The following is a 226,429-nucleotide window of genomic DNA, read 5'->3' on the forward strand; positions in this document are numbered from 1 at the left end:
GGCCACGCTGGCCGCCGCCCTCGTCGTACCGCCCATCCTGTGGTTCGCCACCCACAGCCTGTGGACGGTCCTCGCGACCGGCGTACCGCTGCTCGGCGCGGCGGGCGCGAGCAGCGTGGGGCGGTTCGTCGGCGAGTACGACTGGACCGTGGGCGAGTCGCCCGACGGGCTGCGGATCGACCACGGGCTCCTGGACCGCACTCATGAGACGGTGCCGCCGGGGCGCGTGCAGACCGTGCGGATCGTGGAGCCGCTGCTGTGGCGGCGGCGCGGCTGGGTGCGGGTCGAGCTGGACGTGGCCGGGTCGTCCAACTCCGTGCTGGTGCCGGTCGCTCCGCGCGAGGTCGCCGAGGCGATCATCGCGCGCGTGCTGCCCGGCGTGGTCGTACCGCCCCCGTCGGCGCTGTCCCGGCCCCCGCGGCGCGCCGGGCGTTGTGTGCCGGTGTGGTGGCGGGGCTACGGACTCGCCGTCACCGACGCGGTGTTCGCGGCCCGGACCGGCCTGCTGCGGCGCAGCCTCGCCCTGGTCCCGCACGCGAAGGTCCAGAGCGTACGGCTCGCCCAGGGGCCCTGGCAGCGCGTCTGGCGGCTCGCCGACGTCCATGTGGACACCGGGGCCAACAAGACCGTCACAGCGCGTCTGCGGGACGCGGAGGAGGCCGCGGAGCTGCTGCGGGCGCAGGCGGAGAGATCACGGACGGGGCGGCGGGACGCACGGCCCGACCGTTGGATGGCCTGACCGGGTCGCTGGGCGCCTGACCGGGTCGCTGGGCGCCTGACCGGGTCGCTGGGCGCCTGACCGTGCCACCGGGCTCTGCCGTGCCACCGGCCCTTGCCGGCCACCGCCCTTGCCGGACCACGGCGGCAAACGAAAACCGCGCGGCCCCCTCGGGAGTCCGCGCGGCTGTCGTCGTATCGCTCAGGAGACCGCGCTCCGCAGCCCCTGCACATCGATCTGCTCGGTCTCGTCGTGCGCCGTCAGGTCGATGACCTGGCCGATGCCCCGGGACTCCTCGTCCGCCGGCTTGAACTCCGCCTCGGACTCGGCCTTGTGGAGGGCGAGCGCCTCCTGGCCGACCACGTCGGCGAGGTCCTCGTTCTGCACGGACTCCAGCGCGGCGGACGCCTTCTGCATGCCGAAGAAGTCGAAGCCGCCCTCGACCGCGGCACGTCGCACGGGCGCGGCCGGCACGACGGCCACCGCGGTCGGCGCGACGAAGTGCCCGGAGGGCTGCTGCACGGGCAGGGCCGGCTTGGCCGGCGTGGTGGTGACGGCGGCCGCGCGCGTATGCCCGTCGACCGCCACGGGCTGCCCCTGCGCCTCGTCCTCCTGCGCGGCCTCCGCTCCGGAGTCACCGGAGGTGACCACCTGTGCGGCGACGGGACCGGCCTGCGCCGGAACGTCCTTGGCGGGGCTGTCGCCCTTCGGACCGCCGTCGCCGTCCGGGGAGCCGTCGTCCTTGGGGGAACCGTCGTCCTTGGACGAGCTGTCCTTGGCCGAACCGTCCTTCGTGGAGCCGTCCTTGGCCGAGGCCTCGGCAGCGTCGTCCTTCGCGGCACCCTCGCCGCCGTCGAACCGCGACAGCGCCGCCTTCGCCCGCAGGAACAGCTTGGAGCCCTCCGGCGAGAAGATCGCGGGCCCCTCCGGCTCGTCGTCGACGGCCTCGGCGCTCTCAGCGGTCCCGGCACTCGTAGAGGTCTCGGCGCTCTCCACCGCCTCGTCCTCGGTCTCCACCGCGTCGTCCTCGGCCGAGGCAGCCACAGCCTCGGCCTCCTCGTCGACGCCGACCGGCACGGGCGGCAGTGCGCGCGCCGGTGCCGTGGCCTCTATCTCCAGCAGCCGGCGGCCCTCCAGGGCGCTCGCCCGCTCGGTCTCCGCCGTGGCGTACCGGCGCAGCAGGGCCGCGTGCTCGTTGCGCAGGCCCGCCAGTTCCGTGCGCTTGGACCGCAGCCGCTGCTCCAGCTTGGCGCGCAGCTCGCGCGACTCCTCGAGGTCGGTCTCCAGTTCGGCGACCCGTTCCTCGAAGCGCCATTCGTCGCTCGCACGCGCGCGTATGAGGTCGGCGACCTGCTTGCCGGCCTGTGTGTCCCAGCGGCGCATGACGGCCGCACCGACGACCGCCGTCGCCGCGGCGGCCGCGGCGACGACACGCAGCACGGCCGGCTGCGAGAACGCCCAGGGGCCGAATGCGCAGACGACGGAGACGCCTGCGATCGCCGACGGGGGAAGCAGCCTGTGCAAAGGCGGGGAATGGCGGTGACGTCCACGTGGCATGGCCAGAAACTTACCGCGCGTAGGCGAATCGTGGTGCCCCGGCCCGTAAAAACACAGCCATACCGCAGCCTTCACGCGACATCAGGAATCAGACCCGCCACCGAATTCGACAACAGGGACACGATCCGCCGACTCCACCGCAAGATCATTTGTCATCGATCGCTCAACCGCCCGCTCATCCACTGGAGCGCCGCCGGAATCTCCCGCCGCCAGGTGTTGAAGTTGTGTCCGCCGCTTTCGAGGATGATCGACGAGACGCGCGTCCGGTTCGTCGCCTTCACGCGGTCTATGAACTTCAGCGTGTCCTTGTAGTTCGACTCACCGATCCTGCTGCTGCTGACGAGCAGTGAAGTGTCGGGCGCGGGCATGTGCTTGAGGTACCAGAACAGGTTCGCGCGATCGCGCAGCCCCTTGTCGCCCTGGAAGAGATCGCCGGTGGTGGGGTCGCTCGGCGCGTTGTAGTACGGCGAGAGACCCGCGCCCGCGGCGTACACCTCGGGATGGTGCATGGCGAGCTTCAGCGCGCAATAGCCGCCCGTCGAGTCACCGATGATGCCCCAGCTGCCCGGCTTCTTCCCCACCCTGTAGTGCGCGAGAACGGCGTCGGGAAGGTCCTTGGCGAAGAACGACTCCGTCTGCGGTCCGTCCGGAATGTCGACGCACTCCGTGTCCCGCGGCGGCGCCACCGTGGGTCGCATCATCACCAGGATCATCGGCTGCATACGGCCGTCCTTGGCGAGGTCCAAGGCCGTGCCCGGGTAGTGGAGTTTGTCGACCAGCGCCTGCGCGGTGCCCGGATATCCGGTGAGGACCACGGCGGCGGGAAACGTCCGCGCGCGGTACTGCGGCTGGAAGTACTCCGGCGGCAGGTAGACGAAGGCGGACGTGGCGATGTGCGTCGTACGGCCGACAATGGCGACCTTCTGGATCTGGCCGCTGTTCTGCGGCCGTGCGCTGCCCGCCTCCCTGACCCGCCGTATGTCCGTCACCTGGAGCGGGCCGCCCGAGCCGCCGTTCGCCGTGTGGTCGACGACCACGCCCTGCTCGTCCTCCTGCCCGAACAGGTCGGCCCAGCTGGCGTAGAACCCGAAGGCCTGGTTGGCGGCGAGCCCGACCGCCGCGAAGAGCGCCAGCTGGGTCGCCAGCAGCAGACCCACCCGCCCGCTGACGGCCCGCCAGGTGCGCCGCGACAGCCGTGGCCACAGCCACACCGTGCCGACGAACAAGAGCACCGCCGAACCGACCGCCAGCACCAGCACGTTGTTGCCCGTGAGACCCATGGTTGGTTTCCTGCCTGCGCTTTCTCCCCGTGCCGGACACCCCGCGCGGATCTTCGCGAAGGCTTGTCCGGCCCTTTTCCCGGCCTTTGAACCGGCTTTGAGGAAGCGAGTGAACCTCTCCCTCGAAGACACCGTCCTAGAGGGCGCAATGTCGCCGGACGCCCGATACGGGGCCCGGATCCAAGGTCTCTCGCAGAACTACGGGATGCGATGTCTGTCAGGACAGATGTGGAAATGTCGGGCGGGGTTCCGAACCGATCACGATGGGCACGGCACGCGCTGCGTGGCCCGCGCCCCGAGGCCGTCCCCGTCCTGGTCGCCAGAGCCTGCGCGATCGTGGGCCTGCTGGACATCGCCGCGGGCGTCTTCCCCCGCTTCCGGCACAGCCGTATGCACACCATGGCCGAGGTGCTCCCCGGCGCGCTCGGACCGTTCGCCGCGGCGCTCTCCCTGAGCACGGGCGTGCTGCTGCTCCTGCTGGCCCACGGACTCAGGCGCCGCAAGCGACGGGCCTGGCGGGCCGCCGTGGCCCTGCTGCCGGCCGGCGCGGTCGCACAGTTCACGTACCGCCACTCCCCGGTGGGCGCGCTCATCTCGCTCGCCCTGCTCGCGCCGCTGCTGATCCACCGCGACCAGTTCAGGGCGCTGCCCGACCCGCGCAGCCGGTGGCGCGCGCTCGCCAACTTCGTCCTGATGGGCGCCGGTTCCCTGGCCCTAGGCCTGGTCATCGTCAGCGCCCACCCGAAGACACTCGTCGGCGACCCGAGCCTGGCCGACCGCATCACCCACGTCCTGTACGGCCTGTTCGGCTTCGAGGGCCCCGTCGACTACCAGGGCAACACCTCCTGGACGGTCGCCTTCTCCCTGGGCGCCCTGGGGCTGCTCACGGCGATCACGACCATCTACCTGGCCTTCCGCCCCGAACACCCCGCCGCGCGGCTCACAGAGGACGACGAGGCCCGTCTCAGGGCCCTCCTGGACAAGCACGGCGGCCGCGACTCCCTCGGCCACTTCGCCCTGCGCCGCGACAAGGCCGTCGTCTTCTCCCCCAGCGGCAAGGCGGCCGTGACATACCGCGTCGTGTCCGGCGTGATGCTCGCCAGCGGCGACCCCATCGGCGACGTCGAGGCCTGGCCGGGTGCCATCGAGCGCTTCATGGACGAGGCCCAGGCCCACTCCTGGACGCCCGCCGTCATGGGCTGCTCGGAGACCGGCGGCGAGGTGTGGACCCGCGAGACCGGCCTGGACGCCCTCGAACTGGGCGACGAGGCGGTGGTGGACGTCGCGGATTTCTCCCTCGCCGGGCGCGCGATGCGCAACGTGCGCCAGATGGTCAAGCGCATCGAGCGCGCCGGTTACGAGACTCGCGTACGGCGCGTCCGTGACCTCGGCGACGCCGAACTCGAGCGCGTCCGCCGCGCCGCCGACGACTGGCGCGGCACCGACACCGAGCGCGGCTTCTCCATGGCGCTCGGCCGCATCGGCGACCCCACCGACGGGGACTGCCTGATCGCCACCGCCCACAAGGCCGACGCCGTACCGGGTGAGTACGGCGACCTGAAGGCGATCCTGCACTTCGTCCCGTGGGGCACCGACGGCGTCTCCCTGGACCTGATGCGCCGCGACCGCTCCGCCGACCCCGGCATGAACGAACTGCTCATCGTGGCCGCGCTCCAGGCGGCGCCGAAGTTCGACATCACGCGCGTGTCCCTGAACTTCGCCATGTTCCGCGCCGCCCTCGCACGCGGCGAGAAGATCGGCGCGGGCCCCGTGCTGCGCGCCTGGCGCGGACTGCTGGTCTTCCTCTCCCGCTGGTTCCAGATCGAGTCCCTGTACAAGTTCAACGCGAAGTTCCAGCCCCGCTGGGAACCCCGCTTCGTCGTCTACCGGGCCTCCGGCGACCTGCCCCGCATCGGCTTCGCCGCCATGCAGGCCGAGGGCTTCGTCAACCTCGCCCTCCCCCTGCCGCGCTTCCTGCGCCGCCGCCGGAACACCGCACGCGCGTGTGCCCACGCCGTCGGCGAGAGAGACGTCCGCGCGGCGTGACGCCGGACGGCCCGGGTCGTGGACCGGCCCGAGCGCCATGAGACCGGCCGCGCGCCCTGAGACCGGCCCGAGCGGAAGCCCCGCCCCCTCCTCCAGCCCGAGGGGCTTCCGCTCGGGCTGCACTCTCCAGGCGGGCGGCCTCGCGGCTCCTCCCTGGGCCTAGGCTGACCGTATGAGCAAGCAGAGCGGACGCGGGCGCGTCGTCGGGCTTCCGGAATGGGACCGCTGCGCGGTCATGGGAGTCGTCAACGTCACCCCCGACTCCTTCTCCGACGGCGGCCGCTGGTTCGACACGACGGCCGCCGTCAAACACGGCCTCGCCCTCGTCGAGGAGGGCGCCGACCTCGTCGACGTCGGCGGTGAGTCCACCCGCCCCGGCGCCACCCGCGTCGACGAGGCCGAGGAGCTCAGGCGCGTCATCCCCGTGGTCCGCGGCCTCGCCTCCGAGGGCGTCACCATCTCCGTGGACACCATGCGCGCCTCCGTCGCCGCCCAGGCCCTCGCCGCCGGCGCCGCCCTCGTCAACGACGTCAGCGGCGGCCTCGCCGACCCCGCGATGATCCCCGTCGTCGCCGACTCCGGCGCCCCCTTCGTCGTCATGCACTGGCGCGGCTTCCTGGAGGGCGGCAACGTCAAGGGCGTCTACGCCGACGTCGTCGCGGAAGTCGTCGACGAACTGCACGCACGCGTGGAGGCCGTCCTCGCCGGCGGCATCGCCCCGGACCGCGTCATCGTCGACCCCGGCCTCGGCTTCTCCAAGGACGCCGAGCACGACCTCGTCCTCCTCGCCCACCTCGACCGCCTGCTCTCCCTCGGCCACCCCCTCCTCGTCGCCGCCTCCCGCAAGCGCTTCCTCGGACGCGTGCTCGCCACCGGACCGGAGGCCGCGCCCCCGCCCGCCCGTGAGCGCGACGCCGCCACGGCCGCCGTCTCCGCCCTCGCGGCGCAGGCCGGCGCGTGGGCGGTGCGCGTACACGAGGTGCGCGCGACAGCGGACGCGGTACGGGTCGCACGCGCCGTGGAGGGAGCGCGCACACCGGACCGTGCGCCGGGAGCAGTCCTCGCGAGCGGGGCGCGCACCGCCGACCACACGCCGGGCACCCACTCCCCCGAAGGCGCCCAGTGAGCGCCCCCCACACCGACGTCGAGCAGGTGGAAGCCGCCAACACCACCTACTACGAGGCGATGGAGCGCGGCGACTTCGAAGAGCTGACCTCCCTCTGGCTCACCCCGGCCGACCTCGGCGTCGACGAGGAGTACCACGACCCGGCCGACACCGGCGTGATCTCCTGCGTGCACCCCGGCTGGCCCGTGCTCACCGGCCGCGGCGAGGTCCTCAGGTCGTACGCGCTGATCATGGCGAACACCGACTACATCCAGTTCTTCCTCACCGACGTGCACGTCTCCGTCACCGGCGACACCGCACTCGTCACCTGCACCGAGAACATCCTCAGCGGCGGCCCCGCCCCCGAGGGCGGCGAGGAGCTCGGCCCGCTCGTCGGCCAGCTGGTGGTCGCGACCAACGTGTTCCGCCGCACCCCGTCCGGCTGGAAACTCTGGTCCCACCACGCCTCTCCCGTTCTGGCCGAAAACGACGAGGACCAACCGGACGACACACCGTCCTGAGCGGGTAGGCGCACCCCGGGCCGCCCACGGACGACCCACCGAGCGACCCACCGGGCAACCCGCCCCCACGCCCACAGGGACCAAGAAGTGGTTGGAATCACGGACCCCGGGGTAGGGGCGGCTACCAGCCCGTGAGCCACCGGGTTCCCCAGGGGAAACACCCGATGAAACCTCCTGGCCCCGGCTCGGGCCCGCGCCCCCGTGGCCCGGTCCTGTCAGTGCCCGCAGGTAGATTCGTTTGAGGCCGGTGTGCCGCCCGCACACGGCATGAACCGGCCGTTACCGACGATTGCAGGAGTGATTCGCGTGGATCGTGTCGCGCTGCGCGGCCTGAAGGCCCGTGGGCACCACGGCGTGTTCCCCAAGGAGCGCGAGGAGGGCCAGACCTTCATCGTGGACCTCGTCCTGGGACTGGACACCCGGCCGGCCGCCGCCGACGACGACCTGTCGAAGACCGCGCACTACGGAATCGTGGCGGAGGAGGTCGTGGCCGTCGTCGAGGGCGAGCCCGTCAACCTCATCGAAACGCTCGCCGAGCGCATCGCGCAGGCCTGTCTGAAGCACGAAGAGGTCCAGGAGGTCGAGGTCTGCGTCCACAAACCGGACGCACCGATCACGGTCCCCTTCGACGACGTGACGATCACCATCATCCGGAGCCGAGTATGACTGCCTCGTTCACCGAGGGTCACAGCGACCCGACCGTACAGCCGGTGCCCGCCTCCGTGGTGCAGCAGGTCGACGCCGCCGACACCACCCTCCACAACCCGAAGCGGGCCGTGATCTCCCTCGGCGCCAACCTCGGCAACCGCCTGGAGACCCTCCAGGGCGCCATCGACGCCCTCGAAGACACCCCCGGTGTCCGCGTGAAGGCGGTCTCCCCCGTGTACGAGACGGAGCCGTGGGGCGTCGAGCCCGGCAGTCAGCCGTCGTACTTCAACGCGGTCGTCGTGGTGAAGACCACGCTGCCCCCGTCCTCGCTCCTGGAGCGGGCCCACGCGGTCGAGGAGGCCTTCCACCGCGTCCGGGACGAGCACTGGGGCGCGCGCACGCTCGACGTCGACATCGTGGCGTACGCCGACGTCGTCTCCGACGACCCGACGCTCACGCTCCCCCACCCGCGCGCCCACGAACGAGCCTTCGTCCTGGCGCCGTGGCACGACGTGGAACCCCAGGCACAGCTCCCCGGCCGCGGCCCGGTGTCCGGTCTGCTGGCCGCCGTCACCCGAAACGGCGTCGAACCCCGTGCGGACCTGGAACTCCGGCTGCCCGAATAGTCGTTAAGGTCAAGGCAACCACTGTTCGTGGGATCCGGGGGAGCTGAAGGGGCACCGTGAGAGAGCTGCGCATCAGGCTGCTGGCAGGCGTCTTCGTCGTCGCCGCGATCCTGTCCTGGGCGGGCGCCCGCCTGTGGAACTCGATCGGGACCCTGCCCAGCGTCCCCCTGGCCGCCCCCATCGTCCTCGCCCTGATCGCCGTGGTCCTGGTCGCCACGGCGCTCTCGATCCGCTCCCGCCTCAAGGCCCAGCGCGAGCGCCGCCCCGAGGCCAAGGGGGTCGACCCGCTGATGGCCGCCCGCGCGGTCGTCTTCGGCCAGGCCAGCGCCCTGGTCGCCGCCCTCGTCGCCGGCATGTACGGCGGCACGGGCGTCTTCCTCCTGGAATCCCTCGACATCCCCGCCCGCCGCGACCAGGCCATCTACGCCGGCTTCTCGGTCCTGGCAGGCCTCGCGGTCATAGCGGCCGCCATCTTCCTGGAGCGCGTGTGCAAGCTCCCGGAGGACGACGACAGGAACACGGGCGCGGCTTCGGCGGCATAGCCGCAGAACAGGCCACCCGGCACCGCTCTCCAGCCCGCTGACGCCCGGCCCGGTGTCAGCGGGCCATGATGAGGCTCATCGCCTCATTGCGCGTCGCCGCGTCCCTCAACTGCCCCCGTACCGCCGACGTTATGGTCTTCGCGCCCGGCTTGCGGATGCCGCGCATCGACATGCACATGTGCTCGCACTCGACGACGACGATCACACCGCGCGGCTCCAGGATGTCCATCAGGGAGTCCGCGATCTGTGTGGTGAGTCGTTCCTGCACCTGCGGCCGACGAGCGTAGACATCCACGAGTCGCGCCAGCTTGGACAGGCCGGTGATCTTGCCGGTGGTGGCCGGAATGTAGCCGACGTGAGCAACACCCCTGAACGGCACCAGGTGATGCTCACATGTCGAGTACACCTCAATGTCCTTCACGAGCACCATCTCGTCGTGTCCCAGGTCGAACGTGGTCGTCAGCACGTCCTCGGGCTTCTGCCACAGCCCCGCGAATATCTCCCGATACGCCCGAGCCACCCGCCCCGGCGTCTCCCGCAGCCCCTCCCGGTCAGGATCCTCCCCCACCGCGATCAACAGCTCGCGCACGGCGTTCTCCGCTCGCTTCTCGTCGAACTCGCCGATCGAGCCCTCGCCGTCCAGCGTCACGGGGTCGGTCATCTCTGCCTCGTTCCTGCGGTACCTGCCGACGCGGCCGAAAAACGCCGCGCCCCCCAGGCTAGATCCTGGGGGGCGCGGCATCCATTCCGGGCCCGGTGGGGTCACCGGGGCTCGGGGTGTCAGCTCTCCGGACGCTCCTCGGGGGCGGGCTCGGCCACGGGGGCCGGCTCCGTCACCGCGGACTTGGCCGTCGTGATCGCCGGCGTCGCACCGTTGGCGCCGTTCGTCAGTGCGAGCTCCTTGGGGGAGAGCACCGGCGGACGGGTGGACGGCGTGCGGCGGGAGGAACCGGTCCAGGCCGGCCGCGGGGGACGCTTGACGATGGGAGCGAAGACCTCGGCGATCTGCTCCTTGTTCAGCGTCTCCTTCTCCAGCAGCTGGAGCACCAGCTGGTCGAGGACGTCGCGGTTCTCGACCAGGATCTCCCAGGCCTCGTTGTGCGCGTTCTCGATCAGCTTCTTGACCTCTTCGTCGACCAGCGCGGCGACCTCTTCCGAGTAGTCACGCGGGTGCGACATCTCACGGCCGAGGAACGGCTCGGTGTTGTCGCCACCGAACTTGATGGCACCGAGGCGCTCGGTCATGCCGTACTGCGTGACCATCGCGCGGGCCGTCGCCGTGGCCTTCTCGATGTCGTTCGCGGCGCCCGTGGTCGGGTCGTGGAAGACCAGTTCCTCGGCCGCGCGGCCGCCCAGCATGTAGGCGAGCTGGTCGAGCATCTCGTTGCGCGTGGTCGAGTACTTGTCCTCGTCCGGGAGCACCATCGTGTAGCCCAGGGCACGGCCGCGGGACAGGATGGTGATCTTGTGAACGGGGTCGGAGTTGGGGGAAGCCGCCGCGACCAGGGCGTGTCCGCCCTCGTGGTACGCGGTGATCTTCTTCTCCTTGTCCGACATGATCCGGGTCCGCTTCTGCGGGCCCGCCACGACGCGGTCGATGGCCTCGTCGAGCATGTGGTTGTCGATCAGCTTCTTGTCGCTGCGCGCCGTCAGGAGCGCCGCTTCGTTCAGCACGTTCGACAGGTCCGCGCCGGTGAAGCCCGGCGTACGGCGGGCGACCGCCGACAGGTCGACGTCCGGTGCGACCGGCTTGCCCTTCTGGTGAACCTTGAGGATCTCCAGACGGCCCTGCATGTCCGGGCGGTCGACCGCGATCTGGCGGTCGAAGCGGCCGGGCCGCAGGAGGGCCGGGTCGAGGATGTCGGGCCGGTTCGTGGCGGCGATCAGGATGACGCCGCCCTTCACGTCGAAGCCGTCCATCTCGACGAGCAGCTGGTTCAGGGTCTGCTCGCGCTCGTCGTGACCACCGCCGAGACCGGCGCCACGATGGCGGCCGACCGCGTCGATCTCGTCGACGAAGACGATCGCCGGGGCGTTCGCCTTGGCCTGCTCGAAGAGGTCACGGACTCGGGAGGCACCGACACCGACGAACATCTCGACGAAGTCGGAACCGGAGATCGAGTAGAACGGCACGCCGGCCTCGCCCGCGACAGCACGCGCGAGCAGGGTCTTGCCGGTTCCGGGCGGGCCGTACAGCAGTACGCCCTTGGGGATCTTGGCGCCGACGGCCTGGAACTTCGCCGGCTCCTGGAGGAACTCCTTGATCTCGTGGAGCTCCTCTACGGCCTCGTCCGATCCCGCGACGTCGGCGAACGTCGTCTTGGGGGTGTCCTTGGTGATGAGCTTCGCCTTGGACTTCCCGAAGTTCATGACCCGGGAGCCGCCGCCCTGCATCTGATTCATCAGGAACAGGAAGACGACCACGATGAGGACGAAGGGGAGCAGGGAGAGCAGGATCCCGACGAAGGCGTTCTGCTTCGTCGGCGAGACGGTGTACCCGTCGGGGATCTGCTTCTGCTGGAACTTGCCCTGCAAGGTGTTGGCGATGTCCACACCCTGGTCGCCGATGTAGCTCGCCTGGATCTTCGAGCTGCCCTCGACCTCTTCGCCGTCCTTGAGCTGGACCTTGATGGTCTGCTCGTCGCCGGTGGTCAGCTTGGCTGATTCGACCTTGTTCTCATTGATCGCCTGGACGACCTGGCCGGTGTCCACCGTCTTGTAGCCGCCGGACGAGCCGACGACCTGCATCAACACGACCACGGCAAGGACGGCCAGCACGATCCACATGACCGGCCCACGGAAGTATCGCTTCACGTCCATCCATACGGAGCGGTGTCGCCCCGTCCCTCCTGCCATAGTGAGTTTGATAAGACAGTTCTTCTGACGGTACCCCAGCATTGTCGCCCGAAGACGCACAGGACGGCTGACGAACCCGTCTGCATGCTCCAACGGCGCGGTGCCCGCCAGGGTTCCCGATCTTCTTGCGGGGCTGGGCCCTTCGGGTCAGCCGCCGTAGACGTGGGGCGCGAGCGTACCGACGAACGGGAGGTTGCGGTACTTCTCGGCGTAGTCGAGGCCGTAGCCCACGACGAACTCGTTGGGGATGTCGAAGCCCACCCACTCGACGTCGATGGCGACCTTCGCGGCGTCCGGCTTGCGCAGCAGGGTGCACACCTTGAGCGTCTCGGGCTCGCGCGAGCCGAGGTTGGACAGCAGCCACGACAGGGTCAGGCCGGAGTCGATGATGTCCTCGACGATCAGGACGTGCTTGCCCTTGATGTCGGTGTCGAGGTCCTTGAGGATCCGGACGACACCGGAGGACTGGGTGCCCGCGCCGTACGACGACACGGCCATCCAGTCCATCGTGACAGGGGTGGACAGCGCCCGCGCGAGGTCGGCCATGACCATCACCGCGCCCTTGAGGACGCCGACGATGAGCAGGTCCTTGCCCGCGTACTCCGCGTCGATCTTCGCGGCCAGCTCCACGAGCTTGGCGTCGATCTCTTCCTTGGTGATGAGCACCTCTTTGAGGTCGGTGCCCATGTCTTTCGCGTCCACCCGCATCACTTTCGGTCGTCCCACCGGCTGTCCGCCCCGAACGGGGCGTAAGGATTCAGCCTTGCCGAAGAATCCTCAGCCTTGCCGAATCACCAGTCTGCCACCCTGGCGCTGGGCGACGACCTTGCCGGGAAGATTGATGGCTCCCTGGCCGCGCCAGCCGGTGATCAGCCGGTCGACTTCCTCGATGTGGCGGGCGAAGAGCGAGCCCGCGGGCGCGCCTGCCTCGATGGCGGCGCGGCGCAGGACGCGGCGGCGCACGGCGGGCGGCAGGGCGTAGAGCTTGGCGCACTCGAGGAGGCCGGCGGCGTCGCGGACGGCGGTCTCGGCCTGGCTGGCCCAGGCGTCGAGGGCGTCGGCGTCGTCGCGGGAGAGCTGGGCCGTACGGGCGAGTGCCTCCACGACGCCTTTGCCGAGGGCCTTCTCCAGGGCGGGCAGGCCTTCGTGGCGCAGGCGGGAGCGGGTGTACGCGGGGTCCGCGTTGTGCGGGTCGTCCCAGACGGGGAGCGACTGGACCAGACAGGCCTTGCGGGCGGTCTGGCGGTCGAGCTGGAGGAAGGGGCGGCGGTAACGGCCGTCGGCCCCCGAGACCGCGGCCATTCCGGACAGGGAGCGGATGCCGGAGCCGCGGGCCAGGCCGAGCAGGACGGTCTCGGCCTGGTCGTCGCGGGTGTGGCCGAGCAGGACGGCGCAGGCTCCGTGGCGTGCGGAGGCGGCGTCGAGGGCGGCGTAGCGGGCGTCGCGGGCGGCCGCTTCGGGTCCGCCGTCGCGGCCGACGGTCACGGCGATGGACTCGACGGGGTCGAGACCGAGTTCGCGCAGGCGCAGGGCGACTTCGTCGGCGCGCAGATCGGAGCCGGGCTGGAGGCCGTGGTCGACGGTGACGCCGCCCGCGCGGATGCCGAGTTTGGGGGCCTCGAACGCGAGTGCGGAGGCGAGGGCCATGGAGTCGGCGCCGCCGGAGCACGCCACGAGCACGAGCGGCGAGGGCGGGCGCTCATGCGGGGTCTTCTCGGCGGAGGTCTGATGGTCGTTGAGGATGTCGTGGAGGACGCGGCGGACCGCCAGGCGTATCGCCGCGACCGCAGGATGGGGACCCATGTCCGGTTCCCTTCATGAAGTTTTCGGGGGGGTGAGCCCGAGTTCGGTCACTCAGAGTGTGTAGATGGTGACAGAACCGGGCCGTTCCCCGAGCATTGCACGCCTACCCAGGGCCCACGGTCCCTCGGACGGGTGATTGAAGGGGCGTTCGCCTGCCGTCGGCCGGTTTTCTTTCACGACCCTTCCGCGGGGCTCACGACTCCGCCTTGCGGTGCACCCGCGCGATCCAGTCCGCCGGTTTGGCGATCTCCGTCTTCGTCGGGAGGGTGTTCGGGGAGGTCCACACGCGGTTGAAGCCGTCCATGCCGACCTCGTTGACGACGGCCCGTACGAAGCGTTCGCCGTCGCGGTACTGCCTGAGTTTGGCGTCCAGACCGAGCAGCTTGCGCAGGGCCATGTCCAGGCGGGAGGCGCCCTTGGCGCGACGCTGCTGGAACTTCTCGCGGATCTCCTGGACGGTCGGTACGACTTCCGGACCCACTCCGTCCATCACGAAGTCGGCGTGGCCCTCCAGGAGGGACATCACGGCGGTGAGGCGGCCGAGGATCTCCCGCTGGGCGGGCGTCTGCACGATCTCCACCAACGACCGTCCGCCGTCGTCCTCCTCGCCCTCGGGCCGCCCGCCGGCGAGCGACTGGGCGGCTTCCCGGATGCGTTCCAGGACGGTCATGGGGTCGACCTCGGTCTCCCCCAGGAACGACTGGATTTCGCCCTCCAGGTGATCCCGCAGCCAGGGCACCGCGGTGAACTGCGTGCGGTGGGTCTCCTCGTGCAGGGTCACCCACAGGCGGAAGTCGTGGGGCTGTACGTCGAGTTCGCGCTCCACGTGCACGATGTTCGGCGCGACCAGCAGGAGGCGCCCGCCGCCATTGGCGCCGGCGGGGAGTTCACGGGTGGCGGGGGCGAAGGTCTCGTACTGGCCGAGAACGCGGGAGGCCAGGAAGGACAGCAGCATCCCCAGTTCGACGCCGGTCACCTTGCCGCCGACGGCGCCGAGGACCGCGCCGCCGGGAGTGCTGCCGCGCCGCTCCTGCATCTTGTCGAGCAGGGGCTTGAGGAGTTCCCGGAAGCCGGCGACGTTCGCCCTGACCCAGCCCGGGCGGTCCACGACGAGGACCGGGGTGTCGTGGGTCTCCTCGGTACCCATTCGAGTGAAGCCGCGGACATGTTCCTCCGAGGCCTTGGCGTGCTTGCGGAGCTCGGCGACGACGGCCCTGGCCTCGTCTCGGCTCACCTCCGGGCCCGGCCGCACGAGCCGGGTCGCGGTCGCCACCGCGAGATTCCAGTCGACCATCTCGGCACCACCGATGCTCGTCATGCGTCAACCGTACGTGAGCGTTCCCGCTTGGGGCAGGCCACAGAGGTCGGTTGCGGCTGGCGTGCAGCGTGAAGACGCCCGGGACGGATGTGCGCGACGCGGTGGCGATACGGCGGTGGCGGCGCCCCCGGTCAGCGGCAGCCGCACGCCGCCAGTGCCGTGGCGGTGCGGTCCAGCGCCAGTTGCGCCGCGTCCTTGCTCGTCGTGTTCGACGCGAGGAAGGCGAACGCCAGCAGCCGGCCGTCCTGGTCGACCACGGTTCCCGCCAGGGTGTTCACGCCGGTCAGCGTGCCCGTCTTGGCGCGTACGACGCCGGCCGCGCCGTCCGTGTAGCGGGTGCTCAGCGTGCCGGTGAAGCCAGCGATCGGAAGGCCGGTGAGGACGGGGCGGAGTTCGGGGTGGGCCGGGTCGCCCGCCTTCACCAGGAGGGCCGTCAGCAGGTCCGCGGTGATTCTGTCCTCGCGGTTCAGGCCGCTGCCGTCCTTGAAGGAGGCGCCGGCGACCGGGAGTTCGAGCTTCTTCAGCTGCGCCCGGATCGCCGCGCCACCGCCCTCGAAGTCGGCGCGTACCTTCGTCGCCACGGCCGTCTGGCGGGCCAGGGCCTCCGCGATGTCGTTGTCGCTGTTGGTCAGCATGCGCTCGACCAGGGCGGACAGGGGCGCGGAGGAGACCTCGGCGAGCGTCTTCGCGCGGCTCGTCGCCTTGGAGGGGCCGGGGGAGGTGGTCGTGATCCCGGCGTCCTCCAGGAAGCCGGCGAACTTGCGGGCCGCGTCCAGCGCCGGGTTCTCCACCCGGATCGCCGTGCCGCTGGTGCTGTCGTCGGTGCGGCCCTCGTCGGCCATCAGGGCGCTGACCGGGGCGAGGTTGTCGTTGTCGGCGCCGATGGGGTGGATCCCGGAGCCCGCGAACAGGGTCGTGTCGTACGAGAGGGTGACCTTGCGTACGTCGTCCTTCTTCAGCGCCTCGGCGGTCTCGGTGGCTAGTTCGCGCAGGCTGGCGGAGCCGTCGGCGTCCTTGCGGGCCGTCAGCGTGGGGTCGCCGCCGCCGACGAGGACGAGTTCGCCCGTGTCGGATTCCAGGGCCGCGCGCGTGGTGAGGCGGTGGTCGGCGCCCATCGAGGACAGGGCGGCCACCGCGGTGGCGATCTTCGTCGTGGAGGCGGGGGTGAGGGCGGTGTCCACACCGGTGCCGTACAGGTGCTTGCCGGTGGCGACGTCGACGACCTCGGCCGCACGGATGCTGCCGAGCGCCGCGTCCTTGAGGAGCGGGCCCAGCACGTCCGCGAGGGCCGGTCCGTTCGGCGCCGACTTCACCGTGGAACCGGCGCCGCCGAGGCCGGTGAGGACGGAGGCGGCGCTGGGAGCGGGCTTGGGCGCCGCTTCCGTCGTAGTCGAATCGCGACCGTGATCTGCGCCACCCGTGTGCTCCAGGGCGGCGGCCCGGTCCCGCTCGGCCGTACGCTGACCGGAGGAGTCCCAGGGGCCGGCGGCCGTCACCACGACGGCGGTCAGTGCCAGTCCCGCGGTGGCGGCTCCGGCCGTGTACTGCCAGGTTCTCGGCCTCGTGACCTGCACCGACAGGGTTCGGCCGAGTCGCGTGACCCGCGGCTTCGCGGCGGTCGCGGCCCGGGCCAGACGGGGTCGTACGGCGTTCGCGACCCGCACCACATGCGGTCTCGCGGCCCGCCAAGGCCTCAGTTCAGGCACGACCACCAGCCCCTTTCGCGATCACACACCGGCGTGAGGGACACTTAACCACCAGAACTATGTGCTGATCATGGAGGAGCCACCGGTGGAGTTCGACGTCACGATCGAGATTCCGAAGGGTTCGCGGAACAAGTACGAGGTGGACCACGAGACCGGTCGGATCCGCCTGGACCGTCGACTCTTCACCTCGACCGCCTACCCGACCGACTACGGATTCGTCGAGAACACCCTCGGCGAGGACGGCGACCCGCTGGACGCGCTGGTCATTCTTGACGAGCCGACCTTCCCGGGCTGCCTCATCAAGTGCCGCGCGATCGGCATGTTCCGTATGACGGACGAGGCCGGCGGCGACGACAAGCTGCTGTGCGTGCCGGCGACGGACCCGCGCCAGGAGCACCTGCGTGACATCCACCACGTCTCCGAGTTCGACCGCCTGGAGATCCAGCACTTCTTCGAGGTCTACAAGGACCTGGAGCCCGGCAAGTCCGTAGAGGGCGCCAACTGGGTCGGCCGCGTCGACGCCGAGGTCGAGATCGAGCGCTCGTACAAGCGTTTCAAGGAGTCGGGCGGCCACTGAGCCTCCTGATGCCCCACGGGCCGCACGCACACGCGTGCGGCCCGCTGTGTGTCTGTGCGCATACTGGTGCGAACCGGTGCGTACACAGGAGCTGTGAGTGACGGAAGCGGAGGACCGCAAACCGCAGTCGGACGAGGCTCGGAGTGGCTACGACCCCGAGATCACGTCCGAGTTCGCGATCCCTCAGGGGCTGGCCGTGCCCAGAGGCGGCACCGAGCCGGAGACGACGAGCGAGTTCGCCGTCCCCGACGGGCTGGACGTGCCGCAGGTGCCCTCGGCCGAGCCGGAGGGGTCGGCGTTCAACACGCCGCGCACCTACAGCGCCAGGCAGGCGCCCGCGTTCACCCCGGCGACCGGCATACCGGTGGTCAGTCTGACCAAGGACGTGCCCTGGCAGGACCGGATGCGCACGATGCTGCGGATGCCGGTGGCCGAGCGGCCCGCCCCGGAGTCGGCGCCGAAGGCCGAGGACGAGGGGCCTGCCGTCCCGCGCGTGCTCGACATGACGCTGCGTATCGGCGAGCTGCTGCTCGCGGGCGGTGAGGGCGCGGAGGACGTGGAGGCGGCGATGTTCGCCGTCTGCCGCTCGTACGGCCTGGACCGCTGCGAGCCGAACGTCACCTTCACCCTGCTGTCGATCTCGTACCAGCCGTCGCTGGTCGACGATCCCGTCACCGCGTCCCGGACGGTACGGCGGCGCGGCACCGACTACACCCGGCTCGCGGCCGTCTTCCACCTGGTGGACGACCTCAGCGACCCCGAGACGGCGATCTCCCTGGAGGAGGCCTACCGGCGGCTCGCCGAGATCCGCCGCAACCGCCACCCGTATCCGGGCTGGGTGCTGACCTCGGCGGGCGGGCTGCTCGCCGGCGCGGCCTCCGTGCTCGTCGGCGGTGACCTGATCGTGTTCGTCGCGGCCGCGCTGGGCGCCATGCTCGGCGACCGGCTGGCATGGCTGTGCGCGGGGCGCGGGCTGCCGGAGTTCTACCAGTTCACGGTGGCCGCGATGCCGCCTGCCGCCATAGGGATCGCGCTGACGCTGGCCGACATCGATGTGAAGGCCTCCGCGGTCATCACCGGTGGGCTGTTCGCGCTGCTGCCGGGGCGGGCGCTGGTGGCGGGCGTGCAGGACGGGCTGACCGGCTTCTACATCACCGCGTCGGCGCGGCTCCTGGAGGTCATGTACTTCTTCGTCGGCATCGTCGCGGGGGTGCTGATCATCCTCTACTTCGGGGTGAAGCTGGGCGCCGAACTCGATCCCGACGTGGCTCTGATCATCGAGGAGCGGCCGCTGTGGCAGATCGGGGCGGCGATGCTGCTGTCGCTGACGTTCGCGGTGCTGTTGCAGCAGGAACGCTCGACCGTGCTGGCGGTGACCCTGAACGGTGGGGTCGCGTGGTCGGTGTACGGCGCGATGCACTACGTCGCCGGGATCTCGCCGGTCGCCTCCACGGCGGTGGCGGCGGGGCTGGTGGGGCTGTTCGGGCAGTTGCTGTCGCGGTATCGGTTCGCTTCGGCGCTGCCCTACACGACGGCGGCGATCGGGCCTCTGCTGCCGGGTTCCGCCACGTACTTCGGGCTGTTGTCCATCGCGCAGAACAACGTGGACAAGGGGCTGGTGTCGTTGGCCACGGCGGCGTCGCTCGCCATGGCCATCGCCATCGGGGTCAACCTCGGGTCGGAGATCTCGCGGCTGTTCCTGCGTATTCCGGGGGGAGCGGCTTCGGGGCGCAGGGCGGCGAAGCGGACCCGTGGGTTCTGAGCGCCTGAGAGCTCGGGGTGTCCTGCACGCTCGGCGACTGCGGGTCGTACATGGCTGATCGCGCAGTTCCCCGCACCCCTGAAGGGGCGCCTCAGTAACCCTGGTTGGGCGGGTACTGCTGGTTCTGGCCGCCGCCGTACTGCTGCTGGTCGCCGTATCCCTGGGGGTACTGCTGGGGGTACTGCTGGGCGTACGGCTGCTGCTGTTGCTGGGGCTGCGGGGCGTAGTACTGGTCGTAGCCGTACTGCTGCTGGCCCTGGTGGCCGTAGCCCTGGTCGTTCTGGTTGCCGTACTGCTGGTGCTGATCGTCGTCCGACGGGATGCGGCGGAGCTGGGTCGTGGCGTCGTCCATCGGCGGGGGCTGGTAGGCCTGGGGCTGGGGGGCCGGGGCCTCGGCGGCCGCCTTCTTGTTCTTGGAGCGCTCGCGGACGTACTCGATGATGATCGGGACGACCGAGACGAAGACGATGAGGACGAGGATCGCCTCGACGTTCTTGTGGATGATGTCGATCTGGCCGAGCCAGTAACCCGCGAGGGTGACGCCGGTGCCCCAGGCGATACCACCGATGATGTTGTACGTGAGGAACGTGCGGTACTTCATCCGGCCGGCACCCGCCACGATGGGGGCGAAGGTGCGCACGATCGGCACGAAGCGGGCCAGGACGATCGCCTTGGGGCCGTACTTCTCCATGAACTCGTGGGCCTTGTCCAGGTTCTCCTGCTTGAAGAGCTTGGAGTTGGGACGGTTGAAGAGCTTGGGCCCGAAGAACTTTCCGATCATGTAGCCGACCTGGTCACCGATGACGGCCGCCAGCACGATCAGGAAGCAGACCAGCCACAGCGGCTGGGTGATGTACTCGCCCTGGGCCACGAAGAGCCCCGCCGTGAACAGCAGCGAGTCGCCGGGCAGGAAAGCGAACAGACCCGACTCCGCGAAGACGATCAGCAGGATGCCGGGCAGGCTGAACGTCTCGATCAGATAGTTCGGACTGAGCCACTCGGGGGCGAGCGCGAGCGTGGTCACGGGTCTGTGGCTCCTGGTGCTGGGAGACGGGCTGGGGCTGGCTGCCCAAACGTATCAACGCAGCCGTCACAACCCAGGTTCCATACGGTCCTCCAGGATGCACTGTGCGCCCGCTGGGACAAAGCTGTGGGGCATGGGAATCGAAGAGTACGGCGGCGGTCAGGGACCCCAGCCGGACGTTCTGGTCGTGACCACGAACGACGTACCCGGCTTCCGGGTGCAGGAGGTTCTTGGTGAGGTGTTCGGGCTGACGGTCCGCTCCCGGCATCTGGGGAGCCAGATCGGCGCGGGCCTGAAGTCGATGATCGGCGGTGAGCTCAAGGGGCTCACCAAGACGCTCGTGGAGACCCGCAACCAGGCCATGGAGCGGCTCGTCGAGCAGGCACGCGCGCGTGGTGCGAACGCGGTGCTGATGTTCCGCTTCGACGTGACCGAGGCGGCGGACGTCGGCACCGAGGTGTGCGCGTACGGGACGGCCGTGATCCTGACCCGGGAGTAGGCCTCCTCCCGGGCCGGGACCTCACAAGGTGTGCCGGGCCGCGTTCGCGTCGATCGCGGCCCTGAGGTGCTCGGCGAGACCGGGGCGCATGGAGTCGTAGAACGCCTTGAAGCGCTCGTCGGACACGTACATCTCGCCCAGACACCGGTGCATCTCGTACGGGCACTCGTAGTACCAGCCGCAGATGTGCCGCCTGTGTTCCTCGGCCATGTCCATGGCCGCCTCGGACGCCGGCGGTTCACCGGCTGCCATCAGGCCGCTGTAGCGCTCACTCCAGTCGGCCACTTCGGCCTGCATACGCTTCCAGTCGGCCTTGGTGTAGCTCGCGGCGCGGCGCTGCGACTCGGCGTACGCCTCCGTGCCGCCCCAGCGCTGCTCCGCCTCCTCCGCGTACTGCTCCGGGTCCTTGTCGCCGAAGACCTCGAACCGCTCCTCGGGCGTGAGGTTGATGCCCATCTTCCGTGCCTCCATGGCCTGCTCCACGGCCTCCGCCATCTTCCGCAGCTTCTCGATCCGGGCGGTCAGCAGCTCGTGCTGGCGGCGCAGGTGGGTGCGCGGGTCCGCGGCCGGATCGTCGAGCAGGGCGGCGACCTCGTCGAGCGGGAAGCCGAGCTCCCGGTAGAACAGGATCTGCTGCAGCCGGTCGAGGTCGGCGTCGCTGTAGCGCCGGTGGCCCGCGTGGCTGCGCTCGCCGGGGGCGAGCAGTCCGATGTCGTCGTAGTGGTGCAGTGTGCGCACCGTCACTCCGGCGAAACCGGCGACCTGTCCCACGGAATAGCTCACTTCGTCCGCTCCCTTCTCGGTACGTCCACCACGGTGAGGCCTCACGCCACGTGAGGTGCAAGCCCGTTCCGTTTCGGGTCCCGTGCCGGATCCTCCAGATGTCGCGCCGGATTTGTCCGTTTATCGTGAGCCTGTGGCCCAGGACACCGCGCAGCAGGCAACGGCAGCCCCGGCCCGCGCGCTCCTGCCCTTGATCCTCCCCGCTCTCGTCGTGGGCGTGGGCGCGAGTCTGCTCCTTGTCGGAGTGAGCGCGGCAGCCGAGGCGCTCCAGCATGTGCTGTGGCAGAACCTGCCCGATGCGCTGGGGATCGGCCGGTACTCCGTGCTGTGGACGATCGTCATGCTCACCGCCACCGGTGTGGCGGTCGGCCTCGTGGTGTGGAAGGTGCCGGGGCACGCCGGCCCCGACCCGGCCACCATGAGCCTGGACGCCCCCGTCCTGCCGCCCGCCGTGCTGCCCGGGCTGCTGCTGGCGACCGCGCTGATGCTCGCGGGCGGACCCAGCCTGGGCCCCGAGAACCCGATCATCGCCGTGAACGTCGGGCTCGCCTTCTGGCTGGGCTGCCGGCTGCTCCCCCGGGTGCCGGGCGGGGTGTGGGCGGCGCTGGCGGAGGCGGCGACGATCGGCGCGCTGTTCGGCACCCCGGTGGCGGCGGCGCTCGTCATCTCCGAGGCGCTGGCGGGGCGGCAGCTCAAGGGGGCGCTGTGGGACAACGTCTTCGCGCCGCTCGCCGCGGCCGCCGCGGGTGCCGTGACGACCACTCTGGTGGCCGATCCGACCTTCGATCTGCATCTGCCCGCGCTCGGTCGGCCCGGCTGGGGCGATCTGCTGGCGGCGCTGGTGATCGCGTCCGCCGCCGCGCTGCTCGGCATGTGCGCCGTCCGTGCCTTCCCCTACGTCCACGGCGGCTTCGCGCGGCTGCGCCATCCGATGCTCGCGCTGCCCGTCGGCGGGCTCGTGCTCGGGCTGCTGGGGGCGCTCGGCGGTCACCTCACCCTCTTCAAGGGGCTGGACGAGGTCGGGGAGATCGCGGCCGACCCCGACGGCTGGACGGCCGGGGAGTTCGCCACGATGGCGGTGGTGAAGCTGGCCGCACTGCTGGTCGCCGCGTCCTGCGGCTTCCGCGGCGGGCGGATCTTCCCGGCCGTGTTCGTGGGCGTCGCCTTCGGGCTGTGTGCCCATGCCCTGGTGCCCGCTGTCCATCCCGCGGTCGGCGTCGCCGCCGGGGTGCTGGGCATCCTCCTCGCCATCACCCGGCAGGGCTGGGTGAGCCTCTTCACCGCCGCCGTGCTGGTGTCCTCGCCGGCGATCATCGCCCTGCTGTGCATCGCCTCGCTGCCCGCCTGGCTGCTGGTGACCGGCCGCCCTCAGATGCAACTGCGCGCAGACGGAACCCCGGTCCGCTGAACCCCACCCCAGAGGAGTCGATCGATGCCGCTCCACCAAGGCCCCGAGAAGCCCGACCAGCGCCCCCTGTACGTCAACCCCTTCTTCGGCGAGGCGAATCCGGTCGCCGGTATGACCGAGGCCCCGCCCAAGCACCGGCTCCCGGACGCTCCCCTGCCGCCCCCGACGGCGTACCAGCTCGTCCACGACGAGCTGATGCTGGACGGCAACTCCCGGCTCAACCTCGCCACCTTCGTCACCACCTGGATGGAACCGCAGGCCGGGATCCTGATGGCCGAGTGCCGCGACAAGAACATGATCGACAAGGACGAGTACCCGCGCACCGCCGAACTGGAGCGGCGCTGTGTGGCGATGCTCGCCGACCTGTGGCACGCCCCCGACCCCTCGGCCGCCGTGGGCTGTTCGACGACCGGCTCCAGCGAGGCGTGCATGCTCGCCGGAATGGCGTTCAAACGGCGCTGGAGCAAGCGGAATCCGGCGCCCGGTGCCCGACCCAATCTCGTCATGGGGATCAACGTCCAGGTCTGCTGGGACAAGTTCTGCAACTTCTGGGAGGTGGAGCCCCGCCTCGTCCCCATGGAGGGCGACCGCTTCCACCTCGATCCCCAGGCCGCCGCCGCCCTGTGCGACGAGAACACCATCGGTGTCGTCGGTATCCTCGGCTCCACCTTCGACGGCTCCTACGAGCCGATCGCCGAGCTCTGCGCCGCCCTCGACGAACTCCACGAACGGACCGGCCTCGACATCCCCGTGCATGTCGACGGCGCGTCCGGCGCCATGGTCGCACCCTTCCTCGACCCGGAACTGGCCTGGGACTTCCGGCTGCCGAGGGTCGCCTCCATCAACACCTCGGGGCACAAGTACGGGCTCGTCTACCCGGGCGTCGGCTGGGCGCTGTGGCGTGACAAGGACGCCCTGCCCGAGGAACTCGTCTTCCGGGTCAACTACCTGGGCGGCGACATGCCGACCTTCGCCCTCAACTTCTCCCGGCCCGGCGCCCAGGTCGTCGCGCAGTACTACACCTTCCTGCGCCTGGGCCGCGAGGGCTACCGGGCCGTGCAGCAGTCCACCCGGGACGTCGCCCTGCGCCTCGCCGAACAGGTGGAGGCGCTCGGCGACTTCCGGCTGCTGACCCGGGGCGACCAGCTGCCGGTCTTCGCCTTCACGACCGGCCACGACGTGACGGCGTACGACGTCTTCGACGTGTCCCGGCGGCTGCGGGAGAGCGGCTGGCTGGTCCCGGCGTACACCTTCCCGCCGAACCGGGAGGACCTGTCCGTGCTGCGGGTGGTGTGCCGCAACGGCTTCTCGGCCGATCTCGCCGAGCTGTTCGTGGAGGACCTGCGCCGACTGCTGCCGGAGCTGCGCCGCCAGCCACACCCGCAGACCCGGGACAAGGAGGCGGCGACCGGGTTCCACCACTGAGCCGGATTCCGGCGTCGAGCGGGGCGGCCGATCCGGGTCCGTCAGGTGCCGTCGCCCAGGTCGAAGGTGGTCCAGTGGACCCCGTCGGCGGATATGCGGTACCTCCCGGCGCCGAAGCTGTCGCCCCACAGATAGCCGAGCGGGGTCGTGCTCACCCAGCCCTGTGGTCCCCGGCCTCCGGAGCGGGTGAAGGAACGGCCGTCATCGGTACTGCGCCAGACGCCGTCCTCGCCGTGGATCGTGAGGCTGCCGTCGGCGGCGGCGATCGGGGCACCGAGGATCGAGCGGGGTTCGACTCCCTTGCGGTGCCTCCAGACCTGCGCCCAGGTGCGGCCGCCGTCGCTGCTGCGGTGGATCGCGAGGAGGCCGTTCTTCACGTCGTCCTCGTCAAGCAGCTGTCCGTGGTGGGCGGCGTAGAGCACCGAGCCGTCGGTCACCACGCTCATGGTCCAGCCCTTCGGTCCGGCGGGCATCGCGGACGTACGCCAGCTGTGCCCGCGGTCCTCGCTCACGGCGAGCGCGGGGTCGCCGGAGCGCGGGTCGAGGCCATAGGTGTAGAGCCGGGCGCCGATCCGGCCCGCCGGGGTCACGACCCCCTTGAGCGGAGGCTGGTGGGCCAGGATCCGGTACTCCCCTGTGTCGGGCATCACCGCCACCAGACGGGACCGGGCGCATCCGTTGCCCTCCTCGTCGGGCCGTGAGCAGTCCTCGACCAGGACCCCTCCCTCGGGGACCGTCGGCGTGGTGCCGGTCGGCTCGGTGGTCGCCGCTCGCCAGCTGTCCCCCGCGTCGCCGGTGAACCACGTGCGTTCCGGCGGCGGCCACCTGCCCTCGGTGATCAGCGCGCGGCCGGGTCCGAGGACGACGAGTCCGGCGGTGATGCCGAGGTCGCCCTTCACCTCCGGAAGCGGCGAGGACCTCAGTCTCCAGGCCCCGGCACCCTTCTCCAGCACGGCGACTCTCTGCACACACCGGGTCTTCCCGCACTCCGCGAGCAGCGCGAACCCGCTGCCGTCCGCGGCGAACCCGACATCGACCGCGCTTCCGGGCAGTCCTGTCCCCGACGGGATACGGGCGGGCGCCGCCGCGTGAGAGGCGGAGACCCGCCCGCCCGACTCCGTCCGGGCACATGCCGCCATCACGGCCAGCAAGCCCAGCACGACGGCCACCACGACCGCCGCCCTTCCCCTGACCCACTCCATGCCGTCCCCCCGATCCCGGTCCGCGCTGCACCGACATCTCTGGTACACCGCTCACCGCGCCGGGGTTCCCACTTCCTCACGACGACTTTCCGGACGGCCCGCGCGGGCCGGTCACGAAGGCGGGGCGGGCCGCGTGCCTGCCGAGACAGCCCGGACTACTTGCTCAGCGCCCCGAACCGCCGTACCGCCAACGGAAAGAACACCGCCACCAGCGCCACCGGCCACACCACCGCCGCCCACACATGCCCCGGCTCACCGCCGGGCCCGCCGAACAGATCCCGTACCGCCGTGGCCGTCTGGGACATCGGGTTCCACTCCACGACCGTCCCCAGCCAGGCCGGCATGGACTCCGGCGTGGCGAAGGCGTTGGACAGGAAGCCCACCGGCCAGACCAGGATCTGCACGGCCTGCACCATCTCCGGCTTGCCCGCGACCATCGCCAGGTGGATGCCGATCCAGAGCATGGCGAACCGGAACAGCAGCAGAAGGCCGACGGCGCCGAGGAAGCCGGACACCCCGCCGTGGGCACGCCAGCCGAGCGCGCAGGCGACGCCGATCATCACCGCCAGGCCCAGCGCCGACTGGAGCATGTCGGCCACCGAACGCCCCACCAAAACCGCCCCGTTGGCCATGGGCATCGCCCGGAAGCGGTCGATGACACCCTTGTTGAGGTCCTGGGTGACGGAGAGCATCGTGCCCTCCAGACCGAAGGCCATGGTGAGCGCGAGCATCCCGGGGACCAGGTAGTCGACGTAGTCACCGTTCACGCCCCGGCCGCCGCCGACCAGGTACGCGAACATCAGCAGGAGCATCACCGGGAAGACCAGCCCGACCACGACCTGCACGGGCTGGCGCGCCCAGTGGGCGAGTTCGCGCCGGGTCATGGTCCAGGAATCGGTCAGCGCGTACGTACTCACGCGGTCTCCTTCGCTCGTCGGTCCCCGTCCGTGAGGTGCAGGAACACCTCGTCCAGCGTCGGCCGCCGCAGTGCCACGTCCTCCGCCTCGATCCCGGCCTCCTCCAGCGCCCGCAGGACGCCGGAGAGCGCCGCCATCCGGTCGGTGACCGGGGCGCTGAGCAGCCGGCGGTCGGTGTCGACCGAGACGCCCGCCCCGCCCAGCGGCAACAGGGCCACCGCCGCGCCCAGTTGGCCCTCGTCGCGCACTACGACGTCGATGCGGTCGCCGCCCATGAGAGCCTTCAGCTCGTCCGGCGTGCCGTCGGCGATCACCCGGCCGGCGTCGACGACCGAGATGCGGTCGGCGAGCTGGTCGGCCTCGTCCAGGTACTGGGTGGTCAGCAGGACCGTCGTACCGCCGCCGACGAGGGTGCGGACCGCGGACCACACCTCGGCGCGGCCGCGCGGGTCGAGGCCGGTGGTGGGTTCGTCCAGGAAGAGCACCTCCGGCTCGGTGATCAGGGAGGCCGCGAGGTCCAGGCGGCGGCGCATGCCTCCGCTGTAGGCGCGGACCTGTTTGCGGCCGGTGCCGGTCAGGTCGAAGCGCTCCAGGAGCTCGTCGGCACGCGCGCGTGCCCGGCGGGCGCCCAGGTGGTAGAGGCGGCCGAACATCTCCAGGTTCTGCCGGCCGCCGAGTTCCTCGTCGAGCGCCGCGTGCTGGCCGAGCAGGCCGATGCGGAAGCGCACCTCGTGCGCCTGCCGTACGACGTCGTGGCCGGCCACCTCGATACGGCCCGCGTCCGGCCGGAGCAGGGTGGACAGGATGCGGACCAGGGTCGTCTTGCCCGCGCCGTTCGGCCCGAGCACTCCGTGCACCGTGCCTCGCCCGACCTCCAGGTCGAGGCCGTCCAGTGCGTTCTTTGCGGTGGTGCCACCGCCGTACCTCTTGCGTGCCCCTTCGACGATGATCGCCGCGTCGGCCACTGGGACTCCTTCGCTAGTCAAACTTGACTACCAGCTCGAAGCTAATACCCCGGGCTCGATTGGTCAAACTTGATTAGTGAGCATCCTCCGGATGCCGCTCCCCCGTCGCGTACGGGTTCTCCTGGTCCTCGGCGAGGACGCCGACGAACGGCTCGCCCTCGCCCGCGAAGGTGTAGGCGCCGCCCTCGATCCGGGAGATCAGCCCCTCGGTCCACTCGGCCTCCGCGTCGGCCGTGTGCACCCAGAGGTTCATGATCTCGCCGATGTGACCGAGCTGCTCCGGCCCCTCCTCGGGGATGTAGTGCTCGGTGACGGCCGAGCGCCACTCCTCGATCCTGCGGGTGCGCTCCTTGAGGAGGGCCACCGCCTCGGCCCGCGGGAGGTCGACCATGCAGCCGATGGCCGCCGACTTCATGTCCATCTTCTGGTCGTACGAGGTCAGCGCCTCGCGCACCAGACCGAGGTACTCCTCGGTGCCGGCCTCGGTGATCTCGTACTCCGTGCGCGGTGGTCCGCCCGCGGTGGACGGCGCGATCTCGTGCGCGTGCAGCAGTCCCTGCTTGGCCATCTGCTTCAGGGCGTGGTAGATCGAGCCGGGCTTGGCGTTGGACCACTCGTGAGCGCCCCAGTACTCCAGGTCGTTGCGCACCTGGTAGCCGTGGGTCCGCCCGTGCTGGCGCACCGCGGCCAGCACGAGGAGACGGATGGTTGACATGCGGTCCAGGTTATGGCCTCAACTCTGCGCCAGTCCCACCAGCTCGAAGGCCGTCTTTCCGTCGAGGGACTCGCGGATGATGTCGGCGTGGCCCGCGTGCCGGGCCGTCTCGCGGATCAGGTGCAGAACCAGCCAGCGCATGGAGACCGACTCGTCCGGCGGGAACCAGGGGTCGTTCGGGAGCGCGAAGGTGTCGTCGAGGCTGGGCACCGAGCGGATGAACGCCTCCGTCTCGGCGGCGACCTTCTCCCAGTACGCGAGCTGCTGCTCCACGGTCTCGCCGTCGACCAGCACGAAACACTCGTGCCAGTTCGACTCGTCCCGCTTCACCGCCGGTGCCTCGCCCTTGGCCCGTGCGACCCAGCCCTGCTCGGTCTCGGCGACGTGCTTGAGCAGGCCCGCCAGGGACAGTTCGCTCGCGCTGGGCCTGCCGGAGGCCTGTTCGTCGGTCAGTCCGAGCACGGAGCGCCTGATGCCGCCGCGCTGTTCGGCGAGGAAGGAGAGCAGGGCGCCGCGCTCGTCGCCGTGGGCCTCGGCTCGCACGTGAGTGACCATGACCGGCCGCCTTTCGTCTTTCGTCCTGGGTCAGCTGGCGCTGCCTGACACCTACGAAGTTACGGACCCTTGCGGTCAGGTTCTGTCCGCAAGGGAGCGCCCGGTAAAGGTCCGTCGAGAACCTTCGCCGCCGGCGGCCTGCGGTGCGTATGTCATGCCGGGGAGGATCGTCGCGGCGGGCCTGTCGTCGCCTGACTGCGGGCCGGGCTGTTCTCGCCCCCGCCGCCCCTACCCGTCCCATCCTCCAGGGGCGTGCCGCCCCTTCAACCCCTGCACCCAGGGGGCTCCGCCCCCTGGACCCCCATCGGCCCGAAGGGCCTCGTCCTCAAACGCCGGACGGGCTGAGAGCAGCGGGCGGGCGGGGATCGGGACGGCCAACCCTCGTCCTCGAACACCGGACGGGCTGAGATCAGCGGGTGGGTGGGGGATCGGGACGGCCAGCCCTGGTCCTCGAACGCCGGATGGGCTGAAAACACGGACCGGCACCGTGAGGCGCAGCCACCTGCGGGTGGGTGGCGGAACGGCGAACGTCCGCACCGACCCGCCCTCGAAACGGCGAAGCACGCGGTCGGCCCCGCAGGGATCGGGTGCCGGCCGCGTGCTCGGTTCAGTTGGTGTCCGTCAGAACGGGAAGCCGCTGCGGCCGTGCTGTACGGAGATCCACTTCAGGGTGGTGAAGGCGTCCAGCATGGTCTCGCCGTTCAGGCGGCCCACGCCGGAGCTCTTCTCGCCGCCGAAGGGGACGATGGGCTCGTCGTGGACGGTGCCGTCGTTGACGTGGAACATGCCGGTGTCGATGCGCTTGGCGAAGTTGACACCGCGCTCGATGTTGGCGGTGTGGACGGCGCCGCTGAGGCCGTACGGGGTGTCGTTGACGACGCGGACCGCCTCCTCCTCGCCGTCGACCGGGATGAGGAAGGCGACCGGGCCGAAGACCTCCTGGTGGAGGAGGGCGGAGTCGGCCGGGATGTCCGTGAGGACGGACGGAGAGACCAGGTTGTCAGTCGTCTCGCCGCGCACCAGGGCCGTCGCGCCCTCGGCTATCGCCTGCTCGACGGTGCTCGCGAGGGCGTCCGCCTGGGAGGAGTTGATGACCGGGCCGATCACCGTCTCCGGGTCGCGCGGGTCGCCCACCTTGAGGCTCTTGACCTTCGCGACGAACTTCTCGGTGAACTCGTCGGCGATCGAGCGGTCCACGAGCACCCGGTTGGCGGCCATGCAGACCTGGCCCTGATGGACGTACCGGCTGAAGACCGCGGCGTCGACGGCGTAGTCGATGTCCGCGTCGTCGAGCACCACGATGGCGCTGTTGCCGCCGAGTTCGAGGACCGAGCGCTTGAAGTGCGAGGCGGTGACGGTGGCGACGTGGCGGCCGACCTTGTCGGAGCCGGTGAAGGAGATGACCTTCGGGACGGGGTGCTCGATGAAGGCGTCGCCGATCTCCGCGATGTCGGTGACCACGACGTTCAACAGACCCTTGGGAAGGCCCGCGTCCTCGAAGATCTTCGCGACCAGGGTGCCGCCGGTGATCGGGGTGTTCTGGTGCGGCTTCAGCACGACGCCGTTGCCGAGCGCCAGGGCCGGGGCCACCGACTTGAGCGAGAGGAGGAAGGGGAAGTTGAAGGGGCTGATCACCCCAACCACGCCTACCGGTACGCGGTAGACACGGTTCTCCTTGCCGTCGATCGGCGACGGGATGATGCGGCCCTCGGGGCGCAGCGACAGATGGATCGCCTCGCGCAGGAACTCCTTGGCGAGGTGGAGCTCGAAGCCAGCCTTGACGCGGGTGCCGCCGAGCTCGGCGATGATCACATCGGTGATCTCCTGCTCGCGCTCCTGGATCAGGCCGAGCGCCTTCTCGAAGACTCCACGACGGGCGTACGGGTTGGTCTCGGCCCACTCCTTCTGGGCGCGGGCGGCCGCCTGGTACGCCTCGTCGACCTCGTCGACCGTGGCTATGGTGATCGACGCCAGCTTCTCGCCGTCGTACGGGTTGAAGTCGATGATGTCCCAGGATCCGGTCCCCGGGCGCCACTCACCGTCGATGTACTGCTGGGCCAGATCAGTGAAGTACGACGACATGTGATCCCCAAATCGCTAGCAGACGCACGCGACGCGCGATCGACGTCACGGTCTGATCACGCGTCATCGTACTTGTGCGACAAGCGAGTTGGGGACGCAGAGCGATGTTCTGGGGAAAACCCTAGGGGAGTCGGCGAAGATTTACGGGAGAGTCCGCGCAGACTTCACGAGAGTTGGAGGAGGCCTCGCAGGATGTCACGGCTCTCGTCCGGCCCGGGACTGTCCTGCTGGAGCTCCTTGAGCGCCTTCTCGTACTGGGCGACGTCCTCACGCTTGTCCAGGTACAGGGCGCTGGTGAGCTGCTCCAGATAGACCACGTCCGAGAGGTCGGACTCGGGGAAGCTGAGCAGGGTGAAGGCGCCGGACTCGCCGGAGTGGCCGCCGAAGCCGAACGGCATGACCTGCAACCGGACGTTGGGCAGCTTGGAGACCTCGATCAGGTGCTGGAGCTGGCCGCGCATGACTTCGCGGTCGCCGTACGGCCGGCGCAGGGCCGCCTCGTCGAGGACGATGTGGAGTTCGGGGCCGCCCTCTTCCGTGAGGTACTTCTGCCGCTCCAGGCGCAGGGCGACGCGCTTCTCGACGTCGGCCTCGCTCGCGCCCTTCATGCCGCGCCGCACGACCGCGCGGGCGTAGGCCTCGGTCTGGAGCAGTCCGTGCACGAACTGGACCTCGTACACCCGGATCAGGGTGGCCGCGCCCTCCAGGCCGACATAGGTGGGGAACCAGCTCGGCAGGACGTCGGAGTAACTGTGCCACCAGCCCGCCACGTTGGCCTCGCGGGCGAGGGAGAGCAGTGAGGCGCGCTCCTGCTCGTCCGTGATGCCGTACAGCGTCAGCAGGTCCTCGACGTCCCTCGTCTTGAAGCTCACCCGGCCCAACTCCATCCGGCTGATCTTCGACTCCGAGGCACGGATCGAGTAGCCCGCGGCCTCGCGGGTGATTCCGCGTGCCTCACGCAGTCGCCTGAGTTGCGAGCCGAGCAGCATCCGCCGCACCACCGATCCGGGCTCTCCCGCGCTCACGTTCGCCAGCCTCCCCAGCCGTCTTCAGGAGCCGAAGTCTGCCACTAAAACACTTCGAGCTGTACTCGTCCGATTACAGAGATGGAAAGAAGCCAAAGATTCCACACAGCAGGAGGGGAGGAGAAGGCAAGAGAGGTAAGGAAGTTGGCGGAAAAAATGCCCAACAAGCGGTACGGGAACGTCCAATTCGGTCACGTGCACGTGCATCTGCACCTTGCATCTGCACTCCTCATCCGAAACCATGGTCCCGCGCAACCGCTGCATCGCAACGACCGCGAACCTCCGGGAGTGCCTCGCATGGGGACGAATGGATCGACCATGCTCGAGCCGTTACGGCAGGGCCTTCCGCCGCTGGATCCCGCGGCCGTGTCCAACGCCGCCTCCTGCGCTCTGCCCGCCCGCTACGAAGCGGTGCGCGAGGCACGGCAGTTCACCCGCAGAACGCTCGACCAGTGGGACATAGGCGACCGCTACGACGACGTCTGCCTGGTGGTCTCGGAACTGGTCACCAACGCCCTGCGACACGGTCTGCCGACGAGCAACGGACACGCGCCCGCACAGATTCCGCCCGTGCGGCTGCACCTGATGCGCTGGACCGAGCGACTGGTGTGCGCGGTGCGCGATCCCAGCCATGACAGTCCGGTCGCGCGCGACTCGGACGACTTCTCGGCGGAGTCCGGGCGGGGTCTGTTCCTCGTCGACTCCTTCGCGGACGGCTGGGGATGGCATCCGCTCGCCGGCACGCTCAACGGCAAGGTCGTCTGGGCACTGTTCCGTCTGCCGTCCGCCGAGTGAGGCACCGCGGCTTTTTTCGCCGCCGCGGTTCTACGCGCGTCACGGCCTGTGAGACACCGATCGCCCTGAGTCCTCGATGCGGTGGCGAGGTACCTGTTCCCGGAGGTCAGCCCACTACGAGGTGGTCGAACTCGCCGTCCTTCACCCCGAGCAGCATCGCCTCTATCTCGGCGCGGGTGTAGACCAGCGCCGGACCGTCGGGGAAGCGGGAGTTGCGCATGGCCACGCCTCCGTCGGGAAGGCGGGCGAACTCGACGCAGGAACCCTGCGAGTTGCTGTGCCGGCTCTTCTGCCACGCCACCCCGTTCAGCTCCGTGGCTGCCATGCCGTTGTACACGTCGTTGTACACGTCGTGGTCCACAGGTCGCTCCCCGGTGGTGCGGTGGCCTTGGGGCCATTGATGCAGTGGTCAACTGGTCCGGATCATAGCTCTGTTCACGTGCAGATGCATGAGCAGATGCACGTGCACGCGGGGTGGTCCTGTGGTTACAGATGTGACGTACGGGGCGCTGGATACGTTCCCCCGGCACCTCGGCATCTGGGCCGAACCCCCTCGTGTATGAGGAATAGACGCGTACCGCGCCTGTTGTGTTCCAAGCTTCACCTAATCGTGCGGAGGCAAAGTTCGGCCCCGGCGTGAACCGTGTCCACGCCGGGGCCTCCGGAGGGGGCGGGCGATCAGCGGTTGCCGTACGGCAACAGTGCCATCTCCCGGGCGTTCTTGATGGCGCGGGTCAGCTGACGCTGCTGCTGGGCCGAGACGCGGGTGACCCGGCGGCTGCGGATCTTGCCACGATCGGAGATGAACTTCCGCAGCAGATCGGTGTCCTTGTAGTCGATGTAGGTGATCTTCGCCTGGTCCAGCGGGTTGGGACGGTTCTTGGCGGGCTTGCGCTCGGGCTTGCGGGGCATGCGGGTCAGACCTCCAGGAGGGTGTCGAAGGCGGGCGGCAGCCGCTTCCAGGCGTCGCGGCCCGCGGCGTACTCGGCATCGGTGAGCAGGCAGTGCTCCAGCAGCCGTTCGAGGCCGTCGCGGTCGAGGGCGGGCGAGGTGAACACCAGGTGCTGGCAGCAGTCGCCGTGCTCGGGGTGCCAGTCCATGGCCGCGGCCGCCCGGCGCACCGGCGGGACCATCTCCCAGGCCGCGTCCGGCAGGGAGGCGAGCCAGGGGCCTGCGCTCTCCACGCACAGCGCCCCGCCGGCCGCGTCCCAGTGCAGCAGCACATCCGGCTTGTCGGCCAGCCAGAACCGGCCACGGCTGCGGGCGGCCGCACAGGTGATGTCCTCCAGCGCCTCGTACAGCCGCTCCGGGTGGAAGGGGCGGCAGCGGTGCCAGACCAGCGTGGAGACACCGTGGGCGTCCGCCTCGGTGGGCAGGAGGGCACACGCGGGGTGCTGGGCGGCGGCCGCGGCCTCCACGTCGAAGCCGGCGAGGGCGGCCGCCGCCAGCGGTGACCGTGCGGATGCCCGCGCATCGGCCTGCCCGCCCATCGGCTCACCGGCGCCGATCGGGACCTGACGGGCCGTGGGATGCAGCTGGGCGAGCAGTTCGCGGTCCTCGTCGTCGGCCGCCTCCGAGTCGGCGACGGCGAGGACGGGGGCGTACTCCAGCTGGCGCGCGAAGGTGTCGGCGACCGTGCGCTGGTCGGTGGCGGCCGCGGCGAGACCGCGCTCGGCGAGGTCGTCGCCGTTGCCCAGATACGGCAGGACCAGTGCCGGGTCGACGGCGGTGATGACGCCGGTGACGGTGAGCCCGCCGGCCGTGACGACCTCGGCCATCGCCTTGGGCTCCACCGAGTCCCACAGCTCGACGACCGCGAGCCGCGTGCGACCGTCGTCGGCCAGCCGGCGCAGTTCCGGCACCAGGTCCTCGCGCAGCGCACAGCAGGCGCAGTCGTTGACCAGGGGCGCCTCCCCCGCGGCGAGGATCCCGGAGGCGTCGCGGATGGTGCGTACGACCGTGCCCGCCGCGGCCGTCGCCAGGTCGTGGTGGAGGACGACGCTGCCCGGCACGTCGGCGAGCAGCCGCTCGACGGCCGCCTTGCGCGCGTCGGCGTGCAGCCCGCCGACGATCACGACGGAGAGCATCAGCCCTTCTTTCCGTACCGGCGCTCGAAGCGCTCCACGCGTCCGGCGGTGTCCAGCACGCGCGCGGTACCCGTGTAGAAGGGGTGGCTGACGTTCGAGATCTCGACGTCGACGACCGGGTAGGTGTGGCCGTCCTCCCACTCGACCGTCTTCTCGCTCGTCATGGTCGAGCGGGTCAGGAAGGCGTAGTTCGCGGCACGGTCGCGGAAGACGACGGGGCCGTAGGACGGGTGGATTCCCTCGCGCATGACGGTCAGCGCTCCTCTCGGAAGTCGACGTGGCGGCGGACGACCGGGTCGAACTTGCGCAGGACCATGCGGTCCGGGTTGTTGCGGCGGTTCTTGCGGGTCACATAGGTGAAGCCGGTCCCGGCGGTGGACCGGAGCTTGATGACCGGGCGGAGTTCGTTGCGAGCCATGCTGCTATCTTACTGAAAATGAATTCCATTTACACAACTGCTTCGAGAGAGGTGCATCACCCGTGTCCGCCCACTGCATGCTGACCGGCGCCCGGCCCGGCTTCGGCAACCGCATCTCCCACTCCCACCGGCGCACTTCACGCCGCTTCGACCCCAACATCCAGTCCAAGCGGTACTGGCTGCCCAGCGAGGGCCGGCACGTCCGGCTGCGGCTGAGCGCGAAGGGGATCAAGACCGTCGACACGATCGGTGTCGAGGCGGCCGTGGCGCGCATCCGCGCGCGCGGCGTGCGGATCTGACGGCTCCGAGGGAGAAACCGGTATGGCGAAGAAGAGCAAGATCGCGAAGAACGAGAAGCGGCAGGAGATCGTCGCCCGGTACGCCGGGCGCCGCGCCGAGCTGAAGGAGATCATCCGGCGCCCGTCCTCGACGGACGCCGAACGGATCGCCGCCCAGCGGGAGTTGAACCGGCAGCCACGGGACGCCAGCGCCACGCGCGTGCGCAACCGGGACCAGGTGGACGGGCGGCCGCGCGGCTACTTCCGCACCTTCGGCCTGTCCCGCGTCGGCCTCCGGGAGCAGGCGCACGCCGGGTACCTTCCGGGGGTCCGCAAGTCCTCCTGGTAGCTTGCTGCGGTCGTTGCGTCGACCGCTACAGCTAGGAGCCTCCAGTGACTTCGGCGATCTTCTCGCGCACCACGTCACACCGGCGGACGCGGGTCGCGGCGGCGGCCGTGTCCCTGGCGGGCGTGCTCGCGCTGACCGCGTGCAGCGGGGACGGCGACTCCGACGACACCTCGTCGCCGAGCACCGGTACGTCGTCGACGGCGACCGCGGACACGGGAGGCGGGAGCGGCGGGTCGGCGTCCTCGTCGGCCTCCGCCTCCGCGGCGGACGAGCTCGCGGGCAGCTGGCTCGCCACCACCAAGGGCAAGGCCGTGGTGCTGATGGTCAACGGCACGGAGGCCGGGCTCTTCGCGACCGGCGGGACCATCTGCAGCGGGACCGCGGGCGAGGAGGACGGCATGCAGATGATCCGCCTCACGTGCACGGACGGCAGCAAGGACCGGCAGACCGGAATGGTCGACTCGGTGAGCAAGACCGGCCTCAAGGTGACGTGGGAGGGCGGTCTGGCCACGGAGACGTATCAGAAGGCGGAGGGCGGTCAACTGCCGTCCGGGCTGCCGACGGCGAGCCTGGGCTGATCCTCGTAACGGATTCCCAGCCGCGTACGTGATGATCCACGCACGCCTTCACGCAGCACCTGAGCACTCAAGGACCTTTCATGCGCGCCCTTCCCCTCGCCGCCGCCGTCCTCACCGCGGCCCTGACGCTGACCGCCTGTTCCGACGACGGCGCAGACACCAAGGACAAGGCCGCCACGAGCAGCGCCAAGGGTGACGCCGCCTGCGCGATCGGGGCGATGAAGGTGCAGGTCGGACCCGCCAACGCCGCCCCCGCCGTCGGGGACACCGGCAACGTGCCCGTCACGATCACCAACGACAGCGGCGCCAAGTGCACCCTGGACGGCCTGCCCTCCGTCACCCTCGGCACGGTCGCCGTCGAGCCGGACCCGTCCGCCAAGGCCACGAAGACGACCCTCGCGAAGGGCGCCGCGACCTCCTTCACGCTCACCTACGTCATGGGCGAGGCCGGCGGCGACCAGAGCCTCGCCGTCTCGGAGGGGAAGTTCGGCCTGCCCGGGTCCTCGGAGACGTACGACTTCACGTGGTCGTACGGCGATGTCGCGCTGAAGAGCGACGGGAAGACCCCGGACGCCTCCGTGAGCGGGTTCCAGACGTCCGGCGACTAGCCGAGCGGCCGCCGGGACTTCACCTGGGCACGGTCCGCCGCCTGCGATCCCTCGACCCAGCCCGCCTCGTCGCTGACGCCGCGCAGCCGGGTCGTGGTCGTCTCCGGGAACATCCGGTCGAGGCGGCCGGTGACCGCGACCTCGCGGGTGGCGAGCACCGGGAGCAGGTCGGCGCTCACCTGGGTCTCGGCCGCGGCCCGCAGCCGGACGCCCACGCGGTGGGCGTAGGCCGCGAGGAAGGACTGCCGGAAGGTCTTGGTCCGCTTCCGGCCGCCCGCCCGCTGGGCCGCCTCCGCCTTGGTCATCGCCGTCGTGGCCTGGACGAGCAGCGAGGTGTAGAGCAGTTCCACGACCTCCAGATCGGGTTCGAAGCCGACGACCGTGGAGAAGGCGAGCGGTTCGTTCCACACCGCTCGGCAGTGGTTCGCCGTCGCCACCGCGTCCAGCAGCACCGCCTTGGCCTGCTCGTACGGCGGTTCGACCCCGATCCGGCAGGCACCGGGGGTGTCGTGCGTGGGCGCCTGCGCGTCCAGGAGCGCCTCGTCGACACTGTGCCGGGCCATCAGCTCCTGCGCCTTGGCACTGAGCGCCTCCGCCTCCTCCGGATAGCCCGTCGCCTCCGCCTTCGCGAGCAGCGCGCGGATGCGGGTGAGCATGCGCGACTCGGGGTGCGCCGTGCGGCCGGCCGGCTCGTCGAGGGACTCCAGCGCAGGGAGGCGGAGCAGCAGGCGGTACAGCTCCAGGACCGCGGTGGCGCGGGAGAAACGGTCCTGTGCCGGGGCGTCGGCCGTCAGTTCTTCGAGCTGGGCCCGCCAGCGGGGGCCGCGCGCACGGTCGTCGGGCGCCTGCGCGTGGATCAGCGCCGACGCCAGACGTACGTGTACGTCGTCCAGCTCCCGTCGCACGATCCGTACGACGTCGGCGGGCTGCCAGCCGCGTCGCCAGGCCGCCGCGACGAACTCCCGGCCCCGGCGGTCGAGTTCGGCGTCGGCCGCCCTGTCGGCGGCGAGGAGGGAGGCCGCCGTGTCGAGGGCGGAGTCGGCGTCCGTGTAGAGGGCTGCCTCGAAGGCGCGGTCGACGGTGCCGGGGGAACCGCTGCCGGAGGCACTGCTGCTGGTCACGGGGCGATCGTCTCACTCCCCGAAAATCGGGTGCCGCCGCCCGTGCGGGCTTCGAGCATGGCCGCATGGTGGACATGTCTCTCTACGCGGCCTTCCTCGTGGCCGCCTTCGCGCTCTGTGTGACTCCCGGCCCCGACATGATGTTCATCGTGGCGATGGGCGGACGGGGTGGTCCCGCGGCCGGGGTGATGGCGGCGTTCGGGGTGGCCTGCGCGATGTTCGTGCACACGGTGGCCGCGGCGCTCGGACTGTCGGCGCTGTTCCTGGCGCTGCCGACGCTGTACCACGTGCTGCGCTGGGCGGGCGCGGCCTATCTGCTGTACCTCGCGGTGAAGGCGTTCCGGGACCGTTCGCCGATCGGCGAGGGGATCGTGACCGGGCCGGGCATGCGGCGGGCCTTCTGGCAGGGCGCCGTCACCAACCTCCTGAACCCCAAGGTGATCCTCTTCAACGTGGCGTTCCTGCCCCAGTTCGTGGCGCCCGAGATGGGGCACGTGTGGGAGCAGTTCCTGGTCCTCGGGCTCACCATCACGGTCATGGGCTTCGCGGTGGACGGCTCGATCGGACTGCTCTCCGGGAAGCTCTCCGCGCTGCTGCGGCGCAGTCGCCGGGTGGCGCGGGGGCTCAACATCTTCAGCGGGACGGTTTTCACGGGGCTGGCTGTGCGATTGGTGGCCACGTCGCCGAAGTAGGGGCACGCACGCGTGGAGACATGTCGTTGTCAACCCACGGTTGACGCCTTGCAGGTGTCAACCTAAGGTTGACAGCATGACGACGAACCCCAACATCACGTCATCCGTACGCCTCGACGACCTCATCGCGGCCATCAAGAAGGTGCACGACCAACCGCTCGACCAGCTTGAGGACGCGGTGATCGCGGCCGACCACCTCGGTGACGTGGCCGACCATCTGATCGGCCACTTCGTGGACCAGGCCCGGCGCTCGGGCGCCTCCTGGACGGACATCGGCAGGAGCATGGGCGTCACCCGGCAGGCCGCGCAGAAGCGGTTCGTGCCGAGGGAGAGCGGGGACGTCAGCGCCGGCCAGGACTTCAGCCGCTACACACAGCGTGCCCGCAACACGGTCATGGCCGCGCACAACGAGGCCGTCGCCGCCCGCAACGCCGAGGGCCGCCCCGAACACCTGGTCCTCGGCCTGCTGGCCGAACCGGAGGGCCTGGCCGCCAAGGCGATCACCGCGCAGGGCGTCCCCCTCGACACCGTACGCCAGGCCGCCACCGCCGCACTGCCACCGGCCGCCGAGGAGGCCCCGGAGCTCGTCCCCTACGGCTCGGACGCCAAGAAGGTCCTGGAACTCACCTTCCGCGAGGCCCTGCGCCTGGGCCACAACTACGTCGGCACCGAACACATCCTGCTGGCCCTCCTGGAGTTCGAGAACGGCGAGGGCGTGCTGTCGGGGTTGGGCATCGCGAAGGCGGCGGTGGAGGAGAACGTGACGACGGCGCTGGCGAAGATCCAGGAGGAGAGGGCCTGATCTCCCGGGTCGGCGGGGGCCGCCGTCTGCGGACGCGCGACGGGGCGTTGTCAGACCCTCCTGCGAGACTCGGAATCATGACCGACCGCTGGGCTCTCGCTCCGGCCGAGGACGGTGGCGTGGAGATCGCCCCCCTCGGGGCCGACGGGCTGCCCTCCGGGCCGGTGCGGTGGGAGCCGGATCTCGCGGAGGCCGTGCGGAGGCGGCCCGAGGTGGCGCGGTGGGTGTGGCGGTCCACGGCGGAGGTGTATCCGCGGCTGCTCGCCGCGGGGGTGCGAGTAGAGCGGTGCTACGACATCGAGGACGCCGAGACGCTGCTGCTGGGCCACGCGGGGAGGTACGGCGAGCCGCGCTCGGCCGCCGCCGCCCTGGCCCGGCTACGGGGCGGCCCCGTACCGCCCGACCCACCGCTGCGGTCGGCCGAACCCGGCTCGCAGTCCTCCCTCTTCGAGCCGCAGGCCGTCCAGCTGCCGCTCGCCGACCTCCTGGAGGTGTACGCCGACCAGCAGCGCCGCCAGGACGCCACCGCGTATCCCGACCGGATGCGGCTGCTGATCACCGCCGAGTCGGCCGGGATGCTGGTGGCCGCCGAGATGAACCGCGCGGGGCTGCCGTGGAGCGCCGACGTCCATCGGCGGGTGCTGCACGAGATGCTCGGCGAGCGGTACGCCGGCGGCGGTGAGCCCCGGCGCCTGGCCGAACTCGCCGACGAGGTGTCCGCCGCCTTCGGACGCCGGGTCCGGCCCGACCTGCCCGCCGATGTCGTCAAGGCGTTCGCACAGGCCGGCATCAAGGTGAGCTCCACCCGCCGCTGGGAGATCGAGTCCATCGACCACCCGGCCGTGAAGCCCCTGATCGAGTACAAGAAGCTGTACCGGATCTGGGTCGCCCACGGCTGGTCCTGGCTCCAGGACTGGGTGCGCGAAGGGCGGTTCCGGCCGGAGTTCCTCTGCCATGGGACCGTCACCGGGCGCTGGGTCACCAACGGCGGGGGCGCGCTGCAGATCCCCAAGGTGATACGGCGTGCCGTCGTCGCCGACCCGGGCTGGCGGCTCGTCGTCGCCGACGCCGACCAGATGGAGCCGCGGGTGCTGGCGGCGATCTCCCGTGACCCCGGGCTGATGGAGGTGGCGGGCCGGGAGACCGACCTCTACCAGTCCGTCTCCGACCGCGCCTTCTCCGGCGACCGCGCCCAGGCCAAGTTGGCCGTTCTCGGCGCGGTCTACGGCCAGACCTCCGGCGACGGCCTGAAGAACCTCGCCGCGCTCCGACGCCGCTTCCCCAAGGCGGTGGCGTACGTCGACGACGCGGCCCGCGCGGGCGAGGAGGGGCGGCTCGTGCGGACCTGGCTCGGCCGGACCTGCCCACCGGCGGCGGGCGCGGGCGACGCCGCCGAGGAGGCCGGCATCCCGCAGGAGGACGCGCCCGAGACCCCCACCGACGACGGCTGGGTGCCGGGCTACGCCTCCCGCAACGCCCGTGCCCGTGGCCGCTTCGCCCGTAACTTCGTCGTCCAGGGCAGTGCCGCCGACTGGACCCTGCTGCTGCTCGCCGCGCTGCGGCAGACCTGTGCGGACATGGCGGCCGAGCTGGTCTTCTTCCAGCACGACGAGGTGATCGTGCACTGTCCCGAGGAGGAGGCGGAGACGGTCGTGGCGGCGATCCGCGAGGCGGGGGCACTGGCGGCACGGCTGACGTTCGGGCAGACGCCGGTGCGGTTCCCGTTCTCGACGTCGGTGGTGGAGTGCTATGCGGATGCCAAGTGATCGGTTCGCTGTGCCGACTCCGAGTGATCAGCAGTCGTCGAGCAGGGCGCGCAGCTCGTCCACGACCGCCTTCTTGTCCGTCCCGTCCAGGGCGGCCAGGGCCGTACGCCACTGGGCGCACGCCTCCTCGACGCGCCCCTGCTCCCGCAGCACCAGCCCGTACTGGTGGCGGGCGAGACCGCCCACATACCCGTCGGCGCGCGCGTCCGCACGGCTCAGCAGCTCGGCGCACTCGCTCTCGGCCCGTTCGATGCGGCCCAGCAGCCGCAGCGCGCGCACCAGACCGAGCCGGGACTGGGACTCACCGTGCCAGTCGCCGTGGCGGCCGAGGATGCGCCGGCTCTCCTCGAAGTGCGGTACGGCGGCGGCCGGTTCGCCCAGGGTGAGATGGGCGTAGCCGATGTTGCAGTGCGCCGAGTGCTGCACGATGACGTTGCCGATCTCGGCGCCGATGGCGAGGGAGCGCCGGTGCTGCTCGATGGCGGCCCGGGGGTCGGTGTGCTCGTACAGGTTGCCGAGGTGGCCGTAGGTCACGGCCTCGCCCCAGGGGTCGTCCAGCTGCCGTGACAGCTCCAGGCTCTGCCGCAGCGCCTGACCGGACTCCTCGTACCGGCCGAGGTTCTCCAGCAGCAGGCCCCGGTTGCCCAGACAGCGCCGGATCCGGGAGAGCACTCCGAGCCGTCGCCAGAGCGCGAGGGAGTCGTCGGTGAGCGCGAGGGACTCGCCGTGCCGGCCGGTGAGGAAGTACAGCCCGGCGAGGTCGATCAGCGCGTACGCCTCGGCGACCTCGTCCCCGAACCGTCGCGCCAGCCGGAGCGCGGCCTGTCCGAGCACCTCCATCTCGGAGACGCGGCCGCCGCGTTGGAGGTAGGGGAAGAAGAGCCGCAGCAGGGTGGCGACATGGGCGGCGGTGCGGTCGTCGGGGGCGTCGGCGTACCGCTCGACCAGGGCGACGATGTTCTCCAGCTCCGAACTGGCCCAGGCGAAGGCGTCCTCGGAGGAGGCGAACGCCGGCACGGACAGCACGTGCGCCGTGTGCTCGGGCGGCTGCGCGGCGGTGGGGCGGCGGCGGTCGTCCTGGTCGAGGCCGGGTTCGACGATCGCGGTGAGGGTGCGCTCGGCGACGGCCGTGTACCAGCGCACAGCGGTACGGGCGACGTCGGGGGTGTGCCGGGTGTCCGCCAGTTCGCGGGCGAAGTCGCGGACCAGGTCGTGGGGGGCGTAGCGGCCGTACGCCGTCTCCTCCAGGAGCGCCACGTCGACGAGGCGGTCGAGCGCGGCCTCGGCGCGGCTGGTCTCGGTGCCGAGGAGCCGGGCGATGAGGGGGGCGCCGTACGTGGGCAGGTCGAGGGCGCCGAGCCGGCGCAGCGCGAGGGCGGCGTCGCGGTCGGTGCGGCGGCCGGAGGCGGCGAGCGCGTCGTGGGCGACGGCCAGGGAGCGGCGTACGGACAGGTCGTCGTACTCCAGGTGCCGCAACCTGTCCTCCGTGGCGGCCAGTTGGTCGGCCAGCACATCGGGAGTGAGGGCGCGGCGCGCGGCCAGGCGGGCGGCGACGATACGCAGAGCGAGCGGGAGGCGGCCGGTGAGTTCGACGAGAGGGTGGCCGGCGTCGATCCGGTCGTCGTCCTCACCGCTGCCGCTGTCGTCGCCCTCGCGGCCGGACACCGTCCGCAGCAGCGCCGCGCTGTCCTCCGCCGACAGCGGGGCGAGCGGGAAACGGCGGGCGCCGTCGAGGGCGGTCAGCGGGGAGCGGCTGGTGACGATCACCGCGCAGCCGGTGCCGGCCGGCAGCAACTGCCGTACCTGTGCGGCGGTCGCGGCGTCGTCCAGCACCATGAGCGTGCGGGTCGGGGCGAGCAGGGAGCGCAGCAACGCGGCTGCCGCGTCCGGGTGTTCGGGGATGGCACGGGGGTCGGCGCCCAGGTCCCGCAGGAGTGCGGTGAGCGCCTGGGACGGCGTGAGGGGGGTCATGCCGGGGGTGGCGCCGTGCAGGTTGACGTACAGCTGGCCGTCGGGGAAGCGTTCCCGCAGGTCATGGGCGACATGCAGGGCGAGCGCGCTCTTGCCGACGCCGGCCATGCCGCTGATGACGGCGACGGCGGTGGGGGCGTCGGACAGGGTCCCGCGTACCGCGTCGAGGACGGTTGCGCGGCCGGTGAAGTGGGGCGGCGGTGGCGGGAGTTGGGCGGGGCGGGGCGGGCCTGTGAGCGTGCCCTCGGGCTCGGTGTCGGCCACCGCGGGCTCGGCTCCGGTGTCCTCGGCCCCGTCGGCCCCGCCGGCGGCCGGCGTCTCCCCGGCCACACCCTCACCCGACGCCCCCCGCAACACCTCGACATGCGCCTCCCGCACCCCCACCCCCGGCTCCACGCCGAGCTCCTCGACCAGCCGCGTGCGCAGATCCCGGTGGACGGCCAGCGCCTCCGCCTGCCGCCCCGTCCGGTGGAGGGCCAGCATCAGCTGGCGGTGGAAGGCCTCGCGCAGCGGATGTTCGGCGGCCAGGGACGTCAGTTCCAGGACCAGACCGTCGAACCGTCCACCGACGGCGAGTTCGGCGTCGTAGCGCCACTCCAGAAGCAGCAGCCGCGCCTCCCGCAGCCGCTGCGCGAAGGCGTATCCGCCCAGTTCGGCCGGGAGCCCGCTGAGCGGTGTGCCGCGCCACAGCGCGAGCGCCTCGGTGCACGCGCGTACCGTCCGCACCCAGTCCCGCCCGGCGTGCGCGGCGCGCGCCTCGGCGACGTGGGTGTCGAAGACATGGACGTCCAGCTCGCCCTGCTCGACCCGGAGCAGATAGCCGGGCGGTACGGCCCGCAGCCGCTCGGGGTCGTCGAGCAGCCGTCGCAGCCGGGTGACGTGGTTGTGCAGCGAGGCGTGGGCGGAGGCGGGCGGCGCCCCGCCCCACAGCGCGTCCTTGAGGGAGTCCACCGAGACCGTACGGCCCGCCTCCAGCAGCAGCGCGGCCAGCAGGGTCCGCACCTTGGGGCTGCCCACCACACGGGTCGAGCCGGCGTCGTAGAGAACCGGCGGCCCCAGCAGTCCGAACCGCAGCTCGCACGGCTTCACACCGAACCACTGCCTTCCCACGCGCCGCACCCGGCCGCGCTCCGCACTCGAAAACCCACCGCTTCTGGCGGGATTCCGCCCTCTGCGCGGCGATTTCCCGCCACGTGCCACCGGCCGACGATCCGGCCGGAATCCGCTACCGTACCGGCCGTCCGGCGCCACCGCCCGGCGACTTCACGCCAATCGGCCGGCGGCCCCACAGCAGACCATTGGCCACAATGTTAGCGATCTGTTGGTGCCGCCTGATGTGATCACTTCATCGGATCTGGCCCGAGGGTGCGCGCGTACGACGCGTTGCTCGGGGGAGTGTCGCCGTCGTGGCCGGATCCGGGGACGCGAGAGGGCCCCGGTCGGCGGAGGTGAGCGACCGGGGCCCTCGTCCCTTCCTCGCGGAAACCCCTCGCAGAAGCCCTCTCAGCAGGCCTTTCTCAGCGGAGCCGGCTCAGATGACGGGCGGCCGTCCCAGCCGTGTGAGCCGCCAGACCGTGCGCCAGCGCATGGGCCGCCGCTCCCCCGCCGATTCCCGTATCCCTTCCGCGAACCCGCCGAACCAGGCGCGCAGCCCCGTCGTCGACCGGTTCCGTACGAGCGTGAGCAGCACCCAGACCCCGAGATGGACCGGGACGAGCGGCAGCGGCAGCCGGCGCCGGGCCAGCCAGACGCGGTTGCGGGCGTTCACGCGGTAGTAGACGGCGTGCCGGGCGGGCGAGGTCTTCGGGTGCTGGAGCAGCAGTTCGGGCGCGTACAGGATCCGCCAGCCCGCGTCGGCGGCCCGCCAGGCCAGGTCGGTCTCCTCGTGCGCGAAGAAGAACCGGGCCGGCCAGTCGCCGATCTCGTCGAGCATCGCCATGCGCAGGCCGTGCCCGCCGCCGAGGAAGCCAGTCACATATCCGCCCCGCAGCGGATCGGAGGCGCCGACCCGGGGCACGTGCCGCCGCTGGGTCTCCCCGTGCTCGTCGGCGATCCGGAAGCCCACGACGCCCAGTTGTCCGTCGGCGGCGAACAACTCCCGTACCCGGCGCAGCACATCGGCGTCGACGAGCAGCCCGTCGTCGTCCAGCTCGACGACGACGTCGACGTCCCCGAACTCCCGCAGCCGCGCGAGCCCGACATTGCGCCCGCCGGGACAGCCGAGGTTCTCCTCCAGCTCCACGACGGTGACCTCACCGGGCAGCGACAGCCGTTCGGCGAACTCCGGCAGCCGGCAGCCGTTCCCGACGATCACGATCCGCGCGGGCGCCACGTCCTGCTTGGCCACGGACTCCAGCAGCGCGTCGACCTCCTCCGGCCGGTTCCCCATGGTCACGACGGCGACGGCGACGCGTAGCGCCTCCCCCATGCCCTCACCTCATCCCGGCTCGCAAGTACCGCCGCGATGCTAGCCGTTCACGGTAAGGACTTCTCATGTACGCGGATTCGCAGCGTGATCCGTACGCCGGTTCTCCCTCCTGCGGACGAACTTCAGCCCCGACCAGTCCTGCCCCAGCGCCGCCACCTTCACATCGACGACACCGAGCGGGAGGAAGACGTCCCGCAGATCGTTCTCCGTGATGTCACTGCCATGCCCGGCCGCCTTCCGGGGCCAGGCGATCCACAGCATGGCCTCGTCGGCGAGGTCGGCCACGAGCCGGGCCGCCTCGGCCGCCAACTCCCGCCGCTCCCGGTAGAAGGCGACACCGACATCGACCCCGCGCGGCCCGCCCGCCACGACCTCGCACCCGTCCGGCAGCCCGGGAATGTCCCACCCCTCGGGCGCGTGCCGCAGCCCCACCCGCTGCCCGCTCTTGACGCCGATCTTCCGGGCCAGGGGCGTACCGGAGTATCCGTTCGTCACGCACATCACCTCCGCTCCTCCCATCGTGACGGGCCGGGGCGGGTATGTCCGCCTGCGGAGGTGGACATGGTGGACCCATGGGCGGGTGTGGACCGCGAGGCGCTGGCGACGGCGGTCCGGGAGCAGGCGGCACGCCCCGTGCCCGGCGTCGAGGACATGGCGACATATCTCGCGGCCCAGGTGGCGGACACGTCCCACCGCGAGGTGCGGGGCCCGCTCCTGGACGGCGGCGGCGCGAGCGGGGTGGTGGTCCGGCGGGGCACGGTGATCGCGTCCTGGGGCGATCCGGCGCGCGAGGAGATGGCGTACAGCGCGACGAAGAGCGTGCTGTCCCTCGTGGCGGGAATCGCGTACGACGACGGCCTGCTGCGCCTCGACGAGCCGGTGTCGGCGGTGCTGGACCTGCCCCACTTCGCCTCCGCCCACGCGCGGGCGATCACCTGGCGCCATCTGCTGGACCAGACGAGCCAGTGGGAGGGCGAGCTGTGGGGGAAGCCCACCTGGGCCGACGCCCAGAGCACCCGCGAGGGCACGGAGTCGGCGGGCGGCCCGCCCGGGGAGGGCTGGGCCTACAACGACGTACGCGTGAACCTCACGGCCCTGGCCCTGACGGTCCTGTTCCGCCGCCCGCTGCCGGACGTCCTGCGCGAGCGCGTGATGACCCCGATCGGCGCCTCCCCGACCTGGTCCTGGCACGGCTACGACTCCGCGTACGCCGACGGCCTCCCCGTGGTCTCCGGCGGCGCCCACTGGGGCGGCGGCCTGTGGATCAGCGCCCTCGACCTGGCCCGCCTCGGCCTCCTGTGCCTGAACGGCGGTGCCTGGGACGGCGCTCAGGTGGTCTCCGCCCGCTGGATCGAGGAGCTCTGGACGCCGTGCCCGGTCAAGCCGGAGTACGGCCTGTCCTGGTGGCTCAACGACGAGCGCAAGGTCTGGCCCACGGCCCCTTCGACGGGCCGCTGCGCCCGTGGGAACGGGGGTGCGCATCTGCTGTGGGTGGATCCGGCGCGGGAGCTGGTGATCAGTTCGCGGTGGGGGGCGGGGGTGGAGGGGCTGCTGGCACAGGTGTCGGAGGCGGTACGACCGGACGGCCCGCCATGCTGAAGGGGAACCGTCAGCGCCCGCCCTGGTCGCCCGTCCGCCCCGGGAGGTCCTGCTCCGCCCAGATGATCTTCCCGGACCGGGTGTAGCGGGTCCCCCAACGGCGGGTCATCTGGGCGACCAGGAACAACCCCCTGCCGCCTTCGTCGGTCGTCCGCGCATGGCCCATCCGGGGCGAGGTGTTGCTGGCGTCGGACACCTCGCAGATCAGCTTGTCGTGCCGGATCATCCGCAGCCGGACGGGCCCGGTGCCGTGCCGGATGGCGTTGGTGACCAGCTCGCTGACCACCAGTTCCGTGGTCATCACCAGGTCGTCCAGCTGCCATCCGAGCAGCTGGCGGGTGACCAGTTTCCTGGCGCTCGCGACGATCTCCGGATCCGTCGGCAGGTCCCACGAGGCGACCCGTTCGGCGCCCAGCGCGTGCGGGCGGGCCAGGAGGAGGGCGACGTCGTCGGTCTGCGGGCCGGTCAGCAGCTTGGTCACGACCGCCGAGCACAGCTCCTCCGGCGGCAGGCCGGACTGCGCGAGCACATCGCTGAGGCGGGACAGCCCGACGTCGATGTCCTGGTCGCTGCTCTCGATGAGGCCGTCGGTGTAGAGGGCGATCAGGCTCCCCTCGGGCAGGGAGATCTCGGCGGACTCGAAGGGCAGCGAGCCGAGGCCCAGCGGTGGGCCCGCCGGCAGGTCCGGGAAGGAGACCTTGCCGCCGGGGGTGACCACGGCGGGCGGCGGATGTCCGGCCCGGGCCATGGTGCACAGCTGGGTGACCGGGTCATAGATGGCGTAGAGGCAGGTGGCGCCCAGGACCGCCGTGGCGATGGGCTCGTCGTCGCCGCCCTTCTCCTCCGTCAGGCGGATCACCAGGTCGTCCAGGTGGGCCAGCAGCTCGTCCGGCGGCAGATCCATGTCGGCGAGCGTCTGTACGGCGGTGCGCAGCCTGCCCATGGTCGCCGCCGCGTTGAGGCCGTGCCCGACGACGTCACCGACGACCAGGGCGACCCGGGCGCCGGACAGCTGGATCACGTCGAACCAGTCGCCGCTCACCCCGCCCGCGGCATCGGCCGGCAGGTAGCGCGAGGCCACCTCCATGGCGGTCCCCCCGTTGAGCCCCTGCGGGAGCAGACTCCGCTGGAGGGCCAGCGCCGCGGCGTGCTCGCGGGTGTAGCGACGGGCGTTCTCCACCCATACCGCGGCCCGGCCGACCAGCTCCTCGGCGAGCAGCAGATCGTCCTCCTCGAACGGCTGCGGATGTTCCATGCGGATGAAGGTCGCCACGCCCATCACGGTGCCGCGCGCGGACAGCGGCACCCACATCACCGAGTGCATCCCGTACTCCGCGATGCTCTTGGCCCGTGCCGGGTCCTGCGCGATCCACGGGGCGGTGGCCGGGTCCAGGAACGGTTCCAGCACCGAGGTGCCGTTGACCATGCTCTCGAAGTACGGCGAGGAACCGGGGGCGTCGATCAAGTCGCCGGTGGCGACCACCGACTCCGGACAGCCCGCGTGGATCGACTGCTGCCCGGCACGCCGCAGCAGGAACGCGCTGTCGGCCGGCCCCGAACCGGGTTCGTCGCCGTGCAGCACCGCTTCCAGCAGATCGACGGTCACGAAGTCGGCGAGCCGCGGTACCGAGAAGTCGGCCAGTTCCTGGGCGGTGCGCATCACGTTCAGCGTGCCGCCGATACAGGCGCTGGCCTCGCTGAGCAGGGCCAGGCGCTCGCGGGCCCGCCATCTGTCGGTGACGTCCATGCCCATGTAGCAGACGCCCAGCGGGGTGCCGTCGGGGGCGTCGAGCCGAAAGAAGGACGTGGAGTAGGCGTGTTCGTGGTGCGGATCCGCCCAGGTCCAGCCGCGGTACTCGTAGTCGATGACCGGTACGCCGGTCTCCAGCACCTGCCGCATCTTCGCTTCGAGCGCCTCGGTGTTCAGACCCGGCAGCGAGTCCGACATCCGGTGCCCGATCCGCTCCTCGCGCGGCACACCGCCGTAGCGCTCCAGGGTGTCGTTCATCCACACGTACCGCAGGTCCGGGCTGAGCATCGCCATGCCGAGCGGTGAGCGGGTGAGGAAGGCTTCCAGCACCTCCCCGCCGACCGCCCAGGTCGGAACCTTCGACACGTCGATCGCCGATACGAGCCAGGCCTTGCGGTCGTCGGTGTCGGACATCGCGGTCACCCGCAACCCGACCTCCAGCCGGCGGCCGTCACGGTGCCGGGCGCCCACCAGGCCGACCCGGCTCTCCCGGGCCCCGCACGCCTGCGCGACCTCGGCCGCTCGTGCCGCGTCCTCGGGCTGCGCCAGCAACGTGGCGGCGGAGCGGTCGAGGACCTCCTCCGCGCGGTATCCCAGGAGCCGCTCGGCGGCCCCCGTCCAGCCGATGACCGTGCCCTTCGCGTCGATCACCGCGGCAGCCACATCCGCCATCTCGAACGGTCCATGCGTTCCGTCCGGTGGTGCCTCCTCGGGGACCTTCATGACAGCCGTCCCATCTGGCGGGTGGCATATGGGTCAATTCTATGGGCTATCGACCGGCGCTGCTCCCGCCGGACGGCTCGTGGGCCGCTCGTGGACGGCTCGTGGAGCGGCTCGTGGACCCGCTCGTGGGCCGCTCTACTCCTGGCCCTCGCCGGTGATGAGCCGGGCGGTCATCAGCGCCACCAGGATGATCGCGCCGTAGATGGCCTGGATCCAGAAGGACGACACCTGCGCCAGGGTGAGCAGGTTCTCCAGCATGCCCAGCAGCAGGACCCCGAGCAGCGCCCCGGCCAGGGATCCCTTGCCGCCGCTCAGGCTGATGCCGCCGATGACGGCGGCCGCGAACACGGTGAAGATCAGGCCCTGTCCCTGGTTGGCGTTGATCGCCCCGACCCGCCCGGCGATCACCAGCCCGGCCACCGCGGCCAGCGTCCCACCGATGACCAGGACTCCCCAGGCCACCCGGTCGACCCGGATGCCCGCCGCCCGCGCCGCGGGTGCGTTGCCGCCCACCGCGTACACCGCGCGTCCCAGCCGGTGGTACCGCAGCACCCATCCGGCGCCGGCGAAACAGGCGCCGGTCACCCACACGGAGACGGGCACGCCGAGCCAGGTGTCGGACCCGAGGGCCAGGAACGCGGCGGGGGCGTCGAACAGGGTCTTGCCGGACACCATGCCGACCAGGACCCCGCGCAGCACGATGTTCATCGCCAGGGTCACGATGAAGCCGTTGAGCTGGAGCTTGACGATCAGCAGGCCGTTCACGGCCCCGATCAGCGCCCCCGTGAGCGGAATGATCAGCAGGCCGAGCCAGGTGGGCAGTTCGGTGCCGAAGCCCGCCGAGACGGCCGGGATCACGGCCATGAAGCCGAGGGCCGGGGCGAGCCCCGCGATCGACTCCAGCGAGAGGTCCATCTTCCCGCTGACCAGGATCATCGCCTCGGCGAGCACCAGCAGTCCGAGCGCCGAGGAGGCGCTGAGCACGTTCAGCAGGTTGTCCCGCTCCAGGAAGCTCTCGTTGCTGAGCGCGCCGATGACCAGCAGCAGGAGCACCGCGGGGAGCAGCGCGAGGTCGCGGGTCCGGCCCAGGGCGATCGCGCGGACGGGACGGCGGGCGGCTCTGTCCGGCGGCCCGCCACCGGGCGGCGGGCCGGGCTTGGTCGTGCCGCCGTTCGCCGGTCCGCCGTTCGTCGGGCCCCGGTTCGTCGGGCCGTTCGGCGCGGTGTCATTCATGGCCGGTGCCGACCCCTTCGATCGAGGCCACCAGTTCCGCGTCGGTCCAGCCGACGGGGTGCTCGGCGGCGAGAGAGCCGTTGAACATCACCAGGACGCGGTCGCAGCCGCGCAGGTCCGCCAGTTCGTCCGAGACGACGAGCGCCGCGCGTCCCGCCGCCCTGGCCCGGTCGACGACCGCCAGCAGCGCCCGCTTGGACTGCACGTCGACACCCGCCGTCGGGTTGATGAGCACCAGTACGGCCGGGTCGGTGGCCAGCGCCCGGCCCATGACGACCTTCTGCTGATTGCCGCCCGACAGGTCCTTGACCGGCTGGTGCGGGCCGTCCGTCGTGATGTCGAGACCGGTGATCGTCCGCCGGGCGAAGGCGTCCCGGGCCGGGCGCGAGATCACGCCGAGGCGCCCCAGCCGGTCCATGATGCTCAGGGAGGCGTTCTCGGCCACCGACAGTTCCGGTACCAGCCCTTCATGGTGCCGGTCGCGCGGCACACACCCCACGCCCGCCGCGAGCGCCGAGGGGACGCTGCCGGGCCGCGTCGGACGGCCGAGCACCTCGATCCGCCCGCTGTCGGGCCGGTACAGCCCGGCCAGCGCCTCGGCGACCTGCTGGCTCCCGGAGCCCGCGAGCCCGGTCAGCCCCACCGTCTCGCCGGACCGGACGGCGAAGCTGACGTCCGTGAAATGCGGGCCGCTCAGCCTCTCCACACGTACGGCCACGGGCGCGTCCGCCGGCAGTGACCGAGCCGCCCCGAAACCGGGGACCGCGGCCGTGCCCCGCCCACCGGTCATCGCCTCGACGAGCTCGGTCCTGCCCAGCTCGCCCACGGGCGCCGTGGTGATCCAGTGGGCGTCGCGGAAGACGGTGACGGCCTGGCAGACGGCGTAGACCTCCTCCAGGTGGTGGGAGATGTAGAGGAAGGTGATCCCGGCCCGCTGCAACCGCCGGACATGAGTGAACAGGCGGTCGATCGCCCGGCTGTCGAGCTGGGCGGTCGGCTCGTCCAGGACGATGAACCGGGTGCCGCGGGAGATCGACCTCGCGATCTCCACCATCTTGGCGTCCTCGACGCTGAGCCGGCCGGCCGGCGCGTTCTCGTCGACCTCCACACCCCACGCGTCCAGCAGCTCGCGGGCCGCCGCGCGCATCCGCCGCCAGCTGATCACTTGGCCGCGCACCGTCGGCTGCCGGTTGACGTACAGGTTCTCGGCGACCGTCAGGTCGGGGATGATCGTCGACTGCTGGTAGACGCAGGCGACCCGCCGCTGCCACGCCTCACGGTCCGCCGGGTCGGGCGCGGGTTCGCCGTCGAACAGGACGACACCGCGGTCCGGGCGCTGCATGCCGGTCAGGATGGCCACCAACGTCGACTTACCGGCCCCGTTCCGGCCGACCAGGGCGTGCGACTCACCGGCTCGGACGGTGAGTCGCGCGTCGTCCAGGGCCACGGTGGGTCCGTAGCGCTTGTGGATGCCGTGGGCTTCGGCGAGGGGGTGGGGGGTGGTGTCTTCGGCGTGGGGGTCAGTGCGGTGGCCGGTGCCATCGGTGTGGGGGTCAGCGCCCTCGGCGTTGGGGCCTGGCGTCTCGTTCATCGCCCTCTCGCTTCCTGAGCGGCCCGCGCAGGCGGACTTCCGGGGTTCAGGAGCTCTTGCCGATCCGGTTGCCCCACAGCGACGCGTCGTCGACGTTGTCCTCGGTCACCAGCGGTGCAGGGAGCTGGTCCTCCAGGATTCCGCTGGGCAGCCGGACGATGGTGCTGTCGTGGTCGGTCGGGCCCGGGCGGAAGGTCTCGCCCTCCATGGCCCGCTTGATGTAGTAGATGCCGTACTTGGCGTACTCGTCGGCGGGCTGGGAGACGGTCGCGTCGATCTGGCCCTTGCGGATCGCGTCCAGCTCCTGCGGGATGCCGTCGTTGGAGACGATCACGATGTGTCCGGGGCGGCCGGCTGCGACCAGCGCGTCGTGCCGCCGCAGCGTGCTCAGCGTGGGGGCCAGATACACCCCGCCGGACTGCAGATAGATGCCCTTGATGTCAGGGTTGGCGGTGTACAGCGCCTCCAGACCCGCCGCCGCCCTCTCCGCCTTCCAGCCGGCGGGAATGTCCAGCACCTTGATGCCCGGGTAGTTCTTCTTGACGCACGCGCTGAACGACTCCGACCGGTCCCGCCCGTTGACCGACGCCAGGTCGCCCTGGATCTGTACGACCTTGCCCGTCTTCACCGCGTCGCCGATCTCCCGGCAGGCCTTCTCCCCGAAGGCCCGGTTGTCGGCCCGGACCACCATCGCGACCTTGCCCTTGTCCGGCGCCACGTCGACCGCGACCACCGGCACGTCCTCGCGCTGCGCGGCGTTCAGCCCGGCGACGATCGCCGCGGAGTCCAGCGGCGAGACGACCAGGCCCTTCACGTCCTGGGCGAGCAGGTTCTGGATGTCGGTGAGCTGTTTGCTCGGATCGGAGTCGGAGTTCACGGTCTGGAGCACGCGGACGTCCTGGGCGGCCGCCTGCTCGGGGATGTAGGAGTCGTACGACTCCCAGAACGGCGAGGTGAGCAGCGGCAGGACCACCCCCACCTCGCCCGAGGCGTTGTCGGTGGTGCTGCTCGTACCCCCGCCGCAGGCGGTGAGGGCCGGCCCGCAGCCGAGTGCGAGGGCTGCTCCGACGGCGGCGATGCGTCGCTTCATGGTGCTCGGCTCCGAGTGGATGGAGGGTTCGATGTCGGCCAGTGGCCGGTCGCGTCAGTGGAAGGAGTCCGGATGTCGGCGGATGCCCTGTATCCCTCCGTCCACGGCGAGCGCCGTCCCGGTGGTGGCACCGGCCAGCGGCCCGGCGAGATAGGCGATGGCGTCCGCGACCTGCTGGGCGGTGACCAGACGGCCGGTGGGCTGGCGGGCGATGAGCGCGGCGCGTTCGGCCTCCGGGTCGTCGGAGTGTTCGAGCAGCCGGTGCACCCAGGGGGTGTCCACGGTGCCCGGGGTGACGCAGTTGACCCGGATGCCCTCGCCGATGTGGTCGGCGGCCATCGCCAGGGTCAGCGCGAGCACCGCGCCCTTGCTCGCCGCGTACAGCGCCCGCTGCGGCAGCCCGGCCAGCGCCGCGACCGAGCAGGTGTTGACGATGGCCGCGCTGGGCGAGCGGCGCAGATACGGCAGTGCCGCCCGGCTGGTGCGGACGATGCCGAGGACATTGACGTCCAGTACGTGGTGCCATTCGTCGTCCGCGTTGTCCTCGACGGTGCCCCGGGCGCCGATCCCGGCGTTGTTGACCAGCACGTCCAGGCCGCCGAACAGCTCCGCCACCCGCTTCACCGCGTCGGCCACCGATACGGCGTCCCCGACATCGGCCCGCACCGGGTGCAGCCGCGCGGGCACGGTCCCGGCGCTCCGGTCGAGCACCGCCACCCGGCACCCCCGCGCGGCCAGGGTCTCGGCGGTGGCCAGACCGATCCCGGACGCACCGCCGGTGACGACCGCGGCCAGCCCCTGGAACTCCTCCCCGCTGTTCATGCCGGGGTGCCCTCGGCCGGGGGCACGCCGTCCGGGACCCGCCAGGCGGCGCCGCCGGGGAACGCGTACGCGGCGAGCGACTCGGGCCGCATCGCCGAGCTGAATCCGGGGGCGGTCGGGGCCACGTACCGCCCCCGGACGATCACGGCCGGGTCGAGGAAGTGCTCGTGCAGATGGTCCACGTACTCGATGACCCGGTCCTGGACGGTGCCGGAGACCGCCAGATAGTCGAACATCGCCAGATGCTGCACGAGCTCGCACAGGCCCACCCCGCCCGCGTGCGGGCACACGGGGATCCCGAACTTGGCCGCGAGCAGGAGGATCGCCAGGTTCTCGTTGACTCCCCCGACCCGGCAGGCGTCCAGCTGGAGGAAGTCGATCGCGTCCGCCTGGAGCAGCTGCTTGAACATCACCCGGTTGTGCACATGTTCGCCGGTCGCCACCCGCACCGGCGCCACCTGCCGGCGGATCTCCGCGAGACCGAGAACGTCGTCCGGACTGGTCGGTTCCTCGATCCAGTACGGGTCGAACTCCGCCAGCCGCCGGACCCACCCGACCGCCTCCTCGACCCCCCAGCGCTGGTTGGCGTCCAGTGCCATCCGCACCCCGGGTCCGATCGCCTGCCGCGCGGTACGGCAGCGCCGCACATCGTCGTCCAGGTCGGCGCCGACCTTGAGTTTGATCTGCTCGAACCCGCTGTCCACGGCCTCCCGGGCCAGCCCCGCGACCTTGCCGTCCGGGTAACCGAGCCAGCCCGGGGACGTGGCGTACGCCGGATACCCCTCGGCGAGCAGCCGCGCCTCCCGCTCCCGCATCCCGCCCCGCGCCCGCCGCAGAATCCCCAGCGCCTCATCGGGCGTCAGCGCGTCCTCCAGATAGCGGAAGTCGACCAACGCGACCACCTGCTCCGGCGCGAGATCCGCCAGCAGCTTCCACAGCGGCTTCCCCTCCCGCTTCGCGTACAGATCCCATACGGCGTTCACCACGGCCCCGATGGCCATGTGCACCACGCCCTTCTCGGGCCCCAGCCACCGAAGCTGGCTGTCGCCGACGAGCGAGCGCCAGAACCCCCCGAGATCGGCCAGAACCTCCCCCACCGAAAGGCCCACCACATGCGGACGCAACGCGTCGATCGCCGCCACCGCGACCTCGTTGCCCCGCCCGATGGTGAAGCAGAACCCATGCCCCTCCACCCCGTCCCCGGCATCGGTCCGGACGATCACATACGCCGCCGAATAATCCGGATCGGGATGCATCGCGTCCGATCCCTCCAGCCGACGCGACGTGGGAAACCGGATGTCACAGGCGTCCAGCGCCGTGATCCGCCCCCGCGTCGGGTGGGGCCTCATGGCAGGCGGCTCATCGACGTCATCGGAAGGACTCCACAGACTCAGGCCAGACGGCAAGCTCGGATACCCAAATGACTCTATATCGCCCAAATGACCCGAGCGCATCGCGCGCACGACTGTGTCTCCCAGGCCTGATCCCCATCGCCACCAGCACGACGGCCGGGCGAAAAACAGAACAGCGGCTCCCCGAAGGAAACCGCTGGTCACATATGGAGCCGCCTTCGGGATTCGAACCCGAGACCTACGCATTACGAGCCCGATAGGGATCGTGACGAGGTGTGCCACGCGATCGTGTCAGATCCTGTTTTCGCAGATCAGGGCACTGATCACAGTCCCGCTGCTCCTACGCTGTGTTGCACCGTCCACAGGCGTCCGCGTTCCCCTTGCGCTCCCCGCCCCTTCGGCAGGGCGATGAACCGGCCTACAAGCACGGTAGCGACACCATCGTCGCACGGCTTGTCGAAATCCCACACACGAGACCGATCACCATCATCCGTGGCCTCCCCGCCCACACGCCTCACGCTGACGAGCGCAGTGCCACGCGCAGCAACAACAGCTCGACGGAAGGCCGCCTCCTTGCGCCTCGGGCGGGACAGCCGCCGTCTCGTTGACGCCTGGGGGCCCTGGTACGTCGATGTGGAGCAGCTTGAGCAGGTCGGCGGCGACGACCCGGTAGGCGTTGCCGAGCCGCAGGACCGTGCACGGATACCGGCCACGCTTGGCAAGGTCATATCCCGTAGTACGACTGAGGGACAGCGCACGGTTCGCCGTCTCCAGGTCCACGGCCGCCGGCAGCGCAAGCAGCTCCTCGCGCGTCAGCCCACGAGACGCATCATCGCGTTTGGTGATCACAGACCATCCGTACCCCGCGAGCCCGCCCGTCACCTGCCTCCGTCCAGGCCACACTGTGCGCGGCGACCGTGGACGCCTCACCCTCAACGACGCGTTCACACCACAGCCCAGACCGATCGTGCCGCAGCCGCCTGTACCGGCTGTGTCGCTACCTGACCAACTGCGGTGCGGGACCTCTGCCCGGCGGGCAGCGTGGTCGGCCGGCCGGCGTGTGGGGGATGAGGGCTGGACCGATGGTGCGGTTGCCCAGGGCGACGGCGGTGTCGGCGAGGCTGAGGTGATGTCGGGCGGCGCGGTCGGCGAGGAGGCGTGGCGGCCTGGGGGATGGTCGCCTCGCGGTAGGCGGCGATCATGCCTTTGGCGGTTTCCAGGGTGGCTTTGGCCGCGATGGCGCCCTGGATACGGGTGGTGATGTCGTCGTGGCGGGGTTCGGTGTCCCAGTGCATCAGCGACAGGGCGTCCGCGTCCGTCAGCACCTGGTCGAGGTCCAGGTCGTCTGGCGGCAACTGCGCTGGAGTTCCTCCATCATGTCGGCTGAAGGGCGCCGTAAGTGGGTGGCGCTGACCTGGTTTCGCTCACTCCCACTGATACTCCTCCACCGGCCATGTGGACACGAGGGTGGAGCGGGCCGCGCCCCAGCCATGACGGCGTGCTGCCCGCACGATGTCCTCCGTGTCGTCGATCAGGGTGATCGCTCCAGCCCCGGCGACGCTCGCCACTTGAGAGAAGAACGCGGGGCTCGGTTTGCTGTACCCCTCCCGCTCGGAGTTGATGACCAGATCGAAGATCTGCGGGAACCCGTACCTGCGTTCCCAGATACCGAAGGAGGCCAGTGGGCCGTTGTTGGCCAGAACGCGTGGCTGATCGAGGGGCATGGCTCGCAGGGCTCGCCAGAAGTACGGATTCGGGCCATAGGCGTCTGCCACGAAGTCCGCCTCCGGCAGCGGGCCGGTACGCGCTCCCCAGGCGTCCTGGGAATCCCAGAACCCGTCGCCAACTTCCTTCCAGGTACGGCGGCCCAGCACCACACCCACACAGTCGAACACGGTGAGTCGCGTGGCTGCGGCTCGCGAGCGTGCGTCACGGGTGCGCCGTGGGACGAAGACATCGGCAGGAGCACGGAGTCGCACGCCTGGGGAGGGAACCGGCTCGCGCATCGGCTCGCGCCGAGATGTCACAGCCGGAGTCACGTCGAAGCCCCAGCGCAGCGAGGCCAGTTGGTGCAGGTCGTAGTCGGACAGCCGCGTGGGGCCGGTGAGGTGGCGAACGCCACGGTCTCCCCTGCCGACCAGGCCGAGCAGTGACCGGATCACGTCCGGGGCGTAGGAAGGAGCCGCTGTCTCGTTGTCGGCCGCCTCGAACGTGTGGAGAGCGGCGAAGGAGTGCGTGGGAGTGCCGTCGTCGTCGAACGGAGCAGAGACGCGCACCACCAGAGCTCCGGGTGCTGCCGACAGGACGGCGCGCTCGCCTTCGAGCTTCAGATCTCCGTAGGGGGAACCGGGTCGCGGTTCGGCGTCCGCATGGACCGGCCCTTCCTGTGCGAAGACGCGGTCGGTGGACAGGTAGATCAGTTGACCGGCGACGCGGGCCAGATCGCGGGGGACGGCTACATCGATTCGGCGGGCCCACTCTCCCCTGCCCGTTCCGGAACTGACCGTGGTCGGGAAGCTCCCACCGAGTTCGGCGGAGTCCGCGCAGTAGTAGACGGTCTGGCCGTGGACTCGTGCGAGAAGGACGGCCAGGGCCTCGTCGGAGTGCAGGTCCACTTCCAGGGCACCGCCGCCTCCCGGCCCGGTGACGGTGGTGACCGGGCCGGGAGTGTGTCGTGCGAGTTCCCGTGCGAGCCTGCTCCCGAGAAAGGTGTCCGCTCCCACGACCAGCGGCATATCGCCTCCTTGTCTTGTGTGCCGACGCAGGTGCCTCGATCAGGCGGCCTGTGGTGTCAGACCGTGGGTGGCGCACAGGATGTCGAAGGAGTCGTCCACGGGAACGGCGTCCTCGATGTCGCGCAGCGCGAGCCGGACGCGGTCGGTCAGCTCGGCGTCGGACAGGCTGGGGGCGAGCAGCGTTCCGAGGTCCTCCCGGTCGCTCGGGCAGGTGGTGAGCCAGCCCTCCACGGAGTGCTTGATTCCGTACACGCCCTCCTGGCAGTAGCTGGTGCAGCCCTGGCACTTGGGAGCGCGCATCGTGGCGCTGTACGAGTCCTTGAGCCGGACGCTGAAGCCGTCGGCGTCAAACCAGTAGAAGCGGCAGCCGAAGCGGTCCTGGACCTCGGGGGCACCGTACCGGGTGGTCAGCAGGTCCAGGACGCCGTTGGTCGGGAGGAAGTCCTCCGTCCATTCGGAGTGCCGGCTGGGCGAGTAGTAGAAGTCGAGCAGACTCAGGTGCACCGGGGCCTTGGCGTCCTGGACCAGGCCACGCACGAAGTCGATGGTGCGATCCAGGTTGGCGTAGGTACGACGCATGAGTACCGCGTTCAGAGCCAGCGGCACCTCCTCGGCCACCGCCCACTGGATGGAGGTCCGGGCGTGGTCGAAGGCGAAGCGGCGTCCGGTGATCAGGGCGACCTGCCCGGTGTCCACCGAGTCGAGGGACACCTTGAGCAGATCGATGTTCTCCTTGACCGCATCGGTCATCTTGGGTAGCCGAGCACCGTTGGTGGTCAGCTCGACACGATCGAACATCGGGCGGACGGCGCGGATGATGTCCGGCAGATCGGGCCGCAGCGTCGGTTCGCCACCGGTGAAGGAGACCCCCCGCACACCGGCCCGCGCGATGGCAGCCAGGTTGCGGATGTATTCGGAGGTCGACAGCCGTTCCCCGGCGAACCGTTTGGGGACCCGGTTCTCCATGCCCTCCTCGACGGGGCAGTAGTGGCAGACGAGGTCGCACTTGGGCCACACGGACGCACGGACGTAAACCGGGTCGGCCTCAGGCTTCGACATACGGGGACAGCTCCTCGTTCGCTTGGCGGATGGCGACTTCCCACTCCGTCGAATGCAGCTTGGGCAGATGCGCGAAGTAGTAGTCGATGTTGGCCCAGTCCTCTGTGGTGCGGATGGGCTGTGGAAGGGTGCGTGAGATCAGCTTGAAGATCGGGGTGCCAGGCCATGGCTCCAGAAAATGGATCTTCGCCTGGTGCTCGGCGGACACGTCCTTGATGCCGAAGGCGCTGTCGATGGTCTGCTGGTAGTGCGGTTCGGTTGCGCCGGGCCAGCCCACGATGAAGGTGAACATGCCGGCGATGTCATGCCGGGCGAGCTTGGTGGCGATCTCCGGGATCCGCGTGACGTCGTACCGCTTGCCGGCCAGGTTGACCAGTTCCTGCACCGGGCTCTCCAGCCCCACCAGTACCCGGCGCAGTCCGCTGGCGGACAGACGCGCCAGGTCGTCGTCCGCGATGTCGAGCAGATCACTCGGGTGCAGGGTGGCGGCCCACGGCTTGCCGACACGCTCCTGCAGAAGTTGTCCGAAGCGCACTCCGCGGGGCAGGTCCTGGAGGAAGTTCGGGTCGTGCAGCTTCAGGCTGTCCGCGTCGGCTCGCTCGATGACCTCCGCCGCCACGTCGGCACACTGCTCCACGTCGTACGCCAACCAGGAGTGGCCCGAGGTGGCGGGTTCCGAGCAGTAGGTGCAACGACGCAAGCAGCCCTCGGAGGTGATCAGATTGACCGCACGGTGCCCGATGGCCTGATCGGCGTTGAGATAACGGGACCAGTCGGATACCAGGGTCAGATCCGGAGCGAAGTTTTCGGCGTGCGTCGGCCCGCGGCTGAGCGTCACCAGCATGGGCCCGGCAGCCCCCCGGCTGTCTGTCGTCCGCGGGACGGGCGCACCAGCGCGCAGCGATTCCACCAGCCGGCCGAAGGAACGAGCGCCGAAGCCGGTGATGACGTGGTCGATGTACGGTTCGCGCTCCAGGTCCTCGGCGAAGAGGGTCGCGTGCGGGCCGCCCCAGACCACCCGGGCCCCCGCCGCCCTGCCCACCTTGCTGGCGTGGATCGAGTCGCGGATCGCGTGTCCCGTCATCACCGACACGGCGAGCAGGACATCAGGACCGAGCGCTGCTTCCAGCGCCTTTTCCCAGCTCGCGTCGGTGCGGGCGTCGATCAGCTCCGCGTGGACGTCGGAGGGCACGTACTGGTGAAGGAGCAGCGCCCACCAGGGCGTCCAGACCTGTTCCGCTCCCGCACCGTTGCGGTAGTTGCGCTCCGCATTGAGACGCGGCTGAAAGTAGACGAGCCTCATGAACCAGCCTCCGCGAGTGCCTCGGGCGTGAGCGAGTCCCGGGCGGCGCGGACCGCGCCCGCGATGACAGCGGTCGGCGTACCAGGTCCGAAACTCACATGCCAGCCGCGCCAGAGCAGGCCGATGAGCCCGTCGCGCCACGTGAGTTCGACGCGTCCTCCGAGGTCCGGCCGGATCTCGGCCCGCAGGTCACGGTCCACGAAGACGCGTATGGAACGCGCGGAGGAGGCGGGACACTCGCTCTCCTGAAGTCCGTGGGAGACGAAGACCGCACTCAGTACATCCTTCTCTGGCATCTGTGATCACTCGTTTCCGTCCGTAGGTGCGGACCGTTGCCGAAACTCGGGGCCGGTCATGTGTCGTCGGGCAACCGGGCGACCTCCCGCACGATGTCCGCGTGGAGGTCACCCAGATCGGCCGCGGTCATGACGACGTCGATCCCTATCGACACGCCCCATGACGTCTCGATTGCCGCCGACAGCTCCAGGGCGGCCAGAGAGTCCCCGCCTATCTCGAAAAAGCCCGCCTCCGGCGCGATCTCGGTGGCACCGACGACGTCCCGGACCAGGGAGGTGAAGTCGTGGAGGCTGGGTGTGTGTCGCATGCTTCGTCTCGACCTTCCGGATCGGGCGTCGGTCATGACGGCTTCCGGCAGCCGCCGGAGGCGTGCCTGGCGGCCGGAGCTCCGCTCGCGGACACGACGAGCAGTGCCGCGAACTCTGCGGACTGTTGATTTCACGACCATATGCAGCGTGGCCTCGATCCCGGCTCCGCATGAACACCCGCTGTTCGAACGTGGGTTGCCGCGAAATCGGTGCTGCGGCGACCGGTGTTCGAACGTCTCGCCTCCTGCCGCGATCGCGTGGAACCGTTTGCCGTCCACGCCTGCCCCGGGCGTGGATCCGCGGGCGACGGACGGAGGCCGATGCCATGAATGCCGCGGAACACCATTGGCCGCTCACGGCTGTCCACACCGCTGTGCACAGGACGCCCCATGCGCCGGCTGTCGTGGAAGGTGGTGGTGCGCTCAGTTACGGCGACTTGTGGGACCGGATCCGCCACTGGGCCGACCGGATGGCGGCACTCGGCGCCGCCCCCAACTCGGTGATCGCCCTGGCGTCCACCGAACCGGCCGCGATCCCAGCGGCCTGGCTGGGCGCCAGGGCAGTGGGCCTGATACCGCTGCTGCTGGACCCCAGACTCCCGGCAGCCGAGATGAACGACCTCCTGACCACGGCCCGCCCGGCGGCCGTCGCGGACCTGGCTCGGGGACTGCTCGATCCGACGGCCGCGGGCACCGCGCGGGTCCTTCACCCGGACGCGGGCTACCTGGTCTTCTCCTCGGGAACCCAGGGCAAGCGCAAGGGGATCGTCGGCAGCGAGAAGGGGCTGCGGCACTTTGTGGAGTGGGAGATCGACGTTCTCGGTCTGCGCTCCCGGCCCCACCGGGTCCCCTTACTGACCTCGCCCTCCTTCGACGTCGTCCTTCGGGAGTTTCTCCCCGTGCTGTGCAGCGGCGGCGAGCTCCACGTGCCCGAGCCGAGCGTGGCGGCCGGCCGAGCGCGCATCGTGCCCTGGCTGGCTGAGGAAGGGATCGAGGTCGTCCATGCCGTGCCGGGCCTGGCATCGAGATGGGCGGCAGCCGCGAACGGCGGTTCCCTGCCACGGCTGCGCTGGACCCTCTTCGCGGGGGAGCCGTTGTACGACGCACACGTGCGCAACTGGCGTCGCGTGGCACCGGGAACTGAGATCCTCAACCTCTACGGTCCGTCGGAGACCACGCTCGCCAAATTCTGGTATCGCGTCGGCCCACGTCCCCGCCCCGGAGCGCAGCCCGTCGGCCGACCGCTGCCGGGGACCTCGATGCGAGCTCTGGCGCTTCGACCGGGCGCCCTTCCCACGGCCGCAGGGAAAGACCTGCCCCACCGGGGCGAGCCGTTCGAGATCGAGATCTCCACTCCGCACGGTTCGCTCGGGTACCTGGATGACGCAGCCCCTGAGACAAACCCCCTCCGGCGTACATCCGACGGGATCACCACCTTCGTCACCGGTGACCGCGGTCGGCTGGACGACGACGGGCTGCTCGTCGTGGAGGGGCGGCTGGACTCACTCGTCAAACGCCGCGGCAAGTTCGTGGACTGTGCACGCATCGAGCAGACGGCACGCTCCCTCGCCGGCGTCACGGCCGCCTGCTGTGTGCAGGTGCACGCCGACGGCTCGGGAGACCTCGCCCTGTACGTCGCAGGCTTGCCGGCCGCCGAGGACGGCCCAGCGTGGACGCGCGGGCTGCGCAGGACCCTGGCCCGAGAGCTCGGTCCCGATGTACCTGACCGGATCATCACGCAGCCCGAGCTCCCCCTGTTGCCCAACGGCAAGGTCGACCGGCGAGCGCTGCTGCACAGGGCCCAGTCCGGTGCCCTTCCGGTCTGAGCGACGCTTCACGATTCACTGGAGGAGACACATTGAAGATCCTCGTGACCGGCGGCGCCGGATTCATAGGCTCGCACCTGTGCGACGCGCTGGTGGCCCGCAACGACCAGGTCGTGTGCCTCGACAACCTTTCGACCGGCCGGATGTCCAACATCGCCCACCTTCTCGGACATCCCGGTTTTCGTTTCGTGGAGGCTGACCTGGCGGAGGACGTCGAGGTCACACCGGCCGTCGACGTCGTCTTCCACCTGGCCAGTCCGGCATCGCCACCCGACTACCAAGCCCGCCCGCTGGAAACGTTGTCCGTGGGCAGCCTCGGCACCAAGCACGCCCTGCGTGTGGCCCACCGGGACGGTGCCCGTTTCGTCCTGGCGTCCACCAGCGAGGTGTACGGCGATCCGGCTGTCCATCCTCAGCCGGAGGACTACTGGGGCCACGTCAATCCCGTCGGGCCGCGCAGTATGTACGACGAGGCCAAGCGATTCGCCGAGGCTCTGACCGCGGCCTACCGGCGCACTCTGGGCGTCAACACGGGAATCGTCCGGATCTTCAACACCTACGGACCCCGGATGAAGGCGAGCGACGGCCGGGTGGTGACCAACTTCATCACTCAGGCGCTCAATGGGGAAGCGCTGACGCTCTACGGCGAGGGCACACAGACCCGGAGCTTCTGCTACGTCGACGACTTGGTTCGCGGACTGCTCGCGATGGCCGACACGGCGGCGCCCGGGCCGCTGAATCTCGGCAATCCGGAGGAGCTGACGATCGAGACGTTCGCGCGTCTCGTCCTGGAGATCACGGGTTCCCGTTCCGTCGTCGACCACCGCCCGTTGCCGGTCGACGATCCCGCACGCCGATGCCCGGTCATCGACCGGGCCTGGGAGACCCTGGGTTGGCGTCCGTCCGTGCCCGCGGCCGAGGGGCTGCGCCGGACGGTGGAGTGGTTCCGTTCCGTCCCCGGCGAGGTCAGGGCCGCCTCTCGGGGTGACGAGAGGCTCGAACCCGCCGGAAACGCATCTTCGGCCTTGTGAGGGGAAACAGCGCGGGATCAGGCCGACTCGACCCGCTGACGGGGTCTGGCCATCGTCGCGAGGGCGTGACCCACGTCGTCCAGGAACGACCGCACGCCCTCGGGGGCGAAGACGCCGTGGTCGACGAGCGCGGCCAGCCGGCAGTTGCCTTCCGGGCCGGACTTCACGAACAGGTGCAGGGCGTCGGCACTGCCCGGCCCGGTGTGCTCGCCCTCCGCCTCGGTGAAGAGCTGGGGGGTCTCGTCCGGCGCGAAGTTCAGCATGATCTGGCGTTTGGCGTCCCCGACGTCCGAGGCGGAGGACAGTGCCCGGATGTACTCCCAGGGGGCCGTTGCCGGCGTGCCCAGAATCCGTGCGGTGAGCGGGCGGGCAACGGCCAGCGCCCGATGGGGATCCGCGATGCCCGTCGCCCGGGTGCGTATGGGGAAGGCGTCCGCGAACCAGCCCAGCGCGCCGGCCATGGAGGGCCGTCGGCCGGTGCCCGCCACGCGCACGGTGATGTCCTCGGAGCCGCTCAGCTGGGAGACGGCGGCGATCAGGTTGGCGAACACCAGCAGGAACGGCGTCGCACGCAGGACCTGTGCGGCTGCTCGGAGATCGTCGAACGTCAGTGGAAGGTCCCGCGTCATCGTCGTGACCAGCCCGGGCTGTCCTCCGGCGGCGTCCGTCGTGAAGGGAAGCGGGGTGGGGCGGTCCGCCGTGGTTCCGTCGAGATGTCGCAGCCAGAAGCCACGCGACGCTCCCGCACCGCCTCCGTCACGGGGAAACTCCCGGCGCTGCCAGGCCACCCACTCCTGGTAGGCGCCCGCGGCGGAGGACCGCTCACGCCGCCCGCGGCCGGTCAGCTCGTTCTGGAGGAGCAGCACGCTGTACCCGTCGCTGACCAGATGGTCGAAGACACAGGACGCATATCGCCTTCCGTCCGGCCCATGGAGCACGGCGACCTCCCACCAGGGTCCACCGTTCCGCGGCGGAGCCACGGCTGCCCTGGCGGCGTGCTCCAACTCCTCGGCGGTGCAGGAAAGGTGACGGAGAGGCAGCGGGAAAGACTGGCGGTAGGACGTGGCACCCCCGCCGTCCAGCGTGGCACCGACCAGATGCAGGGCGTCCTCCCGGTCGACGATGTGCGCGAGGCGGGTCGCGAACTCCCCGTCGCTCATCTCGTCCGGAATCGCAAAGACCCGTCTCACCGGCGAGTACCGGCCGTAGGCGGACTCCCGGTGGAGCCCTGCCTCCTGCTGCCAGGACAGGAGGCCCTTCGAGGCTCGTGTGTGTCGGAGCATGGCTGTTCCTTCCGCTGTGAGAGGCAGGATCCGGCTGCCCACGACCGGGCTTCAAAGCAGGATCAGTTCATCCAGCCAGGCAGGACCGACACCCTCGGCGCGCTTCCAGAAGACGCTCTCGAACACGGCGTTGAGCGCCTGCATCGTGTACGGCGACCAGCGCGCCCGTGCTTCGGCGATCAGCTCCGGTGACTGAGCGTCCGGCCGGTCCAGCAGGAGCCGGCCGAGGATCTTGCACTCCCACGGGGCGACGTACACCAGGTCGTCGAGCTGCTTGAACCAGGCGTAACTCAGGTAGCCGACCGTGGCGGGCCCGACACCGTACAGACCCAACAGGCCCTGACGCAGGGCCTCCGGGTCGGTCATCGCCAGTAGTTCCGCCTCCAGCCCGGGAGACTCGGCGAACTGACGTGAGAGACGGTCGATCGTGCGAGCCCGGTAACCCACTTTCAGGGAGCGCAGTTCCTCCTCCGACGACTCCGCGATGGTCTGCGGTGACCACAGCGCCGGAAGAACGGTTCCGTCGGGGAACCGCACCCAGGGCGAGAACCGCTCGGTCATCGCCTTCATCATCTGGACGGTTCGGCGGACGTTGGTGTTCTGCAGGAACACGCAGATCATCAGGAAGCCGTAGAGCGAGTGCGGCATCGCCGGGCGGCCGCCGGCGAGTTCGGTGGGCAGCGCCCGCAGACGACTGTCATGGCTCCAGATGTCCTCGTACCCGGAGAGGTCGACCAGCAGCCCCAGCCGTCTGGCAGCTTCCGTGGTGACCGTGTCGGCGCGGTCCTGGGGAACGTCCTCCGGTGCGTAGAGAGTCAGCTCGACCGTTTCCGGGCCGACGTCCCGCGCTCTCAGCCCGTACAGGTCGTCGCCCACATGGAGGGTGACCAGGTAGGTGCCGGGTTCGGGGAAGGACTCCAGGGGCGTCGGGAAGTGGGACGGCTTGCTGACTGTCGTCTTGAAGGAGAAGGGGCGATCCACGGTGATGACCTGGGTCGATACCTCGGTCAGGTCGATGTGAACGGGGGTCCTGACTGTCATGCGTACGCCTTGATCGTGTAGCGGTGTCGAGTCGTGTGCAGTAACGAGAAGTACGGCGGCACGGTCATCGCACGCGCTGCAAGTAACCGCGGGGGTTGGTGGTGACTCCGTAGCGCTCCAGTTCCCTGTGGACCTCGAAGCGTGACCCCGCCTCGGTGGCCAGCCAGTCGTCCAGGGCGGGCAGGACGCCCCAGGGGATGTCCTTCGGAGGACGGGTGATCGGAACGTTGCCGTGTCCGTCCTCCACCACCAGGAACCCTCCCACCGGCACGAAATCGGCGAACCCCCGCAGCGCCGCCGCCGTCGTCTCGTAGGTGTGCTGCGAATCCTCGACCAGGAGGACCTGGGCGTCTGCCGGAATGTGCTCGGCCACGCGCGCGGGCAACTCCGGATCCCGGACATCGCCCTCGATGACCACGATGCCCTCCAGTTCCGGATCGACCTCGGCCAGCGCCTTCAACGCGCGCGACACATCGATGTCGATCGTGATCACCAGGGGGTCGCTGATACGGCCGTACCCTGCCAGCGTCTTCAGCCGGTCCCGGAACCACAGGGTGCTGCCGCCGCTGGAGCAGCCGATCTCCACGACCACATTCGGACGGGCGTGCCACAGCAAGTGCTCGTACACCCGCAGGTCCTCGGGGTATTTGTTGATGATCACCCCCATGTACCAGTCCCTGAGGTGCTGTTCGCACCTGTCGTGCCAGTACGAGGCCAGCGAAGCCTCGTAGTCGGCGACGACCCGGGCAGGCAGCCGGTCCTCCCACGTCTGGACGTCCGTCACCGCGAATTCTCCTTCTGGTCCTGAGGGCTTGATGCGTTCAGCCGGATGATCTGTCCGGAGCGATAGCGCTCCGACTGGTCGAGAGCGACAGCGGTGATGGCTTCACCGGCCTGTTCGGGGGTGATCAGGCGGCGTCCGTCGGCACCGACCGACTCGTCCTGGCGGCCGATCCTGCTGGGCGCGACGACGTTGATCCGCACGCCGTACCGTGCCTCCTCTTTGGCCAAGGTGAGCACTACGGCTTCCAGAGCCGCCTTGCTCGCACTGTACGAGCCGTTTCCCGCGGGCAGAGCCGTGGTGGTCTCGGAGCCGACGACCACCACCGCTGCCCGGCCCCGGCGAATGCGCGAGCCCAGGTCCCGGTACGCCTGAACGAAGCCGAGGACGTTGTCCTCGAACAGCGCGCGCCACTCGTCGTCGGCCGTGTCGGTGACGCGAAGGCGACTGGAACTGGCACCCACGCAATGGATCACGGCGGCCGGCGGGGCTTCCATGGCGTTCAACGCCCCGAGCACCCCGTCGAGTCGTCCGTCTCGCGCGCCGTCTCCCGCCCTTGAGGCGGCCGAGTCGTACCGGACCCAGGTGGTCCGTGCCATGGGCAGTGGATGAGCACGCCGGTGGGTGGCCACGACCGGATGGCTGGACGTCGCGATCACGGCCCTGACCACTGCTCCGCCCACCACTCCCGAGCCCCCGAGGACAAGCACGGGAGCGGGTCGCCCGGTCGCGTTGCCGGTCACCGGGCTGTCACCGCCGGCTCGGACCGCGCGTAGCGGGTGAAGCGATCCCGGTTGACTCCTGCTGGGTAGCGGTTCTGCCACGGCTTGAGCGGAGTCGCGTAATGCATGATGTAGGCGCCTTCCTCAAGGGCCGGCACCTGCTCCAGGGAGAGGTACGGCTCACCGAGGAAGTCGAACGGCAGCACCTGCATGATCTCGGTCAGCGGCAGAACGTTCCACCGGCGGTCGAGTTCGGTCCAGTCTCCTGCGATGACACCGTTGAGGGCGTCCTGGTCCGCGAAGCGCAAGCGGTTCGAGGCCGCCCTGCCGAAGTCCAGGACCCGCTCGGTGAGCCGCAGTTCCCGCCAGCGGGGCAGATTCATCACCATGACACCGGAGTTGAAGTACTTGGTGCGAGGGTTCACGGTGCTCAAGTCGAACGGCGGCTCCGCCAGATGCGCGGTGCCGAGTTCAGGGATGCCGTAGTCCTGCACCGCCGCCAGGGGAGACTGCCCCAGTTGCAGTTCGAGCAGCGGGGTCAGGTCGCGCAGGACGATCAGGTCCGCGTCGAGGTAGAGCGCCCGGTCCAGTTCGGGGCACAGTTCCGGGATCAGCACCCGGATCCATGCCGCCGACGACAGGTGCAACTGCACATCGTACTGAGTCAGGTCCTGGTCGACTTCGCGGATGCTGAGCGGCAGCCCCAAACGGTCGGCCTCGTCCAGCAGTTGGCGCGTGTCCTCCTTGAAAAGACCGTGGCCGAGCACCCATACGTGAGGGGCTTCCGCGCCCCTGTGGTCGGCGAGGGAACGCAGCGTCACAATGGCCGGGCCGACATACCCGCGGTCTATGGCCAGCACCACGGCTGCCGTTCCGGAATGGTCCGCCGTCATGGTCGGGTGGCTCCTCAGGCGTGGATGGCGACGACAACCACAGGTCGGCGTCACCGTTGCGTCGGATTCGCCCCCACGCTAGGGAGAGCCCTACCGGAGACCAAGCGTTCGCAGGTCAGGAAGGGTGAACGCGAAGTGCCGGGCGCGCAGCCCGGAAGGGTCGCCGTCCAGGGCGTCCCGGACAACGATTCGACGTGTGTGAAGCCTCGTCAGGACCGGTCGCCGCGGTCCGCCGTCCTCAGGTACTCCGCGAACTCGTGCCATTCGGCGCTGACAGCCTCGGCGATGAGCATCAACTCCGGCACCCAGTGCGGCGGCACCTGCTCGACAAACCCACGCCACTCGTCGCCGCGGACGACCCGCGCGGCCAGCCAGCGCAGGAAGGCACGCCCCTGCTCGGAGTAGCGGAGCGAAGGATCGCTGCTGAGCTTGGCGACGATGGCCGACGCCATGGCCTCTCTGCCCGCTCCTTCGTCGGGACGCTGGGCGACCCGACGCCCCAGGAGCACAGGATCCTCGCCGCGGCGCATGCGGGCCCGGACATCGTGCGCCGTGCCCAGCGAGATACCGGCGGCGCGCGCGACCTCCCTCAGTGAGGCGTCGGGCCGGGCGGTCATGTAGTCGACTGCTCGACGTCTGCCCTCGCTTCCCGCTGTGGCCGGATAGTGCTTGCCATCGCGGCCCACGCGCTTGTTCAGGTGCGTCAGTTCCTCATCTGAACAGTCCCGAAGCTCCTTGACCGTCTTGGCACTGACGCCTGCGAGCGAGGCCACGGCCCGATCCGACCAATCGGGATGCCAGGCCAGTACATTGCGGACAGCGATGACTCGGTCGGCCTGAGCGAGCGGCAGCCCGTGCAGAGTGTTCAGCCTGACCGCGAGGATGTACGCATCCTGATCGGAGCAGTCGACGTACCGCACGGGGATCTCGTCCCTGCCGTGTCGGCGAGTGGCCGCGCACCGATGTGCTCCGTCGACCACACGCATGCTTGAACGCTGTACCACGACAGGCGGTAGTCGCGCGGGATCGATCTCCGCGAGCATCTGCACGTGAGCCGGGTCGATACCTGTCCGACGCGGAGAATACGCCGGCCCCAAGGCGCTCAGCGGCACGCTCTCCGTTACCGCCCCCGGGGAGATCGCCGGTAAGTCGAAGCCCTCGTCCGACAAGGCCACAGTCGTCCCTCATACCGGCCAGTCGAGCTGATCCTCCGGAATGCCCAGGGAAGATCCATGTTCCTGAGCCCGTGCTCGCCCGTCAGCGTCCCCCCGTTCATAGCGGAAGACCTTGTCGGGAAAAACCACCAACGTTTCTTTCGAAGACCTCAGGTCCATGTACCATCCGCGCTCCACCAGAACCTCGGAGAGCGCGTGAGCGACCACGATAGCTTGCTCTTCGACGACGGTGAAAGTCAGGGCGGTCCATATTTCGGGCTGCCCTGCGCCGGTGGCACCGGGACGGAATCTGCGGATGTCTCGCAACGTCAATGAAAGATCACGCACGTCTGTGCCGACGCGAAGGCTTTCGATGATGAGAGTGCCTTCAAAATCACTCATGGTGCCCTTTCGATCAGGTCAACAACAAGGTGCCGATGCGACGCCGGACGATGGCCGCACCCACCAGTCCTAGTGCCAGGAGATAACCCGCATGCCACCACAGGCTGATATCCGGCGCGCCGAGGTTCAGCCCGCGGAGCAGGGCGACACCCTGATAGAACGGAAGGCACTCCACCAGAACCTGGAGAAACCGCGGATACACGTCGATCGGGTAGAACGTGCCCGAGAACAAAAACATCGGCAGCACCACAAGCGGCACGAACTCGAAGTGCAGGATGCTCTTCATGTACGTCGTCGCGGCCATGCTCGCCGCCCCGATCGCGAAGCACATCAGCATCACCACGGGCAGACCGAGCAGGGCCCACGGGGAAGGGGTCAGTCCCATGGCCAGGCAGACCCCCATGAACGCTGCCGCGTAGAGCACACCGCGGATGACGGACCAGCCGATCTCGCCGACGGTGATGTCACTGGGGCGCATACGGGTGGCGAGGGCCGAACTGTAGAGGCCCGTGTACTTCAGCCGGAAGAACACGTTGAAGGTCGAGTCGGCGATGGTTCCGTTCATGGCCGCCGTAGCCAGCAGCGCCGGCGCGATGTACGCGGCGTAGCGCACCGGCTCACCGTCCGGACCTGCCACCTGACCCACCAGCGTGCCGACGCCCGTGCCGATGGAGAAGAGGTAGAGGACCGGCTCCAACGCGCCCGAAGCCAACAGCAACCAACTGTGGCGGTAGGCACGCACATGCCGCTCGATGAGTCGAAGCCCGCCCTGGACACCGGCCGACACGGGAGGCTTTCGGAGAACTGCGACCGGCCTAGACATAAAGGCGCCTCTCGTAGCCGCGGCGCGCGAGCGCGACACCGATCAGGCCGAACACCGTCAGATAGGCGACGTTTGCGACTGCCGTCACCGGACGCGGGTCTCCCAGGGAGAGCATTCGGCACAGGGAGACCCCGTGCCACAGAGGGGTCGCGTACGCCACGGCCCTCAGCCATTCGGGCATCGTGCTCAAGGGAGAGAAAGTCGCGGAGAACAACATGAGCGGCGTCATCGCGAAACGGAAGATGTAGTTCAACGCGTTCATGTCCCGCACAGCAAGGGTCCACGCCTCGATGGGCGCGGCGAAGGCCAGGCCCGTGAGAACAGCAGCCGGCAGAGCCAGCAGAGCCAAGGGGGACTTCACTGCCCCGAGGGCAGACATGACCGTGAGGAAGAGGACCGCGTTCACCGTGAGCCGCATGGCCACGAACACCAGATGGCCGTGCAGGAGGTCCCGGGGACGCAGTGGTGTGGCCACTGCGGCGCGATAGGCGCTGTCCTCGCGGATCACGCGGTACACGGGAAAACTGCACTCGCCCGTCGTGGTGACCATGGCGTGCAGAGCAAGCACGGCGGGAGCGACGAAGTCGAGGTAGCGCGTGCCGTCGATGGGTGAGTTACCCGTGCGGTCGACAAGAGTCCCCAACCCCAGACCCAGGGCTCCGAGGTACAACAGTGGGTTGACCACGCTGACGTACAAGGACGCCTGCCAGGTCTGCCGGTAGACCGACAGCCAGTACCGCAGGGCGCGAATCGTCGGCCTGCGCAGCAGACCGACTCCCGGCCGGGAGTCCACCGGGACCGAGGGCGGAGTGGTGCCGGTGTCCGAGGTGCTGAGGTACGACGTGACGGTGAGCGGATTGTCCATCAGTCCTCCAGCCGACGGCCGGTCAGTCGCAGGAAGACGTCTTCCAGCGTGCTGCGTCGGACAAGCGACGTCACCGGGTCCAGACCGAGTGCTCGCACCTCGGCGAGCGTGGCGTCTCCGTTCGGCACGTGCAGGAGGATGCGGTCGACGAGCACCTCCCTGCGCTCGGTGGCCACGTCCTCAAGCTTCTCCACTGCCGCGTCGCGCCGCTCGGTGTCAAAGCGCAGCTCCAGCACTTCCCGAGTCGCGTATCGCTCGATCAGCTCACGGGGGGATCCCTCGGCAATGATCCGAGCCCGGTCCATCACGGCGATGCGGTCACAGAGTTGCTCGGCCTCATCCATGTAGTGGGTTGTCAGGATGAGCGTGATGCCCTGCTGTTTCAGCCGGAACAGCCGATCCCACACCACCTGCCGGGCCTGCGGGTCGAGACCCGTGGTCGGCTCGTCGAGAAGCAGCAGGTCGGGCTCATTGATGAGTGAGCGCGCGATGACCAGCCGGCGCTTCATACCGCCGGACAGGGATTCGACCGTGTCGTTCCCACGATCCGTCAACTGTACGAAGTCCAGCAGGCGGTCGACGCGTTCACGAATCACCTGCATGGGCAAACCGAAGTAGCGACCATAGACCAGCAGGTTCTCCCCAACCGTCAACTCGGAGTCGAGCAGGTCGCCCTGTGGGACGACACCGAGTCGCGCACGAATGTCGGCGCCGCTGTTGAGCGGGTCAGCACCGAAGATTCGTAACTCTCCTCCGCTCGGTGGTGACACACAACCGAGCATCCGCATGGTGGAGGATTTTCCCGCACCGTTTGGTCCGAGGAATCCAAAAGCTTCACCGCGACGCACGTCGAAATCAACACCATCGACCGCTGTAAAGCTGCCGTATTTCTTCACAAGGCCGCGTGCATGTACATGAATTTCGTCGTTCAAGTGGACACGCTCACTTCTTGGTGGGGGGAAATGGATGCGCGCGTATACGCAGCGCCGTTTCAACCTGAAACGTCACCGACGTTGAAGAGAAACGAAAAGAAGGAGAGAGGCGCGGCAAACCTATGCTTGCTCTATGCGCAAGAAGACCGGGAGCGACCTCAGGCCCGCTCACCGGAGAGATTCCGGCACGTCAACAGATGCTGCTAGACGCCTTCATGAGGTCGATCTGCAGACGGGCGACGAGACGTAGAAACTGCACGACAAGTGATCTTTCCATTGCGCTGCAGAAGGTGTCAACCCTTGCTACCGCTGGTTTGTCAAATCAGACAGTAGAGATCAAGAGGTATGCCGGTGCCGACGGTGTTGATCAGTCCCTGGAGTGCCGAGGGTAGGGCTTCGTCGACCACGCCCGCCAGTAGCCTTGCAGCGTGACCAGGGCGTCAGTCAGCCACGGACGGCGGAGCGCCTGGGGCCAGCAGCAGGTCTGGGTATCCGGGCTCTCGATTCTCCCCATCCCTGACTGTCCTGACAGAGCGCCAGGCCCGGATAGCTGGTCGCCTGAAGCGGGTGGGGGGCGGGGCGAAGCTGTTCGAGCCTGAACACGCACTGCTGGCCGGCTTGGAGAGCGAAGGTCTGGCGCTGTGGCTGTCGAACCTCGCCCTGCTCACCGGGGCGCCGTTCGCCGCCGAACTCTCACCCCGCGCTCGGAGCACAGGGAAGGCGCCCGTCCCGTAACACTCCTCGGATGACGGGTCCGGGTCGGCGTCCGCGTCGTGCAGGTGGGCGGCGACCGCGGTGGGCTGTGCGCACCACGAGGGACTGCCCCCAGACCACGTCGACGATCCGGCGCACGCCTCCACGCGCCGCGACGGCGAAGGTGGCGAGCGTGAACGCCCTCGTACCAAGCGTTTGGGGTGCTCGGCATACCGGCCGCACCGCCGGGCACCGACCGTACGGCGAAGATCTGGTAAACACCCATCCGGCACTCCTCGAAGGCCGGCACTCCGCCGACCAGTTGGAGCCACCAGACCCGCGCCATCTCCTCAGCGCCCAGCCGTGCGACCGCTCCCAGCGCTCCTCCAGGGTGCGACCGTACGGCCGTAGTGTCGCGCGGCGACTCCGTGTGCCGGACTTCCAGACCGGCCTTCTCCAGAACCGACGGCGACAACCCTTCCTGCTCAGGGTTGTGCAACATCGACAACCTGGTCGTAGCCAACATTTCCCGCCAGGACGCCCACCGCCGACGTCCGCTGCTGCACTACGGATGCACCTATGCGCTCCCCTCCCGCACGCCGCTGCAGACCAGAACCGATCAGACAGCAGCGCCGTCTCGAAGTCACCAGGTCAGAAAGGCACTCGCACGCTCGTCTCCGGGAACCGCCCCCACCAAGAACCTCCGACCTACGCATTGCGACTGCGCAGGTCAACAGGCGCATTTTCACCCGGACGAGGCAACATGAATACCAGAAAACCCCAGGTCAGAGGCCTGACCCGGGGTTCCGGATGGAGCCGCCTTCGGGATTCGAACCCGAGACCTACGCATTACGAGGTCTTTAGAGGCACTTAGCCTACCTGCGATGATCGCGCCACAGGCCGGTTGACCTGCGAAAACGCGTCCCAGCGTTACCCGCAATGTCCCGGCCCTTCCCGTTGCCACCTGTACGGAATGTGTACGGCAACGCGGCGGCCCTGGGGGTGTCCTACCACCACCCAGGGCCTACGGCCGGACCCGAGCCAACCAGCAAGGAAGTCCAGCCATGCACAACGTACAGCCCGATTCTGCCCGCAGAGAGCCGCTCAGCCAGGCAGACGAGGCCTTGCAGCGCTCCCGCGCCCTCGACGCCTACCGCGAGGTCTACCAGGAGCATCTGAAGGAGCGCACTCACGCGATCCGTCTCCTCGACTCCCCCGGCGCCACCCTCACCGTGACCTGCCCCAAGTGGTGCCAGGCCGACCACCAGGAGGACGTCACGCACGGGACGTTCCTCGAGGACTTCGCGCACCGCGGCACCGAGGAGGCACTGCACGTCGACCTCGGCGACGGCACCCACGAGGACGTGTTGCTCTGCGAGATCACGCAGTACCCGTTCGGGAGGGACCTGCGGCGGCCGACCGCCATCCTGTGGCCCTCCCTCGGTATGACCGAAGGTCACCTGGACCGGGACGGAGTGTTCCGGCTCGCCGACCAGCTGCGCGCCTACGCCGACGCCCTGGACGACCTCGCCGTCGACCTGGAGAACGCCCGGCGCACGGGCCGGAAGGCGGACCGGTGAACAGTCGCGAACTGAAGGTCGTCAACGGCTGCCCGAAGTGGTGCGTTGAGGACCACGGCGACGAGCCGCCCGAGGACTGGGGGCACGCCTCCGAGGACTGGCAGGTGTCCCTGCCCGACGGGACGCTGATGATGGAGGCCTGCCTCGTCCTGGAACCCGGCGCGAAGTTCCCCCAGCTGGCCGTGAGCGGCCCTGGGTTCGGCGTCCTGGCCGACGACGTAGAACTGCTCGGCGCCGACGAGGCACGCGCCCTGGAGGCGAACCTGCACCGCTTCACCGCGCGTATCCAGCAGGCGCAGCGCATCCTGCAAGGCAACCGGCCGCCCCGGAAGAAGCCGTGCAGGCCGGGGCAGAACAAGCGGTCGGGGTGGCACGAGACGCGCCTGTACCTCGCCGAGCGGGACGGCCGGCGGTGCTTCTACTGCCGCACGCAGTTCGACGCACTGAGGGGCGTCACCATCGACCACTACATCCCGAAGAGCATGTGGGCGTGCAACCTGCCCGCCAATCTGGTGTTGGCCTGCGACGGCTGCAACCAGGCCAAGGCGGACCGGCTGACGTGGTCCATGGCGGCCCTCCTGCTCCACTGGGCAGAGATGCAGGAAGCCGCGGGCGGGAACGGCGCTGCTCGGTCAGTAGCCTGACCGTATCCGAGTGCTGACCTGCGTGGAGACCGGCCCGGGATACACCTCAGTACGCGTGTATCCCGGGCGTATCCGAGTGGCAGGTACACCCCGGATACGCCGTATCCCGATGTATCCGGCTACCCCTGCCTCGCTGCCCGAAGGGTCCGGATCAGGGCTCGCCCGGTCGCGCACTCCCGCGAGTCCTCTACGCACTGCTCGCAGCTTTGTGTGTGCTCAAGCAGCGCTCGGTAAGCCAGCGCGGCCGGGCCGCGCTCGTAGCTGCCTGTGCCATCCGTCCGTGTCTCTGTACGCTCGTCCACGTCGACTCCAACCAGTCGGCCAGCCCCCGGGCCCGTCACGGCCGCGGGGGCTTTCTGCTGCCCCGACCGTACCCCTCTGCGTCCCACCGCGTCCCCCTGCGTTCCAACGCGGTGAGACGCGTTCCCAAGATGCCGACCGCACAGGGCCGCGCGAACGTGACGGCATGAGCGATCTCCCGCAATACGAGTACGTGAAGCTGGCCGACCGCATCGCGGCCGAGATCGCCTCCGGCACGCTGCCTGCTGGCGCCGCACTGCCCGGCGAGCGTGCCATGACCGAGATCTACAGCGTGAGCATCGGCACCGTGCGCCGGGCCGTCCGGGAACTGCGTGAGCGCGGCCTCGTCGCCACCCTTCCGGCCAAAGGGACTTTCGTGATCGCGCCGGGCACGCCAAGCTGACGACGAGCAGGCGCCCATGGAGAGGTGGCCCCAGGGTCAGCGGGCGCCTGCTCGCTTCACGCCTGAGTACGTGCATGAGCCAGCTAACCACTCCCCTCCCCCACCGACACCCCCTCCCCTCTCGCAGCGACCTGGGGTTTTGCACGCATGGGAAAGGGGTCCCAATCCCCGCCGAGACCGGAACCCCCCTCTCCTGCGATCAGAGGGCGGGGACGATGAGGCCCGTCCCTCCGATCACGCTGATGGCCTTCGGCTGGCGCCCTGCCGCGAACGACGAATAGCCGTAGGCCAGCAGACGCACCTGAAGCGTGCCGGACTGAACGTCATCGAACCGCAGCTGCACGGGCGCCGCCGACTCGTCCTCCATGAGGATCAGGTCCCGGAAGTCCGCGGCAATGATGCGGGTCTCGTTCGTGCCCGCCCCGAGGTTGTTCGGGATGTTGTTGTCCAGGACGACCGGGACACCGAACAGCGAGCCGACCGCGGTCACCGTGTAGTCGGCGGGCCGCGTGGACGCCACGGCGATCGGGTTGACGGCGACCGTGCCCGGTTCGACGAGCGGCCGGCCCGCGGTGTCCTTCTCAGCCAGGATCCATGCCCACAGGTTCGACCGCATGGCGAACGCCGTGGGGCCGGTGAACCGCTGGCCCATGACCTGCCCGGCCGCGTCGGCCAGCTTGGGCCACAGCTCCGGAATCGTCGGTGTCGCGTCGGTGTAGGTGATGCTGTTGATGGAGGCCACATTCAGCACACCCGTGTGCTGGCCCGAGGCGCCCGACCCGTTGATGAGCTGGGTGTCCAGCTTGGCGTTGTAGTCCGCGGCCAGGTCGCCGAAGATGAGCGACTGCACCATGACGCCGCGCTCGATGGCCTGCCGGGACACGTCGGTGTACCCGGCGATCGTGCGGACCGGGGCGGCCAGCAGTGTGTCGTCCAGGTCGGTGTTCCCGATCGCGCCGCCCTCGGCGGTCTGGACGGACGTGGTGGTCGACGTGGTCACGCGCGGGATGTCGACCTCCATCCCCCTTTCCGGCAGCGGGATGCCCGAGCAGAGGTTGGCCAGCGGGCGGCCCGCGCGCGCGAACTCGGCGAACAGGTCGGTCAGGTACTGCGGGGGCACGAACCCAGAGACCGCGCCGGTACCGACCATGCGCTGAGCGAACCCCGGGTCGTGGTGCTCGACCTCGGCACCGTGGCGCTCAAGGCGGGCGCCGGCGCCCGGGTCGCGCTTCACCTGGTAGTCGTACAGGTCCCGGAGGAAGTCGGGCCCGGTGACCCCGCGGCCGTCCCTGCTGGCCTCCGGGCCCTGATAGGTGCGCTGCTCGGCGCCGACGCGGTGGACCTGGTCGTAGCCCGGTGCCCGAGTGGAGCCGGGAGCGGTCTGCCGATACTGCTGCTGGAGGTGGTCCTCCTCGCGCTGCGCGGACACCAGCCCGTCCAGCGACGTCTGCGCGGTCGTGAGGCGCAGCTGCGCAGCGTCCCGCGCGCTCGCGGCTGCGCGCACCTGCTCCACGGTCAGGTTGGGGTCGTCGCGGAGAGAAGCCAGCTCGTCATTGTGGCGCTGGACTTCGGACTGTGCGGAGTCCCGCTGCTGGGTGGCGTGGGTGATGAGTTCCTGAAGCGTAGGCACGATGCCTCCTCGGGCACGGCTGGACTGATGGACGGGGTGCTGTCCAGATCAGTCGGCCGTCCGAGGCCTTGGCGCCGGAGCGGAACGCGAGCGAGCTGTAGCGGGTAAGGCTGAACCGGTGCGGACCCCCGAGGCCGTGGCGCCGGGGGTCCGCGGGGCGTCTGAACCCACCCCCATGGTAGGTCAAAAGGCTGGAAAGCGGGAGGTGTTGACCGCTCCCGCCATGATCGCGGATGGCATTGGGCCCGGGGGGAGAAAAATAAAAGCTGGGCGCGGGGTTGCGATGATGATCTTTCCTAAAAACCCCTGACCTGCGACGACGATTCGCTGAGCGGTCGCGCATCTCGATGCGTCAAGTGGGCGTCTTAGGCGGCCCCTTGGCCATGAGAGTGGGGGTCTCCATTTCTGGCCGACTCTGCCTTGGGGTGCAGGTCTCCATTTCTGGCCAACTTGCCGAGGGCGTCATGGTTCACGCGGTCGGCCAGTCGGTAGCTCCATCGCACGCCTTGACCCCACGGCTCCTCCGCGACATCGAGCAGGCCGAGCAGGTGCAGCTCTTGCAGCACGCGGTCGGCGGTCTTGCGCGGGAGTCCGGTGCGCTTGGCCACCTGCCCGGTGAGTCCCTGGCCGTTGCGCAGCAGGTCGGCCAGGATGCGCATGCGCAGGGGAGGCATGCTGTCGCCGGCGCACCGTGCAGCGAGGGCTCGTGCTGACTCACGGTCCTTGCCGATGGCGATGCCGCCGCGCACGATCTGGGCCAGCTGCTTGGCGAAGCGGGTGGGCATCTCGGGTGCGTGCGCCTGGACGACGTTGCCCTGGTAGTCCCGCTCAACTGCCGTGCGGGCAAGGGTGACGAGGTCGGCCAGGTCCAAGATGGCTTCCATCTCGGGCATGTCGAGGTCGGTCCCTGCGGCAGGGTCAACTCCCTTGAGCAGCTGGCCGACGGCGTCCGCCATGCTGTCGCGCATGTCGACCTCGCGGTCTACGTTCATCAGGGCCTGTAGGCCGGCCGCGCGGCGGTTCTGCGCGGTGTGTGAGTCCATGCGGACGAGGACGAACCGGTCGCCCATGGTGGAGATGACGCTGTGGGCGGAGTCCCATGCGGTGGTGACGGCGCCGATGACGACGAGGCGGCCCTTCCACGTGAGCGTCTTGCCGCCGTCCTGGCCGATCTCGCGGTCCCAGCGTCCGTCGTAGATCTCGCGCAGCGCGGCGAGGACGGCCGCGCGGGCGTCGCGGTTCATGGACAGGATGCTCGTCACGTCCTTGATGACGAGGATGCCGCGCTCGCCGATCTTGCGGAGGAGGCCTCCGTGGGCGTCCTTGGCCTTCTCCTTCTCGGCGGTCCCGGAGATGAGCGCGGCCTCGCCGGTGATGGTGGAGACGATGTGGGCGCCGATGCCTGCGAGCGGCATGACGGACTCGGTCTTGGCTGCGCCCGATCCGGAGACGACGAGGAGCCAGCACGGGTCGCCGCCCAGCTGCTCGACGGCGGCCGTGGCGAGGATGGCGTCCAGGGCGTCGAGGTCGTAGTCCTTGCCGAGCCACTTCCGGAACGTGTCGTGTACGTCCTGGAGAGGTTGGCCAGAAATGGAGACCCCGGTGTCTAGGGGCTGCGGCTCGGTCATGCGGTGGCTCCCGTGCGGTTGTACGCGGATCGGATCGTGGCGGACGCTTCCCGCTCGCTGAGCCCTGCCTCAATGGCTGCTTCGAGAAGGGCGTGCCGTGCGTCTTCGCGGCCTTCCTGGGCGTCCTCCGCTGCCCGGCATGCGGCCCAGAACAGGCGGTTGTTCCGGGTGCCTCGGGGGCTGGCGAGGACGAACGCGACGAGGCCGCGGACGCGGTCGTACCCCTCGGGGCGGGTGGTGTCCCACCACTTCGTGCGGCGAACGGCGAACGCCGGGCGCGTCACCAATGCGTCGAGCAGCCAGTGCGGCGCCATGACGGGAGGCCGCTCGGGGTCGTCCAGCTCGTACAGGACACCAGAGGCGTGCAGGGCGCCGGGACCGATGACGTAGGCGTTCCCGGCCCGGACGTCCCCGTCGAACTGGCCCTGTAGCGTGCCGAGTCCGTTGCCCAGCTGGAGAGCGGCCGGAGCCCACACGTAGTCGTGGTGGCCCTTGGCGGTCCAGACGCGCATGGTGGCCGGCCACTCCTGACCGTGGGCGGCTGCTACGTCCTCGATGGCTCCGGGGCGGTCGCTGTCGACGACCAGGAGGCGTGTGCCGTTGGGTCCCGAGCAGGCGCCTACGGCTACGGCGGGGTTCCGCAGTCCGCGAGCGAACGTCTCGTGCACCTTGGCCTCGTCGAGTGTCCAGGCCCTGGTGAAGGCGACGGCGGGGTGCTTGCCGCGGGAGCCGTCGCACGTCTTGTGCAGGCCTGCGCAGCGGTTCAACTCGGGGTGGTCGCACGGGAAGACGGGAAAGCCGTGGCGGACAAGCCACAGTGCCCCGTTGAGGGGCGCTACGCTGGGCTCGGTTCCACGGGCCAGTGGATCGTTCGGCGCCCCCGCTTCGGCGGGGGCGTTCGTGTTTCTCGTCATGCGGCCGTGCCTCCCGGCTGGACGGTTGACGCGGTGATCCACTCGTCGATGGCGCTGCGCCGGTACTTCACTCGGCCCTGCTGTCCGGGGTGCGTCTTCACGTACTTCGGGCCAATGCCCTGCCAGCGGTAGTTCGCCAGCGTCTTCGCGGCGATGCCGTACTGGGCCTGCACCTGCTTAGGGGTCAGAAGGGGGTCCACACTCACCACTCCTCGTCGAAACGACTAGCGATGCGTCGTAACGACGAATCGCATTGCCCGGATCTTCCCTCAGCGTCTTGCGACTCGTCAAGCGTGCAGCTACATTCGTCGTTGTGACGAGCTACAGTGATATTGCGGCGGAGCGCATCCGCGAGGTTCGCCGCAAACGAGGACTGACGGCCGCCGAGTTGGCGCAACGCTGCGCGGACATCGGGGCGCCAGAGATCACGGCCCAGTCGGTGTCGAACATCGAGACCGGCCGCCGCGACAAGGACGGCAGGCGCCGGCGCTTCGTGACCGTTGACGAGCTGGTGGCGCTCGCCGTGGCCCTGGAGGTGGCGCCGGTTCACCTGCTGAGCAGGCCCATGCCTCCTGAAGATCTGCCATTCCCGGCCGCATGGAAGGGCGACCCGAACGCGGAAGGGCTGGCGCTGGTCTGGCGCAACTTCATCAAGGGCGAGCAGGCGTTGCCGGGCATGGACGCCCGCAGCTACATGACCGAGGCACCGGAAGAGGACTTCACGCGGCTGGCCCTGAAGCTGGCCGAGGAGAGGGGGCAGGGTGGCAAGGGTCTGGATTGAGGATCGGCAGAACCACGCCGACTACCGCGAGGCACTGGAGAACTGGCATGCGGCCAAGCGTGAGGGGTCCAAGAGGAAGCCGCCCGGCCGCTGGCGCGTTCGCTGGTACGGCCCCGACGGGAAGCCAAAGGCCAGAACGTTCGGGAAGCTGCCACAGGCCGAGGCAGAGAAGGACGCCGTCACGGCGCGGCTCGACAAGGGCTCGTACCGGGACCCCAAGTCGGGCAAGGCGGCCGTGAAGGTGGTCGCCGAGGAGTGGTTCGCGTCGAAGCGGAAGATCGGCCGCACCACGAAGCGCGACTACCGAGACCTGCTCGACAACTACGTGATCCCCAAGTGGGGTGACTGGCAGGTTGCGGCCGTCCAGTGGGAGGACGTCGACGCCTGGCTGACCGAGCTGGAGACCGGGCCCGGGAAGTCCGGCCGGCCGATCGGCGCGGCCCGCATCATCAAGGCCTACCGCGTGCTCGCCATGGTCATGAAACACGCGGTGTTCTCCAAGCGTGTCTCGCTGAGCCCGTGCCACGACCACGAGCTGCCGCGGCCCGACGACGAGGACGAGCACGTCTACCTCACCTACGACCAGCTGGAGCAGCTGGCCGAGGCCGCGGGCCCGTATCGCCTGCTGATCCTCACCCTGGGGTACTGCGGCATTCGGTGGGCGGAGGCCTCCGCGGTGAAGGTGGGCCGCCTCCAGGCCGAGCAGCGCCGCATGCGGATCGTGCAGAACTACACCGACGTCTCCGGGCACCTGGAGCTCGGCCCGGTGAAGAACCACGAGAAGCGGTCGGTGCCCCTACCTCGATCGTTCGCGGACGAGCTCGGCGAACTGGGCACTGGCCGGAAGGCTGACGCGCTGCTGTTCACCGCTCCCGAGGGCGGCCCGCTGCGCTACGCCAACTTCCGCTCGCGGGTGTTCGACCCCGCGGTGAAGGCCGCTGGTCTGGACGGCATGGGAATCACGCCGCACAAGCTGCGGCACACGGCGGCCTCGCTCGCCATCGCGGCCGGCGCCGACGTGAAGGTCGTGCAGACGATGCTCGGGCACAAGGACGCGTCCATGACGCTGAACATCTACGGCCACCTGTTCCCGGACCGGCTCGACGAGGTGGCAGACGCCCTCGACATCGGGCGGGGTGTCGCACTGGCCAAGCTGCGTGCGTCCCTCACGGAAGCCGCGTGATCGAAACCATGCGTACAAAATGCGTACTGCCCGCCCGGGACCCTCCCCGAACGGGCAGTCAGAAAACGGCCTGTGACCTGCCGTTTCATCGTGGAGCCGCCTTCGGGATTCGAACCCGAGACCTACGCATTACGAGTGCGTTGCTCTGGCCATCTGAGCTAAGGCGGCGCGCCGTCCGCACTATGGTGCGATCAGCAACGCCGGTAAGTCTACACAGTTTCGGAGGGTGCTCCGTACCGGCCCCGGAGGGGTGCGTTCCGGGGCCGGTCGAGGCGGCTACGAGCAGCGCTTGCCCCGCGCCGGAGGGGTCCCCCGGAGGAGATACGCGTCGATCGTGGAGTCGACGCAGACACTGCCCCGACCGTAGGCGGTGTGCCCGTCGCCCTCGTAGCTGAGGAGGCGGGAGGAGGAGAGCTGGGTGGCCAGGGCGCGGGCCCAGCGGTACGGGGTGGCCGGGTCGCGGGTGGTGCCGACGACCACGATCGGGGCGGCGCCCTTCGCGGTGATGCGGTGCGGTTCACCCGTCGCCCTCACCGGCCAGTACGTGCAGTTCAGCGAGGCCCAGGCGAGGCCCTCGCCGAAGACGGGGGACGCCTTCTCGAACTCCGGCAGCGCCTCCCGCACCTGGTCCGGTGAACCGAACGCCGCGGGCAGGTCCAGGCAGTTCACCGCCGCGTTGGCGAACATCAGGTTCGAGTAGCGGGCGTCGGCGTCCCGCTCGTAGTAGCTGTCGGAGAGGACCAGCAGCCCCGCCCCGTCGTTCTCCCGCATCGCCGAGGTCAGCGCCTCGCGCAGCTGCGCCCAGGCGCCCTCGTCGTACATCGCCGCGATGACCCCGGTGGTGGCCAGGGACTCACCGAGCTTGCGGCCGTCCACATCACCGGTGGGGATCGGCCGGGCGTCGAGCTTCTCGAAGAACGCCTTGAGGTTCCTGCCGACCTCACCCGCCTTCCTTCCCAGCGGACAGTCCGACTGCTGCACACAGTCCCGCGCGAAGGACTGGAACGCCGTCTCGAACCCCGCCGTCTGGTCAAGGTTCAAACGCCGCGCGGGCAGGGACGGGTCCATCGCGCCGTCCAGGACCAGCCGGCCCACCCGGTCCGGGAAGAGGCCCGCGTACGTCGCCCCCAGAAAGGTGCCGTACGACGCCCCGACATACGTCAGCTTCGCGTCGCCCAGCGCCGCCCGCAGGATGTCCATGTCCCGCGCCGCCTCGACGGTGGACACATGCCGCAGCAGCTCGGGCGAGTCGGCACCGCACCCCTCCGCGAACTTCCGGTACGCGGCGACGAGTTCCTCGGTCTCCTTCTCGTCGTCGGGTGTCGTGTCGGTCTGCGTGTACGCGTCCATGTCGCGCCCGTCCAGGCACTCGACGGGCTCGCTGCGGGCGACGCCGCGCGGGTCGACCGCGACCATGTCGTACCGGGCACGGACCTCGGCGGGGTAGCCGATCCCGGCGTACGCCTGGAGGTAGCCGACCGCCGAGCCGCCCGGCCCGCCCGGGTTCACCAGCAGCGAGCCGAGCGCCTTGCCGGAGCCGGTCGCCTTCTTGCGGGCCACGGCGAGGCGTACGTCACCCTCACCCGGCTTGTCGTAGTCGAGCGGTGCCTTCATCGTGGCGCACTGGAAACCGGGCACCCCGCAGCTGCGCCAGCTCAGCCGCTGTCCGTAGTACGACGAGAGGGCGGCCGGTGTGGCCTTCGGCAGCGCGGCCAGCGCCGCCGCCTCCGCGGCCGAGCCGGCGGAACCGCTCCCCGCGGAGCAGGCGGACACGACCAGCGCGGCGACGGCGAGAAGGGCACCGCCGGTGCGTGAACGCCGGTGACGAGGCGGGTCGATCGGGTGTTGTGCCGGGCGGGGGCTGCGCCTGATGTACATCAGACGAGCGTAACTCTGCGCAGCGGATCAGTCGCTGTCCGTGCCGCGTGCGGCTCGTACGAGGTACCTGGTCAACCTCCTGTTGATCGGGAAAGTGCCGAGGGGCGGTGGCTCAGCCCGCTCTGAGCGCCATCGTCATCGCCTCCACGGCGAGCAGCGGCGCCACATTGCGGTCGAGGGCGTCGCGGCAGGCGGCGATCGCCTCGATCCGGCGCAGCGTCGACTCCGGGGAGCTGCCGCGGGCCAGGCGCTCCAGAGCGTCCTGGGCGTCCTCATTGGCGATCGCCACCCGGGAGCCGAGCTGGAGGGCGAGGACATCGCGGTAGAAGCCGGTGAGGTCGGTCAGGGCGAGGTCGAGGCTGTCGCGCTGGGTACGGGTCCGGCGCCGCTTCTGCTTGTCCTCCAGGTCCTTCATCACCCCCGCCGTGCCCCGCGGCATCCGTCCGCCCTGGGACGCGCCCATGGCCGCCTTCAGCTCGTCGGTCTCCTTGCCGTCCATCTCCTCCCCGAGCAGTTTGGCGTCCTCGGCGGCCGCGTCCACGAGCTCCTGGGCGGCCTTGAGGCAGCCGCCGATGTCCTCGACACGGAGCGGCAGCTTGAGGACGGCGGCCCTGCGCTCCCGCGCGGCGGGGTCGGTGGCCAGCCGCCGGGCCCGGTCGACATGCCCCTGCGTGGCCCGTGCGACGACCGCGGCCACGTCGGGCTCGATGCCTTCCCGTCGTACGAGAAGGTCGGCGACCGCCTGGACGGAGGGCGTCCGCAGATTGAGGTGCCGGCAGCGGGAGCGGATGGTGGGCAGGACGTCCTCGATGGACGGGGCGCACAGCAGCCAGACGGTACGGGGGGCGGGCTCCTCGACGGCCTTCAGGACCGCGTTGGCCGACTTCTCGTTCAGCCGCTCGGCGTCCTCGACGAGGATCACCTGCCAGCGGCCGGTCGCCGGAGAGGTGTACGACTTGCGGACGGTGTCCCGCATGTCGTCGGCGAGGATCTGTGTACCGACGGCGGCGACGGTGGTGACGTCCGCGTGCGTGCCGATGAGCGCCGTATGACATCCGTCGCAGAACCCGCACCCGGGGATCCCGCCGAGCGCGCGGTCGGGGCTCACGCACTGCAGCGCGGCGGCGAAGGCCCGCGCGGTCCGGGTCCGGCCGGCCCCGGGCGGACCGGTGAACAGCCACGCGTGCGTCATCTTCGACGCCTCGGGCGGCGGGGCGCCGGTGGTGGCCGCGGTGACGAGCGCGTCGGCGTCCCGAGCGGCGGCTCCGAGCTGCTCGCTCACCTTCTCCTGGCCGACGAGGTCGTCCCAGACGGTCATGGGTGGTGCCGCCCTTTCGTCACGGTGGGGGGTGCGGGGTCCATTGTGCGGGGTGGCACTGACAACGGGCCGCCGTCGCGGGAACCGGCCGAGCGCCCGGCCTCAGCCCCGGCGTCCCCGGCCCCGGCGCCCGCTCCCGTCACCGAACTCGTCACCGTCACGCGGGCCCAGCAGCTCGTCCGCCAGCGACGGCAGGTCGTCCAGCGGTGTCTCCTCGGCCCAGTCGGACCGGGCCCGCCGCCGGGGCGCCCCCGTCTCGTCGACCTGAGGCATCTCCCGCGTACGGTCCTCGGTCCCGTCCGGCCCCGCCTGGTCCTCCCGGAAGAACCCCGGCGGCACCCGGTCCGCGGGAGTCTCGCCCGGCACCGGCGGCAGCACCGCGGTCTCGTCCGCATCCCGCACCGGCGGCAGCACGGCCGTCTCGTCAGCCGCACCCGGCACCACGGGAGGCAGCACAGCCGTCTCGTCCGCGGCCCCGGCCGGCGGCTTGGGCAGCTCGGCCGTCACCTCGTTGTCGGCGGCCCCTTCCGGCTTCTCGTCCCGCACCGGCCGCAGCACGGCCGTCTCCTCCAGCGGCCCGCCCGACGCGTTCGTCGGTGTCACCACCGGAGTGGGCACGGTCGCCGCCTCCGGAGGGGCGACCGCGGGCGGCGGCTTCTTCGGCCCGGCCTCCGCGGCCGCCGTGGCCTGCTCGGCGAGCCGTCGCGCCTCCTCGGCGCGCAGCAGCGCCTCCTCGGCCTTCCGCTGCTTCTCCACGCGCCGCGCCTCGGCCTCGGCCCGCAGCCGTGCCTCTTCCTCGGCCTGCTTGCGACGCCGGTCCTCCTCGGCCTTGCGCCGCGCTTCCTCCTCGGCCCGCGCCTTCTCCTCGGCGAGGAGCCGAACCCGCTCCTCCTCGGCCCGCTTGCGCGCTTCCTCGGCCCGCAACCGGGCCTCCTCCGCCTGCCGTTCGGCCTCGCGGCGCTGCGCCTCCTCCAGCTCGCGCCGCTTGCGCTCCTCCTCCTCGGCGCGCAGCCGCTCCAGCTGCTCCTGGCGCTCACGCTCCAGGCGCTCCTCCTCGGCCTTGCGCGCGGCCTCTTCCTCGGCCTTGCGGCGCGCTTCCTCCTCGGCCTTGCGCCGGGCCTCCTCCTGCTCGCGGATCTCCTGCTCGGAGAGCGGCAGGAGCTGGTCGAGCCGGTGGCGTACGACGGTCGTGACGGCCTCGGGCTCCTGGCCCGCGTCGACGACGAGATAGCGCCCGGGGTCGGCGGCGGCCAGCGTCAGGAACCCGGACCGCACGCGTGCGTGGAACTCCGCCGGCTCCGACTCCAGCCGGTCCGGCGCCTCGGTGAACCGCTCACGGGCGATCTCCGGGGACACGTCGAGGAGCACGGTCAGGTTCGGCACCAGTCCGTCGGTCGCCCAGCGGTTGATGCGGGCGATCTCCGTCGGCGACAGGTCGCGGCCCGCCCCCTGGTAGGCGACGGACGAGTCGATGTACCGGTCCGAGATCACGACCGCGCCCCGCTCCAGCGCGGGCCGCACCACGGTGTCCACGTGCTCCGCGCGGTCCGCCGCGTACAGCAGCGCCTCCGCGCGGTGCGAGAGTCCGGCGCTGGACACGTCGAGCAGGATCGACCGCAGCCGCTTGCCGACCGGTGTCGCCCCCGGCTCGCGCGTCACCACGACCTCGTGGCCCTTGGCCCTTATCCACTCGGCGAGCGCCTCGGCCTGGGTGGACTTCCCGGCCCCGTCGCCGCCCTCCAGGGCGATGAAGAAACCGTTCGCGGCGGGCGCCGTCACCGGGTCGTCGCCGCCCAGCAGCGCGTCCCGCAGGTCCTGCCGCAGCGGCACACCGGACCGGTCGTCGACCTTGGCCAGCACCAGCGCGGCCACCGGCAGCAGCAGCGCGCCGACCAGCATCAGCGTGAACGCGGCACCGCCGTGCGCGAACACGAACTTGCCGCTCTCCAGCCGGTGCGGCCCGATCAGCGCGGCCACCAGCGGGGCGATCACCGCGCCGAGCGCCACGAAGACCCGTACGACCGCGTGCAGATGCTCGGTCGTGCGCCCGCGCCGGTAGTCCTCGGCCTCCTGGTCGAGGAGCGTGTGCCCGGTGTTGGCGGCCACGCCCGCACCGACGCCGGCCAGCGCGACGATCAGGATCACCGTCGTCACATCCGGGACGAGGCCCGCGGCCAGCAGCGCGACGCCGGTGAAGGCGATCGCCAGCGCGAGCAGCCGGCGCCGCGAGAGCGAGACCAGCACCTTGGGAGCCGTACGGATGCCGACGACGACCCCGCCGGTCAGTGCCAGGACCAGCAGGCCGTACGTCACCGGGCCGCCGCCCAGGTCCTTGGCGTGCAGCACGGCCACGGCGACGGAGGCGGAGACCGCTCCGGCGACGGCCGCGGAGGCCAGCACCAGCAGCGGCAGCACACCGGTGCGGCCCTTGTCGACGCCGGTACCGGTCTTGGGCCGGCGCATGCCCTCCAGCGGCGAACGCGCGCGTGGCGTGCGGGTGTCGGGGAGCTCCAGGAAGGTCAGCACCGACAGGGACGCGGCGAACAGACCGGCCGCGACATACGAGGCGAGGGCCGCCTGGTGCTGGGCGAACCAGTCGATCCCGGCGCCCAGAAGGTTGTTGAGCAGCGAGGCGGTGACGAGCGCGGCGGCCGCGAGGGGGATCGCCACGAAGCCCGTACGCAGCGACAGGCGGCGCAGCGCGTCCATGTGGTCCGGCAGCGGCCGTACGGTCGCGCCCTCCGGCGGCGGGGCCGGCAGCAGGGCGGGCGCCGCGCTCTCGCGGCACACCGTCCAGAAGCGCTCGGCGACGCCGATCACGAAGGCCGTCACCAGGAGGACCGCCAGCGCGTTGTCCGGCGTCCAGTCGATCCACAGGGGCGCGACGATCAGCGCCAGCGTGCGTACGGCGTCCGCGCCGACCATCGTCCAGCGACGGTCGAGCGGTCCCTCCTGAGAGGTGAGCGACGTCAACGGGCCCAGGAGCACCGCCCCGAAGAGCAGCGTGGCCAGAATGCGCACCCCGAAGACGGTCGCCACTGCGAACGCCACGCCCCGGTAGCCGCCGCCGAAGGAGCCCTCGGCGATCGCCGCCTGGAGGGCCAGGACGACCAGCACCAGGAGGGCGAGAACGTCGCCGACACCCCCCACCAGCTGCGCGCTCCACAGCCTCCTGAGCTGCGGTCGGCGCAACAGGGCGCGCACGGCGCGCTCGCGGGAGTCCGCGGCAAGGGCGTCGTCGGGGGCCGGGTGGTGGGCCGTTGGCTGCTCGGCTCGCGTCATGCTTTCAGCCTATCGGGCAGCACCGACAGCCTGCGGCGCCCGTCCGAACGTGCGCACGCCCCGACACCAAACCGATGCCGGGGCGTTCGTTTTGCGAACCCGAGGTGAAGGTCCGCGGCGCGACTCAGTCTTCGGACGCGGCCTTCGAAGCCGCCGCCTTCTTGGCGGTGGTCTTCTTCGCCGTCGTCTTCTTGGCGGCCGTGGTCGTCTTCTTGGCCGCGGTCTTCTTGGCGGCCGTCGCCTTCTTGGCCGGGGCCTTCTTCGCGGGCGCCTTCTTCGCCGTCTTCTTGGCGGGCGCCTTCGCCCGCTTCTCGGCGAGCAGTTCGAAGCCGCGCTCCGGGGTGATCTCCTCGACGCTGTCGCCGGAGCGCAGGGTCGCGTTGGTCTCCCCGTCGGTCACATACGGGCCGAAGCGACCGTCCTTGACCACGACCGGCTTCTCGCTGACCGGGTCCGTGCCCAGCTCCTTCAGCGGCGGCTTGGCGGCGGCCCGGCCCCGCTGCTTGGGCTGGGAGTAGATCTCCAGCGCCTCTTCGAGGGTGATCGTGAAGAGCTGGTCCTCGGTCTGGAGCGAGCGCGAGTCCGTGCCCTTCTTCAGGTACGGCCCGTAGCGCCCGTTCTGCGCGGTGATCTCCTGGCCCTCGGCGTCGGCGCCGACGACCCGCGGCAGCGACATCAGCTTCAGGGCGTCGGCGAGCGTGACCGTGTCCAGCGACATCGACTTGAACAGCGAGGCCGTACGCGGCTTCACGGCGTTCTTGCCGGTCTTCGGGGTGCCCTCGGGGAGCACCTCGGTGACGTAGGGGCCGTAGCGGCCGTCCCGCGCGATGATCTGGTGGCCCGACTCCGGGTCGGCGCCGAGCTCGAAGTCACCGCTCGGCTTGGCGAGCAGCTCCTCCGCGAACTCGACGGACAGCTCGTCGGGAGCGAGGTCCTCCGGCACGTCCGCGCGCTGGTGGCCCTCGGAGTCCTTCTCGCCGCGCTCGATGTACGGGCCGTAGCGGCCGACCCGCAGCACGATGCCGTTGCCCACGGGGAACGACGACACCTCGCGCGCGTCGATCGCGCCCAGGTCGGTCACGAGCTCCTTGAGACCGCCGAGGTGGTCCCCGTCGCCGTTGCCGGCGACCGCCGCTCCGCCTTCGGTGCCCTCGCCGAAGTAGAACCGCTTCAGCCACGGCACGGACTGGGCCTCGCCCCGCGCGATGCGGTCGAGGTCGTCCTCCATCTTGGCGGTGAAGTCGTAGTCGACGAGCCGCCCGAAGTGCTTCTCCAGGAGGTTGACCACGGCGAAGGACAGGAAGGACGGGACGAGTGCCGTGCCCTTCTTGAAGACATAGCCGCGGTCGAGGATGGTGCCGATGATCGAGGCGTACGTCGACGGACGGCCGATCTCGCGCTCTTCGAGCTCCTTGACCAGGCTGGCCTCGGTGTAGCGGGCCGGGGGCTTGGTGGCGTGCCCGTCGACCGTGATCTCCTCGGCGCTGAGCCGGTCGCCCTCGCTGACCTGGGGCAGCCGGCGCTCGCGGTCGTCCAGCTCGGCGTTGGGGTCGTCCGCGCCCTCGACGTAGGCCTTGAGGAAGCCGTGGAAGGTGATCGTCTTGCCGGAGGCGCTGAACTCGACGTCGCGGCCGTCGGCGGCGGTGCCCGCGATCTTCACGGTCACGGAGTTGCCGACCGCGTCCTTCATCTGGGAGGCGACGGTCCGCTTCCAGATCAGCTCGTAGAGCTTGAACTGGTCGCCGGTCAGTCCGGTCTCGGCGGGCGTGCGGAAACGATCACCCGAGGGGCGGATCGCCTCGTGCGCCTCCTGCGCGTTCTTGACCTTCCCGGCGTACGTCCGCGGGGCGGACGGCAGGTAGTCGGCGCCGTACAGCTGGGTGACCTGCGCGCGGGCCGCGGCGACAGCGGTGTCGCTGAGCGTCGTGGAGTCCGTACGCATATAGGTGATGAAGCCGTTCTCGTACAGCTTCTGCGCGACCTGCATGGTCGCCTTCGCACCGAAGCCGAGCTTGCGCGAAGCCTCCTGCTGGAGCGTCGTCGTACGGAACGGGGCGTACGGCGAGCGGCGGTACGGCTTGGACTCGACGGAGCGGACGGCGAACTGGGTCTGCTCCAGGGCGGCGGCCAGCGCGCGGGCGTTGGCCTCGTCGAGGTGGAGCGTGTTGGCGCCCTTGATCTGGCCCAGGGAGTCGAAGTCACGGCCCTGCGCGACGCGCTTGCCGTCGACGCTCTGGAGGCGGGCGACGAGGGTCGAGGGGTCGCTCGAGTCCCCGGCGCGGCCGGTCGCGAAGGTGCCCGTCAGGTCCCAGTACTCGGCGGACCGGAACGCGATGCGCTCGCGCTCCCGCTCCACCACGAGCCGGGTGGCGACGGACTGGACACGGCCCGCGGACAGCCGGGGCATGACCTTCTTCCACAGGACCGGCGAGACCTCGTAGCCGTAGAGGCGGTCGAGGATACGGCGGGTCTCCTGGGCATCGACGAGCTTCTGGTTGAGCTCGCGCGGGTTGGCCACGGCGGCCTGGATCGCGGCCTTGGTGATCTCGTGGAAGACCATCCGCTTGACCGGGACCTTGGGCTTGAGCACTTCCTGGAGGTGCCACGCGATGGCCTCGCCCTCGCGGTCCTCATCGGTGGCGAGGAAGAGCTCGTCGGAGTCCTTAAGCAGGTCCTTGAGCTTCTTGACCTGAGCCCTCTTGTCGGCGTTGACGACATAGATCGGCTCGAAGTCGTGCTCGACGTCCACGCCGAGCCGGCGGACCTCGCCGGTGTACTTCTCCGGCACCTCCGCGGCGCCGTTGGGGAGGTCGCGGATGTGCCCGACGCTCGCCTCGACGACGTAACCAGGGCCGAGATAGCCCTTGATCGTCTTCGCCTTGGCAGGCGACTCGACGATGACGAGTCGGCGGCCGCCCTTTGCGGTCTCGCTGGTCGGGGACAACTTCGCTCTTCTCTCCGGTCGACGCTGGGGCCTCCCCAGGCGCCTTCATCCCGGGGTCGGGTCATGGTGACGCTGCGGAGTGTGACGGTACATCCCGCCCCCGTGTCAAACGGGAAAAGCCCGCAACGGCCACTCGAACGGTAACCCGACTACCGCCATTCCTGCCGCCCGGCGTACCCACCGGCTATTTCGAGCCTTACCGGAGGGAGACCTCCCAATTACCGGGACCTCGGCCTTTGCATGATCCTCAGATCCGGGTGAGGCACCATGCGCCGAGGCCCAGCGCCACCACCGCGGCGAGGCCGGCGAGGGTCGCCGATGCGACCGGGCTCACACCGTGCGCCACGGGTTCGCGCTGCCGCACCCGGGCCGCGGTCCACATCAGCAGCCCGCCTCCGAACAGGACGAACACCGCTCCCGCGAAGATCGCCGGTCCCGTCTCCATGACGCCCCTGCCCCCTTTTGCCCCGTCCGCGCGTGTCCAGCCCCGGGAGGTTGACACGCGCGGGCGGCGGGCGGGCGAACCTGAGGTGAACGCGGGACCGACGTCGCTGTGGACCGCCCCGGCACCCCCGCTCACGGCCCGGGCTCAGACCGATCCGGGCGCGGGTATCTTTCCGGTCGTCTTCGCGTTGTCGGTCCGCCCCACGGTGCACACGGCCTTCTTGAACCCCTGGTTCCAGTCGTCCTCGTCGGCCACCCAGCCGAACACGGCCCGCTCCGATCCCGGCGCCCAGGTCGACTCGAATTTGTTGCCGCAGAGCTTGGTCGCGTTGTCGGCGCCTTTCTCGTAGTTCATGCCGCCGGGCGCCTGGACCACGCCGATGACCTGGTCGGTGTGCGGTTTCACGCAATCGGTGAGCGGGGCGTTGTAGCCCTCGTCCCCCTCCTCGTAGATCCAGCAGTCCCCGACACTCATCTGACCGACCCACAGATCGGCGCCCTCGTCGCGGAACCGGCCCACTTCACCGCCTATCGCGGCATGGCGGCCGAGTACGAGACATGCCGTACCGCTGTTGGCCACCGTGAAGCCCTCCTTGGTCGGTACGACGGCGTAGCCGGCCGCGTCCGGCAGGGCGTCGACGACCGCGCGCGTCTGGTTCGCACAGCGCTCGGCGCCCTCTGCGGCCGCGTCCGCGGCGTCGGTGGCCGTGTCGATCGCCACCACCTGACCGTCGGGCCAGTCCTCGGAGCAGCTCACCTTGCCCAGGTTCGGCACCGACTTGAACGGCGCCCCCGACCAGACCGCCTGCACACAGTCGCCGGTCTCCAACGGCTCACTGAGCCCGACGACATCGCCGTAGGGCAGCACGGGCCCGGTCGGCGGTGCCGAGGACTTGGGCACGCTGGAGGTGGGCGGCTTCTTCGGGGTGGCGGTGTCGTCGCCGCCGTCGTCCCCGGTCAGCGAGACGGCCAGCCAGGTGCCGCCGGCGACGACGAGCACGGCGGCCACGACGAGCGCGACGATGGCGAGCCGCTTCTTCGAAGGCGAGGGCGGGGGCGGGGGCGTCGGTCCGCCGCCAGGGGCACCCGGCCCGCCCGCGCCCCAGCCGGCGCCGTAGGTGCCGCCCGCGTACGGCGGCGGGGTGGGGCTGCCCTGGTAGGGCGTCGGGCCGCCTCCGGTGTACGGGCCGTAGGGCGAAGCGCCGCCACTGCCCACGGAGGGCGACTGCGCCCCGCCGCTCGCGTAGGGGCCTTGCGCGTAGGGATTGCCGGCGTCGGGGGACTGCTGCGCCGCGGAGGGCTGCCGCCACGGGTCGTACTGCGAAGGAGGCGCCCCACCAGGCGTGGCCGGACCGCCACCACCCGGACCGCCGCCGCCTGGGCCGGGTCCGAACCCCGCGGATCCCGGAGTCACCGCCCCCGCCGCGCCGCCCACCCCCTGGGGTACGCCACCCGGCGTGTGCGGTGTCTGCGGAGTGCTCGGCGTCGGTGGCGCGCCCGGCGTCTGGGGTGTCGCCGCCCCGAACCCCTCGGGCGGCGGCCCGAATCCCGGCGTCGCACCGGCCGGAGCGGGCCACGCGGGCGAGGCCCCCTGCACCACCCGCTCCAGCCCCCGCGCCACCGTCTCCGGCGACGACCTGCGCACCGGGTCCTTCACAAGCAACCCCTGGAGCACCGGCGCCAGTTCACCGGCCCGCACCGCGGGCGTCGGCTCCTCTCCCAGCAGCGCCGTCAGCGTGGCGTAGTCACCGTGTCGGTCGAAGGGACCGCGGCCCTCCACGGCGGAGTACAGCGTCGCGCCGAGCGAGAACAGATCCGCGGCCGGTGTCGGCGGCTCTCCCCGCGCGCGTTCCGGAGCGAGGTAGCCCGGCGTCCCGAGGATGCCCGCCGTGGCGGTGAGGCGGGGTTCGCGGGACTCGGGTTGCAGGGCGATGCCGTAGTCGGTGAGCAGCACGCGTGCGTACGGGTCGCCCGAAGCGTCCGACGCCAGCAGGATGTTGGCCGGTTTCACATCCCTGTGGAGGATGCCGATCCGGTGCCCGGCGGTGAGCGCGTCGAGCACGGCGAGCCCGATGCGGGCCGCCTGGGCGGGCAGCAGCGGCCCTGAACGCCGTACGACCGCCTGGAGGTCGACCGCGTCCGGCACGTACTCCATGACGATCCACGGCAACCCCTCGTGGACCACCACGTCGTGCACGGTCGCCACATGGGGGTGGCCGCGCAGCCGCGCCGCGTGCCGGGCCTCGCTGCGGGCCCGCGCGATGCGCTGGGCGGGCTCGGTCGCGTCCATCGGCACATCCGGAAGCGCGATCTCCTTCATCGCGACTTCGCAGGCCAACTCCTCGTCGTACGCGAGCCAGACCCGGCCCATGCCGCCCGCGCCGAGCGACCGCAGCAGCCGGTACCGCCCGTTGATGACCCTGCCTTCGCCTTGATCCGGCGTATCCCCCGCCATCACGCCTCCCCCCGAGACCCGAGACAGCGCGCCTCCCCCGAGAACGCGTGCACTCTGTCTCTCGAAGGTAGCTTCGCACCTGCCACTGACAGGAGACCTTTTCAGGAGCAATCCCATCAGATCGGGCACATGGGCCTCAGGGGTACCTGCCCGCCCCAGCCGTCACACGGATCGAGCCGCGCGCCGGGCCGAGAAGCCGTACCTGATCACGCGTCACACCGCGTCGAGCGCACCGCCGGGTCAGGCCTCACACCGGCTCCAGGAACCCCTGCTCCACCAGCAGCCGGATCTGCGCCGGCGTACGGTCGCGCAGCAACACCGGGTCCTCGCCCACCAGTTGCGCGATCGCGTCCAGGATCCGTCCCGCGCTCAGCGAGCCGTCGCACACCCCGGCGAAGCCCGCGCCGACGGTGTCCACCTTGGTGGCCCGGCGCATCCCGCGGTTCTGGCGCAGCACGACATGCTCGGGGTCCTCGGCGCCGGGCAGCCCGACCTGCTCCTGGACGATCTCGGAGGCGAGCCTGAAGTGGCCCTCCAGCAGGGCGGCGTCGTCGTGCGCCCGCAGGTAGTCGAGGCGCTGGAAGTGCGCCCTGACGGTGTCGCCGAGCGGCTGCTCGACGGGGTGCGGCCATTCCTCGGCGACGACCGAGGGCTCGGCCGCCGCCGTCTTCCGCAGGGTGATCCAGCCGAACCCGACAGACCTGACCTTGCGCGCCTCGAACTCGTCCAGCCAGGCGTCGTAGAGCGCCTGGTACTCGGCCGGGTCGCCCCGGTGGTCGCCGGCGTCCCTGAGCCACAGCTCGGCGTACTGCGTGACGTCCTGCACCTCGCGCTGCACGATCCACGCGTCGCACCCGCGCGGCACCCAGGAGCGCAGCCGGTCCTGCCAGTCCTCCCCCTCCACGTGCTGCCAGTTGGCGAGGAACTGCGCGAACCCGCCCTCGTTCAGGCGCTCCCCCGCCTGCTGAACGAGCGACCGGCACAGATCGTCCCCGCCCATCCCGCCGTCCCGGTACGTCAGCCGCGCACCCGGCGAGATCACGAACGGCGGGTTCGAGACGATCAGGTCGTACCTCTCGCCGTCCTTCACCGGCTCGAACAGCGAGCCCTCGCGCAGTTCGGCCGCCGGGGCGCCGGACAGCGCCAGCGTGAGCGCGGTGATGTGCAGCGCGCGCGGGTTGAGATCGGTCGCCGTCACGCGCGTGGCGTGCCGCGCGGCGTGCAGCGCCTGGATGCCGGAGCCGGTGCCGAGGTCGAGGGCGGCAGAGACGGGCCCGCGGACGGTGATGCCCGCCAGGGTCGTGGAGGCGCCGCCGACGCCCAGGACGACCCCCTCGGCGCGGCTCCCGATGCCTCCGGCCCCGCCGACGGCACACCCCAGGTCGGACACGATGAACCAGTCCTCGCCGTCGGGTCCGCCGTACGGCCGTACGTCGACGGTCGCGGCGACCTCGTCGGCGCCGGCGCGCACCAGCCACCCGCTCTCCAGACACGCCTCCACGGGCAGGACGCCGTCCACACGCGCGTGGGGCACCGGTTGCTGCAACAGGAAGAGCCGTACGAGCACCTCGAGCGGTGTGTCCCCGCGGGTCGCCCGCAGGGCGGGCACGGTCTCGCTGCGCGCGAGCGCCGCGTACGCGGGGGCACCGAGCAGCTCGAGCAGGCCGTCGGCGGTGAAGGAGGCGCCCAGAAGGGCGTCCCTCAGCCGCGCGGCGACGTCGGGGCGGTCGGCGGAGGGCAGGGAGGCAAGGCCGGCGTTACTCACCACCCCATTGTGAACCGGCGCCGCGGGCGATGCCTACGGCGCCGGGGCCACGCGCGGGTGGATGTCAGCCGGTGGTCGCCGACGGCGCGGCGGATGCGCTCTTGCAGCTCTCCTGCTGCGCCATCGCCTTGCCGACGTCGCCCTCCTCGAGCGTCTTGAGCGCGTCGCTGCCGCTGGTGCTCAGCTTGTCGAGCGCGGTCGCGATGTCCTTGAGGCCGTCGGCGAACTTCGCCTGGTCCTTGGTGTTGAGCTCGTCGACCTGCTTCTGGAGGGAGGCGTAGGACGAGGCGAGGCTGTTGAGCTCCTTGACGGCGTCCTGCTGCTTCTTCTCGGCGTTCTTGGCGTCCCCGGTGTCCGGCGCGCCGGCCTTCTGCACGGCGGCGCCGATCGCCTTGTAGGCCTCGGCCATGTCCTGGAAGGCCTGGGAGTCGGTCTTCTGGACGTCCTCCGGGGTGCTGTTGTCCGAGGTCTGCTTCTGGATCGCCGTGTTGGCGGCCTCGATCTTCTTGGCCTGCGGCTGCACCGCGCTGCAGACCTCCTTGGCCCAGGCGTCCAGCTTCTCGCTGTTGTCGTCACCGCTGCTGCATGCCGACAGCGCCATCGCCAGTACCGCACCGCCGGACAGCGCGGCCGCGAGCTTCTTGTTCACCGGATTGGTCCCTTCCATGGCTCCTCGGCCCCGGAACATACACGGCAGATGGATGACATCCACAGGTAGGACGTCCGGTAAGTGGTGCATTAAAGCCATTTGCACCAAGTGAGAGAAGGCTCACGAGGAGGGCGTGAACACACAGAACGGGCGGGGGACGCGTCCGTACGCGCCCCCCGCCCGCCCCTTGAGCAGGCGTCCCGTATGACCGCCTACGAAACCACCGCGGGATCGGCCGACTTGACCGACCTCTTGGCGTTCTCCTCGTCGCCCATCGCGATGCCACGCCGCTTGGAGACGTAGACCGCGCCGACGATCACGGCGAGCGAGACGACGGCGATCGTGATCCGTACGCCGAGGCTCTTGTCCTCGCCGTAGCTGAACTTGATGACCGCGGGCGCGATGAGCAGCGCGACGAGGTTCATCACCTTCAGCAGCGGGTTGATCGCGGGACCTGCGGTGTCCTTGAACGGGTCGCCGACGGTGTCACCGATCACCGTCGCGGCGTGGGCCTCGCTGCCCTTGCCGCCGTGGTGGCCGTCCTCGACGAGCTTCTTCGCGTTGTCCCAGGCGCCGCCGGAGTTGGCGAGGAACACCGCCATGAGCGTGCCCGCGCCGATCGCGCCGGCCAGGAACGAGCCGAGCGCGCCGACACCGAGCGTGAACCCGATGAAGATCGGCGCCATGACGGCGAGCAGACCCGGTGTGGCCAGCTCGCGCAGGGCGTCCCGGGTGCAGATGTCGACGACCTTGCCGTACTCCGGCTTCTCGCTGTAGTCCATGATCCCGGGGTGCTCGCGGAACTGCCGCCGCACCTCGTAGACCACGGAACCCGCCGACCGCGACACGGCGTTGATGGCGAGTCCGGAGAAGAGGAAGACGACCGCGGCGCCCGCGATGAGACCGACGAGGTTGTTGGGCTGGGAGATGTCCATCATCAGGCTCATCGGCGCACCGTCGCCGGACAGCTTCTCGCCGACGTCCTGCGCGCCCGTGAAGATGGCGTCGCGGTACGACCCGAAGAGCGCCGCTGCCGCCAGGACGGCGGTGGCGATGGCGATGCCCTTGGTGATGGCCTTGGTGGTGTTGCCGACCGCGTCCAGGTTGGTGAGCACCTGCGCTCCCGCGCCCTCGACGTCACCGGACATCTCGGCGATGCCCTGCGCGTTGTCGGAGACGGGCCCGAAGGTGTCCATGGCGACGATCACACCGACCGTGGTGAGCAGACCGGTACCGGCCAGGGCCACGGCGAACAGCGCCAGCATGATCGACGTACCGCCGAGCAGGAACGCCCCGTAGACGCCGAGGCCGATCAAGAGGGCGGTGTAGACGGCCGATTCGAGACCGATCGAGATACCGGCGAGGACGACGGTGGCCGGGCCGGTGAGCGAGGACTTTCCGATGTCCATGACAGGACGGCGGTTGGTCTCGGTGAAGTAGCCGGTCAGCTGCTGGATGACAGCGGCCAGCACGATGCCGATCCCCACCGCGACGAGCGCGAGGATCCGCGGATCGCCGTCCTTGGCCGCGATCGCCGTGTCGGTGATGCCGTCGAGGTCGGCGTACGAGGACGGCAGATAGGCGTACACCGCGATCGCGACCAGCACGATCGAGATCACCGCGGAGATGAAGAATCCGCGGTTGATCGCCGTCATCCCGCTGCGGTCGGACCGGCGCGGGGCCACCGCGAAGATGCCGATCATGGCGGTGATCACACCGATCGCCGGCACGATCAGCGGGAAGGCGAGTCCGGCGTCGCCGAAGGCCGCCGATCCGAGGATCAGCGCGGCGACCAGGGTCACGGCGTACGACTCGAAGAGGTCGGCCGCCATGCCCGCGCAGTCGCCGACGTTGTCGCCCACGTTGTCGGCGATGGTCGCGGCATTGCGCGGGTCGTCCTCCGGAATGCCCTGCTCGACCTTGCCGACCAGGTCGGCGCCGACGTCGGCGGCTTTGGTGAAGATGCCGCCGCCGACACGCATGAACATGGCGATCAGCGCGGCCCCGAGGCCGAAGCCCTCGAGCACCTTCGGCGCGTCGGCCGCGTACACCAGCACGACACAGGAGGCGCCCAGCAGACCGAGCCCCACCGTGAACATGCCGACGACGCCGCCCGTGCGGAAAGCGATCTTCATTGCTTTGTGCGAGACGGCGGTGAGATCCTTTTCCGGCTCACCTTCCGCAGGGGTCGCTTCCCGTGCCGCCGCGGCGACGCGCACATTGCTGCGCACGGCGAGCCACATGCCGATATAGCCGGTGGCCGCCGAGAACGCCGCGCCGATCAAGAAGAAGACGGATCGACCGGCGCGCTGATTCCAGTCGTCCGCGGGCAGCAGCATGAGCAGGAAGAACACGACCACGGCGAATACGCCGAGCGTGCGCAACTGCCGGGCCAGATAGGCGTTGGCGCCTTCCTGGATCGCCGTCGCGATCTTCTTCATGCTGTCGGTACCCTCGCCCGCCGCGAGCACCTGGCGTACCAGGATGCCCGCGACCACGAGCGCGGCCAGTGCGACGGCGGCGATCACCCAGATGATGATCCGGTTGTCGTCCGTCAGGACCGCGGCTGCGAGGGAAGTGGGATGGTCCAACTGATGAGGGGTAGAAAGCCCCGCCATTCGTCCTCCTTGACGCCTGTGCTGAGCTCAAGATGTGGACGGATTGTAGGTAGCGGAACCTGATCAAAACAGTGCGCGGTAAACGGAATTAGCCTTCACAGGCTCTTCAGCAAATGATCGACGTCACGCCACAGAACCCGAAAGAGCTAATGCCCCAAAGGCATTGACGCTTGATCGAATTATCGGGCGATTGATCGTGAATTCTTTCACGAATTCAGCGAAAAGAAGAAAGGGCCCTGCTGAGCAGGGCCCTCGATGTCTTCTACGACGGTGAGATCAGGGAAGCGTCGCGGCCGGCGGAGTGGTCGGCCAGGTCATACGGATCGACCCGCCGTGCTCCCCTGCGGTGACCTCCACGTCGTCGACGAGGCCGCTGATGACCGCGAGGCCCATTTCGTCCTCGTCGGTCTCCGCGTCCGGGTCCTCGGCGGCCCCGCCGGGCGCCCGGTCACCCGGGGCCGAGCGCGGCGCCTCGTCGCCCACCTCGATGGAGAACTGCTTCTCCTCCTCGATGAGCAGCACCTTCACCGGCGCGGTGATGCCGCCGTTCTGATGCAGTCCGACGGCACGGGAGCAGGCCTCGCCGACGGCGAGCCTGACCTCGTCGAGAACGGCCTCGTCCACTCCGGCCCTGCGCGCCACCGCCGCCGCCACCAGACGGGCGGTGCGGACGTGCTCGGGCAGCGCGCTGAAGCGGAGTTCAACGGTGGCCATGCATCCCCCTCGGAACTACGGGCGTGCTGTCGGGGGACCGGGCGGCCGATAGCCCGGACCCCCATGTACTACGACCGCCCCGGGCTCGGTCCTTTTTCCGCGCCCGGGCCGGGTGAATCAGTCGGTGGCCGCCACCGCTTCCTCGACCGAGGTGTGGATCGGGAACACCTTGGTGAGGCCGGTGATGCGGAAGATCTTCAGAATGCGCTCCTGGTTGCAGACCAGGCGCAGCGAGCCCTCATGGGCACGCACCCGCTTCAGGCCGCCGACCAGCACGCCGAGCCCGGTGGAGTCGAGGAAGTCCACGCCCTCCATGTCGACGACGAGGTGGAAACTCCCGTCGTTCACCAGCTCGACCAGCTGCTCGCGCAGCTTGGGCGCGGTATATACGTCGATTTCGCCACCGACCTCGACGACCGTACGATCGCCGACGGTACGGGTCGACAGGGACAGGTCCACGGATCCTCCAGCACCTTGCTATCGAGCGGTCGCCCGTTAGGACACTCTCGGCAGAGCCCCCAGGACGGTTCGCCAGCCGCGATGGCATTCAATCACTTACCGGCAGGCGTGCACGACGCCTTGGTCCCATTGTCCGTCACGCCAGTGACACACTCGGTGCCGATGGCCAAGAATCACCGATCCGATCGATCCTCGGCGGAACCCGTCTCCCGGCCGGAACCGGGCACGGTCCTGCACCGGCTCGCCTCCGGGCCGAGTCGGGCTGCGCGCATCACTCATACGGAGCACTTGCCCCCGCGTGAGGGTCGGCATGCCGTCTGGCCTGACCGGATTCGTTCGGAGGTCATCGCCGCGGTGCAGGCCGCAGGTGTCGAACACCCCTGGGCCCACCAGGCACAGGCGGCCGAGCACGCCCTCGACGGCGAGTCGGTGGTGGTCGCGACCGGCACGGCCTCCGGCAAGTCCCTGGCGTACCTCACGCCCGTCCTGACGGCCCTCCTGGACGGTTCCGAGGCCCCGAACGGCCGCGGAGCCACCGCGCTGTACCTCGCGCCCACGAAGGCGCTGGCGGCGGATCAGTGGCGTTCTGTGAAGGAACTTTCACAACCGCTGGGCAATTCGGTTCGCCCCGCGGTCTACGACGGTGACACCCCGTTCGAGGAACGCGAGTGGATCCGCCAGTACGCCAACTACGTGCTGACCAACCCGGACATGCTGCACCGCGGCATCCTCCCGTCCCACCCGCGCTGGTCCTCCTTCCTGAAATCGCTCAAGTACGTCGTCATCGACGAGGTCCACACCTACCGCGGCGTCTTCGGCTCCCATGTCGCCCAGGTGCTGCGCCGGCTGCGTCGCCTCTGCGCCCGCTACGGCGCCTCGCCCGTCTTCCTGATGGCCTCCGCGACCGCCGCCGAGCCCGCGGTCGCCGCCCGTCGCCTCACCGGCCTCCCGGTGGTCGAGGTGGCCGACGACGCCTCACCGCGCGGTGAACTGGTGTTCGCCCTCTGGGAGCCCCCGCTCACCGAGATGCAGGGCGAGAAGGGCGCCCCGGTCCGCCGTACCGCCACCGCCGAAACGGCCGACCTGCTCACGGATCTGACCGTGCAGGGCGTCCGCTCGGTCGCCTTCGTACGCTCCCGGCGCGGCGCCGAACTCATCTCGGTCATCGCCCAGGAACGGTTGGCCGAGATCGACCGCTCCCTGGCCCGACGCGTGGCGGCCTATCGCGGCGGCTACCTCCCCGAGGAACGCCGCGCCCTGGAACAGGCCCTCCACTCGGGCGAGTTGCTGGGCCTGGCCGCGACGACCGCGCTCGAACTCGGCATCGACGTCTCCGGCCTGGACGCCGTGGTCATCGCCGGCTATCCCGGCACCCGCGCGTCCCTGTGGCAGCAGGCCGGCCGCGCGGGCCGCTCCGGCCAGGGCGCCCTCGCGATCCTCGTCGCCCGCGACGACCCCCTGGACACCTTCCTCGTCCACCATCCCGAGGCCCTGTTCGAGCAGCCGGTGGAGTCCACGGTCCTCGACCCCGACAACCCGTACGTCCTGGCACCGCACTTGTGCGCGGCGGCGGCGGAACTACCGCTGACGGACGAGGACCTGGAGCTGTTCGGCCCGGAGACGGCGGGCCTGCTCCCCCAACTGGAGGCCGCGAAGCTGCTGCGCCGCCGCACGAAGGCCTGGCACTGGACCCGCCGGGAATCCGCCGCCGACCTCGCCGACATCCGCGGCGGGGGCGGCAGCCCCGTCCAGATCGTCGAGTCCGGCACGGGCCGCCTCCTGGGCACGGTCGACGCGGGCGCCGCGCACACGACCGTCCACGAGGGCGCGGTCCACCTCCACCAGGGCCGCACCTACCTCGTCCGCTCCTTGGACCTGGAGGAGTCGGTCGCCCTGGTCGAGGAGGCGAACCCGACGTATTCGACGGTGGCCCGCGACACGACGACGATCTCCGTCCTGGAGACGGACGTCGAAGTCCCCTGGGGCGAGGGCAGGTTGTGCTACGGCTCGGTCGAGGTCACCAACCAGGTCGTCTCCTTCCTGCGCAGACGTCTCATCACGGGCGAGGTCCTCGGCGAGACGAAACTCGACCTCCCTCCTCGTACGCTCCGCACCCGCGCGGTGTGGTGGACGGTGACCGAGGACCAGTTGGACGAGGCCCGCATCAACCCCGAGATCCTCGGCGGCGCCCTGCACGCGGCGGAACACGCTTCGATCGGCATGCTCCCGCTGTTCGCGACGTGCGACCGCTGGGACATCGGCGGCGTCTCGGTCCCCCTGCACCCCGACACCCTGCTCCCCACGGTCTTCGTCTACGACGGCCACCCCGGCGGCGCGGGATTCGCCGAGCGCGCCTTCCACACCGCCCGCGCCTGGCTCACCGCCACCCGCCAGGCCATCGCCTCCTGCGAGTGCGACGCCGGCTGCCCGTCCTGCATCCAGTCCCCCAAGTGCGGCAACGGGAACGACCCGCTGCACAAGAGGGGGGCGGTGCGGTTGCTCACGGTGCTGCTGCGGGGAGCGCCGGAGGAGAAGCCCGAGGCGGAGGCGGCGCCACCGGGGCCGGCCCGGCAGGATCCGGTGGCGGCGGGGGACGGTCGGCCGGTCCCGGAAGGGGCAGCCTCGCCGTTCCCGGAGGCGGCAGATCCGCCCGCCCCGCAGGGGGCTGCCCCGCCGGTGCCGAAGACGGCAGCCCCGCCGACACCGGAGGAGGCAGGTCCGCCGGTCCCGCCCGGGCCCTGACCTCCGCCGCGAACGGCCCCCGGCCCGCCGTCGCCGTCACGTCCGAGGTCTCGCCCACGATCACGCACCGCACGAGCCGGGCGCCCTGGGCCCGGGCCACCCGCTCCGCCCGGGCGCAGGCCCCCTCGCCGCCCTCCGCCCAGTGGTCCGCCGCCGCGAGCGCCGCGAGATCCGCGCCCCCGGCCGCCCGGTGCCGGGCCACGACGGCCTGCCCCAGGGCGAGTACGACCCCGAACACCACGCACAGCACGGCGATCGCACCGACGCTCCAGACGGTGGCTGAGCCACGGTCGCAGGCGGGCCCCCGACAGCCCTCCTCCAAGGTGGCCGGGCACGAGGCAGAGCTCCGGCACCGCGGGAAACCCCTGCTCATGGGCCCGCCCCCTCCACCGACGCCACCGCCTCCTCCCGTACGTCGAAGGGCAGCCGTCCCAGCAACGGCGGCCTCGCCACGACCACCACCCGGACCTGCGCTCCCTCCCGCTGTCGCTCCCCGCTGACTGTCACCTTCGCTCCGCGCGGTGCCGCCTCACGGGCCACCTCGACGACCGCGTCGGCCGGGTCCTGCCGCGCCGCCGCCCGGGCCCCCGTACGCGCCGCGTCCACGCACTGGATCTGCGCGGCCACCACGAGCAGCCCCCACACGAGCGCCGTGGCGAACATCACCAGCACGGGCAGCACCACGGCCGACTCCGCCGTCACGAACCCCCGGTCCGCGCGACCCCGTTCACATCCGCGCATCGAGCGCCTGCTTCACGATGCCCTGCAACTCCGCGCTGACCGCTCCGCTGGTCACCACCTTGTAGAGAACGGCCGCGAACGCCACCGCCGCGACGATCCCCATCGCGTACTCGGAGGTGACCATCCCCGCGTCCCTCCGCGCCGCACGCGCCCCGCACACCAGGGCACGCATCCGTGCCCGTACCGCCTTGTACATCTCAACCCCCGTATAGGTCGGCTCTGTTGACTGCTGTTGGTTGACTGCTGCTGGTTGACTGCTGCTGGTTCGTTGCTGTTGCTCGATCACTCGCTGTCGGTCCGGTCCCGTCCCGTCATCCGCCACCCCCTCCCAACACCCCGCCGGCCAGGCCGATCACCACGGGCAGCACACCGACCGCGATGAACGCGGGCAGGAAGCACAGCCCCACCGGCGCGGTCACCATGACCGCCGCCCTCCGGGCCCGTGCCGTCGCGGTGCGCGCCCACTCGGCGCGGGCCTCCGCGGCGAGCCGTGCGACCGGTGCGGCCGCGGGGAGCCCGGACACATCGGCCCGTTCCAGCAGCCGGGCCAGCGGACCGGCGCCCGGCATCGAGGCCAGCCGCCGCCATGCCTCGCCGGGCGGACCGCCCAGCCGTACCTCCGCCGCGCCCCGCGCGAGCCCCTCCCCGACCGGCCCGCCCAACGCCTCGCCCACCGCCCGCGCCGCGATCACCGGACCGGCGCCGGCCGCGATACAGGCCGCCAGCAGATCGGCGGCGAGCGGGAGTTGGCGTACCGCCTCCGCGGCGTCGTACGGCTCCCCCGTGTCCTCGGCGCCCTGCCGGCCTCGCCACCACCACAGCCCGGCCGCGACAAGCAGCCCCACCACGACACCGGCGACCCCACCGACCAGCACCCACCCTCCGGCCACCGCCCCGAGCGAGGGCAACCACCGCCGCACGACCTTCCGCACCTCGCCCCGCGGCCCGACGGTCACCGCCTCCCGGGCCACCAGCCGAGTCAGCCGCCGCCGAAGCCTCCGCTCCCGCCGCGCTCCCTCCACCCACCGAGCGATCCACGCGAGCACCATCACGGCCCCCGCGATCACCCCCAGCCTGTGGACAACTTCCGCACTCACAGCGCCCTGCTTCCGAACCCCACGTGACCGCCGCCCTCAGATCCCCACATGACCGCCTCCTCACAGCGCCCGCGCCTGACCGCCGCCTTCACAGCACGCACCCCTCCCGACTCCACCCCGCTCCCGCCCTCACACCGCCTCCGCTCCCCGCACGATCCGCGCCGCCCACCACATCCCCGCCCCTTCCAGCAGGCCGCCGATCACCAGACAGCCCAGGCCGGGCCCGGTGTGCAGCAGGACGTGGAGCGGGTCGGAGCCGAGGGCCGTGCCAAGGAGCAGTCCGAGGGCGGGGAGACCGGCGAGCATCACGGTCGTGGAGCGGGCTCCCGCCAACTGGGCGCGCAGGTCGGCACGTTGGTCCCGCTCCGCGCGCAACGCCGCCTCGAGCCGCTCGAGTCCGGCCGCGAGCCCCGCTCCCCGGTCCACCGCGACCCGCCAGCACGCCGCGAGGCCCAGCAGCCCCTCGGCCCCCGGCTGCCGTGCGGCGCCCGCGAGCGCACCCGGTACGTCCCCGCCGAACCGCGCGGCCGCCAGCACCGCCGACTGCGTCTCCCCCAGCCCCTCGGAGTCCCGCGCGGCACGCAACAGGGCCTCACCCGGCTGCCGTCCGGCCCGTACCTCTCCGGCGAGCGCCCCGCACAACGCGATGACCGCGTCCCCTCGGCACTCCCGGGCCCGCCGTGCCTCGCGCGCCAACCGCACCCGCCGCAGCAACGGCACCCCGGCCGCCCCCACGACGAGCGGCAGCACCGAGGCCCCCAGTACGGCCGGCACCAGTCCGGCCGCCGCCGACCACCACTCGCTCCCCAGCCGCCGTACGCCACCGGCCAGTTGCCGCCAGACCGGCGGACCGGTCCCGACCGCCCCACCGGCCCCCGCGAGCAACAACTCCGCTCGCCGCGCCCCGGATCGCCACCCGACCGACAGCCAGACCGCCGCCCCGGCACACACGAGGGCAGCCCCCGTCCACGCCTCACTCATCACCACGCCCCCTGTCGGCCCCCGCGGCGTCGAGCAGCCCCCGCAGCCGCTCCCACCCCCGCTCGTACACGAACGCCTCCGCGCCCCACCGCAGCGCCGGCACCGTCCGCACCAGCCCCGACGGATCCCGCTCCAGCACATGCACCTCGGCGATCCGCCGCCGCCCGTCGCGGTCACGGGCGAGATGCAGGACGACGGAGAGCGCGGCCGCCAACTGGCTGTGCAGCGCGGCGCGGTCAAGTCCGGCCGCCGTGCCGAGCGCCTCCAGCCGGGCCGGGACGTCGGCCGCGGCGTTGGCGTGGACCGTTCCGCAGCCGCCCTCATGTCCCGTGTTCAAGGCGGCCAGCAGATGCACCACTTCAGGTCCACGCACCTCGCCCACCACCAGCCGGTCCGGCCGCATGCGCAGCGCCTGCCGCACCAGGTCCTCCAGCGAGACCAGGCCCGCGCCCTCCTGGTTGGCGGGTCTGCTCTCCAGGCGTACGACGTGCGGATGGTCCGGCCGCAGCTCCGCGGAGTCCTCGGCCAGCACGATCCGTTCGCCCGGCCCGACGAGCCCCAACAGGGCGCTCAGCAGCGTGGTCTTGCCGCTTCCCGTTCCGCCGCTGATCAGGAACGACAGCCGTGCCTCGATCAGCGCCCGCAGGACCCGGTCCCCGTCCGGCGGCACCGTACCCGCCGTCATCAGCTCGTCGAGCGTGAACGCGCGCGGCCGTACGACCCGCAGCGACAGACAGGTGCAGTCGACGGCCACCGGCGGCAGCACCGCGTGCAGCCGTGTCCCGTCGGGCAGCCGGGCGTCCGCCCAGGGCCGCGCGTCGTCCAGCCGACGCCCGGCCACCGCGGCCAGGCGCTGCGCGAGCCGTCGTACGGCGGCGGCGTCGGGGAACGCGACGGTGGTGAGCTCCAGCCCGCCGCCCCGGTCCACCCAGACCCGGTCCGGCGCCGACACCAGCACATCCGTCACCCGGGGATCGGCCAGCAGCGGCTCCAGCGGACCGCTGCCGACCAACTCGGAGCGCAACCGCTCGGCCGCCCCGAGGACTTCGGCATCACCGAGCACCCGCCCCTGCTCCCGCAGCGCCTGCGCCACCCGCGCGGGCGTCGGCTCGGCCCCACTCTCGGCGAGCCACTGCCGCACACCGTCGAGCAGCCGCGGAGCCATGTCCGCCCCACCCGACGCCCCCACCGCGGCCGCCCCATCACCCGACCGCCACCCCGCAGAGGCCGCATCGCCCAACCGCCCCACCACGGACTCCGCACCGCCCGACCGCCCCACCACCGAAGCCGCACCGCCCGACCGCCACCCCACGGAAGCCACCCCACTCGACCTCCCCGCCAGGGACACCGCACCGCCCGTGCCCGCCACCGAGCCCCCGGCCCGCCCGGCGCCGGACAACGCCCGGCCCGCCTCGTCCGCGTACGTACTCATGCCGCCTCCACCAACGCCCGCTCCCAGAACTCCTTGCAGAACCGCGCCAGCGGCCCCCGTCCGGCTCCCGGCGGCGTCTTGCTCTCGTGGGGCCGCAGCAGGCCCGCCTCCAGGGGCACCTCGCCCACCAGCGGAAGTCCGAGCAGTCGTGCCACCTCCCGGTCGTCGAGCCCGGGCGCATGCGGCCCTCGGACGGCCACGCGCAGATCGCGTACGACCATCCCGACGGCGGAAGCCATCCGCCCGGCCGCAGCGACGGCACGGAGTTCGGCGGGGACGACGAGGATGCCGAGGTCGAGCTGGGCGAGAGTCTCGGTGGTGCCGTCGTCGATGCGGCGCGGCAGATCGACGACGACCGTGCCGCCCCGGCGGCGGGCCGCGGCGAGCACCGCGCGGACGGCCTGCGGCGGGACGGCGACACAGTCCCCGCGGTCCCAGCTGAGGACCCGCAGGGAGTGCAGCCGGGGCAGCGACTCCTCCAGGGCGCCGCCGCCGACCCGGCCGCGCGAGGCGGCGAACGCGGGCCAGCGCAGCCCCTCGGCGGTCTCGCCACCGAGGAGTACGTCGAGTCCGCCGCCCAGCGGATCGGCGTCCACGAGCAGGGTGCGCAGTCCCTCCCGCGCGGAGGTGACGGCGAGCGCGCAGGCGAGGGTGGACGCCCCGGACCCGCCGCGGCCGCCGATGACGCCGACGGTGAGGGCGGGCCGGCCGACGCCCTCGGCGACGTCGGCGATCCGGTCGACCAGCCACTGCTCCCCGTCGGGCAGCATCAGGACATGGTCGGCACCGATCTCGACGGCCCGGCGCCAGACCCCGGAGTCGTCCTGGTCCCGCCCGACAAGCACCACTCCGCCTCTGCGTGCGGCTCCGCGCACGCGCCGCGCGGCGTCGTCGCCGACCAGGACGAGCGGTGCGGCCTCCCATCGGCCTCTCGGTTCCGGCACCCCCGGATGGACCTCGGGTGTGGCGCCGGCCGCCGCGCACAGGCGCAGCAGATCGTCCAGGAGCACCGGGTCATCGGTGATGATCAACGGTTCGCCCTGTCGCCCTCCGGCGGCGGGCGGCGGATCGTGTGTGACGGCTGAGGCCACGATTTCCATCCCCCTTCGCTGCATCTCGCGAGGGCCCCGAGGGCCCCGCGATTCCCAAACGTGTGAAGAACCGGCAACCGGCCTCCATATGAACGGCCGATACGAACCGGCCAAACGCGGCCGACTAACCGGAACCGGCCATCGAGTCGGCGTCGGCGGGCCGCGCTGGAATCACGGTGCAGCGATGCCGGAAATCTTGTGGATCTTGGTCGATAACTGTGGACAACTCAGCGGTTGTGAATATCGCCGTCACCCAAACCGGTGCCCCCCGCACTGCCATCTGTGCGACTTCCGCAGCGCAGCGCGACGGCTACGCACAGTGACGGATCATGGGCATGCGAAAGAGGCGGCCACAGCCGCCTCGACACGGCCGTAGAGCCGCACAGGGACACACAGATAAGGGGAAAAACCCACCCGGACATGCGACGACCCCCACCGGGGGGGAGAGTGGGGGTCGTCTCCACGGCCGACTCGGGGGGGGAGGAGCCGGGCCGGGTTAGCACGGTCGCGAACGATCCGTGACTTCCATGGTGTACCCGAGAGCCTTCTCAGGCAAACCCACGCGCCACACCTTACGCCGAATGGGCTGCGCCTATGCTCAGGGTCGTGGAAAACCACTCCTTGCCCCGCACAGCGGCCTTCTTTGACCTGGACAAGACGGTCATTGCGAAGTCGAGCACGCTCACCTTCAGCAAGTCGTTCTACCAAGGCGGGCTGATCAACCGCAGGGCCGCCTTGCGTACCGCGTATGCCCAGTTCGTGTTCCTCGTCGGCGGTATGGACCACGACCAGATGGAACGGACACGCGAGTACCTCTCGGCACTCGTGCGCGGCTGGAACGTCCAACAGGTGAAGGAGATCGTGGCCGAGACCCTTCACGACCTGATCGACCCGATCATCTACGACGAGGCCGCCTCCCTCATCGAGGAGCACCACACCGCGGGGCGCGACGTCGTGATCGTGTCCACGTCGGGCGCCGAGGTGGTCGAGCCGATCGGCGAACTGCTCGGTGCGGACCGGGTGGTGGCGACCCGGATGGTCGTGGGCGAGGACGGCTGCTTCACCGGCGAGGTGGAGTACTACGCGTACGGCCCGACCAAGGCCGAGGCGATCAAGGAGCTGGCCGAGTCCGAGGGCTACGACCTGGAGCGCTGTTACGCGTACAGCGACTCGGCGACCGATCTGCCGATGCTCCAGTCCGTCGGCCATCCCCATGCCGTGAATCCGGACCGTGCGCTGCGCCGCGAGGCACTCGCGCGCGGATGGCCGATTCTCGATTTCCACCGGCCGGTCCGGCTCAAGCAGCGCCTCCCCGCCTTCTCCGCACCGTCCCGCCCGGCGCTCGTCGCGGCGGCCGCCATAGGTGCGGCGGCGGCCACCGCGGGCCTCGTCTGGTACGCCAGCCGGCGCCGGACGACGGCTCTCTGACCTCCAGAGTGCCCGTTTAGCGACCTTTTGAGAGTAAAAGTAAAGAACTGCAGCCAGGACTTCCGCTTGCCCGGGTCCTGGAGTACAAAGGAGTCAACGGCCCGCGAGACCAAGGACATCCGAAAGGATCACCTTAATAACGCATTTGGCCCCACGGACCGCGCATGATCACCAGGCACCCACGCGACGTCGACCCGTCGATTACGGGCCAGCCGCACCAGGTGACGGGCAAAGTTCCCGACCTGATGGGCAACATATCGAGGACGCTTGGTAACCCGGTGAGAGTGCCAGCGGCGGTACGAATCCTCGTACCGCCGCAACCCTTTTCAGGCCCTCCGAAGGAGGGCCTTTTTCTGTGACGGCAGTTACGCCGCTCCGCGCTGGAGCGCCTCGCACACCGCCGTCGACTCGCGCGCCCCGAGCACGACCGCCTTGCCGCAGTGCTCGATCCAGGCGGCCATGCCCTCGGGGGTTCCGGAGACATACCCGTCGAGCGCGGCCAGATAGGCCGCCCTGCCCAGCTCGGCGTGGCCGACCTCCGCCGGGCAGATGGACTTCGGGTCGAGGCCGCTGCCGATCAGGACGATACGTTCGGCCGTGCGCGCGACGAGGCCGTTGCGGGAGGTGAAGGGCCGCAGGGCGACGATCTCGCCGTGCACGACAGCGGCGGTCACCAGGGCCGGTGCGGAACTGCCCGCGATGATCAGCTCGGACAGGCCCTCCAGCCGGCCGTGCACCTCCGTCGCGTCGGGCAACGGAAGTTCGATCAGGGGCTCGTCGACCGGCTCGCCGACCTGGCGTGGGCGTCCGACCTCGTCGCCGCTGGTCGCGGCCGCCACCAGGTGCAGCCGGGCCAGGACCCGCAGGGGCGACTGCCGCCAGATGGACAGCAGTTGGCCCGCCTCGGCGGTCAGCCGCAGAGCCGCGCCCACGACGCGCGCTTCGTCGTCGCCGCTGAAGTCGGAACGGCGGCGCACCTCTTCGAGGGCCCAGTCGGCGCCGGACAGCGCCGCGGAGCCGCGGGCGCCGCGCAGGGCCGCCTCGGAGGTGATCGCGGTGCTGCGGCGCCGCATGATCCGGTGCCCGTAGACCCGGTCCACGGCCTTGCGCACGGACTCCACGGAGTCGGCCACGCCGGGCAGTGCGCCCAGGGCGGCGAGCGGATCGGCGGTCGCGCCTGTCGTACTCATGAGTACGACATTACGCAACCGTGGCGCGCGCCCCACGAAGGAGTGGTCTTCTTCACGCACGCCTGCCACGTACAGCTATCGCGCCACTACCCTTTGTGAACATGAAAATTGCTTTCGTCGGGAAGGGCGGCAGCGGCAAGACCACCCTGTCCTCCCTGTTCATCCGCCATCTCGCCACCACCGGCGCACCCGTCCTCGCCGTCGACGCCGACATCAACCAGCACCTGGGCGCCGCCCTCGGTCTCGACGAGGCGGCCTCCGCGGCACTGCCCGCGATGGGCGAGCGGCTGCCGCTGATCAAGGACTACCTGCGCGGCACCAACCCGCGCATCGCCGCCACCGAGACCATGATCAAGACGACCCCGCCGGGCGAGGGTTCACGACTGCTGCGGGTGCGCGAGGACAATCCGGTGTACGACGCCTGCGCCCGGCCGGTGGAACTCGACGGCGGGACCGTCCGTTTGATGGTCACCGGCTCCTTCACGGACGCCGATCTCGGGGTCGCCTGCTACCACTCCAAGACGGGAGCGGTGGAACTGTGCCTGAACCACCTGGTGGACGGGCGCGACGAGTACGTCGTGGTGGACATGACCGCGGGCTCGGACTCCTTCGCCTCCGGGATGTTCACCCGCTTCGACATCACGTTCCTCGTCGCCGAGCCGACCCGGAAGGGGGTCTCCGTCTATCGCCAGTACAAGGAGTACGCCCGCGACTTCGGCGTCGTCCTGAAGGTCGTCGGCAACAAGGTGCAAGGACAGGACGACCTCGACTTCCTCCGCGCCGAGGTCGGGGACGACCTGCTGGTGACGGTCGGGCACTCGGACTGGGTGCGTTCCATGGAGAAGGGCCGGCCGCCCCGGTTCGAGCTCCTGGAGGACGTCAACCGCAGCTCCCTGCGCCGGTTGCAGAGCGCGGTCGACGCGACGTACGAGCTGCGCGACTGGGAGCACTACACACGCCAGATGGTGCACTTCCATCTGAAGAACGCCCAGTCCTGGGGCAATGAGCGCACCGGGGCCGACCTGGCGGCGCAGGTCGACCCCGGGTTCGTCCTGAGCGAGAGCGTCGTGGTGAACGCCTGACGGCTGCCGCGACGCCGTACGGCTACCGCTTGGCCGCCGGCGCTCCGGGCACGCCCTTCGGGGCCGGGGCGGGGCGGCCCGAGAGGAAGGACGCCCAGCCCTGCTTCGGGGCCTCGCCGACGCCGAGGGTCCGCATCTTGGCCAGGGCCTCCGGGTCCTGGGCGTCCAGCCAGTCGGCGAGCTGCCGGAAGGAGACACAGCGCACGTCGGGCTTGTTGCAGACCCGCTCGATGGTCTCCTCGACGGCGCGCATGTAGGTGCCGCCGTTCCAGGACTCGAAGTGGTTGCCGATGATCAGGGGCGCGCGGTTGCCGTCGTAGGCCCGGTGGAAGCCCTTGAGCAGGCTGTCACGCATCTGGTCGCCCCAGAACTCGTGCTTGTTCGGGTCGCCGTACATCGTGCCCGACTGGTTCACGGCGAAGTTGTAGTCCATGGTGAGCTGCTCGAAGGAGTGCCCGACGAACGGCACCAGCTGCATCGAGAGGTCCCACAGGCCTTCCTTCTTCTTCGGCCAGACCTGGTCGTTGACACCACTGGTGTCGTAGCGGAAGCCCAGTTCGCGGGCGGCCTTCATGAAGTTCTTCTGGCCCTCCAGGCAGGGCGTGCGGGCGCCGATGAGCTCCTTGTCGTAGTCGAAGGGCAGCGGGCTCGCGTTCTTCATGCCGGTGGTGGTCTTCCAGGACTTCACGAACTGCTTCGCCTGGGCGATCTCGTCCTTCCACTCGTCCACGGACCACTGGCCGACCCCGCCGCCGCTGCCGCAGAAGTGGCCGTTGAAGTGGGTGCCGATCTCGCTGCCCTCCAGCCACGCCCCGCGCAGCTGCTTCACGGTCTCGGCGATGCCCTTCTTGTCGTTGAAGCCGATGTCGGAGCGGCCCGGGGAGTGCTGCGGGGGCTTGTAGAGGTCGCGCTTGTCCTCGGGGAGCAGGTACACGCCGCTGAGGAAGTACGTCATCGTGGCGTTGTTCGCCTTGGCGACCTTGCGGAAGTGGGAGAACAGCTTCTGGGAGTCCTCGCCCGCGCCGTCCCAGGAGAACACCACGAACTGCGGGGGCTTCTGGCCGGGCTTCATCCGCTCCGGTCTGGGCAGGTGGGGCTGGGCTCCGGTGAACGCGGTGGAGCCGTCTCCGATCAGGCGGACCGCGCTCTTGGGCGGCGCCTGGGCCGGCTTCGCCTTCTGCGGGCCGAGGGCCCCCTTCTCGGCACCGTCGGTACCGATCGCGCAACCGGCGAGCGATGCGGCACAGACCGCGGCGACCACGGCGCCCGCGGCGATCCTCTGGGTGGCGGCCATGTTCCGCCCACCTACTTCCTTCTCTCGGGGCCAACGACAGCGCCGTCAAGCTCGCACGAGGTCCGGAATGAATTAGTACGACAAGCCGATGAAGTATCCGCATCACCCTAATGAGTGACTTATTGGGCTATATGCCAGAAAAGTCTATGCCTGGCCTTTACTCTGGATTACGATTCGTTTACCCAGCGTTGATGCATCCCGCCGCTGCACGCCGTGACCCACGGCCGCGACCCGACCCCCCGCCCCGGCGGGGGACCACCTGTTCCGCGACCGCGCTGCCCCGGAGGAGACGGGAACCATGTCCGCCTGCGTCCCCACCCGCGCCACCGACTCGAGTCGGGCCAAGCGCATCCACCGACCCCACAGTCCACCGCCGTCCCGGCCCCGCCGCTTCCGTATCGCGGGCGCCGACGTGTCGGCCTCGATCGCGGTCTTCCTGATCGCCCTGCCCCTGTCCCTCGGCATCGCCCTCGCCACCGGCGCGCCCCTCCAGGCCGGCCTCGTCGCCGCCGCCGTGGGAGGACTCGTCGCCGGCTGGCTCGGTGGCGCCCCGCTCCAGGTGAGCGGCCCCGCGGCCGGACTCACGGTCGTCACCGCCGACCTGATCCACCGCTACGGCTGGCGTACGACCTGTGCCATCACGGTCCTCGCGGGCCTCGCCCAACTGGGCCTGGGCTGCCTGCGCGTGGCGCGCAGCGCGCTCGCCGTCAGCCCCGCCATCGTGCACGGCATGCTCGCCGGCATCGGCGTCACCATCGCCGTCGCCCAGCTGCACATCGTCCTCGGCGGCACTCCGCAGAGCTCCGTCCTGGCCAACCTCCATTCCCTGCCGGCCCAGTTGGCACAGGTGCGTCCCGCCGCCGTGTCGGTGAGCGCGCTGACCCTGGCCCTGCTGCTGCTCTGGCCCCGCATCCCCGGCCGCGCCGGCCGTCTGCTGCGCAGGATCCCGGCCGCGCTCGTCGCCGTCGCCGGAGCCAGCGCGACCGCCGCGCTCGCCGGGCTGACGCTGCCCCAGGTCGACCTGCCCTCGTGGCGCAGCCACGCCCTGGCCGGACTCCCCGAGGGGCCCGTGCTCGGTCTGATCGCCGCCGTGCTGACCACCACGCTGGTGTGCAGTGTGCAGTCGCTGCTCGGCGCGGTCGCCGTGGACAAGATGGCCGCCGGCCGACCCGGACTGACCACCCGCGTCAGACGCTCCAACCTGGACCGTGAGCTGCTCGGCCAGGGCGCCGCCAACATCGTCTCCGGGTCGCTCGGCGGGCTCCCCGTCGCCGGCGTCGCCGTGCGCAGCGCGGCGAATGTGCACGCGGGTGCCGTGAGCCGGAACTCCACGATGCTGCACGGCGTTCTCGTAGTGATCGCCGCGCTGCTGATGGTCCCGGTGCTGGAGCTCATCCCGCTCGCCTCGCTCGCCGCCCTGGTGATGGCCGTCGGCATCCAGATGGTGTCCCTGCACCACATCCGCACGGTGACCCGCCACCGAGAGGTCCTGGTCTACGCCGTCACCACCCTCGGCGTGGTCTTCCTCGGCGTCCTGGAGGGCGTGGTGCTCGGCATCGCCGTGGCCGTCGCCGTCGCCCTGCACCGCGTCGCCCGCACCCGCATCACCCACGACGAGCAGGAAGGAGTCCATCACGTACACGTACGAGGCCAGTTGACGTTCCTCGCCGTGCCCCGCCTCAGCCGGGCCCTGCATCTCGTGCCCCAAGGCGCCCAGGTCGTCGTCGAGTTGGACGGCTCGTTCATGGACCACGCGGCGTACGAGGCATTGCAGGACTGGCAGAACACCCACACCGCGCAGGGCGGCACCGTCGAACTGACCGGCCGCCGCGCCGGGGCCCGGATCGTCGAACCGGGGGACGTCCCCGACGCTCACACCGCGCTCGGGATCGGAACCGGAAACGGGGCCGATGCGGGGTTCACCGACCGCACCGCCGCGGCGGGTTGCCGCTGCCGCCCCTGGACGCCCTGGCGCAACCACCAGTGCGAGGGACCGCGGTCCGCACCGACGCCCGACGGGCACCCTAGCGACTCCGGTGACCCCGGCAAGGCAGACGGGACCGGTCCGTCCAGTCCCAGCGGGCATGAACTGGCTCGCGGCATCAGCGCGTTCCAGCGCAACACCGCTCCCCTGGTGCGGGGCGAGCTGGCCCGGCTGGCCCGTGAGGGTCAGCGCCCGGCGCAGCTCTTCCTCACCTGTGCCGACTCACGGCTGGTCACCTCGATGATCACCTCCAGTGGTCCCGGCGACCTGTTCGTGGTGCGCAATGTGGGCAACCTGGTTCCGATGCCCGGCGAGGAGCGCGGCGACGACTCGGTGGCGGCCGCGATCGAGTACGCGGTGGACGTGCTGAAGGTGCGGTCCATCACGGTGTGCGGGCACTCCGGGTGCGGAGCCATGCAGGCGCTGCTCAACTCCGAGCCCGGGGGCGCCCAGACACCGCTCAAGCGGTGGCTGCGGCACGGGCTGCCGAGCCTGGAGCGCATGGCCGACGACAGCCGTCCGTGGGCCCGGCTCGCCGGACGGCCACCCGCGGACGCGGTCGAGCAGCTGTCGCTGACCAACGTGGTCCAGCAGCTGGAGCATCTGAGCGCGCACGAGTCGGTGGCACGGGCGCTGCGGAAGCGGGAGTTGGAGCTGCACGGGATGTACTTCCACGTGGGCGAGGCACAGGCGTATCTGCTCACCGGGGCGAGCGGGGACGAGCTGTTCGACCATGTGGAGGCGGCGGATCTGTCGGTGTGACGCGGGGACGGGCGGCCCGGCTCTCGTGGCCGCCCGTCACCTACGGTTCAGCGCCCGACGGACGAGGGGGAGGCCGTCAGCTCCATGAAGTCCTTGGCGGTCTCCGTCCGCACACAGGGTTCGATCGTGCCCTCGACCGCGTAGAAGGCCACGGCCCGTGTCTTGCCACTGGTGTCCTCGTGGTTCTCGAAAGCCACGGAGTCACCGGGATGGAGCGTGATCCTCCAGGCCTCCCCGGGGTGGACGGGCTTGCCCTCCGGGAGCTGTTCACCGCGGGGCTGCCTGCACACGTGGCGGGCGTCGAGGTTCTGGATGTCCACGTGGATGCCGCTCGGGCGGAGCCGCTCGGCGAGCTCGCGCTGGGACTCGAGCGTCGGCTCCAGGTCCTTGAGGGTGAGCGTGACACTGCCGTCGCCGTTGCGTTCCACCGCGTACGCCGGTGAGTCGGCCGGCGAGCCCGGCACCAGCACCACCGCGAGCCCGGCCACCGCACAGGCCGCGGCGGCGAGGGCGAGCCGACGGCCCATGAACACGCGGCTCCTCGCGACGGGCACCGAGGAGTCGGCCTCCCGTCGCTCGATCTCACCCTGCAACTCGGCCAGCAGCCGGTCCTCGAACGTCGTCTTCATCGTCATGCCTCTCCCCCGGTGACCCCGGTGACACAAGACAGTGCCGTCCCTCGCGGATCCGCACCCACCGAACCCGCCTCCCCACGCAGCGACTTGCGTGCCCGATGCAGCCGCACCCGCGCCGCGACCTGGCTGATCCCCAGCGCGGCGGCCGCCTCGCCGAGCGTGAGTTGGTCGACGGCGATCAGTTCCAGCACCGCCCGCTCGCCCTCCGGAAGCCGGGCCAGCGCGGCGAGGGCGCGGCGGCCCGGGCTCTCCGCGTCGAGCTTGTCCTCGAGGCGGGCGATGTCGTCGGGCTCCAGGAGCCTGCGGCCCGAGATCCGGCGGTCGCGGGCGGTCTCGCGGGCCACGCGCCGGCGTTCCGAGGAGACGACGTTGCGGGCGATGCCGTAGAGCCAGGCCGTCTCGCTGCCCCGGCCGGGGCGGTAGGTGTGGGCGGAGTCCAGGACGGCCAGAAAGATCTCGGCGGTCAGGTCGGCCACGGTGTGCGGATCCGCGACACGCCGGGCCACGAAAGACGTCATGGCGTCCACATGGCGCCGGTAGAACTCCTCGAAGAGTTCAGGGTCGCGGGCCGCCGTCTGCGGCCCGCCCCGTATCCCTTCCACTCGGTCTCCCCTCTCGTCGGTGACTCGTCGGTGGCGCTTCACCCGTACTTGGGCGGGAGTGTGAAAGGCGTTACAGGCACTGAACTCTGCCTGGTCGGCGTCCGTGGGTACGAATGAACCCGGCCGCCGACCTCGGCGTACACAGACGTACCCACAGGTCTAAACCAATTTTCAAACGACCCTTGTCAGCGCACCCCCCGGTCTGATGAGCTGTGGCCTGGGACACAACGGACACCCTGGGAAAGGGAGATGTCGTGAGCAACGAAAGCCTGGCCAACCTGCTCAAGGAAGAGCGCAGGTTCGCGCCGCCCGCAGACCTGGCAGCGAACGCCAATGTCACGGCGGAGGCGTATGAGCGGGCCAAGGCTGACCGGCTTGGTTTCTGGGCCGAGCAGGCCCGCCGACTGAGCTGGGCCAAGGAGCCGACCGAGACGCTGGACTGGTCGAACCCGCCGTTCGCCAAGTGGTTCAAGGACGGCGAGCTCAACGTCGCGTACAACTGCGTCGACCGGCATGTCGAGGCGGGCAACGGCGACCGGGTCGCCATCCACTTCGAGGGGGAGCCCGGCGACAGCCGCGCGATCACCTACGCCGAGCTGAAGGACGAGGTCTCCAAGGCCGCGAACGCGCTGCTGGAGCTGGGAGTCCAGAAGGGCGACCGGGTCGCCGTCTACATGCCGATGATCCCGGAGACCGCGGTCGCGATGCTGGCCTGCGCCCGTATCGGCGCCGCGCACTCCGTCGTCTTCGGCGGCTTCTCCGCGGACGCGCTCGCCACGCGTATCCAGGACGCCGACGCCAAGGTCGTCATCACCTCCGACGGCGGCTACCGCCGCGGCAAGCCGTCCGCGCTCAAGCTGGCCGTCGACGAGGCCGCCGACAAGGCGGGCAATGTCGAGCACGTGCTCGTGGTCCGCCGTACCGGCCAGGACGTCGCCTGGAACGACAGCCGTGACGTGTGGTGGCACGAGATCGTCGACCGGCAGTCCGCCGAGCACACCCCCGAGGCCTTCGACGCCGAGCAGCCGCTCTTCATCCTCTACACATCGGGTACGACGGGTAAGCCGAAGGGCATCCTGCACACCTCCGGCGGCTACCTCACCCAGGCGTCGTACACCCACCACGCCGTCTTCGACCTCAAGCCGGAGACCGACGTCTACTGGTGCACGGCCGACGTCGGCTGGGTCACCGGGCACTCGTACATCGTCTACGGGCCGCTCGCCAACGGCGCCACCCAGGTCATGTACGAGGGCACCCCGGACACCCCGCACCAGGGCCGTTTCTGGGAGATCGTGCAGAAGTACGGGGTGACCATCCTGTACACGGCGCCCACCGCCATTCGTACGTTCATGAAGTGGGGCGACGACATCCCCGCGAAGTTCGACCTGTCGTCGCTGCGCGTCCTCGGTTCGGTGGGTGAACCCATCAACCCCGAGGCGTGGATCTGGTACCGCAAGCACATCGGCGCCGACCGGACGCCGATCGTCGACACGTGGTGGCAGACCGAGACCGGCGCGATGATGATCTCGCCGCTGCCCGGTGTCACGCAGACCAAGCCGGGCTCCGCGCAGACCCCGCTGCCCGGTATCTCCGCGACCGTCGTCGACGACGAGGCGAACGAGGTCCCGAACGGCGGTGGCGGCTACCTGGTCCTCACCGAGCCGTGGCCGTCGATGCTGCGCACCATCTGGGGCGACGACCAGCGGTTCCTCGACACGTACTGGTCGCGCTTCGAGGGCAAGTACTTCGCCGGTGACGGGGCGAAGAAGGACGACGACGGCGACATCTGGCTGCTGGGCCGCGTGGACGACGTCATGCTCGTCTCCGGCCACAACATCTCCACCACGGAGGTCGAGTCGGCACTCGTCTCGCACCCCTCCGTCGCCGAGGCCGCCGTCGTCGGCGCCGCCGACGAGACCACCGGTCAGGCCATCGTCGCCTTCGTGATCCTGCGTGGCACGGCGAACGCCGAGGACGAGGGCCTCGTCAACGACCTGCGCAACCACGTCGGCGCCACCCTCGGCCCGATCGCCAAGCCCAAGCGGGTCCTCCCGGTGGCCGAGCTGCCCAAGACCCGCTCCGGCAAGATCATGCGCCGGCTGCTGCGGGACGTCGCCGAGAACCGTCAGCTGGGAGACGTCACCACCCTGACCGACTCCACGGTCATGGACCTCATCCAGGCGAAGCTGCCGGCGGCGCCCAGCGAGGACTGATCCACCGAGCCCGTCAGAAGGGGCGCCCGGCGCGAAAACGCGCCGGGCGCCCCTTTTAGGTAAACTAAGGAAAACTAGCGTGACTCCACAGGTGTGCCGGGAAGTCTGGTCGGCGAGCAGTTCCGCCCTACCCACCGACCGGAGGTCCCCCCGATGGCCGCGCCCCGCACCCCCCACCCCCGCAAGGTCTTCGGACGGCTCTCCCTGCCCGAGCGGACCTTCGTCGCGGACGCGCTGCGCACCGAGACGGTCGGCGGTGTCCTGCTCCTCGTCGCCGCCGTCGCCGCACTCGTCTGGGCGAACGTCCCCGCGCTGCACGACAGCTACGAGAGCGTCAGCCACTTCCACCTCGGCCCCGAGGCCCTCGGCCTGAACCTCTCGATCGCGCACTGGGCGGCCGACGGCCTCCTCGCGATCTTCTTCTTCGTCGCCGGCATCGAGCTCAAGCGCGAGCTGGTCGCCGGTGACCTCAAGGACCCCAAGGCCGCCGCGCTGCCGGTCGTCGCGGCCCTGTGCGGCATGGCCGTACCCGCCCTCGTCTACACCCTGACCAACCTCACCGGCGGCGGCTCGCTCGACGGGTGGGCGGTCCCGACCGCCACCGACATCGCCTTCGCCCTCGCCGTGCTCGCGGTCATCGGTACGTCCCTCCCCAGCTCCCTGCGGGCCTTCCTGCTCACTCTCGCGGTCGTCGACGACCTCTTCGCGATCCTGATCATCGCGGTCTTCTTCACCGCCGAGATCGACTTCGCCGCCCTGGGCGGCGCGGTGATCGGCCTGGCCGTCTTCTGGCTGCTGCTGCGCAAGGGCGTACGCGGCTGGTACGTGTACGTGCCGCTCGCGCTCGTCATCTGGGGCCTGATGTACAACAGCGGCGTCCACGCCACCATCGCGGGCGTCGCGATGGGCCTGATGCTGCGCTGCACCACTCGGGAGGGCGAGGAGCACTCGCCCGGCGAGCACATCGAGCATCTCGTACGTCCGCTCTCGGCGGGGTTGGCCGTACCGCTGTTCGCCCTGTTCAGCGCCGGTGTCTCGGTGTCCGGCGGCGCGCTCGGCGATGTGTTCACCAAGCCCGAGACGCTCGGCGTGGTCCTCGGTCTCGTCGTCGGCAAGGCCCTCGGCATCTTCGGCGGGACCTGGCTGACGGCACGCTTCACCCGGGCCTCGCTCAGCGACGACCTGGAGTGGGCGGACGTCTTCGCGGTCGCCGCCCTCGCCGGCATCGGCTTCACGGTGTCGCTGCTCATCGGGGAGCTGGCCTTCGACGGGGACGCGGCGCTCACCGACGAGGTCAAGGCTGCCGTGCTGCTGGGCTCCCTCATCGCGGCGACCCTCGCCACCGTGCTGCTGAAGATCCGCAACGCCAAGTACCGCCGGATGGTCGAGGCCGAGGAGCGCGACGACGACCTCGACGGCATCCCGGACATCTACGAGGAGGACGACCCGGCGTACCACCTGCGCATGGCCGCCATCTACGAGAGCAAGGCCGCCGAGCACCGCCGGATCGCCGAACGCAAGGCCGCCGAACGGGCGCGGCTTGCCGAAGTGACGGGCGGGGCAGGCGAGGAGGACGACCGTCGGGCATGATCTGACGGGACGGTACAAAAGACGAATCCATATCCAGGGAGAACGCGATGAGCGCACCCGACGGCAGCCCGGTCGGCGCCGAACGCAGCATCGGCCAGCTGTTCGCCTCGGCGACGACCGAGATGTCCGCGCTGGTGCACGACGAGATCGCGCTGGCCAAGGCGCAGCTCAAGCGGGACGTGAAGCGCGGCGCGACGAGCGGCGGCGCGTTCATGGTGGCGGGCGGGGTGCTGGTGTTCTCCCTGCCGATGCTGAACTTCGCCCTGGCGTACGGCATCCGCACCTGGAGCGACTGGAACATGGCGGTCTGCTTCCTGCTGTCCTTCGCGGCGAACGTGCTCATCGCGGGCCTGCTGGCGCTGATCGGTGTGGTCTTCGCGAAGAAGGCGAAGAAGGGCGGCGGCGCGCAGAAGACCGCCGCGTCGATGAAGGAGACGGCGAGCGTCCTGCAGAACGCCAAGCCGCATCCGCGGCCGGAGCTGACGCAGGACCGTGTCCCGCCGGCCATCGAAGCTGTGGCACGCTCGTCGTCATGACGGACCCCGCCACACCTGCCTCAGTAGTACGACCGGACGGTCCCTGGACCCATCGTGAGGTGGCCGCCAACGGCGCCCGCTTCCACATCGCCGAGATGGGTGACGGCCCGCTGGTCCTGCTGCTGCACGGCTTCCCGCAGTTCTGGTGGACGTGGCGGCATCAGCTGCCCGCGCTCGCCGACGCCGGGTTCCGGGCCGTCGCCATGGACCTCAGGGGCGTCGGCGGCAGCGACCGCACCCCGCGCGGCTACGACCCGGCCAACCTCGCCCTCGACATCACCGGCGTGATCCGCTCCCTGGGCGAGCCGGACGCCGCGCTGGTCGGCCATGACCTGGGCGGATACCTCGCGTGGACGGCGGCCGCGATGCGTCCCAAGCTCGTACGGCGGCTCGCGGTGTCCTCGATGCCGCATCCGCGGCGCTGGCGCTCGGCGATGCTCTCGGACGTCAAGCAGACGCGTGCCGGTTCCTACATCTGGGGGTTTCAGCGCCCCTGGATCCCGGAGCGGCAGCTCACCGCGGACGACGGCGCCCTGGTCGCCCGGCTGATGCGGGACTGGTCCGGGCCGGTCCTGCCGGACGACGACGCGGTGGAGACGTACCGCCGCGCGATGTGCATCCCGTCGACCGCGCACTGCTCGATCGAGCCGTACCGCTGGATGGTGCGCTCCCTGGCCCGCCCCGACGGCATCCAGTTCAACCGGCGCATGAAGCGCCCCGTGCGGGTGCCGACGCTGCACCTGCACGGCTCGCTGGACCCGGTACTGCGCACGCGCAGCGCGGCCGGATCCGGCGAGTACGTCGAAGCGCCGTACCGCTGGCGGCTGTTCGACGGACTGGGCCACTTCCCGCACGAGGAAGACCCGGTCGCTTTCACGACAGAACTGATCAATTGGCTGAAGGATCCCGAGCCCGATCGGTGACCGTGTGAACGCGCCCGGTATCCGGATCTGAACACCTGTCCGACGAACAGCCAATTGCCCGGCGCATAGGCCAATTGGGGGCCCTGGGGGCGGTTATCGACCTTGGGGCAGGGGCACACGTCGGGGTATGGGCTGGACGCACGACTACAGTGACGCAGCACGCAATCGCCGCTCGGGCCATGGTCTGAGCCCCCACCAGCGAGGAGGGGCCCCGCAGATGCAGGGCACGGATCTCCGCGTGGGCATTCCGCACATCCTGCGCCGCCGGGCCCGCTGGGTCTCGGTACGCCTGCGTCACCCTCGCGGCTGACGCCCCTCACACCTCACAGCGCGCAGCTGTCGCTGTCCACCTGCTGGTTCGCGGTGCGCCCCTTGACGATGTCCTCCTGGATCTCGTCCGCGGTCAGCGCGTAGCCAGTGTCGGCGTTGTCGAGGGACTTCGCGAAGACCACGCCGTACACCTCGCCTTCGGGGGTGAGCAGCGGGCCGCCGGAGTTGCCCTGACGGACGGTCGCGTAGAGGGAGTACACATCGCGGTGCACGGTGCCGCGGTGGTAGATGTCCGGTCCGTTGGCCGGGATGCGTCCGCGCACGCGCGCGGCCCGGACGTCGTACGCGCCGTTCTCCGGGAAGCCCGCGATGATCGCGTCGTCGCCGCTCTTGGCGTCCGTGGACGTGAACTTGAGGGCGGGCGCCTTGAGATCCGGTACGTCGAGTACGGCGATGTCGCGCTCCCAGTCGTACAGGACGACCGTCGCGTCGTACTTCCTGCCCTCGCCGCCTATCTGGACGGTGGGTTCGTCGACGCCGCCCACGACATGCGCGTTGGTCATGACGCGGCGCTCGCCGAAGACGAAGCCGGTGCCTTCGAGGACCTTGCCGCAACTCTGGGCGGTGCCCATGACCTTGACGATGGACTGCTTGGCGCGGGTGGCGACCGGGCTGCCCGCGAGCGCCGGGTCGGGCGGCTGGACCTCGTTGATCGGCTCGTTGGAGAACGGGCTGAAGACCTGCGGGAAGCCGTTCTGCGCGAGGACCGAGGAGAAGTCCGCGAACCAGGTGTTGGCCTGGTCGGGCAGGGCCCGCGAGACGCCGAGGAGGACCTTGGAGCTACGGACCTCCTTGCCGAGGGTCGGCAAGGTGGTGCCGGCGAGGGCGGAGCCGATCAGCCACGCCACGAGGAGCATCGCGACGACGTTGACGAGGGCGCCGCCGGTGGCGTCCAGGGCGCGGGCCGGGGACCAGGTGATGTACCGGCGGAGCTTGTTGCCCAGGTGGGTGGTCAGGGCCTGGCCGACGGAGGCGCAGACGATGACGACGACGACCGCGACGACGGCGGCGGTCGTGCTGACCTCCGAGTTGTCGGTGAGGGCGTCCCAGATGACGGGCAGCACGTAGACGGCGACGAGACCACCGCCCATGAAGCCGATCACCGACAGGATGCCGACGACGAAGCCCTGGCGGTAGCCGACGATCGCGAACCACACGGCGGCGACCAGCAACAGGATGTCCAGCACGTTCACCGGTTCAGGCCTCGCCTCATCACACGACACAACACGGCAGACACCCTGTCATGACCGCCAGTCGAGCGGGACCTGCTTGTCCCGGTCCCAGGGGCGCTCCCAGCCCGAGTAGTGCAGCAGACGGTCGATGATTCCGGCCGTGAAGCCCCAGACCAGGGTGGATTCGACCAGGAATGCCGGTCCTCGGTGGCCGCTGGGGTGGACGGTTGTGGCCCGGTTGTCGGGATTCGTGAGATCCGCCACGGGAACGGTGAAGACCCGCGCGGTCTCGTTCGGATCGACGACTCCGACCGGGGTCGGTTCGCGCCACCAGCCGAGGACCGAGGTCACGACGAAGCCGCTGACCGGGATGTAGAGCTTGGGCAGCACGCCGAAGAGCTGCACGCCCGCGGGGTCGAGCCCGGTCTCCTCCTCGGCCTCGCGCAGGGCGGCCCTGAGCGGCCCGTCACCCTTGGGGTCGCCGTCCTCGGGGTCGAGGGCGCCGCCGGGGAAGGAGGGCTGCCCGGCGTGGGACCGCAGCGAGCTGGCCCGCTCCATCAGGAGCAGCTCGGGTCCGCGCTCCCCCTCGCCGAACAGGATCAGCACGGCCGACTGCCGCCCCGCCCCGTTCGCCGGCGGCAGGAACCGGCTCAGCTGCACCGGCTCGACCGTCTCCACCGCGTCCACCACCGGGTCCAGCCACCGCGGCAGACCCTCCTTGCTGAGCGTCACGCCCTGTGCATTGCTCGCGCGCGTCATCGCCACCCCCGTCCTTGCGAGTCCAACGCCCGGCCCCTCCGAGATCGTTCCTGCCCCGCCGCTCGGCGTGTCGCTGACCGCGCACCGACGCTCGGCCACACCGGGGTGAGGACCCGGCCGTGAGCCGAGGCAGAGGCGGTGCGCTCGGAGACCCGTGAGCGGACCACCGGGCGTGCACGGGCGGCCGGCGACAAAGCAGGGGCCACGACGTCCGCAGGCCCGCCCGGCGGCACCGACCGGTCCGCATCCCGCGTCCCCGGATCCGTCACCGCCGATCGCCCCTCACCCATCGCCGCCCGACCCCAGGTCACCGGGCGCCGCACGCTGCCCGCCGCCAGCCCCCGCGCCGCCGACCAGCCCGTACTCCCCGTCATCCGGCCCCCAGCGGCGGCGCCGCCTTCCCGCCCGCGTCCAGGTAGGCCTGCGGAGGGTTGAGCCGCTGCCCCGGGAAGCCGCCCTTCTCGTACTTGAGGAGCTTCCGCGCCTTCTCCGGATCCGTCTCGCCCTCGCCGTACGCGGGGCAGAGCGGGGCGATGGGGCAGGCGCCGCACGCGGGCTTGCGGGCGTGGCAGATGCGGCGGCCGTGCCAGATGACGTGGTGCGAGAGGTCCGTCCAGTCGCTCTTGGGGAACAGCGCGCCGATCGCCGCCTCGATCTTGTCGGGCTCGGTCTCGGCGGTCCACTGCCAGCGCCGCACCAGCCGCTGGAAGTGCGTGTCCACGGTGATGCCGGGCCGCCCGAACGCGTTGCCGAGGACGACGAACGCCGTCTTGCGGCCTACGCCGGGCAGCTTGACGAGGTCCTCGAGGCGCCCCGGGACCTCCCCGCCGAACTGCTCCACCAGCGCCTTCGACAGCCCTATGACCGACTTGGTCTTGGCCCGGAAGAAGCCGGTCGGACGCAGGATCTCCTCGACCTCCTCGGGGTTGGCGACGGCCAGGTCCTCAGGGGTCGGGTACTTGGCGAAGAGCGCGGGGGTCGTCTGATTGACCCTCAGGTCGGTGGTCTGGGCGGACAGCACCGTGGCGACCACGAGCTGGAAGGGGTTCTCGAAGTCCAGTTCCGGGTGGGCGTACGGAAAGACCTCGGCCAGTTCGCGGTTGATCCGGCGGGCCCGGCGGACCAGTGCGGTGGGCGACTCGGCCTTCACCGGCTTGACGGCGACGGTCTTGGCCGGAGCCTTTCCCGCCACGGCCTTCTTCGCGGCGGCCTTCTTGACGGCCACCTGCTTCACCACCGCCGGAGCCTTCTTCACCACAGCCTTCTTTGTCACTTTTGCCGTTTTCTTTCCGCCACCGGGGTCCTGTTCGCCCACAGCGGAATCTCGACGTACAACCACCCGCCCAGCCCCCTTGGCCTGTGCTCTCACCGGCGATTTGGACACCCGGCCAGCCTAAAGCCCGGCACCGACAATCGCCCCGGACCCGGGAGATCGGCCCCCGATTGGACCCCTGCCGCTTACCTCAGGACACCTGTGCGGCATCCTTGTGACAGATCACACTGTTTGGACCGTCCGGCAAAATGGGGAACACGGTCCCCTGGTACCAAGGGGGAGCAAGATCCCCTGAGCAGGTCGACAAGGAGAGAACTCGTGGACGACGTTCTGCGGCGCAACCCGCTCTTCGCGGCGCTCGATGACGAGCAGTCCGCGGAGCTCCGCGCCTCCATGAGTGAGGTGACCCTCGCGCGTGGCGACTCCCTCTTCCATGAGGGTGACCCCGGCGACCGGCTCTACGTCGTCACCGAGGGCAAGGTCAAGCTGCACCGCACCTCCCCCGACGGCCGCGAGAACATGCTCGCCGTCGTCGGCCCCGGCGAGCTGATCGGCGAGCTCTCGCTCTTCGACCCGGGCCCGCGCACGGCGACCGCCACCGCACTGACCGAGGTCAAGCTGCTCGGCCTCGGCCACGGCGACCTCCAGCCCTGGCTGAACGTCCGCCCCGAGGTGGCCACCGCGCTGCTGCGCGCCGTCGCCCGCCGGCTGCGCAAGACCAACGACCAGATGTCCGACCTGGTCTTCTCGGACGTGCCCGGCCGCGTCGCCCGCGCGCTCCTGGACCTCTCCCGCCGCTTCGGCGTGCAGTCCGAGGAGGGCATCCACGTCGTGCACGACCTCACGCAGGAAGAGCTCGCCCAGCTGGTCGGCGCCTCCCGCGAGACGGTCAACAAGGCCCTCGCCGACTTCGCCCAGCGCGGCTGGCTCCGCCTGGAGGCGCGTGCGGTGATCCTGCTGGACGTGGAGCGCCTGGCGAAGCGGTCCCGCTGACGCTGGTCTGCCGTACGACTTCGAAGGGCCCGTCTCTCTGAGAGGCGGGCCCTCGCTCGTGCGTCCGTCGCTCCTGGGGCTGCGCCCCCCGGACGGGCTGGGATGACCTGGACCGGCGTCGAGAAGCGCAGTCGGGACCCGCGCCCCAGACACCGCCGCCCGTTCGGCCCTGCCGTAAATCCGCCGTTCCGGCGCCCTCCTGGGGGCACAGTGAACCCATGGCCGAAACCGTTCTGCGCAAGGGTCTCGACGTCCAGGGCTACATCGAGCGCGAAGGCTCCCTCGCGCGCGTGCCGCACGCCTTCCGTCCGGTCGTCGCCGTGGCGCGGGACCGGCTGCTGGACATGTTCGGGGCACGGCTGCACAGCGCGTACCTCTACGGGTCGATCCCGCGCGGCACCGCGCGCGTGGGCCGCAGCGACCTCGATCTGCTGGTCGCCCTGCACGAGGAGCCGACGGACGCGGACCGGGCGGCGGCCCGGGCCCTCGACACGGCGCTGGACAAGGAGTTCCCGGAGATCGACGGGGCCGGGACGCTGCTGTACGGCCGGGCGCGGCTGCTGAGCGAGGCGGAGACGTACGACCTGGGGTGGTTCGTGGCCTGTCTGTGCACCCCGCTGCTCGGCGACGACCTCGCCGAGTACCTGCCGCGCTACCGCCCCGACTCACGGCTCGCCCGCGAGACCAACGGCGACCTCGCGCTGCTGCTGCCGCGCTGGCGCGAGCGGATCTCCCGCGCGAGCGACTCGGAGGAGGCTCTGCGCCCCCTCGTGCGCTTCATGTCCCGCCACCTCGTCCGCACCGGCTTCACCCTCGTCATGCCCCGCTGGAACGGCTGGACGAGCGACCTGACGGAGATGGCGGAGGCGTTCGGCGCGTACTACCCGGAGCGGGCCGAACGGATGCGGGCGGCGGCGGTCCTCGGGTACGCGCCGCGCGGCGACCGGGAGGTGCTCATGTCGTACGTCGACGATCTCGGGCCATGGCTGGCGGAGGAGTACGCGCGCGTGCACGGGGTGAAGGCGCCGCGTCCGGACTAGACGTACGCGGCGCGTGCACGGACGGAGAAGCGCCCCGCTAGATCAGCCCGTGCTCCTCCAGATAGTCCAGCTGCGCCCGCACCGACAGTTCCGCCGCCGGCCACAGGGAGCGGTCCACGTCCGCGTACACGTGCGCGACGACCTGGCCCGGCGTCGCGTACCCGTCCTCCACGGCCGTCTCCACCTGGGCGAGCCGATGGGCGCGGTGGGCGAGATAGAACTCCACGACTCCCTGGGCGTCCTCCAGGACGGGCCCATGGCCCGGGAGGACGGTGTGGACGCCGTCGTCGACCGTGAGGGACCTCAGACGCCGCAGGGAGTCCAGATAGTCGCCCAGGCGGCCGTCAGGGTGCGCCACGACCGTCGTACCGCGTCCCAGGATCGTGTCGCCCGTCAGGACCGCCTGATCGGCCGGGAGATGGAAGCACAGGGAGTCGGAGGTGTGCCCCGGCGTCGGTACGACCCTCAGCTCCAGGCCGCCGACCCTGATCACGTCCCCGGCGCCCAGCCCCTCGTCGCCCAGCCGCAGTGCCGGGTCCAGCGCCCGCACCTTCGTGCCCGTCAGCCCGGCGAACCGCACGGCGCCCTCGGCATGGTCCGGGTGACCGTGCGTCAGCAGGGTCAGGGCGATGCGCTTGCCGGCCTTCTCGGCGGTGTCCACGACGTTGCGCAGATGCCCCTCGTCCAGCGGCCCGGGGTCGACCACGACGGCCAGTTCGGAGTCGGGCTCGGCAAGGATCCAGGTGTTCGTGCCGTCCAGGGTCATCGCGGACGCGTTGGGCGCGAGCACGTTGACGGCCCGCGCGGTGGCGGGTCCCGAGAGGACCCCGCCTCGCGGCTGGCCGGGGAGGGCTGCGGCGTCGGTCATGCGGGGGCGCCTTCCGTCAGGCTCGGCAGCACGTCGGGGCGTCGGCCGGAGGCCGGCAGGGACGCGCGAGGAATCGGGGCCCCGCCTCGCGGCCGGCCATGGAGGGCTGCTGCGTCCGTCATGCCGGGGCTCCACCGGTCGGGATGTGCTTGGTGAACTCGTCGTGGCCCGGCCAGGACAGCACGATCTCGTCGTCGTCCAGGCGGGCCCGGGCGAGGACGGGGGTCAGGTCGCGGGCGGGGGCGGCCGTGAGGGCCTCGCCGGCGGTCTCGTACGGCGTCAGCTGGCGCAGGGTCGCGATCGTGGGCGGCATCATCAGCAGTTCGCCCTTGTCGTACGACGAGGCCGCCTCGGCCGGTCCGATCCACACCGTGCGGTCCGCCTCCGTGGAGGCGTTGCGGGTGCGCTGGCCCTCGGGGAGGGCGGCGACGAAGAACCAGGTGTCGTAGCGGCGGGGTTCGAACTCCGGGGTGATCCAGCGGGTCCAGGCGCCCAGCAGGTCCGAGCGCAGCACCAGACCGCGACGCTCCAGGAACTCGGCGAAACTCACGTCCCGCGCGACCAGCGCCTCGCGGTCCGCCTCCCAGTCCTCGCCGGTGGTGTCACCGACCACCGAGTCCGGGGTCGGCCCGGCGAGCAGGACGCCCGCCTCCTCGTACGTCTCGCGGACGGCCGCGCAGACGATCGCCTGGGCCTCGGCCTCGTCGACACCGAGCCGCTCGGCCCACCACGCGCGCGTGGGGCCCGCCCAGCGGATCTGATGGTCGTCGTCGCGGGGGTCCACACCGCCGCCCGGATACGCGTACGCGCCCCCGGCGAAGGCCATGGAGGCGCGTCTGCGCAGCATGTGCACGACGGGACCCGCGGTGGTGTCCTTGAGCAGCATGACCGTGGCCGCGCGCTTGGGGACGACCGGGGTGAGCGTGCCGTCGGCGAGCGCACGGATACGTTCCGGCCAGTCCTGCGGAAACCACTGCCCATTCGCCATGGGCGGAGGCTATCCCGTGGTGCGCGAATGTTCGAGAGGGGCCAGACACGGCTCCGAGCAGCCGCGACGGGGCGCCCGTGGACCGAGCGACCCGCGTCCGAGCGGGACTACGAATTCCCGAGCACACGGCGCCGCAGCCACCCACCGAAAGCCTCCCGGCCCGGCAGCCACCCACCGGAGCCCGCCGCCCCGCAAGCCACCCACCGGAACCCGCCCGTGGACCGAGCGGTCCGCTGCCGAGCAGGGCTACAAATTCCCGAGCACCGGGCGCGACAGCCACCCGCCGACCCGGAAGCCACCCAGCCGGCAGCCACCCACCGGAGCCCGCCCAGCCCGGCCCCGGCCGGGCGGCCCCTCGCGTCGGAGGCCTACGCCTCCGTGAGTTCCACCTGGACCTCGACCTCCACCGGCGCGTCCAGCGGCAGTACCGCCACGCCGACCGCGCTGCGCGCGTGGACGCCCTTGTCGCCGAGGACCGCGCCGAGCAGCTCGCTCGCGCCGTTGATGACGGCCGGCTGGCCGGTGAAGTCGGACGCCGACGCCACGAACCCGACGACCTTCACCACGCGCTTGACGCGGTCCAGGTCACCGGCGACCGACTTGACGGCCGCCAGCGCGTTCAGCGCGCACGTGCGGGCCAGGTCTTTGGCCTCCTCCGGGGTGACCTCCGCGCCCACCTTGCCGGTGACCGGGAGCTTGCCCTCGACCATCGGCAGCTGGCCCGACGTGTACACGTACACGCCCGACTGCACGGCCGGCTGGTACGCGGCCAGCGGCGGAACGACCTCCGGCAGCGTCAGCCCGAGCTCGGCGAGCTTCTCCTCGACCGCGCTCACGCCTTCTCCCGCTTCAGATAGGCCACCAGCTGCTCGGGGTTGTTCGGCCCGGGCACGACCTGGACGAGCTCCCAGCCGTCCTCGCCCCAGGTGTCCAGAATCTGCTTCGTGGCATGGACGAGCAGCGGCACGGTTGCGTATTCCCACTTGGTCATGTGGCCGACTTTAGCCGCTGACCACACACCGGCTTCGCTCGCGTTATCCACAGCCTGCCGGTTGGTACCCGCATCGAATGGTTACGCTCGAAGACGTGAGCAGGCTCCAGGTCGTCAGTGGCAAGGGCGGCACCGGTAAGACGACGGTGGCCGCGGCTCTCGCGCTGGCCCTGGCCACCGAGGGGAAGCGCACGCTTCTCGTCGAGGTCGAGGGCCGCCAGGGCATCGCACAGCTCTTCGAGACGGAGGCATTGCCCTACGAGGAGAGAAAGATCGCGGTCGCACCGGGCGGCGGGGAGGTGTACGCCCTCGCCATCGATCCCGAACTGGCCCTTCTGGACTACCTCCAGATGTTCTACAAACTCGGTGGAGCCGGACGCGCCCTGAAGAAGCTCGGCGCCATCGACTTCGCCACCACCATCGCACCGGGTCTCCGGGACGTCCTGCTGACCGGCAAGGCGTGCGAGGCGGTGCGGCGCAAGGAGAAGTCCGGGCGGTTCGCCTACGACTACGTCGTGATGGACGCACCCCCCACCGGGCGCATCACCCGCTTCCTCAACGTCAACGACGAGGTGGCGGGGCTCGCGAAGATAGGGCCGATACACAATCAGGCGCAGGCGGTGATGCGGGTGCTGAAGTCGTCGGAGACGGCCGTGCACCTGGTGACCCTGCTGGAGGAGATGCCCGTCCAGGAGACCGCGGACGGCATCGCCGAGCTGCGGACGGCGAAACTGCCGGTGGGGCGGATCATCGTGAACATGGTGCGCCCGGAGGTGTTGGACGCGGCCGAGTTGGAACTCGTACGCGGCACCGCTCGTTCCTCCTTCGCACAGTCGCTGTCCGCCGCCGGGCTCGGCGGGGCGCGGCGCGGCGGACATGCCGAGCGGCTGGTGGACCCGCTCCTGGCCCAGGCCGAGGAGTACGCCGAGCGGTACACGCTGGAGCACGAACAGCGCGCGGTGCTCGGCGAACTGGACCTGCCACTGCACGAACTGCCGCTGCTCGCCGAGGGCATGGACCTGGCGGGTCTGTACGAGCTGGCCACGGAACTGCGGAAGCAGGGGATGTCATGAGTCCGGACGTCGAGGGGCAGGCCCGCCACCACCGCCTCTCCCCCGCGCGCATGCTCGACCTCGATCCGCTGGTCGACGATCCGGCGACACGCATCGTGGTGTGCTGCGGTTCGGGCGGCGTCGGCAAGACGACCACCGCCGCCGCGCTGGGCCTCAGGGCCGCCGAGCGCGGCCGGAAGGTCGTCGTCCTGACCATCGACCCGGCCCGCCGGCTCGCCCAGTCCATGGGCATCGACTCCCTGGACAACACCCCGCGCCGCGTGAAGGGCGTCGAGGGCGACGGCGAGCTGCACGCGATGATGCTCGACATGAAGCGCACCTTCGACGAGATCGTCGAGGCGCACGCGGACCCCGAGCGGGCGTCCGCGATTCTCGGAAACCCCTTCTACCAGTCGCTCTCGGCGGGCTTCGCGGGCACGCAGGAGTACATGGCGATGGAGAAGCTGGGCCAGCTGCGGGCCCGCGACGAGTGGGACCTCATCGTCGTGGACACCCCGCCGTCCCGGTCCGCGCTGGACTTCCTGGACGCGCCCAAGCGGCTCGGGTCCTTCCTCGACGGCAAGCTGATCCGGCTGCTCACCGCACCGGCCAAGCTCGGCGGGCGCGCGGGGATGAAGTTCCTGAACGTCGGGATGTCGATGATGACCGGCACCCTCGGCAAACTGCTCGGCGGTCAGCTCCTCAAGGACGTCCAGACGTTCGTGTCCGCGATGGACTCGATGTTCGGCGGGTTCCGCACCCGCGCGGACGCGACGTACAAGCTGCTCCAGGCGCCCGGCACGGCGTTCCTGGTGGTCGCGGCGCCGGAGCGGGACGCACTGCGGGAGGCCGCCTACTTCGTGGAGCGGCTGGCCGCCGAGGACATGCCGCTCGCGGGGCTGGTGCTCAACCGGGTCCACGGCAGCGGCGCCGCCCGGCTGTCGGCCGAGCGGGCACTCGCCGCCGCGGAAAATCTTGAGGAGTCCCGCATTGTCGATCAGGAGGACGGGAAAGCTGGAGTTCGTAACTCTCCCGACACAGACGGCAGTTCAGAATCCCCCGCGTCCGACCACGCACCCGTTCCGGTGTCCGCCGAAGGCTCCCCCGCCGCGGACCGGACCGTCGAACAACTCACCGCAAGCCTGTTGAGACTGCATGCCGAGCGTATGCAGCTGCTCTCCCGCGAGCAGCGCACGCGTGACCGCTTCACCTCGCTCCACCCCGAAGTGGCGGTGGCGGAAGTGGCCGCGCTGCCCGGCGACGTACACGACCTCGCGGGGCTGCGAGACATCGGAACACGGCTCGCGGCCGGTCGGCCGGAGCTACCTGAGACCGCGGACGGCTGAGCCGGAGCGGACGGGCCCCCAGGGGCCTCGCCCTCAGCTCACCGCCGCGTAGTTCTCGTACACCTCATCGTCGTCGAGGGGCAGAATGCCGACCCCTCGCTCGTACTCCGTACGCGCAGTCTCCAGGAGCCGGCGCCAGGAGGTCACGGTGGGCCGCCTGCGCAGCAGCGCGCGGCGTTCCCGCTCCGTCATGCCTCCCCACACGCCGAACTCGACGCGGTTGTCGAGCGCGTCGGCCAGGCACTCCGTGCGCACCGGGCATCCGGTGCACACCGCCTTGGCCCTGTTCTGCGCTGCTCCTTGAACGAACAGCTCATCTGGATCGGTAGTGCGGCAGGCCGCCTGCGCACTCCAGTCGGTTACCCAGCCCATACCGGCGCCGTCCTCTCCCGAATCGAGGCTCCCCCACGGCGGCAGCGGCATATTCACCGCCGCCAGTTGAGGACGTTACGGAAGGTGGGCACAGCGCAACACCCCCTTCGGGCCCAATCTTGAATGGCCCGAACGGACTATGGGTAAGCGGCAGATCACCCGGGGGAGTGAGCTGGCGACATGCGTGATCATCCCGGCAAAGCGGGACAGTTCAGTTGAGTCACAACGGGCACCAGGTGACACACAAGGCGGATTCGGACACGCCCCCAACAAAAAGTTGGGGAACCTCCGGAACGATTCGGGGTCGCCGGACGTATTGATACGTGGCCGCACTGCTGTGACAGTTGAGAGCAGCTTAGGCCAAGGCCTGCGCGCGTGTCCGGCGAATGAGAAGGTAGGCGCCCTCTTTGCCATGCGCTCGAAGAGCGTGCCGAACACCCCCGCGAGCCTGCCGAACATCCCGAGGAGCAAGCGCTCCCTCGGAACGCTCATGAGTACGGATTAGGCTGCCCCCATGTCGAAGAAGCGCTCCGGTGGTGGTCTGTCCCCCGCCCAGCAGGCCGCCAAGTTCCTCGGTGTCAGCGTGCTCTCGGGCGCGGTGCTGGCGGGCATCGCCCTGCCCGCCTTCGGTGCGCTCGGGCTCGCGGCCAAGGGTTCGGTCGAGAGCTTCGACGAGCTCCCGGCCAATCTGAAGACGCCGCCGCTGAGCCAGCGCACCACGATCCTCGACGCCAAGGGCGGCCAGATCGCCACGGTGTACTCGCGCGACCGCACGGTCGTCGAGCTCAAGGACGTCTCGCCGTACATGCAGAAGGCGATCGTCGCGATCGAGGACTCGCGCTTCTACCAGCACGGCGCGGTGGACCTGAAGGGCGTGCTGCGCGCGCTCAACAAGAACGTGCAGAGCAGCGGGGTGGCCGAGGGCGCGTCCACGCTCACCCAGCAGTACGTGAAGAACGTCTTCGTGGAGGAGGCCGGCGACGACCCGACGAAGGTCGCCCAGGCCACCCAGCAGACCATCGGCCGCAAGATCCGCGAACTGAAGTACGCGATCCAGGTCGAGGAGGAGCTGGGCAAGAAGAAGATCCTCGAGAACTACCTGAACATCACGTTCTTCGGCCAGCAGGCCTACGGCGTCGAGGCCGCCGCCCAGCGCTACTTCTCCAAGTCCGCCAAGGACCTCACCCTGGCCCAGTCGGCGCTGCTGGCCGGCATCGTCCAGTCGCCCAGCCGGTACGACCCGATCAACGACGAGGCCGAGGCCACCAAGCGGCGCAACATCGTGCTCCAGCGCATGGCCGAGGTCGGCGACATCTCCCGCGCGGAGGCCGCCAAGGCCCAGGAGGAGAAGCTCGGCCTGAAGGTCAGCCAGCCCAAGAACGGCTGCATCACCGCCGTGAAGGGCGCCAGCTTCTTCTGCAAGTACGTCGAGGCGGTCTTCAAGAGCGACCCGGTCTTCGGCAAGACCAAGGAGGAGCGCGCCAAGGTCTGGAACCAGGGCGGTCTGACGATCAAGACCACCCTGGACCCGCAGGCGCAGGAATCGGTCCAGGCCTCGCTCAAGGAGCACGTCTACAAGTCGGACAAGGTCGCGGCCGCGGCCACCCTCGTCGAGCCCGGCACCGGCAAGATCGTCGGCATGGGCCAGTCGAAGCCGTACGGCTACGGCAAGAACGAGACCGAGATCAACTACTCGGTCGGCTACGGCATGGGCGGCTCCAACTACGGCTTCCCGACCGGTTCGACGTTCAAGCCGTTCGTCGCGGCGGCCGCGCTGGAGGAGGGCCGGCCGGCCAACCAGGAGTACTCCTCGCCGTACCAGATGGAGTACCCGAGCCCCGTCCAGACCTGTGACAGCAAGCCGTGGGTCAACCTGAACGGCGAGAAGCTGGAGAACGAGTCGGAGTCGGAGAAGGGCCCCTACCGTCTGCGCAAGGCGATGGAGCTGTCGGTCAACACCTACTTCGTGCAGATGATCTCCGACATCGGTCTGTGCCCCGTGGTCAACATGACCAACAAGCTCCAGGTCGTGCAGGGCAACGGCGACAAGCTGCCCGAGGTGCCCGCGATCGCGCTGGGCTCCAAGGGCATCTCCCCGCTGACGATGGCGACCGCGTACGCCGCCTTCGCCTCCCGCGGCATGTACTGCACGCCGATCGCCATCGAGTCGATCACCCAGCGCGTCGGCCAGCAGCAGAAGTCGCTGGAGGTGCCCAAGTCGACCTGCTCGCGCGCCATGTCCGAGACCACCGCGGACACCGTCAACCAGCTCCTCAAGGGCGTGGTCGACTCCGGTACCGGCCAGACGGCGGGCCTCTCCGACCGCGACAACGCCGGCAAGACGGGTACGACGGACTCCCGCAAGAACGCCTGGTTCGTCGGCTACACGCCGAACCTGTCGGGCGCGGTCTGGGTCGGCAGCGCCACCCAGAAGGTCGAGATGAAGAACATCACGATCGGCGGCGTGTACAACGACCTCGTCTACGGCGGCAAGGTCCCGGGCCCGATCTGGAAGGACGCCATGACCGGCGCCCTCGCGGGCAAGGAAGCCCCGCCGTTCAACTACATCGACCTCCCGGAAGACAACCCGGACCGCGGCGACGGGGACGGCGACGGGAACGGGAACGGCAATGGCAACGGGAACGGCAACGGAAACGGCGACGGGGACAACGGCGACGACAACGGCGGCCAGAACAACGGCGGCACGGACGGCGGGGCCTTCCCGAACCCGACCTTCTCGATCCCGGAGGACCTGTTCCAGGGCAACAACGGGAACGGCGGCCGCAACGGCTAGGCGTTAGCCGCCCGACGAAACGGCCCCTTCACCGTCGTAGAGACATCTCTGTACGACGGTGAAGGGGCCGTTCGCCGTTGGGCGCGGTCGGTGCCGGCTCAGCCGGCCAGCAGCTTCTTCACGGTGGCAGCGACGCGGCCGCCCTCCGCCAGGCCCGCGACCTTCGGGTTCACGATCTTCATGACGGCGCCCATGGCCCGCGGCCCCTCGGCGCCCGCCGCCTTGGCCTCCTCGACGGCCTGGGCGACGAGGTCGGTCAGCTCCTCGTCGGACAGCTGCTTGGGCAGGTACGTGGCGAGGACCTCGCCCTCCGCCTTCTCCCGCTCGGCCGACTCGGCACGACCACCCTCGGCGAAGGCGTCGGCCGCCTCACGGCGCTTCTTCGCCTCCTTGGTGATCACCTTGAGGACCTCGTCGTCGGAGAGCTCGCGCTTCTCCTTGCCCGCGACCTCCTCCTTGGTGATCGCGGCGAGCGTCATGCGCAGCGTCGAGGAGCGGAGCTCGTCGCGCTCCTTGATCGCGGCGGTGAGGTCTTCCTGGAGCTTCGACTTGAGCGTGGTGGTCATGTGACTGATTCTCGCAGGTGTGCGAGGCCGGACGCCCGTCGATTTCAGGCGGCCGGCTTCAAGGGACGGCGGGGGACGGGGTACTTGCCGGGTCTGACACGATGGGACCCATGCGCGCGCGATACGGAGTACCTCTGTCGATCGCGGCGGCTGGCGCCGCCGGTCTGGTGTACGCGGCGGGCTTCGAAGCCCGCTCCTTCCGCCTCCGACGGGTCACGGTCCCCGTCCTCCCTGCCGGAATGCGTCCCCTGCGCATGCTCCAGGTCTCCGACATCCACATGGTCGGCGGTCAGCGCAAGAAGCAGCGCTGGCTGCGGTCGCTGGCGGGCCTGCGGCCCGACTTCGTGATCAACACGGGTGACAACCTGTCGGACCCGGAGGGCGTCCCGGAGGTCCTGGACGCGCTGGGTCCGCTGATGGAGTTCCCGGGGGCGTACGTCTTCGGTTCCAACGACTACTACGGCCCCAGGCCCCGCAACCCCGCCCGCTATCTGCTGGAGAAGGCGAGCGGCCGCCACGGTCTGAACGGCAACCCGCCCGCCGTGGGCGTGGTCCACAACCCGTGGGAGGACCTGCGGGACGGTTTCGACAGCGCGGGCTGGCTCAACCTGACCAACACCCGCGGCACCCTCAAGGTCGAGGGCGTGTCGATCGAGTTGACCGGCCTGGACGACCCGCACATCAAGCGCGACCGGTACGCGGAGGTGGCCGGCGGCCCGTCGTCCTCCGTGGACTTCTCCATGGGCGTGGTCCACGCGCCGTATCTGCGCGTCCTCGACGCCTACGCGGCCGACGCCTATCCACTGATCCTCGCCGGCCACACGCACGGCGGGCAGCTGTGCATCCCCTTCTACGGGGCGCTGGTCACCAACTGCGACCTCGACACGGAACGGGTGAAGGGGCTGTCGACGCACACGGCCGAGGGCCGGACGTCGTATCTGCATGTCTCGGCGGGGTGCGGGACGAACCGCTATACGCCGGTGCGGTTCGCTTGTCCGCCGGAGGCGACGTTGTTGACGTTGGTGGGGCGGGGGTAGGTGGGGGGTGGGGGTGGCTTCCGTACGGGGGTGGCTTCCGTAAGGGCGTGGCTTCCGTACGGGGGTGGCTCTGGCATGGGGCTCCCGCACGGGGCGGCTCCCGCACCGGGGAGGGGCTTCCACGCGGGGTAGCTCCTGCACGAGTGCCGGGGCGTGCCGGTGAGGAGGGTTTGGTTGCGGGCCGGCTCCGTAGCTCCCGCACGGGTGCCGGGCCGTGGGGTAACCCGCACGGCCCGCCCGTATCGCCCCTTTTGTCAGGGGTGCTTAGCGTGAGGGCATGACCGCCCCGATACCCAGGGACATCCCGGACCTTCCCGCGATCCCGGGCATGCCCGCGCTGCTGCCCTCCCCCGTCCCCGCCACGGCGGTGGTGGCCCCCGTACGCCGCCCCCTGGCCGCCACGTACCGTCTGCTGGTCGCTCTCACAGCCGCGGCGGCGGTGGCGATCGACCTGCTCCTCGGCAGCCCGGCCCGCGTGCTGAGCTACTTCTCGATCCAGAGCGCGATCCTGCTGGCGCTGGTCTGCGTACTGTCGGCGAAGCGCGCGTGGAGCGCCCGCCGCCCGCTGCCGGCCGCGCTGACGGGTGCGACGCTGCTCTACGTCCTACTCGCGGGCTCGGTGTACCACCTGCTCCTGGCCGACGCGACGACCCCGTTCTCGATGACGGGCGGAACGACGGCCCCGACCGGCTGGCAGTCCCTGGCGAGCCACGTCCTGCACACGGCGCTCCCGGCCGCGGCGCTCGTGGACTGGCTGTTCCTGACCGCACCCGGCCGCCTCCACCTCCGCCAGGCGGCGACGTGGCTCCTCTACCCCATGGCCTACCTCGCCTTCTCCTTCATCCGAGGCGAACTGCTCCTCCCCGGCACCCAGGCCCGCTACCTCTACGCCTTCCTCGACGTCGACCTCCACGGCTACAAGAGCGTCCTCGGCAACGCCCTCCTCCTCGGCCTCTCCTTCTACGCCCTCGCCGTCCTCCTCGTAGCCCTCGACCACGCCCGCCCGAACCCCCTCCGCCACCGCGCCCACCACCGCGCGAAAACCGGATTTCGTCTCCAGCCACCAGTGGGCTAAAGTAAACGTCGTCGCCGCGACAAGCAGGACAAGCAGCGACATCGGGGTGTAGCGCAGCTTGGCAGCGCGCTTCGTTCGGGACGAAGAGGTCGTGGGTTCAAATCCCGCCACCCCGACAGCCAAAACAGCAGGTGAGGCACCTACGGATTTCCGTAGGTGCCTCACCTGTTTCTGCATGCGTGTCTATCTGCGTGACTACCGCTTTGGGCCGCGCTCAAAGATGCCGTCCATGACCACGGCGCCGGTCTGGATCACGGGGCGAATCTGCTTCCGATAGACCTCCTCGGTAACCGCCGTACCGGAGTGCCCGACGAGCCGGGAGATCTCCTCCAGCGGGACACCCCGGTCAGAGAGCAACGACACGAAGCTGTGCCGGAGCTCCCGGGGAGTCCACTCCGCAGCGTCGACCCCGTCGACATCCTTCAGTGCTTGGCGGAAGGCGCGGCGGACGTTGGCAGCGTCGAGCGGCTTGCCAACGGCCGAAGAGAAGACGAGGCCGTGTTCCTCCCAGGCGTCTTCCGCGGCGAGCCGATCCCAGCCCTGGTCTTCGAACTGCTGCCAGAGAGCTTCGACGCAGCGCGCCGGCAGGGCGAGGGTGCGCCGGGACTTCCGGGTCTTGGTGTCCCCGCTCCGCCTAACTGAGCGCCACACGGCGATGTGTGGAGGCTGCGGCGGATCGAACTCTGGACGGCCCTTCAGGAAGACGTGGTCCCAGGTGAGGGCGCGTAGTTCTTCGGTCCGGGCCCCGGTCAGCAGCGCGACGACGATGTACGCGTACATCGAGGTTCCTTCGGCCCCTTTGAGCACAGCCTCAGCTTGGGCGAAGGTGAGCGCCTTGGACGGGCGACCGGCCTGGCCTTGAGGCACCGAGCACAGCTCGACGACGTTGCGCTTCACTTTGTCTCGCGCCATGGCCCGTTTGACCGAGCGGTTCAGGCAGGAGTGAAGGCCCTGGAGTGTGCGCGTGCTGAGCGTCTTCGCCTTGGTGGCCAGCCAGCGGTCTACGTCCTCCGCGCTGAGGTCACGGAGCTTGCGAGCGCCGAGCGACGGGATGACGTGCTTCTGGCTCAGGAGGGTTGTGGTCTCGACGGTGCTGGGGTCGAGGCCGGCCAGGCCGTACGTGAGCCAGTCCGTCACCGCGTCTTTGACCGTGTAGTTGGTGGGTGCGATGGCGAGGCCATCTTCGTGATCCCGCAGTACTTCCTTGAGCTTGTTCTTCGCCTCTGTCTTGGTCTTGCCACTCCCCCGCTTCACGATTCGCTTGCCGCTTGGATCGAAGCCGAGGTTCGCCGTGGCGATCCAACGCTGTCTCTTCTCGTCCCAGTGCAGGCCGCCGTCACCGCGGCTACGGCGCTTCGTCATCAGGCCGCCTCTCCCATCTGGCCTCGGATGAAGGCGCGTACAGCGGTGTCCGGGATGCGGCGGCAGCCGTCGACCTTGATGGAGACCAGGCGCCGGGTGCGGATCAGGTCGTAGACCTTGGTGCGGCCGAGCTTGAGCCGGGCCATGACCTCAGGAACGGTGAGCAGTTCGGACGAGGCCGTAGTCATGTGGTGGGTTCTCCTTCCGTTCCGCGCGCGGGTTCGAGGGAAGCCGCGAGCCAGGTCTCGGCAGCGCTGAGACCTGTTCCGGCGAACACCCAGTGGGCGAGGACGAGCGTGGTTTCGCCGTCCTGTGGGACAGGCGGTGCGGCTTGGGCACGGCGCCATTCGGCGCGGGCGTCGCGGAGGGCGCCGAGAGTGGTCGAGTAGCGGCGGGACTTGGTGGAGAAGTGGCCGCGGAAGCCGAGCATGTGAGCCCAGGCCCGCAGGCGCAGGTCTGCCAGCTCGGGGCGCGCGCCGAGGGTCCAGGCGGTTCGGATCATGCGCCGGGCGTGGTCACTGATCCGGGCCTGAGCCAGTTCGGCGAGGAAGCGGATCGGGCGATCCAGGGTGCCCGTCGCCGTCTCTGCGCCCTTGGTCGCGTACTTGGCGATGTACGCCGCTACAGCCCGCTCGGTCAGCTCCTGGCCGCCGTCGAAGTCGGCGGAGCGGATCGGGCGTACGTCGAGCTGACGGCCGAAGACGAAGCGGTGAGACCGGCCGTCGATCTGGGGTCCGGCGATACGCGTGGCAGCGACTGCGGCTTGGATGGCGTCGGTGAGCAGCCCGGTCGAAGCCCAGACTGGGGGTGCGGTGTCTCCTCCCTCCGGGCCGTCCAGGCGGATGACCGCGTGGAAGTGGACCGCGCCGCGCTTTTGGTACTCGGCCACTTTCGCGAAGGAGATGCGGGCGTGGTCGAGGAAGGCTCGTTGGGTGAGGCCGGCGCGCTTGGCCACCTCTCGGCGGAGGTAGATCGAGAAGCGCCGCCACAGGGCACCGGCATGCGCGTTCCAGAGCACGGCTGCTTCGTAGTCGTAGGTGTCCGGGTCGAGTGGTGTGCCCAGGGCAGGATCGTTCTCGTCGTGCCGGGTGCCGCAGCGGCAATCCCGGCCGCCGTTCGGGCGGTTGTGGACCGGGCCGAAGCTCGGGGCGGTCAGGGTTGCGAAGACGCGGGGGTGTGTCGCGACCTGTTCCGAGGCGCCCTTGCCGCCGCGCAGTCCGGCGGTGATCAGGTGGTAGGTGTCGCGGCGGTAGGTCTCGGCGCAGGCGGCGCAACGGGTCGCGCGGCGGTTGTTGCAGCGGACCAGAAGCTGACCGGCGGGGAGCGTGGCGGAGTCGAGGTGGTGCAGGACTGCACCGATCTCGCCGGTCGTCTTGTCGACCGCGTACACCGTGCGGTGGCCGTCGAGGCGGACGGGGTGAGTGCAGCCGCCCAGGCCGGAGAGTTGACGGCCCAGCTCGGGCATGGTGCCGAGGGAGGCCAACATGGAGAGTTCCGCCAGTGGGGGCGGAGTCTGCCGGGTGATGATGGGAGTTCCTTTCGGCTGTTTCGGCGGTTGGGAGGGACGGCCCCGGGGCGGCGGGATGCTTGGCGGCGTTGTTGCCGCCCCGGCGGCCGGTCAGCGCCTGTTGGCGCCGTTGACGAGCGAGCGCAGGACCACGGCGGCGATGGCGACCGAAATGGCCGTGATGGCGACGGCCGCCAGGAGCGCGGTGAGCACGACGCCGACGACGACCACGGCGGCGACTGCGCCCGCGTAGGGCGTGAGCGACCGGCCCGCGGAGGGCACCGGGACGTGCGTTTGCTGAGGCACGACGGATGCCGTCGGCAGGGTCGGGACGTCGGGAAGCTTGGGGCGGAACATGGTGGACCTCCTTGTCACTTGTCGGTGCCGTTGACGACGTCGACTCCGGAACGCGTGCCGGACTCGATGGCGGGGGCGAGGAAGGTGAACGAGAGCCAGAAGCCGAACAGAGCGATCACGACGGCCACCCAGAGGCGGATGCCGAGGAACTTGATCGCGGCCCAGGCGATGACACCCAGGACGAAGACGAGCGGGAACGAGACGGTCACGGGGTCTCCTCAGCGAGCGCGGCAACGGTGTGTGCGGGCGGCCAACTCGGCGGCCGGGCGGCTGTCGTATTCGGTGGAGAAGCCGCAGCGCGGGGCAGTGCAGGCGGCGGTGTGCTTCTCGCGGCCGCGTTGGTCGTAGTACGTGGCGACCTGGACGGGGCCGATGCGGACGACCTTGCGGAAGCGGGGGTTGGCGGTCATCAGGGCGTCTCCTTGTCGGGCTTGGCCTCGGTTTCGCCGGTGAAGTCGGTGACGTGGTCGGCCAGCCAGCGCAAGATCTCGTCGCCCTCGTAGCTGTCGGCGGCGATGATCACGGGCTCGGCGATCAGCACGGCTTCGGTGAGGCGGTTCTGTCGAGTCAGCTCGGCGGCGCGTTTCAGCGCGCGGAGCGTGGACGGGCGCATGCGGAAAGTTCCTCCGGGTCAGGCGAGTTGGTCGGCGATGGCTTCGGCGAGCGGCAGCGGGATGCCGAGCCGGGCGCGAAGCGTCGAGGTGTCGATGGGAGTTCCAGTTCGGGCGCGGTGGTCGTCGGCGACCTTGCGCGCGTGGGCGACCAGAGCGGGCGGGACCTTGGTTGCCGGAGGCGGAACTGACTCCGGTGCAGCAGCGGGTAGTTGAGGTGCGGAGGAGGGCGCCGGGGCCTCATCCTGGGCAGTCGGCTTCTCATCTGGGCCCGGTGCGGCTTCCGGCTCCGGAGATCCGTGCACGAGCAGCGTTCCGCCGAGGAAAGCGACGGCCGGCCATCCGGCGACGAGGATGCGCAGCCAGGCCGGTACGGCGCCCAGGTCGAGCAGCCCGGCCGTGGCGATGTTCGCCCCGAGTGACGCGGTCAGCGCGACGAGGAACCAGCACCAGGCAGCCGTCTTGGTCCCGCCGGAGCGGAGCCGCCGCCACGCGGCCACCAGGAGCAGGTCCACGCTGATCGGGTAGGCCCATGCCTTCCAGCCGCCCTGTCCGGCAGCGGCAGCCAGGTCATGCAGGTGAGCGAAGGACAGGGCTCCAGCGATGACGGCCTGGACCAGGACCGCGTCCACTCGGACGGCGGAGCGAGCCATCAGAACGCCGTGCCGGGGTAGTCCGGGCCGTCGTCGGGGTCGTAGCCGGGCGGGAAGACACCGGGCGGCGGGTCAGGCAGAGACGCCGCAAGCGACGGTCCCAGAGCCTCGATGAAGTCCTCGTCAGCGCCAAGCACGTCGGCATACAGGGCGAGTTGGCCGAGCAGTAGGACGGTGCGGGCGAAGTCCTCGCAGTTGGGGCACATGGAGACCGCTCTCCCTTCTTCGGGCATGGAGGGGGTAGGGACTTGGCGCGGGACGGCCGCGCCGGCCGTTGGATCGGGGGTTGCTACTCGGCGACGGGAAGCGGGGCGGTCACCAGCCCGGAGTCCTTCACGGGCGCAGGCGGGACATACGGGCGGAAGGGCACGAGCGCCGGAACATCCGGGGCGAGGTGTGCCACCTCACGGCACGTGGCCGCAGCATCGGATAGGGACAGATACGGGGTACGGATGCGCGACCAGCCGCCGGAGGTGTCGCCGACGACGGCCAGTCCGGGCAGCTCGGCGGCAATGGCGCAGGCCGCGTAGACCGCCTCGGGGGCGATGTCGCCGAGCGCCATCTTCGCGGAGGCTTCGTCGTTGACGCGGTGGCAGACGCGGCCGGTGAGCTGGGCGCGGAGCATGGTCGCTCCCTTGCCCAGTTCGGCACCGAACCGCTGTCCGCAGACCTCCAGGTAGATCCCGGCGGCGCGGCCGAGTTGGGCGAGCCGGATGAGCTGGGTGACCATCTCGTCTCTCCGCTCCTCCTCCTTGCGCGCGCTGACGAGGAAGAGTTCGGCCACCTCATCGATGAACATCACGATGGGAGCGGGGCGTTCGTCTTCCGGCAGACCCCAGATATCCGAAGTGATCTCTTCTTCCGGGGTGCCGGGCGCGATGCCCTGCCGGGCTTTGATCAGGTCGTAGCGGTCCTCCATTTCCTTGACGAGCACGGGCAACAGCTCGGCCGCCTGATCGGGGTCGGTCGCCAGCGCGGAGAACCGGGCGGCGAACGGCGCCAGCTCGACGCCGCGCTTGCAGTCGATGCCGACCAGAGCGACCGGCTGAGCCGCCAGCTTGGTGAGCAGGTTCCGCAGGTACATGGATTTGCCGGACAGCGTGGCGCCGAGGACGAGTTCATGCGGTACGGCTCGGTAGTCACGTACAAACGCCGTGGCGTCCTCTCGTAGAGCCACCGGAACCCGCAGGTGATCACCGGCTGTCCGGCGAGGCATCCGCACCTTGCGCAGTACGTCGAAGCCGACGAGCCGCAGTTCGACGACACCGGGCTTGATGTCGCGTACGTACACGGCGTGCACGCCCCAAGCGTGGCGAAGGCGTTCCGCCGAGGCGGCGACGTCCGCCGGTTCCTGCCCCGGAGCCAACCGCAGCCGAACCCGAAGGCCCGTCGAGGTGGGGCGGATCAGTCCCCGGCGGGGAGGCACGGGCCGTACCTCCCGGCGGGTCGTCGCCCTGACGGCCAGAGCCCGCCACCTGGGCGGTTCGACCGTGAGGCCGCAGGCATCCATGGTCGAGGTGTACGAGGCCAGCAGCCGTGCCACCGAGATCGGCAGCCCGACCGTGGACCAGTACGCCGCCGGGTAGGCGTGCCGGGCGTAGGCCGCGCCGCCTATCGCGGCGAGCGACCCGCCCAGCTCGGCCCACGTCACGAGGTCGGTCACGTCGATCAGACCGCCTCAGCCATCGGGAAGGCACCAGGTGCAACGGCGGTGGCCCGGTAGGCAATGCCGTGCCGCTGCTGCCCGTTGAACACGCTCTCCCAGGGCCGGGCAATCAGCCCCGGAAGCGATACCGGGGCGCCGACGGCAAGTCCGTCGGTCACACCGCTCTCGGGGATGGTGACCTGGATCAGAGACGAATCGCCCTCGTCGATGAAGACGACGCCGACAGTCATCAGCGCCTCGCCGCTCACAGCATCCTTGGCGATCTCGCCGGTCTGCCGGTCGCGCACCTTCGGCGCCGGCGCTTCGGTGAGCAGGATCGTGGCGGACGAGGCGTCAACGCGGATCACACGCACAGGAATTTCTCCTTCTGAGTCGATCAACTCGCCACCTGACAAGTTGACTTAGCAAGTTCGAAGTTAAGGTTGCTAACTTGACTTGTCAAGTGGCTGTCAAGAGCAACTCGCCCCGAACAACGCTCAGTTCAGCCGGTAGGTGTCTTCCAGCTCTTGCCGGTCGGCAGGCAGCAGCACATCGACGACCTGCAAGGCTTGCCCCGAGGTGTCGCAGGCGATGACCAGCACGCTGAGAACGGGAACCCCCTCAGGGAGCTCCAGAAGTTCAGCTTCTCCGCCGTCGGGCAGTCTCGCCGAGACGCGTTCCGTCACATAGTCGAAGCGCACCTTCTTCCGCGCCTCAAGGTGCTCGCGGACGCTGCCGCTCAGCGCTTCGGGCGACTCCAACTCGGTTCCGTCGACCAGGCCGGCGGGGAAGTAGGACGAGACCAGCTCGACAGCTTCGCCGTCCTCCTCGACCAGGAACCGACGCACGAGAACCTTCGCCCGCTTGGGCAGCCCGAGGGCGGAGGCAACGCGAGAGGGAACGGGCACGTGGCCGACCTCGATCAGGCGGCCCGGCGTCTGCGACTCGTCACGCTTCAGCGCGGCTCGACCGCGGCGGTCCTGCTGCTCGACGACCTCGGGGCGCCCCCGCACGATGGTGCCGAATCCCTGCCGGGACTCCAGCCAGCCGTCACGCTTCAGCAGCTCCAGCGCCCGCACGACGGTGGGGCGTGACATCCCGAAAGCCTGCACCAGTTGGTTCTCACTGGGCACCCGCGTACCGGGCGGGTACGTGCCGTCCTCGATGCGACCTTGGATGGTCTGAGCGAGACGCACGTACTTCGGTGGCTCCACTTCATACGCCATGAACGCCGCCCGTCGAGATTGGCCAAGTCAACTGGTCAACCAGACTAGCGAAACTTACACACTCACAGTAGGACGTAGCCGAAGCCTTCATTCGTCGGCCAGGCGTCAGCCACGACGGCGGACACCACCGTCCCACCGAATCGACTGGGCCCGGAGTGCCACGACTCAGCGATGGAGTCGACGAGCAACAGGCCCCGTCCGTGCGCGTCGTTGGCCTCTGGACGCCGCAGCCGCACGTTCGCCGGGAAGCCGGGGTTGTGCACTTCGATCCGAAGCGACGTCTCCACGCGGTACCACTCAAGGCGCACCCACCAGAGCTCATCCGCCCGTCCATAGAGAACGGCATTGGTGACCAGCTCGGAGACCATCAGCGTGCAGTCTTCGATCGAGCAGGCCGGGTTGTACGGGGCAATGAGCTTCCGGAACCATCGTCGGGCTCGGGGGACCGACTCCGGCGCCGGAAACAGGATCATCGCTCCGAGTCGTGCGGTACCGAATCCGCGACGGCCGTCGGTGGCGTCATCCATCCGCGCTCACTCCTTGCCGCTGCCGTCACAGTCGAGGCAGCGCCGTTTCGATGTGGCACGAACGCGGTCGTTGGCTACGGAGAGCGCCAGAGCCGTACGGGAGCCGACGCGCTTCCAACCACGCCCTCGGCATCCCCGGCAAGCTAACCGCGCACTCTTGTCCGGCCGCTGACTCGTCACGCCGTGCCCCCTTCCGATCCAAGTGGCCTTAGCCACTTGGTGGATAGTGGCATTAGCCACTTGGACTACGCAAGCAGTTCGACATAACTGACGAGTCATCAGGTCAGCGGGTAGCCCTGCTCGAAGGCCCAACGATGCGGGGGATAGGTGGCTTCGGCGAACTCCAACGGCCGGTCCTGGAGGTCGAAGACGACGTGATGAACGATCAGGACAGCCTCATCAGGAGCCAGTTGCAGGTCCGCCGCCTCCTCGTCGGTGGCGCCCCGAGCACACATGCGGTCCTCGGCATAGCTACCCTGGCGCCCCGTCATGTTCTCGACGTACATCAGCGTCCCTTGCTGAATCCGCTCAGGATCCAGAAGCTTGGGCGCGCGCTCGGCAACGTCAGGAGCGAACCACGAAGTGGACAGCGTGATCGGCCCGTCCTGGTTGTTGGTCACCCTCCGCCGGTGCACGGCCCGACGGTCCTTGACCAGGCCCAAGGCCTCGGCGACGTGATCCGGCGCATCCAGCCAACCGGCCGACGTGATCACCGCGTACTCACCAGGCGTGTAGATCTTCCCGGTCTGCCGGGCCCGGCCGTACAGCTCACGCGCCCGCCGGTTGACCTCCAGGCTGCGCACATAAGTGCCCGATCCCTGACGCTTCTCGACGAGCCCCTGATGGCTCAGCGCTTCCAACGACCGTGCAGCCGTTGGCCGGGACACCTTCCAGTCCGCCGCCAACTGCCGCTCCGAGGGCACCTCATCCCCCGGCCTCAGGTCTCCCCGAAGAATCTGATCGCGGATGAAGTGCGCGATCTGGAGATACTTCGGCTGGGCCTCCTCAATCTGAGGCATTCGCCCTCCTCGTCCAAGTGGCTATGGCCTCTAGCCACTATAGGGTGAGTGGTCAACCCCGTACCCCGTACGCTGGCCGCATGAAGCGGTTGATCGTCGCAGCAGGAGGAGGGGGCGACGCAGTCGCCGCCGCAATGCTTCACGCCGCCCTCTACGGCGACGAGGACCAGGCGGTGATCCTCACGTACGCGTGGGACCGCTTGCTCGTCGATCCGGTACCGGGCCCGCGGGGACCGGACAACTTCACCGGCCTTGAGCAGCTCACCCCGGCGGTCTGGGCGGTGCCGGCAGATTCCCGGCCGATTGCTCCAGCGGGCTCGACACTCCCCCGGCTTGCGGCTGAACTCCCGCACACCTTCGCCCTCATCGACCCGCATCACGGCGCCGAGGGCGTCACCCGCCAACTCGAAGAACTCGTCAGCCACCTTTCCCCTGACTCCATCGATCTCCTGGATGTGGGCGGCGACATCCTCGCCCGAGGCGACGAGCCGACTCTGAAGAGCCCGCTAGCAGACGCTCTTACGCTCGCGGCATGTTGCCAAGTGAACGCCCCCGTGCGGCTCTTGGTCGCAGGACCCGGACTGGACGGTGAACTGCCGCTCGACGACGTACGCGGCATGCTCGGCCCGCTCATCCACACCTTCACCGCGAAGGACGTCGAGTCGGTCAGCCCGGTACTGGAATGGCACCCGTCCGAGGCAACCGGGATGCTCGCGGCGACGGCCCAGGGTGTACGCGGTACATGCGAAGTCCGCGACGCAGGATTGCCCGTACCTCTCACAGACGAGAGCCCGACAGTCCACCAGGTCGACTTGGACGAGGCGTTGAGCCGGAACGAGCTAGCCCGTGCAGTCTTGACGACTGAAACTCTGGACGAGGTGGAGGCTTACAGCCGCGAGATCTGCGGCTACTCGGAGATCGACTACGAGCGCAACAAAGCCGGGTGGTTGAAGGACCAGGCAGATGCGGGGCTCGATGCCGACTCTGTTCTGTCCCAACTCGACGAGTTCGAGACCGAAGCCCGGGGCCGCGGAATCACTCACACGACCTTTCGTCACCTCACAGAGGTACTGAGCCTCAGCGGCTCCCATCGCGACGGTCTGCGCCAACTCCTCATCGCCCGCCGCCCTCAGCAGTACGCAGCGCCCCTGTGGCGGATCAGATGACAGACATCCACAAGCTCTCTTCTCCCGGCGCTCTCCCCGCCCCACAGGAGACGCTCACCCGAACCAATTGGGCAGAGTTGAATCACGCTTACGGGCCGGCCGAAGACGTACCGAAGGTGCTGGTCGCGCTCCTGGACCCGAACCAGGCGGTGAGAACCAAGGCGCTGGGCGACATCCATCACGTCGTGCACCATCAGAACACTCTCTACGAGGCGACAGCGCCCACAGCCCTGTACGTGGCCGCGATCCTTTCCGACCCACGGACGACATGTTCCGTCGACAAAGACCGCTGGTCCTTCCCAGGCAACATGCGCGCCGAACTACTGGGTTGGATCGACTCCGTCGCCAACGACGTCACTGACGCGGCCTACATCATCGACAGCGAGCACGGATTTCCTCTCGACGACTATCCGTCGGCCGTTGCCGTACGCGATATCCGGCCGCTGCTCTTCTCAGCCGCCTTCGCGTACACCGATGACAGCGACCGTCATGTACGCGAAGCAGCCATCGCAGCGTGCATCCCACTCCTGGACGATCCCAGGGTGCGTCATCACCAAGCAGCACTGGTCCCCCTGATCCGGCAGATCCTCGGAACCAGCGAACTGTGGCAGTACCGGGAGCGAGCCATCGACGCTCTCGACGCATGGGGCGAGGACTCAACGGGGCTCGAAGGCCAGTGCGACCCCTTCTGGTTCTGCAGCACCGACCTTGTACCGGACCACCGCACGCGGTATCCGGGCGCTGACGCGGGTTGCAGCGAAGAACCGCCGTTCTGACCTGGCCGTCCCACAAACCCGAACGCTGCCGATAGCTGAGTAACAACCTTCTTCACGGGTTCAAGGCGGCTCGCTCCGCTCCCCGCGCGCGGCCCGGCCCCCGGCCGGGCCTGCGCTCCTGTCTCCGCCCCGCTCCAGCCCGGCCGGCGCCCGTTCCGCGCTCAAAGCATGCAGCCGCCTGGCGTTAGAGAAGGGGTACATCGTGGCTGGGGCGGTCGGCTCCACGGCTTTACGGAGCCACTTTGGCGCGAGCCTCGAAGATCATGGCCCCCACGTCGTGCTTTACCGGGCAGGTCCACAGACTGCCCGACGCGCCGGAAGCTTACGGGGCCATGATCACTCGCGCCAAAGCAGCGCCACCCCAAAGCCGCTACACCGACCTTGACTCTCGTCCATACCCAAATCCCGCCCTACGTCGAGGCAGGCAACGCCGAATGCGTGAATGCACGCTCAAGGCCATCACCGTCCGAATTTTCGATCACATCTACGACGAGGCGACGGCCGCCGGCGTCTCCAATGGACACCCAGCTGGGTAGCCCCATTTCTTCTTTTTTTCGATGCGAGTACTCTTTAATTTCACGGCGAAGCCTACCTGTTTGAACAATTCTTTGATTAATGTAGACAGTTACGCCAAGCCTACCGTTATAGACCTGAGTAGCATTCGACCAACCTACTGCCTGAACCCTATTTTTCGCTCGGACAAGGAAAGTATTCCATTCACCCCAAGCCGCTTCATCTCCATCGATAAGGGCGAGAGATGCCGTAATCCAATGATCCGGACGGACCTCCTCCAGGCGACTCAATAGATTGAATAGCTCCTCTGGAATTTCGGGAGAAGGCTTTTCCACATGAGTAAATCCGTCAAGATCTCTGGTTAGATACCAAGAATCAATGGGATCGGTGTAGCTGAGGAGTCGCATCCTGGCGGGTCCATCGACGAGAAATCTGTCGAAGAAGAGACCTTCCTTAAGATAATGTCCAACCCAATCCAATTCATCGTGCGCCGACACAAACGCCTGCTTCTCCAAACGCTGTCGCCTAATGACATAATGCGGTAGCAGGCTGCCGTGCAGAAGATCCGTTACCACCATGAGGTCAGCCAAGGAAAGGACCCATGGGATCGGTCGATCCTCCGACAGGTTCCCATGCTGAACCAACTGATGAGTGTCAGTTGCCCATACGGTTACGTCATCAAGGGTCACGATAACTTCAAATTGGAACCTCTTACGCAACGCATCGGAGCACTTCCCGAGCCCGATGGCTTCGGGGCCTTCGTCTCGAAGGGCATCAGCTAGTGCTTTGTGCTGCGATGCCGCTGATTCGATCAGCTCTTCAATGTTCTTCTTCATTCTCCCCGGTGCACCCCGCCGGGCGGCCGCGTGGAGACGTCCGGCCTTTCCTTGGATGCGAAAGGAAACGTCATCAGAAGATACGAGGCCATCCAGGTCACTCTGCGTTACTGACGATTTCCATGGAGTCTCGTAATGTTTGGAAGATCCAGGAAGAGCGCTTGAAATTAGATCGACAGCCTCACGGACTAGGTATTTACCCCGGGCCGCCAAATACCTCTCCCACAGCTTCCCTCTTGCCGCATTTCTCAGCAAGTCCTCCATCCTCGGCCTGAGCGCTTCAAACATTGCAGCCGGTACAGGAAGGATATACCCTTGATCGGTCTTTAGAACTGGTCGTTCAGTAAGGGGATGGGCACCGGCAGGATACTTGTGCCGCTCATCGTTATATTCCGCAGGGTCACAGGCGAATGAATCCAGAATTGACTCTACTGACTCAACAGAGATCGACAATGTTGATGAAAGCTCAGATGGAAGAACGGTGCACAAGGCACGCGATTCCGCCAATGCTTGAGCGGTGACAAGCATGGATAGATAGTTCTTGCCCTCTGTAGGTGAGGCCTTGACTAGCCACCTGGGGAAGGGGCCATTCCCTTTCCTTCGCTGCTTCTTCAACAAGAGGGATAGGGGGCCAAAACTATCGGCAGCCTCCCTGCGAAGCGGATGAACTCTCGCTTCGACGATATTGTGAATCTCGTGAACGACTGCGACTGCTTCCGCTGCCGTATAACCCAAAAGCTGTCGGCATTCGTCGTCAAATCCAGTGAAGCAACCGAGAAGTATCTTCGTGAGATGTTCAGGGTAACCCGCCCCCCTTACGCTCATTGATTCAATACGAGTCCTCAAGATATACTCATCCTCGATATCATTCTCTTTTCCGCGGACGTCTTTCAGTGCTCGGAAAAGGGTGATCTCGCCGGTGGCGTCAAAGAGTTCGCGAGCCAGTTTGATAGCTTCGCCAGTGAGAATCGCCGTCTCCAGCGGGTCACCTTTCGATTCCACCTGCGATGAGCCGTCTACATATGGGAGTGCCCGCAGGGCAAGGAATTCGATGTGAGACGGGAGCTGATCGTTCTCGGACTCCCGAAAGGTCGCTGGATCGATTTGGGCGTATGTCAGCGAAGCTCGACAAATCAGATCGAGCGGATCGGTCGCAGTGAGAATCTCATCCAGGCGGGCACTCGACCTTTCTCTTTCTTTATCAAGCTCTGAAGCATATGGTCCGGCGAGATAGTCAACGAGCTCTTCCATCTCAGCCTGACTGCGCGTTCCATGTGTCTCAATAAAACGCCCCTGTCGGACCATAACTCCATACGGAAGTTCAGCAATTTCGATTACTTCTTCCGGAGGAATGGGATTGCCACGCTTCCGACCTCGCTTGCCGCCATTCCCCATGGATCTACCTTTCGCTTTACAAAAGATTCTTTCCAGAGTATTCAAGAGCCATGTAGCCGAATTCCTGCCTAGCAAGCAGCAGGAAAGCCTGCGAAGGGGATGCCTGTGTTCAAACCTTTTGCCGTGTGTTCGCTGGGAAGCTCAATGACCGGAGCCACCAGCGTCATGTGTGCGAGGTGCCACACCAACCACAAGCTCTGCTTGCCATGAGACAGACGATACGCAACGTGATGGTCGCCCTGTACTGGATATGTCACAAGATGCCCGAGGGCGTACCCCCTCGAACTAATGCGCGATAGGGAGCAGCAATGATCACAGTTGCAGTCGCGCCAAGTTGGCTGCTGCCATACAGGAACGAAACAGGACCAGGGGGAAGCATGTCCACCGGACCCGGCGGAGGGATGTCAACGGGTCCAGGAGGAGGGTTGTCTACCGGACCCGGCGGCGGCCTCTCTACCGGTCCGGGGGTGGCCTCTCGACTGGCCCCAGGGGCGGACTCTCCACAGGTCCGGCAGGTGGGTTGTCCACAGCTCCAGGAGGAGCCCTCTACAACGGACCGTGCGCCAACCCCTATCGCAGCGTGCAGCCGCCTCGGCATGTTTTTCTGCCATATCTCAAGGAGCACGGCCTTGGGAACTTCGCCGACCTGTTGGAGGGTAACGGCTAGGGCACACACGGCAAGCGCTGAGTGTCTACTCTAATGGGCCACCAGCTGGCCATTCGCCTACCTCAAGTGCCCTCGGGTGGAAACAACCCTTTGCAGGCTCAGCAGGCGAGGTCGACTGCGGCAGCGGCAGCGAAGTCGTCCTCAAGCTGCTGGGAAGCCTCGTCCTTCACCAGCAGTACCTCAGCGTCGAAGAGCTTGGAGGTCAGCGCTTCTGTGAGGGGTGGGGGTACAGCGTTGCCGATGATGACCTGAACTTCGGTGCGAGTCAGCTCGTAGCGAGGTTTGACCCTTTCATCGACGAACTTGAAATAGTCCGGGAAACCCTGGACGCGCGCGGCTTCGTGGGCGGTCAGACACCGCGGAACTTCAGGGTGGACAAAGCGTCCGCGACCCATCGTAGCGAAACCGCTGGTAATAGTCTGAGCCGGACGGTCCCACCACAAACGGCCATACATCGAGGTGTAATTATGCTCGCCCTGATGACACTCAGGGCGTTCTTCGTTCGGCAGGTTGTACGCGTCGTTCTCGAAGAGATACTTCATACGTCGCTGGTTATCCGCGTTGGGTACGGCAGCCTCATCGAAGAATGACTTCGGTCGGACGTCGAGCAGGTCCCCGATCGCCCAACGCAAGTCATGAGGTGCGGCTTTGTGATCTTCGACCTGCAGCAGGTCGGCAGCCGAAAAGCCAAAAGGTAGGGCGTCTTCGCGGATGGCCAGCAGTATGTGACGTTTGCGCGTCTGGGCGACCCCGAGCTTCAGCAGGTCGATACGGCTGGTGGCAACGTCATATCCAAGCTTTCTAAGGTGAACGATGGCGCGGGAGACCACCTGCTGCTTGTCATTGACGACAGCCAGCACGTTCTCAATGACGACCGCGCGAGGGCGCAGCACCTCTGCGGCACGAGCCATACGCAGGTACAGCCGGTTCTTGGGATCATCTCGGCGAGTGTGATTATTGAGGTTACTGTGCCCCTGGCACGGCGGTCCGCCGATCAAGAGTCCGACCTCACCCACCGTGGACCGCGTCGCAAGCTCCTGAGCAGTCAACGAGGCGCCGAGGTCGCCGTCGAAGTAGGACTCAACGCTTCCCTCTTGCACGTTGGCCTTGGGAAAGTTGGCCTTGAAGACCTTGGTGGGAGCTGCCTCGAAGTCAACTGCGAGACGAACGTCAAGCGAGACGTCACGCTTGTGGGCTGCCTGGGCAATACCCAGCGTGAGGCCACCGCAGCCCGCGAAGAGGTCCACGACTCGCAGGGAGCCGACGCCCTCCTCAAACTTCGGCCGCCGCTTAGCCTGCAGGGGGTACTGATTACCCACTCGTGCCCCCCATCTGCCCTTGCCTGTCGAACCGGCGGAACGAGCGGTCATGGTACTCGATCAAGGATGAACGGCGCGCGGTAGACCGGTAGGTCAGTGGCGCCTGGCGTGCCGATCACGACGCTTCTAGGCCCCGTGTACCAGCATCACGAGCACCCTGAACCATCTCGTCATCGGCCATCACCTGCGGCACCGTTGCTACCCCGCGGCGTCAGTAGGTCCCGCACGCGGCCGGTCCTGAACGAACCGCGGTCAGCGTCGAGCGCCTCAGCGCCAACCACAGCGATCCGGGACTCTCACGGGCCTCACCCACTCCCCCGCTGGCGAGGCAGGCGTACTTCAGCGCCTGGCAACGCATTTGATCTACCGTCAGCAACGCTGCCAGCTAAAATTCTTCAGCGCGCCCGGCCCGGTCGACGAAGGACAGCAGCATGCCGCTAGAGGTCAACAAACACGTCCAACGGATACGTCGCTATCAGCCGTTCGACGTCGACGCCTCGGAGATGATTTACGAGCAGGCGGACCAGGCGGACCGGACGCAGTCACCGTACCCAGTCGTGACGCTGGAGTACCTGGTGAGCGCCATCGAGCAACCAACTACGAAGACCATCGTCCTCACCGGGGACGCCGGGCACGGCAAGACGAGCCTGTGCGCCAACCTGCTGGCCGAGCTGAGGATGGGTGGCGAAACAGTCCCATCAGATGTCCGAAGGACAGTCTTCAACGAGTTGCTCAAGGACGGTGACGCCGGCCGCCCTGTTGCCCTGACCCGTAGTGGGCGCCCGCTGTACATCCTCAGGGACCTCAGCGAGCTAAGCCTTCAGGCGGGCGCCAGCAAGCTCGTGGAGCTGCTTGACCCCCCGGACAAGGGGGTCGCGATCATCTGCGCAAACGAGGGCCAGCTGCGTAAGTGCGTTGCCGAAGACGACAACCTCGACCGCGGCGGCACCGGTCGCGCCAAGATTTTGGTGAAGACCCTCACAGATGGCATTGCTCGTGGGCAGGTCAGCGACCCCGAGGGCGCAGTCACTGTCATCAACCTCAACTACCAGTCCGTAGCGGCTGACAGTCGCACTGGCGGGTTCGTCCCTTGGGTTCTGAGGCAGTGGACGACCCCGCAATGGTCGCGATGGAAGGCCTGTGAGACGTGTGATGCACGTGAGGTCTGCCCGATTCTGGCCAACCGGAACGAGTTGAACGATGCCACTCACGGGCCTCAGCGCCGGGCCGCGGTCCGAGAGCTATTCGCTGCCGCCGAGCGCGCCGGAGCCGTTGTTACGACTCGTCAGGCGCTCTCGGTGACCAGTTACATGATCACTGGTGGGTTGTCCTGTGAGAACGTCCACGCCAAGTACCAGCGGTCGCACTCGAACAGGTTGTGGCAAGCACCCCACCTATACCATCAGGCGCTCTTCGGTGACCAGTTGACCCAGCAACAGCGTCATCGTGTTCCTGCGTTCCTCACGCTGCGCAAGCTGGACCCGGGCAAGGTCTCTCGTCGCCAGGTTGACGACCGTCTCGATCCAGACACAGCCGGCCGGTTTCCTCCCGGGGATCCCAAAAGTTACCTACAGAAAGCCCGTACGACCCGAGACGCGCAGAAGCAGGCTGAACAGCTGAGGGGCTTGTACACGTTCCTGCGACGTGCTGACTTCTTCAACAGCATCGACAGCGAGGACCGGTTTGCCCGCATGGGCTTGCAGGCCGGCGACGACTTCGTCACTGTCCAGAACGACAGAGGGAACCTGGCGGACACCACGGTGCGCGACCGTTTCCTCAAGGGTTTGGAAGCCGTCCAGGGTATCCACCGAGCCGGGAGCAACCCTGACTTCCTCGTCCTCGACCCGGCCTTCTTTGCTCAACGCGCCCGCGCGGCGGTGATCTCCCGACGGGTGTCCAGCAAGAACGTCGAGGTGGTCGACCAGGTCACCCAGTGGCAGAAGGAAGGCCGAACGGGCGACATCCCGGGCATGCGGAATGCAGTCGAGTGGCTCAACCGCTCCATCTTCATCCGGATCCCAGCCATCACTCCTGGCCAGGGCGCCGTTTCGGTCGAAGTAGACCTTCTGCGCTTCGAGTTGCTGACACGGTGGGCCGCAGGGCTGCGTAGCGAGACCCAGCACGAGGCCGAGATCCGCGGACTGAGCGGGTCCCTGGCAGACCTGGCTGACTCATTGAACAAGGACGACGAAATCCAGGTCCTCGTGGGCAACGTCATGAGAAAGCTCATGATCGACGTCGGTGACAAGATCAGGTCGGTGCGGGCGTAATGGCTGATCGTTCTAAGTCAGAGGTCGTCCGCCGTCTCTTCGGGGTGAATCTTGAACAGCAGGGCCGAGGCTTCTACGTCCCACTGGAGATGCTTGCGATCGCCCGCGGCGTCTACCTGGCACATCAGGAAGACCCAGAAAAGCACGCGGGACTCCTGGACGCCGGAGACCGGGTTGCCTACAAAAGGACCTCACACGACCTGGCTCGGAGGATCGCAACCAGGGCCCCCATCGCTGAAGGAGACGACGAACTCAGCAAGGCGGTCGAGCTGGACTCTCCCGAGACGTTGGAGACGCTCCACGCCCTGTTCTCTTCCCTGTTGGTCGAAATCCCGGGACGCCGCAGTCAGCCCAACTGGTTCGGGGCGCACATCTATCCGTTCGTGGGTGAACTCATCCACTACGACGCAGTCGAGCGACCAATCGTCCAACGCGGCGCCACCCCCAAGAAGAAGGAGCAGGCCAGGAAGCTACCGGCCAAGGTCAAGACGAAGGCTCCGACCATCGAGCGCTATCTGTTCCGCGGCCCTGGGGGCTGGGCCTACAAGGTCCTGCGTACTGACTCTGATCCTGACCGCAAGGCAGCGACCCGGCAGGGCCTTGATGACCTCGTCCGGGACAGCGGCACCCCTCTTGGCAACCTCGCCAAGGCACTCAGCGCCCACGACTTCGACTACGACGAAGAGCCCTACGAAGACGATTCAGAAAGAGACATTGACCTGTACGAGGACCTCAGCCCGTGGCCTGGCCTGCTGAGGATTGGGGCTCGTAACATCGTCGCCCGGACTACGACGCCCCGGGCCAAGCGCACCGAGAGCCTCATGCACTGGGTCCCCTATTGTTTGGCTCGCCACCAGCTACGCCTCGCACGCGCGAAGTTGGGCCTTACCGATGGCGAGTCAATCCTCTTGGACTTCGGCAACGAGGCAACCCCGCTGCGCAGCGGGTCGCAGAAGAACCTCACCAGCTTCCGCAACGACATCGCCAACGCGATCAACGTCCAGGCCCGGGAAATGATCAACGAAGCCGAAGGCGACGAAGCTAGGAAGGGCCGCTACGAGCGATTCACCAAGGAGACCGGCAACGCGTTCGCATCGCCTCGAGCGTTCTTCAGTGAGACCCTCGCCGCTGTTGGAGCCCTGAACGCGACGGCCGGGCGCCGACATTTCACTATGAAGCCGCCGATGCTTGAGGCCCTGGTGTCTGCCACCATCCCGCAGGGCACGGAGATGGAGTTCGACCAGTTCTGTGCGCTGCTGTACAGGAACTACGGTCTAGTGACGGAGAAAACGGTCGCGGCTGTGAGCCCGTTGGCCCATGAGATCGACTCATCGGTCTTTGAACACAACGGCAAGGCCTTCCGGGACAAGCTGGCCGCTATCGGTCTGCTCACTCAGTATTCAGACGCAACGAGCATGGTACGAGGAGAGCCCCGTTGACCGACAGCAGCATCCGAGCGCTTGGCCGGTTCATCGCCGATGAAGCACTGCGCAAGGTCATTGAGACCAGCGGGGCCCGTGTCGGTCTGCGTATCAGCGGGTTCGATCCGCCGACCGTAACCGAGGCCCTCCGTCGCACGGCCCAGAGGCTGTCCGAGTCGCCGGAACTTCAGGTTGTAGTCAAGGTAGGCACGTCGGAACAGATCGCCGGCGTACCCGATGATTTCCTGCTGGATCGGGGAGACCAGCTGACCAAGTGGCGAAATTCCGGGCAGGGCAGCGCGGTGCTGCTGTTCGAGTGGGGACAGTCTCCGGACGCTGAGGGCCTGGCGGCCATGAGCGCTCTTGACGACGCCCCAATCCTAGGCGACCACCACGACACCTCCAGCGAGCGTGGATTCGACAGGTTCATGGCGGATGTATGGCGGGAAGCAGGTGGCAGCGGCACCGTTCCGGCCGTGATGGCCAGCTCACTGCCGGAGATCTGGCGCGCCGTCACCGATGAAGATCCCCTGTCCTTGCACCGCTGGGCTGCCTTTCTCGTCGAGACGGCGCAGAAGGTCGTCGCAACTCGGGTCCACGCACCTGACGTCGTCTGTACCGAGATTTCTGCAGCCCTGCCCGCTCTTGGCCTCTTCCCGGACCGGAGCCTCTTTGCCAAGCCTGCCGCACTGCCCGCCCGGATCAAGAAGAACGTATGCGTCAGTGCCTTCAAGCAGCCCACCGGCAAGGAAATCACCGCGGACGACCTGATAGACCGCATCGACATGGCTGAGTTCAGCGAGGAATCTCTGGAACACATAGGTGCGGACTCAGAGACTGTCAAAACGCGCATGCGCGACCTCGTACTCAACCACCGTGGGCCTGCCCTCCAGGATCGCCGTCAACTGCGCAGCGGGCAGGACCTGACCCTTTGGCTCGAGGTCTTCGAGCAGAAGTCCAAAAAGATTGGCCTTGGCCAGCAGGTCAAGCAGGAGATCTTGAGGACCGCCGCGGACCGGGTCGACGACTTCGACGCGATGATGATCGAAGAAGCGCTTGACCGCGGAGACCAGGAATCCGCCCAGCGCTTTCTTGACGAGACACCCGCCGGCGGCGCTGAACCGCTGGCCGACCTGCTGTCCAAGCGTTCACGCCGCAAAGTTGAGAAGCTCGCCTTCCCAGACTCTCAGTTCGTCCAGGACCCACTGCGTGCCCTGCTGCGCGAACTGACTTACTTCTCCGACGAAGAAGAAGGCTCCGTCGTCGTCCGACTTGAAGGAAACCAGGAAGCCGGGCGGTGGAGCCGCTGGTTGTTCGCCTTCCTGTACGCACGTACCCTGCGGGACATCCAGGAATCGACCAGCCTCCGTCTCACTCTGGAGGTCCAAGGCTCCCTGCTGGACGTGACCAAGCCGTCCCTACCGGAGAACCAAGAAACCCAAGAGCCGTTCGAACTAAATATCGAATGGGCGCCCCTGCGCTTCCTGGTCGAAATGGACGGAGCTACCCAGCGACGCTTTCGCTGGGACCCCATGGGCATTCCCGGCCAGATAGCGCTGGCAGCCCTCATCGACAGCTGGCAAAACCCCCCTGCCCACGCCAGCAATCTAACCTTCGACACCTTCCTTGAGAAGTTCAGCGACCCCAGGCAGTGGCAGACCGACGAACCGGTGCCTGCCCCTGAAACACACTTCGCCGGTCGGCTGGACCGCCTCAAGCGGAAGCACTTCGAGCGATTCTCCGAAGGGCTCGACGCCACGAACATCGGCGAATACGTACGCGAGTGGGAAGACATCCTCCGCGAAGCCCGCACCACCCTGGTTCCCGACAACGCTCCGGATACAGACCTTGAGGCAGTCGTGCTGGCTGACGTCGTCGAGCTGGCCGATCACCGCATGATGATGTTGGCCACCCACCCGTTGAAACTGCGATGGCTGGCAAGGAACTACACAGAGACCTCAAACAGTATTGAGATTGCCCTCAACAAAGAGGGTGGCTTGAGCCTCAACCAAGAGAACGAGGACCTCTTCTTCGACGCTATCGACCGCATCTCCCCACACGGAACACCAGCGGTCCTCGTCGGGCCGCGCGGCACGATCGCCATCCCGATGCGGGAATCGGCCGGCCACGAGGAGTACGCACCGGTCCGCCGCGGCGGCAACGAGTCCAAGGAATGGCTCTCCAGTGTCGACGAGGCCGCGATCGACGAGATGGTCCGCGTCATCACCGACTACCTGACGACTTACCCCCACAAGCTTGACGGCCTACGCCTACTGCTTTTGGACCGCAACGGCGACCCTGTCCTGCCCGTGCGCGTGGCCAAGCAGGTACGGGCCAAGAATCCCCGTCTGAAAGTCGATCTGGTGGTCCTGGCTCCCCAGGCCACCCATCACGAGATCATCCAGGGATTCGACCTGCAGTTCTCTGGCGCGGAGATGTCCGAGGACAGCTTCCTGCCCGACGTTCAACTCATCCTGCAGGCATGGGAGCCCGACCAGACAACAGACCTTTCGGGGCTGGAAGGCACCATTGACCTCGCCCTGGCTCCGGCACTGTTCGGTACCCAGACCAGTATCAAGGAGAGCACCAAGAAGGAATCCTTGTCGGGCTCCTTCAACCCCTGGAAGCACCCGGCATCACACAACCTGGCTCAGACCAGCGAGAACGTCGTGAGGGCGCTGTTGCCCGAAACCGCCGACGAGACTCTCGAGTCCTGGTCGACCTTGTGTGTGCGCTACGACCGCAGTTCCCCAGTCTCCCGGGAGAGTGTCGACGGCATCGACTACTTCGAGATGCAGGTGCAATTTCACCAGCACCAGAATCTGTTCGCCGAACTGCACAGCGTGGCCCACTGGGTCGTCACCCTTGACAGCTTCATTGGCCGTGAGCAGATCGATGCCCTGCGCAACCGCCCAGACGTCATCCTCGTCAAGCCGAGTGTCGGCAAGAACGAGTCGTACACCCTCATCGTCAGCTCACAGACCGGCAAGCAGTTCGTCGTTCAGCGACTACGACGCCGCCTGGAGCAAATCGGCGTCGTCACCCCGCAGGACTCTGAAAGCACCGCCCGGCGAATCTACGAGGTCGGCCGCAACGTGGCTCCGGGCGCCGTTCTGCGCTCCCTCGGCATCGGCACCACGGTCAACGAAGTTGTCGGCCTTGTGGCCACGCGGTTTGTCATCGACCAGCAGTTTCCCATCCCTCAGCAGGGCACGAGCCTAATCACCTGGATTAGCTTCGACGAGCACCACCGGTGGTTCGGTCGCGGACACAAAACCCGTGCCGATCTGGGCCGATTCATACTGACGGTCCAGGACGACGGCATCGTTCGCCTGGATGTTCTGGTCGCCGAGTCCAAGTTCCGCCAGACCTTCGACGTCGGCTCAGCGGAAGAGCAGCTCAACCGCACCACCGACCTGTGCAAGGATGCCTTCCGCTCGGGCGGCGAAGCTCGCCACGACCGCCCCTTCTGGCTGGACGAGCTGGCCGCCGCAATCGCTCAAACCAGCGGAAACGCTCTACGGGCCGCAGACCTTCCAGCGCGCACCACGATCGGCAAGGACGACCATCGTCAGGTCGAAGCGAAGGTTCTAGACGCCCTGCGCTCCGCGGATGTTCAACTCGGTCAAGTCTCCGGCGTTGCCGTGGCCATCTCAGCCGAGGACGACCAGCCGGCTCCGACGGTCAACACCCTCGGCAGGCACACCCTGGTGAGACTGAACAAGCACGAGCTGCTGAACCTCATCGGCGCTCTGCGCGCCAACCAGGACCCAACAGATGCCGACCACCTCGTTGACTCCTGGAACCTAAGTGAGCCCGCGAAGATCCCCGACACGGTCGTCAAACCCAGCTCAGGCACTTCCTCCTCCGAACTCCTCGCCCAGGAAGAGCAGGCAGCACCTGCCGAGGCTGCCGTAGCAACTGCTCGAACGCTCATACCGAGCGCAGCAGTCGCCGGAGACATCGCAGCAGAGGCCCATCCTCACAATCTGAATAGTCACCGCGATGGGCTCGGCGAGGAGGAGCTAAGGCTTCGATACAACAAAGTTCTCGACGTCTTCCATCGCCACAAGGTCGGAGTCACCGCTCCAGGAAACGGCAAGTGGCAGGAGGGGCCCGGCTTTTACATCTTTCGGTTCATCCCCGACCCTGGCGTCACCGTGGACAAGCTAACCAACCGACGCGACGAGATCTTTCTGGCGCTGGCACTGCCCTCCGGGTTCAGCATCCGCACCCGCAGCGACCGCGGCTCCGTGCTCTTCGAGATCCCCAAGATCGACGACGAGAAGTACGGGGTCGACGCCAAGGCACTGTGGCAGCGGTGCCCGGCCGACCCAGAGAGCCTCATCGCCCCGCTGGGCAGCGACATCGAAGGCAACCCGGTCGCCATCGACCTGTCCTCCGCGGACTCACCGCACTTGCTGGTGGCTGGCACTACCGGATCAGGAAAGTCTGTCGCACTGGACACAATCCTCAAGGGCTTGGTCCGGTACAACGAGAGCACCTTGCGACTCCGCCTCGTCGATCCCAAGGGCACCGAGCTTGTCGACTTCGAGGACGACCCTCACCTTGATGGCACGATCGGTATGGATGCCGCTGACGCCATCGAGATTCTCGAGGAAACTGTCGAAGAGATGACCGCGCGTTACGAGGATATGAAGGCGATCCGCACCCGCAAGCTCGTCGAGTACAACGCCAAGGTCGATATAGCGGACCGAAAGCCTTGGATCATCATCGTCCTGGACGAATACGCCGACCTCACCAGCGACCCCGATGAGAAGAAGAAAATCGAAGCGCTCCTCAAGCGCCTGACGCAGAAGGCACGCGCTGCCGGCATCCACGTCATCGCTGCCACGCAGCGTCCGAGCGCGGACGTTATCTCGACAACCATCCGCTCCAACTTCCCCGCCCAACTCGCGCTGAGGGTTAAGACCGCGACTGACAGCCGCATCATCTTGGACGAGACCGGCGCCGAGGCTCTGGCCGGGCAAGGCGACGCCTTCCTGCACACGGCCAAGGGCACCGTGCGGCTTCAGGTGGCCTATGACGGGAGCTGACCAGGCGGCCCCGCCATGGCTGACCGCAGCCGCCAGCGACGCGGCGGTCAGGAGGTCTTTCTCGGACGATTCGAGGCTTCGAGCTCCTGCCGCCGACCGGCCACTGCCTCAATGACAGTGGTGGCACACGCCTGTGGTTCGAGGTGCTCCCAGAAGCGGAGCACTAGCCAGCCGGCCTCCGCAAGGCGGTTGTCCGTGTCTCTGTCCCGCTGGATGTTCCGGCTGATCTTGTCTTCCCAGTACGGCCGGTTCGTCTTGGGCATCACGAAGTGTTCCGGGCAACCGTGCCAGAAGCAGCCATCGATGAAAACGGCCACCTTCACGGGGCGGAAGACCATGTCGGCCGTGCGGCGCATCTTCGGGAGCGGCTTTGCAGCCACGCGGTAGCGCAGACCAGCGGCGTGAACAAGCGAGCGGAGGAGCAGCTCGGGTGCGGTATCGCGATTCCGGTTGCCGAGCATGCTTCGGCGGTTCGCGGCCGATGACGCCCACGACCCCTCCGGCGGTGTCCACTCCGCGGCCGGTGTTTCTGGTTGTCTTTGCTCGCTCATATCTCCGGCAGCTTAGGGACGGATCCCTCCGGGTCTGTAGGGGCTCTTCGGAGCCGTGTGCGTCATGGCCAGCAGATGCATCGTGCGACGGCGGGGGCGACGCGAGCAGGCGGACTGTTCATAGGTGGAGGTGAGTCGCACTAATGCCGCGCAGTGGGAGCATCACCAGGTGCGTGTCTAACTGCGTGACAACGCCGACGAACAGCGGCGGACGCGCACGAACGTCTACGACCCGTCAGCACAGGTGAGAGCCACACCAGCCCAAGGCACCACCCCCACCCAAGTTGCTTCGGGACGAAGAGGTCGTGGGTTCAAATCCCGCCACCCCGACAGCTGTGACATCAGGTGAGGCACCTAGGAACGTTCCTAGGTGCCTCACCTGTTTTGTCTGGTGCGGTTGGCGCACCGAGGCGCCCACAGGCATCGGCCGTAATCTTGGGCGGCAGGCAGACAGGTAGGCACCACCCCGAAAGGACCCCGCATGATCATCTTCGGTACCAAGGGCTACCTCTACCAGCTCGCGATACTCACGCTCGTCTGTGGCCAGTGCGGCAACCCCGCCGCACACACGCTGCGTAAGCGGGTCACGAAGTTCACGTTGTTCTTCGTGCCGCTCTTCCCGTTCTCGACGAAGTTCACGACGCAGTGCACGTTCTGCGGTGCGGAGCAGAAGATCACCAAGGAGCAGGCGGAGCAGTTGCAGGCGCAGGCCGTGGGTGGGCAGCAGGCGTACGGGCAGCCGCAGCAGCAGCCCTACCAGCACTGAGGGATCTCTAGTAAGTTCCCTTACGGAACTCACTCCGTGCCGAAGGGAACCCACTGTGCCGCAGGGGACGTCGCAGCAGACCTGGACCGCCGTCGACGAGTACTTCGACGGGCTGCTCGTGGAGGAGGACGACGCGCTGCTCGCCGCGGTCCGGGACAGCAAGGTCGCCGCGCTGCCTGCTCACCAAGTCGCCGCCAATCAAGGGAAGTTGCTGCATCTGCTCGCCCGGATCCAGGGGGCCCGTGCCGTCCTGGAGATCGGCACCCTCGGTGGCTACAGCACCATCTGGCTCGCCCGTGCCCTGCCCGAGGGCGGGCGGCTGGTCACGCTGGAGGCCGATGAGCGGTGCGCCGAGGTCGCCGCCGCCAATCTGGCGCGGGCCGGGGTCGGTCATCTCGTCGACCTCCGGGTCGGGAAGGCCGTCGACACGCTGCCCGTGCTCGCCGTCGAGGGCGCCGGGCCCTTCGACCTCGTCTTCATCGACGCCGACAAGCCGTCCAACCCCGAGTATCTGCGGTGGGCCCTCAAGCTCACCCGGCCCGGCAGTGTCATCGTCGGCGACAACGTCGTGCGCGACGGCGCCGTCACCGATCCGGACAGCGACGACCCCCGGGTGCAGGGGGTCCGGCGGTTCACCGAACTCATCGCCGAGCACCCGAAGTTGACCGCCACGACCATCCAGACCGTCGGGTCCAAGGGGTACGACGGGTTCACTCTCGCCCTCGTCACCGACTGACGTAACCCCCCTCCTACTGGAGGACGTGCAGGTCCAGGCCCGCCGTCCCCGGCCGCTCCCTGCCCGGCAGCAGCCGCATGTCCCGGTCGTAGTCCCCGCCCGTCAACGAGCGGAAAGGGACCGTCTCCGCCGTGAACAGGGTGTCCAGGCGCCTGGCGTACGCCTCCCGGGCCGCCTGGAAGCGCTCCTCCGGCAGCTCGTTGGCGTCGTGGACCGCGAAGGGCTCCAGCGGGGTCATGCCCGTGAACCAGAACAGGCCGTGTTGCAGGGGGTGCAGTACGTCCGTGAGGCGGCCGTGGATGCCCCGGTCCGAGAAGGACGTCTCCCTGGCGCCCAGCGTCACCGACAACAGGGCCCGGCGGCCCGCCAACGCGCTCTCGCCGTACGGCGGCGGGACCTGAGGACCGTAGGCGAAGCCGCTGGTGAAGACCCGGTCGATCCAGCCCTTCAGGATCGCCGGTGCCGAGAACCACCACATCGGGAATTGGAGGACGACCGCGTCCGACCAGCGGATCTTCTCCTGCTCCGCGGCGACGTCCGGGGACAAGTGGCCGCCCAGCGTGGCCTGTTCGGAGGTCCGCATGACGTGGAGGCGGTGGTCGGGGTCGTGGGCGGGGAAGTCGTCGGCGTCGACCGTCGGCTTCCACTTCATCGCGTAGAGGTCGGAGAGCCGTACCTCGTGGCCCGCCTCGCGGAGGTGGTCCGACGCGAACGTGGTCAGCGCGCTGTTCAGGGAACGGGGATCGGGATGGGCGCTGACGATCAGGATCTTCTTCATGGCGCCAGGTTCGCCCGGCTCCCCCCGCCCCTGCCAGAACCCCCTTCGACCGGCGGATCGGCAGTCCTGGTACTGACAGGGCCACGCATACTGGAGTTCATGGATGTGAGCTACGACGGTCAGCGGGCCCTCGGCGGGTTTCTGCGGGCCCGTCGCGGGCGGGTCGCGCCGGAGCAGGCGGGGATCGGCGGTGCGGCCGGGGTCGTCGGGAACAAGCGGCGCCGGGTGCGGGGGCTGCGGCGCGAGGAGCTGGCGCAGCTCGCCGGGATCAGCGTGGACTACTACGTCCGTCTCGAACAAGGGCGGGCCACCCAGCCGTCCGCCGAGGTGCTGGACGCGCTGGCGCGGGCGCTCGGTCTCGACGCGGCGGAGCGGCGGCATCTCGACACCCTCGCCGCCGGGCGGCACGAGCCGGTGCCGGCCACCCGGATCGGGCCCGGGCTGCGGCGCGCGCTCGACGCCATGGACCGGCTGCCCATCTTCGCCACCGACCACCGTCTCGACGTCGTCGCCTGGAACCGGCTGGGAGCCGCGCTCATGGGCGGCCTCGACGTACCGGGGCGGCGCGATCCCAACAACGCGCGGTTCCTCTTCCTCGATCCCGTCGCCCGCGACCTCCACCCCGACTGGGAGGACCGGGCCGCCGAGGCCGTGGGGCAGTTGCGGGTCGCCGCGGGGCGCCATCCGGACGACGGCGAGCTGGGTGCGCTGATCGCCGAACTGGCCGGTGAGAGCGGGGACTTCCGGCGGATCTGGGATTCCGGGGAGGTCACGATGTGCGCCGCGGGGCGCAAGCGGCTGCGGCATCCCGTCGTAGGGCTGGTGGAGTTGGACTTCGAGACGCTGCATGTGCCCGCCGGGCCGGGTGAGTCCGGGCTCGTACTGCATGTGTTCAGCGCGGAGGAGGGCACCGCGGAGGCCGCCGCCCTCGCGCGCCTCATGTGAGCGTCACTTGTTCCAGGTCTCGTCGTACGGGTCCGTCGGCGCCGCCACCGGCCGCGACGAGGCGACCTTCAGATACGGGATCGGGCCGTTGTTCACCGGGTCCTTCGTCCGCTGGGGCGTGTAGGTGCCGGTGACCTCCAGCCAGGAGTCCGGGCGCAGCACCGGCGGGATCGTGCCGGTGAGGGCGACCTTCACCGGCTGGGCGTCGGCGGCGCAGCAGTTGAGGGTCATGCGCACGAGATAGGGGTGGCCGGCCGGGTCCAGGGCGACGAAGCCGGTGACCTTGATCTCGCGGTTCCTCAGGGATCGCCCGTGGTCGTAGACCGCGCGGCCCGCGTAGTCGGCCACGCCGAGGCGCAGCGGTCCCTCGGCGGGCAGGTCCTCATAGCCGTAGGCCTGCTGGAGGGCCGTACCCGTGCGCATCGCGCTGTACGAGCCGAGGGCCGGCGGGGCGACCAGCACGAGGGCGAGGACGGGGAGGGCCAGGAGCCAGGAGACCCGGGGCTCGTGGTGGTGTTCCGCGTGGCCGCCGCGCCGCTCGTACCAGAGCGTCGCCACCGCCGCCGCGATCAGGACCGCGCCGGAGAGCAGCAGGAGCGGTTGCAGGCCTGCCTTGACGTATCGGAGGTACAGATCGGTGCTGCCCGCGTGCAGCAGGGTCGCGCCGAGCAGGAACATGACCGCCGACTGCGCGTGCCGGTTCACAGCAGCACCGCCCCGGTCAGCACCGACACCAGGACGGCGAGGACGAAGGTGGCGGGCGCGAAGCGCAGCGCGAAGCCGCGGCCGAAGGTGCCGGCCTGCATCGCGAACAGCTTCAGGTCGATCATCGGGCCGACCACCAGGAACGCCAGTCGCGCGGTGAGCGAGAACTGGGACAGCGAGGCCGCCACGAACGCGTCCGCCTCCGAGCAGATCGACAGCAGGACGGCCAGTACGGCGAGGGCGAGCACGGAGACGAGCGGGTTCCCGGCCGCCGCACGCAGCCACTCCTCCGGTACGACCGCCTTCAGCGTCGCCGCCGCCATCGCGCCGACGACCAGGAAACCGCCGGCGTGCATCACGTCGTGCCGGACCGACCCCCAGAACGCCGCTCCCCTGCCCTGACCGTCGTACGACGCGCGGCTCGGCGGCCGCAGCCAGTCGGTACGGCCGAGGCGCAGCCACAGCCAGCCCATCGCGCACGCCACGAGCAGGCTGGCGACGAACCGGGCCAGGACCATCTCGGGGTTGTTCGGGAACGCGACCGCCGTCGCCGTCAGCACGATCGGGTTGATCGCCGGGGCGGAGAGCAGGAACGCGAGGGCGGCGGCGGGGGCCACGCCCCGGCGGACCAGGGCGCCGGCCACGGGGACGGACGCGCACTCGCAGCCCGGCAGCACCGCGCCCGCCGCGCCCGCGACCGGGACCGCAAGCGCGGGGCGCTTGGGGAGCGCGCGGGCGAAGAACGACGCCGGGACGAACACCGCGATCGCCGCCGACAGCATCACACCGAGCACCAGGAAGGGGAGCGCCTGGACGACCACGGCCACGAACACCGTCATCCAGCTCTGCATCACCGGGGCGGCGAGCAGCCCGCGGATCGGGCCCTGCATGAGCAGCGCCAGGAGGAGGAGCATGGTGAGCAGGAGGGGGGAGTTGAGGTGGCGGGCCTGTCGGTCGTCGTCCGGGGGAACCGGAGGTGCCTGGGGTTCCGGGAGTACCGGCGCGCGGTTCGGCGTCGGCTTGGTGATGGCCACGGGCGAGGTACCTCCCGAAGGATGCTGGTTTCCCTCCCCTCCAGTACGGCGGGGTACGGACGGGTGTTCAGTGTCTTCTGGAACCTCCCGTCCCGGTAAGGCAGTCTTTCCCCTCGTGGCGAGCGTTCCGAATCAAGGTCAGGCCGGGGACAGCGGCGCGCACATGCTCGTGTGCGGCGACGACGGGCTCGCGCATCGGCTGGCCGCCGAGTTGCGGGGCGTGTACGGGGAACAGGTCACACTCGTCGTGCCCGCGTCCGAGCGGAGTGTGCGGCCGCCGGTGGTGGGACGGGCGCGGGCTGCCTCGGCGGCCTGGCTGGACCGGATGGTGAGCGCCGCCGCCGGTGGTCGGGCGGGGGCGGGCGGACCCGCCGGTGGGGAACGGCTGGTGGAGGCCGCCGAGGCGACCGAAGCCGTGCTCGCGGATGCCGGGGTGGAACGGGCCGCCGCGCTGGCGCTCGTGTACGACGACGACGAGACCAACATCCGCGCCGCGCTGACCGCCCGCCGGCTCAATCCCCGGCTGCGGCTCGTCCTGCGGCTCTACAACCGGCGGTTGGGGCAGCACATCGAGGAACTCCTCGATCAGGCGGCGGCCTTGGCGGCCGGGGACGGCTCGACCTCCGGGTCCGGGTCCGGCTCCGGTTTCGATGCCTCTACGACTGTCCTGTCCGACGCCGACACCGCCGCGCCGGCGCTCGTGGCCAGTGCCGTTGCCGGGACCAGCAAGGTCGTGCAGACGGACGGGTTGCTGTTGCGGGCGGTGGAGCGGCCGCCGGGGGGTGGTGCTTCCGGGCTGGCCACGCTGGCGCTGCTGTCGGCGAGCGGCAACGGCACCGCGGGGCCCGACGGGTCCGATCCGGGCGGTGTCGAGCAGGGGCCCGAGCTGCTGCCGGACGCCGCGGCGGTACGGGCGGCCGGGGAGCGCGGGACCGTGGTGCTGGAGCAGGTGTCGTACGCGGGGCCCTCCATGTCCCCGGGGCGCAATGTCGTACCGCCGTTCGCCTCGCTCTTCTCGCGGCGGTTGCGGTGGTCGTTGGCCGGGCTGGTGGGGTGTGTGGCCGCGCTCGCCGTCGCGCTGACGGTGGTGACCGGGGAGCATCCGCTGTACGCGACGTACATGACCCTCCTCGATCTCTTCGCCATCAACGATCCCGCGCTCGGGGCGTCCACCGGGCGTCAGGTCCTGCAACTCCTCGCCGGGCTGGTCGGGTTGCTGCTGCTGCCGGTGCTGCTGGCCGCGGTGCTCGAGGCGCTGGGGACCTTTCGGACCGCGTCCGCGTTGCGCAAGCCGCCGCGGGGGCTGGGTGGGCATGTGGTGCTGCTCGGGCTGGGGAAGATCGGCACGCGCGTGCTGACGCGGTTGCGGGAGCTGAACATCCCCGTGGTGTGTGTGGAGTCCGACCCCGAGGCCCGGGGGCTGGCGACCGCTCGGCGGCTGCGGGTGCCTGTGGTGCTGGGGGATGTCACTCAGGAAGGGGTGCTGGAGGCTGCCAAGGTGCATCGGGCGCATGCGTTGTTGGCGGTGACCAGTGCGGATACGACGAATCTGGAGGCCGCGTTGTATGCGCGGTCCGTGCGGCCGGATCTTCGGGTGGTGCTGCGGTTGTACGACGACGACTTCGCCACCGCGGTGTACCGGACGTTGCGGGCGGCTCATCCGCAGGCCTCCACTCGGAGTCGGAGTGTGTCTCATCTGGCTGCGCCCGCGTTTGCCGGGGCGATGATGGGGCGGCAGATTCTGGGGGCGATTCCGGTGGAGCGGCGGGTGTTGTTGTTCGCCGCGGTCGAGGTGGGTGGGCATCCGCAGTTGGAGGGGCGGACGGTCGGGGCGGCGTTTCGGGCGGGGGCGTGGCGGGTGTTGGCATTGGACACGGCGGCCTCCTCCGGGCGGCGGGAGGAGTCTGCTGTGGAGGGGGCGTACGAGGAGGTCGGGGCGCCGTCCGGGTTGGTGTGGGATCTGCCCGATACGTATGTGCTGAAGGGGGCGGATCGGGTGGTGCTGGCGGCTACTCGGCGTGGGTTGGCGGAATTGTTGGGGAGGCGGGCTCGGGAGGGGGCGGGGATGTAGGGGTGCGCGCCGGGGGTTGTTTTTCGCCCCCGCCGCCCTTACCCATTCCCCGGCGCCGGGTCGGTCCGGTAGTCGCGGCCCGGCGTCGAGGGGGGGCCGCGGTCAGGAGGGTAGGTGGCGGGCTGCGAAGTCGAGTTCCAGGGTTACCTGCTTGATGCGTTCGTCGACTACCAGGGAGCCGTGGCCCGCGTCGTAGCGGTAGACCTCGTGGACCGCGCCGCGGGCTTCCAGGCGCTTGACGTAGTTGTCGATCTGGCGGATGGGGCAGCGGGGGTCGTTGACGCCGGCCGAGATGTAGACCGGGGCCTTGACCTGGTCGACGTAGGTCAGGGGGGAGCTTGCCTCGAAGCGTTCGGGGACCTCTTCCGGGGTGCCGCCCAGGAGGGTGCGGTCCATGGCCTTGAGGGCTTCCATCTCGTCGTGGTACGCCGTGACGTAGTCGGCGACGGGGACGGCCGCGATGCCCAGGGTCCAGGCGTCGGGCTGGGTGCCGAGGCCGAGGAGGGTGAGGTAGCCGCCCCAGGAGCCGCCGGTCAGGATGAGGCGGGTGGGGTCGGCCAGGCCCGTGCTCACCGCCCATTCCCTGACCGCCGCGATGTCCTCCAGCTCGATCAGACCGACCCGGTGCTTCAGCGCGTCCGTCCACGCACGGCCGTAGCCCGTCGAGCCGCGGTAGTTGACCCGCACGACCGCGTACCCGTGGTCGACCCATGCCGCCGGGCCGGCCGCGAACGCGTCGCTGTCGTGCCAGGTCGGGCCGCCGTGGATGTCGAAGACGGTGGGCAGGGGACCCGTCGCGCCCCGCGGCTTCTGGACCAGGGCGTGGATGCGGCCGCCCGGCCCCTCCACCCAGACGTCCTCCACCGGGACCGAGCCCGGGGACTTCAGACCCGGCGGGTCCAGGACGACCCGGCCCGTCGTCGAGCGGACCGTCGACGGTTCGGCGGCCGAGGACCACAGGTACTCGACGCTGCCGTCGGGGCGGGCGGTCGCGCCGGAGACCGAGCCGGGCGGGGTCGGGATCCTCACCAGTTCGCGGGTCGCCAGGTCGTAGCGGAACAACTCGCTGCGGGCCTCGAAGCTGTGCGCGATGAGCAGACCGGTGCCGTCCGGATACCACTCGGCGCTCACGTCACCGGGCAGGTCGAGGGCGAGGTCCGTCTCCTCGCCCGTCGAGACGTCCCACACCAGGGGCTCCCAGCGGCCCCGGCGCTGGTGGCCGATCAGGAGGCGCGGGTCGCCGTCGACCGGGGCGAAGCCGAGGACCTCCAGGCCCAGCTCCTGCGTGCCGCCCTTCGTGTCGTCGAGCTCGGCCACCGCGGTGCCGTCCGGGCGGACCACCCGCAGCGCCGAGTGCATCGCGTCGCCGTGCTCGGTGTGCTCCAGGGCGATCAGCGAGCCGTCGTGGGAGAGGTCCCCGACGCCCGCGGACTCACGGTGGCGGTAGATCTCCACCGGCTGCTCGCCCTCACGGGCGACATAGATCGTCGTACCGTCCTCGTCGGTGGAGCGGCCCACCACCGCCGTACGGCCGTCCCGGGCGAGGGCGAGGCCCGCCGGGTAGGAGGCGTCCAGGCCCGGTGCCGCGAGCTCGTCCTCGCCGCCCGCGAACGGCTGGCGGCGCCAGACACCGAACTCGTCGCCGTCCTTGTCGTCGAACCACCAGATCCACGCGCCGTCCGGGGAGAGCACGCCGTCCGTCGTGCCGTTGGGCCGGTCGGTCACCTGGCGCTGCTCGTCCGTGGCGCGGTCCCAGGCGTACAGCTCGTACGTCCCCGTCGCGTTCGACACGAACAGGGAGCGGTCCGGTGCGTCCTCCGCCCAGTCGGGCAGGGACACCCGGGGCGCCCGGAAGCGCTTCTCCCAGTCCGGCGTCGGTTCGTTCTGCTCGGGCGAGACGGACCCGTTGCTCTCAGTCATGGCCCCATAGTGCCTGGCCCCGCCGACAATGCGCCGCCGAGGTCCCCAGCCTGTGGACAACCTCCACCGATCACACCTCCGAGCAGGCCGGGCGGCCCCGCCGCCTGGCCCCTCCGCCCCCGCTCACTCCCCTCGCCCGCGGCCGCGGCCCTCTCCCCCATCCCCCATCCCCCGGCCCGCGCCCTCGCCCCCATCCCCCGGCCCGCGCCATCGCCCCGACCCACGCCCCTGTCCCCGGCGACCGGCGCCGGCGACCAGCCACCTGCCACCTGCCACCTGCCACCTGCCACCTGCCACCTGCCACCTGCCACCTGCCACCTGCCACCTGCCACCGAACACCCGGCGGGACCCCATTGTCAGTGGCGGGGTGCAGACTCGACCGCATGACAGATCTGCGCAAGACAGTCGAGACTTTCTGGGCCACCGCCGAGGCGCGGGACTGGGACGCGTTCGCTGCCACGCTGGCCGAGGACGTGGTGTACACACTGCCGCAGACCCGCGAGCGGATCAGCGGGCGAGAGCGGTTCGTGCGGTTCAACCGGGAGTACCCGGGTGACTGGCACCTGCGGATCGAGCGGATCGTCGCCGAGCCGGGGCAGGTGGTCAGCTGGGCCCACTTCACGGTGGGGCTGGAGGAGATGTACGGCATCGCGTTCTTCACCGGGGACGAGAGCGGCCGGATAGCCACCATGACCGACTTCTGGCCGGAGCCGTACGAGCCCCCGGCCGGGCGCGAGCATCTCGTCGAGAGGTACTGACCCCGCGGGCCGGTGCCCGCGGACTGCCCCGTACCGTTGAGGTGTGTACCGGTTTCTGCTGACGCCCCGCTGGTGGGGGATCAACGTCTTCGTGCTGCTCGCCATCCCCTTCTGTGTGTTCATGGGGTCCTGGCAGCTGAGCCGGTTCGAGGACCGGATGGCGGACCACGACCGCGCCACCTCGCGGGTCGCGACGGACGCGGGGGATGCCGCGCGGCCGCTGGCGGACCTGCTGCCGGTGGACAAGGAGACGTCCGGGGAGCAGGCCACCGCGACCGGGCGGTACGGGAAGCAGTTGCTGGTACCGGGCCGGGAGCTGGACGGCAAACGCGGCTACTACGTGCTGACGTTGCTGCGCACCGACGGCGGCAAGGCGCTGCCCGTGGTGCGGGGTTGGCTGCCGGGGACCGCGGACGCCGCGAAGGCCCCGGCGGCGCCCTCGGGCGAGGTCACCGTCACGGGAGCCCTCCAGGCGTCCGAGCAGCCCGGTGAGAACGGGGTCAGTGCGCAGGGCGGACTGCCGGCCGGACAGACCTCGGCGATCAGTGCGGCCTCGCTGGTGAACCTCGTGTCGTACGACGTGTACGACGCCTGGATCACCCTCAACACCGGGGACTCCGGGATGAAGGCGGTGCCCGCGGCCGCGGCTCCGGACACCGGGCTGAATCTGAAGGCGTTCCAGAACCTGGGCTACACCGGCGAGTGGTTCGTCTTCGCCGGGTTCGTGGTCTTCATGTGGTTCCGGCTGATCCGGCGCGAGGTGGAGTTCGTACGGGACGCCGAACTCGGGCTGCTGCCCGAGCAGGATACGGAGACGGCGTCAGAGGCGAAGCCCGAGCCGGACGATCGGCGCGCGTCCGTGTAACGGCGAGTCCGACCGGTCTCACCCCGCACCCGGCCGGTCTCACCCACACCGGCTCCAGACCGCCTGATCCGCGCGGCCTTATCCACGCGGCCTGCTCTACGCGACCTGCTCCACGCGCCCCGATCTACGCCGTCGGCGCCAGCACACCCGTGTAGTACACCGTCCCCGCGCACGCATTCGAAATCGTCGCCGACGTCGACGGGGCGCCGCCCGCCGCCGTGCCGGTGACCGTCACGCTGCCCTCCACCGTGCCGTCCGCCGTCATCAGCTGGGTGGAGGTGCCGGTGTCGCCGCCCGTGGAGGTGCCCTCGGTGGTGCCGGAGTTCTCGGTGGGGCTGGGTGTGGTGGTGGGACCGCCGGTGGTGCCGCCGTCGCTGCCGTTGTCCACGGGGCAGGTCTCCGAGGGGACCCAGGCGAACCGCACGGTGTAGGAGGAGCCGGGCTGCAGGCTCAGGGAGGCCAGTTCGAGGGACGGGTCGGGCAGGGAGACCGCCGCGTCACCGGAGACATGCCGGTTCGCGAAGACCTTGGTGGAGTCCGCCGCGCCCCCCGTGGTCGGGACCACGGTGCCCGGACCGGTGACCAGACAGGCCGCGGTCGAGCCGTTGGTGAAGGTGAACGTGCCGTACACCGCGCCGGCCGAGTCGGCGGGGTCGATGCTCGCGGTCGGCGTACCGAGATCGGTGGCCGTACACGCGGGGACGCCCGCCGTGCTGGTGGCCGAGGGGCCGGAGGTGTCGCTGCCCCCGGTTCCGCTGCCGGTGCCCTTGTCCTTGTCGTCTTCCTTGGAGCTGCCCTTGTCCTTGTCCTCCACCTTGCCGGAGGAACCGCCGGAGGTGCTCTCGCCGCCGTCCGGGCCCTTGCCCTGGCTCGCGCCGCCCTGGGCCTGCGAGTAGTGACCGGCGTTGAAGGGGTCGGCGTCGGAGCCGGTGGCGCCCGAGACATGCAGCAGGGCGGGGACGGCGGTGCCGACGAAGAGCGCGGCGGCGGCCATACCGACCATCGCCTGCCGCTTGCGTGCCCGTCGCGCGGGTACCGCCGTGCGCAGATGGTCGAGCGTGCCCTCGCGCGGCTCGATCTCCTCGACCGCGTGCAGCAGCATGCGGCGCAGTGCCAGCTCGTCCGAGTCGAGCCCTCCCGAGGGGCTCTGGTCGTCGAGGCCGTGGTTCACAGTTCCGTTCCCAGCAGTTGATTGCTTCGGCTTGGCTTGCGCGTCCGCGCCGCCCGGCTCACGCCACTCGTGCGGGACGTGCGGGCGGCGACGCCCGTCGTGCTCCGAGGACCCGCTCATGCCGGTGCCTCCATGGCGACCCGCAGGGCCGCGATGCCTCGGGAGCCGTACGCCTTCACCGAGCCCAGGGATATCCCCAGGGTCTCGGCGACCTGCGCCTCGGTCATGTCCGCGAAGTACCGCAGGACGAGGACCTCGCGCTGGCGGCGCTGGAGCCCCTTCATCGCCTTGATGAGCGAGTCGCGCTCCAGCTGGTCGTACGCACCCTCCTCGGCGCTCGCCATGTCCGGCATCGGCTTGGACAGCAGCTTGAGTCCGAGGATGCGGCGGCGCAGGGCCGAGCGGGAGAGATTGACGACGGTCTGGCGCAGATACGCGAGTGTCTTCTCCGGGTCGCGGACGCGCTTGCGCGCGGAGTGGACGCGGATGAAGGCCTCCTGGACGACGTCCTCGCAGGAGGCGGTGTCGTCGAGGAGAAGGGCTGCGAGACCGAGCAGCGAGCGGTAGTGCGCCCGGTAGGTCTCGGTGAGGTGGTCGACGGTGGTGCCTGCGGCAGCCACGTCCTCGGCACCGTCACGCTGACTGGGTATGCGGGTAGGCCGCGCTGCGGGCATCGGCGCGATCACCGGCATGCCACCGGGCGTACCGGCCCTGCGGGGTCGTACGGCCGTGGGGCGCGGCGGCCGAAGGGCCGTGCCGCGCGAGACCGCTGTGAAGTCGAGAACCTCTGCCACGCCAGTTGGACACGCCTACCCCCGTAAGGGTTGTACGCGTCGAGCGTCACTTTTGCGTCGGACGGCCGCGTGCCGCACGAGACGGCCCTCCGTCTTGTGTCAGGCAGCACTACTGACCGTGCGTCAAGCGCCCTCATGCCTACCCGCTCTTCCCCTGTGTCCTGAATGATGCGGGGCGTCCCCACGCCCCTTGAAGCATCCCCGCACCCCCTGAAGGGCGTTCGCAAAGACGCTCCCCGCCCTTCGCGCGGTTGCGGAGAGCGGGGAGGCAAATTTTCGGACGCCGAGGTGGCTCGGATCAAGTGGTCCGGACCATCGTCCGCACCACGAGTCGCTCACAGATCCTACAAAGCGGCTGTCCGCAGGCCAGTACTTTTCCGTCCCGCAGAAGGAATTCCGGGAAACGTCACATGAACTCGCCCGCGACCAGCTCGGCGATCTGCGCGGTGTTGAGGGCCGCGCCCTTGCGCAGGTTGTCGCCGCAAACGAAGAGTTCGAGGGCGGTCGGATCGTCCAGCGCCCGGCGTACCCGGCCCACCCAGGTGGGGTCGGTGCCGACCACGTCGGCGGGGGTCGGGAACTCCCCGGCGGCCGGGTTGTCGAACAGCACGACGCCCGGCGCAGTGGCGAGGATCTCACGCGCCTTGGCGACGGTGACCTCGCCCTCGAAGCGGGCGTGCACGGTCAGTGAGTGCGTGGTGACGACCGGAACCCGGACACAGGTGACCGCGACGGGCAGTTCGGGCAGGCCGAGGATCTTGCGGGACTCGTCCCGCACCTTCATCTCCTCCGAGGACCAGCCGTCCTCGCGCAGCGACCCGGCCCACGGGACGACATTGAGCGCGACCGGCTCCGGGAACGGCCCGGTGTTGTCGCCCACGGCCCGCCGTACGTCTCCGGGGTGGGTCCCCAGTTCCGTACCGGCCACCAGCGAGAGCTGCTGGCGCAGGGTCTCCACACCGGCCCGGCCGGCCCCGCTCACCGCCTGGTACGACGACACCACCAGCTCACGCAGCCCGAACTCGGCGTGCAGGGCGCCGAGGGCCACGATCATCGACAGGGTCGTGCAGTTGGGGTTGGCGACGATCCCGCGCGGCCTGACCCGCGCCGCGTGCGGGTTGACCTCGGGGACGACGAGGGGCACCTCCGGGTCCATCCGGAAGGCGCCCGAGTTGTCCACGACGACGGCACCGCGCGCGGCGGCGATCGGCGCCCACTGCGCGGAGACCTCGTCGGGGACGTCGAACATGGCGACATGGACCCCGTCGAAGGCCTCCTCCGTCAGGTCCACCACCTCGACCTCCTCGCCGCGCACGGCCAGCTTGCGGCCGGCCGAGCGCGGGGAGGCGATCAGACGGATCTCGCCCCAGATGTCCGCGTGCTGGGACAGGATCTGGAGCATGACCGTGCCGACGGCGCCGGTCGCCCCCACGACCGCGAGCGTCGGCCGCCCGGGTCGCCCGGACTCGGGTCGCCCGGACCCTGTCCCTGCCATCAGCGTCCCGTGCCCCCGTAGACGACGGCCTCGTCGCTGTCGGAGTCGAGCCCGAAGGCGGTGTGCACGGCGCGGACGGCCTCGTTGACGTCGTCGGCGCGCGTGATGACCGAGATACGGATCTCGGAGGTGGAGATCAGCTCGATGTTCACGCCCGCGTCGGAGAGCGCCTCGAAGAAGGAGGCGGTGACGCCCGGATTGGTCTTCATACCCGCGCCGACCAGGGAGATCTTGCCGATCTGGTCGTCGTAGCGCAGGGAGTCGAAGCCGATGCCGGCCTTGTTCTTCTCCAGGGCGTCGATGGCCTTGCGGCCCTCGGTCTTGGGCAGCGTGAAGGAGATGTCCGTCAGACCGGTGGAGGCGGCGGACACGTTCTGCACGATCATGTCGATGTTGATCTCGGCGTCGGAGATCGTACGGAAGATCGTGGCGGCCTCGCCCGGCTTGTCCGGCACGCCGACGACCGTGATCTTGGCCTCGGAGGTGTCGTGCGCGACACCGGAGATGATCGCCTGCTCCACCGGCTTGTCCCCTTGCTTGATCGGCTCGCTGCTGACCCACGTGCCCTGGAGTCCGCTGAAGGACGAACGGACGTGGATCGGGATGTTGTAGCGACGGGCGTACTCCACACAGCGGTGGAGCAGCACCTTGGAGCCGGACGACGCCAGCTCCAGCATGTCCTCGAAGGAGATCCAGTCGATCTTCTTCGCCTTCTTCACCACGCGCGGGTCGGCGGTGAACACGCCGTCCACGTCGGTGTAGATCTCGCACACCTCGGCGTCGAGGGCGGCGGCCAGCGCGACGGCGGTCGTGTCGGAGCCACCGCGGCCCAGCGTGGTGATGTCCTTCTTGTCCTGGCTGACGCCCTGGAAGCCCGCGACGATGGCGATGTTGCCCTTGTCCAGGGACTCCCGGATACGGCCGGGCGTGACGTCGATGATCCGCGCTTTGTTGTGGACCGAGTCGGTGATGACGCCTGCCTGGCTGCCGGTGAAGCTCTGGGCCTCGTGGCCCAGGTTTTTGATCGCCATGGCCAGCAGGGCCATGGAGATACGCTCTCCGGCGGTCAGCAGCATGTCGAACTCACGGCCGGCGGGCATCGGAGATACCTGCTCGGCGAGATCGATCAGCTCGTCCGTCGTGTCGCCCATCGCGGAAACCACGACAACCACCTGGTTGCCGTTCTTCTTCGCTTCCACGATCCGCTTGGCGACGCGCTTGATGCCCTCGGCATCGGCTACGGAGGAGCCTCCGTACTTCTGCACGACAAGGCCCACGTGCGCTCCTCGCTCAGTCAGTCACTATCCGCACATACGTATATGTACTGCGGTCGGCTCAGTCTAACGAGCGTCCGAAATCGACCTTCGTGAAACCACATGGTGAGACCCGGACGCCCAGCACGACCCTGCCCACCCGCACGGTGAACACTCGGCAAAGTGGGCCAGGTCACCCGTTGACGCTCTCCGTAGCCGCCCGGTAACTTCGCGTCGTCGTCGCCACACCAGGAGCACACGGCTCCCCCGGGACTAGCGACGCGAAGGACTCTCCTTCCTTGACGACTGTGACCGTCTCAGAGATCCAGCACGTCACCCCCACCGACCTCTTCGAGGTACGGCCCTTCACCCCCCACTGCGAGGTCATCCGCAGCGCCGGCGACCACGCCGTCATCGGCGTCTCCCCCGGCAACAGCTACTTCTCCGCCCGCCGGGTCCTGGACCTGGCCCGCTGGGGGCTCGCCCACTTCGAGCGGGTGGACTTCGTCCACACCGACCTGCATGTGGCCGAGATGTACGAGGCCTCCGGCTATCCGGCCGACGACGCGCGCCGCAAGGCGGTGAAGAACCTGCGCGGCGTGCGGGCCAAGGTGCTGGGCGCCGTCCGGGCCGTCGACCCCGGCGGCACCCGGCTGCGGGCGCACGCCATGTCGGACTTCCGCGCCAACGCGGCGTACCGCGACCTCCACGAGCACCTCACCGCCCGCCTCGGCACCGACGAGGAGTTCCGCACGACCTGCGAACAGCTCGTCGGCACCTTCCTCGCCGGCAAGGTGGACAGCGTCACCGAGGCCCAGCGCGAGGTCTGCATGGCGTACGTCTGCGCCGAGGCGCCGCTCTTCCTCGACACCCCGGCCATCCTGGGCGTGCCGTCCTCCCTGAACTGCTACCACCAGCTGCTGCCGATGGCCGAGCTGCTGTACGCGCCCGGCGCGGGCCTGCGCGCCTCGCGCAACCAGGGCCACGCGATCGTCACACCGGCCGAGGAGGTGCGCGTTGCCGTCCGCTGACACCCTCATCGACTTCCCGTTCTCCTGGCGCGGCGACCGGCTCCCCTCGGAGGTCGAGGAGCTGCGCGAGCTCTCCCCCGTGCGCCGGGTCCGCACCATCGCCGGCGACGAGGCCTGGCTGGTGTCGTCGTACGACCTGTGCAGGCGGGTCCTCGAAGACCCGCGGTTCAGCCTGAAGGACACCTCGGCACCAGGTGTGCCCCGCCAGTACGCGCTGACGATCCCGCCCGAGGTCGTCAACAACATGGGGAACATCACCGGCGCCGGGCTGCGCAAGGCCGTACTCAAGGCCCTCAACCCGAAGTCCCCCGGGCTGGTGGACTGGATGCGGTCCTACGCCGGTCAGCTGATCGACGGCCTGGCCCGCGAGGGCGCCCCGGCCGACCTGCGGGGCGGCTTCGCCGATCCGTACTCGGCCGGCATGCACTGCCGGCTCCTCGGGATCCCGCACGAGGACGCGCCGAGGCTGATGCGGAGCCTGGACATCGCGTTCATGAACTCCGCCTGCCCGGTCACGGGCGCCCGCCTCAACTGGGACCGGGACATCGCGTACATGACCGAGCGGCTGGACGACCCGGCGACGACGGGCCTGATGGCCGAGCTGGCCGCCCTGCGCACGGACCCCGACTACGCGCACCTCACCGACGAGATGCTCGCCACGGTCGGCGTGACGATGTTCGGGGCGGGCGTCATCTCCACCGCCGGGTTCCTGACCATGGCCCTGCTGGCGCTGATCCAGCACCCGGCGCTCCAGGCCGACCTGGTCGCCGACCCCGGGCGGATCCCGGCCGCGGTGGAGGAGCTGCTGCGGATCAATCTGTCCATCGGGGACGGGCTGCCGAGGCTGGCGCTGGAGGACGTGGTCCTCGGGGACGTGAAGGTGGCGGCGGGGGAACTGGTGCTGGTGCTGGTCGAGGGCGCGAACTTCGACCCGGCCGCCTTCCCCGACCCGCACACCGTCGACCTCGACCGTGCCAACAGCGCCGCGCACCTCTCCTTCGGCGGCGGACGGCACTACTGCCCCGCCACCGCCCTGGGCCGCAGGCACGCCGAGATCGCCCTGACGGTGTTGCTGGAACGGATGCCACGGCTGGCACTGGCCGTGCCGGTCGAGCAGCTGGTGTGGCGGACCGGGTTCATGAAGCGGATCCCGGAGCGGCTGCCGGTCATGCGGTAGCCGCGTGTTGAGTGACTCGGCGGACGGTCGTCTTAAATTTCAAGCATTAGGGTTCGCCCTGTGCGCGTACTGCTGGTGGAAGACGATGAGCCGGTCGCCGAGTCACTCCGGCGCGGACTGCTGCGCTACGGCTTCGAGGTGACCTGGGTCGCCACGGGCGGCGCGGCGCTGAAGCACGAGGAGCCCTACGACGTCGTACTCCTCGATCTCGGGCTGCCCGACACCGACGGTCTCGACGTGTGCAGGGCGCTGCGCGAGCGCGGGGACGTGCCGATCATCGTGATCAGCGCGCGCAGCGACGAGACGGACCGGGTGGTCGGCCTCGAACTCGGCGCGGACGACTACGTCTCCAAGCCGTTCGGGGTCCGGGAGGTCATCGCGCGGATAAGGGCGGTGATGCGGCGCGCCCAGCCGCGTACGCCGTCCGCCGAGCCCGCCGGTCCCGACCGCTACGGCGACCGCCTCACGATCGACCGCAAGGCCGTCCGGGTCCACCTGGACGGCGCGGAGGTCGCGCTGGCTCCCAAGGAGTACGACCTGCTGGCCTTCCTCACCGAGGAGCCCGGCGCGCTGATGTCGCGCGAGCAGATCATGGAAGCGGTCTGGGACGCGAACTGGTTCGGGCCGACGAAGACGCTGGACGTCCATGTGGCGGCGCTGCGGCGGAAGCTCGCGGGGGCGATCACGATCGAGGCGGTGCGGGGGGTCGGCTTCCGGCTGATCGTCAACGGCGGCAGTGACGCTTCATGAACCGCCAGCTCATCCGGAGTTACATCCTGCTCGTCGCGGTGGCCATCTTCCTGTTCACCGTGCCGGTCGCCTTCACCCTCACCAAGCAGCTGCGGGACGACACCAGACAGTCCGTGCTGCGCGAGGCGAACACCATGGCGCTGTTGCTGGGCAACGGCGACAGGGCCTCGTGCGAGGCACTGACCAAGGTCGCCAAGGCGTACGGCGATGTCCAGGCGACCCCGACGGCCGAATGCGACCCGAAGCTGCCGACGCCCATCGCGGACGCGGCGCTGACCCGGGCCGTGGAGAAGAACGAGGCGACGACCGACTGGGGTTCCGACTTCGTCTGGGGCAAGCACCTGACCGTCACGGTGCCGGCCCAGGGCGAGGCGGCCGTACGGATCGTCTACTCGACCTCGGACATGACCAAGAGGCTGTGGCAGATCTGGGGCTTCCGGGCCGGCCTGGCCGTGCTCGTGCTGGCGGCCGCCGCCGCGATCGGCGCGTACGCCGCCCGCCGGATCACCGCGCCGCTGCGCGAACTCAACGGCATGGCGAGCAAGTTCAGCGACGGCGACCTGACCGCGCGCTCCCCCGTGACGGGCCCGCCGGAGACCCAGACGCTGGCGCGCACCCTCAACCAGGGCGCGGAACGTCTCGACACGCTCGTCGCCTCGCAGCGGATCTTCGTGGCGGACGCCTCCCATCAACTGCGGACCCCTCTCACGGCGTTGCGGCTGTCGCTGGACAACATCGCGGACGGCGTCGACGACGAGTTCGTACGGGAGGACGTGGAGCAGGCGACCGCCGAGGTGGTCCGGATGAGCCGGCTGGTCAACGGACTGCTGGTGCTGGCCCGGGCGGAGGCGAAGGTCACGGCCGCGGAGCCGCTGGCGCTGGCGGACATCATCCAGGAACGCCTGGACGTGTGGAGGCCGGCCGCCGACGAGCGCGGAGTCACCATCGCGCTTGGGGGGAGTAACGCCGACGGCCGGCTGCTTGTGCTGGCCAGCCCCGGTCATCTGGACCAGGTGCTGGACAACGTGCTCTCCAATGCCCTGGAGGTCTCCCCGGACGGGGGCACGATCACCGTCCGGGTCGAATCACGGGGCGAGGAGGCCGTGTTGTCGGTCCTCGACCAGGGACCGGGCATGTCCGACGCGGAGAAGTCCCGCGCCTTCGACCGCTTCTGGCGCGGCCAGGGCCTGACCGGGCGCTCCGGCTCCGGGCTCGGTCTCGCCGTCGTCAAGCAGCTGGTGACCGACGACGGCGGGACGGTGACGCTCGGGGACGCGCCCGGGGGTGGGCTGGTGGTGCGGATCAGCCTTCGGGCATCGCCGAAGAGTGGTGGTTGACGATCTTCCACTGGCCGTTGCGCTTCTCGTACTCGTAGGTGTAGCGGGCCTCGACGACGCGCTTGGCGCCGGTGTCCGGGTCGGTCAGCGTGAACTCGTACACGCCGGTGTCCAGGGCGGAGTTGTTGTCGAGGATGTTGATGTGCGTCTCGATCTTCTTGCCGACCGGCTTGTTCAGCAGGAAGTGCTCGAAGTAGTCGACGATGCCGGCGTGGTCGCTGCGGACCTTGTTGGAGACGGTGGGCAGCAGGACGGCGTCCTTGGCGTACCGGTCGGCGACGGTCTCGGGATCACCGGTCCGCAGGGCCTTGTTCCAGCCGTCGAACTGCGCGGCGATCTCCCGCTTGGTGGGCTTCTTGCTGATCTGCTTCTCCGGCCCGGCGACGCCGACGCCGGCGGCGAAGGTGCCGACGGCGACGAGGGCACCGGCGGTGACGACGGCTACACGCTTGGTTATCGGGCGACGGGTCATCTTCATCTCCAGTGCGGGCGAGGGGGGTTGCTTCCTCCGCTCTGTCTGCGGTTCCTGTGGAGGAAGTGACTCCAGATTCGCGTGGCACCGGTTAGGGCCCGTGCAGGCGTCGTACAGCGGACGTCCAGGGATGACCCAACTCGCGGAGCGTGATCCTTCGGCTACTTGGCGGCACTCCGGTCCCGAACCAGACTCACCCCCGCACCGGCCGCGACAACTCCCATGCCCACAGCGGTCATCACGCCCTGCGTGCCGTCCACGACGAAGGGGGCGACCGCGGCGACGACGGCGTTGAAGAGGAAGAGGAACCAGAGGACGGGCTTGGAGGACAGGAGGCTCTTCATGGGTTCGGAATCCTTCGGTACGGGGCGTTGACCTGGTGAGATCAACGATCCCGTGCCCCGGAGACCGAGACGATGGAGTGCTCTCCCGAAGGCGGGGTGTAGGTGGCTACACCTTCGGTGCCGTCGAGACCGCCCCCATGAGAGGGTGCCGAACCATGACAGCGGACGTACTTCTCGCGGGGATCGTGCTGCTCGGCTCCTCCGTCCAGTGGCTCACCGGCATGGGCTTCGCCCTGGTCGCCGTGCCGGCGCTGATCCTGCTGCTCGGACCCGCGCAGGGGGTGGCCCTCGCCAACTGTGCGTCCGGCGTCATCTGTGTCGTGGGGCTGGCGGGCGGCCGGCGTCGGGTACGTCCGCGCGCGATGGTGCCGTTGTGCGTGGCGGCGGCGTGCACGGTGCCGGCGGGGGCCTGGATGACCCGTCAACTACCGGAGCCCGTCCTGCTGTTGGTGATGGGCGGGCTCGTGACCGGCGCCGTGCTGCTGGTGATGCGGGGCGCGCGGGTGCCCGCGCTGCGCGGCACGAAGGGCGCGGTCGTGGCGGGAGCGGCGGGCGGGTTCATGAACTCGGCGGCGGGGGTCGGCGGGCCACCGGTATCCCTGTACGCCCTCAACGCGGGCTGGACGGTCAGGGAGTTCGTACCGAACGCCATGTTCTACGGCGTCGTCGTCAACGCCTTCTCCGTGGCGGCGAACGGAGTGCCGGAGCTGAGCGGGGCGAGGTGGGGATGGGTGGTCGCGGCGATGACCGCCGGCGCCCTGATCGGCCGGGGCCTCGCTTCCCGCACACCCGAGAAGCGGGCCCGGCAGCTCGTCCTGCTGCTCGCCCTGGCAGGCGGCATCACGGCGGTGGGCAAGGGACTGTGGGGGCTGTAGGCCGCCCGTCTCACTTCACCGGGCGCATGCCCAGGGGCTCGGCGATCTCCTCCACCATGACCTTGCCGGCCTCGAACTCCAGGGTCTCGTCGCCCATCGCCTGGTCCGTGTCCAGGCCGTCGAGCTCCTCCAGGGGCTGGTTCAGCCTGACGTGCGCGACCACCGACTGGAGGGCGCGCAGCGTCGCGGACGCCGTCGAGCCCCAGTTGGAGAAGTAGGAGAACTGCCACCACCACAGGGCCTCCGTGGTGCGGCCCGCGCGGTAGTGGGCCATGCCGTGGCGGAGGTCGGTGATGACGTCGGTGAGGTCGTCGGAGATACGGGCCGGCACCGGGGCCTTGCGCGGCTCGTAGGGGTCGAAGACCTCCGAGTAGACGTCGATCGGGTCCAGCAGCCTCGCCAGGTTCTCGCGGAGCTCGTCCACGTCGGCGTCCGGGCCCGTGTCGGGCTCGTAGCGCTCGTCGGGGACGATGTCCTCGTGGGCGCCCAGGCGGCCGCCGGCCAGGAGCAGCTGGGAGACCTCCAGGAGGAGGAAGGGCACGGCGGAGTCCGGCTCGTCGCCCCTCGCCACCTCGGTGACGGCCACCAGGAAACTCTCCACCTGGTCCGCGATCTGGACCGCGAAGTCGTCCGGGTTCTGTGCGGTCGCGTGCAGCGTGGCGTCAGACATCTAGGAGTCGTCTCCCCTCGAAGGCGCGGCCGAGGGTCACCTCGTCCGCGTATTCCAGGTCTCCGCCCACCGGGAGGCCGCTGGCCAGGCGGGTGACCTTGAGGCCCATGGGCTTGATCATGCGAGCGAGGTACGTGGCCGTGGCCTCGCCCTCCAGGTTCGGGTCCGTGGCCAGGATCAGCTCCGTGACCGTCCCGTCGGCCAACCGCGCGAGAAGTTCTCGTATACGCAGGTCGTCCGGGCCCACACCCTCGATGGGGCTGATCGCTCCGCCGAGCACGTGGTAGCGGCCTCTGAACTCACGGGTGCGTTCGATGGCCACCACGTCCTTCGGCTCCTCCACCACGCAGATGACCGAGAGGTCGCGGCGGGTGTCGCGGCAGATGTTGCACAGCTCTTCCTGTGCCACATTGCCGCAGGTCGCGCAGAAGCGGACCTTCGCCTTGACCTCCATCAGGCACTGCGCGAGCCGCCGTACGTCCGTCGGTTCCGCCTGAAGGATGTGGAAAGCGATCCGCTGGGCGCTCTTGGGACCGACGCCGGGCAGCCGGCCCAGTTCGTCGATGAGGTCCTGCACCACGCCTTCGTACAACGGACTGCCGTCCTTCCTGGGTTCCTTGGGTACGTACGGTAGTTGGCGGACGCCCTTCTTAGAAAGGCAGGCCCGGAATGCCGCCGCCCAGGCCCTGGGCCAGCGGGCCCAGCTTCTGCTGCTGGAGGGTCTGGGCGTTCTCGTTGGCCGCCTGCACGGCCGCGACGATCAGATCGGCGAGGGTCTCGGTGTCCTCAGGGTCCACCGCCTTCGGGTCGATCTTCAGGGCGCGGAGTTCACCGGAGCCGGTGACCGTCGCCCTGACCAGGCCGCCGCCGGCCTGGCCGTCGACCTCGGTCCGCGCCAGTTCCTCCTGCGCGTTCGCCAGGTCCTGCTGCATCTTCTGGGCCTGCTGGAGCAGCTGCTGCATGTTGGGCTGGCCACCACCGGGGATCACGATCAGCTCCCGCTCATAGGTCTGTGTCTTTGTCCTCTGTGATGAGCCTACGTGCTCCACGCAGCCATCGCTCCGGCACTCTTTCGAGTGAGATGTTGTCGAGTCCTATACCTGATCAAGGCCCACTTCCGGGCGGAAAAGGAGTGAAAGCCGTCCCTTCGCCACCCATTGGGCGGTAGGAAAGACCCGGCGCGTCAGCACCATGCGTCACACAGCGTGATCGGCCGTGATCAGTAGGGAGTGCCGGGTGGGTCAGCCGGAGATGCAGCCCGAGGGTCCGCCTCAGGACGGGCGGGGCGGGGAGGCGGTCGGGCCGCGGCCGGGCGACCTGACGGGACGGACGTTTCCGCTCGGGGACTGGGGCGAGCCCGCGCTCCGTCTCGACGAGCTGTACCGGTGGGTGGAGCGCGGGGCGCTCGACACCGCCGCGTGGTACCTCGCGGACCGGGTGTGGAAGCGCCGCGGTGCGCGGGCCCTGCGGGGTGGGGCCGCGGCCGGGGCGGTGGCCGGGGCCGCGCTGCCTCTGCTGGACCTTTCGGGGGTCGTCGGCGGGGGCGCGACCTGGGGGTATCTGGCGCTGCTGCTCGCTGTCGCGTGCGTGGCCGTGGACCGGTTCTTCGGGGTGACGTCCGGGTGGATAAGGGATGTGGCGACCGCGCAGGCCGTGCAGCGGCGGCTTCAGGTACTTCAGTTCGACTGGGCCTCGGAGAGTGTGCGGGAGGTGCTGGGACCGGCCGAGGGGACCGCGGGGGAGGCGGCGGATCGGTGTCTCGGGGTGCTGCGGAGGTTCTCCGAGGACGTGACCGAGCTGGTGCGGGTGGAGACCGCGGACTGGATGGTGGAGTTCCGGACGGGGTCGGCGCCGTTGGGGATCCAGGGGGGTGTGGCGGGGGTGGCCCGGGGGGACGGGAACGTGGTTCAGGGGCGGTTCCCGCTGCCGCCGGGTGCGGGGGGTGCGCGGCCGAACATGCCTCGGCAGCGGCCGCCGGAACCTCGTTGACGGGGGGCGCCGTAGAGGCTGGTCGCGCCCGCGCGGCGGTAGCCGCAAGTCGATACAGCCCCGCGCCCCTAGGGAAATGCAGTCACCGGAGAAGCAGCAGCTCGACCCCTACAAGCACATCCACCACCGCGCACCATTCCGCGAATGTCGGCGCCACTATCCCCTTCAACCTCTCCAGCGTCAGGTGCGCCAAGTCCCACAGCCCGTGGAAGAACCAACCCGCCGCCACCAGCCAGCGACCCACCTCCGGGTCGGCCACCAGGCCCGTCACCGCCAGCGCCCCGAAGACGGCCACCCCTACGGCCTGCACGCCCAGCGGGTGTGGAGCGCCCCGCACCATCCCCCACAGCAGCACCCCCAGCGCGAGCCCCACCATCACACCCGCCGGTGAGACCAGGTCCAGCGCCTGGAGGCCGAAGACGAGCACCAGGCCCCCGCCCAACACCGGCCAGGTCACCCGGGGTGTGCCCAGCTGGTTGATCACGACGTAGAGAAGGGGGAGGAGAGGCAGGACCTCGCCGAAACCCTTGACCGAGTCCGCCAGGCTGTCCGACGCTCCCGCCACCGCCTGGGCGGCCCAGATCGCGACCGCCAGGCAGGTGGGCCACCGGCGGGTCACCGCGTGCGCGTTCACGCGCCGTACTCCGTCCGCCGCCGCAGCATGACGACGAACATCAGCGGCAGCATCGCGAGGTGCTCCCATGCCATCGCCGTGTCGGGGTCCACGACGTCCGCCCCGAGAAGCGGTACGAGGACCAGCGCGGGCAGGAACATCGCGCCGGACATCTCCGCGATGCCGGGCCAGGCGTGGCCGCGGCGGCGCATCCAGAACGCCATGCCGGCGGACATCGTGAACGCCATTTCCAGGGTGACCAGTTCGGGGTGGCGGGACATGCCGTACGCGATGTCCGTGAGCGCGAGGGCGCCCCGCAGGGCCGCGCCGAGGACGAGCATGCCCATGAGCATCGCGAGGATCATCTCGACGTAGTGGCGGGCGAATCCGTGGTGGTGCCGTTCGTTTTCCATGCCTCTCAGACTGGGACCGGCGGTATCGGCGTCAGTAGTGCCGACCGCGCACGTCGTGGCATGACATCTGTCATCTCGCCGCTGCCACAATGACCGCGTGGACAACGGGGCGGGGCTCACGAGTTTCCGGCGCTACACGTGGTGGGCCGTGCCGGGGACCGTCGTCTGTGTGCTGGTGCTGGCGTACGGGAGCTGGGCCCTGGACGGGGACGTGCCGCTGTGGGCGCGGGCGCCGGTGGTCCCGGCACTGGGCGTCCACGCGGTGGCCGCGGCCGTGCTCCTCAGCGGGGCGATGGAGGCCCGTACGCCCGCCCTGCGGCCGCTCGCGGGGTGGCTGGTCATCGCCTGTCTCGCCGCCGCCGCGCTCGCCGTACTGCCCCTCACCCGGCACAACTACGGGCTGTGGGCGGTCGCCCCGGCCGTGACCGTGGCGATCGTGGCCGCCTGTCTCTCCGCGGCCGGGAGGCGGCGGCTGATCGGCGGTGCCGTCGTCCTCGCGCTGGTGCCCGGCGGTGCCGTGAACCTGGCGTCGGGGGACGGGGAGTTGGCGTACGCCGCGCTCTTCCCGGCCTTCCTGACCGTCTTCACCGTGTGGACCGTACTCGGGCCGCTGTGGGCCTGGCGGGTCGCGGGGCGGCTCGACCGGGCGCGGCGGCTGGAGGCGGAGCTGGCGGTGAAGGACGAGCGGCTGCGGTTCGCCTCCGACCTGCACGACATCCAGGGGCACCATCTGCAAGTCATCGCGCTGAAGGCGGAGTTGGCCTCACGCATCGCCGAGGTCGACCCGGCGCGCGCCTCCGGCGAGATGCAGGAGATACGGCAGCTGTGCGCGGACGCGCTGCGGGACACCCGGGCGGTGGTGCAAGGCATCCGCCGTACGACACTCGACGACGAGATCGCCAACGCCACCCGGGTGCTGGCGGCGGCCGGGATCGACGCGCGCATGAACGTGGAACCACCAGCGCTTCAAGGGCAGTTGAGCGACTCCACCCGCCAACTCCTCGGCCTCGTCATGCGCGAGGCCACCACCAACGTCCTGCGCCACAGTCAGGCCCGGCACGCCGAGGTCGACTACCGCGTCAGCGGGGAACAGGCCCTGCTGCGGATCAGCAACGACCAGGCCCACGAGCACCCCGGCACCGGCGACGGCACCGGCCTCCTCGGTCTCGCCGGGCGACTGCGGTCCGCGGGTGGGGAGTTGACCTGGCAGCGGGAGGACGGCGACCGTTTCGTGGTGACCGCGACCCTGCCCGTACAGAGGACCGCCGAGTGATCCGGCTGCTTCTCGCCGACGACGAGGACCTCCTGCGCAGCGCCCTCGCCGCGCTCCTCGCCCTGGAGGACGACCTCACGGTGGTCGCGGAGGCCGCCACCTCCACCGATGCCGTACGGCTCGCCCTGGAGCACCGGCCCGACATCGCCGTACTGGATCTGGAGATGCCGCCCACGGACGGGCTGCGGGCCGCCGAGGAGATCCGGGCCGCCCACCAGGACATCCATGTCGTCATCGTGACCCGGCACGCCCGGCCTGCCGTGCTGCGCCGCGCCCTGGCCGCCGGGGTCCGCGGGTTCGTGCCCAAGACGACCCCAGCGGCCCGGCTCGCGGAGATCCTCCGCGACATCGCCGCCGGGCGCCGCTATGTCGATCCGGACATCGCCGCGTCCGCGCTGACGGAGGACGACTGCCCGCTCAGCGAACGGGAGTTGGAGGTGTTGCGGGCGGCCCGCACCGGGGCGTCGGTGGCCGAGATCGCCGCGCAGGTGCATCTGGCCCAGGGGACCGTCCGCAACTATCTCTCCGCCGCGATGTCCAAGCTGGGGGCCACCACGCGGCATGCGGCGGCCCACCACGCCTGGCAGCAGGGGTGGATCTAGGCCTGCGGTTCCGGGAACGCCACCGGGCTCCGCAGCCCCTTCGCGTTCACCGCCCGCACCCCGAAGAACACGTTGTCCTTCGACAGGTCCACCTCGTGCCTGGTCACATCACCGACCGGGACGACATGCGTCCACTCCGGTGCCGTCGTCTCGCGCCACACGACCTCGTAGCCCGCCAGATCCGGTTCCGTGCCCCGGGTCCACACCAGCTCCGTGGAGTTGGTGAGGTTGGTCGTGACGATCTTCGCGCCCCGGGGCGTGCCGGGGGCCTGGGCCAGGGTCCACAGGGCGGCGCCGTTCACCCTGGCCACGCGCGCGATGAAGGCGAAGTCGCAGAACTCGGGCAGGTCGCCGTACTGCTTGCCGTCCTCGACCCGTACGTCCTGGTGCTGGTGAGCGAAGTCCTCGGCGGGCTCGGTGAAGCGGGCGGCCGGGTAGGCGCGTTCGAGGAAGGGGATGTGGTCGCCGCCGCGGCGGTAGCGGTCCCGGCGGTAGACGACACGGACGTTCATGCCGGTGGCGTCGTTGTCGGCCACGTCCCGTACGAAACGGGCGAGCTGGCGGGTCGCCGAGTCGTTCTCGCCGCCGACCGAGCGGCGCGTCGCGGCCTGTTCGGCGGTCTCCGAGGACGGCACGCCCTCCGCGAACAGGCGGATGGTGTACGGGTCCTCCGTGCCGTCGTCGGCGGTCGGGCTGCCGACGATGTCGTTGGTGAACATGCCCTGCACATCCGCCCCGGCCGCCTTGAACCGCTGGGCCATGTACGCCGACCCGAACAGGCCCTGCTCCTCCCCCGCCACCGCCGCGAACACGATCGTCGCGGCGGGGCGCCTCTTCGCCATCACCCTCGCCAGCTCCAGCGCCACCGCCACACCGGACGCGTCGTCGTCGGCGCCCGGGGCGTCCGAGGTGGCGTCCATGACGTCGGTGACCCGGGAGTCGTAGTGCCCGGAGACGACGTAGATCCGCTCCGGGGTGACCGAGCCGCGCAGGGTCGCGACGACGTTGGTGATGCGGGTCGGCGTCGGGATCCGGGGGCCCGGTTCCTGGACGTACGACTGGAGTTCGGCGGTCATCCGGCCGCCGGAGGCCTCGGCGTACGAGCGCAGTTCGGCCAGCAGCCAGTCGCGGGCGGCGCCGATGCCGCGGGCCGGGTCGTCCTGGGCGGAGAGGGTGTGGCGGGTGCCGAAGGAGACGAGTTTGCGGACCGTCGCCTCGATGCGGTCCGGGTCGATCTCCCGGAGCAGGGCACGCAGTTCGCGGGACGGGGGCTGGGCGGTGGCCGGAGGACGGCTGCCCGGGCGTGCGGTCCCGGTCGGGCCGGCCGAGGGTTCGGGCCGGGCGGAGGGCGTCGCCTCGGCGGTCCCCCCGCTCGTGCACGCGGCGGCCGCGGCCGCTCCCGTCGCGGTCAGGACCGTTCTCCTGTTGGGACGCATGTGTCCTCCCGGGGCTGGGGTTGCCGACCGACCCCAGCAATGGTCGTGGACACCTCAACGGTCGGCAAGGGTCACCCGCAGGACTGCTCCTCCTGCGCGCACGGGAGATGCCCGTTGTCGCGGATCACGTCCTGACTGGCGACCTCCTCCAGATAGGCGAGAAAGGCGGCGGCCAGCGAACCCGGCTGCGGCGAGCGATACGTGTACGCGTACTCGACTCCCCGGTAAGGGTAGTTGTCGGCCTGCACGGAGGGGGAGACACCGTCGAGCGGGACCGTCAGCAGGCCCTGGTGGCCGCCGGCGACGGCGAGTTCGCTGTAGCCGATGGCACCCGGCACCTCCGCGACCTTGTCCAGCACCTTCTCCGTGGAGCCGAGTTCGCAGCGCACGACGGGTGCGGAGCGATCGTCCTTGTGGACGCAGTCCAGCGAGGTGCTGGGGACCCGTTCCCAGGTGCCGAGGACGCGCTGCTGGAAGATCTGGCGGGTTCCGGAGTCGGCGTTCCGGCTGACGAGGACGACCGGCAGGTCCGGGAGAGCCGGGTCCAGCTGACGCCAGCGGGTGATCTCGCCGCTGTACAGGCGTCGTACCTCCGCCCGGGTCAGGCCCACGCGCCCGAGGTCGACACTCTCGTTCGCGACGAGGGTGAAGGCGGAGAGCGCGACCCTCTCGCCGTGCAGGTTCAGCCGTTCGCCCATCGGACCGTCGGAGAAGGCGATCACATCCGACTCCCCTCCCTCCGCGGCGAGTTCGGCGACTCCCGCCTCGCTGCCCCGCGCCTCGACCGTGATGTCCGCGCCCTCGCAGTCCTTCTCGTACTCCTTCGCCAGCGTCCTGACCACGGGGGCGAAGGCGGTCGAGCCGGTGACGGTCAGTGCGCCCTGTTCGCAGCCGAGGGGCGGGCGGGTGTCGTCGGTGGCGACGATGATGCCGGCGAGCACGAGGACGGAGAGCGTGAGCAGGGCGGTGAAGATCCGCGCCGGGCCGCTGAGGACCGGCGGTGTCTCGTCGGGGGTCGCGCTGCGGTTGGGGTGCACCTCGCCGTCGCGCAGACCGCCCGTCAGCCGTATCTCGCGGCCCACGTCGCCGCCGGACAGCAGGACGAGCAGTTTGAAGTGGTCGCCGCGGTTGAGCGGGACGCGGGGGATGCGCAGCCGGTTGCCCTCGTAGCCGAAGCCGCGTTCCGGGGTGAAGTGGTCCATGAGGTGGTCGCGGTCGTTGGGCTGGGTGACCGAGACACCGCGGATGGTGCGGTCGGTGAAGAGCGCGGTCAGACCGTGGGGGGCGGGGCCCGTGTAGTCGTCACGGTCGATGCCCTGCGAGCCGTCGTTCTCGACGCGGAGGAGGACGAGAGTGGCGTCCGCCATCTCCGGGGCCTCGTCGAAGAGGCCGAGCCGTACGTTGGCCCGCCCCGAACGCACGTCGTCGCCGATCGGGTTGTCCATCTGGACGCGGTAGCCGATCCGCTTGCGGCGCGGCACCCGGCGCTCGTACCAGACCATCACCCCGGAGGCGGCGATACCGAGCACGGCCGTCCCGACGGCCACGGCGTTCTCTGCGTTCAGCCATTCCACCGACGGAACCGTACGACTGTGCGAGTGCAACAGCCTTACGAGCAGGCGGAGTTCGGATTACCGCTTGGTGTACGTCAGCTTCTCCCCGTTGCTCGTGTTCACGCGTTCCAGGGTGCCGTTCGCCAGCAGGGTGACCTCGCTGGCCGCGCCCGGCGAGCAGGAGGAGGCGGGCTCGCCGACCGTCACCGTGGACGGGCCGATCCGCAACGGCCCGTTGTCGGCGGGTGTTTCGGCCAGGTCCGCCTCGAACACACAGTGGTAGTCGGGGCCGTCGGCGACGAGCGAGAGGACGGTGTCGCCCACCTCGCCGTCCTGGATGGTGAGTTGACGGGTGTGCGAGCCCTCGGAGTTGTCGATGGTGCTGGTCCAGGTGCCGAGATAACCGGCCGGGATGCCGCCGTCCGCCGGAGCCGAGGTGGTCGGCGTCGGCGAGGGCTCCGGGGTGGTGGGGCCCGGCGTCGTGGGCGCGCTCGCGGTGGGGGTGGGAGTGGGACCGGCCTTGTCGTCGTCACCGCCGTCGCTGTTCATCAGCGCGTAGACCGAACCGCCCGCGGCGAGCGCGACGACCAGGGCGACCACGACGAGGGCGGCGGTGGAACGGCCGTTGCGGCGCTGGGGTTCGGGAGCCGGGGGGAAACCCGGGCCGGGTCCGTAGGGCGGGGTGTGGCCGGGGCCGCCGTACGGGTTGTACGGCGAAGGGGCGCCGGGCTGGGACGGGTAGCCGTACGCGGGGGCCTGGGGCTGCTGCGGATATCCGTACGCCGACTGCGGCTGCTGGGGGTGTTGCGGGTGCTGCTGGGGATGGCCGTAGGCGGGGTGGCCGGCCGCGGGGCCGTACGGCGGGGGCGTCCGCGGATCGGCGCCGTGGCCGGGGTGGGCGGGCGTGGGCCCGTACGGGGGCTGCGCCCGGCCCGGCCCGCCCGCCGGCGCCGGCGGAGGCGTCTGGGCGCCCTGCCCCGCGACGACGGTGGGCAGGTGGTTCATCGGCGCACCGCCGCCTGGCCGCCCCGGGGTGGGCGGGGTGTCGTCGGCGGGGGCGGGGGCGTGCTCGGGCGGGGCTTCGCCGGAGCCGGAGCCGGAGCCGGAACTGGAACCGGGGGCGGGGGCCGAACCAGGGCCGGAGTCCGCGCCGGGGCCGGAAGTCGAACCCGCGCCGGGACCGGGAATCAGACCGGGGCCAGAGCCCGCGCCGGGAACCGAACCAGGGCCCGAGTCCATACCGGGACCGGGAACCGAGCCCACGCCAGGGCCGGGAACCGAACCAGGACCAGAGCCCACGCCCACGCCCGCACCGGATTCCGCCCCCGGCCCCTCCGGATCCTCCGCATCCAGCAACCGCACCGCATGCCGCCCGAGTTGAGCCACCAGCGCACTCGGCAGCCACGGGTCCCGTGACCGTCCGTCGGACACCGTGTCCTCCGCCCCGGTCCGCTCCAGCACCCGGTCCAGGGTCGGCCGTTTCGCCGGGTCCTTCTTCAGGCAGTCGTGGACGAGCTCGGCGATCCCCTCGGGCACGCCCGTCAGGTCGGGTTCCTCCTGGGCGATCCGGAACATCAGGGCGTGCACACCACTGCCCCCGGCCCCGAAGGGGAGCCGGCCCGTGGCGGCGTACGCGAGCACCGAGCCGAGGCAGAACACATCGCAGGCCGGTGTGATCCGGTCGCCCCGCACCTGCTCGGGCGCCATGAACCCGGGCGACCCGACAAGGGCGCCGGTCCGTGTGAGCCCCCCGTCGGTCACCGTCTCCAGGGCCCGTGCGATGCCGAAGTCGATGACACGGGGCCCGTCGATCGTCACCAGCACATTGGACGGCTTCAGATCCCGGTGCACGATCCCGGCCGCGTGGATGTCCTGGAGCGCGTGCGCGAGCCCGGCGGCGAGGATCCTCACCGACCGCTCGGGCAGCGCCCCGTGGTCGTGCCCGACGACCTGCTGGAGGCTGGGACCGGCGACATACCCGGTGGCGACCCACGGCACGGCGGCCTCGGTGTCGGCGTCGAGGACGGGCGCGGTCCAGTACCCGCCGACCTGCCGGGCGGCCCGCACCTCCTGCCGGAACCGCGCCCGGAACTCCTCCTGCGCGGCCAGCTCCTCGCGCACCAGCTTGACGGCGACGGTACGGCCCCGGTCCGAGCGGGCGAGATACACCTGCCCCATCCCGCCGGCCCCGAGCCGCGCCAGCAGCCGGTACGCCCCGATCCTCTGCGGATCCCCCGCCCCCAGGCTCTCCATCGCAGCCCCTCCCCCGAACTCCCCCGTGCGTGCCCCCGTGCGACTGACCACGATAGTGCGGGCATACGGGGAGGTCAGCGACGCCCGTTCTACGGTTCCGTAACGGACCGGTCCGGTTGCGTCACCGGCGGGCCGAGCCGCTCCAGCACCTTGGAGAGCCGTTCCATGAGCCGTACGGCGTCCGCCAGCTCGTCCTGGCCGAACGCCTCGGCGAGCCGGTCGGCGTAGGCCGCGTGCCCGGGGTCGATGCGCCGGACCGCCGCGAGCCCCTCCTCGGTGGGCGCGAGGAGCTTGGCGCGCCGGTGGGCGGGGTTGTCCCGGTACTCGGCGAGCCCGCGCTCGACCAGCAGATCGGCGATGCGCTGCACGCTCTGCCGGGTGATCCCCATCGCCCGGGCGATCCCGGCCACCGGCAGCGGCTCCCCGAGCACCGCCCCCAGCACCTGCCACCAGGCGGCGGTGAGCCCGGCGGGCTTCGCCAGTTCCTCGGCGACGCCCAGGAACTGCCCGTTGAGCCGGAAGACCCCGAGCGCGCCGCGGCTGAGCAGTTCCTGCCGCTCCTGGCTCACTGAGCCCCCTCCAGCACGGCGTACGCCTCGACGTCGGAGTCGTGGAACAGCCGGTACCAGGCGTCCAGCACCTCACCCTCGTACACCCCGAGAAGCCCGAAGATCTCCCGTGCGAAGGCGACGGGCTCGGTGGGCCCGGCGGTGATCAGTCCGCCGTCGGTCACGGCGTCGGCGTCCACGTAGCGGGAGCCGCCCTTGTACCCGGTGGCCGCCAGATAGAAGGAGATCGCGCTGGTGTGCTCCCGGTCGTCGAGCAGCCCCTCCCGCGCGAGCCCGGCGGTGGCTCCGCAGATCGCGGCGACCGGCACCCCGGCGGCCAGGAACTCCCGCGCCTTGCGGGCGAAGGGGGCCAACTCGTCGGTGGTGTCCCAGAGATCGGCTCCCGGAAGGATCAACAGGGAGCTGTCCTCCGGCCGCACGTCGTCCAGGGCGCTCGCGGGCTGGACCCGCAGCCCCCCGATGGAGGTCACCGCCTCCTCGCTCGGGCCGACCGTACGGATCTCGTACCCGGCGCGGGCCAGATACGCCGTGGCGTGGCCGGTCTCCCAGTCGGCGTAGGTGTCGTACACGGCGAGATGCACGGGCTTGCGGCTCATGGCTGGCTCCTCTGTCGTTCCTCACCTCTTGATGACAACATGCTGTCACTTCGACAGAATGCTGTCAATAGCTCGGCATCGGCGCCCCTGGACAACCTGTCGTGGAAAGCCCGCGTCCACAGACAGGACGCCGATACCGCTTCCGTATCGCGGACATTTACGCTCACTCGCATGACCCCTCAGCCAAACCCCGAGGTCGGCGCCGCCGTCAAGGCCGCGGACCGTGCTCATGTGTTCCACTCCTGGTCCGCGCAGGAGCTCATCGACCCGCTCGCCGTCGCCGGCGCGGAGGGGTCGTACTTCTGGGACTACGACGGGAACCGCTACCTCGACTTCACCAGCGGGCTCGTCTACACCAACATCGGCTACCAGCACCCGAAGGTCGTCGCCGCGATCCAGGAACAGGCCGCGACCCTGTCCACGTTCGCGCCCGCCTTCGCCATCGAGTCCCGTTCCGAGGCGGCCCGGCTGATCGCCGAGCGGACGCCCGGCGACCTGGACAAGATCTTCTTCACCAACGGCGGCGCGGACGCCGTCGAGCACGCCGTGCGCATGGCCCGGCTGCACACCGGGCGGTCCAAGGTGCTCTCCGCCTACCGCTCGTACCACGGCGGCACCCAGCAGGCGATCAACATCACCGGTGACCCGCGCCGCTGGGCCTCCGACAGCGCCTCCGCCGGTGTCGTGCACTTCTGGGCGCCGTACCTGTACCGCTCGCGCTTCTACGCGGAGACGGAGGAGCAGGAGTGCGCGCGGGCGCTGGAGCACCTGGAGACGACGATCGCCTTCGAGGGGCCGGCCACCGTCGCCGCGATCATCCTGGAGACCATCCCCGGCACCGCCGGGATCATGGTCCCGCCGCCCGGCTACCTCGCCGGTGTCCGCGAGATCTGCGACAAGTACGGGATCGTCTTCATCCTCGACGAGGTCATGGCCGGCTTCGGACGGACCGGTGAGTGGTTCGCGGCCGACCTGTTCGACGTGACCCCGGACCTGATCACCTTCGCCAAGGGCGTGAACAGCGGATACGTGCCGCTCGGCGGTGTCGCCATCTCCGCCGCGATCGCCGAGACCTTCGCCCGGCGCCCCTACCCCGGCGGTCTGACGTACTCCGGGCACCCGCTGGCCTGCGCGGCCGCCGTCGCCACGATCAACGTGATGGCCGAGGAGGGCGTCGTCGAGAACGCCGCCCGGCTCGGCTCCGAGGTCCTGGAGCCCGCGCTGCGGGACCTCGCGGAGCGCCACCCCTCCGTCGGCGAGGTCCGCGGTGTCGGCATGTTCTGGGCCCTCGACCTGGTGAAGAACAAGGAGACCCGCGAGCCGCTGGTGCCGTACAACGCGGCCGGTGAGGCCAACGCCCCGATGCTCGCGTTCGGCGCCGCCGCCAAGAAGCACGGCATCTGGCCGTTCATCAACATGAACCGCACCCATGTCGTGCCGCCGTGCAACATCACCGAGGCCGAGCTGAAGGAAGGCCTGTCGGCGCTGGACGCGGCGCTCTCCGTGGCGGACGAGCACACGCGGTAGCCGCCGGCCCTGTGACGCACGCTACGCGGGTAAACGCCGGAAACCCGAACGCGTAAGGTGGCGTGCTCGTAGACATACGTGTACGAGCACGCCCACCCGACCGCCACAGGGAGAGGCCGACCATGCCCGGCAGCAGCGGCAACGGCGCCGTGACCCGCAGCACCCTGCGGCAGCAGATCGCCGACGCGCTTCGCGACGAGGTGCTCGCGGGGCGTCTCCAGCCGGGTCAGGAGTTCACGGTCAAGGAGATCGCCGAACAGTACGGGGTCTCCGCGACCCCGGTCCGCGAGGCGCTCGTCGACCTGTCCGCTCAAGGTCTGCTGGAGGCGGACCAGCATCGCGGTTTCCGGGTGCACGAGTACTCCCTGGCCGACTACCGGGGCATCATCGAGGCCCGCAGCCTCGTCATCGGCGGCATGTTCCACGCGCTGGACGGCGGCCACCAGGGGTTCGTCCACGACCCCGACAACTCCCGGGTCCTCGCCGCCCTCGCCGGGGTGCGCCGGCGCGGCGAGGAGGCGCAACGGGCCGCCCTCGCCGGTGACCTCACCGTGCTGATCGGCTACGACCTGCGGTTCTGGCGCGAGTTGAGCACCGTGTTCGGCAACCCCTACCTCGCCGACTTCCTGCACCGGCTGCGCGTCCAGTCCTGGGTGTGCGCGGTACAGCACCTGCGCCGCCTCACCGACCTGCGCGGACAGCTGTGGGCCGAGCACACCGAGCTGGTCGACGCCCTGGTCCACCGGGACACCACGGCCGCCCGGGAGATCGTCGCCGCGTACAACGCGCACTCGCTCGCGGTGGTCGAGCGGCTGACCGGCGGATGAGCCGCCATAAGTGAGCCGCCCGCGGGTGTGGGTATGGGACCAGCGGCAGACCGGCCGACTCCGCCCAGGGGGAAGCCACGGCACGCCGGACCGATTACTCTTCCCTGACCGCTTCGCTACACCGTGCTATGCGAGGAGCCTTCTTTGGCCTGTGACCTGTGGCTGGTACCGCTCGTCGACGTGTTGTGCCACACGCCCGACAACCCGTTCGCCGAGGAACTCGCGCAATACAACCAGGTACTCGCCGAGTCCGGGCTGCCGCCGGTGCCGGTGTACCAGTACATGCCGGGCCTGTCCGGTGAGGTCGCCCCGGTGGCCGGCTTCGACTACGACGCGCTGCACTTCCTGCGCCGCGCGTATCTCCTCCAGATGTGCGGTCTGCCGGTGACGCCGGTGGACGAACTGGGCGGGGACTACGAGCAGTTGCTGGAGATGTTCGAGACGACGGCCCAGCAGTCCCACCTGGTCTGGCACTACGACCACGCCGGTGCCTATGTCCCGGTGGACTTCCCGCACCCGTTGGCCAACGACGAACTCCTGGCCGGCGGCGGCCCCTTGGGCTCCTCCCAGGCACTCCTGCGGGAGCTGGCGCTGGTCGCCCCGGCGATCGGCATCGACCCGGCCAACCCGCCCGCGGCACCCCAACCGCCGCTGGGCCCCACGGAACTGGAGGAACCGGCCGTCCCCGCGCCGTACGACCCCAGCCCCTTCGCCCGTGAGCGGCATGTGTGGCTGGGCCTGCACGCGGCGGCGACCCGGAGCCTGGCACAGGGGTCGATGATCATCTTCAGCTGAGCCTCAACGCAGCTGCGACAGGCCTGTCTTCAGGTCGTCGAGGTTCATGATGGGGAAGACCTCCACCTGGGCGTTGAGGTGCGAGAAGAACGGCTCGCCGATGGGAGGCAGGTCCGAGCTGTCCTGCATGTCGAAGACCAGGAAACAGGTCCGCCGACCGCCCGCGGGCCCGAAGTAGGCGGCCTCCGGCTTGATGCGCTCCAGTGTCTCCGCCAGCAGGTCCTGCATCTTGCCGCTGGCCAGAACCTCGTTCGCCTTGTCCGTGTCCAGCGTCGCCTTGAGCATCATGCGCATCGCACTCACCTACCCCTTTTAGCCGGATTTGCGCATATTTACATCGTATGCCCGACGGCCGGTTCCAGCCCCGCCGGCCGTTCCGGCTCCGCGATCACATCGATCTCGGCAGCATCGCCATGGCGATCTTGCCCCCGGCCAGGACGAGATCCGCGAACCGCGCGGTCGGCCCGCAGGACGTCGGGGTGGAGCAGGGCGAGCAGTGCGTCGAGGTCGCCGCTCCGGGTCGCGGCGAGGTGGGCGCCGACCACCCGGCGGCGGCCCGGCTCGCCAACTGCCGGGTCGCCGCCGGGGTCTTCTCGATCAGCGGGGCGATCTCGTCGTCCCGCCGGTGCTCACGCGAGCGCGGCATGTTCGGACACACCCGCGCGACCGCCGTCGTCAGCCACCCCGCCGGGTTCTCCACGTCCTGTGGGTCCGCCTGGCGGATCATGCCGGCGCCACGGGGTCCGGCACGCGTGCCGCCCCGTCGTCGCGAGGTGCGGTTCTCGCGGCGGCCTGATCGGCCGGTCAGCCCTGGAACACCGCGGTCCCGCCCTGCGTCAGCTTCCAGTTGGTGACCGCGAAGTCCGCCGGGTCCAAGGCTCCCTTCGCCGTCACGTAGTCGATCATCAGCTGGCGGATCTCGTTCGTCGAGCTGTACGCGATGTCCGCGTCCGCGATGTGCGGGTAGCCCGAACCGCCGTTGGCCCGGTAGTTGTTGACGGCGACGACGAAGACCTGGTCGTCCAGGACCGCCGTACCGCCGTAGGTCAGGTTCTTGATCCGGGAGCCCTCGGCGGCCGCGATGTCGATGTCGTACGAGACGCCCGCGGCGGTGTCGTACATGTAGTCCCAGAAGCTGTTGGCGTTGGTGAGGGTCGCGGTGTCGACCTTCGTGCCGACGGGCACCTGGTGGTAGTACTTCGCCGCGAACTCCAGGTAGTCCTTGAGCTGGGCGCCCGTGAGCTTCTTGCCGTACAGGGTGTTGTCGTAGATGTAGAGCCCGGCGATGTCCTTGATGGTGACGCTGCCCGCGGGGATGTCGGCGGTGCGGGAGAAGGGCGCGGCGACCGAGATCAGCGGGAGGGCCGCGTCCGACGTCGACAGGCCGGCCTTGACCGTGTCCATCTGGACCTGGTGGATGAAGTCCATGATGGGAACGTCCTTCCAGCAGGACTCCGCCGCCGAGAGGTCCTCGGTGCAGGTGCCCACGGCCGTGTTGACGTACTTCACCACCAGCTCGTGGTCGGCCTCCAGGAGCTTCCTGATCTCCGGGTCCTCGTCCACGGACTTGGGGTCGAGGGTCTGCGCGGTCTTCTTGGTGACCTTCCAGCGGCCGTGCTCCAGCTCGACCTCGAAGTCGAAGACGCTGAGCCGGTAGCCCCAGCAGTACGGCTCCGACAGCAGCACCTCCTCGCCGGTCTCGGCGTTCTTCACGGTGTACGAGGACACCTCGACGTGGGTGTGGCCGACCAGGATCGCGTCGATGCCGGGGACCTGCTCGGCGACGAGGTTCGAGGCGTTCTCGACGTACGGGAGCGCGTCGCCGTAGGACGTCGATCCGTCGAGACCCGAGTGGTCGGTCAGGAAGACGACGTCACAGCCGAGCGCCCGCAGCCGGGGCACGTACTTCTTCGCCTGCTCGACGAGCCCCGGGAAGACCATCTTCCCGCTGACGTTGTCCTTGTCCCACAGCGCGATGCCCGGGTTGGTGAGCCCGAGGATGCCGACCTTGATGTCGGGGGCGCCCGGCACACAGATCCGCTTCACGGTGTACGGCGCGAAGGCTGGCTTCAGGGTCTTGGCGTCCAGCGCGTTGGCGCCGAGCAGCGGGAAGTGACACTGGCTCTCGAACTTGCGCAGGGTCTCGATGCCGTAGTTGAACTCGTGGTTGCCGAGGGCGGCGGCGTCGTAGCGCATGTGGTTCATGGCGACGGCCATCGGATGCTTGACGCCCTCGCCGGTGATGGGCTGCACGCGCGCGAAGTAGTACGCGAGCGAGGTGCCCTGGATGATGTCACCGGCGTCGACCAGCAGCACCCGCTCCTCGCCCTTGGCCTCGCGCTGCTGCTTGATGAGCGTGGCGACGCGCGCGACACCGACGGAGTTGCCCTTGGCGTCGCTGTAGGCCGCGTCCTTGTAGTAGTCCCAGTCGAAGACATGGCTGTGCAGGTCGGTGGTGCCGAGGACGGAGAACGACCAGGTCCTGGGCTTGCGTCCGGCGGCCTGGGCGGGTGCTGCGGCGACGGCCCCCGCCGCGGCCACGGCCACACCGGTGACAGCCGACTTCTGCACGAACTCGCGACGGTTCATGGGACTGACGGGCATACGGAGCTCCTGGGACTGGAGAGGGAGGAGGGCACAACTACCCGCGTAGATAGTTGCGTTCCTCCGCTTCCGGAAGGAACCAGGAACAGGCCATGGGCCGGTCAAGGAAATCCTTGACCGGCCCATGCGTGACGCGTCCTAGATGAACGAGTTGATCTCGATCGTCTCGTCCCGGCCCGGGCCCACGCCGATCGCGGAGATCGGGGCGCCGGACATCTCCTCGAGCGCCTTGACGTAGCTCTGGGCGTTCTTCGGGAGGTCGGAGAAGGACTTCGCCTTGGTGATGTCCTCGGACCAGCCGGGGAGGGTCTCGTAGATCGGCTTCGCGTGGTGGAAGTCGGTCTGGGAGTAGGGGAGCTCCTCGACGCGCTTGCCGTCGATCTCGTAGGCCACGCAGACCGGGATCTGCTCCCAGCCGGTGAGGACGTCGAGCTTGGTGAGGAAGAAGTCGGTCAGGCCGTTGACGCGGGTCGCGTAGCGGGCGATGACCGCGTCGAACCAGCCGCAGCGACGGTCACGGCCGGTGGTGACGCCCCGCTCGCCGCCGATGCGGCGCAGCGCCTCGCCGTCCTCGTCGAAGAGCTCGGTCGGGAAGGGGCCCGAGCCGACACGGGTCGTGTACGCCTTCAGGATGCCGATGACCCGGCTGATCTTCGTCGGGCCGACACCGGCGCCGGTGCAGGCACCGCCGGCGGTGGGGTTCGACGACGTCACGAAGGGGTACGTGCCGTGGTCGATGTCCAGGAGGGTGCCCTGGCCGCCCTCGAAGAGCACGACCTTGTCGTCCTCCAGGGCCTGGTTGAGGATCAGGACCGTGTCGGCGACGTACGGCTTCAGGCGGTCCGCGTAGGACAGCAGCTCCTCGACGACCTGGCCGACCTCGATGGCGCGGCGGTTGAAGACCTTGGTGAGGAGCTGGTTCTTGCCGTCGAGGGCCGCCTCCACCTTCTGCGTCAGGATCGACTCGTCGTACAGGTCCTGGATCCGGATGCCCACACGGTTGATCTTGTCCGCGTAGGTGGGCCCGATGCCGCGGCCCGTGGTGCCGATCTTCCGCTTCCCGAGGAAGCGTTCCGTCACCTTGTCCACGGTCACGTTGTACGGCGTGATGATGTGAGCGTTACCGCTGATCAGGAGCTTGGACGTGTCGACGCCGCGCTCGTTCAGCCCGTTCAGCTCGGAGAACAGGACCGACGGGTCGATGACGACACCGTTGCCGATGACCGGAGTGCACTCCGGGGTGAGGATTCCGGAAGGAAGCAGGTGGAGGGCGTACTTCTGATCGCCCACGACTACCGTGTGGCCGGCGTTGTTGCCGCCCTGGTAGCGCACCACATAGTCAACGGATCCGCCGAGCAGGTCCGTCGCCTTTCCCTTGCCTTCGTCACCCCACTGAGCACCGAGCAGCACAAGTGCGGGCACGCGCGTACACCCCTTCCGGGCGGGGCATGTCCAAGGTCAGGGGCGTACGCGACACGGCCTTGTGCCTCGTACCCTGGCGACCTGCTTCGGCCACCGACGGCCGATGTCGGCCGTGAACCCGTCGGACCCGGATGCCCCGGAATAGACGAAGCCCCTGGCGCAATAGCGCAAGGGGCTCTTGCACAAAGATGCTACCCGAGGAAGCGAGGCATGACCGAGGTGGCGACTTCAGCGACTTCCGATCAGCTGCTGGTGGTCATCGATCCGGTTGCCCGCAGGACGGACGGGGAGTCCGTCAGAATCGCGAAAGACGTGCTCAGCGCGGGTGCGGCGGGGATGAAGGTGTGTCTGCCGGCGGACCCGGAGGAGTTCGCCCGGGTGCTGGCCCGGCGCGGCTCGCGGCGGCCGGTGGTCGTCGGCGACGACCGGGCGCTGCTGCGGACGGTGTCCCTGCTGCACCGGCAGCGGGAGCTGGCCGGATGTGTGCTGTCGGTCGTGCCGGTGGGCGGTGTGCTCACCGTCGCGCGGTCCCTGGGGGTGCCCATGGGCGCGGTGGCGGCGGCGCGGGCGGTCCTGGACGGGGCCGAACGGCGGCTCGACCTGCTCGTCGACGACAGCGACGGCGTGGTCCTCGGCGCGCTCCGGATCCCACCGCTCGCTCCGCAGGAGGAGCCGGAGGACGCCGGACGGCCCTGGCTGCGGACCTGCCAGTCCCTGGTCCGGACGCTGGTGCCCACCCGCCCGCTGCGCCCCGCCCAGCCGTCCCCCGTGACCGTCCCCTCCCGGCTGCGGGTCGAGGTGGACGGCGAGATCCTCGTCGACCTGGACCAGCCCGTGGAGGCGGTGTCCGTGATCCCCGGGGGTTCCGGGGCGGCGGCGGTGGAGGTGCGCCCGCTGTCGGTGGGCGCGGAGGCGTCCCCGCTGCTGGCCCGTGGGCGGCGAGTGACGGTCTCGGGCGCGGACTTCCGCTACCGGGCGGACTCGGGCGTGTGGGGGCCGGTACGGAGGCGGACGTGGACGGTGTGGGAGGGGGCGCTGGGGCTGACCTTGCCGGGGCGGTGAGGCGGACGTGGACGGTACGGGGGGGTGCATTGGACGGTAGGCGGGGCGTGGACCGTGTGGGAGGGGGCGCTGCGGCTGCCCCCGCCGGCGCGGTGAGGCGTACGGCCGTTCACGGGTGGGCCTCCGTCCACGCGGCCATCGCCCTGTTCCACTCCTCCCCCGACAGTGCCGTCAGCGAGGCCGGGAACAGGCCGTCCTCCTCCTTGGCGATGTGGTGGTGGAGTTCCTGGACCGCCTCGGTGAGCGTGCGGACGTCGGCCGGGTCGGTGAGGTCCAGCGAGGGCAGCAGCGCGGCGAGCTCGCGGTGCTCGGTGACGAGGGCGTCGATGTGGTCGGCGTACTCCGGATCGGCCCGCATCACCGCGAACAGCCCGTTCTCCTCACCCCGCCAGTGACTGTCGAGCTCCTTCACCATGGCCCCGACCAGCTCCCGGGCCCGCCCGGGCTCCCCGCGCGCCAGCGCCCGCAGGGCGTCCCCGGCGGCGTCGGTGACGCGCTCGTGCTCGGCGATGAACTCCTTGATGAGCGGGATGTCGCGGCAACCGCAGTAGTGGCACATGGAGGTGTTGTAGGCGAGCGGGAGCGCGGCGGGGCGCAGCGAAACGCGGATGCGGTGCCTCGTCCGGCCCGGCTACCGTGCCCGTCCGTGATCACGGCCGGGAGGGGCAGCCATGAGCCAGTACTTCGACATCGGTGACGAGACCCTCTGGAACCCCTCCAACGGGGCGGCCCGGCTGTTCCTGCGGTACGTGCGGCTGTACGAGGAGGAGCTGGGGGTGCCCTCGGGGTTCGGGCCGATGGAGAACGACGAGTGCGAGATCGACCCGGCGGTCTTCGGGGCGTACGTGGACGCGCTGCTGGAGCTGCACGACCGCACCCGGCACGGCATCATCGACGCGCTGTCCGAGGGGTTCGTGGCGACAGTGCTGGTGCTCGCGGAGCGGGCCGGCGTCGACGTGCGACGGCCGGTTGTCGCGGACGGGCTGGAGGGGCTGAGGGATGTGCAGGTGCCGCTGATCGACGCGGGGGAGAGGGCTGTACGGCTGCGGGAACGGGCGGACGTGCTCCAACGCCGGATGCCGCGCTAGGCGGACGGCTCGGCATCGGAAGCTTCTCGCCGAACGGGGGAGGTCAGTTCCGCGACGAAGGAGAGTGCTTCGCCGTCCAGGCGGTTGCTCGTGGTTCTGGAGGTTCGTCGATGGGTCGCGTAGATGTCGGGTTCGTAGGCACGCTCGTTCTCGACCCTGAAGCCAGGCGGCACCTTCAATTCGTCACCGGCGTCCAGCAGGTCCTTGAAATCGCTACTTAAAGCAGCTGCTCCCGTACGGACCCGTCGTCGATCTCGTCCTTCAGCCCCACCCCGGTAACCCCCAGCTCCCGCCCCCTCCTCATCAACCCCGCCAACTTCCCCGCCGCCCTCTCGTACGACAGCCCCAGCGGCGGCCGGATGTTGGAGAGGCAGTTCCGGTCGGCGTCCGTCGTCACCCCGGGCACCGGCCGGTACGTCAGGTACGCCCCCAGCGAGTCCGCCGCCGACATCCCCGGCCGCTCCCCCACCAGCACGACCACCATCTCCGCACCCATCGCGGACGCGACGTCGTCCCCCAGGGCGACCCGGGCCTGCTCGGCCAGCACCACAGGGGCGACTCGCCAACCGGAAAGCCGCGCGGCCGTCGCCCGCACCACCGCCGCCGCGTGCTCGTGCACCGCCCGGCTCGACAGCCCGTCCGCGACGACGAACACCACGTCCCACTCCCCCACCGGCAGATGCGCCCGGTCGGTCGCATCCAACCGGCGTCCCAGGTCCGGGCGTTGGAGATACGTCAGCCGGTCACCGGCCGCGCTGCGGACCCGTACCGTCGGCATCCCCGGCAGCCCCGCCGCGACCGTGTCCGGATCGAACGGCGAGTGCACCGCGTCCCGGGCGGCCGCGTGCGCGGTCTGGAGTTCCAGACGGTGCCGGGTCGGCAGTGCCGAGCCGGAGCGGCCGAGGCCGATGCGGGCCTGGGTGTGGCGGCGCAGGGAGATCCACAACTCGTCGTTTTCCAGGGTCACTTCACTCATGCCGCGAGCTCCCTTCCGATGGCCGTCAGTGCGTGGGAGCCGACCTCGCGGATGCCGCCGCGTTCGTCCAGCAGCCCCATCGACTCCAGCCACGCCTCGAACTCCGGCGCCGGGCGCAGGCCGAGGACCTCGCGGAGGTACAACGCGTCGTGGTACGAGGCCGATTGGTAGTTGAGCATGATGTCGTCGCCGCCCGGCGTGCAGATCACGAAGGAGGCACCCGCGACACCGAGCATGGTCAGCATCGTCGCCACGTCGTCGTCATCGGCGTCCGCGTGGTTGGTGTAGCAGATGTCCAGACCCATCGGCAGTCCGAGCAACTTGCCGCAGAAGTGGTCCTCCAGGGCGGCGCGGAGGATCTGGCGGCCGTCGTAGAGGTACTCCGGGCCGATGAAGCCCACGACCGTGTTCACCAGCAGGGGGTCGTAGCGCCGCGCGACCGCGTACGCCCGTGCCTCCACGGTCTGCTGGTCCACCCCGTGGTGCGCGTCGGCGGAGAGCGCGGCGCCCTGGCCGGTCTCGAAGTACATGACGTTGCGGCCGACCGTGCCGCGTTCCAGTTTCAGGGCGGCCTCATGGGCCTCGTCGAGCAGCGCGAGCGTCACGCCGAAGGAGGCGTTGGCCGCCTGGGTGCCCGCGATCGACTGGAAGACCAGGTCCACCGGGGCGCCGCGCTCCATCAGGTCCACGCTCGTCGTGACATGGCACAGCACGCAGGACTGGGTGGGGATCGCGTACCGCTGGATCACCCCGTCGAGGAGGTCCAGCAGGTCCCGTACCGCCTTCGGGCTGTCCGTCGCCGGGTTGATGCCGATGACGGCGTCCCCCGATCCCAGCAGCAGCCCGTCCAGCAGGGCCGCCGCCACGCCCGCCGGGTCGTCGGTCGGGTGGTTGGGCTGGAGCCGGGTCGCGAGCCGTCCGGGCAGACCGATCGTGGACCGGAAGGCCGTCACGACCCGCACCTTCCGCGCCACGGCGACCAGATCGGCGTTCCCCATGAGCTTGGAGACGGCCGCCACCATCTCCGGGGTGAGCCCGGGGGCGACGGCCGTGAGCGCGGGGGCGTCGGCCGTCAACAGCCACTCCCTGAACTCACCCACCGTCAGCCCAGCCACCGGCGCGAAGGCTTCCGTGTCGTGGGTGTCGAGGATCAGCCGGGTCACGTCGTCGGTCTCGTACGGGATCAGCGGCTCGGTCAGGAACGTCGTGAGCGGCACCTCGGCCAACGCCCAGCGGGCCGCGACCCGTTGCCGTGCGCTCGTCGCCGCGAGCCCGGCGAGATGATCGCCGGAGCGCTCGGGGCTCGCGGCGGCGAGGAGGCCGGTCAGGGAGTCGAAGCGGTGGCGTTCGCCGCCGAGGGTGGACGTGTAGCTCATGCCGGGGACCGTACGAGCCCCATATTGCCGACAGATTTCTAAAGGTCTGGTTGACAAACATTTAACGCCCCGAGACCCTTGGCCGACTCATTTCGCCTACAGAGTTCCGGTCCAGCACACCAGCACACCAGTAGGAGAGGGGCCATCTCGATGGCAGTGGACGAGGGAGTCGCCCCGGCGGCGAAGACAGACGAAGGCGGCACCGTCCACCGGTTGAAGCCCAATGCCATCGGCCTGCTCGGCGTGGTCTTCATGGCCGTCGCGACCGCCGCGCCGATCACCGCGATGACCGGCAACGTGCCCTTCATGGTGTCGGCGGGCAATGGCATCGGCGCCCCGGCGAGCTACCTCGTCGCAATGGTCGTACTGGCAATCTTTTCCGTCGGCTTCACCTCGATGGCGAAGCACATCACCTCCACCGGAGCCTTCTACGGCTTCATCTCCTACGGCCTCGGCCGCACGATCGGCCTCGCCTCGGGTCTGCTCGCGACCTTCGCGTACGTCGTCTTCGAGCCGGCGCTGATCGGCATCTTCTCGACCTTCGCGACGGAGACGCTGAAGGACCAGACCGGGGTCGACGTCCCCTGGTGGGCGTTCGCGGTGCTGATGCTCGCGATCAACGCGACCGGCACCTGGTTCGGCGTCTCGGTCGCCGAGAAGCTGCTCGTCGTGCTGCTGGCCACCGAGGTGACGATCCTCGCCGCGATGGCGATCTCCGTGGCCTTCCACGGCGGCGGCCCCGACGGCTTCAGCCTCGACCCGGTCAACCCCGTCAACGCCTTCCACGGCACCAGCGCCGGGCTCGGGCTCTTCTTCGCCTTCTGGTCGTGGGTCGGCTTCGAGTCGACGGCGATGTACGGCGAGGAGTCCCGCAACCCGAAGAAGATCATCCCCAAGGCGACGATGATCTCGGTCCTCGGCGTCGGCGTCTTCTACGTCTTCGTCTCCTGGATGGCCATCACCGGCACCGGCGAGGCGAACGCGGTCAAGGTCGCCACCGAGAACCCCCTCGCCCTGTTCTTCAACCCCACCGAGCAGTACGTCGGCCACTGGGCGGTCGTCGTCATGCAGTGGCTGATGATCACCGGCTCGCTCGCCTGCGGCATGGCCTTCCACAACTGCGCCGCCCGCTACATGTACGCGCTGGGCCGCGAGGGCGTGCTCCCCTCCCTGAAGAACACCCTCGGCCGCACCCACGCCCAGCACGGCTCGCCGCACATCGCGGGCCTGGTCCAGACCGTGGTGACCGCCCTGCTGCTGATCGCGTTCTGGGCGGCGGGCAAGGACCCGTACACCGGTACGTACGTCCTGCTCGCGATCCTCGGCACCATGGCCATCCTGATCGTGCAGGCGGTCTGCTCCTTCGCGGTCCTGGTCTACTTCCGCAAGAACCACCCCGAGAGCCGCCACTGGTTCCGCACCCTCACCGCCCCGCTCCTCGGCGGCGTCGCGATGCTCGCGGTGGTCGCGCTGCTGGTCTCCAACATGAGCGCGGCGGCGGGCACCGAGTCCGGCTCCCTGGTCCTGAAGGCGACACCGTGGCTGGTGGCGCTGGTGGCGGCGGGCGGCATCGGGTACGCGCAGTACCTGAAGCGGCGGTCGCCGGAGCGGTATCTGCTGCTGGGGCGGACGGTGCTGGAGGAGACGAAGGAGCGGTAACTACTGCTCGCCGAACATCCGTTGGCGGTGCACCCGCCACCGCTCCATCATGGCCGAGACCTCGCCGTCGAGAAATTCGAAGAAGGCGAGCGTCTCGGCCATGCGGCGTCCGGCCGGTGTCTCGGCGCCGAGGCTGGCGACGCCCTCCCGCAGGGCCGCCTCCCACCGCTTGAGGACGGCCTCGCGGTTGGTCAGCGCCTCGTACCACTGGTCGCCCTGCACCCGGTAGCGCTCCCGGCGCGAGCCGGGCTCCCGCTCGCGCGCCACCATGTGCGTCTGGGCCAGATAGCGCACCGCTCCGGACACCCCCGCGGGGCTGATCCGCAACTGGTCCGCCAGCTGGGCGGAGCTCAGCGCGCCCTCGTCGGACGAGAGGAGGGCGGCGAAGACCCGGGCGGGCATCCGCGGCATCCCGGCCTCGACGAGCTGCGCCGCGAAGGACTCGACGAACTTCGAGACCGCCTCCGTGTCCCGCTCACCACCAGCTGCTTCCGTCATGCGGCCATCCTATCCGGGCTTCATATGCTTCCTTAACTTCACAAATTTCTGAAAGAAGCGTACGTTCGGAAACATGACGAAGGCCATCAGCGTCTCCGGGCTCCACAAGGCGTTCGGCACGACGCACGCACTCGACGGACTCGACCTGGAGGTGGAGACCGGCGAGGTCCACGGCTTCCTCGGCCCGAACGGCGCCGGCAAGTCCACCACCATCCGCGTCCTGCTCGGCCTGCTGCGCGCCGACTCCGGCGCCGCGCAGGTGCTCGGCCGCGACCCGTGGGCGGACGCGGTCGAGGTGCACGGCAGGATCGCGTACGTCCCCGGCGACGTCACCCTGTGGCGCAACCTCTCCGGCGGCGAGGTCATCGACCTCTACGGCAGGCTCCGGGGCGGTCTGGACAAGGGGCGCCGGGCCGAGCTGATCGAACGCTTCGAACTGGACCCCACCAAGAAGGGCCGCACCTACTCCAAGGGCAACCGCCAGAAGGTCGCCCTCGTCGCCGCGTTCGCCTCGGACGTGGACCTGCTGATCCTGGACGAGCCGACGTCGGGCCTCGACCCGCTGATGGAGGAGGTCTTCCAGCGCTGCGTCGAGGAGGAGCGGGACCGGGGCCGTACGGTCCTGCTGTCCTCGCACATCCTGAGCGAGGTCGAGGAGCTCTGCGACCGGGTCAGCATCATCCGCCAGGGCCGTACCGTCGAGACCGGTTCGCTCGCCGACCTGCGCCACCTCACCCGCACCAGCGTGACGGCCGAACTCGCGGGCCCGCCCAACGGGTTGGCACGACTGCCGGGCGTCCACGACCTCGACGTACAGGGATATCGCGTCCGGTTCCAGGTGGACACCGACAAACTCGACGCCGTACTGCGCTCGTTGAGCGAGTCCGGCGTGCGCTCCCTGACCTCCACCCCGCCCACGCTGGAGGAGCTGTTCCTGCGGCACTACCAGGAGGAAGAGGCGACGGCCCGATGAGCACCCTCGCGGGCACGGGCGTGCTGCTGCGCTTCTCCCTGCGCCGCGACCGGGTGACGGTCCCGGTCTGGGTCGCGGTGAACGCGCTGATGGTGCTCTCCATGCCGAGCAGCCTGAAGAACCTGTACGGCACCCCGGCCGAACGCGCCGACCTCATCCACCAGGTGTCCGCCAACGCCTCCTTCCGCGCCCTGATCGGACCGGTCTTCGACACCTCGCTGGGCGCGCTGACGGCCTGGCGCGTCGGTGTGTACGCGGGGCTGCTCGCGGCCGTGACGAGCCTGCTGATCGTCGTACGGCACACCCGCGACGAGGAGGAGAGCGGCCGCCACGAACTGGTGGCGTCCGGGATGGTGGGCCGCAGGGCCACGCTGACGGCGGCGCTGCTGGCGGCGGGGGTCGCCAACGCCGTACTGGCACTGCTGGTCACGGCGGGCCTGGCCGGCCAGGGCGTCACCGGAGCCCTGGCCCTCGGCCTCGGGATCGCCGGGGTCGGCATGGTCTTCGCCACGACGGCCGCGATCGTCGCGCAGCTGACGGAGAGCGCGCGGCTGGCGCGGGGCCTGACGGCCGGGGTGCTGGGCGCGGCCTTCGTCCTGCGGGCGGCGGGCGACTCGGCGACGGACGACGGCGGTTCGGCCCTGACCTGGCTCTCCCCGCTGGGCTGGCTGGAGAACCTGCGCCCCTACGCCGACGAACGCTGGTGGGTCCTGGCGCTGTTCGCCGCCGCGGTCGCCGTACAGGGGGCGGTGGCCTACGGGTTGGCGGGCCGCCGGGACGTCGGCATGAGCTTCCTGCCGACCCGCCCGGGACCGGCGGTGGGCCGTCTGAACAGTGCGGGCGCGCTGGCCTGGCGGTTGCAGCGGGGCGGTGTGTACGGCTGGAGCCTCGCCTTCTTCCTCGTCGGTGTCGTCTACGGCGGCCTGACGGACGGCGTGGCCGACCTGGTCGGCGACAACGCCGGCGCCCGCGAGATCTTCGAGCGGATGGGGGGCCAGAACGGTCTGACGGACGCGTTCCTGGCATCGATGGTCGGCATGATGGGCCTCGTCGCGGCCCTGTACGTGGTCGGTTCGGTGCTGCGGCTGCACGGCGAGGAGACATCGGGCCGCGCGGAGCCGGTGCTGGCGAACGCGGTGGGCCGCCTGCGCTGGGCCGCCGGCCATCTGACCGTGGCCTTCGGCGGGGTCGTCCTGCTCATGCTGCTCACCGGCCTGGGCTTCGCCGTGGGCTACGGCAGACAGGTCGGGCCCATCCTCGGGGCGTGCCTGGTCCAGGTGGCCGCGGTGTGGGTGATCGGCGGCCTCGCGGTCGCGCTGTACGGGCTGCTGCCGCGCCTGGCACCGGCGGCGTGGGGCGTCGCGGGCGCGGTCCTGCTGATCGGCTGGGTCGGACCGGCGCTGGACGCTCCGCAGGCGGTGCTGGATGTGTCGCCCTTCGGGCATCTGCCGAAGCTGCCCGGTGGGGAGATGAGTTGGGGTCCGGTGCTGGTGCTGGTCGGGCTGGCGGCGGTGCTGGTGGCCGGTGGGCTGGCGGGGTTGCGGAGGCGGGACATGACGACGTGACGGGGCGGGCGGACCGGCACCTGCTCCTCCCGTGAGAACCGCGGGAGGAGCCAGGCGCGTCCACCTGGGCATGGCACAGCGGCGGGGCCCCCGGGATCGACGGAACGCGGTGACGTGCGGCGGCTGTCTGCTGTCGGCGGTCGGCGCGCTGGTGGCGACCTTCGTGTGGGCCGCCTCGCCCCGCACCGCACGTCATCTGGGCGGCGGCTTCGAGGGCGAAGGCACCGACTACGGCGCCGCCCTCGTCGAACTCCCCCTCGCCGCCCTCGCCGGAGCGCTCGTCCCGGCGCTCGTCTCCCTCGTGATCGCGTACCTGGTGGGCCGGCGGTCAGACCCCCACCGCTAGCCCTTCCAGCCCCCTGATCACGAAGTTCGGCTTCCGCTGCGGCTCGGCGGCGAGGGCGAGCGTCGGCGCCTTCTCCAGCAACGCCGTCATCGAGGCCGCCAGCTCGATACGGGCCAGCGGGGCGCCGATGCAGTAGTGGATACCGGCGCTGAAGGAGATGTGCGGGTTGTCCTTGCGGGTGAGGTCGAGCCGCTCGGGGGCCCGGAAGACGGCCGGGTCGTGGTTGGCGGAGCCGAAGAGCATCGCGACCTCCGCACCCCTGGGGATCGTGGTCCCGTCGATCTCGATGTCGTCCAGCACCCAGCGCTCGAAGAGCTGGAGCGGGGTGTCGTAGCGCATGAGCTCTTCGATCGCGGACGGGATCAGGGCGTGGTCCGCGCGGAGGGCGGCGAGCTGGTCGGGGTTGCGGAAGAGGGCGTACCAGCCGTTGACGGTGGCGTTGACCGTGGCCTCGTGTCCCGCGTTGAGCAGCAGGACACAGGTCGAGATCATCTCCTGCTCGGTGAGCCGGTCGCCCTCGTCGTGGGCGGCGATGAGACCGGAGATCAGATCGTCGCCGGGGTTCTCGCGGCGCTCGGCGATCAGCTCCCGCAGATAGTCGGAGAACTCCACCGACGCCCGCACCGCCCGCGCCGCCACCTCCTGCGGCGGGTTCAGCTCGTACATCCCGCAGATGTCCGCCGACCAGGGACGCAGCGGCGCCCGGTCGGCCTCCGGGATACCCAGCATCTCGGCGATGACGGCGACGGGGAGCGGCTCGGCGACATCGGTGAGCAGATCACCGCCGCCCTTCTCGACCAGCTGGTCCACCAGCTCACCGGCCAGCCGGGCCACATACGGCTTGAGCTGCTCCACCGTCCGCGGTGTGAACGCCTTCGACACCAGCCGCCGGATCCGGGTGTGGTCCGGCGGCTCCAGGTCGAGCATCCCGTGGTCGTTGAGCGTGTGGAACGGCTCGTGCTCGGCGGGAGGCGCCGTCCGCCCGAAGTCCTCGTGCGAGAACCGGTGCTGATACGTCCGCCCCAGCCGCCGCTCCCGCAGCAGCGCCGACACATCGGCGTGGTGCGTGACGAGCCACTGCCGCGTGGGCTCGTAGAACTGCACGCGGCCCCTGGCACGCAGGTCGGCGTAGGAGGGGTACGGGTCGGCGAGAAACGCCGGGTCCCACGGGTCGAAGGCTGCCATGGACGGACGTTAGACCGACAGCGCCCCTCCTGACCAGGGGTGTCTCAGCGGATCACCGGCGCGGCGCGGCGGACGGTGACGATCAGTCGCCGGTGCCGAAGTCGGGCAGCGTGACCGTGCCGTCCTCGGCGAGCGGGAAGCCCGGATTGTGGGCGACCTCCCAGGCGTGGCCGTCCGGATCGGTGAAGGCACTGGAGTAGAACCCGATGGCGTTCACCGCGGCCGCCTTGGTGACCGTCCCGCCGGCCCGCTCCACCACGGCGAGCAGCTCGTCGACCTCCGCCTCGGAGCGCACGTTGTGCGCGAGGGCGATCCCTCCGAAACCACCCGGCGGCCCGGCCTCCAGCCCACAGTCCTCCGCCAGCTCGTCCCTCCCCCACAGCACCAGTCCCAGCCCGCCCGCCTGGAAGAAGACGGTCTCCTGGACCTCCTGGCCCCGCCATCCGAGAGCCTCGTAGAAGGCCTTGGCCCGGCCGAGATCGGAGACACCGAGGGTGATCAGAGTGACTCTCTGTTCCATACCTGGATGGTAGGGACCGCCGTCCGCCCGCGACAGCCCACATCACCCGGCCGTGGGCTAGCCCGGGGTCACCAGGCGGGCCTCGTAGGCGAAGACCGCCGCCTGGGTGCGGTCCCTCAGACCCAGCTTCACCAGGACGCGGCTGACGTGGGTCTTGATCGTGGACTCCGCCACCACCAGGCGCTCGGCTATCTCCGCGTTCGACAGGCCCTGGGCGATCAGGACCAGGACCTCCGTCTCGCGCTCGGTCAGTTCGCCGTACGCCGCGTGTGCGGAGGACATCAGGCGAGGGGAGTCGGAGAGTTTCGAGAACTCCGTGATCAGGCGCTTGGTGACCGAGGGCGCCAGCAGGGCCTCGCCGGAGGCCACCACCCGCACGCCGTCGGCCAGTTGACGGGCCGAGGCGTCCTTCAGCAGGAACCCCGAGGCGCCCGCCCGCAGCGCCTGGTACACGTACTCGTCCAGGTCGAACGTCGTCAGCACCAGGACCTTCGCCGCGCCGTCCGCCGCGACGATCTCTCTCGTCGCCTCGATACCGTTCAGCTCGGGCATCCGGATGTCCATCAGCACGACGTCCGGGGCGAGTTCACGGACCCGGTCCACCGCCTCACGGCCGTTGACCGCCTCGCCGACGACCTCGATGTCCGGCATCGCGTTGAGCAGCACGGAGAAGCCCTCCCGCACCATCATCTGGTCGTCCGCGATCAGCACGCGGATGGCGCCCTGGGTCATGCCTCACCTTCGCTCGCCAGGGAGACGGGGAGGAACACCGTCACCTCGTAACCTCCGTCGTCCGTCGGGACCGCCGTCATCTCGCCGTTCAGCATCGACACCCGCTCCCGCATGCCCGTGATGCCGTGGCCGGCGCCGGGCGAGGGCTTCAGCAGCGCCTTCGCGGGCGGCGGGTCGTTGACTATGCGCAGGCCCAGACCGCCGAGGACATAGCCGATCTCCACCCGGGCGCTCGCGCCGGGCGCGTGGCGCAAGGTGTTGCTCAGGGCCTCCTGGACGATTCGGTACGCCGACAGCTCCACGCCCTGCGGCAGTTCACGCACCGCCCCGGTCACCGTCTTCTCCACGCTCAGGCCGGTGTCCCGGACGTTGGCGAGCAGCACGTCGAGATCGGCGAGGGTGGGCTGGGGGGCGTCCGGGGCCTCGTAGTCCTCGGCGCGGACCACGCCCAGGACGCGGCGGAGCTCGGTGAGGGCCGCCACCGCGTTCTCCCGGATCGTCGCGAAGGCTCGCTCCAGCTCCGGCGGTGGGTTCTCCACCCGGTAGGGCGCGGCCTCGGCCTGGATGGCGACGACCGACATGTGGTGGGCGACCACGTCGTGCAGCTCGCGGGCGATGGTGGTGCGCTCCTCCAGCAGGGTGCGCCGGGAGCGCTCCTGCGCGGTCACCGTCTGCTGCGCGGTCACCTCCTGCCGGGCCTCCCTGCGCGTGTGCCAGACGGCGACGACGAGCAGGACCAGTGCGGAGAAGACCAGCATGGGGGCGGTGTCGTCGCCGTAGTAGTAACTCGGGCCGAAGACCACGTCCGCCACGAAGCCGTAGGCCGCGGTGACGGCCCACATGTAGGCGGCGGTGCGCGGCCTGGTGCGTACGGCCACGACCGTCAGCACGGTCACATGGCAGGCGAAACTGGCGGGCAGCCAGGGATAGCCGTCAAGGGAACTGCCGAAGACCTGGCTGACCGGCGTGGCCGCCATGGACAGCCAGAACGCTCCTATCGGCCGAAGCATCGTCAACAGGATCGGGAACAGGGCGAGCGGACCGAGCACCACGGCCGCATCGTCGGCGTCGACCGTGGCCATGACCAGCGTGAGCAGGGCGGCGGCACCGATCACGGCGTGCGGTGTCCAGGCCGCGTACTCCCGCAGGCGGCCGGGCAGCAGCCGGAGCAGCGGGCCGTCGACCCGCATCCGGCGCAGCGGGCGGTAGGCGAAGGCGTCGTGGAAAAGATCCTGCCGCAGCCCGCGCAGGGCGTTCGCGGCCAGCCGGTACTCCGGGCTGCGCGGCTTGGCCCCGTCCCCCGGTGGCGGTGTCTGCATGTGGGTCGTCTCGGTCACGTACAGAACGGTAGGCGCAGAGCCCTGTGGCGGTCGTCCCCAGTGAGAGGGGTTCCCGCGGATCCGTCTCAGGTACTACGGGTATTGCCGCCGGTCGTGCCCGAGGTCAGTAGCCGGCGGGCCGCACCAACCCCGACTCGTACGCGAACACCGCCGCCTGCGTCCGGTCCCGCAACCCCAGCTTCACCAGGATCCGCCCCACATGGGTCTTCACGGTCTGCTCGGCGACCACCAGCCGCCCGGCGATCTCCGCGTTGGACAGGCCCTGCGCGATCAGGGCGAGGACCTCGGTCTCGCGTTCGGTGAGGTCGCCGACGCGTTCCTTGAGCGGGCCGCGGGGGCGGTCGCCGAGGCGGGAGAACTCGGTGATCAGGCGCCGGGTGATGCCGGGGGCGAGGAGGGCGTCGCCGGCCGCCACCACCCGGACCGCCTCGGCCAGCTGGTCCGCGGAGGCGTCCTTCAGGAGGAAGCCCGAGGCACCGGCGCGCAGTGCCTCGTACACGTACTCGTCGAGGTCGAACGTGGTCAGCACGAGCACCCTGATCTCGGGTGTCGCCTCGGTGATGCGGCGGGTGGCCTCGATGCCGCCGAGCTCCGGCATCCGGATGTCCATCAGTACGACGTCCGGGGCGAGTTCGGCGACCTTCGCCACGGCGTCCAGTCCGTCGACCGCCTGACCGATCACCTCGATGTCCGGCTGGGTGTTGAGCAGCACGGTGAAGCCCTGCCGGACCATCTGCTGGTCGTCGGCGATGAGTACGCGGATGGGGCTGCTCGTCATACGGTGCCGTCCTTGAGATCACTGACAGGGTCGCAGGCTTCGGTGCCCGGACGGGCCGGGAGGAACGCGAACACCTTGTAGCCGCCGTCCGGAAGAGGGTGTGCCGTCATGGAACCGTCGAGCATCCCGACCCGTTCGCGCATACCGAGCAGCCCGTGCCCGGCACCGGGCGACGGGGGCGCGGACCGTGTCGGCGGCGAGTTGAGGACCTCCACGATCAACCCGTAGGCGGTGTGCCGGAGTTCGACATGGGCGACCGCGCCCGGTGCGTGACGCAGCACGTTGCTGAGCGCCTCCTGCACTATCCGGTAGGCCGACAGCTCCAGGCCGGGCGGCAGCGGGCGGCGCTCGCCGCGCACGTCGACCTCGACCAGCAGCCCGGCCGCCCTGGTGTTCTCCACCAGCGCGTCGAGCCGGTCGAGGGTGGGCTGCGGGGTGTGCGGAGCGGTGCCGGTGCCGGGCTCCACGGGGTCCGGGGAGTCGGGGTGCTCGGAGCGCAGGACGCCCAGGACACGGCGGAGTTCGGTGAGCGCCTCCAGCGCGTTCTGCCGGATGCCGGCGAGGTTCTCCTTGAGCTCCTCGGGCGGGTCGTCGACCAGGTGCGGGGCGACCTGGGCCTGGATGGAGATCACCGACATGTGGTGGGCGACCACGTCGTGCAGTTCGCGGGCGATCCGGCTGCGCTCCTCCAGCAGGGTGCGCCGGGCCCGCTCCTCGGCGGTGAGGGTGGTCTGCTCGACGAGTTCCTGGCGGGCCTCGCGACGGCCGCGCAGGGCGATGCCGAGCACCACGACGACGAGGGCCAGGGCGACCGCGACGACCCCGGTGGACTGGTAGTTCGGGCCGCCCCACAGCCCTTGGAGGGCGTAGGTGGCCAATGCGGTCAGGGCCAGCGCCTCCGCGGCGACCCGGGTGCGGACGCGCAGGGCGAGCAGCAGGAGCACGAGCAGGTGGGCGATGATCCCGGCCACCGTCCAGGGCCAGGTGAACCCACCCGCCGGTCCTCCGAGCTTGCCGTGCACGGCGATGGCTCCCAGCACGGTGGCCGTGATGGACAGCCACCACGCCGGGATCGGGCGCCACATCGCGAGGACCACCGCGCCGCCCTGGCCGAGTGCGACGAGGGAGGCCCATCCGAAGGCCACTCCGGCGCTGTCCTGGAGCTGGGGCAGAGCGCCGGCCGTGACGCCGAACGCGGCCAGGCAGAGCAGACCGTGCGGCAGCCAGCGCAGCCACACCGACGGGGGCAGCGGATCCACGCGGGTCGTCCACAGGTCCTCGTGCAGCAGGCGCAGCCAGCGCATGACACGGCCCATGGCCGCGTGCTGGATCCCCGTTTCCGTCACGCGCCCCACCCTAGACACGGTCCACCTCCACCGGCCTCGTCCTTCCGGCCGGCCGATGCCCCCGGACGACCCGCGAGACCCCACCCCGGCGACCGCCCTGTTCGTAGGAGCGGAACGCGGTCCAGCAGACGGCGAGCGCGAGCACGAACACCGGGAGCCAGGCGAGGCGGGCGGCGACCCAGCCGAGGCCGTCCGGGACGGTGTGCAGTCCGGGCAGGCGGCCGGCGAGGAGGCCGGTGGCCGTGGTCGCCATCAGGGCCGTCTGGTGCCAGAGGAAGATCGTCATCGCGGAGAGGTTCACGAAGGCGACCGCCGCCCAGGCCAGGGGGCGGCGCATCGCTCGACGCAGCCGGTCGCGCAGCAGCAGGGCCAGTCCGCACTGGGCCAGGCCAAAGGTGACGGCGGCCAGCGTGGGCGGGTTCAGATTGGAGACCGAGGCGCCGGGGACACCGACCATCGACGCCGGGTAGCCGGCCCACGCGACCAGGGCCGCGGTCACCGCCACACCGCCGGTCAGCAGGATCCAGCCGGAGCGTCGGCGGTCCAGTTCCCCGCGGGTCCAGGCCGCGCCGAGGGTGTACGGCACGAGCCAGCCCGCCGCCACATTGACCCAGCCGAGCCAGGACGGGCCGCCGAGGCCGAAGCGGAACAGGTCGACATGGAGGACGACGGCCAGCGGCCACAGCGGGCTCAGCCGGGTCAGCAAGGGGGTCGCCGCCGTCAGCACGGCGAACACGACAAGGAACCAGAGGGGTGACAGGGCCAGCTTCACCAGGGTGTGGACCGTGCCGTACTCCGCGCCCGTGAGCAGCAGACCGGCGGCGATCACCGTCCACAGGGTGAGGACGGCGGCGACCGGCTTGAACAGCCGGGACAGCCGCGCGGTCAGCCACTCGCCGTACGTGATGCCACGCGCCCGTGCCGAGGCGTGGCTCCTGGTCGCCACATGGCCGCCGACCAGGAAGAACACCGCGAGGGTCTGGAAGGCCCAGGAGATCGGGGCGAGCCAGGGCATGTGCTGGAGCGGGCTCCCGGTGTGCAGGGCGCGGCCGTCGGCGACCAGGGCGGTCACCAGCCAGTGGCCGAGGACCACGCCGAGGATCGCGAAGGCGCGCAGGGCGTCCACCGCGCGGTCGCGGCCGGCGGGCGTGGCCTCGTCGACGCGGGCGGCGCCCTCACGTATGGCCGTCCAGCCGTGCCGTATGCCTTCCCTTGGGGAGCGCGAGGTCGTGTCACGCACGGGTCACCTCCGAGGTCTGTCCCAGGACGATCCGGGCGAGGTTGGCCAGGGAGACCGAGCCCGGGGTGAAGTAGTCGCTGTGGCCGCCGTCGCCCGCGGCGAAGACCCGCGCGCCGAAGGCCGGGGACATGGGGTCGGTGCCGAAGCCGACGGTGATGCCGAACAGGTCGGTCCTGACGTGCGGGACCTCCGCCACCCAGTCGTCGCTGCCGCGTGCCGCCCAGACGCGGGCGCGGGTGTGCAGGGCCGCGGCGTCGTCGGCGCCGGTGCCGGGGCTGCCGAGGAGGACCAGGTCGGTCGCGTCCAGGTCGCCGGCGGCCCGGGCGCAGACGACCGAGCCGTAGCTGTGGCACAGGAGGGAGACGGTGGCCTGCCGGCCGGCTGTGCCGTGGAGTCGGCGTATGAACTCGCTCAGGTGGGGGGCGGCCTGGTCGGCTCGGCCGGTGGTGGTGACGGCCGGGCTGATCGTGGCCGGGGTTTCGTAGCCGAGCCAGGCGATGACCGCCGTGTGCGGGTCGGTGCGGGTCAGTTGCTTGTGGAGGGCGGCCGCGGCCCTGTGGAAGCGGTCGTAGGTGTCGAGGGAGGTGTCGACGCCGGGGACGAGGACGGCGATGTGGTCCGCGTGGGCGAGGTCGCCGAAGACCTCGGTGGCCTGGCCGGAGCCGCGGCCGTCGAAGTGGAGGAAGTGGCGGGAAGGGGACGCCAGTGCGCGGTCGGCGGCGGCCCTCTCGTCGTCGCCGTGGGCCGCGGCCATCCGGGACGCTTCCGCGGCGTTGGCGCGGTTCGCCGCGTAGACCTCGTCCAGCGTGGTCGCCGTCAGGGGGGCGAGGGTCGCGGGGGCCGGGGCGGGGATCTCGGGGTGGGTCGCGGCGGAGAGGGGGAGCACCACGGCGCCGGTGATGAGGGCGGCGAGGGTGGCTCGGCGCCATCTGTGGGGGCGGCGGGGTGGGGGCTGGGCAGGGGTGGGTGCGGATACCGACGCTGACGCCATCGCCGGCGAGGTGCCCGGCTGCGACGGCTCATCGCTGCGCGGCCGCGGCTGCCCGCCTCCGCGTCGGACCCGAGCGATCGCCCTCAGCGCCGCTGCCCTGCCCCCCGTAGCGAACCCCACAGCCGTCTCCCTCCCAGTCCGCCCGTCCATCGGGCCTGTCTGGTTGGGAAGTTACGGATCCGACCACGTCGTCCACGTCCCGCCGAGGAGCCAATTCACGACGTAGCTCTCAGGTATTACGGGTATCAGAAGCGCCAGGTCAGCCCGGGCTCAGCACCACCGCGGACGCCGGTACCACGCCAAGGGACCCCACCACACCGGGGCAGTCACCGCACCGGGCACCCTCACCACGCCAGGGCCGCCACCACACCGCGCACCGTCTATACGCCGCCCCCGCCCCCTCACCAAGCCAACTGCGCGATCTCCTCCACCACCACCGCACAAGCATCCGCCGCCGGATCGATCAACGGAAAGTGCCCGACGTCCTCCAGCAACGTCACCCCCACCACCTCCCCCGCCTTCGCCGCCGCGTCCGCGTACGACTCGGCGACGGCCTCCGGCACATCCACATCCGTACGCCCCTGGACGAGCGTCGTCGCGATGCCGGTCGGCAGCAGCAGCGCGGGGTCCGCGTACGGCTGCCGCTCCGCGAAATGCGCCTCCCCGCCCAGGAGTTGCAGCGCGGCGCCCCCGCACACGTCCAGCTTCCCCGCGACCGCGAAGTCCGCGATCGGAGCCAGCGCCACCACACCCCGCAACGGCGTGGGCCGGTCCGTGCGCCACGGGGCGTCCGCGGGCAGCACATGACGAGCCGCCGCCCACAGCGCCAGGTGACCGCCCGCCGAGTGCCCGGTGACCACCATGCGCCGCGGATCGGCCTGCGGCAGAGACTCCCGTACGAGATCGGGAAGCGCGTCCAGCGCCGCCGCGACATCGTCGAACGTGTCCGGCCACCGCCCCGCGACAGGCCCTACGACGGACCCCGCACCGGACACACCGACACCCCCCTGCCCCGGCAGCACCGCCCCCCTGCGGTACTCGACATTGGCCACCGCGAACCCCCGCCGTGCCAGGAAGTCCGCGAACGGAGTGATGTGGCGCCGGTCGTACGGCGCGCGCCACGCACCCCCGTGCAGCACGATCACGAGCGGCGCGAGGCTGACGTCACCCCTCGGGGTGTAGAAGTCGATCACCTGGTCGGGGTGGTCCCCGTATGCCGCGCTGACGTCGGGGTCGACGGGCGGATGGGAGAAGGCCGACTCCTCCTCGGCGGCGGCGCGGGCTGCTGCGGAGTCGTCCGGCATGCTCCAACCTCTCAGCGACGTAACGTATTTGGACGAGACGGATGTGGCGGACCTGGAGAGAATTCGGCCGTTGGCGGGGACGGTATCAGGCCGGTGACGTGCACGGACAACGCGGATGTCACGCTCGGTGAGGGTTAAACGGTTCTGCTGTGTCGTTACCCTGGCGCCGGAAGCCCAGCGCGCACCAAGGAGGCCGTTATGTCCGCCGAGCCCGGCACCCTGCGTCCCGGAGGGCGTACCGCACGTGTCCGTGCGGCCGTGCTGCGGGCGGCCGGTGACGTGCTCGCCGAGCGGGGATTCGCGTATCTCGATCTCGCGGACGTCGCCCGCCGGGCCGAGGTCGGCAAGACCACCGTGTACCGGCGGTGGGGCTCCGTCACCGCACTGGTCGCCGATCTGCTCGCCGACATGGCCGAGCAGTCGCTGCCGCGCGAGGAGACCGGATCCGTACTCGGCGACCTCCAGGCCAACTCCCGCCTGGTGCAGCGCACTTTGGCCGACCCCCGCCAAGGCGCCCTGTTCCGCGCGGTGATCGCGGCGGCCACCTGCGACGAACGCACCGCACAGGCCCTGCGCCGCTTCTACGACGTCCGGGTCGCGGAGTGGGCCCCCTGCGTCGCACAGGGCGTACAGCGCGGGGAGTTGCCGCAGGGCACCGACGCCGAGGCCGTCGTACGAGCGGTGTCGGCACCGCTCTACTACACGCTGCTGACCACCGGAGCACCCCCCGACCCGGCGGCGGCCGACCGCGCCGCCCGAGCGGCCCACGCGGCAGCCCTGGCGGGGGTGTACATCACCGCCACCGACGGATGACAGGCGCCCAGCGGGCTGTCGCGGACCGGCGCTCGACCAGCAACCGCCGGACCGCGACAACACCCCCTCAGCCCACGACCTCCCCCAGCACCCGAGCCGCCCGCTCCACGTCCGCGAACCCGACGTACAACGGCGTGAACCCGAACCGCAGCACGTCCGGGGCCCGGAAGTCGCCGACCACACCCCGCTCGATCAGCCGCTTCATCACATCCCCGGCGTCGTCGCAGCGCAACGCCACCTGACTGCCGCGCTCCTCGTGGGCCGCCGGAGTCAGCGACTCCACCCGCCCCGCGGGCACGTACTCGGCCACGCACTCCAGGAAGAAGTCGGTCAGCGCGAGGGACTTGGCCCGCACCGCCTCGATGGAGACGCCGTCCCACACCTCGAGTGCCGCCTCCAGGGCCAGCATCGACAGGATGTCCGGCGTACCGACCCGCCCGCGCAGCGCACCCGGCGCCGCCTCGTAGTCGGGCCGCATCCCGAAGGGCTCCGCGTGGGAGTTCCAGCCGGGCAGCGGGGAGTCGAAGCGGTCCTGGAGACCGGAGCGCACATAGAGGTACGCCGGTGAACCGGGGCCGCCGTTCAGGTACTTGTAGGTGCAGCCGACCGCGAGGTCCACGCCGTGCTCGTCCAGGCCCACCGGCAGCGCGCCCGCGCTGTGGCACAGGTCCCAGACCACCACGGCACCCGCCGCGTGCACGGCCGCCGTCAGCCCGGGCAGGTCGTGCAGCCGGCCCGTGCGGTAGTCGACATGGTTGAGCAGCACGGCCGCCGTACGCTCACCCAGCACCCCCGGCACCTCGGCCGGTGTCACGGGACGCAGCGTGCAGCCGGTCATCCGGGCCGCGGACTCGGCGATGTACCCGTCCGTGGGGAAGGTGGTCGCGTCGACCACGATCTCGTCCCG

At 69.9% G+C, this 226,429-nt stretch carries 209 protein-coding genes, 2 tRNA genes and 2 pseudogenes (2 of these 213 cut by a window edge); 74 read left to right on the top strand and 139 right to left on the bottom strand.

The features are described from left to right. Positions 1–739, top strand: partial view of a PH domain-containing protein gene (locus ACFY0U_RS09185; protein ID WP_388632540.1) — the 3' portion only. Its footprint begins 596 nt before the window's first position; the window shows 739 of its 1,335 coding nt (coding positions 597–1,335); the start codon falls outside the window, past its left edge; the stop codon is at positions 737–739. A 180-nt stretch (positions 740–919) separates the two neighbouring features. On the opposite strand, the gene ACFY0U_RS09190 is transcribed toward ACFY0U_RS09185, so the two are convergent. Both ACFY0U_RS09190 and ACFY0U_RS09195 read right to left on the bottom strand, forming a co-directional pair. Beyond that, positions 920–2,275, bottom strand: a complete 1,356-nt coding sequence (locus tag ACFY0U_RS09190; RefSeq protein WP_388632543.1) for a hypothetical protein — start codon at positions 2,273–2,275, stop codon at positions 920–922. A gap of 152 nt (positions 2,276–2,427) precedes the next feature. Next, positions 2,428–3,555, bottom strand: coding sequence for an alpha/beta hydrolase (locus ACFY0U_RS09195; RefSeq protein ID WP_388632546.1), 1,128 nt, complete (start codon positions 3,553–3,555; stop codon positions 2,428–2,430). 234 nt (positions 3,556–3,789) lie between these two features. Here ACFY0U_RS09195 and ACFY0U_RS09200 point away from each other — a divergent pair, with 234 nt between their 5' ends. From ACFY0U_RS09200 to ACFY0U_RS09225, 6 genes are all read left to right on the top strand, one after another. Continuing rightward, a complete protein-coding gene (locus ACFY0U_RS09200; protein WP_388632549.1) occupies positions 3,790–5,601 on the top strand; it encodes a phosphatidylglycerol lysyltransferase domain-containing protein in 1,812 nt (603 codons plus the stop codon). A 172-nt stretch (positions 5,602–5,773) separates the two neighbouring features. Beyond that, positions 5,774–6,727: a dihydropteroate synthase gene (gene folP, locus ACFY0U_RS09205; RefSeq protein ID WP_388632552.1), complete on the top strand. Its 954-nt coding sequence runs from the start codon at positions 5,774–5,776 to the stop codon at positions 6,725–6,727. After that, positions 6,724–7,227: a nuclear transport factor 2 family protein gene (locus ACFY0U_RS09210; protein WP_388632554.1), complete on the top strand. Its 504-nt coding sequence runs from the start codon at positions 6,724–6,726 to the stop codon at positions 7,225–7,227. The genes folP and ACFY0U_RS09210 overlap by 4 nt, the downstream gene beginning before the upstream one ends. Positions 7,228–7,533: 306 nt before the next feature. Further along, positions 7,534–7,893: a dihydroneopterin aldolase gene (gene folB, locus ACFY0U_RS09215; protein ID WP_388632557.1), complete on the top strand. Its 360-nt coding sequence runs from the start codon at positions 7,534–7,536 to the stop codon at positions 7,891–7,893. Further along, positions 7,890–8,501 carry a 2-amino-4-hydroxy-6-hydroxymethyldihydropteridine diphosphokinase gene (gene folK, locus ACFY0U_RS09220; protein WP_388632559.1) on the top strand — a complete coding sequence of 204 codons (612 nt, stop codon included), beginning with the start codon at positions 7,890–7,892 and terminating at the stop codon, positions 8,499–8,501. Before folB ends, folK begins: the two co-directional genes overlap by 4 nt. 56 nt (positions 8,502–8,557) lie before the next feature. Further along, positions 8,558–9,043: a DUF3180 domain-containing protein gene (locus ACFY0U_RS09225; protein WP_388632562.1), complete on the top strand. Its 486-nt coding sequence runs from the start codon at positions 8,558–8,560 to the stop codon at positions 9,041–9,043. Between the two features lie 55 nt (positions 9,044–9,098). Here the strand turns inward: ACFY0U_RS09225 and folE are convergent, their stop codons facing one another. From folE to dacB, 6 genes are all read right to left on the bottom strand, one after another. Beyond that, complete coding sequence (folE, locus tag ACFY0U_RS09230) at positions 9,099–9,704, bottom strand: GTP cyclohydrolase I FolE (protein WP_388632565.1); 606 nt, start codon at positions 9,702–9,704, stop codon at positions 9,099–9,101. Between the two features lie 119 nt (positions 9,705–9,823). Beyond that, the gene (gene ftsH, locus ACFY0U_RS09235; protein ID WP_388632568.1) at positions 9,824–11,863 is read right to left on the bottom strand and encodes an ATP-dependent zinc metalloprotease FtsH; all 2,040 of its coding nucleotides are present in this window, start codon (positions 11,861–11,863) and stop codon (positions 9,824–9,826) included. 183 nt (positions 11,864–12,046) lie between these two features. Continuing rightward, positions 12,047–12,607, bottom strand: a complete 561-nt coding sequence (gene hpt, locus ACFY0U_RS09240; protein ID WP_046260375.1) for a hypoxanthine phosphoribosyltransferase — start codon at positions 12,605–12,607, stop codon at positions 12,047–12,049. Positions 12,608–12,676: 69 nt separating this feature from the next. Further along, positions 12,677–13,702 (bottom strand): tRNA lysidine(34) synthetase TilS, encoded by a 1,026-nt coding sequence (gene tilS, locus ACFY0U_RS09245; RefSeq protein ID WP_388632571.1) that lies wholly within the window; start codon positions 13,700–13,702, stop codon positions 12,677–12,679. Between the two features lie 193 nt (positions 13,703–13,895). Then, entirely contained in the window at positions 13,896–15,020 is a 1,125-nt protein-coding gene (locus ACFY0U_RS09250) for a zinc-dependent metalloprotease (protein ID WP_388632574.1), read from the bottom strand. Positions 15,021–15,151: 131 nt separating this feature from the next. Continuing rightward, positions 15,152–16,732 carry a D-alanyl-D-alanine carboxypeptidase/D-alanyl-D-alanine-endopeptidase gene (gene dacB, locus ACFY0U_RS09255; RefSeq protein ID WP_388632577.1) on the bottom strand — a complete coding sequence of 527 codons (1,581 nt, stop codon included), beginning with the start codon at positions 16,730–16,732 and terminating at the stop codon, positions 15,152–15,154. A 79-nt stretch (positions 16,733–16,811) separates the two neighbouring features. On the opposite strand from dacB, the gene ACFY0U_RS09260 reads away from it, so the two are divergent. Both ACFY0U_RS09260 and ACFY0U_RS09265 read left to right on the top strand, forming a co-directional pair. Then, the gene (locus ACFY0U_RS09260) at positions 16,812–17,303 is read left to right on the top strand and encodes an inorganic diphosphatase (RefSeq protein WP_046260371.1); all 492 of its coding nucleotides are present in this window, start codon (positions 16,812–16,814) and stop codon (positions 17,301–17,303) included. Between the two features lie 97 nt (positions 17,304–17,400). Then, entirely contained in the window at positions 17,401–19,065 is a 1,665-nt protein-coding gene (locus ACFY0U_RS09265; protein WP_388632581.1) for a threonine/serine exporter ThrE family protein, read from the top strand. 91 nt (positions 19,066–19,156) lie between these two features. On the opposite strand, the gene ACFY0U_RS09270 is transcribed toward ACFY0U_RS09265, so the two are convergent. Next, positions 19,157–20,089, bottom strand: coding sequence for a DedA family protein (locus ACFY0U_RS09270; RefSeq protein ID WP_388632584.1), 933 nt, complete (start codon positions 20,087–20,089; stop codon positions 19,157–19,159). Between the two features lie 133 nt (positions 20,090–20,222). Here ACFY0U_RS09270 and ACFY0U_RS09275 point away from each other — a divergent pair, with 133 nt between their 5' ends. Next, positions 20,223–20,588, top strand: a complete 366-nt coding sequence (locus ACFY0U_RS09275) for a YbjQ family protein (RefSeq protein WP_388632587.1) — start codon at positions 20,223–20,225, stop codon at positions 20,586–20,588. Between the two features lie 21 nt (positions 20,589–20,609). On the opposite strand, the gene ACFY0U_RS09280 is transcribed toward ACFY0U_RS09275, so the two are convergent. Further along, positions 20,610–21,371: a MerR family transcriptional regulator gene (locus tag ACFY0U_RS09280; protein WP_388632590.1), complete on the bottom strand. Its 762-nt coding sequence runs from the start codon at positions 21,369–21,371 to the stop codon at positions 20,610–20,612. A gap of 133 nt (positions 21,372–21,504) precedes the next feature. On the opposite strand from ACFY0U_RS09280, the gene ACFY0U_RS09285 reads away from it, so the two are divergent. Both ACFY0U_RS09285 and ACFY0U_RS09290 read left to right on the top strand, forming a co-directional pair. Next, positions 21,505–22,779: an ion channel protein gene (locus ACFY0U_RS09285; RefSeq protein ID WP_388632592.1), complete on the top strand. Its 1,275-nt coding sequence runs from the start codon at positions 21,505–21,507 to the stop codon at positions 22,777–22,779. A gap of 24 nt (positions 22,780–22,803) precedes the next feature. Beyond that, on the top strand, positions 22,804–24,204 hold the full coding sequence (locus ACFY0U_RS09290; protein WP_388632595.1) for a glutamate decarboxylase: 1,401 nt from the start codon (positions 22,804–22,806) through the stop codon (positions 24,202–24,204). Between the two features lie 41 nt (positions 24,205–24,245). On the opposite strand, the gene ACFY0U_RS09295 is transcribed toward ACFY0U_RS09290, so the two are convergent. From ACFY0U_RS09295 to ACFY0U_RS09325, 7 genes are all read right to left on the bottom strand, one after another. Then, positions 24,246–25,406: a sialidase family protein gene (locus ACFY0U_RS09295; protein WP_388632598.1), complete on the bottom strand. Its 1,161-nt coding sequence runs from the start codon at positions 25,404–25,406 to the stop codon at positions 24,246–24,248. A 155-nt stretch (positions 25,407–25,561) separates the two neighbouring features. Continuing rightward, the gene (locus ACFY0U_RS09300; RefSeq protein WP_388632601.1) at positions 25,562–26,323 is read right to left on the bottom strand and encodes an ABC transporter permease; all 762 of its coding nucleotides are present in this window, start codon (positions 26,321–26,323) and stop codon (positions 25,562–25,564) included. After that, positions 26,320–27,288, bottom strand: coding sequence for an ATP-binding cassette domain-containing protein (locus tag ACFY0U_RS09305; protein WP_388632604.1), 969 nt, complete (start codon positions 27,286–27,288; stop codon positions 26,320–26,322). Before ACFY0U_RS09305 ends, ACFY0U_RS09300 begins: the two co-directional genes overlap by 4 nt. Before the next feature lie 73 nt (positions 27,289–27,361). Beyond that, the gene (locus tag ACFY0U_RS09310; RefSeq protein ID WP_388632607.1) at positions 27,362–28,003 is read right to left on the bottom strand and encodes a PadR family transcriptional regulator; all 642 of its coding nucleotides are present in this window, start codon (positions 28,001–28,003) and stop codon (positions 27,362–27,364) included. 18 nt (positions 28,004–28,021) lie between these two features. Further along, the gene (locus ACFY0U_RS09315; RefSeq protein ID WP_388632610.1) at positions 28,022–28,558 is read right to left on the bottom strand and encodes a DinB family protein; all 537 of its coding nucleotides are present in this window, start codon (positions 28,556–28,558) and stop codon (positions 28,022–28,024) included. Between the two features lie 621 nt (positions 28,559–29,179). After that, positions 29,180–30,640: an aldehyde dehydrogenase family protein gene (locus tag ACFY0U_RS09320; protein WP_388632613.1), complete on the bottom strand. Its 1,461-nt coding sequence runs from the start codon at positions 30,638–30,640 to the stop codon at positions 29,180–29,182. A gap of 164 nt (positions 30,641–30,804) precedes the next feature. Beyond that, positions 30,805–31,629: a helix-turn-helix domain-containing protein gene (locus tag ACFY0U_RS09325; RefSeq protein WP_388634279.1), complete on the bottom strand. Its 825-nt coding sequence runs from the start codon at positions 31,627–31,629 to the stop codon at positions 30,805–30,807. Between the two features lie 333 nt (positions 31,630–31,962). On the opposite strand from ACFY0U_RS09325, the gene ACFY0U_RS09330 reads away from it, so the two are divergent. Next, positions 31,963–32,460, top strand: coding sequence for an ATP-binding protein (locus tag ACFY0U_RS09330; protein WP_388632616.1), 498 nt, complete (start codon positions 31,963–31,965; stop codon positions 32,458–32,460). 106 nt (positions 32,461–32,566) lie between these two features. On the opposite strand, the gene ACFY0U_RS09335 is transcribed toward ACFY0U_RS09330, so the two are convergent. The 5 genes from ACFY0U_RS09335 to rpmG all read right to left on the bottom strand — a co-directional run bounded on the left by ACFY0U_RS09335 (position 32,567) and on the right by rpmG (position 34,965). Beyond that, positions 32,567–32,821 carry a DUF397 domain-containing protein gene (locus ACFY0U_RS09335; RefSeq protein WP_046260356.1) on the bottom strand — a complete coding sequence of 85 codons (255 nt, stop codon included), beginning with the start codon at positions 32,819–32,821 and terminating at the stop codon, positions 32,567–32,569. A 317-nt stretch (positions 32,822–33,138) separates the two neighbouring features. Continuing rightward, on the bottom strand, positions 33,139–33,372 hold the full coding sequence (gene rpsR / locus ACFY0U_RS09340; protein ID WP_388632619.1) for a 30S ribosomal protein S18: 234 nt from the start codon (positions 33,370–33,372) through the stop codon (positions 33,139–33,141). Between the two features lie 5 nt (positions 33,373–33,377). Then, on the bottom strand, positions 33,378–34,547 hold the full coding sequence (locus tag ACFY0U_RS09345) for a CobW family GTP-binding protein (RefSeq protein ID WP_388632620.1): 1,170 nt from the start codon (positions 34,545–34,547) through the stop codon (positions 33,378–33,380). Then, entirely contained in the window at positions 34,547–34,795 is a 249-nt protein-coding gene (locus ACFY0U_RS09350) for a type B 50S ribosomal protein L31 (protein WP_388632623.1), read from the bottom strand. Before ACFY0U_RS09350 ends, ACFY0U_RS09345 begins: the two co-directional genes overlap by 1 nt. A gap of 5 nt (positions 34,796–34,800) precedes the next feature. Beyond that, positions 34,801–34,965 carry a 50S ribosomal protein L33 gene (gene rpmG, locus ACFY0U_RS09355; RefSeq protein ID WP_388632626.1) on the bottom strand — a complete coding sequence of 55 codons (165 nt, stop codon included), beginning with the start codon at positions 34,963–34,965 and terminating at the stop codon, positions 34,801–34,803. Positions 34,966–35,027: 62 nt separating this feature from the next. On the opposite strand from rpmG, the gene rpmB reads away from it, so the two are divergent. The 4 genes from rpmB to ACFY0U_RS09375 all read left to right on the top strand — a co-directional run bounded on the left by rpmB (position 35,028) and on the right by ACFY0U_RS09375 (position 36,778). After that, positions 35,028–35,264 (top strand): 50S ribosomal protein L28, encoded by a 237-nt coding sequence (gene rpmB, locus ACFY0U_RS09360; protein ID WP_059194016.1) that lies wholly within the window; start codon positions 35,028–35,030, stop codon positions 35,262–35,264. 22 nt (positions 35,265–35,286) lie between these two features. Continuing rightward, positions 35,287–35,592 (top strand): 30S ribosomal protein S14, encoded by a 306-nt coding sequence (gene rpsN / locus ACFY0U_RS09365; RefSeq protein WP_388632630.1) that lies wholly within the window; start codon positions 35,287–35,289, stop codon positions 35,590–35,592. A gap of 44 nt (positions 35,593–35,636) precedes the next feature. Beyond that, positions 35,637–36,170 carry a hypothetical protein gene (locus tag ACFY0U_RS09370; RefSeq protein ID WP_388632632.1) on the top strand — a complete coding sequence of 178 codons (534 nt, stop codon included), beginning with the start codon at positions 35,637–35,639 and terminating at the stop codon, positions 36,168–36,170. An 80-nt stretch (positions 36,171–36,250) separates the two neighbouring features. Continuing rightward, positions 36,251–36,778 carry a DUF4232 domain-containing protein gene (locus ACFY0U_RS09375; protein ID WP_388632635.1) on the top strand — a complete coding sequence of 176 codons (528 nt, stop codon included), beginning with the start codon at positions 36,251–36,253 and terminating at the stop codon, positions 36,776–36,778. On the opposite strand, the gene ACFY0U_RS09380 is transcribed toward ACFY0U_RS09375, so the two are convergent. Then, the gene (locus ACFY0U_RS09380) at positions 36,775–37,899 is read right to left on the bottom strand and encodes a DUF2786 domain-containing protein (RefSeq protein ID WP_388632638.1); all 1,125 of its coding nucleotides are present in this window, start codon (positions 37,897–37,899) and stop codon (positions 36,775–36,777) included. The genes ACFY0U_RS09375 and ACFY0U_RS09380 overlap by 4 nt on opposite strands. Positions 37,900–37,964: 65 nt before the next feature. On the opposite strand from ACFY0U_RS09380, the gene ACFY0U_RS09385 reads away from it, so the two are divergent. The 3 genes from ACFY0U_RS09385 (at position 37,965) to ACFY0U_RS09395 (ending at position 41,159) form a co-directional block, all read left to right on the top strand. Continuing rightward, positions 37,965–38,591: a LysE family translocator gene (locus ACFY0U_RS09385; RefSeq protein WP_388632640.1), complete on the top strand. Its 627-nt coding sequence runs from the start codon at positions 37,965–37,967 to the stop codon at positions 38,589–38,591. A 76-nt stretch (positions 38,592–38,667) separates the two neighbouring features. Next, complete coding sequence (locus ACFY0U_RS09390; RefSeq protein WP_388632643.1) at positions 38,668–39,393, top strand: Clp protease N-terminal domain-containing protein; 726 nt, start codon at positions 38,668–38,670, stop codon at positions 39,391–39,393. A gap of 77 nt (positions 39,394–39,470) precedes the next feature. Then, positions 39,471–41,159, top strand: a complete 1,689-nt coding sequence (locus ACFY0U_RS09395; RefSeq protein ID WP_388632646.1) for a bifunctional 3'-5' exonuclease/DNA polymerase — start codon at positions 39,471–39,473, stop codon at positions 41,157–41,159. Between the two features lie 27 nt (positions 41,160–41,186). Here ACFY0U_RS09395 and ACFY0U_RS09400 read toward each other — a convergent pair whose 3' ends face one another. The 3 genes from ACFY0U_RS09400 to ACFY0U_RS09410 form a co-directional block, all read right to left on the bottom strand. Beyond that, positions 41,187–44,219 (bottom strand): BTAD domain-containing putative transcriptional regulator, encoded by a 3,033-nt coding sequence (locus ACFY0U_RS09400; RefSeq protein WP_388634281.1) that lies wholly within the window; start codon positions 44,217–44,219, stop codon positions 41,187–41,189. A gap of 442 nt (positions 44,220–44,661) precedes the next feature. Continuing rightward, positions 44,662–45,558 (bottom strand): glycosyltransferase family 2 protein, encoded by an 897-nt coding sequence (locus tag ACFY0U_RS09405; protein ID WP_388632648.1) that lies wholly within the window; start codon positions 45,556–45,558, stop codon positions 44,662–44,664. Between the two features lie 63 nt (positions 45,559–45,621). Continuing rightward, positions 45,622–46,059, bottom strand: a complete 438-nt coding sequence (locus tag ACFY0U_RS09410; protein ID WP_388632651.1) for a DUF3052 domain-containing protein — start codon at positions 46,057–46,059, stop codon at positions 45,622–45,624. A 60-nt stretch (positions 46,060–46,119) separates the two neighbouring features. On the opposite strand from ACFY0U_RS09410, the gene ACFY0U_RS09415 reads away from it, so the two are divergent. After that, on the top strand, positions 46,120–47,157 hold the full coding sequence (locus ACFY0U_RS09415; protein ID WP_388632654.1) for a serine hydrolase domain-containing protein: 1,038 nt from the start codon (positions 46,120–46,122) through the stop codon (positions 47,155–47,157). A 10-nt stretch (positions 47,158–47,167) separates the two neighbouring features. Here ACFY0U_RS09415 and ACFY0U_RS09420 read toward each other — a convergent pair whose 3' ends face one another. The 12 genes and pseudogenes from ACFY0U_RS09420 to ACFY0U_RS09475 form a co-directional block, all read right to left on the bottom strand. Continuing rightward, the gene (locus ACFY0U_RS09420; RefSeq protein ID WP_388632657.1) at positions 47,168–49,630 is read right to left on the bottom strand and encodes a SpoIIE family protein phosphatase; all 2,463 of its coding nucleotides are present in this window, start codon (positions 49,628–49,630) and stop codon (positions 47,168–47,170) included. A 135-nt stretch (positions 49,631–49,765) separates the two neighbouring features. Then, positions 49,766–50,863 (bottom strand): ABC transporter permease, encoded by a 1,098-nt coding sequence (locus ACFY0U_RS09425; RefSeq protein WP_388632660.1) that lies wholly within the window; start codon positions 50,861–50,863, stop codon positions 49,766–49,768. Next, positions 50,856–52,454: a sugar ABC transporter ATP-binding protein gene (locus ACFY0U_RS09430; RefSeq protein ID WP_388632663.1), complete on the bottom strand. Its 1,599-nt coding sequence runs from the start codon at positions 52,452–52,454 to the stop codon at positions 50,856–50,858. Before ACFY0U_RS09430 ends, ACFY0U_RS09425 begins: the two co-directional genes overlap by 8 nt. 46 nt (positions 52,455–52,500) lie before the next feature. Beyond that, complete coding sequence (locus ACFY0U_RS09435) at positions 52,501–53,544, bottom strand: sugar ABC transporter substrate-binding protein (RefSeq protein WP_388632666.1); 1,044 nt, start codon at positions 53,542–53,544, stop codon at positions 52,501–52,503. 54 nt (positions 53,545–53,598) lie between these two features. Continuing rightward, positions 53,599–54,366 carry an SDR family NAD(P)-dependent oxidoreductase gene (locus tag ACFY0U_RS09440; RefSeq protein WP_388632669.1) on the bottom strand — a complete coding sequence of 256 codons (768 nt, stop codon included), beginning with the start codon at positions 54,364–54,366 and terminating at the stop codon, positions 53,599–53,601. Next, the gene (locus tag ACFY0U_RS09445; RefSeq protein WP_388632671.1) at positions 54,363–55,715 is read right to left on the bottom strand and encodes an L-fuconate dehydratase; all 1,353 of its coding nucleotides are present in this window, start codon (positions 55,713–55,715) and stop codon (positions 54,363–54,365) included. The genes ACFY0U_RS09440 and ACFY0U_RS09445 overlap by 4 nt, the downstream gene beginning before the upstream one ends. 639 nt (positions 55,716–56,354) lie before the next feature. Further along, a pseudogene (locus ACFY0U_RS09450) lies at positions 56,355–56,567 on the bottom strand (hypothetical protein); the annotation flags it as partial. Positions 56,568–57,142: 575 nt separating this feature from the next. Next, the gene (locus ACFY0U_RS09455) at positions 57,143–58,453 is read right to left on the bottom strand and encodes a sugar nucleotide-binding protein (RefSeq protein ID WP_388632674.1); all 1,311 of its coding nucleotides are present in this window, start codon (positions 58,451–58,453) and stop codon (positions 57,143–57,145) included. A gap of 39 nt (positions 58,454–58,492) precedes the next feature. Further along, a complete protein-coding gene (locus ACFY0U_RS09460; RefSeq protein WP_388632676.1) occupies positions 58,493–59,512 on the bottom strand; it encodes a radical SAM protein in 1,020 nt (339 codons plus the stop codon). After that, the gene (locus tag ACFY0U_RS09465) at positions 59,499–60,815 is read right to left on the bottom strand and encodes a B12-binding domain-containing radical SAM protein (RefSeq protein ID WP_388632679.1); all 1,317 of its coding nucleotides are present in this window, start codon (positions 60,813–60,815) and stop codon (positions 59,499–59,501) included. The genes ACFY0U_RS09460 and ACFY0U_RS09465 overlap by 14 nt, the downstream gene beginning before the upstream one ends. Further along, positions 60,812–61,111, bottom strand: a complete 300-nt coding sequence (locus ACFY0U_RS09470) for a hypothetical protein (RefSeq protein WP_388632681.1) — start codon at positions 61,109–61,111, stop codon at positions 60,812–60,814. The genes ACFY0U_RS09465 and ACFY0U_RS09470 overlap by 4 nt, the downstream gene beginning before the upstream one ends. A 56-nt stretch (positions 61,112–61,167) precedes the next feature. After that, the gene (locus ACFY0U_RS09475) at positions 61,168–61,419 is read right to left on the bottom strand and encodes an acyl carrier protein (protein WP_388632684.1); all 252 of its coding nucleotides are present in this window, start codon (positions 61,417–61,419) and stop codon (positions 61,168–61,170) included. 326 nt (positions 61,420–61,745) lie between these two features. Here ACFY0U_RS09475 and ACFY0U_RS09480 point away from each other — a divergent pair, with 326 nt between their 5' ends. Both ACFY0U_RS09480 and ACFY0U_RS09485 read left to right on the top strand, forming a co-directional pair. After that, positions 61,746–63,245: an AMP-binding protein gene (locus ACFY0U_RS09480; RefSeq protein ID WP_388632686.1), complete on the top strand. Its 1,500-nt coding sequence runs from the start codon at positions 61,746–61,748 to the stop codon at positions 63,243–63,245. Between the two features lie 32 nt (positions 63,246–63,277). Beyond that, positions 63,278–64,276: a UDP-glucuronic acid decarboxylase family protein gene (locus ACFY0U_RS09485; protein WP_388632688.1), complete on the top strand. Its 999-nt coding sequence runs from the start codon at positions 63,278–63,280 to the stop codon at positions 64,274–64,276. Between the two features lie 17 nt (positions 64,277–64,293). Here the strand turns inward: ACFY0U_RS09485 and ACFY0U_RS09490 are convergent, their stop codons facing one another. The 10 genes from ACFY0U_RS09490 to ACFY0U_RS09535 all read right to left on the bottom strand — a co-directional run bounded on the left by ACFY0U_RS09490 (position 64,294) and on the right by ACFY0U_RS09535 (position 73,172). Beyond that, positions 64,294–65,559, bottom strand: a complete 1,266-nt coding sequence (locus ACFY0U_RS09490; RefSeq protein ID WP_388632691.1) for a hypothetical protein — start codon at positions 65,557–65,559, stop codon at positions 64,294–64,296. Positions 65,560–65,610: 51 nt separating this feature from the next. After that, entirely contained in the window at positions 65,611–66,600 is a 990-nt protein-coding gene (locus ACFY0U_RS09495) for a hypothetical protein (RefSeq protein WP_388632694.1), read from the bottom strand. A gap of 64 nt (positions 66,601–66,664) precedes the next feature. After that, a complete protein-coding gene (locus ACFY0U_RS09500) occupies positions 66,665–67,384 on the bottom strand; it encodes a CmcI family methyltransferase (protein WP_388632697.1) in 720 nt (239 codons plus the stop codon). Then, entirely contained in the window at positions 67,381–68,205 is an 825-nt protein-coding gene (locus ACFY0U_RS09505; protein ID WP_388632700.1) for an SDR family oxidoreductase, read from the bottom strand. Before ACFY0U_RS09505 ends, ACFY0U_RS09500 begins: the two co-directional genes overlap by 4 nt. Further along, on the bottom strand, positions 68,121–68,996 hold the full coding sequence (locus ACFY0U_RS09510; RefSeq protein WP_388632702.1) for a glycosyltransferase family 8 protein: 876 nt from the start codon (positions 68,994–68,996) through the stop codon (positions 68,121–68,123). The genes ACFY0U_RS09505 and ACFY0U_RS09510 overlap by 85 nt, the downstream gene beginning before the upstream one ends. A 209-nt stretch (positions 68,997–69,205) precedes the next feature. Next, positions 69,206–70,171 carry a ParB N-terminal domain-containing protein gene (locus ACFY0U_RS09515; RefSeq protein ID WP_388632704.1) on the bottom strand — a complete coding sequence of 322 codons (966 nt, stop codon included), beginning with the start codon at positions 70,169–70,171 and terminating at the stop codon, positions 69,206–69,208. Between the two features lie 9 nt (positions 70,172–70,180). Continuing rightward, positions 70,181–70,552 (bottom strand): hypothetical protein, encoded by a 372-nt coding sequence (locus tag ACFY0U_RS09520; protein ID WP_388632707.1) that lies wholly within the window; start codon positions 70,550–70,552, stop codon positions 70,181–70,183. A 13-nt stretch (positions 70,553–70,565) separates the two neighbouring features. Then, a complete protein-coding gene (locus ACFY0U_RS09525; protein ID WP_388632709.1) occupies positions 70,566–71,375 on the bottom strand; it encodes an ABC transporter permease in 810 nt (269 codons plus the stop codon). Beyond that, positions 71,368–72,240, bottom strand: a complete 873-nt coding sequence (locus ACFY0U_RS09530) for an ABC transporter permease (RefSeq protein ID WP_388632712.1) — start codon at positions 72,238–72,240, stop codon at positions 71,368–71,370. The genes ACFY0U_RS09525 and ACFY0U_RS09530 overlap by 8 nt, the downstream gene beginning before the upstream one ends. Continuing rightward, positions 72,240–73,172: an ABC transporter ATP-binding protein gene (locus ACFY0U_RS09535; protein WP_388632715.1), complete on the bottom strand. Its 933-nt coding sequence runs from the start codon at positions 73,170–73,172 to the stop codon at positions 72,240–72,242. Before ACFY0U_RS09535 ends, ACFY0U_RS09530 begins: the two co-directional genes overlap by 1 nt. Before the next feature lie 1,757 nt (positions 73,173–74,929). On the opposite strand from ACFY0U_RS09535, the gene ACFY0U_RS09540 reads away from it, so the two are divergent. The 3 genes from ACFY0U_RS09540 to ACFY0U_RS09550 all read left to right on the top strand — a co-directional run bounded on the left by ACFY0U_RS09540 (position 74,930) and on the right by ACFY0U_RS09550 (position 76,792). Then, positions 74,930–75,445 (top strand): DUF6907 domain-containing protein, encoded by a 516-nt coding sequence (locus tag ACFY0U_RS09540; RefSeq protein ID WP_388632718.1) that lies wholly within the window; start codon positions 74,930–74,932, stop codon positions 75,443–75,445. Then, the gene (locus ACFY0U_RS09545) at positions 75,442–76,089 is read left to right on the top strand and encodes an HNH endonuclease (RefSeq protein WP_388632721.1); all 648 of its coding nucleotides are present in this window, start codon (positions 75,442–75,444) and stop codon (positions 76,087–76,089) included. The genes ACFY0U_RS09540 and ACFY0U_RS09545 overlap by 4 nt, the downstream gene beginning before the upstream one ends. 466 nt (positions 76,090–76,555) lie before the next feature. Continuing rightward, positions 76,556–76,792, top strand: a complete 237-nt coding sequence (locus ACFY0U_RS09550; protein WP_388632724.1) for a GntR family transcriptional regulator — start codon at positions 76,556–76,558, stop codon at positions 76,790–76,792. 199 nt (positions 76,793–76,991) lie between these two features. Here the strand turns inward: ACFY0U_RS09550 and ACFY0U_RS09555 are convergent, their stop codons facing one another. The 4 genes from ACFY0U_RS09555 to ACFY0U_RS09570 all read right to left on the bottom strand — a co-directional run bounded on the left by ACFY0U_RS09555 (position 76,992) and on the right by ACFY0U_RS09570 (position 81,164). Continuing rightward, positions 76,992–78,422, bottom strand: coding sequence for a phage major capsid protein (locus ACFY0U_RS09555; RefSeq protein ID WP_388632727.1), 1,431 nt, complete (start codon positions 78,420–78,422; stop codon positions 76,992–76,994). Between the two features lie 365 nt (positions 78,423–78,787). Continuing rightward, a complete protein-coding gene (locus ACFY0U_RS09560; RefSeq protein WP_388632730.1) occupies positions 78,788–80,050 on the bottom strand; it encodes a hypothetical protein in 1,263 nt (420 codons plus the stop codon). Further along, on the bottom strand, positions 80,047–80,964 hold the full coding sequence (locus ACFY0U_RS09565; RefSeq protein ID WP_388632733.1) for a bifunctional DNA primase/polymerase: 918 nt from the start codon (positions 80,962–80,964) through the stop codon (positions 80,047–80,049). The genes ACFY0U_RS09560 and ACFY0U_RS09565 overlap by 4 nt, the downstream gene beginning before the upstream one ends. After that, positions 80,961–81,164 (bottom strand): helix-turn-helix transcriptional regulator, encoded by a 204-nt coding sequence (locus tag ACFY0U_RS09570; RefSeq protein WP_388632735.1) that lies wholly within the window; start codon positions 81,162–81,164, stop codon positions 80,961–80,963. Before ACFY0U_RS09570 ends, ACFY0U_RS09565 begins: the two co-directional genes overlap by 4 nt. A gap of 113 nt (positions 81,165–81,277) precedes the next feature. Between ACFY0U_RS09570 and ACFY0U_RS09575 the strand changes: the two genes are divergently transcribed. Together ACFY0U_RS09575 and ACFY0U_RS09580 are read left to right on the top strand one after the other, a co-directional pair. Beyond that, positions 81,278–81,745: a helix-turn-helix domain-containing protein gene (locus tag ACFY0U_RS09575; RefSeq protein WP_388632738.1), complete on the top strand. Its 468-nt coding sequence runs from the start codon at positions 81,278–81,280 to the stop codon at positions 81,743–81,745. Beyond that, positions 81,726–82,928 (top strand): tyrosine-type recombinase/integrase, encoded by a 1,203-nt coding sequence (locus tag ACFY0U_RS09580; RefSeq protein ID WP_388632741.1) that lies wholly within the window; start codon positions 81,726–81,728, stop codon positions 82,926–82,928. Before ACFY0U_RS09575 ends, ACFY0U_RS09580 begins: the two co-directional genes overlap by 20 nt. Positions 82,929–83,019: 91 nt before the next feature. Here ACFY0U_RS09580 and ACFY0U_RS09585 read toward each other — a convergent pair. The 12 genes from ACFY0U_RS09585 to bldG form a co-directional block, all read right to left on the bottom strand. After that, positions 83,020–83,096, bottom strand: a tRNA-Thr gene (locus ACFY0U_RS09585). 108 nt (positions 83,097–83,204) lie between these two features. Then, positions 83,205–84,806: an alpha/beta hydrolase gene (locus tag ACFY0U_RS09590; protein ID WP_388632743.1), complete on the bottom strand. Its 1,602-nt coding sequence runs from the start codon at positions 84,804–84,806 to the stop codon at positions 83,205–83,207. A gap of 112 nt (positions 84,807–84,918) precedes the next feature. Then, positions 84,919–86,124, bottom strand: a complete 1,206-nt coding sequence (locus ACFY0U_RS09595; RefSeq protein WP_388632745.1) for a DNA polymerase III subunit delta' — start codon at positions 86,122–86,124, stop codon at positions 84,919–84,921. Positions 86,125–86,226: 102 nt separating this feature from the next. After that, complete coding sequence (tmk, locus tag ACFY0U_RS09600; RefSeq protein WP_388632748.1) at positions 86,227–89,406, bottom strand: dTMP kinase; 3,180 nt, start codon at positions 89,404–89,406, stop codon at positions 86,227–86,229. Between the two features lie 124 nt (positions 89,407–89,530). Further along, positions 89,531–92,350, bottom strand: coding sequence for a type I DNA topoisomerase (topA, locus tag ACFY0U_RS09605; protein ID WP_388632751.1), 2,820 nt, complete (start codon positions 92,348–92,350; stop codon positions 89,531–89,533). Between the two features lie 247 nt (positions 92,351–92,597). Continuing rightward, positions 92,598–92,795: a hypothetical protein gene (locus ACFY0U_RS09610; RefSeq protein WP_388632754.1), complete on the bottom strand. Its 198-nt coding sequence runs from the start codon at positions 92,793–92,795 to the stop codon at positions 92,598–92,600. A gap of 144 nt (positions 92,796–92,939) precedes the next feature. Beyond that, complete coding sequence (locus ACFY0U_RS09615) at positions 92,940–95,249, bottom strand: serine/threonine-protein kinase (RefSeq protein ID WP_388632757.1); 2,310 nt, start codon at positions 95,247–95,249, stop codon at positions 92,940–92,942. A gap of 247 nt (positions 95,250–95,496) precedes the next feature. Beyond that, the gene (locus ACFY0U_RS09620; RefSeq protein ID WP_388632760.1) at positions 95,497–97,014 is read right to left on the bottom strand and encodes a methyltransferase; all 1,518 of its coding nucleotides are present in this window, start codon (positions 97,012–97,014) and stop codon (positions 95,497–95,499) included. Positions 97,015–97,078: 64 nt separating this feature from the next. Further along, on the bottom strand, positions 97,079–97,681 hold the full coding sequence (locus ACFY0U_RS09625) for a small secreted protein (RefSeq protein WP_388632763.1): 603 nt from the start codon (positions 97,679–97,681) through the stop codon (positions 97,079–97,081). Between the two features lie 194 nt (positions 97,682–97,875). Then, positions 97,876–100,281 (bottom strand): sodium-translocating pyrophosphatase, encoded by a 2,406-nt coding sequence (locus ACFY0U_RS09630; RefSeq protein ID WP_388632766.1) that lies wholly within the window; start codon positions 100,279–100,281, stop codon positions 97,876–97,878. 276 nt (positions 100,282–100,557) lie between these two features. Then, positions 100,558–100,995 carry an ATP-binding protein gene (locus ACFY0U_RS09635; RefSeq protein ID WP_388632769.1) on the bottom strand — a complete coding sequence of 146 codons (438 nt, stop codon included), beginning with the start codon at positions 100,993–100,995 and terminating at the stop codon, positions 100,558–100,560. A 117-nt stretch (positions 100,996–101,112) separates the two neighbouring features. Beyond that, a complete protein-coding gene (bldG, locus tag ACFY0U_RS09640) occupies positions 101,113–101,454 on the bottom strand; it encodes an anti-sigma factor antagonist BldG (RefSeq protein ID WP_003975386.1) in 342 nt (113 codons plus the stop codon). Between the two features lie 81 nt (positions 101,455–101,535). On the opposite strand from bldG, the gene ACFY0U_RS09645 reads away from it, so the two are divergent. After that, positions 101,536–104,196, top strand: coding sequence for a DEAD/DEAH box helicase (locus ACFY0U_RS09645; protein ID WP_388632772.1), 2,661 nt, complete (start codon positions 101,536–101,538; stop codon positions 104,194–104,196). On the opposite strand, the pseudogene ACFY0U_RS09650 reads toward ACFY0U_RS09645, so the two are convergent. The 7 genes and pseudogenes from ACFY0U_RS09650 to ssd all read right to left on the bottom strand — a co-directional run. Then, positions 104,129–104,518: pseudogene (locus ACFY0U_RS09650) on the bottom strand (Rv3654c family TadE-like protein); the annotation flags it as partial. The gene ACFY0U_RS09645 and the pseudogene ACFY0U_RS09650 overlap by 68 nt on opposite strands. Before the next feature lie 47 nt (positions 104,519–104,565). Beyond that, positions 104,566–104,937 (bottom strand): TadE family type IV pilus minor pilin, encoded by a 372-nt coding sequence (locus ACFY0U_RS09655; protein ID WP_388632775.1) that lies wholly within the window; start codon positions 104,935–104,937, stop codon positions 104,566–104,568. Further along, positions 104,924–105,133 carry a DUF4244 domain-containing protein gene (locus ACFY0U_RS09660; protein ID WP_388632778.1) on the bottom strand — a complete coding sequence of 70 codons (210 nt, stop codon included), beginning with the start codon at positions 105,131–105,133 and terminating at the stop codon, positions 104,924–104,926. The genes ACFY0U_RS09655 and ACFY0U_RS09660 overlap by 14 nt, the downstream gene beginning before the upstream one ends. 115 nt (positions 105,134–105,248) lie before the next feature. Then, positions 105,249–106,034 carry a type II secretion system F family protein gene (locus ACFY0U_RS09665; protein ID WP_388632780.1) on the bottom strand — a complete coding sequence of 262 codons (786 nt, stop codon included), beginning with the start codon at positions 106,032–106,034 and terminating at the stop codon, positions 105,249–105,251. A gap of 129 nt (positions 106,035–106,163) precedes the next feature. Then, the gene (locus ACFY0U_RS09670) at positions 106,164–107,015 is read right to left on the bottom strand and encodes a type II secretion system F family protein (RefSeq protein WP_388632783.1); all 852 of its coding nucleotides are present in this window, start codon (positions 107,013–107,015) and stop codon (positions 106,164–106,166) included. Then, a complete protein-coding gene (locus tag ACFY0U_RS09675) occupies positions 107,008–108,180 on the bottom strand; it encodes a TadA family conjugal transfer-associated ATPase (protein WP_388634284.1) in 1,173 nt (390 codons plus the stop codon). The genes ACFY0U_RS09670 and ACFY0U_RS09675 overlap by 8 nt, the downstream gene beginning before the upstream one ends. A 263-nt stretch (positions 108,181–108,443) precedes the next feature. Continuing rightward, positions 108,444–109,547, bottom strand: a complete 1,104-nt coding sequence (ssd, locus tag ACFY0U_RS09680) for a septum site-determining protein Ssd (protein ID WP_388632785.1) — start codon at positions 109,545–109,547, stop codon at positions 108,444–108,446. Between the two features lie 585 nt (positions 109,548–110,132). On the opposite strand from ssd, the gene ACFY0U_RS09685 reads away from it, so the two are divergent. Then, positions 110,133–110,966, top strand: coding sequence for an HAD family hydrolase (locus ACFY0U_RS09685; RefSeq protein ID WP_388632788.1), 834 nt, complete (start codon positions 110,133–110,135; stop codon positions 110,964–110,966). A gap of 365 nt (positions 110,967–111,331) precedes the next feature. Here the strand turns inward: ACFY0U_RS09685 and ACFY0U_RS09690 are convergent, their stop codons facing one another. Beyond that, the gene (locus tag ACFY0U_RS09690) at positions 111,332–112,156 is read right to left on the bottom strand and encodes an oxidoreductase (protein ID WP_388632791.1); all 825 of its coding nucleotides are present in this window, start codon (positions 112,154–112,156) and stop codon (positions 111,332–111,334) included. A 101-nt stretch (positions 112,157–112,257) separates the two neighbouring features. On the opposite strand from ACFY0U_RS09690, the gene ACFY0U_RS09695 reads away from it, so the two are divergent. Beyond that, on the top strand, positions 112,258–113,238 hold the full coding sequence (locus tag ACFY0U_RS09695) for an ATP-binding protein (RefSeq protein WP_388632794.1): 981 nt from the start codon (positions 112,258–112,260) through the stop codon (positions 113,236–113,238). Positions 113,239–113,260: 22 nt separating this feature from the next. Here ACFY0U_RS09695 and ACFY0U_RS09700 read toward each other — a convergent pair whose 3' ends face one another. Next, positions 113,261–114,532 (bottom strand): hypothetical protein, encoded by a 1,272-nt coding sequence (locus tag ACFY0U_RS09700; RefSeq protein ID WP_388632797.1) that lies wholly within the window; start codon positions 114,530–114,532, stop codon positions 113,261–113,263. Positions 114,533–114,830: 298 nt separating this feature from the next. On the opposite strand from ACFY0U_RS09700, the gene ACFY0U_RS09705 reads away from it, so the two are divergent. Next, positions 114,831–117,278, top strand: coding sequence for a bifunctional SulP family inorganic anion transporter/carbonic anhydrase (locus tag ACFY0U_RS09705; RefSeq protein WP_388632799.1), 2,448 nt, complete (start codon positions 114,831–114,833; stop codon positions 117,276–117,278). Between the two features lie 47 nt (positions 117,279–117,325). On the opposite strand, the gene ACFY0U_RS09710 is transcribed toward ACFY0U_RS09705, so the two are convergent. After that, complete coding sequence (locus ACFY0U_RS09710; protein ID WP_388632802.1) at positions 117,326–117,913, bottom strand: hypothetical protein; 588 nt, start codon at positions 117,911–117,913, stop codon at positions 117,326–117,328. Beyond that, a complete protein-coding gene (locus ACFY0U_RS09715; protein ID WP_388632805.1) occupies positions 117,910–118,515 on the bottom strand; it encodes an RNA polymerase sigma factor in 606 nt (201 codons plus the stop codon). The genes ACFY0U_RS09710 and ACFY0U_RS09715 overlap by 4 nt, the downstream gene beginning before the upstream one ends. A gap of 254 nt (positions 118,516–118,769) precedes the next feature. Here ACFY0U_RS09715 and acs point away from each other — a divergent pair, with 254 nt between their 5' ends. The 5 genes from acs (at position 118,770) to ACFY0U_RS09740 (ending at position 124,087) form a co-directional block, all read left to right on the top strand. Further along, positions 118,770–120,728 (top strand): acetate--CoA ligase, encoded by a 1,959-nt coding sequence (gene acs, locus ACFY0U_RS09720; protein ID WP_388632808.1) that lies wholly within the window; start codon positions 118,770–118,772, stop codon positions 120,726–120,728. Positions 120,729–120,881: 153 nt separating this feature from the next. Then, complete coding sequence (nhaA, locus tag ACFY0U_RS09725) at positions 120,882–122,318, top strand: Na+/H+ antiporter NhaA (RefSeq protein WP_388632810.1); 1,437 nt, start codon at positions 120,882–120,884, stop codon at positions 122,316–122,318. 47 nt (positions 122,319–122,365) lie between these two features. After that, positions 122,366–122,854, top strand: coding sequence for a phage holin family protein (locus ACFY0U_RS09730; protein ID WP_388632813.1), 489 nt, complete (start codon positions 122,366–122,368; stop codon positions 122,852–122,854). Then, positions 122,851–123,777, top strand: coding sequence for an alpha/beta fold hydrolase (locus ACFY0U_RS09735; protein ID WP_388632816.1), 927 nt, complete (start codon positions 122,851–122,853; stop codon positions 123,775–123,777). Before ACFY0U_RS09730 ends, ACFY0U_RS09735 begins: the two co-directional genes overlap by 4 nt. Positions 123,778–123,904: 127 nt before the next feature. Further along, the gene (locus tag ACFY0U_RS09740; RefSeq protein WP_095046639.1) at positions 123,905–124,087 is read left to right on the top strand and encodes a hypothetical protein; all 183 of its coding nucleotides are present in this window, start codon (positions 123,905–123,907) and stop codon (positions 124,085–124,087) included. Positions 124,088–124,100: 13 nt separating this feature from the next. Here ACFY0U_RS09740 and ACFY0U_RS09745 read toward each other — a convergent pair whose 3' ends face one another. The 3 genes from ACFY0U_RS09745 to nth all read right to left on the bottom strand — a co-directional run bounded on the left by ACFY0U_RS09745 (position 124,101) and on the right by nth (position 127,353). After that, the gene (locus tag ACFY0U_RS09745) at positions 124,101–125,300 is read right to left on the bottom strand and encodes a MarP family serine protease (protein WP_388632820.1); all 1,200 of its coding nucleotides are present in this window, start codon (positions 125,298–125,300) and stop codon (positions 124,101–124,103) included. Between the two features lie 48 nt (positions 125,301–125,348). Next, positions 125,349–126,038 (bottom strand): NUDIX hydrolase, encoded by a 690-nt coding sequence (locus tag ACFY0U_RS09750; RefSeq protein ID WP_388632823.1) that lies wholly within the window; start codon positions 126,036–126,038, stop codon positions 125,349–125,351. 370 nt (positions 126,039–126,408) lie between these two features. After that, positions 126,409–127,353, bottom strand: a complete 945-nt coding sequence (nth, locus tag ACFY0U_RS09755) for an endonuclease III (RefSeq protein ID WP_388632826.1) — start codon at positions 127,351–127,353, stop codon at positions 126,409–126,411. 276 nt (positions 127,354–127,629) lie between these two features. On the opposite strand from nth, the gene ACFY0U_RS09760 reads away from it, so the two are divergent. Beyond that, on the top strand, positions 127,630–128,304 hold the full coding sequence (locus tag ACFY0U_RS09760) for a Crp/Fnr family transcriptional regulator (protein WP_266824125.1): 675 nt from the start codon (positions 127,630–127,632) through the stop codon (positions 128,302–128,304). A gap of 218 nt (positions 128,305–128,522) precedes the next feature. Further along, positions 128,523–129,344, top strand: a complete 822-nt coding sequence (locus ACFY0U_RS09765) for a nucleotidyltransferase domain-containing protein (protein WP_388632830.1) — start codon at positions 128,523–128,525, stop codon at positions 129,342–129,344. Between the two features lie 37 nt (positions 129,345–129,381). Here the strand turns inward: ACFY0U_RS09765 and ACFY0U_RS09770 are convergent, their stop codons facing one another. From ACFY0U_RS09770 to ACFY0U_RS09785, 4 genes are all read right to left on the bottom strand, one after another. Next, positions 129,382–130,212, bottom strand: coding sequence for an MBL fold metallo-hydrolase (locus ACFY0U_RS09770; protein ID WP_388632833.1), 831 nt, complete (start codon positions 130,210–130,212; stop codon positions 129,382–129,384). Between the two features lie 118 nt (positions 130,213–130,330). Continuing rightward, positions 130,331–131,200 carry an NUDIX hydrolase gene (locus tag ACFY0U_RS09775; protein WP_388632836.1) on the bottom strand — a complete coding sequence of 290 codons (870 nt, stop codon included), beginning with the start codon at positions 131,198–131,200 and terminating at the stop codon, positions 130,331–130,333. Positions 131,201–131,568: 368 nt separating this feature from the next. Then, a complete protein-coding gene (locus tag ACFY0U_RS09780; protein ID WP_388632838.1) occupies positions 131,569–132,036 on the bottom strand; it encodes a RidA family protein in 468 nt (155 codons plus the stop codon). Then, positions 132,033–132,191 carry a DUF4177 domain-containing protein gene (locus tag ACFY0U_RS09785; protein WP_003967454.1) on the bottom strand — a complete coding sequence of 53 codons (159 nt, stop codon included), beginning with the start codon at positions 132,189–132,191 and terminating at the stop codon, positions 132,033–132,035. The genes ACFY0U_RS09780 and ACFY0U_RS09785 overlap by 4 nt, the downstream gene beginning before the upstream one ends. A 95-nt stretch (positions 132,192–132,286) precedes the next feature. Here ACFY0U_RS09785 and ACFY0U_RS09790 point away from each other — a divergent pair, with 95 nt between their 5' ends. Together ACFY0U_RS09790 and ACFY0U_RS09795 are read left to right on the top strand one after the other, a co-directional pair. Then, complete coding sequence (locus ACFY0U_RS09790) at positions 132,287–133,264, top strand: ArsA family ATPase (RefSeq protein WP_388632841.1); 978 nt, start codon at positions 132,287–132,289, stop codon at positions 133,262–133,264. Next, positions 133,261–134,589, top strand: a complete 1,329-nt coding sequence (locus tag ACFY0U_RS09795) for an ArsA family ATPase (RefSeq protein ID WP_388632844.1) — start codon at positions 133,261–133,263, stop codon at positions 134,587–134,589. The genes ACFY0U_RS09790 and ACFY0U_RS09795 overlap by 4 nt, the downstream gene beginning before the upstream one ends. A gap of 33 nt (positions 134,590–134,622) precedes the next feature. Here the strand turns inward: ACFY0U_RS09795 and wblA are convergent, their stop codons facing one another. Beyond that, positions 134,623–134,961 carry a transcriptional regulator WblA gene (gene wblA, locus ACFY0U_RS09800; RefSeq protein ID WP_037735517.1) on the bottom strand — a complete coding sequence of 113 codons (339 nt, stop codon included), beginning with the start codon at positions 134,959–134,961 and terminating at the stop codon, positions 134,623–134,625. 514 nt (positions 134,962–135,475) lie between these two features. Between wblA and ACFY0U_RS09805 the strand changes: the two genes are divergently transcribed. After that, positions 135,476–137,755 (top strand): transglycosylase domain-containing protein, encoded by a 2,280-nt coding sequence (locus ACFY0U_RS09805; RefSeq protein WP_388632848.1) that lies wholly within the window; start codon positions 135,476–135,478, stop codon positions 137,753–137,755. Between the two features lie 98 nt (positions 137,756–137,853). Here ACFY0U_RS09805 and ACFY0U_RS09810 read toward each other — a convergent pair whose 3' ends face one another. Next, positions 137,854–138,321: a GatB/YqeY domain-containing protein gene (locus ACFY0U_RS09810; protein WP_388632850.1), complete on the bottom strand. Its 468-nt coding sequence runs from the start codon at positions 138,319–138,321 to the stop codon at positions 137,854–137,856. A gap of 110 nt (positions 138,322–138,431) precedes the next feature. Here ACFY0U_RS09810 and ACFY0U_RS09815 point away from each other — a divergent pair, with 110 nt between their 5' ends. The 3 genes from ACFY0U_RS09815 to ACFY0U_RS09825 all read left to right on the top strand — a co-directional run bounded on the left by ACFY0U_RS09815 (position 138,432) and on the right by ACFY0U_RS09825 (position 140,549). After that, positions 138,432–139,358, top strand: a complete 927-nt coding sequence (locus tag ACFY0U_RS09815; RefSeq protein ID WP_388632853.1) for a metallophosphoesterase — start codon at positions 138,432–138,434, stop codon at positions 139,356–139,358. A gap of 277 nt (positions 139,359–139,635) precedes the next feature. After that, positions 139,636–140,433 carry a Pr6Pr family membrane protein gene (locus ACFY0U_RS09820; RefSeq protein WP_388632856.1) on the top strand — a complete coding sequence of 266 codons (798 nt, stop codon included), beginning with the start codon at positions 139,636–139,638 and terminating at the stop codon, positions 140,431–140,433. 42 nt (positions 140,434–140,475) lie between these two features. After that, positions 140,476–140,549: transfer RNA gene (locus ACFY0U_RS09825), tRNA-Pro, on the top strand. A 79-nt stretch (positions 140,550–140,628) separates the two neighbouring features. On the opposite strand, the gene xerC is transcribed toward ACFY0U_RS09825, so the two are convergent. The 14 genes from xerC to ACFY0U_RS09895 form a co-directional block, all read right to left on the bottom strand. Further along, positions 140,629–141,795, bottom strand: coding sequence for a tyrosine recombinase XerC (gene xerC, locus ACFY0U_RS09830; RefSeq protein ID WP_388632859.1), 1,167 nt, complete (start codon positions 141,793–141,795; stop codon positions 140,629–140,631). Then, complete coding sequence (locus ACFY0U_RS09835) at positions 141,795–141,983, bottom strand: helix-turn-helix domain-containing protein (protein ID WP_388632862.1); 189 nt, start codon at positions 141,981–141,983, stop codon at positions 141,795–141,797. Before ACFY0U_RS09835 ends, xerC begins: the two co-directional genes overlap by 1 nt. Beyond that, on the bottom strand, positions 141,980–143,281 hold the full coding sequence (locus ACFY0U_RS09840) for a replication initiator (protein WP_388632865.1): 1,302 nt from the start codon (positions 143,279–143,281) through the stop codon (positions 141,980–141,982). Before ACFY0U_RS09840 ends, ACFY0U_RS09835 begins: the two co-directional genes overlap by 4 nt. A gap of 132 nt (positions 143,282–143,413) precedes the next feature. Next, on the bottom strand, positions 143,414–143,659 hold the full coding sequence (locus ACFY0U_RS09845) for a SpdD protein (RefSeq protein WP_388632868.1): 246 nt from the start codon (positions 143,657–143,659) through the stop codon (positions 143,414–143,416). Between the two features lie 14 nt (positions 143,660–143,673). Continuing rightward, positions 143,674–143,868, bottom strand: coding sequence for a hypothetical protein (locus tag ACFY0U_RS09850; RefSeq protein ID WP_388632871.1), 195 nt, complete (start codon positions 143,866–143,868; stop codon positions 143,674–143,676). Positions 143,869–143,877: 9 nt separating this feature from the next. Then, a complete protein-coding gene (locus ACFY0U_RS09855; RefSeq protein WP_388632873.1) occupies positions 143,878–144,069 on the bottom strand; it encodes a mobile element transfer protein in 192 nt (63 codons plus the stop codon). Beyond that, positions 144,069–144,272 carry a hypothetical protein gene (locus tag ACFY0U_RS09860; RefSeq protein ID WP_388632876.1) on the bottom strand — a complete coding sequence of 68 codons (204 nt, stop codon included), beginning with the start codon at positions 144,270–144,272 and terminating at the stop codon, positions 144,069–144,071. The genes ACFY0U_RS09855 and ACFY0U_RS09860 overlap by 1 nt, the downstream gene beginning before the upstream one ends. 18 nt (positions 144,273–144,290) lie before the next feature. Beyond that, complete coding sequence (locus ACFY0U_RS09865; RefSeq protein ID WP_388632879.1) at positions 144,291–144,923, bottom strand: DUF2637 domain-containing protein; 633 nt, start codon at positions 144,921–144,923, stop codon at positions 144,291–144,293. Next, positions 144,923–145,129, bottom strand: coding sequence for a hypothetical protein (locus ACFY0U_RS09870; protein ID WP_388632882.1), 207 nt, complete (start codon positions 145,127–145,129; stop codon positions 144,923–144,925). The genes ACFY0U_RS09865 and ACFY0U_RS09870 overlap by 1 nt, the downstream gene beginning before the upstream one ends. 83 nt (positions 145,130–145,212) lie before the next feature. After that, positions 145,213–146,586, bottom strand: a complete 1,374-nt coding sequence (locus ACFY0U_RS09875) for an FtsK/SpoIIIE domain-containing protein (RefSeq protein ID WP_388632885.1) — start codon at positions 146,584–146,586, stop codon at positions 145,213–145,215. A 5-nt stretch (positions 146,587–146,591) separates the two neighbouring features. Continuing rightward, on the bottom strand, positions 146,592–146,942 hold the full coding sequence (locus ACFY0U_RS09880; RefSeq protein WP_388632888.1) for a hypothetical protein: 351 nt from the start codon (positions 146,940–146,942) through the stop codon (positions 146,592–146,594). A 123-nt stretch (positions 146,943–147,065) separates the two neighbouring features. Further along, complete coding sequence (locus ACFY0U_RS09885; protein ID WP_388632891.1) at positions 147,066–147,794, bottom strand: GntR family transcriptional regulator; 729 nt, start codon at positions 147,792–147,794, stop codon at positions 147,066–147,068. 62 nt (positions 147,795–147,856) lie between these two features. Next, the gene (locus ACFY0U_RS09890; protein WP_388632894.1) at positions 147,857–148,321 is read right to left on the bottom strand and encodes an ATP-binding protein; all 465 of its coding nucleotides are present in this window, start codon (positions 148,319–148,321) and stop codon (positions 147,857–147,859) included. Positions 148,322–148,599: 278 nt separating this feature from the next. Beyond that, complete coding sequence (locus ACFY0U_RS09895) at positions 148,600–149,340, bottom strand: GntR family transcriptional regulator (RefSeq protein ID WP_388632897.1); 741 nt, start codon at positions 149,338–149,340, stop codon at positions 148,600–148,602. 80 nt (positions 149,341–149,420) lie between these two features. Between ACFY0U_RS09895 and ACFY0U_RS09900 the strand changes: the two genes are divergently transcribed. After that, a complete protein-coding gene (locus ACFY0U_RS09900; RefSeq protein WP_388632902.1) occupies positions 149,421–150,506 on the top strand; it encodes a DUF1152 domain-containing protein in 1,086 nt (361 codons plus the stop codon). Beyond that, a complete protein-coding gene (locus tag ACFY0U_RS09905; protein ID WP_388632905.1) occupies positions 150,503–151,282 on the top strand; it encodes a hypothetical protein in 780 nt (259 codons plus the stop codon). Before ACFY0U_RS09900 ends, ACFY0U_RS09905 begins: the two co-directional genes overlap by 4 nt. A gap of 410 nt (positions 151,283–151,692) precedes the next feature. Here the strand turns inward: ACFY0U_RS09905 and ACFY0U_RS09910 are convergent, their stop codons facing one another. Then, the gene (locus tag ACFY0U_RS09910) at positions 151,693–154,026 is read right to left on the bottom strand and encodes a hypothetical protein (RefSeq protein ID WP_388632907.1); all 2,334 of its coding nucleotides are present in this window, start codon (positions 154,024–154,026) and stop codon (positions 151,693–151,695) included. 765 nt (positions 154,027–154,791) lie between these two features. Next, positions 154,792–155,940: a DNA cytosine methyltransferase gene (locus ACFY0U_RS09915; protein ID WP_388632910.1), complete on the bottom strand. Its 1,149-nt coding sequence runs from the start codon at positions 155,938–155,940 to the stop codon at positions 154,792–154,794. A gap of 503 nt (positions 155,941–156,443) precedes the next feature. Between ACFY0U_RS09915 and ACFY0U_RS09920 the strand changes: the two genes are divergently transcribed. The 3 genes from ACFY0U_RS09920 to ACFY0U_RS09930 are packed head-to-tail and all read left to right on the top strand — an operon-like array spanning position 156,444 to position 164,760. After that, positions 156,444–158,282 carry a hypothetical protein gene (locus ACFY0U_RS09920; protein WP_388632913.1) on the top strand — a complete coding sequence of 613 codons (1,839 nt, stop codon included), beginning with the start codon at positions 156,444–156,446 and terminating at the stop codon, positions 158,280–158,282. After that, the gene (locus ACFY0U_RS09925; RefSeq protein ID WP_388632915.1) at positions 158,282–159,721 is read left to right on the top strand and encodes a hypothetical protein; all 1,440 of its coding nucleotides are present in this window, start codon (positions 158,282–158,284) and stop codon (positions 159,719–159,721) included. The genes ACFY0U_RS09920 and ACFY0U_RS09925 overlap by 1 nt, the downstream gene beginning before the upstream one ends. Next, positions 159,718–164,760, top strand: a complete 5,043-nt coding sequence (locus ACFY0U_RS09930; RefSeq protein ID WP_388632917.1) for an FtsK/SpoIIIE domain-containing protein — start codon at positions 159,718–159,720, stop codon at positions 164,758–164,760. The genes ACFY0U_RS09925 and ACFY0U_RS09930 overlap by 4 nt, the downstream gene beginning before the upstream one ends. A gap of 47 nt (positions 164,761–164,807) precedes the next feature. Here the strand turns inward: ACFY0U_RS09930 and ACFY0U_RS09935 are convergent, their stop codons facing one another. Further along, a complete protein-coding gene (locus ACFY0U_RS09935; RefSeq protein WP_388632920.1) occupies positions 164,808–165,311 on the bottom strand; it encodes a very short patch repair endonuclease in 504 nt (167 codons plus the stop codon). Positions 165,312–165,792: 481 nt separating this feature from the next. Here ACFY0U_RS09935 and ACFY0U_RS09940 point away from each other — a divergent pair, with 481 nt between their 5' ends. Beyond that, the gene (locus ACFY0U_RS09940) at positions 165,793–166,077 is read left to right on the top strand and encodes a zinc-ribbon domain-containing protein (protein ID WP_266824173.1); all 285 of its coding nucleotides are present in this window, start codon (positions 165,793–165,795) and stop codon (positions 166,075–166,077) included. A gap of 55 nt (positions 166,078–166,132) precedes the next feature. Then, positions 166,133–166,813: an O-methyltransferase gene (locus ACFY0U_RS09945; RefSeq protein WP_388632924.1), complete on the top strand. Its 681-nt coding sequence runs from the start codon at positions 166,133–166,135 to the stop codon at positions 166,811–166,813. Between the two features lie 13 nt (positions 166,814–166,826). Here ACFY0U_RS09945 and ACFY0U_RS09950 read toward each other — a convergent pair whose 3' ends face one another. Continuing rightward, entirely contained in the window at positions 166,827–167,591 is a 765-nt protein-coding gene (locus ACFY0U_RS09950) for an NAD(P)H-dependent oxidoreductase (RefSeq protein ID WP_388632927.1), read from the bottom strand. 99 nt (positions 167,592–167,690) lie between these two features. On the opposite strand from ACFY0U_RS09950, the gene ACFY0U_RS09955 reads away from it, so the two are divergent. Continuing rightward, positions 167,691–168,536: a helix-turn-helix domain-containing protein gene (locus ACFY0U_RS09955; protein ID WP_388632930.1), complete on the top strand. Its 846-nt coding sequence runs from the start codon at positions 167,691–167,693 to the stop codon at positions 168,534–168,536. Between the two features lie 3 nt (positions 168,537–168,539). Here ACFY0U_RS09955 and ACFY0U_RS09960 read toward each other — a convergent pair whose 3' ends face one another. Next, positions 168,540–169,241 carry a TIGR03943 family putative permease subunit gene (locus ACFY0U_RS09960; protein ID WP_388632933.1) on the bottom strand — a complete coding sequence of 234 codons (702 nt, stop codon included), beginning with the start codon at positions 169,239–169,241 and terminating at the stop codon, positions 168,540–168,542. After that, positions 169,238–170,275: a permease gene (locus tag ACFY0U_RS09965; RefSeq protein ID WP_388632936.1), complete on the bottom strand. Its 1,038-nt coding sequence runs from the start codon at positions 170,273–170,275 to the stop codon at positions 169,238–169,240. The genes ACFY0U_RS09960 and ACFY0U_RS09965 overlap by 4 nt, the downstream gene beginning before the upstream one ends. A 163-nt stretch (positions 170,276–170,438) precedes the next feature. Here ACFY0U_RS09965 and ACFY0U_RS09970 point away from each other — a divergent pair, with 163 nt between their 5' ends. Next, positions 170,439–172,346 (top strand): NAD-binding protein, encoded by a 1,908-nt coding sequence (locus tag ACFY0U_RS09970; RefSeq protein WP_388634287.1) that lies wholly within the window; start codon positions 170,439–170,441, stop codon positions 172,344–172,346. A 102-nt stretch (positions 172,347–172,448) separates the two neighbouring features. Here the strand turns inward: ACFY0U_RS09970 and ACFY0U_RS09975 are convergent, their stop codons facing one another. Next, positions 172,449–174,266 carry a S9 family peptidase gene (locus tag ACFY0U_RS09975; protein ID WP_388632939.1) on the bottom strand — a complete coding sequence of 606 codons (1,818 nt, stop codon included), beginning with the start codon at positions 174,264–174,266 and terminating at the stop codon, positions 172,449–172,451. 383 nt (positions 174,267–174,649) lie between these two features. On the opposite strand from ACFY0U_RS09975, the gene ACFY0U_RS09980 reads away from it, so the two are divergent. After that, positions 174,650–175,024 (top strand): nuclear transport factor 2 family protein, encoded by a 375-nt coding sequence (locus ACFY0U_RS09980; protein WP_388632942.1) that lies wholly within the window; start codon positions 174,650–174,652, stop codon positions 175,022–175,024. 43 nt (positions 175,025–175,067) lie between these two features. Beyond that, complete coding sequence (locus tag ACFY0U_RS09985; protein WP_388632945.1) at positions 175,068–175,889, top strand: SURF1 family protein; 822 nt, start codon at positions 175,068–175,070, stop codon at positions 175,887–175,889. A 124-nt stretch (positions 175,890–176,013) separates the two neighbouring features. On the opposite strand, the gene ACFY0U_RS09990 is transcribed toward ACFY0U_RS09985, so the two are convergent. The 4 genes from ACFY0U_RS09990 to ACFY0U_RS10005 all read right to left on the bottom strand — a co-directional run bounded on the left by ACFY0U_RS09990 (position 176,014) and on the right by ACFY0U_RS10005 (position 180,626). Beyond that, positions 176,014–177,180, bottom strand: a complete 1,167-nt coding sequence (locus tag ACFY0U_RS09990; RefSeq protein ID WP_388632949.1) for a hypothetical protein — start codon at positions 177,178–177,180, stop codon at positions 176,014–176,016. After that, positions 177,177–177,854, bottom strand: a complete 678-nt coding sequence (locus ACFY0U_RS09995) for a SigE family RNA polymerase sigma factor (protein WP_266824186.1) — start codon at positions 177,852–177,854, stop codon at positions 177,177–177,179. Before ACFY0U_RS09995 ends, ACFY0U_RS09990 begins: the two co-directional genes overlap by 4 nt. A 406-nt stretch (positions 177,855–178,260) precedes the next feature. Next, positions 178,261–179,349, bottom strand: coding sequence for an aspartate-semialdehyde dehydrogenase (locus tag ACFY0U_RS10000; RefSeq protein ID WP_388632952.1), 1,089 nt, complete (start codon positions 179,347–179,349; stop codon positions 178,261–178,263). Beyond that, a complete protein-coding gene (locus ACFY0U_RS10005; protein WP_388632955.1) occupies positions 179,349–180,626 on the bottom strand; it encodes an aspartate kinase in 1,278 nt (425 codons plus the stop codon). Before ACFY0U_RS10005 ends, ACFY0U_RS10000 begins: the two co-directional genes overlap by 1 nt. A gap of 284 nt (positions 180,627–180,910) precedes the next feature. Between ACFY0U_RS10005 and ACFY0U_RS10010 the strand changes: the two genes are divergently transcribed. Genes ACFY0U_RS10010 through ACFY0U_RS10025 form a run of 4 tightly spaced genes read left to right on the top strand, consistent with a single transcriptional unit; the run spans position 180,911 to position 184,897 of the window. Beyond that, a complete protein-coding gene (locus ACFY0U_RS10010; RefSeq protein WP_388634289.1) occupies positions 180,911–181,633 on the top strand; it encodes a tRNA-dependent cyclodipeptide synthase in 723 nt (240 codons plus the stop codon). Further along, entirely contained in the window at positions 181,620–182,810 is a 1,191-nt protein-coding gene (locus ACFY0U_RS10015) for a cytochrome P450 (protein ID WP_388632958.1), read from the top strand. Before ACFY0U_RS10010 ends, ACFY0U_RS10015 begins: the two co-directional genes overlap by 14 nt. 60 nt (positions 182,811–182,870) lie before the next feature. Continuing rightward, positions 182,871–183,560, top strand: a complete 690-nt coding sequence (locus ACFY0U_RS10020; protein ID WP_388632960.1) for a response regulator transcription factor — start codon at positions 182,871–182,873, stop codon at positions 183,558–183,560. Next, positions 183,557–184,897, top strand: coding sequence for a sensor histidine kinase (locus ACFY0U_RS10025; protein WP_388632962.1), 1,341 nt, complete (start codon positions 183,557–183,559; stop codon positions 184,895–184,897). The genes ACFY0U_RS10020 and ACFY0U_RS10025 overlap by 4 nt, the downstream gene beginning before the upstream one ends. On the opposite strand, the gene ACFY0U_RS10030 is transcribed toward ACFY0U_RS10025, so the two are convergent. Together ACFY0U_RS10030 and ACFY0U_RS10035 are read right to left on the bottom strand one after the other, a co-directional pair. Next, complete coding sequence (locus ACFY0U_RS10030; protein WP_388632964.1) at positions 184,863–185,369, bottom strand: SgcJ/EcaC family oxidoreductase; 507 nt, start codon at positions 185,367–185,369, stop codon at positions 184,863–184,865. The genes ACFY0U_RS10025 and ACFY0U_RS10030 overlap by 35 nt on opposite strands. 161 nt (positions 185,370–185,530) lie before the next feature. Continuing rightward, a complete protein-coding gene (locus tag ACFY0U_RS10035; protein WP_388632967.1) occupies positions 185,531–185,713 on the bottom strand; it encodes a hypothetical protein in 183 nt (60 codons plus the stop codon). Between the two features lie 155 nt (positions 185,714–185,868). Here ACFY0U_RS10035 and ACFY0U_RS10040 point away from each other — a divergent pair, with 155 nt between their 5' ends. Beyond that, a complete protein-coding gene (locus tag ACFY0U_RS10040) occupies positions 185,869–186,588 on the top strand; it encodes a sulfite exporter TauE/SafE family protein (protein ID WP_388632970.1) in 720 nt (239 codons plus the stop codon). A 10-nt stretch (positions 186,589–186,598) separates the two neighbouring features. Here the strand turns inward: ACFY0U_RS10040 and ACFY0U_RS10045 are convergent, their stop codons facing one another. The 3 genes from ACFY0U_RS10045 to ACFY0U_RS10055 are packed head-to-tail and all read right to left on the bottom strand — an operon-like array spanning position 186,599 to position 188,247. Beyond that, positions 186,599–187,258 carry a DUF5063 domain-containing protein gene (locus ACFY0U_RS10045; protein ID WP_388632973.1) on the bottom strand — a complete coding sequence of 220 codons (660 nt, stop codon included), beginning with the start codon at positions 187,256–187,258 and terminating at the stop codon, positions 186,599–186,601. Then, positions 187,251–187,850 carry a recombination mediator RecR gene (gene recR, locus ACFY0U_RS10050; RefSeq protein WP_266824222.1) on the bottom strand — a complete coding sequence of 200 codons (600 nt, stop codon included), beginning with the start codon at positions 187,848–187,850 and terminating at the stop codon, positions 187,251–187,253. Before recR ends, ACFY0U_RS10045 begins: the two co-directional genes overlap by 8 nt. A gap of 58 nt (positions 187,851–187,908) precedes the next feature. After that, positions 187,909–188,247 (bottom strand): YbaB/EbfC family nucleoid-associated protein, encoded by a 339-nt coding sequence (locus ACFY0U_RS10055; protein WP_365402463.1) that lies wholly within the window; start codon positions 188,245–188,247, stop codon positions 187,909–187,911. 247 nt (positions 188,248–188,494) lie between these two features. Here ACFY0U_RS10055 and ACFY0U_RS10060 point away from each other — a divergent pair, with 247 nt between their 5' ends. Next, entirely contained in the window at positions 188,495–189,247 is a 753-nt protein-coding gene (locus tag ACFY0U_RS10060) for an SLATT domain-containing protein (RefSeq protein WP_388632977.1), read from the top strand. 82 nt (positions 189,248–189,329) lie between these two features. On the opposite strand, the gene ACFY0U_RS10065 is transcribed toward ACFY0U_RS10060, so the two are convergent. Together ACFY0U_RS10065 and ACFY0U_RS10070 are read right to left on the bottom strand one after the other, a co-directional pair. Beyond that, a complete protein-coding gene (locus tag ACFY0U_RS10065; protein WP_388632980.1) occupies positions 189,330–189,881 on the bottom strand; it encodes a hypothetical protein in 552 nt (183 codons plus the stop codon). Beyond that, complete coding sequence (locus ACFY0U_RS10070) at positions 189,878–190,273, bottom strand: hypothetical protein (protein ID WP_388632983.1); 396 nt, start codon at positions 190,271–190,273, stop codon at positions 189,878–189,880. The genes ACFY0U_RS10065 and ACFY0U_RS10070 overlap by 4 nt, the downstream gene beginning before the upstream one ends. A 97-nt stretch (positions 190,274–190,370) precedes the next feature. Between ACFY0U_RS10070 and ACFY0U_RS10075 the strand changes: the two genes are divergently transcribed. Together ACFY0U_RS10075 and ACFY0U_RS10080 are read left to right on the top strand one after the other, a co-directional pair. Beyond that, entirely contained in the window at positions 190,371–191,546 is a 1,176-nt protein-coding gene (locus tag ACFY0U_RS10075) for a sensor histidine kinase (RefSeq protein WP_388632986.1), read from the top strand. Next, on the top strand, positions 191,543–192,148 hold the full coding sequence (locus tag ACFY0U_RS10080; protein WP_388632989.1) for a DNA-binding response regulator: 606 nt from the start codon (positions 191,543–191,545) through the stop codon (positions 192,146–192,148). The genes ACFY0U_RS10075 and ACFY0U_RS10080 overlap by 4 nt, the downstream gene beginning before the upstream one ends. Here ACFY0U_RS10080 and ACFY0U_RS10085 read toward each other — a convergent pair. The 5 genes from ACFY0U_RS10085 to ACFY0U_RS10105 all read right to left on the bottom strand — a co-directional run bounded on the left by ACFY0U_RS10085 (position 192,145) and on the right by ACFY0U_RS10105 (position 198,555). Beyond that, a complete protein-coding gene (locus ACFY0U_RS10085) occupies positions 192,145–193,584 on the bottom strand; it encodes a M28 family metallopeptidase (RefSeq protein ID WP_388632991.1) in 1,440 nt (479 codons plus the stop codon). The genes ACFY0U_RS10080 and ACFY0U_RS10085 overlap by 4 nt on opposite strands. Before the next feature lie 71 nt (positions 193,585–193,655). Beyond that, positions 193,656–195,158, bottom strand: a complete 1,503-nt coding sequence (locus ACFY0U_RS10090) for a PstS family phosphate ABC transporter substrate-binding protein (protein WP_388632994.1) — start codon at positions 195,156–195,158, stop codon at positions 193,656–193,658. Positions 195,159–195,215: 57 nt separating this feature from the next. Then, positions 195,216–197,390, bottom strand: coding sequence for a serine/threonine-protein kinase (locus ACFY0U_RS10095; protein ID WP_388632996.1), 2,175 nt, complete (start codon positions 197,388–197,390; stop codon positions 195,216–195,218). Between the two features lie 89 nt (positions 197,391–197,479). Beyond that, positions 197,480–197,959: a MarR family winged helix-turn-helix transcriptional regulator gene (locus ACFY0U_RS10100; protein WP_388632998.1), complete on the bottom strand. Its 480-nt coding sequence runs from the start codon at positions 197,957–197,959 to the stop codon at positions 197,480–197,482. Continuing rightward, entirely contained in the window at positions 197,956–198,555 is a 600-nt protein-coding gene (locus ACFY0U_RS10105) for a type 1 glutamine amidotransferase family protein (RefSeq protein ID WP_388633001.1), read from the bottom strand. The genes ACFY0U_RS10100 and ACFY0U_RS10105 overlap by 4 nt, the downstream gene beginning before the upstream one ends. A 171-nt stretch (positions 198,556–198,726) precedes the next feature. Here ACFY0U_RS10105 and ACFY0U_RS10110 point away from each other — a divergent pair, with 171 nt between their 5' ends. The 3 genes from ACFY0U_RS10110 to ACFY0U_RS10120 all read left to right on the top strand — a co-directional run bounded on the left by ACFY0U_RS10110 (position 198,727) and on the right by ACFY0U_RS10120 (position 201,704). Next, on the top strand, positions 198,727–200,082 hold the full coding sequence (locus ACFY0U_RS10110; RefSeq protein ID WP_388633004.1) for an aspartate aminotransferase family protein: 1,356 nt from the start codon (positions 198,727–198,729) through the stop codon (positions 200,080–200,082). Between the two features lie 122 nt (positions 200,083–200,204). Further along, the gene (locus tag ACFY0U_RS10115) at positions 200,205–200,909 is read left to right on the top strand and encodes a GntR family transcriptional regulator (RefSeq protein WP_388633006.1); all 705 of its coding nucleotides are present in this window, start codon (positions 200,205–200,207) and stop codon (positions 200,907–200,909) included. Positions 200,910–201,053: 144 nt separating this feature from the next. After that, complete coding sequence (locus tag ACFY0U_RS10120; RefSeq protein ID WP_388633008.1) at positions 201,054–201,704, top strand: hypothetical protein; 651 nt, start codon at positions 201,054–201,056, stop codon at positions 201,702–201,704. Between the two features lie 3 nt (positions 201,705–201,707). On the opposite strand, the gene ACFY0U_RS10125 is transcribed toward ACFY0U_RS10120, so the two are convergent. The 4 genes from ACFY0U_RS10125 to ACFY0U_RS10140 form a co-directional block, all read right to left on the bottom strand. Further along, the gene (locus tag ACFY0U_RS10125; RefSeq protein ID WP_388633010.1) at positions 201,708–201,998 is read right to left on the bottom strand and encodes a hypothetical protein; all 291 of its coding nucleotides are present in this window, start codon (positions 201,996–201,998) and stop codon (positions 201,708–201,710) included. A 94-nt stretch (positions 201,999–202,092) separates the two neighbouring features. Further along, the gene (locus tag ACFY0U_RS10130) at positions 202,093–202,431 is read right to left on the bottom strand and encodes a hypothetical protein (RefSeq protein ID WP_388633013.1); all 339 of its coding nucleotides are present in this window, start codon (positions 202,429–202,431) and stop codon (positions 202,093–202,095) included. A 77-nt stretch (positions 202,432–202,508) separates the two neighbouring features. Continuing rightward, the gene (locus ACFY0U_RS10135; RefSeq protein WP_388633016.1) at positions 202,509–204,308 is read right to left on the bottom strand and encodes a bifunctional metallophosphatase/5'-nucleotidase; all 1,800 of its coding nucleotides are present in this window, start codon (positions 204,306–204,308) and stop codon (positions 202,509–202,511) included. Positions 204,309–204,446: 138 nt separating this feature from the next. Continuing rightward, entirely contained in the window at positions 204,447–205,730 is a 1,284-nt protein-coding gene (locus ACFY0U_RS10140) for an adenylosuccinate synthase (protein WP_388633018.1), read from the bottom strand. 210 nt (positions 205,731–205,940) lie between these two features. On the opposite strand from ACFY0U_RS10140, the gene ACFY0U_RS10145 reads away from it, so the two are divergent. After that, positions 205,941–206,792, top strand: coding sequence for a diacylglycerol kinase (locus tag ACFY0U_RS10145; protein WP_388633020.1), 852 nt, complete (start codon positions 205,941–205,943; stop codon positions 206,790–206,792). Positions 206,793–206,901: 109 nt separating this feature from the next. On the opposite strand, the gene ACFY0U_RS10150 is transcribed toward ACFY0U_RS10145, so the two are convergent. Further along, on the bottom strand, positions 206,902–207,351 hold the full coding sequence (locus tag ACFY0U_RS10150; protein WP_388633023.1) for a hemerythrin domain-containing protein: 450 nt from the start codon (positions 207,349–207,351) through the stop codon (positions 206,902–206,904). Between the two features lie 112 nt (positions 207,352–207,463). Between ACFY0U_RS10150 and ACFY0U_RS10155 the strand changes: the two genes are divergently transcribed. Continuing rightward, positions 207,464–207,880, top strand: a complete 417-nt coding sequence (locus ACFY0U_RS10155) for a DUF6086 family protein (RefSeq protein WP_388633026.1) — start codon at positions 207,464–207,466, stop codon at positions 207,878–207,880. Positions 207,881–208,097: 217 nt separating this feature from the next. On the opposite strand, the gene eutC is transcribed toward ACFY0U_RS10155, so the two are convergent. Further along, the gene (gene eutC, locus ACFY0U_RS10160) at positions 208,098–208,856 is read right to left on the bottom strand and encodes an ethanolamine ammonia-lyase subunit EutC (protein ID WP_388633028.1); all 759 of its coding nucleotides are present in this window, start codon (positions 208,854–208,856) and stop codon (positions 208,098–208,100) included. Continuing rightward, a complete protein-coding gene (locus tag ACFY0U_RS10165; protein WP_388633031.1) occupies positions 208,853–210,232 on the bottom strand; it encodes an ethanolamine ammonia-lyase subunit EutB in 1,380 nt (459 codons plus the stop codon). Before ACFY0U_RS10165 ends, eutC begins: the two co-directional genes overlap by 4 nt. Positions 210,233–210,382: 150 nt before the next feature. Here ACFY0U_RS10165 and ACFY0U_RS10170 point away from each other — a divergent pair, with 150 nt between their 5' ends. Beyond that, complete coding sequence (locus tag ACFY0U_RS10170; protein ID WP_388633034.1) at positions 210,383–211,891, top strand: APC family permease; 1,509 nt, start codon at positions 210,383–210,385, stop codon at positions 211,889–211,891. Here the strand turns inward: ACFY0U_RS10170 and ACFY0U_RS10175 are convergent, their stop codons facing one another. Continuing rightward, positions 211,892–212,389: a GbsR/MarR family transcriptional regulator gene (locus tag ACFY0U_RS10175; protein WP_388633037.1), complete on the bottom strand. Its 498-nt coding sequence runs from the start codon at positions 212,387–212,389 to the stop codon at positions 211,892–211,894. 73 nt (positions 212,390–212,462) lie between these two features. Between ACFY0U_RS10175 and ACFY0U_RS10180 the strand changes: the two genes are divergently transcribed. The 3 genes from ACFY0U_RS10180 (at position 212,463) to ACFY0U_RS10190 (ending at position 215,273) form a co-directional block, all read left to right on the top strand. Then, positions 212,463–213,362, top strand: coding sequence for an ATP-binding cassette domain-containing protein (locus ACFY0U_RS10180; RefSeq protein WP_388633039.1), 900 nt, complete (start codon positions 212,463–212,465; stop codon positions 213,360–213,362). Further along, positions 213,359–214,927: an ABC transporter permease gene (locus tag ACFY0U_RS10185; RefSeq protein WP_388633041.1), complete on the top strand. Its 1,569-nt coding sequence runs from the start codon at positions 213,359–213,361 to the stop codon at positions 214,925–214,927. Before ACFY0U_RS10180 ends, ACFY0U_RS10185 begins: the two co-directional genes overlap by 4 nt. Before the next feature lie 70 nt (positions 214,928–214,997). After that, a complete protein-coding gene (locus ACFY0U_RS10190; protein ID WP_388633044.1) occupies positions 214,998–215,273 on the top strand; it encodes a hypothetical protein in 276 nt (91 codons plus the stop codon). On the opposite strand, the gene ACFY0U_RS10195 is transcribed toward ACFY0U_RS10190, so the two are convergent. From ACFY0U_RS10195 to ACFY0U_RS10235, 9 genes are all read right to left on the bottom strand, one after another. Further along, positions 215,256–216,458 (bottom strand): cytochrome P450, encoded by a 1,203-nt coding sequence (locus ACFY0U_RS10195; RefSeq protein WP_388633047.1) that lies wholly within the window; start codon positions 216,456–216,458, stop codon positions 215,256–215,258. The genes ACFY0U_RS10190 and ACFY0U_RS10195 overlap by 18 nt on opposite strands. An 82-nt stretch (positions 216,459–216,540) precedes the next feature. Next, positions 216,541–216,978, bottom strand: a complete 438-nt coding sequence (locus tag ACFY0U_RS10200; protein ID WP_388633049.1) for a VOC family protein — start codon at positions 216,976–216,978, stop codon at positions 216,541–216,543. Between the two features lie 57 nt (positions 216,979–217,035). Next, positions 217,036–217,710 carry a response regulator gene (locus tag ACFY0U_RS10205; RefSeq protein ID WP_388633051.1) on the bottom strand — a complete coding sequence of 225 codons (675 nt, stop codon included), beginning with the start codon at positions 217,708–217,710 and terminating at the stop codon, positions 217,036–217,038. Next, entirely contained in the window at positions 217,707–219,047 is a 1,341-nt protein-coding gene (locus ACFY0U_RS10210) for a sensor histidine kinase (protein WP_388633054.1), read from the bottom strand. The genes ACFY0U_RS10205 and ACFY0U_RS10210 overlap by 4 nt, the downstream gene beginning before the upstream one ends. Before the next feature lie 106 nt (positions 219,048–219,153). After that, positions 219,154–219,828: a response regulator gene (locus ACFY0U_RS10215; RefSeq protein ID WP_388633057.1), complete on the bottom strand. Its 675-nt coding sequence runs from the start codon at positions 219,826–219,828 to the stop codon at positions 219,154–219,156. After that, positions 219,825–221,144, bottom strand: coding sequence for a sensor histidine kinase (locus tag ACFY0U_RS10220; protein WP_388634291.1), 1,320 nt, complete (start codon positions 221,142–221,144; stop codon positions 219,825–219,827). Before ACFY0U_RS10220 ends, ACFY0U_RS10215 begins: the two co-directional genes overlap by 4 nt. A gap of 40 nt (positions 221,145–221,184) precedes the next feature. Next, positions 221,185–222,414, bottom strand: a complete 1,230-nt coding sequence (locus ACFY0U_RS10225; RefSeq protein ID WP_388633060.1) for an acyltransferase — start codon at positions 222,412–222,414, stop codon at positions 221,185–221,187. Continuing rightward, positions 222,407–223,405: an alpha/beta hydrolase gene (locus tag ACFY0U_RS10230; protein WP_388633062.1), complete on the bottom strand. Its 999-nt coding sequence runs from the start codon at positions 223,403–223,405 to the stop codon at positions 222,407–222,409. Before ACFY0U_RS10230 ends, ACFY0U_RS10225 begins: the two co-directional genes overlap by 8 nt. 401 nt (positions 223,406–223,806) lie before the next feature. Then, positions 223,807–224,709 (bottom strand): alpha/beta hydrolase, encoded by a 903-nt coding sequence (locus tag ACFY0U_RS10235; RefSeq protein WP_388633065.1) that lies wholly within the window; start codon positions 224,707–224,709, stop codon positions 223,807–223,809. 198 nt (positions 224,710–224,907) lie between these two features. On the opposite strand from ACFY0U_RS10235, the gene ACFY0U_RS10240 reads away from it, so the two are divergent. Then, positions 224,908–225,522, top strand: coding sequence for a TetR/AcrR family transcriptional regulator (locus ACFY0U_RS10240; protein WP_388633068.1), 615 nt, complete (start codon positions 224,908–224,910; stop codon positions 225,520–225,522). A gap of 67 nt (positions 225,523–225,589) precedes the next feature. Here the strand turns inward: ACFY0U_RS10240 and kynU are convergent, their stop codons facing one another. After that, positions 225,590–226,429 carry the 3' portion of a kynureninase gene (gene kynU / locus ACFY0U_RS10245; RefSeq protein WP_388633071.1) on the bottom strand. Its footprint extends 372 nt past the window's final position, so only the last 840 of its 1,212 coding nucleotides appear in the window; the start codon falls outside the window, past its right edge; the stop codon is at positions 225,590–225,592.

This window comes from Streptomyces sp. NPDC001536 (assembly GCF_042894505.1).
GTDB lineage: Bacteria > Actinomycetota > Actinomycetes > Streptomycetales > Streptomycetaceae > Streptomyces.

Coding starts and splice junctions, on each gene's coding strand:
- ACFY0U_RS09295 (WP_388632598.1), bottom strand. CDS start 25,406: ATGGAGTGGGTCAGGGGAAGGGCGGCGGTCGTGGTGGCCGTCGTGCTG.
- ACFY0U_RS10175 (WP_388633037.1), bottom strand. CDS start 212,389: ATGACGGAAGCAGCTGGTGGTGAGCGGGACACGGAGGCGGTCTCGAAG.
- ACFY0U_RS09675 (WP_388634284.1), bottom strand. CDS start 108,180: ATGGCTCCGCGGCTGCTCGACGGTGTGCGGCAGTGGCTCGCCGAGAGT.
- ACFY0U_RS09410 (WP_388632651.1), bottom strand. CDS start 46,059: ATGTGCGTGACGAACGGATACTCCGGTACGCCCCTGGCCCGGAAGATC.
- ACFY0U_RS09330 (WP_388632616.1), top strand. CDS start 31,963: ATGGGGACGAATGGATCGACCATGCTCGAGCCGTTACGGCAGGGCCTT.
- ACFY0U_RS09425 (WP_388632660.1), bottom strand. CDS start 50,863: ATGAATGACACCGCGCCGAACGGCCCGACGAACCGGGGCCCGACGAAC.
- ACFY0U_RS10025 (WP_388632962.1), top strand. CDS start 183,557: ATGAACCGCCAGCTCATCCGGAGTTACATCCTGCTCGTCGCGGTGGCC.
- ACFY0U_RS09455 (WP_388632674.1), bottom strand. CDS start 58,453: ATGCCGCTGGTCGTGGGAGCGGACACCTTTCTCGGGAGCAGGCTCGCA.
- ACFY0U_RS09785 (WP_003967454.1), bottom strand. CDS start 132,191: ATGACCAAGTGGGAATACGCAACCGTGCCGCTGCTCGTCCATGCCACG.
- nhaA (WP_388632810.1), top strand. CDS start 120,882: ATGGCCGCGCCCCGCACCCCCCACCCCCGCAAGGTCTTCGGACGGCTC.
- ACFY0U_RS09805 (WP_388632848.1), top strand. CDS start 135,476: ATGTCGAAGAAGCGCTCCGGTGGTGGTCTGTCCCCCGCCCAGCAGGCC.
- ACFY0U_RS09705 (WP_388632799.1), top strand. CDS start 114,831: ATGTCCGCCTGCGTCCCCACCCGCGCCACCGACTCGAGTCGGGCCAAG.
- folE (WP_388632565.1), bottom strand. CDS start 9,704: ATGACCGACCCCGTGACGCTGGACGGCGAGGGCTCGATCGGCGAGTTC.
- tmk (WP_388632748.1), bottom strand. CDS start 89,406: ATGACGCGAGCCGAGCAGCCAACGGCCCACCACCCGGCCCCCGACGAC.
- ACFY0U_RS09430 (WP_388632663.1), bottom strand. CDS start 52,454: ATGAACGAGACGCCAGGCCCCAACGCCGAGGGCGCTGACCCCCACACC.
- ACFY0U_RS09635 (WP_388632769.1), bottom strand. CDS start 100,995: ATGGCCACCGTTGAACTCCGCTTCAGCGCGCTGCCCGAGCACGTCCGC.
- ACFY0U_RS10235 (WP_388633065.1), bottom strand. CDS start 224,709: ATGCCGGACGACTCCGCAGCAGCCCGCGCCGCCGCCGAGGAGGAGTCG.
- ACFY0U_RS09470 (WP_388632681.1), bottom strand. CDS start 61,111: ATGCCAGAGAAGGATGTACTGAGTGCGGTCTTCGTCTCCCACGGACTT.
- ACFY0U_RS10205 (WP_388633051.1), bottom strand. CDS start 217,710: ATGACCCAGGGCGCCATCCGCGTGCTGATCGCGGACGACCAGATGATG.
- ACFY0U_RS09615 (WP_388632757.1), bottom strand. CDS start 95,249: ATGGCGGGGGATACGCCGGATCAAGGCGAAGGCAGGGTCATCAACGGG.
- ACFY0U_RS09910 (WP_388632907.1), bottom strand. CDS start 154,026: ATGGGGAATGGCGGCAAGCGAGGTCGGAAGCGTGGCAATCCCATTCCT.
- tilS (WP_388632571.1), bottom strand. CDS start 13,702: ATGGGTCCCCATCCTGCGGTCGCGGCGATACGCCTGGCGGTCCGCCGC.
- ACFY0U_RS10195 (WP_388633047.1), bottom strand. CDS start 216,458: ATGGCAGCCTTCGACCCGTGGGACCCGGCGTTTCTCGCCGACCCGTAC.
- rpsN (WP_388632630.1), top strand. CDS start 35,287: ATGGCGAAGAAGAGCAAGATCGCGAAGAACGAGAAGCGGCAGGAGATC.
- ACFY0U_RS09315 (WP_388632610.1), bottom strand. CDS start 28,558: ATGGTCACTCACGTGCGAGCCGAGGCCCACGGCGACGAGCGCGGCGCC.
- ACFY0U_RS09695 (WP_388632794.1), top strand. CDS start 112,258: ATGAAAATTGCTTTCGTCGGGAAGGGCGGCAGCGGCAAGACCACCCTG.
- ACFY0U_RS09540 (WP_388632718.1), top strand. CDS start 74,930: ATGCACAACGTACAGCCCGATTCTGCCCGCAGAGAGCCGCTCAGCCAG.
- ACFY0U_RS09900 (WP_388632902.1), top strand. CDS start 149,421: ATGAAGCGGTTGATCGTCGCAGCAGGAGGAGGGGGCGACGCAGTCGCC.
- ACFY0U_RS09765 (WP_388632830.1), top strand. CDS start 128,523: ATGGCCGAAACCGTTCTGCGCAAGGGTCTCGACGTCCAGGGCTACATC.
- ACFY0U_RS10220 (WP_388634291.1), bottom strand. CDS start 221,144: ATGGGCCGTGTCATGCGCTGGCTGCGCCTGCTGCACGAGGACCTGTGG.
- ACFY0U_RS09740 (WP_095046639.1), top strand. CDS start 123,905: ATGGGCTGGACGCACGACTACAGTGACGCAGCACGCAATCGCCGCTCG.
- ACFY0U_RS10035 (WP_388632967.1), bottom strand. CDS start 185,713: ATGAAGAGCCTCCTGTCCTCCAAGCCCGTCCTCTGGTTCCTCTTCCTC.
- ACFY0U_RS09325 (WP_388634279.1), bottom strand. CDS start 31,629: ATGCTGCTCGGCTCGCAACTCAGGCGACTGCGTGAGGCACGCGGAATC.
- ACFY0U_RS09770 (WP_388632833.1), bottom strand. CDS start 130,212: ATGACCGACGCCGCAGCCCTCCCCGGCCAGCCGCGAGGCGGGGTCCTC.
- ACFY0U_RS09530 (WP_388632712.1), bottom strand. CDS start 72,240: ATGGACAATCCGCTCACCGTCACGTCGTACCTCAGCACCTCGGACACC.
- ACFY0U_RS09475 (WP_388632684.1), bottom strand. CDS start 61,419: ATGCGACACACACCCAGCCTCCACGACTTCACCTCCCTGGTCCGGGAC.
- ACFY0U_RS09290 (WP_388632595.1), top strand. CDS start 22,804: ATGCCGCTCCACCAAGGCCCCGAGAAGCCCGACCAGCGCCCCCTGTAC.
- ACFY0U_RS10200 (WP_388633049.1), bottom strand. CDS start 216,978: ATGGAACAGAGAGTCACTCTGATCACCCTCGGTGTCTCCGATCTCGGC.
- ACFY0U_RS09495 (WP_388632694.1), bottom strand. CDS start 66,600: ATGACAGTCAGGACCCCCGTTCACATCGACCTGACCGAGGTATCGACC.
- rpsR (WP_388632619.1), bottom strand. CDS start 33,372: ATGCCCCGCAAGCCCGAGCGCAAGCCCGCCAAGAACCGTCCCAACCCG.
- ACFY0U_RS10240 (WP_388633068.1), top strand. CDS start 224,908: ATGTCCGCCGAGCCCGGCACCCTGCGTCCCGGAGGGCGTACCGCACGT.
- ACFY0U_RS09490 (WP_388632691.1), bottom strand. CDS start 65,559: ATGCTCCGACACACACGAGCCTCGAAGGGCCTCCTGTCCTGGCAGCAG.
- ACFY0U_RS10105 (WP_388633001.1), bottom strand. CDS start 198,555: ATGAGCCGCAAGCCCGTGCATCTCGCCGTGTACGACACCTACGCCGAC.
- ACFY0U_RS09610 (WP_388632754.1), bottom strand. CDS start 92,795: ATGGAGACGGGACCGGCGATCTTCGCGGGAGCGGTGTTCGTCCTGTTC.
- ACFY0U_RS09275 (WP_388632587.1), top strand. CDS start 20,223: ATGGGAATCGAAGAGTACGGCGGCGGTCAGGGACCCCAGCCGGACGTT.
- wblA (WP_037735517.1), bottom strand. CDS start 134,961: ATGGGCTGGGTAACCGACTGGAGTGCGCAGGCGGCCTGCCGCACTACC.
- ACFY0U_RS09815 (WP_388632853.1), top strand. CDS start 138,432: ATGCGCGCGCGATACGGAGTACCTCTGTCGATCGCGGCGGCTGGCGCC.
- ACFY0U_RS09200 (WP_388632549.1), top strand. CDS start 3,790: ATGTCGGGCGGGGTTCCGAACCGATCACGATGGGCACGGCACGCGCTG.
- ACFY0U_RS09970 (WP_388634287.1), top strand. CDS start 170,439: ATGCTCGTGTGCGGCGACGACGGGCTCGCGCATCGGCTGGCCGCCGAG.
- ACFY0U_RS09975 (WP_388632939.1), bottom strand. CDS start 174,266: ATGACTGAGAGCAACGGGTCCGTCTCGCCCGAGCAGAACGAACCGACG.
- ACFY0U_RS09860 (WP_388632876.1), bottom strand. CDS start 144,272: ATGCGCCCGTCCACGCTCCGCGCGCTGAAACGCGCCGCCGAGCTGACT.
- ACFY0U_RS09320 (WP_388632613.1), bottom strand. CDS start 30,640: ATGTCGTCGTACTTCACTGATCTGGCCCAGCAGTACATCGACGGTGAG.
- ACFY0U_RS10165 (WP_388633031.1), bottom strand. CDS start 210,232: ATGAGCTACACGTCCACCCTCGGCGGCGAACGCCACCGCTTCGACTCC.
- ACFY0U_RS10150 (WP_388633023.1), bottom strand. CDS start 207,351: ATGTGCCACTACTGCGGTTGCCGCGACATCCCGCTCATCAAGGAGTTC.
- ACFY0U_RS09775 (WP_388632836.1), bottom strand. CDS start 131,200: ATGGCGAATGGGCAGTGGTTTCCGCAGGACTGGCCGGAACGTATCCGT.
- ACFY0U_RS10130 (WP_388633013.1), bottom strand. CDS start 202,431: ATGATCCGCCAGGCGGACCCACAGGACGTGGAGAACCCGGCGGGGTGG.
- ACFY0U_RS09710 (WP_388632802.1), bottom strand. CDS start 117,913: ATGACGATGAAGACGACGTTCGAGGACCGGCTGCTGGCCGAGTTGCAG.
- ftsH (WP_388632568.1), bottom strand. CDS start 11,863: ATGGACGTGAAGCGATACTTCCGTGGGCCGGTCATGTGGATCGTGCTG.
- ACFY0U_RS09685 (WP_388632788.1), top strand. CDS start 110,133: ATGCTCAGGGTCGTGGAAAACCACTCCTTGCCCCGCACAGCGGCCTTC.
- eutC (WP_388633028.1), bottom strand. CDS start 208,856: ATGAGTGAAGTGACCCTGGAAAACGACGAGTTGTGGATCTCCCTGCGC.
- ACFY0U_RS10170 (WP_388633034.1), top strand. CDS start 210,383: ATGGCAGTGGACGAGGGAGTCGCCCCGGCGGCGAAGACAGACGAAGGC.
- ACFY0U_RS09690 (WP_388632791.1), bottom strand. CDS start 112,156: ATGAGTACGACAGGCGCGACCGCCGATCCGCTCGCCGCCCTGGGCGCA.
- ACFY0U_RS10145 (WP_388633020.1), top strand. CDS start 205,941: ATGACCGAGGTGGCGACTTCAGCGACTTCCGATCAGCTGCTGGTGGTC.
- ACFY0U_RS09905 (WP_388632905.1), top strand. CDS start 150,503: ATGACAGACATCCACAAGCTCTCTTCTCCCGGCGCTCTCCCCGCCCCA.
- ACFY0U_RS09955 (WP_388632930.1), top strand. CDS start 167,691: ATGGATGTGAGCTACGACGGTCAGCGGGCCCTCGGCGGGTTTCTGCGG.
- ACFY0U_RS09525 (WP_388632709.1), bottom strand. CDS start 71,375: ATGTCTAGGCCGGTCGCAGTTCTCCGAAAGCCTCCCGTGTCGGCCGGT.
- ACFY0U_RS09670 (WP_388632783.1), bottom strand. CDS start 107,015: ATGAGTGAGGCGTGGACGGGGGCTGCCCTCGTGTGTGCCGGGGCGGCG.
- ssd (WP_388632785.1), bottom strand. CDS start 109,547: ATGGAAATCGTGGCCTCAGCCGTCACACACGATCCGCCGCCCGCCGCC.
- ACFY0U_RS10085 (WP_388632991.1), bottom strand. CDS start 193,584: ATGCGTCCCAACAGGAGAACGGTCCTGACCGCGACGGGAGCGGCCGCG.
- ACFY0U_RS09520 (WP_388632707.1), bottom strand. CDS start 70,552: ATGAGTGATTTTGAAGGCACTCTCATCATCGAAAGCCTTCGCGTCGGC.
- ACFY0U_RS09845 (WP_388632868.1), bottom strand. CDS start 143,659: ATGTTCCGCCCCAAGCTTCCCGACGTCCCGACCCTGCCGACGGCATCC.
- ACFY0U_RS09440 (WP_388632669.1), bottom strand. CDS start 54,366: ATGAACAGCGGGGAGGAGTTCCAGGGGCTGGCCGCGGTCGTCACCGGC.
- ACFY0U_RS09940 (WP_266824173.1), top strand. CDS start 165,793: ATGATCATCTTCGGTACCAAGGGCTACCTCTACCAGCTCGCGATACTC.
- ACFY0U_RS09395 (WP_388632646.1), top strand. CDS start 39,471: ATGACCGACCGCTGGGCTCTCGCTCCGGCCGAGGACGGTGGCGTGGAG.
- ACFY0U_RS09350 (WP_388632623.1), bottom strand. CDS start 34,795: ATGCGCGAGGGAATCCACCCGTCCTACGGCCCCGTCGTCTTCCGCGAC.
- ACFY0U_RS09590 (WP_388632743.1), bottom strand. CDS start 84,806: ATGTACATCAGGCGCAGCCCCCGCCCGGCACAACACCCGATCGACCCG.
- ACFY0U_RS09390 (WP_388632643.1), top strand. CDS start 38,668: ATGACGACGAACCCCAACATCACGTCATCCGTACGCCTCGACGACCTC.
- ACFY0U_RS09925 (WP_388632915.1), top strand. CDS start 158,282: ATGGCTGATCGTTCTAAGTCAGAGGTCGTCCGCCGTCTCTTCGGGGTG.
- ACFY0U_RS09890 (WP_388632894.1), bottom strand. CDS start 148,321: ATGGATGACGCCACCGACGGCCGTCGCGGATTCGGTACCGCACGACTC.
- ACFY0U_RS10110 (WP_388633004.1), top strand. CDS start 198,727: ATGACCCCTCAGCCAAACCCCGAGGTCGGCGCCGCCGTCAAGGCCGCG.
- ACFY0U_RS09895 (WP_388632897.1), bottom strand. CDS start 149,340: ATGCCTCAGATTGAGGAGGCCCAGCCGAAGTATCTCCAGATCGCGCAC.
- ACFY0U_RS09870 (WP_388632882.1), bottom strand. CDS start 145,129: ATGTGCCCCAACTGCGAGGACTTCGCCCGCACCGTCCTACTGCTCGGC.
- ACFY0U_RS09700 (WP_388632797.1), bottom strand. CDS start 114,532: ATGGCCGCCACCCAGAGGATCGCCGCGGGCGCCGTGGTCGCCGCGGTC.
- ACFY0U_RS09420 (WP_388632657.1), bottom strand. CDS start 49,630: ATGAAGGTCCCCGAGGAGGCACCACCGGACGGAACGCATGGACCGTTC.
- ACFY0U_RS09630 (WP_388632766.1), bottom strand. CDS start 100,281: ATGGCGGGGCTTTCTACCCCTCATCAGTTGGACCATCCCACTTCCCTC.
- ACFY0U_RS09820 (WP_388632856.1), top strand. CDS start 139,636: ATGACCGCCCCGATACCCAGGGACATCCCGGACCTTCCCGCGATCCCG.
- ACFY0U_RS09460 (WP_388632676.1), bottom strand. CDS start 59,512: ATGTCGAAGCCTGAGGCCGACCCGGTTTACGTCCGTGCGTCCGTGTGG.
- ACFY0U_RS09385 (WP_388632640.1), top strand. CDS start 37,965: ATGGTGGACATGTCTCTCTACGCGGCCTTCCTCGTGGCCGCCTTCGCG.
- ACFY0U_RS10095 (WP_388632996.1), bottom strand. CDS start 197,390: ATGGAGAGCCTGGGGGCGGGGGATCCGCAGAGGATCGGGGCGTACCGG.
- ACFY0U_RS10030 (WP_388632964.1), bottom strand. CDS start 185,369: ATGACCCGTCGCCCGATAACCAAGCGTGTAGCCGTCGTCACCGCCGGT.
- ACFY0U_RS09310 (WP_388632607.1), bottom strand. CDS start 28,003: ATGTCAACCATCCGTCTCCTCGTGCTGGCCGCGGTGCGCCAGCACGGG.
- ACFY0U_RS09445 (WP_388632671.1), bottom strand. CDS start 55,715: ATGAGGCCCCACCCGACGCGGGGGCGGATCACGGCGCTGGACGCCTGT.
- ACFY0U_RS09250 (WP_388632574.1), bottom strand. CDS start 15,020: ATGACGAGCATCGGTGGTGCCGAGATGGTCGACTGGAATCTCGCGGTG.
- ACFY0U_RS10115 (WP_388633006.1), top strand. CDS start 200,205: ATGCCCGGCAGCAGCGGCAACGGCGCCGTGACCCGCAGCACCCTGCGG.
- ACFY0U_RS09550 (WP_388632724.1), top strand. CDS start 76,556: ATGAGCGATCTCCCGCAATACGAGTACGTGAAGCTGGCCGACCGCATC.
- xerC (WP_388632859.1), bottom strand. CDS start 141,795: ATGACGAAGCGCCGTAGCCGCGGTGACGGCGGCCTGCACTGGGACGAG.
- hpt (WP_046260375.1), bottom strand. CDS start 12,607: ATGCGGGTGGACGCGAAAGACATGGGCACCGACCTCAAAGAGGTGCTC.
- ACFY0U_RS09655 (WP_388632775.1), bottom strand. CDS start 104,937: ATGCGCGGATGTGAACGGGGTCGCGCGGACCGGGGGTTCGTGACGGCG.
- ACFY0U_RS10070 (WP_388632983.1), bottom strand. CDS start 190,273: ATGGAAAACGAACGGCACCACCACGGATTCGCCCGCCACTACGTCGAG.
- ACFY0U_RS10045 (WP_388632973.1), bottom strand. CDS start 187,258: ATGTCTGACGCCACGCTGCACGCGACCGCACAGAACCCGGACGACTTC.
- ACFY0U_RS09345 (WP_388632620.1), bottom strand. CDS start 34,547: ATGCTCTCCGTCGTGATCGTCGGCGGGCTGCACGCCGACGCGCGCAAG.
- ACFY0U_RS09935 (WP_388632920.1), bottom strand. CDS start 165,311: ATGAGCGAGCAAAGACAACCAGAAACACCGGCCGCGGAGTGGACACCG.
- ACFY0U_RS09415 (WP_388632654.1), top strand. CDS start 46,120: ATGGTGGACCCATGGGCGGGTGTGGACCGCGAGGCGCTGGCGACGGCG.
- ACFY0U_RS09405 (WP_388632648.1), bottom strand. CDS start 45,558: ATGGGGGAGGCGCTACGCGTCGCCGTCGCCGTCGTGACCATGGGGAAC.
- ACFY0U_RS10190 (WP_388633044.1), top strand. CDS start 214,998: ATGGCACAGCGGCGGGGCCCCCGGGATCGACGGAACGCGGTGACGTGC.
- ACFY0U_RS10230 (WP_388633062.1), bottom strand. CDS start 223,405: ATGGCGTCAGCGTCGGTATCCGCACCCACCCCTGCCCAGCCCCCACCC.
- ACFY0U_RS09950 (WP_388632927.1), bottom strand. CDS start 167,591: ATGAAGAAGATCCTGATCGTCAGCGCCCATCCCGATCCCCGTTCCCTG.
- ACFY0U_RS09435 (WP_388632666.1), bottom strand. CDS start 53,544: ATGAAGCGACGCATCGCCGCCGTCGGAGCAGCCCTCGCACTCGGCTGC.
- rpmG (WP_388632626.1), bottom strand. CDS start 34,965: ATGGCTCGCAACGAACTCCGCCCGGTCATCAAGCTCCGGTCCACCGCC.
- ACFY0U_RS09735 (WP_388632816.1), top strand. CDS start 122,851: ATGACGGACCCCGCCACACCTGCCTCAGTAGTACGACCGGACGGTCCC.
- ACFY0U_RS09865 (WP_388632879.1), bottom strand. CDS start 144,923: ATGGCTCGCTCCGCCGTCCGAGTGGACGCGGTCCTGGTCCAGGCCGTC.
- ACFY0U_RS09195 (WP_388632546.1), bottom strand. CDS start 3,555: ATGGGTCTCACGGGCAACAACGTGCTGGTGCTGGCGGTCGGTTCGGCG.
- ACFY0U_RS10040 (WP_388632970.1), top strand. CDS start 185,869: ATGACAGCGGACGTACTTCTCGCGGGGATCGTGCTGCTCGGCTCCTCC.
- ACFY0U_RS09480 (WP_388632686.1), top strand. CDS start 61,746: ATGAATGCCGCGGAACACCATTGGCCGCTCACGGCTGTCCACACCGCT.
- ACFY0U_RS09990 (WP_388632949.1), bottom strand. CDS start 177,180: ATGAGCGGGTCCTCGGAGCACGACGGGCGTCGCCGCCCGCACGTCCCG.
- ACFY0U_RS10215 (WP_388633057.1), bottom strand. CDS start 219,828: ATGACGAGCAGCCCCATCCGCGTACTCATCGCCGACGACCAGCAGATG.
- ACFY0U_RS09810 (WP_388632850.1), bottom strand. CDS start 138,321: ATGACCACCACGCTCAAGTCGAAGCTCCAGGAAGACCTCACCGCCGCG.
- ACFY0U_RS09560 (WP_388632730.1), bottom strand. CDS start 80,050: ATGACCGAGCCGCAGCCCCTAGACACCGGGGTCTCCATTTCTGGCCAA.
- ACFY0U_RS10135 (WP_388633016.1), bottom strand. CDS start 204,308: ATGCCCGTCAGTCCCATGAACCGTCGCGAGTTCGTGCAGAAGTCGGCT.
- folK (WP_388632559.1), top strand. CDS start 7,890: ATGACTGCCTCGTTCACCGAGGGTCACAGCGACCCGACCGTACAGCCG.
- ACFY0U_RS09190 (WP_388632543.1), bottom strand. CDS start 2,275: ATGCCACGTGGACGTCACCGCCATTCCCCGCCTTTGCACAGGCTGCTT.
- ACFY0U_RS09730 (WP_388632813.1), top strand. CDS start 122,366: ATGAGCGCACCCGACGGCAGCCCGGTCGGCGCCGAACGCAGCATCGGC.
- ACFY0U_RS10155 (WP_388633026.1), top strand. CDS start 207,464: ATGAGCCAGTACTTCGACATCGGTGACGAGACCCTCTGGAACCCCTCC.
- ACFY0U_RS10000 (WP_388632952.1), bottom strand. CDS start 179,349: ATGGCAGGGACAGGGTCCGGGCGACCCGAGTCCGGGCGACCCGGGCGG.
- ACFY0U_RS09920 (WP_388632913.1), top strand. CDS start 156,444: ATGCCGCTAGAGGTCAACAAACACGTCCAACGGATACGTCGCTATCAG.
- ACFY0U_RS10125 (WP_388633010.1), bottom strand. CDS start 201,998: ATGCGCATGATGCTCAAGGCGACGCTGGACACGGACAAGGCGAACGAG.
- ACFY0U_RS09980 (WP_388632942.1), top strand. CDS start 174,650: ATGACAGATCTGCGCAAGACAGTCGAGACTTTCTGGGCCACCGCCGAG.
- ACFY0U_RS09660 (WP_388632778.1), bottom strand. CDS start 105,133: ATGTACAAGGCGGTACGGGCACGGATGCGTGCCCTGGTGTGCGGGGCG.
- ACFY0U_RS09855 (WP_388632873.1), bottom strand. CDS start 144,069: ATGACCGCCAACCCCCGCTTCCGCAAGGTCGTCCGCATCGGCCCCGTC.
- ACFY0U_RS09835 (WP_388632862.1), bottom strand. CDS start 141,983: ATGACTACGGCCTCGTCCGAACTGCTCACCGTTCCTGAGGTCATGGCC.
- ACFY0U_RS10185 (WP_388633041.1), top strand. CDS start 213,359: ATGAGCACCCTCGCGGGCACGGGCGTGCTGCTGCGCTTCTCCCTGCGC.
- ACFY0U_RS09885 (WP_388632891.1), bottom strand. CDS start 147,794: ATGGCGTATGAAGTGGAGCCACCGAAGTACGTGCGTCTCGCTCAGACC.
- ACFY0U_RS09625 (WP_388632763.1), bottom strand. CDS start 97,681: ATGGAAGGGACCAATCCGGTGAACAAGAAGCTCGCGGCCGCGCTGTCC.
- ACFY0U_RS09510 (WP_388632702.1), bottom strand. CDS start 68,996: ATGACGGCGGACCATTCCGGAACGGCAGCCGTGGTGCTGGCCATAGAC.
- ACFY0U_RS09840 (WP_388632865.1), bottom strand. CDS start 143,281: ATGTTGGCCTCCCTCGGCACCATGCCCGAGCTGGGCCGTCAACTCTCC.
- ACFY0U_RS09465 (WP_388632679.1), bottom strand. CDS start 60,815: ATGAGGCTCGTCTACTTTCAGCCGCGTCTCAATGCGGAGCGCAACTAC.
- ACFY0U_RS09750 (WP_388632823.1), bottom strand. CDS start 126,038: ATGACGCGCGCGAGCAATGCACAGGGCGTGACGCTCAGCAAGGAGGGT.
- ACFY0U_RS10180 (WP_388633039.1), top strand. CDS start 212,463: ATGACGAAGGCCATCAGCGTCTCCGGGCTCCACAAGGCGTTCGGCACG.
- folP (WP_388632552.1), top strand. CDS start 5,774: ATGAGCAAGCAGAGCGGACGCGGGCGCGTCGTCGGGCTTCCGGAATGG.
- ACFY0U_RS09375 (WP_388632635.1), top strand. CDS start 36,251: ATGCGCGCCCTTCCCCTCGCCGCCGCCGTCCTCACCGCGGCCCTGACG.
- ACFY0U_RS09565 (WP_388632733.1), bottom strand. CDS start 80,964: ATGACGAGAAACACGAACGCCCCCGCCGAAGCGGGGGCGCCGAACGAT.
- ACFY0U_RS09595 (WP_388632745.1), bottom strand. CDS start 86,124: ATGACCGTCTGGGACGACCTCGTCGGCCAGGAGAAGGTGAGCGAGCAG.
- ACFY0U_RS09645 (WP_388632772.1), top strand. CDS start 101,536: ATGGCATTCAATCACTTACCGGCAGGCGTGCACGACGCCTTGGTCCCA.
- ACFY0U_RS09795 (WP_388632844.1), top strand. CDS start 133,261: ATGAGTCCGGACGTCGAGGGGCAGGCCCGCCACCACCGCCTCTCCCCC.